Source organism: Aeromonas sp. S16(2024) (assembly GCF_041403065.1).
Taxonomy (GTDB): Bacteria; Pseudomonadota; Gammaproteobacteria; order Enterobacterales; family Aeromonadaceae; genus Aeromonas.
The window spans coordinates 1-226908 of the sequence record NZ_JBGLQX010000001.1; the positions used below are offsets into that span (position 1 = coordinate 1).

Sequence of the window (226908 nt, forward strand, 5' to 3'; positions counted from 1 at the left end):
TGACCAAACTGTGCCTGCGCCCATTGCGCCGGTTGAGTGAAGGGCATGTTAGAACCAGAGGGAGAGTGATGAAAGGTTCAGATCACGCAATGGGAGATAAGTTCAAAAAAATCCCCAAGCGATGCTTGGGGATTTTTGTATAAGAGACAGCCCGAGGGAGCCCTTGTTGCGTGTGATAGTGCGGATCTGTCCATCAGGCCCCGGGTCGGACGGGGCGCAGGGCGGCGATGGCCCCGCCAAAGAGCGCCATGGCCAGCAGTGCCAGGGCCACAGGCCCCGCGCTGTAGGCAAACCCGGCGACGGCGGACCAGAGCGCCACCCCAAGGTGCATCATGGTCATCGCCAGCGACATCAGCACGCCCCTGTGGGCCGACGAGAGCCCGGCAATGTGGCCCTGCAGGGCGGGGGATCCTATGCCGCCCGCCAGCGCCCACAGCCCGAGCGGCAGCAGCAGGGTGGGCAGTGAGGCGGGAGAGAGATAGAAGCCGACGCTGACCGGCACGCAGACCACCAGGGCCAGGCGCATCAGGACGCGCCCGCTCTCGACCCGGCCAGACAAGCGGGGCATCAGCAGGTTGCCGATGACGCTGATGATGCCGAGAGCCCCATAGAGAAGCCCCACAGACCCCATCGACAGGCCCTGGGTGTCGCGCAGGTGCTGGCCGACCAGATTGAAGAGACCAATGCCGCCGCCCAGGCCCAGGCACATGGCGAGCAGGGCGCCGGCCGCACCCGGGATGGCCAGCAGGCGGACGCCTTTATCCTCCTGCTGCGCCGCCGATCTGTCTGCCGAAGACCTGCCGGCGGGCAGCAGGGCCAGGGCCGCCGCCACCCCCCAGGCACAGAGACCGAGCAGGATAAAGGCGGCGCGCCAGGAGTGCCACTGCGCGAGCAGCGCCCCCAGCGCCGGGCTCGCTATCATGCCCAGCGTCAGGCCGGACTGCACCCAGGCGATGCGCTTCATGGCATCTGTGCCTGTGCCGTCTGCCGCCAGGGCAAAGGCGATGGGCAGCATGCCGGCACTGGCGAGACCGGTGAGCACCCGGCTTGCCAGCCCCCACTCGAAGCTATCGACCAGGCCGGTGGCAATGGAGGCGGCCCCGAACAGCAGGGCGGCGGGCAGCATGATCCTCACCCTGCCGAGGCGATCCGAGAGGCTGCCGAGCAGGGGGGCGATCAGCGCCAGCGCCAGGCTGTAGGCGGTGATGAACAGCGTGACCCGCTCGGGCTGCACCCCCAGCTCCCGGCCTATGGGGGTCAGCAGGGGGCCCAGCATCAGCTCATCGGCACCCACCAGAAACGCAATAAAAAAGAGCAAAACTTTCAATAACATGATGTTCACCTTAAGGATGTGATAGCGAGCCTGTGGCCGCGAGGGAGTGAATGTCCAGCACCCGATCCGGCCAGTCTGCCACGAAGGCCTGCTCGTGGCAGACCATCACCACAGTCCCGGCATAGTCCTGCAGCGCCTGTTGCAGGGCCGCCTTGAGGGCGGCATCCAGGTGGGTGGTCGGTTCGTCCAGGATCAGCAGGTTGCTGGGTTGCAGGGCCAGTCGGCACAGTTTCACCCTGGTCTGCTCCCCGCCACTCAGGGCGGCGATCGGTTGCAGTGCCAGCTTGCCTCTGATGCCGACCCGGGCCAGATGCAGCCTGGCGCCCCTGTCATCGAGGGCGGGGCAGGCGGCCTTCACCAGGGCGAGTGGGGTGGCATCCGGATGGGGCCAGTGCAGCGCCTGTTCGAAGTAGCCCGCCTTGACCCCGGGGGCGAGACTGAGCCCACCACCCAGTGGGGCCAGCTCGCCCGCCAGCGTCTTGAGCAGGGTGGACTTGCCGACGCCGTTGAAACCGGCGATCACCACCTTCTCCCCCCGGCAGAGGGTCAGGGTCAGGGGCGCCAGCAGCGCGCTATCATGACCGATGACCAGTTCAGAGGCGGCGAGCACCTGCTGGCCGCCGCCCCCGGCGCTGCGAAACGCGAGGGAGACCCCCTTGTCCCGCTCCGGGCTGGTCAGGCGCTCGATGCGCGCCAGCTGCTTCTTGCGGCCGTTGGCGATGCTGGCGTTGACCCCGGCGCCGTTCTTGGCGATGAACCGCTCCAGCTTGTCGATCTGCCTCTGCTGCGCCTGGTATTGCCGGGCGTGAGCGGCATCATTCGCGGCCTTCTGGGCCATGGCCTTGTCGAGGTTGCCCTGGTACTTGCGAAGCTGCAGGCGATCGATATCGCAGATGCCGGTGGCGATGCGGTTCACGAAATCCCTGTCGTGGGAGACCACCAGGAAGGCGCCCGCGAAGCCCTCCAGGTAGCTTGCCAGCCAGGCCACGTGGGCGCTGTCCAGGTAGTTGGTCGGCTCATCGAGCAGCAACAGATCCGGCGAGCGCAGCAACAAGCCGGCCAGCATCACCTTGTGGCGCTGACCGCCGCTCAGACTGGCCAGCCGGGTCTGCATGCCGAGCTGGGTGAGGCCAAGGCCGGCGGCCACCTCGTCGATCCGGCTCTCTATCTGGTAAAACGACTGGCTCTCCAGGGTGGTCTGGAGGCTGGCGGCCAGGAGCAGCTGATGGGGCTGGGCACAACGCGCCGGGCTGGCATAGATGGCCATCATCTCCGCCTCGGCCCGATAGAGGGGGGCAAAGGCCGTTTGCAGATATGCCCGTATCGTCAGTTGCCCGTCCAGCTCGGCATGCTGGTCGAGATAACCCCGGTTAATACCGGGCTGCCAGAGAATATCCCCGGCGTCAGGCTGGCGCTCCCCCTGGAGCAGCTTGAGCAGGGTGCTTTTGCCGACGCCGTTCCTGCCCGTGATGCAGATATGTTCGCGGGGCAGCAGGGTGAAGCTGGCGTCCTGATACAGTGTCTTGTCACCGAGGTGACAGGTCAGATGGTGAATGCTGAGCAGACTCATGGTGCTATATCCATAAAAAAACGGGGGCGGTACTTGGCGTACCGGCCCCCGTTTCACGCAATATTGAAACTTTGTCCTGAAGATCAGAAACAAAAAGGCCGGCGATGAAGCATCTCGCCGGCCGTTCTCCTGTTTTCATCAGATGCGGGGTCGCCTCCCTCTATGGAGGGCGCAAGCGCTATCTGATGAAGATTCAGAAGAGATGTGGCTCCGGGCAACACTTCATCGTGTTAGTGCACGGAGCACAGCCTCCTGACAGAGCATTTGAACAGGATGTACAACATTGCAGAGCAGTCCAACATAAAATCTGGACGCAAAATACGCAGATCCCGGGTGACAGTCAACCCGCTCGCCCCTGACTGCCGGTTCCATACGTGCCTGTCGGGAGCGCCATGGCGGGCTTCGCGAGAAGCCAGACCGCCGTCTGGTAGGGGGCAAAGCAGCACTCTGGCTGGCCGGGGTAGTTGCCCATCAACAAGCTGGCGCCGCTGGCTAGCTTGTCAAGATGGGGCATGGGCAAGGGGTCTGCGGTGAGATTGGCGAGCAGCAGCAGCACTTGCGTCTGGCCGGTGGCCGGATCCCGCCAGCGGCGGCGATAGCCGATGCGCAGGGGATCCATTTCATCCAGCAGTTCGAAGTCGCCATGGCGAATGACGGGGTGGGCCTTGCGCAGGGCGATGAGCTGGCGATAGCAGTGAAACAGGGAGTCGGGGCGGGCCAGCTGCTCGGCGGCGTTGATCTCCATATAGTTGTCGTTGAGCGCGATCCAGGGCTCTGCCGTGCTGAAACCGGCCCGGTGGCCCGAGTCCCACTGCATAGGCGTGCGGGCGTTGTCGCGACCGATGGCATCGAGGCGGCGGGCGAGCTCGGCGGGGTCCAGCCCCGGCTGGCTGGCGCCGTAGTTGATGGCCTCCAGATCGCGCAGCTCCCCAGGCTGCCAGCGGCGGTTGGTCATGCCAAGCTCCTCCCCCTGATAGATGAAGGGGGTGCCCTGCATCAGGTGCAGCACCAGGGCCCACTGCTTGGCGCTCAGCTCGCGCCACTCGAGGCTGTCGTTGCCGAAGCGGGAGACGGCGCGGGGCAGGTCGTGGTTACCCAGAAACAGGCTGTTCCAGCCTTGGCCGTGCAGCCCGCTCTGGTGGCGGGCCATGGCGCCTTTGAAGGTGAGGGGGTCAAAGCGGGAGGTCCATTTGTCTCGCCCCAACCCCAGGTGCTCGAAGTTGAACACCATGCTGAACTCGCTGTCATCCGGGTTCGAATAGCGCCGCATCTGGGCCAGATCTGCCCCCCAGGTCTCACCGACAGTGATGATCCCCTTGCCGCCGAAGCTGGCGGCATTGAGTTCGCGGATATAGTCGTGCAGGCGGGGGCCGTTGCTCATGGCAAGGGGCGACCACGCCTTGCTCACCATGTCGATCACATCGAAGCGAAACCCCTTGATGCCCCTGGCCAGCCAGAAGTTGATCACCTCCGCCATCTCGGCCCGCACCGCCGGGTTGTCCCAGTCCAGATCGGCCTGGCTCGCATCGAAGTTGTGCAGGTAGTAGCTGCCGAGCGCCGGCACGAATTCCCAGGCGCTGCCGCCGAAGATGGAGTCCACCGGGTGGGCATCGACGAAGGCCTGGTCCCGAAAGACGTAGTAGGCCTGATAGCGGGGATCCCCCGCCAGCGCCTGCCTGAACCACTGATGTTCGGTGGAGGTGTGGTTGGCGACTATGTCCATCATGATGCCCATGCCGCGGGCGGCCGCCTCGGCAATGAGCGAGTCCATCTCCGCCAGGGTGCCGAAGGCGGGGTCGATGGCGCGGTAATCCGCCACGTCGTAGCCGTTGTCCCGCCTGGGGGAGCGATAGACGGGGGTGAGCCAGAGCAGGTCCACCCCGAGCGTCGCCAGGTAGTCCAGGCGCTGGCGGATGCCGTTGATGTCCCCCATGCCATCGCCGTCGCTGTCCTGAAAGCTCATGGGGTAGATCTGGTAGATAACACACTGCTCGAGAGTGATGGCGGGATGAGGATGCATCAGCGTGGCCGGTGGCGAAGTGGTCCTGCCATGTTACGCAGAGGACGCCGGGGTCGACAGGGTGAGGAGGGCCTTGAAAAGGGTTCCATTGTTGGCTGATAGCCAAAATTGCGGGCAGGGTCACAAAGCCACCATCCCGAACCAGGGGCGGTCGGGATGGCGGCGAACTCATATAGTCGCCGCCATGGGCCCTTATCGGGTCGCTTCGGTCTGTCCGGCGCCGGGTGCCCGCTGACGCTCGGCCTGGGCGTCCAGCTCCTTGCCGAGGAAGTAGTTCAGGAAGGTGCGGATCACCGCGATGATGGCGAGGCGGATGAGCTCCTCCTTGCTCGGCGCCACCGTGGTGGCCAGGATGTCGGCGGCGAGCTGGAACTCCAGGGCCAGGATGAGCCAGCTGCCGAAGCAGAGGCGAATGCGCGGAAAGCCGGGCTCGTGATCCCGCACCCGCGCCGCCAGCCAGAGGGTCTTGCCAAGCCCTGTCACCACGCAGGCGATGGAGATGATCTCCAGCAGCAGCTGGAACAGCTCGACCCCGTGCATCATGCCCTCTTTCAGGCTCGCTATCTCAAACACTGGGATCACCTCGCTGATTCAAAAGAGACACTTTTAGCACGGCATGGGGCCGGATCCAACTCAGAGCCCCTTGAGCAGCATGGCGACCTGCGCGATGGCATGACGGGCCGCAGGGCTGATGCCCGCCAGCTGGAAGAAACCGTGGATCACCCCGATCTGCCGCTGACAGGTGGCGGCAACGCCGGCTTGCAGCAGTTTGCCATAGAGGGCCTCTCCCTCGTCACGCAGGGGATCGTACTCGGCCGTGAGGATATGGGTGGGCGGCAGCCCCGCAAGATCAGGATGGTGCAGCGGGCTTGCCTCGGGATGGCTGGCGGGCAGCCTGCCCAGATAGGCCTGAAACCCGCTGAGCAGCATGTCGCGGGTGATAAGGTAGTCCTCACCGAGCTGTTGATAGCTGTCACTGTCGCCCGCAGCATCGAGCATGGGATAGATGAGGATCTGGGCGGCGGGCAGTGCCGATCCAGCTTCCTTGAGCCGCAAGGTGGTGACCAGGGCGAGGTGGCCACCGGCACTGTCGCCTGCGAGTGCAACCCGCCCGGGATCGCCGTGCCACTGCGGCAGCGCGGCCAGGATGGCGAGGGTCGCTGCCAGCGCGTCGTCATGGGCGGCAGGATAGGTATGCTCGGGGGCGAGGCGGGTGTGCACGGCAAACACCATGGCATGGGCGCTGTTGCACAGCATCCGCATCTGGCGATCGTGGGTCTCGAAATCCCCGCTGACGAAACAGCCGCCGTGGAAATAGATCAGCACCGGATAGGCGGGGCAAGGGGGGCACTTGGGCTGGTAGAGCCGGATGGCGTAGTGATCGGCCTGCCACTCTTCGATGGCGCCCACCGCTTCCCGCTCGCCCCCCAAGACGGCTGAGGCAAGATAGCCCTCACGCCGCTCTTGCCAGCTCAGGCCGCTCGCCTTGGGGCGGCCTGCTGCAATGAAATCCGCCACCATGGCCGCAATGGCCGGTTCAAGTTGTGTATCCATAACGCACCCATCAACTGTATATAAAAACAGGTATTGTGCGCTTTTGGCCCGGGAGTGCAACCGGCGTTAGCTGAGGCAGCTCACAAAATCAGGCTTCAATCAGTTTGAATTCAATCACATAGAGCGGTGGCAGTGCGGGGTAGATGTCCCGGATGACGGTTTTGAGCTCGGCCAGGGTCATGTTCTCCTGGCGGGCGTGCTCGTCGGTCAGCTCATCGAAGGCCAGGGGCGTGACCGAGAGCACCTCCATGGCACCAAAGGGCTGGTGCTCCGGATTGGTGAAGAGCGCGAGCCGCTGGCCGGGCTGCCAGCTGGCCTCGCTCTCGTCGCGGATGGTGATGGTCTTGCGGCCGGACTGGATGTCGGCGACGAAGCGACCGAAGAAGGTGAATTCCGGGTAGGTTGGGGTGTGAACTGACATCTTCTCTCCGAAGGACAAGGGGTGGGCAGGGGCCGGATCAGCCAGCGGCTGGCCCATTCTAGGAGTGCCGGGGAGGGATCGCAGCACTTTTCGCCCGGGCGTGCGAGGGGCGGACGCTGGCGCCCTTGCTCTGCCCTGCAAAGTGGCCGCAAGTGAACCCGAATGTGCGATGATGTGGGCTCCTCTTTCTTGATATGTAACAAAATGGAGGGGGACTGGCTGTGGTCTGATGGCGTCTGGCGCGGTTCTCCGCCCGGCGGACATGAACGAAAGGAGCGAGTGTGAATTCCGAGTTGATCTGGGTGCTCAGCATGCTGGTGGGCGCCATCTTCCTGTTTATTACCAACAAGGTGCGCATGGATGTGGTGGCCTTGTTGATCATCATTCTGTTCGTGTTGAGCGGCACCCTGACCCTGCCACAGGCGCTGGCGGGGTTCAGCGATCCCAACGTCATCCTGATCGCCGCCCTGTTCGTGGTGGGGGAGGGGCTGGTGCGCACCGGCATCGCCTACCAGGTGGGGGATGCCCTGGTGAAGGTGGCGGGCAGCAGCGAGACCCGGCTGCTGGTGCTGCTGATGGTGGCGGTGGCGACCCTGGGGGCCGTGATGAGCAGCACAGGGGTGGTGGCCATCTTCATCCCCGTGGTGCTGAGCGTGGCGAACCGGATGGGGATCCCGGCGGGACGGCTGATGATGCCGCTGGGCTTTGCCGGTCTCATCAGCGGCATGATGACGCTGGTGGCCACCCCGCCCAACATGGTGGTGAACAGCGAGCTGATGCGCCACGGCATCCAGGGCTTCGGCTTCTTCGGTTTCACCCCCATGGGGGGGCTGATCCTCGGGCTGGGGGTGATCTACATGCTGCTGATGCGTCACCGTCTGGTACACGAGGGGGAAGAGGGCAAGGGCAAGCAGGCGGGACGCAGCACAATGCGCGACCTTATCCGCGACTATCGCCTGGCCGGCCGGGCGCGCCGCCTGGCGATCCGCCCCGATTCTCCCCTGATAGGCCAGACCCTGGACGAGCTGCAACTGCGTGCCCGCTTCGGGGCCAACGTCATCGGGCTGGAGCGCTGGCGCAAGTTTCGGCGGGTGATGGTGACCGTCTCCGGCGTCACCGAGTTCCAGGCCAAGGACGTGCTGCTCATCGACATGTCCGACCCCGAGGTGGATGTGCGGGAGTTTTGCAGCGAGGCGCGGCTCGAACCCATGATATTGCGCGGGGAGTACTTCTCGGATCAGGCGCGGGAGGTGGGCATGGCCGAGGTCTCCCTCATTCCGGGATCCCGGCTGCTCGGCAAGAGCATCCGCGAGGTGACCTTTCGTTCCCGCTACGGCCTGAGCGTGGTGGGGATCCGCCGCAACGGCGAGGCGCTCACCGGCAAGCTGGTGGATGAGCCGCTGCTGATGGGGGACAGCCTGCTGGTGGTGGGCAACTGGAGCCTCATTCGCCAGTTGCAGACCCACCACAGGGACTTCCTGCTGCTCGGCCTGCCCGCCGAGGTGGACGAAATGGCGCCGGCCCGCAGCCAGGCCATCCACGCCCTGATCGCCCTCGCGGTCATGATAGTGCTGATGGTGACGGATCCCGTACCCAACGTCATAGCGGCGCTCATCGCCTGCCTGCTGATGGGCAAGTTCCGCTGCATCGACATGGAGAGTGCCTACAAGTCCATCCACTGGCCGACCCTGATCCTGATCGTCGGCATGTTGCCCTTCGCCCTGGCGTTGCAGAAGACCGGCGGGGTGGATCTCATCGTCGGCGCGCTGATCTCGGCGGTGGGGGAGATGGGGCCCCGGGTCATGCTGGCCAGCCTGTTCGTGCTCTGCGCGGTCATCGGGCTCTTCATCTCCAACACCGCCACCGCTGTGCTGATGGCCCCCATTGCGCTCGGCACGGCCCAGCAGATGGGGGTCTCTCCCTATCCCTTCGCCATGACCATCGCCATCGCCGCCTCGGCGGCCTTCATGACGCCGGTCTCCTCACCGGTCAATACCCTGGTGCTGGGGCCTGGCAACTACAAGTTCATGGATTTCATCCGCATCGGGGTGCCGTTTACGGTGCTGGTGATGGTGGTGAGCGTCATCGCCATTCCCTGGTTCTTCCCGTTCTGAGCAGCTTTGATCAGGGGAGAGAGACAAGCGGCCTGCGGGCCGCTTTTTATTGGTCATCAATCCCGACGCAGTGGGGTGAAATCCTGGGCTGACAAGGTAGTGAACAGGGAGAACGGCAGGGAAGGAGAGGAAACAAGGGCTGAAATCCGGGCACAAAAAAACCAGCATGAGCTGGTCTGTTTGGCACTGCTATTAATGGTGCGGAAGGAGAGACTCGAACTCTCACGCCTAGGGCGCCAGAACCTAAATCTGGTGCGTCTACCAATTTCGCCACTTCCGCAATATTAATGGTGGCTATGACGGGATTCGAACCTGTGACCCCCGCATTATGAGTGCGATGCTCTAACCAACTGAGCTACATAGCCGTCTTGTGACCGACTGTCGTCGAAAACAAGTAAAAATGGCTGGGGTACTAGGATTCGAACCTAGGGATGGCGAGATCAAAACCCGCTGCCTTACCGCTTGGCGATACCCCAACAGTGCTCCTCGACAGTTATGAGACTGGCCAAAGAACTTTTAAAAATGGCTGGGGTACTAGGATTCGAACCTAGGGATGGCGAGATCAAAACCCGCTGCCTTACCGCTTGGCGATACCCCAACTGAACAACTTGTAAATGGTGGCTATGACGGGATTCGAACCTGTGACCCTCGCATTATGAGTGCGATGCTCTAACCAACTGAGCTACATAGCCGTCTTGTGGCCGACTCTCGTCGAAAACAAGTAAAAATGGCTGGGGTACTAGGATTCGAACCTAGGGATGGCGAGATCAAAACCCGCTGCCTTACCGCTTGGCGATACCCCAACAGTGCTCCTCAACCGTCACGAATGGCGGGCAAAGAACTTTAAAAATGGCTGTGGAACCAGGATTTGAACCTAGACACATTGACGAGATCAAAATCTCTCAATGCTTTCCTCAGCTTGTTACCGATAGGTGAACATCGATAACCAAAATTAATGGCTGGGGTACTAGGATTCGAACCTAGGGATGGCGAGATCAAAACCCGCTGCCTTACCGCTTGGCGATACCCCAACTGAATGATTAATGGTGGCTATGACGGGATTCGAACCTGTGACCCTCGCATTATGAGTGCGATGCTCTAACCAACTGAGCTACATAGCCAACCGTGCTTCCAGTGAGTCGTTGCCTCGTCACTGTGCGGCCGGAATTATGCGTATCTGGCTCTGGGGCGTCAACCCTTTTTTTGCCAGAAAAACCGAATTTGGGTGCGTTTGGCGAGTTATTGGACGCTGTCGCGCAAAAGCCCAACAATCTGGTTTTTTTTGCGACATTTGGCAGCAGAACCGCAACCTGCGCCCATAACAAAGAGGCCAGCAAATGCTGGCCTCTCATGGGGTTAGACGTTGAACAGGAAGTTCATGATATCGCCATCCTTGACGATGTAGTCTTTCCCTTCGGCGCGCATCTTGCCCGCTTCCTTGGCGCCTTGCTCACCCTTGTAGGTGATAAAGTCGTCGAAGGCGATGGTCTGGGCGCGAATAAAGCCTTTTTCAAAGTCGGTGTGGATCTTGCCCGCCGCCTGCGGGGCGGTGGCGCCGACCGGAATGGTCCAGGCGCGCACTTCCTTCACCCCGGCGGTGAAGTAGGTCTGCAGGTTCAGCAGCTCGTAACCTGAGCGGATCACCCGGTTCAGGCCCGGCTCTTCGATCCCCAGATCGGCCATGAACTCGGCGCGATCTTCGTCGTCCAGCTCGGCGATGTCCGCCTCGATGGCGCAGCAGACCACGACCACAACGGCGTTCTCGGCGGCGGCGATTTCACGCACCTTGTCGAGGAAGGGGTTGTTGTCGAAGCCATCTTCCGCCACGTTGGCGATGTACATGGTGGGCTTCAAGGTCAGGAAGTTGAGGTGGGCAACGGCCGCCAGCTCTTCCTTGTCCAGCTTCATGCCGCGGATCATCTGGCCGTTTTCCAGGGCAACCCGAATCTTTTCCAGGGTCTCCACTTCCAGCTTGGCATCCTTGTCGCCGCCCTTGGCGCGCTTGGACTGACGGTGGATGGCGCGCTCGCAGGCGTCCAGATCCGACAGGGCCAATTCGGTATTGATCACCTCGATGTCATCGGCCGGGGAGACCTTGCCCGCCACGTGGATGATGTTCTCGTCCTCGAAGCAGCGCACCACGTGACCTATGGCTTCGGTTTCGCGGATGTTGGCCAGGAACTGGTTGCCCAGACCCTCGCCCTTGGAGGCGCCCGCCACCAGGCCGGCGATGTCCACGAACTCCATGGTGGTCGGCACCACGCGCTGGGGGTTGATGATGGCCGCCAGCTGATCGAGGCGGGGATCCGGCATGGGGACCACACCCGTGTTTGGCTCAATGGTGCAGAACGGGAAGTTGGCGGCTTCGATGCCGGCCTTGGTCAGCGCATTGAACAGGGTGGATTTGCCTACATTGGGCAGGCCCACGATACCGCATTTAAAACCCATGGATTGTTACCTTACGTGATGGATGCTGTGTGAGGGCCGCCGAACCTGCTCACGCTCTTACTGCGAGGCTGTGATCAAGGCTCATGTGCTGCTCGGAATCCTCACGTATACCTATACGCTCCGGTTCCTGTGCTGCGCTTCACCTTGCTGACAACCTCTCGTTGCAGAGAGTGACCAGCTTCTTAGGCAGCCCTGTCATATTGTGCGAGCCTGACCCAGGTCAGGCATCTGTATTCAGACTTTCTCGGCCTTGAAGCTGTGCAGCCGATTCATTGCCTTGGTCATGTCCTGCTTGAACAGGATGTCGGTGGCGCGCAGGGATTCATCCAGTGCGGCCTCGATCAGGCTCTGCTCACTGCTGGGGGCCTTGGTCAGCACGAAACCGGCGACCAGCTCCTTGGCACCGGGATGACCTATCCCGAGGCGCAGCCGGAAGAAGTTATTGTTGTTGCCCATCCTGGCGATGATGTCTTTCAGGCCGTTGTGGCCGCCGTGACCGCCGCCCTGCTTGAACTTGGCGATGCCGGGGGGCAGGTCCAGTTCGTCGTGGGCCACCAGTATCTCTTCGGGGGCTATCTGGTAGAAGCGGGCCAGCGCCGCCACCGCCTTGCCGGAGAGGTTCATGTAGGTGTTCGGGATGAGCAGCCGCACATCCTGCCCCTCCACCAGGAAGCGGGCGGTGTGGCCGAAGAACTTGGGCTCTTCGCGCAGGCTGACATTGTGCCAGCGGGCTAGCTGCTCCACATACCAGGCCCCCGCGTTGTGGCGGGTCTTGGCATATTCGGGGCCGGGATTACCCAGCCCGACAATCAGTTTGATTTGATGCGTCACGCTTGATGTCTTCACTCGCTGCTTGCCATGAGCGGATGGCCCGGGGCAATGGGACGCAATATTCTAGCCGCCGAGTGGCGATCACTCAACCAAAGCTCGGCGAGCCGGAGGAATAACCCGGGAACCGGGTGCCAACGATCGCCAAAACGGGCCTCGCCCCGGCCCATTTTTGCGCAGCGGCTCAAGGGGCGTCGGCTTGACCGGCACGCAGCAGGGTCACCGTCTCCTCGGTCAGGGCGGTCAGCAGGGGGCGGGCATGACGCACATAGTCCACGAACGAGGCTGCGTCTGTGCCGCAATCCACCTTGGCCGCCTTGCAGTCGAGGGCCTTGCCCGGCCCATAGACGGCGCTGAGCTGTTCGCCACGCTGTGCCACTGCCAGCACCGGGAAGGCGGTCAGCTTGCCATCCCGCCAGGCGAGATCCACGCGCTCGGCACTCTGGCGCTGCGCCCGTGCCAGGGCCTGCCATCCGTCGTTGCCGTTGGCACTGTAGGCGTTGGTCACCACCCGGTAGCGCTTTGTATCCACCAGATCCTGCCACTGACCCTCGGCCGTCTGCCATTGCAGCCGGGTCAGATGGCCCGCCTTGCCTGCTTCGGTCTCCTTGAAGGTGTAACGCAGGTGGCCGCCATAGGGGAACTTGCCCGCATGGGCGCTGGCGGGCAGGGTGGCGGTGATGGTCTCGGTCAGCAGGGCCCGCACCTCGGCGCCGGAGAGGGTCAGCACGGTGAGCGGGTTCTTGAACGGCAGCAGGCTGAGGGCCGCCTCCCCTTCACGCAGTTCACCGGCGGGCAAGTCGGCGCGCACGCCCCCCACCGCCAGCAGGGCGAAGTCGACCGGACCGCCGGTCAGGGTCTGCACCTGCGGGCTATTGGCCCAAAAATATTGGCCTTCCGCCACCAGGGGCGCGACGTCGGAGCCGTGGTTGTCGCTGCCGTTGTCGCCTGGGCGGCGGGCATTTTGCAACGGCGCGGGAAGGGTGCCGATGACGGGGCCGTAGGCCTGCTCCAGCGCCGGTTTGTAGTGGCTGTCGATGAGGCCGCGCAGGCGCGGATCTTCATCCACCGTCACCAGGTTGGGCTGGGCGTCGATGAACTTGCCGACCTGCTGGCTGCGGGTCTTGTCCAGCGTCTGCTGGCGGGCCGGATCGGCGAAGAAATCGCGGCTGGCCAGCAGCTGGTTCTGACCCTGGCAGGCGATGACCCGGCCCTGGGCATCGAAGCTGACCCGGGCAAGACCGATGGCCTGGGCGTAGGATCCCGCCTGCACCACGCAGGTCAGGCCGACGCCGTCCGGGTTGGTCACCAGCGCCGCGTATTCCCCCGTCTTGCCCCAGCCGATGTTGCTAAAGTCACCGAGCAGGCTGTGGGAGTGGCCGCCGACGATGGCATCGAGGCCGTTCACCTTGGCCGCCAGCGCCAGATCCCGGGCGTTGCCGATGTGGGTGAGGGCGACGATCCGGTTGATCCCCCTGGCCTGCAGCAGGTCGACCGTGGCCTGGGCCGAGGCCACCTCCTTGGCAAAGCGCAGCTTGCCGACGTTGGGGGAGATGTTGGCCATGTCCTCCAGCACCAGCCCGACGACGGCGACCAGTTGTTTGCCTTGCGGCAGGTTGTTGATGTCGGTGACCGGGCTCTTCTGGTTGCCCTCGAAGGCATAGACCACGAAGGGCTTAAGGTTGCTGGCCTGGCTCAGATCCGGATCGTCGCGGCTGTCCAGATTGGCGGCCAGCACCGGGAAGTTCACCCCCTGGATGAAGCGGGCCAGCTTCTGGTTGTCGAGATCGAACTCGTGGTTGCCAAGGGCCATGGCATCCAGGCCGAACTGGCTCAGCAACTCGGCATTGGCCATCCCCTCGTTGAGCTTGAAGTAGCCGCTGCCCTGCCAGGCATCACCGCCGTGCAGCAGCAACAGCGGCTGGTTCTTGGCGAGCGCCTCGGCCTGGAAGGCTTTCGTCATGGTGAGCAGGCGTGGATAACCGCCGAGGCGGGTGTAGAGGGTGTCGGTTTCCCCCTGCTTGCCGAAGAGGGGCCCCTTCAGCTCGGCATTGACCGGGTCGAACTGGGAGTGGGTGTCGTTCATGTGTGCCAGGGTCAGGGTGAAGGGCGGATCCTGCTGGCCGGTCAGGCAGGCGGAGAGCAGGGCGCACAGCGGGAGGAGAGTGAGGAGACGCAAGCACTTCATGGGGACATCCTTAACCTGCGGGGGCAGGGCATTGCTTTGACCAGGCTTGAAAAAACAAAAACCGCCAGTTGGCGGTTTTTGTCACAACGGGGTCTATCAATGCTCAAACATGGCAGAGATGGACTCTTCGTTGCTGATACGACGAATGGCTTCGGCCAGTACAGTCGACAGAGTCAGCTGCTTGACCTTGCCGACCGCTTTCATCTCCGCGGTGAGCGGGATGGAGTCGGTGATGATCAGTTCGTCGATGACCGAATTCTTGATGTTTTCAACGGCGGTGCCGGAGAAGACAGGGTGGGTCGCATAGGCGAACACGCGCTTGGCACCACGCTCTTTCAGCGCTTCTGCGGCCTTGCACAGGGTGCCGCCGGTGTCGATCATGTCGTCGACGATGACGCAGTCACGGCCAGCCACGTCACCGATCAGGTGCATGACCTGGGAGACGTTCGGGCGGGGACGACGCTTGTCGATGATGGCGATGTCGGTGTCGTCCAGCAGCTTGGCGATGGCACGGGCACGGACCACGCCGCCGATGTCCGGCGAAACGACCACGGGGGATTCGAGGTTCTTGGACTTCATGTCTTCCAGCAGCACAGGGCTGCCGAACACGTTGTCTACGGGGACATCGAAGAAGCCCTGGATTTGCTCGGCATGCAGGTCAACGGTCAGCACGCGATCCACACCCACGCTGGAGAGGAAGTCAGCGACAACCTTGGCGGTGATGGGCACACGGGCGGAGCGGACGCGGCGGTCCTGACGGGCATAACCAAAGTAGGGAATAACGGCAGTGATACGGCCAGCTGAAGCACGACGCAGTGCATCCACCATGACGATCAATTCCATCAAATTGTCGTTGGTCGGGGCACAGGTGGATTGAATGATGAAGATATCGCCACCGCGTACATTCTCATTGATCTGTACGCTGATCTCGCCGTCGCTAAAGCGACCTACGGCAGCATTGCCGAGTTTGATAAACAGGCGATCTGCGATCTTCTGGGCTAGTTCCGGCGTTGCGTTACCAGCAAACAGCTTCATGTCAGGCACGGTTTGAAACCTCGGGGTTGCATCCAGTATGTGGGGAGTCTGATTCAGACCCGTATCGTTTGGGGGCAAACGATTTATCAAGAGAACGGACAAGGTCTCTGGAAGTTCATGGTGGCGCCGGATTTCCCGGGTGGACGGCAGAGCCACCACCTTGGGCACCACTATGTCAGATTGGCCAGGGTATCAGGATCCGCCCCCAGGCACATCGACGAGATCAAACCCTCTCGATGTGGCCCTCAACAATACACAGTTTGCTGGGGTACCTAGATTCGAACCCAGGCACATCGACGAGATCTAAATCTCTCGATGTGACCCGCAACAATGCCCAGTTGGCTGGGGTACTAGGATTCGAACCTAGGAATGGCGAGATCAAAACCCGCTGCCTTACCGCTTGGCGATACCCCAATCACTGACTTGTTGCAAAGTGACGAAGAGTGGTGATATGTTCTCGCCCTTGGCGACAAACCCATCCCAGCCTTCCGGCACCCTTGCCAACACCTTCCGAGCAGCCACTTCGTCTTCAAATTGAGCAAAGACGCAGGCGCCAGTGCCCGTCATTCTTGACGGCGCGTATTCTAGCAACCAGCCGAGCGCATTGGCAACCTCGGGGTGGCGCTTTTTCACCAGCAATTCGCAATCGTTTTTCCACACCCCTTCCAGCAGGTTGTGCAATGTCATCCTGGGGGTGTCGCGGGGCAGCTCGGGATCCTGAAACACCGCCGCCGTTGCAACATGGCAATCGGGTTTGAGCACCAGATACCAGGCGCTCGGCAGCTCGAGTGGTTGCAGCTTCTCCCCAACCCCTTCCGCAAAGGCGGCACGGCCGCGCACGAACACGGGCACGTCGGCCCCCAGTTGCACCCCGAGTTCCGCCAGCTCGTCTTCACTCAAGCCCGCCTGCCAGAGATGATTCAGCGCCACCAGGGTGGTGGCGGCATCAGACGAGCCGCCGCCGATGCCGCCCCCCATGGGCAATACCTTCTCCAACCGGATATGGGCCCCCATCGGGCTTGGCAGCCTCCCCTGCAACAGGCGGGCGGCACGGATGATGAGGTTCTGTTCATCCGGCACCCCGGGGATGGCCGGGCTCAGGGTGAGCAGGCTGGTTCCCGGCAGGGGGTCAAACTCCAGCCAGTCGCCGTGATTGAGGAAGATGAACAGGGTCTGCAACTCGTGATAGCCGTCGGGGCGACGGCCGTTGACGTGCAGGAAGAGGTTGAGCTTGGCCGGCGCCGGCCAGCGGATCGGCGCCTGCTGGATGGTATCCTGCATCATGGAGCCAGGGTCCATTGGTTGATCTGTAACTTGAGGCGGCTGCCCTGGCCCGTCATGGTCAGCAGGTGCGGCAGCCGGTAGCTGTCCTGATCCCGGTAGTCCCCATAGACGATCTGCCACTGGCCGTCGCGCACCGAGGCCAGGCTGGCGTCGGGGTTGAGCTCGAATTCGGCCTCACCCGGCAGTCCCTTGATCCACTCCGGCAACCCGGCGACCGGAATATTCCAGCCGGTGAGCTGATAGACGAGGGCCTCGGCATCCTGGCTCTGATGCACCTTGCCCTCGTTGTCGGTCAGGGTGATCTCCCCCTTGCTGCGGGAGAGTTCCAGGATATGGGTGCCGATCAGGCTGGTGAGGTTGAGGCGATAGTCATCGCCGTTCTGCTGCCAGTTGAGGCGGGCGCTGCCCTTCTGGCGGGCCGTGATGATGGCCATCTTGCCCGACAGCTCCCAGTGGGTCAGCTGCTCGAGACGGGCCCGTTCCTGCTGCCAGTTGACCTGATCCCGCTGGGGTTGAGTGGTGGTACAGCCGGCCAGTACCAGCAGGCAGGCGAGGGAGAAGATACGCAACAACAAGGTCGTGCTCCGGATAAGAGATTTGCCACAGTATAAGGGGCGGCCGTATTGCTTTTAAAGACTTACCCTTTCTCGTACAATTGTCGGCCTTCATACCCTGTGCACGAAACGATCATCACCCACCCATGAGTCTGCTTGCCCTCGGAATCAACCACAACACCGCCAGTGTCGCCTTGCGGGAACGGGTCGCATTTGGCCCGGACTGCATCGATCGCGCCTTGCGTGAGCTGGTGGAGCAGCCTGGCGTCAGCGAGGCGGTGATCGTCTCCACCTGCAATCGCACCGAGCTGTACTGCAGCCTGGAGCAAGGGCAGGGGGAGCAGGTGCTGAGCTGGCTGCAGCGGTTCCACGCGCTGGAGGCGAGCGAGGTGCTCTCCGCCATCTACCGGCACCAGGACGAGGAGGCGGTGCGCCACCTGATGCGGGTGGCCTGCGGGCTCGACTCCCTGGTGCTGGGAGAGCCGCAGATCCTGGGGCAGATCAAGCAGTCCTACGCCCACGCCCAGCAGGCGGAAGCGGTGAAGGGATCCCTCGAGCGCCTGTTCCAGAAATCCTTCTCGGTGGCGAAACGGGTGCGTACCGACACCGAGATTGGCGCCAGTGCCGTGTCGGTGGCCTTCGCCGCCGTGAGCCTGGCCCGCCGCATCTTCTCCGATCTCTCCCAGACCAAGGTGCTGCTGGTGGGGGCGGGCGAGACCATAGAGCTCGTCGCTCGGCATCTGCGCGAGCAGAGCGTCACCCAGATGATGGTGGCGAACCGCACCCTGCAGCGGGCCCAGCTGCTGGCCGAGGAGTTCGGCGCCCAGGTGATGACCCTCGAAGAGATCCCGGACTACCTGCACGAGGCCGACATCGTCATCAGCTCCACCGCCAGCCCCCTGCCCATCATCGGCAAGGGCATGGTGGAGCGCGCCCTCAAGGCCCGCCGCTTCAGGCCCATGTTCCTGGTGGACATCGCCGTGCCCCGCGACATCGAAGCCGAGGTGGACGAGCTCTCCGACGCCTATCTCTACACGGTGGACGATCTGCAGGGCATCATCGAGCAGAACCTCGAGACTCGCAAGCGGGCGGCCGCCGAGGCCGAGCTCATCGTGCAGGAAGAGCGTGATGACTTCATGGGCTGGTACCGCAGCCAGCATTCGGTGGATCTCATTCGCGATTATCGCCACCAAGCCCAGCAGGTGGCGGATGAAGAGTTGCAGCGTGCCCTGCTGGCCCTGCAACAGGGCGAGAATGCCGAGCAGGCGCTCAAGGCCCTGGCCCACCGCCTCACCAACAAGTTGATCCACGCACCGACCCAGGCCCTGCGCCAGGCCGCCGCCCAGGGGGACAGCCACAAGCTGTCCCAGCTGCGCCAGGTGCTGGGGTTGTCACAAGAGTCATAGTTTGGGGGTGGCCAGCCGGCTGCCCCTCCTCCATCGAGAACACAAGATTTATGAACCCGTCATTGATCAGAAAGCTGGAAGGCCTCATCGAGCGCCACGAAGAAGTACAGGCCCTGCTCGGCGAGCCCGGGGTCGCCTCGGATCAGGACAGATACCGTGCCCTGACCCGGGAATATGCCCAGCTCGAAGACATAGTGCACGCCTTCCAGCGCTTCCGTCAGGCCGAGGAGAACCTCGAGACCACCAAGATGATGCTGGAAGAGGACGACGCCGACCTGCGCGAGATGGCGCAGGAGGAGCTGCCGCTCGCCAAGGCGACCTTCGAGGAGCAGGAGCAGGCGCTGCAGGTGATGCTGCTGCCGCGCGACCCCAAGGATGACAACAACTGTTATCTCGAGATCCGTGCCGGCGCCGGTGGCGACGAGGCGGCCATCTTCGCGGGGGATCTGTTCCGCATGTACTCCCGTTACGCCGAACGCCAGGGCTGGCGCGTCTCCATCGTCAGCTGCAACGACGGCGAGCACGGCGGCTACAAGGAGGTGATCGCCAAGGTGGACGGCGAGCACGTCTACGGTCGCCTCAAGTTCGAGTCCGGCGGTCACCGGGTGCAGCGGGTACCCGAGACCGAATCCCAGGGGCGGGTGCACACCTCCGCCTGTACCGTGGCCGTGCTGCCGGAAGTGCCTGAAGCCGAACAGATCGAGATCAACCCCTCAGAGCTGAAGATCGACACCTTCCGCGCCTCCGGGGCCGGTGGTCAGCACGTCAACAAGACCGACTCCGCCATCCGCATCACCCACCTGCCCACCGGGCTGGTGGTGGAGTGCCAGGATGAGCGCTCCCAGCACAAGAACCGCGCCAAGGCGATGTCGGTGCTCTCCGCCCGCCTGCAGGCGGCCGAGGACGAGCGTCACCGCGCCGCCGAGCAGAGCACCCGCCGCAACCTGGTGGGCTCAGGTGATCGCTCCGAGCGTATCCGTACCTACAACTACCCCCAGGGGCGCCTCTCCGAGCACCGCATCAACCTCACCCTCTATCGGCTGGGGGAGATCCTCGAAGGGGATCTGGATTGCGTCATCACGCCTCTGGTGCAGGAATACCAGGCGGATCAGCTCGCCTCCCTGGCCGAGAGCAATTAATGCAGATCCAGCAGGCTCGTGCCCATATCATGGCGACGTTGGCCTCCGGGGAATCCCCCCGTGCCGACGCCGATGCGCTGCTCTGCCATCTGCTGGGTTGCCGGCGCAGCTATCTGATGACCTGGCCGGAGCGCGAGCTCGATGGCGCCCAGCAGGCCACCCTGCAAGGGTGGCTTGACCGCCGTCTGGCCGGTGAACCCATAGCCCACCTCATCGGCGAGCGGGAGTTCTGGTCCCTGCCGCTGAAGGTGAGCCCGGCCACCCTGATCCCGCGCCCCGACACCGAGGTGCTGGTGGAGCAGGCGCTGGCGCGCCTGCCGGCCGGCCCCTGTGCCCTGCTGGATCTGGGCACCGGCACCGGCGCCATCGCGCTCGCGCTCAAGTCCGAGCGGCCCGATGCCGATGTATGGGCGGTGGACAGGATGCCGGACGCCGCCGCCCTGGCCCGCGCCAACAGCGCCGCCCTGGGATTGCCCATAGCAGTGCGGGACGGCAGCTGGTTTGCGCCCCTGGCGGATGCGCCGCGCTTTGACATGATCGTCTCCAATCCGCCCTATATCGACGGGGCGGATCCCCATCTGGAGGAGGGGGACGTGCGCTTCGAGCCGCGCTCCGCCCTGGTGGCGGACGAGCAGGGGCTGGCGGACATTCGCCTGATAGTCGCCGGTGCCCCCGCCCATCTGTGCCCGGGGGGCTGGCTCCTGTTGGAGCACGGTTGGGAGCAGGGGGCATTGGTGCGTCAGCTTCTGCTGCAACAGGGCTACTGCCAGGTGGAAACCGTGCGGGATTATGGGGATAACGAGCGGGTGACCCTGGGGCGCCTGGCTCAGTGATATGACGGGCGGAACTGTCCGCCCCTGTGCAAGGAAACCATATGTATGTTGTTCTCAAACATCTGCATCTCACCCTGATTGTCGGGGCCGTGCTGATGTTCATGCTGCGCTTTTACTGGGCCCAAACCGGCTCCATTCTTGCCCGTAACGGCCGGGTGCTGCAGGCCGGCGGCTGGCTCAATGGCCTGGTGGTGCTCTCCGGCGTGCTGCTGTGCATGGTGCTGGATCTCAATCCGCTCAACAACGGGATCCCCTGGCTCAGCGAGAAGCTGAGCGCCGTGCTGGCGGTGGCCTTCCTCGGCATGATGGCGCTGCGGCTGGCGCGCAGCAACAGCATCCGCTGGTTTGCCTTCCTGGGCGCCCTGGGGTGGATCTTCTTTATCGCCAAGCTGGCGGTGCAAAAGCAGGCCAACCTGTTCGGTTAGGGATGACGACGATGATACGTGTGGATGAGTGGACCGACTTCGAGGCCCACGACCTGGCCGAACTGGCACTGTCGGTGAGCGACGAGATCCTGGGCCATGGCGGCGCGGGAGAGGCAGAGCTGGCCCGCCTCGATACCTGGCTGGACGAGGCCATCGTCGAAGGGGACTGTGACGAGGTGCGCCGTCAGCTGTTGCAGGGCTTCTACCAGACCCTGGGCTTTCGGGGCGACTGGCAGGATTACTTCTCTGCCGCCAACTGCGACCTGAATCAGGTGCTGGTACGGCGCAAGGGCATTCCGGTGAGCCTCGGTATCCTCATCATCCAGCTGGGTCGCAAGATTGGCCTGGATGTGGAGGGGATCTGCTTCCCGGGCCATTTCCTGGTGAGCTTCGCCGGCCTGGAGGGGGAGGTCTATGTGGACCCCTTCAACGGTGACGAGCTGAGCCTGCACCGCATCGAGCTGCTGCTGCGCGGTGCCCTCGGCAACCTGGCTACCTTAAGCGATGACCATCTGCAGCCCTGCGGGCAGTGGGAGATCATCGAACGCCTGCTCAACGTCAACAAGGGAGCCCTGTTGCGTGAGGAGCGCATGACAGAAGCATTGCGCTGCAGCGAGCTGCTGCTGCGCATGAAGCCGGGAGATCCGCTGGAGACGCGGGATCGGGGTTTCATCTACGAGCAGCTCGACTGCCCCCGCTTCGCCGCCGACGATTTTGAATACTTTATTGAACAATGCCCGGACGATCCTGTGGCCGACGTGCTGAAAACCCAGCTGGCCAGTCTGGATCTTAGCCCCAAGCCCCTCCATTGAGGGCGCCTGGGGAAGCCCCTTCACTTAAGGATGCTGAGATGGAACAGAAGAATATCAAGATCAACGCGATCGACGTCGCCAACGACAAGCCCTTCGTGCTGTTCGGTGGCATGAACGTGCTGGAATCCCGCGACATGGCGATGGCGGTGTGCGAGAAGTACGTGGAAGTGACCAGCAAGCTGGGCATACCATTCGTGTTCAAGGCGAGCTGGGACAAGGCGAACCGCTCCTCCATCCACTCTTACCGTGGCCCGGGCCTGGAAGAGGGGATGAAGATCTTCCAGGAGCTCAAGGCGACCTTCGGCATGCCGGTGATTTCCGATCTGCATGAAGTGCATCAGGCCAAGCCGGTTGCCGAGGTGGTGGATGTCATCCAGCTGCCCGCCTTCCTGGCGCGCCAGACCGATCTGGTGGAGGCCATGGCCCGCACCGGCAACGTCATCAACATCAAGAAGCCGCAGTTCCTGAGCCCGAGCCAGATGAAAAACATCACCGACAAGTTCGAGGAGTGCGGCAACGATCAGCTGATCCTGTGCGAGCGCGGCGCCAACTTCGGTTACGACAACCTGGTGGTGGACATGCTGGGACTGGGCGTAATGAAGAAGAGCACCGGCGGTTACCCCGTCATCTTCGACGTGACCCACTCCCTGCAGTGCCGCGACCCGCTGGGGGCCGCTTCCGGTGGTCGTCGGGATCAGGTGACCGAGCTGGCCCGTGCCGGCATGGCGGTTGGTCTGGCGGGTCTCTTTATCGAATCCCATCCGGACCCGAAAGTGGCCCGTTGTGATGGCCCGAGTGCCCTGCCGCTGGACAAGCTGGAAGGCTTCCTCAAGCAGATGAAGGCCATCGACGATCTCATCAAGGGCTTCGAGCCGCTCGATACTTCCGCCTGACAGCGACACCCGCCCGTCAGAAAATATGGAAAAGGCCTCGTGATGCGAGGCCTTTTTGCTACTGGCAACTTGCGATGGCGTACCAACAAAAACGGCCCGTGTGGGCCGTTTGTCAGTGTGCAGGTTCGCGCAGAGGGAATTACAGGCTCTGGGTGAAGGTGCGGGTGACCACATCACGCTGCTGTTCCGGGGTCAGGGCGTTGAAACGCACTGCGTAGCCAGACACGCGGATGGTCAGCTGCGGGTATTTCTCCGGATTGGCGATGGCGTCTTCCAGGGTCTCGCGGCGCAGCACGTTGACGTTCAGGTGTTGACCACCCTCGACCACGGGTTCGGTCTGGACCGGCAGTTCACGATATTCGAACTGGCCCAGGTCGGACAGTGCGACTTCCTGATCGGCGACGAAGCTGTCGCCCTTGGCGCAGATGCAGCGAGCCTGCTGCTTCTCTTCATCCAGCAGCCAGAAAGAGTTCAGCAGTGCGGCGTTGGCGGACTGGGTGATTTGGATGCCCTTGATCATGGTATGACTCCTCATAGGAAAGCGGATTCAACGGTAAGCACATTACCCTGATGTTTTTAAACCACCTTGGTGACGGGATGATTTAACGGGGCCTTGCCTTACACCTTTACTTCGTTGGGGTCATATATATCACGATGGTAATAATACGAAAATTGATCCAAATCAATAAATACGTGATTCGTGCGCGAGAAAAGGGATTGATTCATTGAGATTAATCAAAAAGAGATCATTTTTATGATTTCGTAAGATATATGAATTATGCATTTTTCATTGGGTATATCTAGTAATTTAACTACATCTTTAACCGTTATTCTCTTTATAAGGTCAGGGCTGGGCGTCTTATAGGGTCAGGGGGGCGCCACTGGATGGCCGGTGCGCGGCCGCCAGGGTGCCAGGGGGGGGTTGCGGACACAGTGGCGCAGGTGCGGCCATCTCCCTGAGCCGAGTCGCGGTTGCGTCTTGCTGCCCGGCCCCCTATCCTGAGCCCCTTGCGGCATTCATTGAGGATATCGGGGTGTCAGAGGTAGTGGATTCACAGAGAGAGGAGACTGGCGTGCTGACCTGGAAGGATGTGATCGGTTCTGAGAAAGAGCAGGACTATTTCAAGGCAACCCTGACGACCGTCAGGGAGGAGCGGGAAGCGGGCAAGGTCATCTATCCCCCGGCCACCGAGGTGTTCAATGCCTTCAAGTTGACCGAGCTGGACAGTGTCAAGGTGGTGATCCTGGGACAAGACCCCTATCACGGGCCGAGTCAGGCCCACGGCCTCTGTTTCTCCGTGCTGCCCGGGGTGCGCACGCCCCCCTCCCTGGTCAACATCTACAAGGAGATGCAGCGGGATCTGCCGGGTTTTGTCACACCCGGTCACGGTTATCTGGAGTCCTGGGCCACCCAGGGGGTGCTGCTGCTCAATACGGTGCTGACGGTGCAGGCGGGCATGGCCCACTCCCATGCCCATCTGGGCTGGGAGACCTTTACCGACAGGGTCATAGAGCGGATCAACTCCCACTGCCAGGGGGTGGTCTTCCTGCTGTGGGGGGCCCATGCCCAGAAGAAGGGGCGCTTCATCGACCGGACGCGTCACCATGTGCTGACGGCTCCCCATCCCAGCCCATTGTCCGCTCACCGCGGCTTCATCGGCTGTGGCCACTTCTCCGAGGCAAACCGCCTGCTGGTGCAGCAGGGGATGAGCCCCATCGACTGGCTCTCTGTCTGCCATGACCAGCCGGTGCCTGCCTGATCCTCTTCTCGCCTCTGGGCAGGCAAGGGCGCCCAAAGTTGCCAGGTCGCTTGCGTCGCCGGGGGCGGGGATTGTTGCAACTGACTTGATTGAGTGCAAAGTTCGGGTAATAAATGACCGTATACTCGAGGCAGTACCTTTTCAATTCAGCGCAAGGAGTGCTCATGTTATCCAGTCTCCATAAGGACCATCTCAACATCGCCAGGCTGCTGACGCTGCTCAAGCACAAGCTGGCAGCCATCCGCAATGAGCAGCCGGTGAGCTATTTCCTGCTCCGGGACGTGGTGGACTACTTGCGGGAGGTCTCCGACAAGTTTCATCACCCCAAGGAAGACATGATCTATGACTACTACCTGAAGTACAGGGTGGTGGAGGGGGAGGTCGCCAACCGGCTGCATGAGGAGCACGCCCGCCTGCTGGTGGCTGGCACCGAGCTCAAGGAGATGGTGGAGATGATACTGATGGACGCCGTCATTCCGCTTGAGCAGTTCACCGCCAAGCTGGAGCAGTTCATCGAGCTGCAGGAGGCCCACATGAACTACGAGGAGGGGGTGATCTTCCCCCATCTGCGTGACTCCCTGACCGAGGATGACTGGCGCCACCTGGAGCAGCTCTGGCAGAACAGGGCCATCAATGATCCCCTGTTCGGGGCCGAGGTGAGCCAGCACTTCCAGGCGCTGGCCAAGCAGCTCTCGCTGCCCCCCTCACCCTGAGTGACAGGCGGGCCAAAAAACGACGCCCCGGCTTGGCCGGGGCGTTTTGTTTTACTGTGTCAGCGCGTCAGTGCCGCCATCGGCGACGCCGGTGACACTACAGTTCCAGTTCTTCCGAACCTTCATAGGCGATGTCGATGGCTTGCAGCTCCTTCTGCAGGCGGTGCTTGTCTTTAAGCGCCTCTATCTCACGCCATTTGCGTTTCTTTCCCGTTGTCCCGCGGCTACGTGAACCCAGCTCAACGACCTCGTCAAAATCGAAGTTGAACATGTCCATGGCTCCCTCCTTGGTTTTATGGTTTTCACCATTCGTATAACACGACGCATTTGAAAATAAAACGTTTTTATGACCAAGTTGTGACAATCGGGAGGGTGGATAAAAAAAACCGGGCTGCCCTGTCGGGAGCCCGGTTTTATCGCTTTATCACGCCGTTATCAGAGAGGGCAGTGACAGTCAGAGGGCCTCTTTTAGAGGCGGCTGGCCAGCATGGTTTCCAACTTGCCCTGGTCGATGGCGAACATGCGGATGCCTTCGCCCAGCTTCTCGTGAGCCATGGCGTCCTGGTTCAGTTCCCAGCGGAATTCGGCTTCGGTCATCGGAGTCGGTTTGGCTTTGCGCTCGCCGGTGTAGTCCAGTTTGCGAACCACGGCGCCTTCGCTCTTGCTCAGCTCTTCCAGCAGGGCAGGGCCTATGGTCAGACGGTCACAGCCAGCCAGCTCCAGGATCTCGCCGGTGTTGCGGAAGCTCGCACCCATCACCACTGTCGGGTAGTCGTGCTGCTTGTAGTAGTCGTAGATGGCGGTGACGGAGACCACACCCGGATCTTCGCTCGCGGTGTAGTCACGGTTGTGCTTGGCCTTGTACCAGTCGAGGATGCGGCCCACGAACGGGGAGATCAGGAAGGCGCCGGCTTCGGCACAGGCACGGGCCTGGGCGAAGGAGAACAGCAGGGTCAGGTTGCACTGGATGCCCTCTTTCTCCAGGACTTCGGCGGCACGGATGCCTTCCCAGGTGGAGGCCAGCTTGATCAGGATACGATCGTTGGTGATGCCGGCTTCGTTGTAGAGGCGGATCAGCTTGCGGGCCTTGGCGATGCTGGCGTCGGTGTCGAAGGAGAGACGGGCATCCACCTCGGTGGAGATGCGGCCCGGGACGATTTTCAGCACTTCCAGACCTATGTTGACCGCCAGCTTGTCGCCCGCGTCGATGATTTGCTGTGCCTTGTCCTGGCTCTGGGACTTGGCCCAGTTGATGGCGTCTTCGATCAGCGCCGCGTACTCGGGGATCTCGGATGCCTTCAACACCAGGGAGGGGTTGGTGGTGGCATCGATGGGCTGGTAGCGCTTGATGGCTTCGATATCACCGGTATCGGCGACAACTGTGGTCAGGGCTTTCAGCTGGGTTAATTTATCGGCCATGGCAAATATCATCTCTATATGAGGGCGCATTCTCTTGGTGAGGGCGCAGGCTCTGGGGTGGCGGGCGTGAGACGGCCGTTCTGAAATAAAATTACAAAATTCCGGCGACTCAGGCTCAGAAAAGCACGATGGGGGTGGCCCATCGCCACTGCCTGCCTAATTAATACGGATGTGGCGCTTCCTGCAATAGGGAGCCTTGTACGTGAATCACCCAGGTGGCGGGCGAGGGGGGAGTGATAGGAGGAAAGTATCTGATAAAAAACGACTTTTACTGATTTTTTGGCAACGCCAGGCGGCCGGCACAAAAGCAACTTTTTTAGTTGATTCTTCATTCTGTGCGGTGCATCACACAAATACTCTTGTCAGCTACTTGAAATTTAATTACGTGTAAAACGTTTGGCGTGACAGCCCCCTGGCTGGGCAACCTCAGAGGCAAACGCTTGCCTTTCCGCCGCCCGTCAAGGCATCTGTTTTTGCCGTCATGGGAATAACGACAGGAGAGCTCCTTTCGGGTCTTATTAGTCGGCTATGGAATCGCACATCAAGTTTTGTTGATTATTTGCGTGCTAAATGAAGCTTTTTTGCATCAAATCGCTCGTTTTTTGTCTTTCCGGTGAGCCTAATCACTATTCTGAATTCCCTCCCTATGCTAGATTCCGCCCCTTCGGCGCAATGCTAATTTGGAAATTGACAGAGAGCGGTCAGCGCAGACTGACCATGGATGTGATAACAACGAGAGAATTATGGACACCTTGATTGCAATGATTAACGACCTGATGTGGGGAGCCGTGCTCATTTACCTGCTGATCGGGGTCGGACTCTTCTTTACTTTCCGCCTGGGGTTTATCCAGGTCCGCCACTTCGGCCACATGTTCTCGGTATTGCGTAATAGCCGCAAATCCGACAGTGCCGGCATCTCCTCCTTCCAGGCCCTGTGTACCAGCCTGGCCGCCCGTGTGGGCACCGGCAACCTGGCCGGCGTGGCCGTCGCCATCTATCTGGGGGGCCCGGGCGCCATCTTCTGGATGTGGCTGATCGCCTTCATCGGCATGGCCACCGCCTTCGTCGAGAGTACCCTGGCCCAGCTCTACAAGGTCAAGGACGAAGACGGCAACTACCGTGGTGGTCCGGCCTACTACATGGAGCGTGGTCTCGGCATGCGCTGGATGGGGGTGGTCTTCTCCCTCTGTCTGCTGCTGGCATTCGGTCTGGTGTTCAATGCGGTGCAGGCCAACTCCATCAGTCTGGCCATGAACGTCGCCTTCGGCATCCCTGACTGGGTCAGCGGCCTGGCACTGGTGGTGCTGTCCGGTCTCATCATCTTCGGCGGCATCCGCAGCATAGCCCGCTTCGCCGAACTGGTGGTGCCCTTCATGGCGCTGGCCTACATACTGATGGCGCTGTTCGTGGTGGCCATGAACATCAGCGAGCTGCCCGGGATCTTTGCCCTCATCATCAAGTCTGCCTTCGGCATCGAGCAGGCGGGTTCCGGCGCCATGGGTTACGCCATCTCCCAGGCGATGATCAACGGTATCAAGCGCGGCCTCTTCTCCAACGAAGCCGGCATGGGCTCTGCCCCGAACGCCGCCGCGACCGCCACCCCCTATCCGCCGCACCCGGCGTCCCAGGGCTATGTGCAGATGCTGGGTGTCTTCCTCGACACCATCGTCATCTGTACCTGTACTGCCGCCATCATTCTGATGTCCGGCCAGTTTGAGCCAGGCTCCGGCGTGACCGGGGTCGAGCTGACCCAGCGTGCGCTCTCCTCCCAGGTCGGTGGCGGTGGCAACATCTTCATCGCGGCGGCCATCTTCTTCTTCGCCTTTACCTCCATCGTCGCGAACTACTCCTACGCCGAGACCAACCTGGTGTTCCTGGAGCACAACCACAAGGGCGGCCTGATGCTGTTCCGGATGTTCGTGCTGGGCATGGTGATGTTCGGCTCGGTGGGCGAGCTGCCGACCGTGTGGGCCCTGGCGGATGTCTCCATGGGGCTGATGGCCATCGTCAACCTGATCGCCATACTGCTGCTCTCAGGGGTTGCCATCAAACTGGCCAAGGACTACAACGACCAGCTCAAGCTGGGTCGCGTCCCCACCTTCGATGCCAACAAGTACCCCGAGCTGCGCAGTCAGCTGGAAGAGGGGATCTGGGACAACCCGCCCAAGAGCAGGCAGGCCTGAGCCCTGCGTTGATCCGGTTGGATAATGAAAGAGGGGAGCCATGGGCTCCCCTCTGCTATATGGGCTTATGCCGCCCGGGGCGGTGGGATGGCGCGACTGGATCTGGCTGAAGGGGAGGGCAGTCCTCCTTGGTATGAGTGTCGATACTTCACGCCACTTCACATCCAGCACACCTTGGCTCGTTATGCTGGCCCCACAGCTCGTCGCTGGTGCGGCGATCCCAAGCAACAAAGAGGATAGAATGACCATGCAACAACAGGTGCGGATGACAATGCTGATGGCGGGCACGCTGCTCTGGGCCGGCCTGACTCAGGCCGCTTTAGACAATCAGGCCGACCCCCTGCGCCCCCTGGTGGATGCCAGCATCCGGCCCGTGCTCAAGGAGCACAGGATCCCGGGCATGGCGGTGGCCGTGCTGAAGGATGGCAAGGCCCATTACTTCAACTACGGGGTGGCGAACCGGGAGAGCGGGGCCCCCGTGAGCGAGCAGACCCTGTTCGAGATTGGTTCGGTCAGCAAGACTCTTACGGCAACGCTTGGGGCCTACGCCTCGGTCAAGGGGGGCTTCCAGCCCGATGACAAGGTGAGCCAGCACGCCCCCTGGCTCAAAGGCTCCGCCTTCGACGGCATCACCATGGCCGAACTCGCCACCTACAGCGCCGGGGGCCTGCCGCTGCAATTCCCCGATGAGGTGGACTCCACCGACAAGATGCGCGCCTACTATCGCCAGTGGACCCCAGCCTACCCGGCGGGCACCCATCGCCAGTACTCCAACCCCAGCATCGGCCTGTTCGGCCACCTGGCGGCCCATAGCCTGGGGCAACCCTTTGAGCAGCTGATGAGCCAGACCCTGCTGCCCGGGCTCGGCCTGGCCCACACCTATCTCAAGGTGCCTGCCGCGGCCATGGGGAACTACGCCTATGGCTACTCGAAAGAGGACAAGCCCATCAGGGTCAACCCAGGCGTCCTGGCGGACGAGGCCTATGGCATCAAGACCAGCTCGGCGGATCTGCTGACCTTCGTCGGCGCCAATATGACTGGCGCTGAAGACAAGGCGATTCAGCAGGCGATCGCCCTGACCCACAAGGGGATCTACTCGGTGGGAACCATGACCCAGGGACTCGGCTGGGAGAGCTACCCCTATCCCGTCAGCGAAGCGGCGCTGCTGGCAGGCAACTCCCCGGCGGTGATTTACAATGCCAATCCGGTCAGCCCCGTTGCCGCGTCCCAGGAGACGGGGGAGGCGCGGCTCTACAACAAGACAGGCTCCACCGGCGGCTTCGGTGCCTATGTGGCCTTCGTGCCCGCGAAGGGCGTCGGCATCGTCATGCTGGCCAATCGCAACTATCCGAACGAGGCCCGCGTCAAGGCGGCCCACGCCATCCTGAGCAAGCTGACGGAGTGAGGGTTCGGCCCCGTTGATTGAGGTGAGTACGCCGGGACAGCCCGGCGTACTTTTTGGTGCTGCCCGGCACTGTCACTCCAAGACGAATGGCTCCAATGGCCTGCCCCTCGCCACAGGATTTCCAAACTGGAATCTACCGTTCGCCATCTCTTCACTCGATGCGAGCGGTGCCCCCTCCTATAGTGCTGCCCATATTCATCCTGTCCCCCCATGCTCATGCCATCGACGGTCTGAGTGGGCGGGCCCTTCGCAATGGAGCATCCATGGGCATTTTCCTGCTGTGCACTTTCCTGATGATCATCCTCTACCCGCTCGGGATCGATCTCTATCTGGTGGCCGTGCCCCAGATTGCCGACACCCTGCAGGCGAGCGAGGCGCAGATCCACACAGCCTTCTCCATCTACCTGTTCGGCATGGCGGCCACAGTGCTGCTGGGGGGGATCATTGCGGATCGCCATGGCCGGCGCTGGGTAGTGCTGGGGGGCGCCCTCATCTTTGTCATCGCCTCCCTGGTGGCGGCCAATGCGGCGGGGATCAGTCAGTTCTATCTCGGTCGTTTCTGGCAGGGGGCCGGGGCGGGGGCGCTCTACATCATGACCTTTACCGTGCTGCGAGATGTGCTGAGCCAGGGGCGGCTGGCGATGGCGCTCTCCATGATCAACGGGGTGATCTGCGTCATCCCGGTGCTGGCGCCGGTGCTGGGTTATCTCATCCTGTCGCATTTTGATTGGCGCGGGATCTTCGTGGCGATGGCGCTGGTGGCCGCCGTCAGCGGCCTGGTCAACCTGCTGCTGCTCAGGGAGACCCGTCCGGCCCGTCAACCGGGAAGTGGTGGGACCCGGCCCTTTGCCCTGCTGGGCTCCCCGCACTTCATGCTGCACTCGCTGCTGACCAGTGCCAGCGTCACCGCCATCCTGGTCTATGTGAGCGTCTCGCCGCTGATCCTGATGCAGGGGCTGGGCTTCACCACCGAGCAGTACGCCCTGGTGATGATGGTGATGGCCGGGGTGAGCATGTCCGCCTCCTTCCTGACGCCGTTGCTGCTGCGTTGGCAAGGCAAGCAGAGGGTGCTGGCGCTCTCCCATCTGGCCTACCTGCTGGCGGCCTGCCTCCTGCTCGGCAACTGGCAGCTGGGGGACGACGTCCGCTTGCTGCTGCCGGGTTTTGCCCTGGTCTGCATCGGCTTCTCCTGCGGTTTCGGGGTGGCGATGGGGGAGGCGCTGGCGGAGTGCCAGCACCAGGCGGCATTTGCCAGCGCCCTGCTCTGCATCATGCAGATCAGCCTCTCCGGCCTCTATATCTGGCTGCTGGGCCAGCTTGGCGTTCCCCCATCCGGGATGCTGATCTCTGCCCTGCTGTTGACCCTGCTCAGTTACCTGGCCGTCAAAGGGCTGTTACCATGGCTCGCGCTGCGCGAAGCGCGGTCGCGGGGATAAGGGGAGAGGAAAGATGCGCAACCTGGGTGAACTGGATTTGAACCTGCTGGTGGTCTTCAAGCACCTGATGCAGGAGCGCAGCGTGTCAGGGGCGGCCAAGAAGCTCTGCGTCACCCCCTCGACGGTGAGCAAGGCGCTCGCCAAGCTGCGGGACTGGTTTGACGATCCCCTCCTGGTGCGGGTGCGGCAGGGGCTGCAGCCGACCCAGCTCTCCCTGACTCTGGAGGAGGAGCTCAAGGCCTGGTTCCTGCTGACAGGCAGCATCACTGCTCTCAACAGCGAGGCGATCCCCGAGGGGGTCCGCTTCAGTCTGGTGATGGAGTCCCCCTTTGGCATCAGCTTCCTGAGCGAGTTGCCCATGACCATCTACCAGAGGTACCCCCACTCTGTGGTCAGGATGCTGGGGTGGGATCACCACTCCCTCAACGACATAGTCAACGGGGATGCGGATCTCGGCTTCTGCGCCCGGGAGACTCATGGTCGCTCCCAGGCCAGGGTCAACCGGCTGCCCTATTACATCGATCACGAGGTGCTGTTCACCGATCGCCCCGTGGTGTTCCTGCGCAAGGATCACCCCCTGCTCGGGCGGACGTGGTCGCTGGAAAACTTTCTGGCCTGTCCCCAGATAAGCGTGGTGTGGGAGGCCAGTGACAGCTGGGCGCTGGACGATCTGCTGGAGGATGAGGGGCAGAGGCGGGAGGTGCCCATCATGGTCGAGAGCTTCGAGCAGGCCCTGCACATCGCCTCCCAGTCGAGTCACGAACTGATCGCCGTGGCGCCCTCCTATTGCGCTGGCTATGCCGCCAGTCACCACGGCAACCTGATCGCCATGCCCCTGCCGCTCCCCGAGGCACTCTATGTACAACTGGAGATAGCCTTCATCCTGCTGTGGCACAAACGCCATAACCAGGATGCCAAGGTGATGTGGCTGCGCAATGAGACGAAGCGGCTCTATGGCCAGGCGGCGCAGGGACTGGCCCTGTTCCCGTGGGACGGGGGAGAGGCGGCGGGAGATGCCTGATGCAGGGGGCCTGGCCGGCCCCCCGGGTTCAACCGTATTGCTCTTCCATCCAGGCTTCGACGATTAGCTGGGCGGAGACCCCGTCCACGCTACCCTTGTCCAGCGCCTTGTAGCCGCCGCGCTCGAACAGGCGGGCGCGGGCATCCGTGGTGGTGAGCCGCTCGTCCTTGAACTCCACCGGCTTGCCGAAGCGGCCATGGAGGCGGTTGCCGAACTTGCGGGCACGCACCGTGATCTCCTGATCCGTGCCATCCATGTTCAGCGGCAGGCCGACGATGAGCAGATCCGGCTGCCACTCCTTGAGCAACTTTTCAATCTCGTCCCAGTTGGGAATGCCGTCGTTGGCCTTGAGGGAACGAAGGGGTTGGGCCGTGCCCGTGAGCTCCTGGCCGATGGCGACGCCAATGCTCTTGGTGCCGTAGTCAAAACCCATGATGCTGCGTGATGACATGGATGTCCTCGAAAAAAGATGAATAAAAAGATGTCGTATCCCCTCACCCTAGCCCTCTCCCGAAGGGAGAGGGAACCGATCGAGGTTATGCTCGCTCAAATCTGGCTAACTCCGTTTTAGCTGACAGGTTGCCACAGATATATCCGAAACGTGCCGATTTACCCCCTTCTCCCCTCGCGGGAGAAGGGCTGGGGATGAGGGGCCCTAAATGGGAACTGCATCAACTAAAGAGCGTGACAAGGGATCTAACTGTGCCCCACCTGGCTGGAGAGATGCAGGGGATTGACGCCTATGCTGATGACGACAATGGCCTGCTGCCAGCGCTGGTGAATGTGCGTGTCAAACATCATCAACTGTGCCCCACCTGGCTGGAGAGATGCAGAGGGTTGACGCCTATGCTGATGACGACCATGGCCTGCTGCCAGCGCTGGTGAATCTGTGTGTCAAACATCATCAGCTGTGTCCCACCTGGCTGGAGAGATGCAGGGGGTTAACGCCTATGCTGGCGGCGGCCTGCTGCCAGCGCTGGTGAATGGGGGTGTCGAACACCAGCCTGGGGTTGGGGGGGATCACCAGCCAGGCGCCATCCACCAGCTCCTGCTCGAGCTGCCCTGCGCTCCAGCCAGCGTAGCCCAGGGCCACCAGCCAGTGGTCCGGCGCCTCGGCGGTGCCCAGGGTTTCGAGGATGTCCTTGGAGGTGGTGACCATCATCTCGTCGCTCACCTGCAGGGTGGAGTTGAAGCCGGGCCTGAAGCTGTGCAGCACGAAGCCGCGATCAGCATGGACCGGGCCGCCTTGCAGCACCGGCTGCTTCATCTCGGCGGTGGCAGGGGGGCTCAGCTTGAGCTTGGTCAGCATGGCGTCCAGGGACATGTCCACCGGGATGTTGACCACCAGTCCCATGGCTCCCTCGCTGCTGTGCTCGCACAGATAGACCAGGGAGCGTTCGAAGTAGACGTCCGTGAGGCTCGGCATGGCGAGCAAAAAGTGGTTTTGCAGTGTTTGCATAGATATCAAAGAGTGCAAAGGTATTTGGGGTGATTATGGCAGTTGACGGCGGCGGGCAAAACCGCTTTTTCGCGCAGAAAAGCCGGAAGTCCGGGGGCTGGCTCACATCGTCGCGCAACAGAAAAGAGCAGGGGCCGCGTCGGCCCCTGTGGAGTCACTGTCTGGTTGACGGCCTCAAGGGGCGTCACCCTGGGTTATTTTCCCAGCCGGCGTTCGATGGCATCCATCAGCATGCCGGTGATATGCACCGGGAAGGCCGCCTCGATTTCACGGATGCAGGTCGGGCTGGTGACGTTAATCTCGGTCAGCCGATCGCCTATGATGTCGAGCCCGACGAAGATGAGCCCCTTCTCTTTGAGAGTGGGGCCGACCGCACGGGCGATGGCCCAGTCCGCCTCGCTCAAGGGACGCGCCTCGCCGCGGCCGCCGGCCGCCAGGTTGCCACGGGTCTCTCCCTGGGCCGGAATGCGGGCCAGGCAGTAGGGAACCGGCTCGCCGTCCACCACCAGCACCCGCTTGTCGCCGTCCTTGATGGCGGGCAGGAAGGTCTGGGCCATGCAGTACTGGCTGCCGTGGGCGGTGAGGGTCTCGATGATGACCCCCACGTTGGCGTCATCTTCCTTCATGCGGAAGATGGAGGCGCCGCCCATGCCGTCCAGGGGCTTGAGGATCACGTCCTTGTGCTCGGCGTGGAAGGCGCGCAGCTTGTCGGCGCGGCGAGTGACCAGCGTGGTCGGGGTGTGCTCGGCAAACCAGGCGGTGTAGAGCTTCTCGTTGGCGTCGCGCAGGCTCTGGGGCTTGTTGACGATGAGGCAACCCTCGTCCTCTGCCCGCTCCAGCATGTAGGTGGCGTAGATGAACTCGGTGTCGAAGGGGGGATCCTTGCGCATCAGGATCACGTCCAGGCTGGAGAGCGGCTGATCCACCACCTCCCCCAGGCTGAACCAGTGGGCGTAGTCATGCTTGACGGTGAGCGGGCGCATGGTGCCAAACGCCCGTCCGGCCTGCATGTAAAGATCCTTCATCTCCAGATAGAAGAGCTCGTAGCCGCGCTTTTGCGCCTCTTCGAGCATGGCGAAGCTGGAGTCCTTCTTGATGTTGATGGCCGAGATAGGGTCCATCACTATGCCGAGTTTGATGGTCATCCGAGATTCCTTCTGGTGGCTCGATTGGGTGGTAGGGGCGATTAGCGAAGCCTAATCGGCCGTTTGAGGCTGCAATCGTTCGATGCCGCCACGCGGCTGGTCGACGCTGCCCTCTGGTATTAAGCGAGATCGCCGAAGCGGCACTGCAGCGCCGTAATGGCGGTCAGGGCGGCGGTTTCGGTGCGCAGCACCCGTGGCCCCAGCAGCATCTCCTTGAAATCCTCTTGCACGGTACGGGCGATCTCGTCGCTGGACAAGCCCCCTTCCGGGCCGATCAGCAGCCGCACCCCGTGCTCGGGGACCGGCAGGGTGTTGATGCTGTACGGGGCGCGCGGGTGCAGGTTGAGCTTGAGCTCCTGGGTCTCTTCCGCCAGCCAGGCATCCAGCTCCATGGGCATACGCACCTCGGGCACCACATTGCGGCCGCACTGCTCGCAGGCGCTGATCACCACCTTCTGCCACTGCTCGCGCTTCTTCTCCAGCCGATCGGCCGGCAGCTTGACGCCGCAGCGCTCGGAGAAGAGGGGGGTGATGCAGGTGACGCCGAGCTCCACGGATTTCTGGATGGTGAAGTCCATCTTGTCGCCACGGCTGATCACCTGGCCCAGATGGATGGCGAAGGGGGATTCCACCGAGCGGGCCTCGCAGCTGTCGATGCGCACCTCCACCGACTTCTTGCCGACGCCTGTGATGGTGGCGGCATATTGGTTGCCGTCGCCGTTGAACAGCTCGAGCTGCTGACCCGGCTGCATGCGCAGCACCCGGCCTATGTGGTTGGCACCGTCTTCCGACAGGGCGAGAGTCTGGCCCACCTGCAGGGCGGCCGGTTCATAGATACGTGGAATGCGCATGGCTGATCACAATCTCTTGGCTTGAACGCGTTGGGTGATGGGAGGGGTGACCCTCCCTGTCAAATGGGGCTATTGGCACTGCTTTTCAATGAAGGGGTTGGTATTGCCCTGCAGTTTGCCGATGCGGCTGTTGCGCTCGCACTCCCAGCGGTCGGCCGGGTACTGCCTGTCCCAGGCCTCGAACAGTTTACGCTGTTGGGCGGCCAGGCGCAGCCCATACTGCTGGCCCATGTAGAGGTAGGCACGGGCTATCTGGCCGCGCACCGGCCCCTTGGGCGGCTGCACCCGGCGATCCTTGAAGTCCACCAGCATCTGGCACTTGCCGTACTGGTTCGGCTTGCCGTTCCAGTCGGAGAAGCGGTAGTTGGCCCGATCGCCGTTGACCTCGCCGATGGCGGGGAAGAGGTTGTGCATGTCCCCCTCCATCTTGTTGAACTCGTCGCTCTTGCCGCAGTTCTTGCGCCCGCCCTCCTGCCAGCACTGGAGCTGGTGGCCGAACTCCCAGGCGGGGACCACGTGCTCCCACTCGATGCGAGAGGCGCGATTGGCCTGCTTGCGCGGCAGGTAGCCGCAGCTCTCCCAGTCCGGGGCCATCTGCTTGCCGCTGAACTTGATGTTGCAACCGCAATAGAAGGTGGTGGGGTGGCTCTGGTAGAGCTTGTTCAGATCCTGCTTGGCGGCGCGAAAGGTCTGAGGGGCCTCGGCATGGGCCGGGGCACTGACCAGCAAGGCCAGGCAGAGGGAAATCAGAGGGCGAAACATGAAGATCCTTGGCAATGAAACGAGTGAATGAAGAAGCTGCGCACCCTAACACAGGGGCGCGACACGGGTTGACTCAATCCGCCGGCGACCCCGGCTGCAATACCAGGGGCTGGCGGCAGCGGCGGCAGTGATAGCGGGCCTCGCCGCGCACCACCTTGTTGTGACGACGCACCGAGAGCTGATGCTGCTGGCAGGCACAGGCGTAGGCATGGGTGCGCTGGGCCAGCACGGCGAGATCGAAGCTGTGGGTGGTGTTGGGGGCGAGGCCGAACACCTCCCGCATCACCGACTGCCACTGGCGGCCGTGGGGCAGCACCCGCGACTTGCCGCGCCCTTCCCCCCAGAGCGCATAGACCAGCAGGTGCGCCACCTCATGGGGCACCACCTCGGCCAGAAAGGCCTGCTGGTTGGCCTGATAGAGCGCCGGGTTGAAGCGCAGCTCCCAGGTTTGCAGCCGCGCCGACCCCGCCGCCCGGCCCCGCATGTTGCAGTGGATCTGCGGGCGCGGGAAGGGGCGGCCGAGGCGTGCCTCCGCCTGCACTAAGCAGGCGTCGACCCGCTGGTGCAGCAGCTGGAGCAGGGATGCGTCGAGTTGGACTCTGGTGGCAGACATAGAGGTCTTGTCGGGTAGCGGATAAGCAAAAGGGGAGCCAGGCTCCCCTTTTATCACAACGGCCAGCCTTACAGACCGGCGGCGTCGCGCAGCAGAGCGGCCTTGTCGGTCTTCTCCCAGGGGAACTCGTCACGGCCGAAGTGGCCGTAGGCGGCGGTTGCCTGGTAGATGGGACGCTTGAGATCCAGCATCTCGATGAGGCCGTAGGGACGCAGCTCGAAGAACTCGCGCACCAGCTTGACCAGCAGCTCCTCGGCTACCTTGCCGGTGCCGAAGGTCTCGACGCTGATGGAGGTCGGCTCGGCCACGCCGATGGCGTAGGAGACCTGGACTTCACAGCGGGCAGCCAGACCGGCAGCGACTATGTTCTTGGCCACGTAGCGGGCGGCGTAGGCGGCGGAGCGGTCCACCTTGGACGGATCCTTGCCGGAGAAGGCGCCACCACCGTGACGGGCCATGCCGCCGTAGGTGTCGACGATGATCTTGCGACCGGTCAGACCGCAGTCACCCATGGGGCCGCCGATGACGAAACGGCCGGTCGGGTTGATGAAGTACTTGGTGTCCTTGTTGATCCACTCGGCCGGCAGCACCGGCTTGATGATCTCCTCGCGCACCGCTTCCACCAGATCCTTGTGGCTGATGGAGTCGCAATGCTGGGTAGAGAGCACCACGGCATCCACCCCCAGGATCTTGCCTTCGCTGTCGTAGGCGAAGGTGAGCTGGCTCTTGGCATCCGGACGCAGCCACGGCAGGGTGCCGTTCTTGCGCACTTCGGCCTGACGCTTCACCAGCAGGTGGGAGTAGGTGATGGGGGCGGGCATCAGCACGTCGGTTTCGTTGGTGGCATAGCCGAACATCAGGCCCTGGTCACCGGCACCCTGCTCCAGCGGATCGGTACGATCCACACCCTGGTTGATGTCCGGGGACTGCTTGCCGATGGCGTTCAGCACGGCGCAGGAGTCGGCATCGAAGCCCATGTCGGAGTGGGTGTAACCGATTTCGCGCACGGTGTCGCGCACGATCTGCTCGATGTCGACCCAGGCAGAGGTGGTTACTTCGCCAGCCACCATCACCATGCCGGTCTTGACCAGGGTCTCGCAGGCGACGCGCGCCTTGGTGTCTTGCACCAGGATGGCGTCCAGCACCGCATCGGAGATCTGGTCGGCGATTTTATCGGGATGGCCTTCGGAGACCGACTCGGAAGTAAACAGCTTTGCCATGATTGGTTCTCGATTCGTATGGGGTTATCGCCTTGGCCATAACCGGAAAATGACAGTATGTCTGTAGAGGTATCTACATCTGGACGTCTATTTTAATTAGGTCACTGGGTGATTGCCAGCACTATTTGGGGTTGGACCCGCCCGGGCCAAGGCTGAGGGGGCAACCACCCCGATGGGGGTAAGAGAGGGGGCGGATTGAATCGTTTTCCCGGGCCAGAAAAGCGATTGTGCTCCCAAAGCCACTTTATTCGCCCAGATAATATTTGCACCGCGCCCGCCCTGCTGGGACAATAACGCGCCTTAATCTTGGCCATCAAATGAAGCAATCGCAGGAGATACAGATGCCTTCTCGTAAAGAGCTTGCCAATGCCATTCGCGCATTGAGTATGGATGCCGTTCAAAAAGCCAACTCCGGTCACCCGGGCGCCCCCATGGGAATGGCAGATATCGCCGAAGTGCTGTGGCGTGGCCACCTCAAGCACAACCCGAACAACCCCAAGTGGGCCGACCGTGACCGCTTCGTGCTGTCCAACGGCCACGGCTCCATGCTGCTGTACTCCCTGCTGCATCTCTCCGGTTACGACCTCTCCATCGATGATCTGAAAAACTTCCGTCAACTGCACTCTCGCACCCCGGGTCACCCGGAGTACGGTTATGCCCCTGGCATCGAAACCACCACTGGTCCCCTGGGTCAGGGCATCACCAATGCCGTGGGCATGGCGATCGCCGAGAAGGCCATGGCCGAGCAGTTCAACCAGCCGGGTCACGACATCGTCGACCATTACACCTACGCCTTCATGGGCGACGGCTGCCTGATGGAAGGTATCTCCCACGAGGCGTGCTCCCTGGCCGGTACCCTGCAGCTGGGCAAACTGATCGCCTTCTGGGATGACAACGGCATCTCCATCGACGGTCATGTGGAAGGCTGGTTCACCGACGACACCCCCAAGCGTTTCGAAGCCTACGGCTGGCACGTCATCCCGGCCGTTGACGGTCACAACCCGGAAGCCATCAACGCCGCCATCGAAGCCGCCAAGGCCGAGACCGGCAAGCCGACCCTGATCTGCTGCCGCACCATCATCGGCTACGGCTCCCCGAACAAGTCCGGTTCCCACGACTGCCACGGCTCACCGCTGGGCAACGACGAGATCGCAGCCGCCCGTGCCTTCCTGAAGTGGGATCACGCGCCCTTCGTCATCCCGTCCGAGATCGCCGCCGAGTGGAATGCCCAGGAGAAAGGCACCAAGCTCGAATCCGACTGGGCTGCCAAGTTTGCCGCCTATGAAGCCGCGCACCCGACCCTGGCTGCCGAATTCAAGCGCCGTACCGCAGGCGAGCTGCCGGCCAACTGGGCCGCTGAATCTGCCAAGATCATCGAGACCCTGCAGGCCAACCCCGCCAAGATCGCGACCCGTAAAGCGTCCCAGAACGCCCTGGAAGCCTTCGGCAAGCTGCTGCCGGAATTCATGGGTGGTTCCGCCGATCTGGCCCCGTCCAACCTGACCATGTGGTCCGGCTCCAAGTCTCTGACTCCCGAGAGCGCCGCAGGCAACTACATCCACTACGGCGTGCGTGAGTTCGCCATGTCCGCCATCATGAACGGCATCGCCCTGCACGGTGGTTTCATCCCCTACGGCGCCACCTTCCTGATGTTCATGGAGTACGCCCGCAACGCCCTGCGCATGGCCGCCCTGATGAAGCAGCGCGCCATCTTCGTTTACACCCACGACTCCATCGGTCTGGGTGAAGATGGCCCGACTCACCAGCCGGTCGAGCAGATCGCCTCCCTGCGTCTGACCCCGAACATGAGCACCTGGCGCCCCTGTGACCAGGTAGAGTCTGCCATCGCCTGGAAGCACGCCATCGAGCGCCATGACGGCCCGACCTCCCTGATCTTCTCCCGTCAGAACCTGCCCCAGATGGACCGCACCGCCCAGCAACTGGCCGATGTGGCCAAGGGTGGTTATGTGCTGAAGGATTGCGCCGGTACCCCGGAGCTGCTCCTGATTGCCACCGGTTCCGAAGTGGAGCTGGCCGTGGCCGCCTATGAGCAGCTGACCGCCAAGGGCCGCGCCGTGCGTGTGGTCTCCCTGCCGGCCACCGACGTGTTCGACGCCCAATCCGCCGAGTACAAGGAGTCCGTCCTGCCGTCCAGCGTCACCAAGCGTGTCGCCATCGAAGCGGGCATCGCCGACTACTGGTACAAGTACGTGGGCTTCGGCGGCAAGATCATCGGCATGACCACCTTCGGTGAGTCAGCTCCTGCCGAGCTGCTGTTCAAGGAATTCGGTTTTACCGTGGAAAATGTGGTTGCGACCGCAGAGTCCCTGTAATCGCTGAATATTCAGAATATAAAAGCGCCTCTCTAGAGAGGCGCTTTTTTTTACACGAAAAATTTCATGCCTGCTTAGGACTTCTGAGTTTATGTAATTAAAATTACATAATGACAAGGATCTCAAAATAAAATAAAAAGGCTTCATACAAACCCCATTTAGCAGTAGGTTAGGCATCAGTATTGATATGTTTAATATCATTACTATGAGATGGAAATCAGAGTATTGATGAACTCTGAAATTTTCAAAGCCTAAAATAGGGAGTATTTAGATGCCTTGCCAATGCTGTGGTAAACAGTTGAATATCGGAGTTTTACATAAGCGCGATGAATTAGATCATGAATACAAGTCCTGCCCTCGGTGCTCTGATACAAATGGAAGTGAACATGTTTTTCATCGTCATCCAGAGGCTTTTGGCCAAACGCCTGCACGTAAGACACCAACTAACCCTCAGGGTGATCAGAGTTATTGTGTCGATTGCCGGACATTAGACCCGGGTGCTCCATCAACGGTATACTTGAATGGTAAACCCTGTAGTTTTTTTAAGTAGATAAAATGAATCTATTCCGTGATGATGCTGTGAAATGGTTGTCAACGCTTGCGGATGCAAGCGTTGATCTTATTATAACGGATCCCCCATATGAGTCTTTAGAGAAGCACCGGAAAATTGGGACAACAACTCGTCTTAAAGTAAGTGATGGCTCAAGTAATCAATGGTTTGATATTTTCCCCAATGAACGCTTCGAAAGCTTATTTTTAGAGCTTTATCGAGTGTTAAAGAAAAACTCACATTTTTATCTATTCTGTGATCAAGAGACAATGTTTTATGTAAAACCAATTGCGGAAAAAGTTGGTTTTAAATTTTGGAAGCCAATCGTCTGGAATAAGATGGCAATTGGGATGGGATATCATTATCGGGCCAAGTATGAATTTATCCTTTTCTTTGAAAAAGGAAAAAGAAAACTAAACGACTTGGGTATTCCGGATGTCCTAGAGTGCAAGCGTGTTCATCGTGGTTATCCCACAGAGAAACCAGTTGCATTATTAGAGACTCTCATCTTACAGAGTTCTGGTCATAGTGATTTGGTAGTAGATCCATTCTTTGGTTCTGGTTCAACTTTGTTTGCAGCTAAAAACCTTGATAGGAGAGCTATGGGATGTGATATTTCAAGTGCAGCTCACGAGCATTTCTATAAAAGAATGGGAAAATATTTAAATGACAGCGAAATAGCGTAATTGCTATTTAAGCATTGCAGTTTTTTTAAATAAGATGTCAATCTATTTTAGTCGCATTTTAAATTTAGTAAAAAGAGACCGGCCATCAGCCGGTCTCTTTTGTATTTACCGTAACTCTTACGCCTGCGGCGGGGTACTTTCCGCATTGGAGAGTACGGCATCCATCTGGATCAGGGCGCTGGCGGGCAGTTCGCTCACGCCAATGATTGTGCGGGCGGGCAGATAGCCCGGGAAGTATTGGGTATAGATGGCGTCAACCTCCGCCAGATCCTCGATGTTCTTCACCTGGATATTGACCTTGACGATATCGTCCATCACATGGCCGATGCTCTCCACTATGGTCTTGATATGGCCGAGGCACTGGGCGGTCTGCTCACGGATACATCCGGTCAGCACCTTGCCGGTGGCCATGTCGATCGGCAGCTGGCCGGCGATATGGTTGTAGTGGGAGAAGGCGACGCTCTGGCTATGGAGCGGGCTGCGTGGCGCCTGGTCTGTGTTGCGGGCACGGATCACCAGGTTGTGTCTGTCTTCCACCAGCTGGGGCGGGGTGCCGTCACCGTGGGAGATGACCGCATCCATCTGCACCCGGGCGCCCATGGGCAGGGAAGAGGCCGCGATCACGCTGCGGGCGGGCAGATAGGCGACGGCGCGGGCGATGGCGGAGTCGGGGAAGAAGGTGCGGTAGACCTCGTTGACGGCCTCCAGATCCGCGAGGCTGGTCAGATAGAGGGTCACCTTGACGATATCGTCAAAGGGCACATCGATGCTCTCCAGCACGTTTTTGATATTGCGCAGGCACTGGGCCGCCTGCTCCTGGATGCCACCGGCAACCAGCTGGCCGGTGGCGGTATCCACCGGCAACTGGGCACCGATATTGTTGTAGTGGGAGAAGGCCACCGTATGGGTCGAGAGCGGGTCGGCCGGTGCCCGGCAGCTGTTTCGGGCGAGCTTGATCAGGGGGCAGGGGGCCTGCGGGAAGGTGCCTTCCCCGTTGGAGAGCAGGGCGTCCATCTGAATGGCGGCGCCTAGCGGCAGGGCCGCCACCGCCAGCACGGTACGGGTCGGCAGGTTGCGGTGGAAGAATTCCCGATAAACGGCGTTGACCGCCTCCAGATCCCCCATGTTCTTGAGGAAGAGGGTGACTTTCACCATGTCGTCCATGACGTGGCCGATGCTCTCGACGATGGCCTGGATATTGGTCAGGCACTGTCTGGCCTGGGCCTGGATATCGCCACTCACCAGTTTGCCGGTCCGGGGATCGACGGGGAGCTGGGCGGCAATATTGTTGTAGTGGGAGAAGGCCACGCTCTGGGTGCTGGGGCCCAGATCCTGGGGTGCCTTGGGGGTATTTCTGGCGGATTTGATGATGGTACCACTCATGGCGATACTCCTTGTTTAATCATTATTGGTGTAGGTACGGGGTCGCCCTCCCTCATCCCCTGATTGCTGCCCCGACTCGCAAGCGGATCGGCTCTCCTCTTTATTTCGGCAATAGCCAGCCATGCCCGGCAAATAATGACGGGTTGCAATGGGAAGCGGCCAGCACTGCCTCGAATATTGAGTCAAGGTCGCCTGCTCAGGCGATCGGGTAACAGAGGTATGGATTGGGTTGGTTATCTCAGACAGGAGGATTCTATGAGTGGCATTCAGGGGATGCAAACCGGGATCTCATTTCTATGAGATGGCTCAATGCTCTGACATTTCGCCAAATTGCGGTTCGATTCACGATGATGGAGGGTAAAGGACGATTCAAACAGCCCTTTTTACACGGCAAGGCCGCTGGGGCCGGGTTTTTCACCGGAATAATTGCGGGGCCAGCTGTGAATAAAGGGTTAAATTTATGCCTCATCTTGCAGCTAATGAATTTTATTGTGCATAGATATGTGTTTCCACTGTTTTCAGGGGGCTATCTAGCCGACTTGAAATATGCTAGTCACCGACCATGCAAGCGCAAATAAAGTCTCCTTTGAAATAAGATTCAGCCTTTTTGCATGGGCGGTATATCCGCGGTGCGCCAATGCCCGAGAGGACTCATCGAACAGGGAATATATTCTCTGGTCGACCCGGGTTGCTGGGTATCCTGGTTAGCCGCGAGGAGGCTGGCGGTCACTCAGAGAGGTGGAGTGCCATGGTGACTGGATCTGGTCTGCTCCATCGCGTATCAATGAAGGCTGACCCTGCGTCCCCCTGACCAGTCCGGTCAGGTTGCCATCTCTACCCAGTTTGCAAGGAGAGCACCGATATGGAGATTGTCATCGACCGCCTCGACGGTCCCGAGATCGCCGCCTTTCTACAGGCACACCTGGATGACATGCGCGCCGTCTCGCCGCCAGAGAGCAAGCATGCGCTGGATCTCGAGGGACTCAAGGCGCCGGCCATCACCTTCTGGTCCGCCTACGACGAGCAGACGTTGGTGGGCTGTGGTGCCATCAAGGAGATTGCACCGGATGGCGGGGAGATCAAATCGATGCGGGTGCATGGTGCCGCCAGGGGCAGGGGGGTGGGATCGGCCATCTTGCGGCACCTCATCGCCATCGCGAGGGGACGAGGCTACCGCTACCTGACGTTGGAGACGGGCTCCATGGCGTTCTTCACGCCGGCCCATGCCCTCTATCGCAAGCACGGCTTTATCGATTGCGAGCCGTTCGGGGACTACCGGCCAGACCCCAACAGCCTCTTCATGGCATTGCGCATCGAGCAGTGATGTCGATGCGTTGCATCTCCTCTGTCGTGGCAACAGCAGGTTGTGTCTCTATCTGACAGGCAATGGGGGCGCAATATGAGTAGCCCTGTCCTCTATGCCCTCATCTGGTGGCCGATGTTGTTGCCAACCGTCCTCATCAGCCCCTGCTCGCTGCTATTGGGGCTGGCCACCCTGGTCGGCAGTTGGGGCGAGCAGGGATCCATGGCCCTGCTGTGGCTGATCCCGGGGTTGGGGTTATCCCTCTGGCCGTTGCTTGCGGCGGCTGATTTCCTCACGGGCTTCCTGCGACTGTGATGCACTCGCCATGGTGACAGTCCCGAACCCGGTTCACTGTATCCGGACGCCGGGGCGTGGCTCATGGCCAACCCGGCTCACAACTTTTGACTAAAAAGTTAATAACTGACTCGAATGGGAGGGGGATCGCTGTTTCAATTCGTTATTAATCATATGATTAACTGTGCCGCTAGCACCCCGTCCGAGGCGACTGGATGCACGGGGACACGACTACCCAGAGGCGGCGCCCGTGATCATCATGAGCCGACTGTGGAGGATTTATGCTGGGTTATATATTGGGTGATATGTACAGCCGTTCCTGCTCCTTCCGACCTCCCCCCCGTCTGGGCAAGCACTTTCCACTCTCTCCCGACTACCAACTGCGCGGCCGTGCCGGCGCCGCCATCATGACCATAGAGACCCTGCTCGAGACCCCCTATCCCCAGAAGAAGTTCAGGGATCTGGTCTATGGCGCCTTTATCGAGCGCCAGCGTCGCCTGTTTGCCGAGCAGGTGGTCATTGCCCAGATGGAGGGCAGCCAGGATCTGGCGATCGCCATCGACCTCTCCTTTATCAGCACGGCTGTGCCCATCGGCCTGCTCGCCATCTCGGAGGAGATAGCACTGCTGACGACGCCACGTCCGACCAAGACCCACCCTCATCGGGAGGGGCTGTGCCAGGCGCTCGACTGTACCGGCATGTTGATGTTCTATGCCAAGGTCATCCGCCAGCGCAATGCCGTGCTGGAGCACATCGGGCACCAGTTCGGGTATAGGCCGCAGGCCGAACTGGTGGCCAGAACTGGCAAGGGGGGAGAGGATGACTACGTGGCCTTCATGGTCAATATCATGACCTGCATCGCCCATTCTGGATCCCTCAAGGAGGCGCTCGAGAACGGCATCAAGATGGGGCTGCGCGAGCCCGCCTTCTTCTGCATCGTCGGGGCTGTCGCCAGCACCCTCTGGGGCGTACCCAAGCCCTGGGCCTATGAGATCTCCCGGTTTATCCAGCTCCACCAGCCTCATTACCTGCAGATCCTGTTGCGCTGCGAGACTCGGGTCGGCCGTGCCCAGATCAATCTGATCCCCCCCAAGCCTCCCCTGTGTGCGCCGGTCAAGCGGCAGGTGAGCCGTTTCCTGAGGTGGGCAGGCTCGAGTGCTCGGCCGTTGTGAGGTAGAGGCGGATGTCGCCATCCATCTGCCCGCACTCACCCTTTCGCATATCACTGTGCGTTGCCCGCTCTTTCAGCTGCGCCCGGTGGTGATGTCTGGGTGGCCTCCGCTATTACGGGGAAGGGGTTGTCAGGGGGAGGTTGTTTGGGGGCTGATTGGCGCCTGATTGATGCCCCCACGGGGGAGGCAAAGCATGATCGACCTCGCTTTTCTGCTTCAATCCGCTTTGATATTTGGTGCCATCCGGTACCATCCCCGCGTGCGCCCCTATGCGTATTGATGTTTCATTCATCGCCACCCTGTGGCCGGCGCTCTGTGCATCCCTGCCCATAGTGATGCACAGGCAGGGGGCCGCCGGGAGCACCGACAATCCCCCTTTTTATCGCCATTGCCAATATGACGGAGTATCAAAATGGCCTGTGCCATTTCCATTGAACAGTCGGATAACACACTGCAGGTCAACGACGACCGCTATGATCTGGCTCGTATCGTCGGTGTGCAAGTCAGAGTGCTCGGCTGGAAGGATCGGCTCAAGAAGGGACTATTGCTGGGTATGGTCACATCCAGTGCGCTGTTCTATTTCACTCCTTCCATGGAACAGGCAGGCAATTGGCTCATCGTGCTGTTTTTGCCCATGGTCGCTTTCCTGTTCGGTGGCCTCATGGGGCTGCTCTCCAGCACGAAATATGAGTTTCGCATCGAATTCGCCCACGCCGACGAGACGGGAGTGCAGTGGATCACCGCGGCCAAAAGCCGGCATGCCACCGATTATGAAACCTTTAAGGAGCAAGCGGCCGAGCTTGGCAAACATATCCGGTAGCGAGTGCAGAAGGCCGGGCCGACTCCGTCACTTTCCCGGCAAATATAGAAAGCCCGATCAGGCTCGCCCTGATCGGGCTTTCTTCATCTGGGGCCGAGCACGCCCAAGCGGGATGAGAGTCGGTGACTCGACTCCCTCAGGCGGGGTAGAGGGCGCCGAGCACGGCGGGACGGCTGGCGCCGGTGACGGCGGGCAAGTTGCCGGGCTGGCGCGTCATGAAGCGCTGTGCCAGCCAGGCAAAGGCCGCTCCTTCCACCCAGTCGGGGGCGAGCCCCAGCTCGGCCGTGCTGGCAAGGCGCCAGCGGGGCAGCAGGGCGGCGAGTTCCCCCAGCAGGGGGCCGTTGTGGGCGCCGCCGCCGCAGACGAACAGCTCGGGCCTGGTTTGCGTCTCATCCACCGCGGGCAGCTGGCGGGCTATGCTGTGGCAGCTGAGGGCCTGCAGGGTGCGCTGCACATCCACCGGGGCGTATGCCGTGCCTGCCAGCTCGTGGTCTAGCCACTCCAGGGTGAACATCTCCCGTCCCGTGCTCTTGGGGGCGGGGGCGGCGAAGTAGGGGTGAGCCAGCAGTTTATCGAGCAGTTCGGGAACAAGCTGGCCGCTGGCCGCCCACTGGCCACCGGCGTCATAGTTGCCGCCGTCGGGCTGATGGCGGCGATACCAGCCATCGAGCAGGGTGTTGGCGGGGCCGGTATCGAAGCCATATACCCCTGAACCAGAGCCCCCGTCGGCCTGGCCCGGCAGCACAGAGATGTTGGCGATGCCGCCGAGGTTCAGCACCACCCGCAGGGCATGGGGTTTGGCAAAAATCGCCTGATGGAAGGCGGGCACCAGGGGCGCCCCCTGACCGCCGAGGGCCATGTCCAGGGTGCGAAAATCGGCGATGACGTCGATGCCGGTCAGCGCCGCCAGCAGGGCCGCATTGCCGATCTGCAGGGTAAAGCCGAGCTGGGGGCGGTGGCGCACTGTCTGGCCGTGGGAGCCGATGGCGCGGATATCCTTGGGTTCAAGCCCGGCCTTGGCAAGCAGCGCCAGGGTGGCGGCGGCAAACTCCTGCGCCACGCGATTGTCGGCCACCCCCATGCGGTCGATTTCGTTGTCGCCCGGGGTGCAGAGGGCGTGAAGCTCGCGGGCCGTTGCCTCTGGCCAGGGATGGCACAGTGCCGCCTCCACCCGCAGGGTTTCCCCATCCAGAGTGACCAGCACGGCATCGATGCCATCCATGCTGGTACCCGACATCAATCCGATATAGCGCTCGCTCATGACATGCCCTTCTGTGACGAGAAACCTGACCAAGGAGTGGAGGAGGGCGCGGCATCTATCCCATGCCAGGCTCTGGTACCCGACATCAATCCGATATAGCGCTCAGCCATGGTGTCTCCTCAATTGCGGGTCGTGATAGAGAGCGGGATAGAGGTCACGGCCTCAATGCCATGCCATATTCTGGTGCCGGGCATCAACCCGATATAGCGCTCGCTCATGGCCTCTCCTTGTTATCTGTTCATTTACAGCAGCCACGATGGCAGTGGGGCGACTCTTAGCTGCCGTTGCTGTCCCGCTTGTTCTGGGCCAGTTGCAGATCCGTGCTGTCGAGCTTGGCCAGTTGCGGCCTGGCCTCGGCCTTGAAGCTGGCCAGCGCCCGTCCGGTGAGGGTCTCGGCCTGGGGCAGGGTGAGGGTGCGCGGGTTCTTGTGCACCCCGCCCACCACGAATTCATAGTGCAGGTGCGGGCCTGTGACCCGGCCCGTGCCGCCGAGCAGGCCTATGGTCTGCCCCTGTTTCACCCGCTGGCCCTTGTTCACGGTGCGCTTGGAGAGGTGCAGGTACTTGGTCACATAGTTGCCGGCATGCTTGATGAAGACATAGTTGCCGTTGAACTGGTTGTAACCGGCCGCCACCACGCTGCCGCCGCCCGCCGCCATAATGGGGGTGCCGACGGGGGCCACGTAGTCGATGCCGTTGTGGGGGCGCACCTTGCCGGTGACCGGGTGCAGGCGACGCGGATTGAAGTTGGAGCTGATGTATTTGAAGTTGACCGGGGCGCGCAGGAAGCTCTTGCGCATCGCCTTGCCTTCCGGGGTGTAGTAGTTGCCATCCTGGTTCAGCACGGCGCGATAGATGGCCCCCTGGTTGATGAACTCGGCGGCCAGGATGTCGCCGGAGGCCACCCGCTCGTCATCCTGATACTTGTCCTGATAGACCACCCGAAAGCTGTCCCCCGGCTGCAGATCCTGGGCAAAATCGATGTCCCAGCCGAAGATGGCGGCCAAGTCCATGATCTGATCCTCCGTCATGCCCGCCTCGCTGGCGGCGCCCCAGAAGCTGGATCGGATCTCCCCCTTCGCCACCTGCTCGCGGGTGTCGAGCTCGAGGCGCACCGGTCTGGCCACGAAGCTGTCGTCCTTGCGGCTCACCTTGAGCGCCTGCTCCAGGCTGTGGGGGTAATAGAGGCTGTGCAGCTCGCCCTGTTCGGTGAGCTTGAAGGTGAGCTCCTGCCCCGGCTGCAGCATGCGCAGGGGATCGCTGCCGTCGAGCTGATCGATGAGATGAAGATCAGTGGTATTGAGCCCGATGCGCTGGAAGATGACCCCCATGTTGTCGCCCCGGCGCACCTTCACCTGCTTGGTGATGTAGCGTGGCTTGGGCGGGGTGAGGGGCTGCGCGGCCTCGAGTTCATCGGTCGCGGCGGCCGCGTCGGCGGGCTGGCGCAGGGCAAGTTCGTTGCCGTTGTCATCGACCCGGGTGGCGACCGCCTGCTCGCTTGGCCAGGCTGCCAGCATCATCACCAGGATGCTCAGAATTAGCACCATCTTGCGGTGCCAGGTAGGAAGAGAGTTGAAGGCGTGCCAAATGACCATGAGAAGCTGACGAAGTTGAACCCAGAAGAAGGTCGGAGTTTACCGCCTTTCCAATTGGCCTGCCATTCCAGTAATATGTCTGGCCCTGTGGAATCGTGATTGGAGAGTCAAAAAATGTCCCAGCTCGAGGTGGCGCTAGCCGAGATCAAGCGCGGAGCGGAAGAAATTCTGGTTGAAGAAGAACTTGTCGCCAAGTTGAAGGAAGGGCGCCCGCTGCGCATCAAGCTGGGGATGGACCCGACGGCGCCGGACATTCACCTGGGCCACACCGTGATCCTCAACAAGCTGAAGACCTTCCAGGATCTGGGCCACGAGATCATCCTGCTGATCGGTGACTTCACCGCCATGGTGGGGGATCCCTCCGGCAAGAACAGCACCCGCCCGCCGCTCTCCGAAGAGGCCATCAAGCACAACGCCCTCACCTATGCGGAGCAGGCGTTCAAGATCCTGGATCCCGCCAAGACCCGCATCGAGTACAACTCCAGCTGGCTCGGTGAGCTGGGCGCGACCGGCATGATCAAGCTGGCGGCCAAGCAGACCGTGGCCCGCATGATGGAGCGCGACGACTTCAAGAAGCGCTACAGCGGCGGCCAGTCCATCGCCATTCACGAATTCCTCTATCCGCTGCTGCAAGGCTATGACTCGGTCGCGCTGAAAGCGGACGTGGAGCTCGGCGGTACCGATCAGAAGTTCAACCTGCTGATGGGCCGCGAGCTGCAAAAAGATGCCGGCATGGCCGCCCAGTGCGTGCTGATGATGCCGCTGCTGGTGGGCCTGGACGGCGTCAAGAAGATGTCCAAGTCCGCCGCCAACTACATAGGCGTGCACGACGCCCCGGGGGAGATGTTCGGCAAGATCATGTCCATCACCGACACCCTGATGTGGAACTACTACGAGCTGCTCTCCTCCCGCCCGCTGGCGGACATCGAAGGCTTCAAGGCCGGCATCGAAGCCGGTACCCTGAACCCGCGCGACGTGAAGATCTGGCTGGCGAAAGAGATCATCACCCGCTACCACGACGAAGCGGCGGCCGAAGCGGCCCACGAAGACTTCACCCAGCGCTTCTCCAAGAACGCCATCCCGGACGAGATGCCGGAAGTCGAGCTGGCGCTGGAAGGGGAAGGGCTGGCGATTGCCAATCTGCTGAAAGACGCCGGTCTGGTGGAGACCACCTCGGAGGCGCTGCGTATGATCAAGCAGGGCGCGGTCAAGGTGGATGGCGACAAGCTGGAGGATGGCAAGGCGCTGGTCGGTGCCGGCACCGCCGTCTATCAGGTCGGCAAGCGCAAGTTTGCCCGGGTGACCGTCAAGTAAGCGCGATTCCCTGATAGAAAGAAGGCCTCCATCTGGAGGCCTTTTTGTTGCGTCATTTACCGGGTCAGGGGGGATTACCCCTCTTTTTTCAGGAAGTTGCGATAGAGCATATAGAGGTGGGCCGAGCTCCAGCTGAAGTTGCTGGCCCCCTGCATGGCGCCGGTTTCCGGGTTGTAGTTCTCGCGGATGGGGCCAGTGCCCGCCAGCCCCTCGGCGTTGGCAAACAGCTTGTTGACCAGCATCTGGGCGTCGTCACGATAGCCGTAGTTCTCCAGCCCCTTCACCCCGAAGTAGAACTGATCCAGCCAGACCCGGCCACGCCAGTAGATGTCGGGGTCATAGGCCGGGTTGGTCAGCGCCGCCGTGCCGAGCGGCACCTTGGTGTTGAACTCCTGGCTGCTCAGCATCACCTCGCGCACCCGCGCCGCCTTCTCCTTGTCGGCCACCTCGGCCCAGAGCGGGCTCCAGCCTTCCGGGCCACGGCCACGGGCGGTCAGCAACTTGCCGACACAGCCGTTGGCGTCCGCCACGTCGCCCTGGGCAATCTGGCGATCGTAATAGAAGCCGGAGGCCTCATCGAACAGGCAACTGTTGATGTAGCCGGCCAGCTGGCTTGCCCCCTCGCGGTAGCGGCTCCCCTCATCCGGCTTGCCGAGCAGATCTGCCATGTCCGCCAGGATGCGCTTCTCTTTCGCGAGGAAGGCGTTGAGCTCCACCGACTCCTGATCGATGGAGAAGCCGATCAGCTCACCGCTATCCTGGTGGTTCTCGAAGAAGGCGACGTTCCAGTCCTGGCGGGCTTTGTCTATGTCACCGCCATAGGCCTTGTCGGCGTAACGCTTGAGCTGATCCTGCTCGATAAAGCCGAAGCGGGCGGCGTTGTCCATGCCGGACTCCCAGCCGGCGCCGTGCTGGGCACCTATGTCCATCTCGTCGTAACCGCCTGTGCTCAGCACCTGCTGGTAGAGCGGCATGCCGGCGCAGCCGTACCAGCCATCCCCCTCGTCGGTGCAGCGCGCGAGATCCAGCACGGCGGGTACGCCGCTCCCATATCGCACCCTGAAGGTGATGTTGCCGAACTCGTCGTTGTGCTCGACGTGGCGGGTGGCGCCGTACTCTATGATGCCGTTGCGGTTGTTGTCCCGCGCCCTGTACCACCAGTCGTGATAGGCCTGGATCTTCGGATACATCTCGGCGATGAAGGCCTTGTCCTTGGTCGCGCCGTAGATCTCCCAGATGGCCCAGGCGGAGAGCGGCGGCTTGGTGTCCCGCTCGTTCCAGTTGCCGCCATCGCCGCCGCGATCGGCGAGCTTGTTGTAGAAGACGGCGTCGATCACCATGCCGGCGTCCTGCGGGCGCAGCGGATCATCGGCCTGGATCTGATAGTCATACATGGCGCGCACGTTGTTCTTGGCGACGTCGGGGTTGAAGTGAGCCATGGCATAGGCGTGCTTCCAGCTGTCCCAGGCCCAGACGCCGTCGAACCAGCGGGCGGTGTTGGAGGGGGTGACGCCGTCGTGAAGGATGGCGCCTGCCGGCGAGCGCCAGTTGCCGTTGAGGGTCTCCATCGCCTTGACCGCGATGCGGCGCTCCGATTCGGGGATGCCCTGGTTGGAGAGGCCGCGCTCGAGGTAATCCTCCCAGCGGCGGATGGAGGCATCGAAGGCGTCGGCGGGATTGGCCAAGAGCGCCTGGCGACTCTGCTGGTAGCGGCTCGCCTCATCAGAAGAGTGGACATAGCTCTGCAGGGTGTAAATGTCCTGCTGACCCTTGGCGGCCAGGGTGAGGCTGGCCTCGCTCACATAACCGAGCCCCTTCTCGTCCAGGGTGGTGCGGCTCGGCAGGGTACGGTCGATGCGATAGCTGGCGCTGCCGCTTTGCATGATGTTCCAGGTGCTGCGCAATTCGCCGAACTGGAATTCGACCCCCTGCTCGCTCTGGCTGATGGTGCGGGTCCAGTCGGGATACTGCTCGGCGATCGTCTTGTTGGCATCCCACTGCTGGAGCAGCTCCCCCTGCCAGTTGAGGGTCAGGGTGAGAGGCGCATCCTGATTGTTCACCAGACGGGTGCGGACAAGGGCGGTGCGGGCATCGCCGTAGCGCAGCTCCAGCTCCAGGGTGAAGGGCTCGAACTCGAAGCGCTGCACCAGGGCGCCGGGTATGGCGTAGATCTCATGCTTGCTGGCGCTGGTGAGCGGGAAAGCGCGGCCGTTCTCGTCGCTCAGGGTCAGCCTGTCAAGCTCGCTGGCGAAGAAGAGGCTGTACTCTTCGGCAATCACCATGGGGCCGGTGAAGCCCCCCCACTCGCCGTCGCTTTTGGGCAGCAGGAAGCCGTGCCAGGCCCCGAGATCGAGCAGGGGGTTGTATTTGAGGTTGGAGTAGCTGTCAAAGTCACGGAACTGGAGCGGGGTACCGGTGCGATCGATCACGTTCCTGTACTGGTTCGCCAGGGTGGCGCCGGGCGGGGTCGGTGCGCTTGAGTCATTGCCGTTGCAGGCGGCCAGGCCAAACAGGGCGACACCCAGGGCGACGGAAAGTAAATTTTTACGAAACATGTCTCGCTCCAATGACGTTTTTGTAGGTTAAGGAAGGTGTTTTTTTTGTGTTTATTTTAGTGAAAATGTTTTCAAGGCCATTCTAGGGGAAAAAAAGCGGAAAGATTGGCGCTGCGTCACAGTACGGACGGGGAGCTGTGTGATCGGGATCACCGGGTTACATGAGGTTACATAGGAGTTATTTTTAGTAACTTTTTACTTGGCGTCGCGGGGCCGTTGAGGGGCAGGTGCGCAGATATTGGTGGGGGTCAGACCGAATTCCTGCTGAAGCGGCTGGGGGAGTGGTACTGCAGGCGAGGGCCGCCCCCAGCGGGCTCAGCCCCTGCTGCAGCAGGGTGAGGGCGTGGCTTATGCGCACCTGGGTCTGGGGGGTCTGACTCAGCTTGCGGCCGGCCATAAAAAAACCGGCCTCCATGAGGCCGGTTTTGACATCTTGCTGGCAGCCGCGAGGCGGCTTAGCGCAGTATCATCTGCTCGCGGCCCGGGCCGACGGAGACCATGGGAACCGGCACACCCAGCAGGGCTTCGATGCGCAGCACATAGTGCTGGGCAGCCTTGGGCAAGTCTTCGAACTTGCGGATGTGGGAGATGTCTTCGCTCCAGGCTTCCATGGACTCGTACACCGGCTTCAGACCGGCGGTCTGCGGCCAGATCGGGTTCTCGGTGTTGGCACCTTCGTAGGCCACGCAGATCTTCAAGTCAGGCATGCCGGAGAGGCAGTCCAGCTTGGTCAGAGCGATCTCGTTGGCGGCCTGGATCTCCAGACCCTGCTTGGTGGCGACCGCATCGAAGTAACCGATGTCACGGGGACGGCCGGTGGTGGCGCCGAACTCGTTGGCGAACTTGCGGAACTCTTCCTGGTTCTCCATGGCGGTGATCAGGGTGCCGGTACCCACAGAGGTACTGAACGCCTTGGCCACGGCAATCACGCGCTCGGGGCGCAGGGCCGGCAGGCCGCCACCAATACCGGCGTAGGCGCCGGAGACGTGGGAGGAGGTCACCCAGGGGTACTCACCGTAGATGAGGTCACGGCCGGCGCCCAGCTGGGCTTCGAACAGCAGGGTGCCGTTCTGGGCCTGGATGGCCTTGAGCGGCTCGCTGACGTTGCAGACGGCGTCGATCCAGGGAGCAGACACTTCCAGCAGCCAGTCGGCCATTTCCTGGGCGGTCTGGCTGAATTCGAAGCTCGGATAGAGGGCCTTAAGCTGCGGCAGTTTCCAGTCGAGGAAGAACTGGATGCGTTCGACCAGTACTTCCGGCTGTTTCAGCCAGCCGACCAGGATCGCCTTTTTCATGACCCGATCACCGTAAGCCGGGGCAATGCCCTGACGGGTGGAGCCATAGGCGCCATCACCCAGACGAACTTCTTCCAGGGTGTCTTCCAGGGCGTGGATCGGCAGGCAGAAGGTGGCTCTGTCAGAGATGGCGAGTTTCGGAGTCACGCCGGCGGCTTTTACTTCAGCCAGCTCGCGGGTCAGCGGCTCCGGGCTGATGACCATGCCAGGGCCGAGCACGACCAGGCAATCCGGGTTGAAGACGCCGCTTGGCAGCTGGTGCAGCTTGAAGGTGCCAAGATCGTTGACCACGGTGTGGCCGGCGTTGTTGCCGCCCTGGAAACGGATGCTGGCGGCGGACTGGCCTGCCAGATAATCGACGATGCGGCCTTTGCCTTCATCACCCCAGTTAGCACCTACGACTACGATAGACGACATGACTCTTTCTCCTAAGACGTTAGGCGTCCATCCTAGGAGCCCTCTGCGGATTAGAAAAATTAATTATCTTTATAATTCCGATAAGTAAGTCATATAATTATGGCCAATTTATCGGCAAAGCCCCCGCCATGACGCGCCACCCCGCGCCAGCCGTGGGTGAGAGTTACCTCATGTTGGATATTCACTGGTTAAATACCTTCGTCACCCTGGCTCGCCTGCAGCACTTCGGCCAGACCGCCACCGAATTGCACATGACCCAGCCCAACGTCAGCCTGCACCTAAAGAACCTGGAGCAGGCCACCCGGGTCAAGCTGATTGAACGCAGCCCGTTTCGGCTGACCCAGGCGGGGGAGCGCTTGCTGCAAAGTGCCGAGCGCACCATCAACGAGCTGCAGCTCTGCCAGTCCGATCTCAACGCCCTCAGCCAGTTGAGCCAGGGGACGCTCGCCATCGCCGCCAGCGACATCATCTCGCGGCTGCTGCTGATCCAGCCGTTCCAGCGCTTCAAGCAGGCCTTTCCCGGCATCGATCTCACCCTGTTCAACACTACCTCGGATCAGGCGGCGGATCTGGTCAGGGCGGGCAAGGCGGATCTCGGCTTCGTGATGGCGCAAAAGCGCAGCGAGCCGCTCTTCTACACCGAATTGCAGCAGGTGACCTGGTGTGCCCTGGGGCAGGGTCTCAGCCGCTGGCAGGCCCGTGCCAGGGCCGGGGAGAGCGATCCCCTCGACGAGCCCACTCTCATCTTGCTGGGGCACGACACCCGCACAAGGGCGCTGATAGACCCTTCCTTGCCCCTGCTCGGGCTGCCGAGCTGCCGCATCATGGAGGTGGGCAGCGTGGATGCCCAGCTCGACTGGGCAGAGGCGGGGTTTGGGGTGGCCATAGTGCCGGACTTCTCGCTCCACCCGCAGCTCAAGCTCACCGCCCCCGTGACCCGGCTCACCGACTTCCCCGGCACCAGCTTAGGCTATGTGGTGCGTCAGAATCAGGTGCTGTCGCGGGCCATCAAGCAGTTGCTGCACTGGGTGGAGGAGGAGATCCAGCGCCCGGACTCGTTGCCGCTTCCCAAGGGATAAGCCCGGCGCCGCTCGCCGGCGCACATCCGGATGACAAGAGGCCACCCTGGGGTGGCCTCTTGCATTGTGCTCTCCCCGTCATTGGGCGGGGGCGGGCGTATCGCCGGTGAGCGGCGAGGCGCCGCTTGGGTTGCCCGGTGCGGGTGCCTCGGTCGGCGCTGTGCTCTTTGCTGCCGAGGGGGTGGCGATCCCGGCCGCGTCCGGCTCGCTGCCCTGCGTTATATCAGCCTCTGTCGGCGTCGGGAGCGTGGTCAGCGCCGGGGCTTGCTCGGTCGTCACCGCATCCGAGCTGGCCGGCAGGGTGGCGCCGGCGGGCTGCTCCGGCAGCACCTCTGCCCCTTCCAGCGGGGTGGCCGCACTGGTGGGCGGCGACGGCGCCGTGGGGAGCGCTCCCGAGGTGGCCTCGGCCCCGGAGGGAGCATCGGGCAACAGGGTCGGTGCGGCATCCAGCATGCCGGGGTGGAGCGGGAGGACGTCCCCCGCCTGCATGGATTCCGGGGTGAGGGTGGTGAGCGCCGGGTGCAGGCGAGTGAACTGCTTGAGATTGCGGCTCAGCACATCGCGCAGGGTGCGCACCTGATCTTCAGGCAGGCTGGCCTCGGCCACCAGCTCGGCGGTCACGGCAAAGGTGGCGACGGAGCTGGTCTGCCCCGGGTAGAGGTTGGCGCCGATGCGGCTGCGCTCATAGTAGGGATACTGCTTGAGCAACTTGTCTACCTGCTCCCCCTCGATGGGGATGAGGCGGGCCTGGCAGCGACCGGTCAGATCGCCTATCCCCTGGTTGGGGTGACCGGCGACCAGGAAGGCGGCATCCAGGGTGCCGTTGCAGAGACCCTCCAGCCGGTTGCCGGGTGATGCCACGGGAGGCAGCGTGAAGTCGGTTGCCTGCCAGCCCATGGCGTCGAGCAGTGCCCGGCTGGTGACCCTGTCCCCTGAGTTGGGGGCGCCCAGAGCGACCCGCTTGCCTTCGATGTCCGCCAGTGTGGTGATGTTGCTGGTGGCGCTGGCGAGCAGGGTGAGGGACTCCTTGTGGAGCCGCAGCAGGCTGCGCAGCTGATCGTTCGGGCTCTGGCCCGCGAAGGGGCCGCTGCCGTGGGCCGCATGGTACAAGACATCCGACTGCACCAGCGCCAGCTGGATGTCGCCCTTGGCCAGCGCGGCCAGGTTGGCGATGGAGCCCGAGGTGCTCTGCACTGTGCAGTGCAGCCCGTGGTTGCTGCTGTCGTCGTTGAGCAGACGGCAGATGGCGCCCCCCGTGGGGTAGTAGACGCCGTTGAGCGCCCCCGTGCCTATGGTGACATAGGCGGGGGTGGCCGAGAGGGGCTGTGCCAGCATGGCCGCCAGCCAGGGCAGGGCGGCAAGTGACAGGCGCGACAGGTGACGCAGGGCTCGTGGGTGCATAGTGAACCGGAACAATGGCTGAAAAAAGGATGAGCCAGGCTCATCCCGTCATGTGTCACATCTTATCTATATCAGATGTGAACCTGAATGGCTTTCACCATTCCCGTCAAGGGGGCTCCTTGTCAGATCGTGCGCTGGAGAATGGCCTTCTCCATGCGCGCCAAGGCTTGGGTGAGGCGAGCCCGGGTGCAGCCAAAGTTGAGGCGCACGAACTGGCCGTCGCCAAACTGGGCGCCCGGGGAGAGACCGACCCCCGCCTGCTCGAAGAAGGCGACGGGATCGTCCAGCCCGAGGGCGCTCACATCGATCCAGGCGAGATAGGTCGCCTGATTCTTTGCCAGCTTGACACCGGGCCAGCGGGCCACCGCCTGCTCGATCAGCGCCAGGTTGGCCCTTAGATAGTCGAGCTGTTCGCTGAGCCACTGCTCGCCGCCCTCGTAGGCCGCCTCGGCGGCGACAAAGCCCAGCAGGTTGACGTCGGCGCTGATGCCGCGCATCGCCTGTTGCAGCTTGAGCCGCAGGCGGGGGTTGGGGATCACGGCGAAGGAGCAGCACAGGCCGGCGATGTTGAAGGTCTTGCTCGGCGCCATCATGACCGCAGAGCGCTCGGCGGCCGACGGGCTCAGGGCTCCGTAGGGAATGTGGCGGGCATCCTTGTCCAGCAGCAGATCGCAGTGGATCTCGTCTGAGCAGACCACCAGATTGTGGCGCTCGGCGATGGCGTCGATGGCGAGCAGCTCCTCGCGGGTGAAGACGGTGCCCCCCGGATTCTGCGGGTTGCACAGCAGCAGCAGGTCGGCGGAGGGAGCCTGGCGCTCCAGCTCTTCCAGATCCAGCACCCAGCGTCCGGCCTCCTCCATCATGGGGACGGTCAGCAGGGGGCGATCGTTGAAGCCCGGTGCCTGCAGGAAGGGGTAATAGACCGGCTTGGGGGTGATGATGCCACGGCCGTGCTGGCTCCAGGCCTTGCAGGCGAGGTTCAGACCGGGCACCACCCCCGGCAGGAAGACCAGCCACTCCGGGGAGATGGTCCAGCCATAGCGCTGCTGCAGACGGGTGATGATGAGTTCGATCAGCCGGGGGGAGGGGCGGGAATAGCCGAAGACGCCGTGGGCCACCCGCGCGGTGAGGGCCTCGATGACGGCGGGGGGCGAGGCGAAATCGGTGTCGGCCACCCACATGGGCAGTACATCCTGACCCTTGTACTTGTCCCACTTCAGGCTCATGGTGCCGCTGCGATCTATCTCCCGATCAAAATCAAACATGTGAAATCCTTGTACTGGCCAGAGAGTTTACCAATGTACGGACTTGGACGTGGCCTCGCAAGCCTTGAGGTGGCTGTTGATAATCGCATAAAATAATCGCTGTCATGCTGTACATCCGCCGGCTTCTGGCTTCCTTTTCTCTTCCATATCAATGGTATCTCTATGAGTTTGCTGAGTGCTGCCCGCAAGAGGCCGGATCCCGTCTCTCTCTCTTTCCTCGCCGTGACCTTCATGACCGGGGTGGCGGTGGCACTCCAGGTGCCCACCTTGAGCCTGTTTCTGGCCGAAGAGGTACAGGTGCGCCCCTTCCTGGTGGGGCTCTTCTACACCGTCAACGCGGTGATCGGCATCCTCATCAGCCAGTGGCTCGGTCATCGCTCCGACAACGGGGGGGATCGCAAGCAGCTGATCCTGCGCTGCTGCCTTGCCGGCATAGTGCTCTCCCTGCTGTTTGCCTGGAACCGGCAATACTGGCTGCTGGTGAGCCTGGGAGTGGTGCTGGCGAGCCTGACCGCCACCGCCAGCCCCCAGCTGTTTGCGCTGGCTCGCGAATACGCCGACAGCCGCAACAAGCGGGCGGACATGTTCAGCTCTGTGCTGCGGGCCCAGTTCTCCCTGGCCTGGGTGATAGGGCCGCCGGCCGCCTTCGCGCTCGCCATCGGCTACGGCTTCGAGGTGATGTATCTGGCTTCCGCCCTGGCCTATCTGGTCTGCGCCCTGGTGGTCTGGCGCTGGCTGCCCTCCCTGCCGCTGCCGAGCAGCCAGGGCGGAGGGGAGCGGGTCAGCAGCTGGCGAGACCCTTCGGTACGGGCGCTCTTCATCGCCTCCACCCTGATGTGGACCTGCAACAGCATGTACCTCATCAACATGCCGCTCTACATCACCCGCGAGCTGGGGCTGGAGGAGAAGCTGGCCGGGATCCTGATGGGCACGGCGGCGGCCCTGGAGATCCCCTTCATGCTGCTGGCAGGTTACTACACCCGGCGCTTTGGCAAGCGGCCCATGATGCTGCTGGCGGTGCTGGCCGGGGTCGGTTTCTACGCCGGCCTGGTGACGCTGTCGAGCCAGGGGGCCCTCATCGCGCTGCAGCTGCTCAACGCCATCTTCATCGGCATCGTCGCCGGCATCGGCATGTCCTATTTCCAGGATCTGATGCCGGGGCGGGCCGGGGTGGCGACCACGTTGTTTGCCAACAGCATCCGCACCGGCTCCATCATGGCGGGTGCCATCGCGGGGACAGTGGCGGAGATCTGGAGTTTTCACGGGGTCTTCATGGTGGCCACCACATTGGCGCTGGCTGCGCTGGCCGCCTGCTGGCGGGTGCCCAATGTGTGAGGCGCCCCTGGCGGGCGCTGCGGCATTGACGCCGGCGGCATAAGAGAGGCCGGCCGCGGTGGCCGGCGGAGCATTACTTGCCGTTGTCGGCCTGGTATTCGTTGCGCAGGCAGCGCAGCAGCAGCTCGGCCGCCGGGCCCAGGGCATCGGTGGAGGGGGTAAGCAGGTAGGTGTAGAGGTAGCGCTCGCTGCCGCCGGCCAGATCGAGCTGCACCAGGGCGCCGCTGGCGAGCTCCTCCCGCACCAGGTGGCCAGGTACCCAGGCGTAGCCGAGGCCGAGGCGCACCATGCTGAGCACCTCGTGATAGTGGGTCGCCTTCCAGCCGGTGTCGTCCGCATCGTTCCAGTCCACCGAGCGGTGGATGGGGGGGTGCAGGCTTATCTGGTTATGGCTGGCGAGCAGCTCCGCCGTGATGGGCTCCTCCTGCCCGGCGAGGGGATGCCCGGCCGCGCACAGCGGCAGCAGGCAGACCTCGTCCAGCGGCAGGCCGGTGCGATCGTGGGGCAGGTGCTCGGAGAGCATCAGATCTCCCACCTGGAGCGCATTGAAGTGGCAATGGATCCGTTCGTGCAGATTGATGCGGCAACCCCGGCTGCGGGGATGGAAGTGGGCCAGCGCCCGGTAGAGCCGGTCTCTGGGTTGCAGCGCGGAGACATAGAGGTTGATCTGCGGCTCCCACTGGCGCTCCAGGTTGTTGGCCAGGTTCTCCAGCTCTTCCACCTGCTGGCTGAGCTGGCGAGCCCGCTTGAGGAAGATCTCCCCCGCCGGTGTCAGCACCGCCTTGCGCCCCCTCACCTCCAGCAGGGCCAGCCCCAGGCTTTGTTGCAGCTTGGCGACCGCATGATTGAGGGAGGATTGGCTCTTGTTCAGCGCCTCTGCGGCCTGGGCGTAACCGCCACAGTCCACCACGGCCTGGAAGATCCGCCATTGCTCAAACGTGCTCTTTGGACGAAACATAGTGCAACCTGTCAGGGGCCGATGGGATTCAACAGGGCGCGACTGGCGCCCCTCTTCACTTTAATCCCATCTGGTTAGTTTGTTGATTTATTTGGGCTGGGCCACGAAAGTCTGGCCTGTCTTGCCACGGCTGTCCGGTCCCATCAGATAGAGATAGAGCGGCATCAGATCGGCCGGGGTCTTCAGCAACTGGGGATCTTCCGCCGGGAAGGCGCTGGCCCGCATCCTGGTGCGGGTGCCGCCCGGGTTCAGGGTGTTGACCCGCACCCCGGTATTCTCCAGCTCGTCCGCCAGCACCTCCATCATGCCCTCGACGGCGAACTTGGAGATGGCATAGGTGCCCCAGTAGGCGCGCCCTTTTCGGCCCACGCTGGAGGAGGTGTAGACGATGGAGGCCTCGCCGTGTTCCTTGGCGGTCTGGCGAATGAGGGGTAGCAGGGCCTGGGTCAGCAGGAACTCGGATTTGACGTTGACCTGCATCACCTCGTCCCACTCCTTCTCCTGGATGTGTTCGAAGGGGGAGAGGGTGCCGAGCAGACCGGCATTGAACAGCACGCCGTCGAGGCGGCCGAACTGCTGGGCGAAGGTCTCGGCCATGCCGCAGTAGTGAGCGGCGGTGGCCCCTTTCAGATCCACAGGGACTATGGCGGGCAGGGGGTGACCGGCCGCCTCTATCTGGTCGTAGACCGCCTCGAGCTTGGCGCTGGTGCGACCGAGCAGGATCACGGTAGCGCCGTAGGCGGCATAGGTGAGGGCCGCTTCGCGGCCGATGCCGTCACCGGCACCCGTTACCAGAATGACCTTGTCCTTGAGCAGATCCCGGGGGGCCAGATAATCGAGCATGTGCACTCCTGTTAACAAATCCGTGACGGATGGGCGCGACAATAGAGGAGGCAAGTGTACTGACCCGGCCCTGCCGTTGACCAGTATGAGACGGTAAAAATGTGAATAAAACAGGGCGGTAGCGTGAATTGGCGCTGTCTGCCCCTGGCCCATGGCAGAGTTTTTGCGCGGCGCCGCCAAACTCCTTACTATGTGAAAAAACCGAACATAGCGCGGAGCATCAAGTGGCATTTTTGACCGAATACGGCCTGTTTCTGGCCAAGACCCTCACCTTACTGCTGGCCATAGGCGCCGTCGTCCTGATGGTGGTGAGCAGCCGTCAACCCAAATCCCGCAAGGGGGAGCTGGTAGTGACCGATCTCTCCCGCGAGCTGGAGCAGGGGCGTCATCAGCTGCAATCGGCCCTGGCCGGCAAGGCCGAGCGCAAGCAGATGGACAAGGCGCGCAAGGCCGAAGAGAAGGCGCGCGCCAAGACAGAGGACGAGCGCAGCCGGCTCTTTGTGCTCGATTTTCACGGCAGCATGGATGCCAGGGAGGTGGCCTCCCTGCGTGAAGAGGTGAGCGCCGTGATAGGGGTCGCCCGGCCCGGGGACGAGGTGCTGCTGCGTCTCGAGTCCGGCGGCGGTGTGGTGCACGGCTATGGCCTGGCGGCCTCCCAGCTGCAGCGCCTGCGGGACAAGGACATCACGCTGACGGTGGCCATCGACAAGGTGGCGGCGAGCGGCGGCTACATGATGGCCTGCGTGGCGGACAAGATACTGGCGGCCCCCTTTGCCATCGTCGGCTCCATCGGTGTCATTGCCCAGCTGCCGAACTTCAACAAGCTCTTGAAAAAACACGACATCGAGTTCGAGATGCACACCGCCGGCCAGTACAAGCGCACCATCACCATGTTCGGCGAGAACGACGATCTGGGGCGGGAGAAGTTTCGCGAGGAGCTGGGGGCCATCCACGAGCGCTTCAAGGGATTCGTGGCCGAGCACAGGCCCGGCCTCGACATCGACAAGGTCACCACCGGCGAGCACTGGCTGGCGAGTCAGGCCAAGCAGCTCGGTCTGGTGGATGCGCTCTGCACCAGCGATGACTACCTGCTGGCCCAGGCCTGCCACCACAAGGTGGTCGGCATCAGCTACCGCAAGCCCAGGAGCCTGACCCAGCGGCTGGGTCAGCAGGGGGCCCAGGCGCTGGAGGGGGCCCTCGGTCGCCTGTGGCAGCAGAGCCCCTGGCGCTGAGCCACAGTTCAATGGGTTGAAACAAGAGAGCCGGGCATTGCCCGGCTCTCTGTTTATGCCGATGTCGCGGCTTCGCTGCGAGCCTGTGCTCAGCGCTGGAAGGGGTAGACGGAGCCGAGTTTGAGGATCTGGGTCAGCTCGTCCAGGGCGGTGCGGGTCTCCAGCACCAGGGCCGGATCGCGCAGATCGTCCAGCGACAGGCTGTCGCGGTAGTGTTTCTCTACCCAGTTGTCCAGACGGGCAAACTGGCTGTCGTTGATGAGGCAGGCCGGGTTGACCGCCGCGAGCTCGGCGTCGTTCATGGCGACCCGCAGTCGCAGGCAGGCGGGGCCGCCGCCGTTGCGCATGCTCTGCTTCACGTCCATGAAATGTACGCCCTTGATCGGCGTGCCCAGGGTCACCAGCTTGGCCAGATAGGCGGATACCGCCGGGTTGTCACGGCATTCGGTGGGGGCGATGATCGCCATCTCGCCGCTCGGCAGGGTCAGGATCTGGGTGTTGAATAGATAGGATTTCACCGCATCCTGCACCGACACCTCGGCAGTCGGCACCTCGATAAAGTGCAGCTCCCCGTCACCGAACTTGGTGCGCACCTCGGCCAGCGCCGACGCCGTGTTGAGGAAGGCCTGCTGGTGGAAGAAGAGCACGTTCTGGTTGCCTACCGCGATCACATCGTTGTGGAACACCCCCTGATCGATCACGTCCGGATTCTGCTGGATAAAGACGGCGCTCTCCTCCCCCAGCCCGTGCAGGCGGGCGATGGCCTGGCTGGCCTCCAGGGTCTGGCGGGCCGGGTAGCGTTTGGGGGCGGGCTGGGAGACGTCGAAGGCGCTGCGGCCATAGACGAACAGCTCGACTCCGGCCTCGCCGTAGGCGCGGCAGAGCCGGGTGTGGTTGGCGGCCCCTTCGTCACCGAAGTGGTCGTTCTGTGGCAGGTGCTGGTGGTGGCTGAAGTGACGGTCGTTGTTGAACACGGCGCGCAGGATGCGGCCGGTCACTTCGGGCTCCAGGGAGCGGTGGAACTTGTTGGTCAGGTTGGCGGGGGTGAAGTGGATGCGGCCATCCTGGGTGTCGGCGCTCGGCGAGACGGTGGCAGCGTTGGCGGTCCACATGCTGGAGGCGGAGTAACAGGCGGCCAGCACGGCGGGGGCCTGTTTCGCAGCCTGGGCCAGGACGCTGGCATCGTTGCCGGTGAAGCCGAGGCGGCGCAGGGTGGCGAGATCCGGCCGCTCCTGGGGCGCCAGCACCCCTTGGGTCATGCCGAGCTCGGTCAGCGCCTTCATCTTGCGCAGCCCCTGCTTGGCGGCCTCCTTCGGATTGGACGCTTCCTTGGCGTTGCTTTGGGACGCCACGTTGCCATAGGAGAGACCGGCATAGTTGTGGGTGGGGCCGACCAGGCCGTCGAAGTTGACCTCGAAGTGCTTCATGACTACATCCTTTCGATTTTTATATGGGGAGCGGTTCCTTCCGCGCACAAAGCTGCGGCGTGCGGCCATTATAAAGAGATTTCATCCTTTGTAACAAGTTGATAACTAAAATGGTTTTTTATGTGACGGGGGTGGCTGGATATGTCATTTCCAATCTAAAAAAGGGGGGGATATAGCATAAAAACAAAAAAGCGGTTGCTTCCCGCGCGTCCCCTTCGCATTAATAAATAAAGAAGCAAGGCGGTTCGGGCTGCATGGCAAATTTGTTCACAAGATTGCTTTTTCCCGTCAAATCTCTTATACAGCCCCACAAAACCGCACGCCAACCCCGTCGGGTGCAATGAGGATAATAGTTACAGCATGGGCAAATCACTGGTCATAGTGGAGTCTCCGGCCAAGGCCAAGACCATCAACAAATATTTGGGCAAGGACTACGTGGTGAAATCCAGCGTCGGTCACGTGCGCGATCTGCCGACCAGCGGCAGCGCCAGCACAGAGCCCAAAAAACCTGTCATTCGCGGCATCAAGCTCAGCGAATCCGAGAAGGCGGCCAAGGATCGCAACGCCCTGTTTTCAAGGATGGGGATCAACCCGACCGCAGGCTGGCAGGCCAACTACCAGATTTTGCCCGGCAAGGAGAAAGTGGTCAGCGAGTTGCAGAGTCTGGCCGAGAAGGCCGACACCATCTATCTCGCAACCGACTTGGACAGAGAAGGAGAGGCGATTGCCTGGCACCTGCGCGAGATCATCGGCGGTGACGACAGCCGCTACAAGCGGGTGGTGTTCAACGAGATCACCAAGACCGCGATCCAGGAGGCCTTTGCCCAGCCGTCCGAGCTGAACATCCACCGCGTCAACGCCCAGCAGGCCCGTCGTTTCCTCGACCGCGTCGTGGGCTACATGGTCTCCCCGCTGTTGTGGAAGAAGCTGGCCCGCGGTCTCTCCGCCGGCCGGGTGCAGTCCGTTGCGGTGCGCCTCATCGTCGATAAAGAGCGCGAGATCAAGGCCTTCGTGCCGGTGGAGTTCTGGGATCTCAACGCCGATCTGCTGACCGGTGACAAGGCGGATCTGCGGATGGAAGTGGTCAGCCGCAATGGCGTCGACTTCAAGCCGGTGACCCAGGCCGAGACCTTCGCCGCCGTGGCTGCCCTGGAAGGGGTCGACTACAAGGTGGTGAACCGGGAAGACAAGCCGACCGGCTCCAAGCCGTCCGCCCCCTTCATCACCTCCACCCTGCAGCAGGCGGCCTCCACCCGTCTGAGCTTCGGGGTCAAGAAGACCATGATGATGGCCCAGCGCCTCTATGAAGCGGGTTACATCACCTACATGCGTACCGACTCCACCAACCTCAGCAAAGAGGCGGTCGAGGCGGTGCGGGAATACATCGGCGAGCAGTATGGCGCCGCCTACCTGCCGAGCGATCCGACTCTCTATGGTTCCAAGGCGGGCGCCCAGGAGGCTCACGAGGCGATCCGTCCCTCCAACGTGCTGGTGACTGCCGAGATGCTGGAAGGAATGGAGCCGGATGCCATGCGGCTCTATGACCTCATCTGGCGCCAGTTTGTGGCGTGCCAGATGACCCCGGCCCAGTACGACTCCTCCACCCTGACTGTCAAGGCGGGCGAGTTCGAGCTCAAGGCCCGCGGTCGCACCCTGCGCTTCGCCGGCTGGACCAAGGCCCTGCCGCCCATGGGTCGCAAGGGGGAAGACAACCAGCTGCCGGCGGTGACCGTCGGCGAGATCCTCAAACTGGTCAAGCTGGATCCCCGTCAGCACTTCACCAAGCCGCCCGCCCGCTTCACCGAAGCGGCCCTGGTGCGCGAGCTGGAAAAACGCGGCATCGGCCGCCCGTCCACCTATGCCTCCATCATCTCCACCATCGTCGATCGCGGCTATGTGCGGGTCGAGAGCCGCCGCTTCTTCGCCGAGAAGATGGGCGAGATTGTCACCGATCGTCTGGTGGAGAACTTCGTCGAGCTGATGAACTACGAGTTCACCGCCAAGATGGAAGACAAGCTCGATGGCATCGCCGAAGGCAGCCTGGAGTGGAAGAAGGTGCTTGACGCCTTCTACGCCGAGTTTACCCAGGAGCTGGAGCAGGCCGACAAGCCGGCGGAAGAGGGGGGTATGCGTGCCAACCAGATGGTGCTGACCGACATCGACTGCCCGGACTGCGGCCGCAAGATGGGCATTCGCACCGCCACCACCGGGGTCTTCCTCGGCTGCTCCGGCTATGCCCTGCCGCCGAAAGAGCGCTGCAAGAAGACCATCAACCTGGTCAGTGCGGACGAGTTCGTCTCCGCCACCGACGGTGACGAGGCCGAGACCGAGGCGCTGCGCGCCAAGCACCGCTGCGGCGTCTGCGGCACCGCCATGGATGCCTACATCATCGACGACAGCCGCAAGCTGCACGTCTGTGGTCGCAACCCGGACTGCGACGGTTACGAAATCGAGCAGGGCCAGTTCAAGCTCAAGGGCTATGAAGGGCCGAGCATCGAATGCGATCGCTGCGGCTCCGAGATGCAGCTCAAGAACGGCCGCTTCGGCAAGTACATGGGTTGCACCAATGAGACCTGCAAGAACACCCGCAAGATCCTCAAAAACGGCGACATAGCGCCGCCGAAGGAAGATCCGGTGCCGTTGCCCGAGCTCAAGTGCACCCAGTCCGACGCCCACTTCGTGCTGCGTGACGGGGCGGCGGGTCTGTTCCTCGCCGCCAGCAACTTCCCGAAATCCCGTGAGACTCGTGCGCCTCTGGTGGAGGAGCTCAAGCGCTTCCGCGATCGGTTGTCGCCCAAGCATCAGTACCTGGCGGACGCTCCGGCGTCAGATCCTGACGGTAACGCATCCGTGGTGCGCTTCAGCCGCAAGAGCAAGGAGCAGTACGTGATGACGGAAGTGAACGGCAAGGCAACCGGCTGGACCGCCCATTACGACAATGGGAAGTGGCAGGAGAGCCTGGCCAAAGCGAAGAAGTCCTGATGGCGACGCCGCTCACAGCATGATGAAAGAGGCCCCTTGCGAGGGGCCTTTTTATTGGGAGATGGCGGTATACTGGAATGGCTGCATGGATGGCAGCACAAGACAGGGAGGTTGTCATGGAGATACATGAAATTCGGCCAGGCATGACCTGCCTGACGCGGGAAGGAACGGCCTATGTGCTGGAAGTGGACAGGCAGAGTCTGCTGGTATTGCTGCAGCGGGAAGACGAGACCATACCTGTGCAGGTACGTTGCGACGACATCCTGGGCCCCCTTGCCAGCGACTAGCGACAGGCGCTAGAACGGGATCAGAAAGAGCAGCTCGGCGAGGTCGGGCTGCCACTGCCACTCCCGCATCCTGACCCGCCCCTTGATCACCGGCACCCCCTCTTCCTGCAATCTTCCTATCTGTTCATCGAAACCCGCCGAGCCCTTGGGCAAGGAGATGGTACCGCCTGCGCCCAGCACGCGATGCCAGGGCAGTGTCTTGTCCGTCTCCCGCAACACTTTTCCCACCAGCCGCGCCCGCCCGGGCAGGCCCGCCAGATCGGCGACCTGACCATAGCTCACCACGCGACCGGCCGGGATCAGGGCCAGGATAGCCTCGATGCGTGCCACCTTGTTCAAGAGGGAAGGGGGAGGAGTCATCATCATGGGGCCTTACTCGTCGTGAAACAGAAGCGCCACCATTGTGGCGCTTCCGTGGTCTGGGGGGCAACAGGGGATCCGGCTCAGCCGAAGGTCTGGCTCAGCCCCCTGAGCTCGCTGGCGCGCTTGAGCAGCTCCTGGCTGGAGTTGTCCACTGCCTGTATCTTCTGGCTGTTGGCGCGGGAGTACTGGGAGATCTGGTGGATGTTGCGGCTGATCTCCTCCACCACCGCCTGCTGCTGTTCGGCCGCGGCGGCTATCTGGGTGGAGAACTCGGTCACCTGATCTATCTCCCCCAGCACCAGATGCAGGTTGCCGGATCCCTGGCGCGTCATCAGGGCGCACTCGCGGGTCTGGGCCAGGTTGTCCTGCATCATCCCCTGCCAGCGGCCCAGGGTCTGCTGGATCTGGCGGATGCTGCCCTGGATCTGCTCGGTCGCCTTGTGGGTGCGGGTGGACAGGGTGCGCACCTCGTCCGCCACCACCGCAAAGCCGCGCCCCTGCTCGCCGGCCCGGGCCGCCTCGATGGCGGCGTTGAGGGCCAGCAGGTTGGTCTGCTCGGCAATGCCCTGGATCTCGCCCATGACGCTGCCGATCCGCTCGGATTCGTTCGCCAGCTCGACGGCGGAGTGGAAGGCATGCTCCGCCTGCCTGGCCAGCAGCTCCATCTGTTGCTCGGTCTGATCCAGCTGCTGCACCGTGTGCTGGCAACTGCTGCGTGCCTCTGTCACCTGGCTGTTGGTGTCCTGGATGTTGCGCGCTATCTCGTGGGCCGTGCTGGCCATCTGGGTCATGGCGGCGGCCATCTGCTGGGTCTGGGCATCCTGCTCGTTGATGTCGAGGAAGGCTTGATGGGAAGAGTCCTGCAGGTCGGTCGCCAGGGTCTGCAGGGGATGGGTGGCGTCGTTGACCCGCCCCAGCACGGTACGAATGCGGGCCTGCAGCATCTTGAGATGGAAATCGGCGATGGCGCCGGGGGCGTCCCCCGAGTAGACCAGCCGGGTCAGGCTGTCATATTGCTGGCCGAGCCGCTTGAGGTAGCGTGGCAGCGAGATGAGTTCGCGCCAGTAAGTGCCGGCGACGGCCAGCAGGGGCAGCAGCATCAGCAGCACCGTCAGGGCCCCCTGGGAGAAGGCCGCCCAGCCAAAGAGCCCCAGCATCAGCAGACCGAGCAGCAGGGGTCTGGCACTGTGCAGGGAGGGCAGCTTGCTGGCGCCGCCCTGTTCGGCCTTGAGCAGGGCCTGATAGGCCTGGGCGGCGACCTGCTTGAGCTGGGGTTCGGGCTTGCAGCGCACCGACTGGTAGCCGCTTATCTTGCCGTTCTCGTAGATGGGGGTCACATAGGCGTCGACCCAGTAATAGCGGCCATCCTTGCAGCGGTTCTTGACCATGCCGCGCCAGGGGTTGCCCTCCTTGAGGCGATCCCAGAGGTCGGCGAAGGCGGCCTTGGGCATGTCGGGGTGACGCACCAGGTTGTGGTTGTGTCCGACCAGTTCATCGACATGGTAGCCGGCGATGCGGCAGAAGGCGGGGTTGGCGTAGGTGATGACGCCGCGCAGATCCGTGGTGGAGACGAGTTGCACGTCGGCGGGGAACTCAACTTCACTGTCCTGGATCTGGACGTGTTTGCGGGCCATAAGGATAAGCTCCGATGCGTTGCTGGTTGTTATTGTGGTTGAACCGGATGCAGGCCCGGGCGTAGTGCGCCTTGCCCGGCCTCATCGGGGGCCTCATTCTGCCAACAAAGGCGGAGTAAAAGTAGGGGGGTAGGTTGGGTTTTTGTTGTTTTGTGGTAAAAAAATGGCGACCAAAAGGTCGCCAAAAAGAGAAAGATAACACTACCTCTGTGGCACCCGGTAACGCACCTGTAACTGATCGAGGATCTGCAGCTGGCCAGGCAGGCGGGCGGCGAAGTGATCCCAGGCCTTGCGGGCGGGGTCGCTCCAGGCCACCTCGGCCGTGGCGAGCATGCGCGGGAACAACATGTAGTCGAGACGATCGCGAGAGGTGATCAGTTCCGACCACAAGGGGCTCAGTACCCCCAGGATGTTATCGTTGGCATGGAAATCGGCCGGCGCAGGATCACATCGGTAGACCTGCTCCAGATTGAGGGTCCCCGCCCAGTAGAGCCCGGGTTCATGGATGTCCGGGCTCCAGGCGAGATCCAGATAGAGGGACTGGGCCGGGGCCATCACCACGGGGTAGCCCGATGCGGCGGCATCCAGCCCCGCCTGGAAGCTGGTCCAGGCGAAGATGGTGGCGTCCCGGCTCACCTTGTCCCCGTGCAGTATCTCTTCCCAGCCCAGCATCTGCTTGCCCCTGGCCGCCAGGTATTGCTGGCAGTGGCGCAGCAGGTGGCCCTGCAGCTCCCGGCAATCGGAGTAGCCCTGCTCTGCCATCAACTGCTGACAGGCGGGGCTGTCGGTCCAGACCCCGGTCGGCACCTCGTCCCCCCCCATGTGCACCTGAGTGCCGGGGAAGAGTGTGCACACCTCGTCGATCACCGCCTCCAGGAAGCGATAGGTGCCGGGCAGGGCCGGGTTGAGCACGTTGTCGTCAAAATATTGCACCGAGAGGTAGCGGGAGTGGTCAGCCTCTTCCCGCAGCAGCTCGGGCAGCGCCTTGATGGCCGCGTGGCAGTGACCCGGGATGTCTATCTCCGGGATGATGGTGATGCCGAGCCCGGCGCCGTAGGCCACCAGTTCGCGCACCTCGCTCTGGGTGTAGTAACCGCCATAGGGCTCGGGGCCACCGCTCAGCTGGGGACCAACCGCCAGGCCATGTCCCCGCCAGGCCGCCACCTCTGTCAGTTGGGGGAAGGCCTTGATCTCGAGGCGCCAGCCTTCGTCATCGGTCAGGTGCCAGTGGAAGCGGTTGAACTTGTAGAGGCTCATCTGCTTGAGCAGGCGCTTGAGGGTGGCGATGGAGTGGAAGTGGCGGGCGCAGTCGAGGAAGATGCCGCGAAAACCGAACCTGGGCGCATCCTCCACCTCGAGGCAGGGCAGGCTCTCCCCGTGTTGCAGGGCCCACTGGGCCAGGGTCACCAGACCGTGGCGCCAGCCCGCCTCGCCGGCGGCCCGGATGCGGATCTCCTCGGGGGTGATGACGAGCTGGTATGCCTCCTGGGGGAGCTGGGCCTCGACCAGGTGGATCTCGGCGTCGTGATCCTGGGTCAGGGCGAGCCCCGTCAGCTCGTTGAAATGGGCCAGCAGGGGGGCGAGGGAGACAGGGCCGCTGACATGGGCCCGCTCGGCCAGGCGGAAGTTGCCCTCGGGCAGTCGCAGCTGAGCCGGCTGGGGCACTATGCCGTTGGCGGGCTCCACCTCGGGCAGATCGGGGGCCGCCGCCGGGCTCGGCGGCAGGCCGAGATCCTGGCCCGCCTGCACCAGGGGTTGCAGCTGTGGCTGGGCGCCTTCGTCCGTCAGGCTGAGGAAGAAGCCCTGGGGCAGATCGGAGTAGCGTTTGATGGGGGTGTTGCGGCAGCAAAAACGCAGCTCGCTGACCCCCTCATTGGGTACCAGTACCTTGTAGCTGCCGCTCTGGCGCGCCAGGGTTCCCCCTTCCACCGACTGGGGATCGATTTGACGGGCCAGGCAAAAATGCAGCTTCCAGGGGCTGGTGGGGAGCTGGCTCAGGGTGAAGCGGAACCAGACGTCTTCACCGTCGCGACGGTCGATCTGGGTATGGATCAAGGGTGCAGACATGGGTATTCCTCTGATTGGGCGAACAGTGTGGTGCCCTCTTTGGCGCAGGCTTCACGCCGGGCAGGGCTCAGGAGTGCAGGCATGGATAGGCCTCCGACTGGGCAAACAGGGCTGTGCCCTCTCCAGCGTATGGCCCACGCCGGGCAGGGCTCAGGGATGCAGACATGGGTAGGCCTCCGACTGGGCAAACAGGATGGCGCCTTCCAGCGCATCGGCTTGCGGGGGAACCAGGTTGAGGTGTCCCAGGCGAGGGGCCAGGCGCATGCCGACACCGCCCAGCAGGGCGATGCGGTCGGCTCCCAGCAGCCTCATGCCCTCCAGCAGGGTCTGCAACTGGGCGCAGGTTTCGTCCAGCAGCTGGTTGGCGAGCTCATCCCCGTCGCTGGCGGCGTCGAACACCCAGGGAGTGAAGCGGCCATAGTCGGCGGGAATGGCGCGGGCGGCCCAGCGCACCACCTCGGCCTGATCCCGCTTGAAGTGATCGAGCAGGCGCACGGCGAGCAGGCTGGGAGGCAGGATGCCGTCGTGGCAGAGCAGGGATTGCTGGATGGCGCGCAGCCCCAGCCAGGCGCCGCTGCCGAGATCCGAGATGGGGAAGCCGCGCCCCGAGCAGGTATGAAGCCGGCCATGGTGGTAGATGAGCCCGGCGGACCCTGTGCCGGCGATCAGGATGGCCCCCTCGCGGCCGCCAAAGGCGCCGAGGCAGGCGCCGAAGGCGTCGGAGGTAAGCCGCACGCTCGCAAAGGGGAAGGGCATCTTAAGCAGGGCGTGGTAGCAGTCGGCCAGCTCGGCGGAGGCCAACGCCAGCCCCACCCCCATCCGCTGTTCGCACTCGATGCCAAGCCCGGCGGCCAGCCGGGCGCTGGCGATGGCCGCCAGCACGTTGGTGTGGGCAACCTCTATGCCGAGCTCCAGGTTGGAGCCCGCGGCGCGCCCCTCTCCCAGCACTCTGCCCCCCTTGTCCCGAATGCGGGCGCGGGTGTGAGTTCCCCCGCCATCGACCCCGACCCAGAACTCAATCATGGCGACCTCCCTGCGCGCTCTGCCAAGTGATGGCCAGGGCAAACCAGGCGGAATGCATGGAGGATCCACTGCTCTCCCCCAGTGCTAATGATGTCCGAGCCGCTCTCAATCATGGCGACCTCCCTGCGCGCTCTGCCAAGTGATGGCGAGGGCGAACCAGGCGCCGTGGGGTATCCACTGCTCCCCCCAGCGCCAGTTCTGATCCAGCCGATCCTGGTACTCCTCAGGAATAAATGCGATGTCCGCCTCGTCATCGAAGCCGGCGGTGATGCCGTTGCAGACGCCGCCGAGGGCATTGGGATAACCGGCTGTGTAGCTCGGGTTGTTGATGCCGTGCCCCGCCAGCATGCAGGCGTTGAAGGGGTTTTGCCCGAGGATCCAGTCGAGCTGGCGCTGGCCGAACGTCGTCAGGAGCTGGCTCTGCTGGGGGAAGTGGCGGGCCGCGGCGAAGGCCATGGCGGCGAGGGAGGCCAGCCGGGCGTTCTCCCCCTGCCACCAGTAACCGGACTCGTTGTGATGGGGCATAAAGAAGCTGACTCGCGCTTCTTCATCAACGCCCTTCACATATTGACGGGCCAGGGCGAAGGGGTTGCCCGCCCGGGCGGCGAGGGCCAGCTCGGCCGCCAGCGCCTGCTGCACCACGGCGCTCACCCGGGCGCGGCGATCCTGATCCGGCTCGACCCCCAGGTATTCCAGCAGGGCCAGCACCGGCAGACCCGCCTCGGCGGCGTGGTAATAGGGGCGCGAGCCGTCGTCGTTGGCACTCCAGTAGTGGCCGAGCTCGGGGTGAGGGCGCTGGCGGGCGCAGAGCCTGCCGGCCCTGTCCCTTGCCTCCCCGAGCCAGTCGTGGCCAAGGGTCTGGGTCAGCTCCACCGCAGCCAGCAGGGCGCAATAGTCGTCGATGATGTTCTCGCAACCGTCGTCCAGGTAGGCGAGGTTGTGCTCGCGCAGGTGCAGGTAGCCGCGCCTGGCCGCCTCGGCATAGTGGCTGGTATCAAAGTCGCCGCCGGTCTGCTCGCGGGCGGCTCTGGCCAGGGCGGCGATGGTCATGCCACCCCCTTGTCTGAAACCCGCCTGCCAGTCGACTGACTTGAGCCCCTGCTGGGTGGCGTAGGCGCACAGCTCGCGCTGTTCGGGATCCTTGCTCCACTTGTCGAACAGTGTCATGTAGAAAAAACCCGACTCATCCTGCATCCGGCAGAGAAAATCCGCCCCGTGCAGCCCCTCGTCACCGAGCCGCTTGCAGAGGTTCAGCCCCTCGATGTCCCGGCGCGTCGCCAGGAGCGCCCGGCTCTTGAGCAGGCTCCACACCACCAGAGGGGTCTGCTGGGGATTGAGGTAGTTGGCGTAGGAGAGGTGGCTCAGGTATTTGCTCATGTCGCCGCTGGCATCGAACCAGCCGCCGTGCACATCTTTGTGCTGATCGGTGCCAAGCAGACGGGCGCAGCGATCGGCCCTGTCGAAGGCGCCGCTGGCGCGCTGTCCCTTGAAGTAGTGAATGACATCGGAGAGGCAGCGGCTGATCAGCAGATCCTGGCCTATGGCGAAGCGGGTGGAGCGGACTATGCCTTGTGCGGTGATCGCCTCCAGCCGATAGTGGCCGGACTCCTTGAAGGCGGAGAAGTCGGCGCGCCAGTAAGCGCGGCCCTGCCAGCCGGGCACCTGGCCTGCGGCCTGCAGCGGAACCTCCAGCAGGAGGCGGTCATCATGAAGGCGGCGCAGTCGCACCAGGCCGCTTATCTCCAGGTCTGCGGCGGTCTGCAGCAGGGCAATCTTGTGTCCGTCACAATCGTAACCCACCTGATTGATCAAGAGTTCCATCCAGCTTTACTCCCTGGTCTGGGCAATGAAGGGGCCTCGCGAGGAGGCCCGGGTGAAGGTGTCGCGGGCCGGTAAGGCCGCCCCCGGCGTGGGGGCGGGCTTATTCGTGCAGGTAGCAGCGCACGAAGTGGTTGTCGGCAAGCTTGGTCACGGGGGGCAGGCTCTCCTTGCAGCGGGGCATGGCCTGATGGCAGCGACCGGCGAAGGGGCAGCCATGGGATTCCGGTGTCCAGAGCGGGATCTCCCCCTTGCGGCCACCCTCCAGTTCGGCGTGGATGCTCTTCTCGGGGTCGGGTACCGCCGAGATGAGCAGCTGGGTGTAGGGATGCTGCGGGTGGTGCAGTATCTCGTCCACCTCGCCCCACTCCACCATGTGACCCACGTACATCACCGCGAGATCCTCGGCCACATAGCGGGCGGTGGCGATGTCGTGGGTGATGTAGAGCATGGAGACGCCGAGCTCGTTCTTCATCTGCTCCATCAGGTTGAGGATGCCGATGCGAATGGAGACGTCGAGCATGGAGGTGGGCTCGTCCGCCAGCACCACCTCGGCCTCCACCGCCAGGTTGCGGGCGATGTTGACCCGCTGGCGCTGGCCGCCGGAGAGCTGGTGGGGGTACTTGGCTGCCGTCGCCTTGGCGGGGGTCAGCCCCACTTTTTCCAGCAGGGCATGGACCATGTCCGGCAGATCTTTCTTGTCGAGCACCTTGCTGTGCAGCAGCAGGGGGCGGGCGATGTGGTGGTAGATGGTGTGGGTCGGGTTGAGCGAACCGAACGGGTCCTGCCACACCATCTGCACGCTCTGGCGATAGTCCAGCAGGGCGGTGCCCTTGTTGAACTCCTCCAGATCCCGGCCACGGTAGAGGATGCGGCCGTTGGAGAGCTTGTACATCTTGGCGATGATCTTGGCGATGGTGCTCTTGCCGGAGCCCGATTCCCCCACCACCGCCAGGGCGCGGCCCCGGTGCAGGTTGAAGGTGATGTCGGAGAGGGCCCGCATCTTGCCGCTCTTGATGGCATTGGAGTTGACGGCGAAGTCCTTGTAGAGATGCTGGACCTCGATGATGGGCGCGTCGGTTTGGGCGATTTGCATGACAGACATCCTTAACAGCCAGCGGCCTTGTCCAGATAGATGGGGTGATCCTGTTGTTCTTCGGCCGAGTCATAGAGGTGGCAGGCGGCCTGCTGCCCGGGCCGGATCTCGGCGAGGGCGGTATATTCCTGACGGCAGCGATCGTGCACCTTGCCGCAGCGGGCCTGGAAGCGGCAGCCGACCGGCACCTCCAGCAGGTTGAGCGGGGTGCCGGGGATCCCCTCCAGCACGGTTTTCGGGCCATGCAGGGGCGGGAAGGAGTTGCCAAGTCCCTTGGTGTAGGGGTGCAATGGGGCGGTCAGTATTGACTTGGACGGCGCCACTTCCACCAGTTCGCCGGCGTACATGATGCCGATGCGATCGCAGAACTCGACCATGAGCGAGAGGTCATGGGTGATGAAGAGAATGGAGAAGTTGAACTTCGCCTTGAGGGCGTAGACCTTCTGCAGTATCTCCCGCTGCACCACCACGTCCAGCGCCGTGGTGGGCTCGTCCATGATCAAGAGCTCGGGGTTGAGCGCCATGGCGATGGCGATCACCAGCCGCTGGCGCATGCCGCCGGAGAACTGGTGCGGATAATCCCGCAGCCGGCTCGGATGGATGTCGACTATCTCCAGCAGCACCTGGGCGCGCTTGATCGCCTCGTAACGGGTCATGCCGGGGTTGTGGGCCAGCAGCACGTCGCAGAACTGCTCCTCCATGCGCAGCACCGGGTTCAGGGCATTCATGGCGGACTGGAACACCACGCTCGCCTGGCGCCAGCGGTAGCTGCGCAGCCGCTCGTCGTCGAAGCCGAGGATGTTCTCCCCCTTGAACAGGATCTCGCCGCCACTGATGTAGGCGGGCGGCTTGTGCAGCCTGGCCACCGAGAAGGCGACCGTGGACTTGCCGCAGCCGGACTCGCCGGCGAGGCCGAAGACTTCGCCGGGGGCGATGTCAAAGCTGACCGAGTTGACGGCGCGCACGTCGCCGCTCTCGGTGATGTAGTCGACGCAGAGGTTGCGTACCGACAGCAGGGGTTGTTGCAAGATCATGCTGTCTTCTCCAAAGCGGTGACGGGGGCCGGGACGGCAAGCTGCTTCCAGCGGCGCAGACCCTTGTGGGAACGCAGTTGCGGGTTGGCTATCTCGTCGATGGCGAAGTTGAGCATGGCCAGGCCCGCCCCCAGGGTGGCGATGGCGAAGCAGGGGGCCAAAATCTCCCACCAGGCGCCGATCAGGATGGCGCTGGAGGTCTGGGCGTTGTAGAGCATGATGCCCCAGCTGACCACGGTGGGGTCGCCCAGCCCCAGGAACTCCAGGGTTGCCTCGGTGACGATGGCGTAGATGATGGAGCCGATGAAGCTCACCCCTATTATGGAGATGAGGTTCGGCAGTATCTCCACCAGAATGATGCGCCAGGCCGGCTCCCCCAGCACCTCGGCGGCAATGACGAACTCCTTCTCCCGCAGCGCCAGGGTCTGGGCCCGGATGACGCGCGCGCCATAGGCCCAGGAGGTGAAGCCTATGATGAGGGCGATCACCGTCGGTGACGCCTCCCCGATAAAGCTTGCGAGCACCAGTAATAAAGGGAGGTTGGGGATCACCAGCACCACGTTCATCAGGAAGGTGAGGCACTCGTCGATCACCCCCCCGAAATACCCGGCTGTGATGCCGATGCCGATGGCGAGGGCGCACACCAGCAGGCCTGCCCCGAACCCCACCATCAGGGAGATGCGGGCACCGTGGGTGAACTGGGACCAGAGATCGTGACCCATGCGGCTGGATCCCATCACCAGCTCCACGCTGGGAGGCTGGTGCGGGCGGGCGACCCGCTTGGTGGGCTCATTGCTGGCGAGCAGCGGGGCAAACAGGGCCATCAACACGAAGGTGACCACGATGGCGAGACCGAAGGCGGCCTTCTTGTTGCCCAGCAGAATTTTCAAAATAGTCGGCATACGCATCTTATTTGCCTCCTGTGCGCAGACGGGGGTCCAGGAAGACGTAGAGCACGTCCGCCAGGAAGTTGAAGCTGAGCATGGTGATGGTCATGATGAGCAGTTGCCCCTGGATGAGCGGGTAGTCGCGGGCCAGGATGCCCTGATAGAGCGTCAAACCGAGTCCCGGGTAGTTGAAGATCACCTCGGTGATGAGGGAGCCGCCGATGACGAAGCCGAGCGCCATGGAGAGGGCGGTGACGCTGGGCAGCACGGCGTTGCGGGCGCCGTAGTTGAAGATGACCCTGTTGCTGGAGAGCCCCTTGGCCTTGGCCATGGTGATGTAATCCTCCCCCAGGAGGTTAATCATGTTGTTGCGCATGGTGATGAGGAAGCCCCCCACCTGCACCAGGGCCAGGGTGCCCACCGGCATGATGGCGTGCAGCATGATGCTCTTGATGTGTTCCCAGCCGAAATCGGCCTTGATCTCCGGGCTGTAGGCATAACCTATGGGCAGCCAGCCGAGACTGACCCCGAACAGGAAGAGGGCGAGCAGGGAGACCACCACGGGCGGAATGGCCTGCATCACCAGGGTGAGCGGGGAGAGGATGCTGTCCATGCGTCCACCCCGGTACCAGGCGGCGAAGATGCCGACGATGGAGCCGACGGAGAAGCTCAGAATGGTGGAGGTGCCCACCAGGAACAGGGTCCAGCCGATGGCGCGGCCGAGCACGTCGGCGACCGGTTGGGGGTAGTAGCGCACCGAGGTGCCGAGATCCCAGGTGAAGACACTCTTCACATAGGTGAGAAACTGGGTGGTGATGGGACCGTCAACGAACCCGAAGGTGGCCTTGAGGGCTTCGAGGGCGGCAGGTTCCATCATGGCGCCGGCCCGGGCGAACATGACGGAGACAGGATCCCCCGGCATGGCTCTGGGCAGCAGGAAGTTGATGGTGGCGGCCACCAGGAAGGCGACCAGATAGAAGGAGAAGCGTCTTAGTATAAATCCCATGGTGATACCTTTTACTGCAAGCCTGCCCCGCGCCGGGCAAAGCTCCCCCAACCCCGGCAAAGACGGGGGATGGAAGACATGGCGGGGAAGAGGGCCCCCCGCAGGGGGCCGAGGTGATTAGCTGTTTGGCTTGAGTGACAACACGTGCAGCAGACGCTCCGGGGTGTCCGGGTGTACCTGCGGCTTGGCGACCGGGTTGTCGGCACTGAACCAGCCATTGAAGCGCTTGGTACTGTATTCGTACCAGGTCGGGTTGTTGAACACCGGGATGATGGTCTGGTTGGCCCCGACGCGCTCCTGGATGGCAAACATGATCTCCTTCTGCTTGGCCGCATCGGCGGTCTGGGTGAAGTCATCGATCAGCTTGTCGAGTTCGGGATCCTTGTAACGGGGCGCCGCGAAGCGGTTGCCGCGCTCACCCATGTTGCGGGAGTGGAAGGCGGTCTCGAAGTACTTGTGCGGGTTGGCACCGGCAAAGTAACCCTGCAGGGCGACGTCGAAGTCACCGGTGATCAGGTTCTCGGTCCAGACGGTGGCTTCCGGGGTGGAGGTCTTGGCGTTCAGGCCCAGGGCCTGCAGGCCTTCGACCCCGATCTGGACTGTGTTGACCCAGTCGGTCCAGCCGTTCGGTACCAGCACCTTGAACTCGATCTTCTTGCAGCTCGGGGTGTCGAGGAACTTGTCGCCGTCACAGTCCTTGTAGCCCGCTTCCTTCAGCAGTGCCTTGGCACCTTCCAGATCGAACTTGTTGTACTTGCCGTATTTCTTCTCGACGTCCGGGTTGTCCCAGGAGGCGAATGCCTTGCCCAGACCCGACGGGTATTCGTTGACGGTCGGGTAGCCGTAGCCTGCGATGTCCACCATGGACTGGCGGTCCATCGCCATGGAGAAGGCGCGGCGGAAGTTGATGTCGTTGAAGGCTTCGTTATTGCCCGGGTTCTTGCTCTGGAAGTTGACGTTGAACGCCACCGTGCCGGAGGCCGGGAACCAGTACTTGTTGTTCTTGGGATCGTTGCCGACGTAGAGGCGCTCGATGTCCGGCACGAAGGAGCCGAACCAGTCCACGTCACCCTTCATGACGGCCGCCAGAACCTGGTCGTTGGTGGCCATCTGCGGCATGCGCAGGCAGTCGATGGCGAGGTTGGCGTTGTCCCAGTAGTGCGGGTTGCGGCACTGGGTATAGAGCTGGGCGGAGAAGTTGTCCACTTCGGTGAATGGACCTGTGCCGACCGGCTTGTCGTTGGTGAAGGCAACCGGGTCTTTCACCGACTTCCACTGATGCTCGGGGACGATTGGCACCAGCACCAGGTCGTTCACCACGTTGGTGTTGACCTCGGCCAGGTCGAATTTGACCTTGTTCTCACCCAGCTTCTCGACACCCTTGATCTGAGTCCAGATGGAGCGCTCGTCCAGCGCCTTGTTGGCCTTGACCAGGTTGAAGGAGAAGAGGATGTCGTCGGCGGTGAAGGCTTCACCATCGGACCACTTGACCCCTTCGCGCAGGTCAAAGGTGACCGACTTCAGGTCATCGCTGAAGGCATAGTTGGTGGCCAGACGATAGACGGGTTTGCCACCCTGCATATCGTTGAAGATCACCAGCGGCTCATAGATGAAGTGACGGGTGGTGTGCAGCAGACCGGCCTGCAGGAAGGGGTTGAAGTTCTTGACCCATGCGGTCTCCTGTTGCGCGACCAGGGTCAGCACCGTCTTGTTCTCGGCGGCCATGGCAGTGCCGGCGGTACCGGCGAGCATCAGGGTTCCCAGCATGACTGAGGTAGCGATTTTGGATACTTTGGCAAGCATATTTTTTCCTTTCTTATTGGTCTTCCATGGTTTTGGAATGGAGCACCGGATCCCATGCTTGGATGCCGGCCCTCAATGTTGGTCAGGTTTTGCACCCTTGTAGTTGTGTCATCCAACGCCCTTAGAAAAGCAGAGTTAACAGGAAAACAACAACTCTTCATTTCGTCGATATCGTAAAAACTCGCACTCTCTCGTCATTATCGTCAAACTCTATTTTTAATCCTTTTAAATTATACAGTTGCATTAATTCTCACAAAGTACCAAGTCATCCTTTATGACAATTCAAAGACGATAGTGTGAAGTGGATCGTGCTCGTTTTTGCGCCCCTTCAGTGGCTTTTTTTTGAGCTTGAAACAAGCGAGCCTGGGGGCGGAGCAGAACTGTGCGCTGGCTCACTAAGGGGGCATATCCCGGTGAGTCGGGTGATGGCAGGCGGCCCCTCTCTTGCAGAAGGAGCCGGTGCAGGCTGCCGAGGGGGGGCGCGCAGGTGGCTTGCTGGCAATAAAAAAGCCAGTCAGCATTCACTGACTGGCTTTTTTATTGGCGCCTGCCTGGCTGGCGCCATCATGAACTGCGGACTTAGCTTATCAGGCTGGCCCACAGATCGTACTCGTCCGCCTTGTCGATGCGGACCTTGACGAGATCGCCGGGCTTCAGATCGGTTTCACCGTTCAGGTAGACCAGGCCGTCGATCTCGGGGGCGTCGGCGAAGGAGCGGCCGGTGGCACCCTCTTCGTCCACCTCGTCGATCAACACTGTCATCTCCTTGCCGACCTTGCGGGCCAGCTTGCGAACGGAGACCTGCTGCTGCAGCTCCATGAAGCGTTGGAAACGCTCTTCCTGGACCTCTTCCGGTACAGGATCCGGCAGCTCGTTGGCCTTGGCGCCCTCGACCGGGCTGTATTTGAAGCAGCCAACGCGGTCCAGCTCAGCCTTGTCGATGAAGCCGCAGGCCAAGACCACCTTCACCCCGGCCTATCTGCCACGCCAGTTGCAGAACCGGTTGCTGGGTCATGGCGGGAAAGTGCGCCTTGGCTCCCGACCCCTTCCACTCCCTGGCTGGTTATGATATCCATTCGATAACCTTGTCTAGAGCATGCCGGTCTCGGAGCCTCGCTGCTGGCGAGGCCGCCGCTCGCGGGTGCGACCCTGGGTTTCGCCTCGCCGTGTTCATCCTTCCCCAGCCGGTCAGGGGTTATACGAAAAAGAGGCTTTATGGAGTTGTTGTTACTGGCGGATGCGCCATCTGCCGCAGTCGTGGTTGCCTCATGGTATTTTGACGAATGGTGCCGCGACAGTGGTCGCTTTACTCAAGATCAGGTGCTGGCCAAGGTCATGGCGGCCACCCAGGTTGACCGGGCTCCGCTGATCGTACTGGCCCGCCAGGCCGGTGAATGGGTGGGGGCTGCCGAGCTCAAGATCCGTGAAATGGCGATATTTCCCGAGTACGAATATTGGTTAGGTGGGGTATATGTCGTTGAAAAAGCGCGCGGGCAGGGGGTCGCCTCCTTGCTGGTAACAGAGATCCTCAGCCGCGCTCGCAGGGCGGGGATCAGCAAGCTGTACTTGCAAACCGAAAACCTGACCGGTGGCGTTTATTGCCGTCATGGTTTCAAGGCCGTTGAGGAGGTCAATGATAAAGGCGTTCATGTTCTGGTGATGGTGGCGGATACAGGCATCTAGCCCTCGTCAGAAGCGTTGACCCGGTGACGCCTGGCGCCCCGCTTCAGCGCGCATAACCATTTTGTGCGGCCAATAAAAGAGCCAGTCAGTGACCCTGACTGGCTCTTTTATTGGCGCCTGTCGGGCAGGCGCCATCGTGGACTGCGGACTTAGCCTATCAGGCTGGCCCACAGATCGTACTCGTCCGCCTCGTCGATGCGGACCTTGACCAGATCGCCGGGCTTCAGATCGGTTTCGCCGTTCAGGTAGACCAGGCCGTCGATCTCGGGGGCGTCGGCGAAGGATCGGCCAGTGGCGCCCTCTTCGTCCACTTCGTCGATCAGCACTGTCATCTCCTGGCCGACCTTGCGGGCCAGCTTGCGAACGGAGACCTGCTGCTGCAGCTCCATGAAGCGCTGGAAGCGCTCTTCCTGGACGTCTTCCGGCACAGGATCCGGCAGCTCGTTGGCCTTGGCGCCTTCGACCGGGCTGTATTTGAAGCAGCCAACCCTGTCGAGTTCAGCCTTGTCGATGAAGTCCAGCAGCATCTGGAACTCTTCTTCTGTCTCGCCGGGGAAGCCGACGATGAAGGTGGAGCGCAGGGTGATCTCGGGGCAGATCTCGCGCCACTTCTGGATGCGCTCCAGGGTGCGCTCGACAGTACCCGGGCGCTTCATCAGCTTCAGGATGCGCGGGCTGGCGTGTTGCAGCGGTATGTCCAGGTAGGGCAATACCTTGCCATCGCGCATCAACGGGATGACGTCATCCACGTGCGGGTAGGGGTAGACGTAGTGCAGGCGCACCCAGATGTCGAGCTTGGCCAGCTCTTCGCACAGGGCGACCATGCTGGTCTTGACCGGCATGCCGTCGTAGAAACCGGTGCGATGCTTGACGTCCACGCCGTAGGCGGAGGTGTCCTGGGAGATGACCAGGATCTCCTTCACGCCGGCTTCTTTCAGGCGCTTGGCCTCGGCCAGTACCTCGCCGATGGGACGGCTCACCAGATCCCCGCGCATGGAGGGGATGATGCAGAAGGTGCACCGGTGGTTGCAGCCCTCGGAGATCTTGAGGTAGGCGTAGTGACGGGGGGTCAGCTTGACGCCGTGGGCCGGCACCAGGCTGGTGAAGGGGTTGTGGGTCGGCTTCGCCACGTACTTGTGGACGTGGCCCAGCACCTCTTCATAGGCGTGGGGGCCGGTGATCTCGAGCACCTTGGGGTGGATCTCGCGGATCTGGTTCTCTTTGGCGCCGAGGCAGCCGGTGACTATCACCTTGCCGTTTTCGGCCAGGGCCTCGCCGATGGCTTCCAGCGACTCCTGAACCGCGCTGTCGATGAAGCCGCAGGTGTTGACCACCACCAGCTCCGCATCGTCATAGCTGGGCACCACATCGTACCCTTCGGTACGCAGCTGGGTCAGGATACGCTCGGAATCGACCAGATTTTTGGGGCAACCCAAGGAGACGAATCCTACTTTGGGGGCCTGTTTTGTGTTGGACATCGCTCAATCACTCTTAGGTGGCTCTTATTCAAGGGCGCGGATTTTACCGGAATGGCTAACCAAAAACTATACAACCGAGGTTGTCAGGCCGAACAATATTTACGGTCAGCTTCTGTCCCTTGTCGTCAGGGAGGCTGTGCCCGCTCACGAGGGCGGCCACCGCCGTCCCCTCGCCGCCGGGGAAGCCTGGCCCTGGTTGACCCGGGTGGAGGGGGCAAGCACACAGGACTTCTTTGAGTTGGCTCAAATCTGATAGGGTGGCATGTCCGCTGATGGGATATTTAAGGAGCACACAATGAAGAGCCGATCCTGGTTGATTGCCGCCGTCCTGGCACTTGCATCTGGCCCCAGCCATGCCGACTGGGCGAAATTGAAGGAAGCGGCCTCCGAGCTTGGCACCGCGGTGAGCGATACCAGCAAGGAAGCCTGGCAGGGGATCACCGACTTCTCCAAAGCGACCTGGGAGTCTGTCTCCAGCTGGGGAGCCGATGCCTACAACAAGGCGGGCGCCTGGTCGGAAGAGAGCGCCGCCACCGGCAAGGAGTGGCTGACGGCCGCCGACAAGAAGCTCGACACCATGCTCGAACCCAAGACCCCCGCTGAGGCCAGAACCGCCTTGGATACCATGGCCGATACCGCCCTGGTGCGGTTGTTCAACGAGCAACCCTCCGCCAAGCTGCTGTTTGACCAGGCCTACGGCTATGCGGTGTTCGACTCGCGCAAGTTCTCCCTGATGGTGCACACCAACCAGGGATCCGGGGTTGCCATCAATCGCAAGACGGGCAAACACACCTATATGAAGATGTTTGGCGCCGGGCTGGCCGCCGGCATGGGGGGCAAGTTCTACCAGCAGGTAGTGCTGTTTGAAGACAAGGCCAGGTTCGATGCCTTCGTCAACAAGGGCTGGGAGGCCACCTCCGAAGTGGGGGCCGTGGCCGGCAAGGAGAGCGCCGAGCTGACTGCCAAGTACAATGGCGGCATGGCCATCTACCAGATAGGGGAGAAGGGACTGCTGCTCGATGCCAATATCTCGGGTTCCAAATACTGGCTGGATGACGATCTGAACAAGTGACGGTGGTCGCTGGCAGCGATCCGGTATTTTTCTTTTATCATGTTGAAATACTGCCTGTTTAAATGACCTGACTTGCAGTAAAAAGGGGGCCTTCGGCCCTCTTTTTCATGGGCGAAAGCAAGACACAGTCGTTAAACAAGGAGAGTGGTATGACCCAGGCATCTGAATCTGCCGTGGACTGGCGCCGGGAGTGGGAGCGGCAGAGCATCTGTCTGCGGCTGCAGGAGGGCAGCCCCATGGTCCTCTGGGTCAATGGTGATGAGGTCGAGCCCCTGACGGAAGGGGCGGCAAAGGGGGTCGCCTTCGGCTGGGGACGGGCGGACGAGGGGACAATGGCGCTGACGCTCGCCATCGTCGCCAGGCTGGTGGCGGTGGGCCTGGTGGACCCTGTGCAGGCCACCGAGAAGGCGCACTTCCTGCACGACGAGGTGCTGGTCAAGCTGCCAGCGGACGAGCACCGAGATCTGCATCTCGGTTATCTGAAGCTGGTGCTGGGGTGACATGAGCCGGGACTAGGGCGCCTGTTTGTGGCTGCCCCTTGGCACCGGCGGCCTGCCCCCTCTTCCCGGTTGGCACTCTAATTGCTTAAGGCTTGCCAGTGTCAATGATTTGTCTGGGAAGGGAAGATGGAAATAAGCGCAAGCAGCCTGATGCAAGAGATGCAGGCACTCAAGGTAGAAGCCGGTGCCACGCCGCTGACCCAGCCCGGTCGTCCGGTCAACTCGGATTTCGGTCAGATGCTGCAGCAGGCCCTCGACAACGTCAACGAATTGCAGGGCAGCGCCAACGATCTGCGCACCCGGTTCGATATGGGCGACAAGTCGGTGGACCTGTCCGAGGTGATGATCGCCGGGCAGAAATCCTCCATCGCCTTCGAGGCGACGGTGCAGGTGCGTAACAAGATGGTCGATGCCTACAAGACCATCATGAACATGCCGGTATAAGCGATCTCAATCAATCACGGCGACTGAACATCGTGAAGATGTCGGCAATAAGAGATCTCAATAAATTTTGACGACAGATCATCATGAAGATGTCAGCAATAAGGACCTGAAGAGTGGCTAACGATCCAAACGGCGATCTGCTGATGAACAACGAGGGGGCTGCCGCCCTCGATGAGCACGAGCAGAAGAGCTCGGCCCTGGGCTTTTTGTCCAACACCGATGTGTTGCGGCAGATCACCCTGATCCTGGGGTTGACCATCTGTCTGGCCATCGCCGTCTTCATCCTGCTGTGGGGCAAGGAGCCGGAGATGCGTCCCCTCGGCACCTTCAACACCCAGGAGCTGGTCTCCACCCTGGATTACCTGGATCAGCAGAAGATCCCCTATCAGGTCGACGGTAAGAGCGTGCTGGTCAGTGCCGAGAATTATGCGGACATCCGGCTGCGCCTGACCCGCGCCGGCCTCGCCAGCAGCAGCGAGGCCAGCAACGATGGCGAAGCCATACTGCTCAAGGACTCCAGCTTCGGGGTCAGCCAGCGGATGGAGAGCGAGCGTCTGAAACTGAGCCGCGAGCGCCAGCTGGCGAGCGCCATCGAGCAGTTCCAGAACGTCGCCAAGGCCCAGGTGCTGCTGGCCATCCCGAAAGACAACGTGTTCGCCCGCAACGAGCGCAAGCCGAGCGCCACAGTGGTACTGAGCCTGAAAGGGGCTGCGCTGGGCCAGGGGGAGGTGGACTCCATCGTCGACATGGTCGCCTCCGCCGTGCACGGCCTTGAGCCGACCCGCGTCACCGTTACCGACCAGAACGGCCGCCTGCTCAACTCCGGCTCCCAAGACCCGCTCTCTGCCCAGACTCGCAAGGAGTTTGCGATGCAGCAGAAGCAGGAGCTCGAATACAAACAAAAAATTGACGCCATCCTGATCCCCGTCCTTGGGGCTGACAACTACACGGCGGAGGTGGATCTCTCCCTCGACTTCTCCCAGCAGGAGCAGACCCGCAAGACTTACAATCCGGACCTGCCGGCGGTGCGCTCCGAGATGACGGTAGAAGAGAACAGCGCCAATGGCAGCAATGGCGGCGTGCCTGGCGCGCTCACCAATCAGCCGCCCGCCGCCTCCAGCATTCCCGAGCAGGCCGCCGGCGCGGAAGGGGGAACCGGCTCTTCCGGCCGCTCCCGCAAGGAGGCGACCCGCAACTTCGAACTGGACACCACGGTCAGCCACATCCGGCGCCAGCAGGGCGGCATCCGCCGCATGACGGTGTCGGTGGCGGTGGATTACAAGGCCACTCCCGGCGCCGACGGTGCCGTCACCCGGGAAGCCCGCAGCCAGGCCGAGCTCGATACCCTGCGCCGTCTGCTCAGCGGCGGCCTCGGCTTTGACGTGACCCGGGGAGACACCCTGGAGGTGGTCGCCATTCCGTTCAACCGCCCCGAGCTGGAAGCCGTGGCCGACATGCCCATCTACGAGCAGCCCTGGTTCTGGCGTGCGGTGCGTATCGCCGCCTCGGTGCTGGTCATCATAGTGCTCATCGTCACAGTGGTGCGGCCCATGCTCAAGCGCCTGCTCTACCCGGATGCCAAGCCGGAAGGAGAACTGGACTTCGACAACCACACAGTGCTGGGTGGGGACGACGAGCTGAGCCTGCTGGCGGCCCAGGCCGAGGCCGAGCCGGTGTTCGGCCTGCGGGATGGCCAGCTCAAGCTGCCTGACTTGCACCGTGACGAGGACCTGCTCAAGGCCGTGCGCGCCTTGGTAGCGAATGAACCAGACCTGGCCGCTCAGGTCATCAAAGAATGGGTAACGAACCGAGATGCCTGAAGAGAAGAAAAACCAAGTCACCGGTAACGAGATTACCGACAACCAGCGCCAGATCCTCGACCAGATGGCCGGGATGGAGATGGCGGCGGTCTTGATGCTGAGCCTCAACGAGGAGGATGCCGCCCAGATCTTCCGTCATCTCGAGCCCAAGCAGGTGCAGCGGCTCGGCATGTCCATGGCCTCCATGTCGGATTTCAGTCACGACCGGGTGGCGGCGGTGCATCGTCAATTTATCGACGACATCCAGAAATACACCAACATCGGCATCGGCAGCGAAGACTTCGTGCGCAAGGCTCTGGTGGCGGCGCTCGGGGAGGACAAGGCCAGCAACCTGGTGGATCAGATCATCCTGGGGTCCGGCGCCCGCGGCCTCGACTCCCTCAAGTGGATGGATGCCCGCCAGGTGGCCAGCATCATCCAGAACGAGCACCCGCAGATCCAGACCATAGTGCTCTCCTATCTGGAGCCGGAGCAGTCCGCCGAGATACTGAGCCAGTTCCCGGAGCAGGTGCGCCTGGATCTGGTGATGCGTATCGCCAACCTCGAAGAGGTGCAACCGGCGGCGCTGCAAGAGCTCAACGACATCATGGAGAAGCAGTTCGCCGGCGCGGCCGGGGCTCAGGCGGCCAAGATGGGTGGCCTCAAGGCTGCCGCCAACATCATGAACTACCTGGACACCAACATCGAAGGCCAGCTGATGGACTCCATCCGCGAGTCGGACGAGGAGATGAGCCAGCAGATCCAGGACTTGATGTTCGTGTTCGAGAACCTCATCGATGTGGACGATCGGGGCATCCAGACCCTGCTGCGGGAAGTGCCGGGGGATCTGCTGCAACGGGCCCTCAAGGGCTCGGACGACCAGATGCGCGAGAAGGTGTTCAAGAACATGTCCAAACGGGCCGCCGAGATGCTGGCGGACGATCTGGAGGCCATGGGGCCGATCCGGGTCTCCGAGGTTGAGGCCGCCCAGAAGGAGATCCTCTCCACCGCACGCCGTCTGGCGGACGCGGGCGAGATCATGCTGGGGGCAGGCGGTGGCGAAGAGTTCCTCTAAGTCATGGGCAATGGAATGTGCGATGATGTCGCCCCCTTCCTCCGGCACGCCAGGAGTGTCTTTCGCACATGAATAACAAGAACAGCAAGCTGCGGGGTTATGTCAGACCCGAGGCGGACGAGACCCGGGTGGAAGCCTGGGGCTGGCCCGAGATGGAGGTCGAATCCGAGATCCAGAGCAATGCCCTGGGGCTCGGCCCTGACTGGTATCGCCAGGAGCAGGCGGACGAGACGCCTGAGGAGCAACCGGAGGAGCCCACCCCCAGCATCACTGCCGAAGAGGTGGAGGCAATCCGCCAGGCCGCCTGGGAAGAGGGGCTGGCGGAGGGGCGAGAGGCCGGCTTTGCCAAGGGGTTGGAGGAGGGCAAGCTGGAAGGCTTGCAGCAAGGTCATCAGGCGGGTCTGGAGCAGGGCCGCGAGGAGGGGCTTGCCATGGGCCGCGACCAGGTGGAGCAGGAGATTGCCCACTGGCAGGGGCTCGTCTCCCGCCTCGCCAACCCCTTGAGCGAACAGGACAGCGCCGTGGAGCAGCAGCTCATCACGCTAGTCCAGCAGCTCGCCCGCGCCCTCATTCGCCACGAGGCCGAGACGTCGCCGCGGCTGTTGCTCGAAGCACTCAAGCAGGGTCTTGCCCTGCTGCCCGCCGCCGAGCAAGGGGTCACCCTGATGCTGCACCCGGAGGATGTGGCCCGGGTCGAGCAGGCCTTCGGCGCCGAGGAGTGTGCCCGGCGTCACTGGCGGCTGCAAAGCGACCCTACCCTATCCCCGGGGGATCTGCAGCTGGCCACCGAACTCTCCAGCATCGATCTGACCCTCTCGGGGCGCATCGATCAATTGCTGCGCAACTTCCTTCGTGACAATGCCGACTAACCCCCTTCCCCGATTTGGCATAGGGAGTGCGCGCTGCTTCGCACCATGTTCCTTCGCGACAATGCCGATTGACACCCTGTCCCGGTTTGGCATAGGGAGTGCGCGCTGCTTCGCACCATTTTCCCTCGCGACAATGCCGACTGACACCCTGTCCCGCTCTGGCACAGGGAAGCCAGGCTGCTGCGCATCATTTCTCTTCGTGACAATGCCGGCTGACATCTCTTCCCGGTCGGGCATGGGCTGCGCACTGTCTCCCGACTTAGTGACAATGGCGGCAGGCTCCCTGTCTCGGCCTCTTTCCCCTTTCTCTCTGGAGGTGCGATGACAGCATCCCTGCTCAGTCGACTGCAAGGCTACCGGGTTCGCGATCTCGCCCCCATACCGCCGGTGGCGGGCAAACTCACCCGGGTGGTGGGGCTGACCCTGGAAGCCATCGGCTGCCGCGCCGCCATCGGAGCTTTGTGCCGCATCGACACCCAGGATGGCGTGCTGGAGGCCGAAGTGGTGGGCTTCTCTGGCGATCGGCTGTTTCTGATGCCGAGCGAGCAGCTCAAGGGGATCATTCCTGGCGCCCGTGTGGTGCCCATCACCGAGGATCACGGCATCCCGGTGGGCATGAACCTGCTTGGCCGGGTCATAGACGGCATAGGCCAGCCCCTGGACGGGCTGGGCCCCATCATCTCCTCCCAGACGGTGCAGTTCGCCCAGCATCGCATCAACCCCCTGGCCCGTCGTCCCATCCATGAGCCCATGGACGTGGGGGTGCGGGCCATCAACGCCGTGCTCACCGTGGGGCGGGGTCAGCGGATGGGGCTGTTCGCCGGCTCCGGGGTCGGCAAATCGGTGCTGCTCGGCATGATGACCCGCGGCTCGGTGGCGGATGTGGTGGTGGTGGGTCTCATCGGCGAGCGGGGCCGGGAGGTGAAGGAGTTTATCGAGGAGATCCTCGGCGCCGAGGGGCGCGAGCGCGCCGTGGTGGTGGCGGCACCGGCCGATGCCTCGCCGCTGATGCGACTCAAGGGGTGCGAGACGGCGCTCGCCATCGCCGAGTATTTCCGCGAGCAGGGGCTCAACGTGCTGCTGCTGATGGACTCCCTCACCCGCTACGCCCAGGCCCAGCGCGAGATCGCCCTGGCGGTGGGGGAGCCGCCGGCCACCAAGGGCTACCCGCCCTCGGTGTTTGCCAAATTGCCGGCGCTGGTGGAGCGGGCCGGCAATGGCAGCGACGGCCAGGGCTCCATCACGGCCTTTTTCACCGTGTTGACGGAGGGGGACGATCTGCAGGATCCCATCGCCGATGCGGCGCGGGCCATCCTGGATGGCCACATAGTGCTGGCGCGGGAGCTGGCGGATGCGGGCCACTATCCCGCCATCGACATCGAAAAATCCATCAGCCGGGTCATGCCCATGGTGACCTCACCGGAGCACATGGAGCTGGCGCGCACCTTCAAGCAGTTCTACTCCCTCTATCAGCAGAACCGGGATCTCATCACCATAGGCGCCTACAGCCAGGGATCGGATCCGCGCATCGACAGGGCCATCATTCAGAAACCCTATCTGGATCAGTTCTTGCAGCAGAAGATGCGCGAGGTCATTCACTACGACGAAGGCCTGCAATCCCTGCAGCTGGTGGCCATGCCGCTGATGCGTTAACCGGTGGAGAGCCCTTATGAGTAAAGGATTGACGTTGCTGGCGGGCCGACTGCTGGAGGCCGAACAGCAGGCTGCCATGGCGCTGGCCAAGGCCCAGCAGGATCTCAAGCTGTTCATGGATCAGCAAAACGCCCTCAACCAGTACCGCCAGATCTATCACCAGCAGTGGACGGATCGCGGCCTGCAGGGGATCACGCCCCAGCAGAACAGCCAGTATCACGCCTTCATCAACAAGCTGGAAAATGCGGCGACCCAGCAGTATGAAGGGGTGTTGCAGGTGCGCGAGGCGCTGGCCCAGTGCCGTACCCAGTGGCTCGAAGCCCAGCAGCGGCGCAAGGCGGTCGAGCTGCTGCTCGAGAAGCAGGCGGGGCGAGCGCAGCTGAAGGCCCAGCGTCAGGAGCAGAAGATGCTGGACGATTACGCCATACTGCGACGCTATCACCATTCTGGCCTGTAACTTGCTTTCTATTGCCAACACAGGCTAAGACGCCGCCTCCGCCCCTGGACGTGCGGTCATCACAGTATTGTCGTCAGGGATCCCAGCATGATAGAGACCAAGTTGAACCTAGCTCCCACCCAGGCAATCCCTGCCGACGGCGCCCTGTCGCCCTCTATCCTCGCCGGGGGGGAAGGAAAGGATCTGTCGCTGGCGGACGGCAAGGCCGCCTTTGCCGATGCCATGGCCAGGGCCCAGCGGGTGGGCCAGGAGCCATCGGCCAGTCAAGGGGGTGACGACACTCAGGTGGCGGTTACCCCGGATGCCAAATCTTTGGCGTCTGCCGAGACAACTGGCGATCAGGAGCTGCCCACCAAGGCGCCCTCTGAGGAGACCGAGCTTCCCCCCGACGATTTTCTGCAGCAGCTGCAGGCCTCCCTCAGGCAGGATGTCAGCCTGGTGGTGCCCCCAGCCTTGCCCCCTCAGGAGGTGACGGTGACCGCCGACGGCAATGACTTGCCGCCCGAGTCGCAGTCGTTGACCGACGGCAGCAAGCCAGTCCCGACACCGGGCGCCGCAGGGCGAGAGATCGCCACACCGCAGGCGCTGTTGCAACCAGCGGGCGAGGGGAGTAGCGCCAAGGTGTCCGCTCGTCCGGACAAGGCAAACAGCACGAATGAATCCGGCAAGGGGGCTCAGGCCATCTCTGCATCAGCCAACGCCCTGCCGATAAGCCAGCAGGAAGACGCTGTTTCCGCCAACGCCTTGCCGATAAGCCAGCCGGAAGACGATGCCGTGGCTGCGGACAAGCCGGCCAATCCCGGGCCTGCATCATCGAAACCGACTGCGCTCCCCTTGTCTGGCGAAGAGCGCGCCGCCCTGCTGGCCAAGGTGGTCGCTACCTCAGAAGCCACCGAGCCACGGCACACAGTGGCCCAGGTGACAGACGAACCCCATAAACAGATGGCCTCGGAAGCTGCGGTCAAGGGTGCTGGCACACAAACGCCTCATGCCGTGCAGGGCGGTGCGGCCAAGGCCTTTGGTGAAGGGCTGGTCAGGATGGACGCAGGTGTGAATGACGGCGTTGAGGCTAGTACGGATGCCGCGACTGAGGATGGTAACAAGTCTCGCATGGCGGCTTCGGAACAAGAATCCAGGCCAGCGCAGACCACGGGGGCGAACAAGCCCGATGCAAGCGCTGGCGCGACCGGCGGCACTACTCCCCAGCCCGCCCCATCCAGCCCGGATCCCGTGCTGACGGCGCCCCAGCAGACGCTGGCGCGTCACGAGTCCCAGGGGCCGCAAGCCTCGCTGACGGCCCTGTCGGCCGGTATCCAGCAGATGGAGGCCGAACCTGCGGTGGCCGTCGGAGCCGCCGTGGATCTCAAGCCGGCGGCGCAGAAATCCAAACTCGATGAGCTGGGCAAGCAACTCGGGGTCGAGGCCAAGGGCACAGAGCCGAGCGAGGGAGCCCAGCCGCTGCAGCAGACCCAGAGCAGCGATGGCAAGCCTGCGGCCGAGCTGAGCGCGCGGCGGGAGCCCCAGAGCCTGCCGCACCTCAAGCTGGCCACCCCGGAGGCGCCGGCCCAGTTGCACCAGAAGGTGAACCTGATGCTGGCGGACAAGCTGCAGCAGGCGGAGATCCAGCTAGACCCCCTGGGCCTTGGCAAGATGAAGATCCAGATCCAGCTGGACGCCTCCAGCCAGGCCAACGTCCACTTCGTGGTGCAGCATGGCCAGACCCGGGAGATGCTGGAGCAGGCCATGCCGCGGCTGCGGGATATGCTGGCGGGGCAGGGGATCCAGCTCGGTCAGACAGTGGTGCAACAACAGGCGCAGCAGCAGGGGCAACAGCAGCAGGGACAGCCGCCATCACAGGGCCAGTCTGGCTTCGGCGGCCAGGGTCAGCAAGGGGGAGGCTTTGCCGGTGGCGGCCAGCCGGAGGGGGAGGGCAGGGCCCGGACCCTGAGTCTGCTGGTGGAATCGACAAACGATGCCGGAATTGATTTCTATGCTTGATGCCTGCCCGAGTAAGTTTATGATACCGAACAAGTTTGAGACTAGGGTGGACAAGGGATGGCAGACGATAACGAACTGACGCTGAAGGACCCGGCGGCGGCCAAGAAAAAGAAGCTGATCATGATAGTCGCCCTGGTCGTCATCCTCCTGGGTGGCGGCGGGGCCGGTGCCTGGTTCATGTTTGCCGGGTCGGACGAGCCGGCGGCCGACACGGCCGAGGCCAAGCCCGAAGCCAGTGCGCCCCAGCCCTCTCTCTATGTGGGCATGCCGCGCCCCTTCGTGTTCAACGTGGCGGGCGGGCAACGGGATCGGCTGGTACAGATCAAGATCCAGCTGATGGTGCGCGGGGCCGCTGACGAGACCCTGGCGAAACAGAATATTCCCCTGATCGAAGGGACCCTGCTGCGGGTCTTCAGCGCGGCCACCGCCGAGCAGCTGATGACCTTCGAGGGCAAGGAGAAGCTGCGTCAGGATTCATTGGAAGAGTGTCGCCGGGTCCTGAAGGATCTGGTCTCTTCCCCCGTAATAGAACAAGTGCTGTTTACCGGCTTTGTCATGCAATGAAAGGTGAAGCGTGAGCGATCTGTTAAGTCAGGACGAAATTGATGCCCTCTTGCACGGTGTCGATGATGTCGAAGAGGAAGAGCTAGGGGCGGCCGGGGATCCCGGTGTTGCCCAGTTTGACTTCTCCTCCCAGGACCGCATCGTCCGTGGCCGCATGCCGACCCTGGAGCTGGTGAACGAGCGATTCGCCCGTCACATGCGCATCAGCCTGTTCAACATGATGCGGCGCACCGCCGAGGTGTCGATCAACGGCGTGCAGATGCTCAAGTTCGGCGAATACGTGCATACCCTGTTCGTGCCGACCAGCCTGAACATGGTGCGCTTCCGTCCCCTCAAGGGGACGGCGCTCATCACCATGGAGGCGCGTCTCGTCTTCATCCTGGTAGAGAACTTCTTCGGCGGCGACGGCCGCTATCACGCCAAGATAGAGGGGCGCGAGTTCACCCCCACCGAGCGGCGCATCATCCAGATGCTGCTCAAGCTGGTGTTCGAGGACTACAAGGATGCCTGGGCGCCGGTGATGGACGTCGGCTTCGAATACCTCGACTCGGAAGTGAACCCGGCCATGGCCAACATCGTCAGCCCCACCGAGGTGATAGTGGTGAGCTCCTTCCACATCGAGCTGGATGGCGGCGGCGGCGACTTCCACGTGGCCATGCCCTACTCCATGCTCGAACCCATCCGCGAGCTGCTGGATGCCGGGGTGCAGAGTGACAAGGGCGACACAGACGTGCGCTGGAGCAAGGCCCTGCGCGACGAGATCATGGACGTCAAGGTGGAGCTCAAGGCCAAGCTGCTGGAGACAGAACTCTCTCTGCGCGAGCTGATGGAGCTGCAACCGGGCGACATCATCCCGGTGGAGATGCCGGAGAACCTGCTGGTCTTCGTGGAGGACCTGCCCACCTTCCACGCCAAGATGGGGCGCACCAAGGAGAACGTGGCGCTCAAGATAGTGGACAAAATCAAGCGCCCTGACGGAGTCAAGACAGAGATGCATCTGGTGACCCGGGGGGGCGTGCGTATCGATGGCGAGGCCGAGCTGGAAGAGCTCGAACGCAGCATCGCCGATAAACAGCCCTAACAGACCCGTCGCCTGCGACCTGGGTCAAGAAGCAGCATGAGGAAGTGAAGATGAGCGGAACCGATGACGAGCAGGATCTGATGGCTGACGCCTGGGCTGCCGCGCTGGAAGAGCAGGTGATGGCCGAGGCCAAGCCAGCCCCCCTGGAGGAGCTGAGAGACGACGCCCCCATCAGTGCCGAGGAGCGGCGCAAGCTGGACACCATTCTGGACATCCCGGTGACCATCGCCATGGAAGTGGGACGCAGCCAGATCAGCATCCGCAACCTGCTGCAGCTGAACCAGGGCTCTGTCGTGGAGCTGGATCGGGTAGCGGGCGAGCCCCTGGATGTGCTGGTCAACGGCACCCTGATCGCCCACGGCGAGGTGGTGGTGGTGAACGACAAGTTCGGCATTCGCCTGACCGATGTCATCAGCCAGATAGAGCGCATTAAGAAACTCAAATGATCCGTGCTCTCGCTCTGATACTGTTCGCCGCCCCGGCACTGGCCAACCCGGCCAACCCGGGGGCTGGCGCCACACCCCCCAGCATCACCTCCTGGCTGCTCTCCAGCCTGATGGTGATCGGCCTCATCCTGGTGCTGGGCTTCCTGCTCAAGAAGAGCAAGCTCACCCAGGTGATGGGGGGCGGCCAGATGAAGGTCATCGCCACCCTGCCGCTCGGCTACAAGGAGAAGCTGATGGTGGTCAAGGTGGGCGAGCAACAGCTGCTCATCGGGGTGACGCCGCAGCAGGTCAACTTCCTCTATCGCCTGGAAGAGCCCCTGGACGAGCGTCAGCCCCAGGCCTTCTCCCAGCAGCTCGGCAAATTGATGGGCAAGCATGAAAAAAGTTAACTGGATCGGGTGCCTGAGCCTGCTGTCCGTGCTGCTGCCGCCCCTGGCGATGGCCCAGGACGGCATGTCGGCGCTGACGGTCAAGACCATGGCGGATGGCAGTCAGGAGTACAGCCTGACCCTGCAGGTGCTGGCGCTGATGACCGCGCTCTCCTTCCTGCCGGCCATTGTCATCATGATGACCTCCTTCACCCGGATCATAGTGGTGCTCGGGATCCTCAGACAGGCCATAGGCCTGCAGCAGAGCCCGTCCAACCAGGTGCTGATCGGCATCGCCCTCTTCATGTCCTTCTTCATCATGTCCCCGGTGCTGGATCGCATCAACGAGGAGGCGCTGCAGCCCTATCTGGCGGAGACCATAGGGCCCAAGGAGGCGCTGGAGAAGGCCGAGCTGCCCATTCACCAGTTCATGCTGGCCCAGACCCGGGTCAAGGATCTCAACACCTTCATGGAGATAGCGAACGTGCAGGTGGAGAAACCTGCCGATGTGCCGCTGCGGGTGCTGATCCCGGCCTTCGTCACCAGCGAGCTCAAGACCGCCTTCCAGATAGGCTTCATGCTGTTTCTGCCCTTCCTGGTCATCGATCTGGTGGTGGCGAGCATACTGATGGCCATGGGGATGATGATGTTGTCTCCCATGCTGGTCTCCCTGCCGTTCAAGCTGATGCTGTTCGTCATGGTGGATGGCTGGAACCTGATCCTGGGGTCGCTTGCGACCAGTTTCGGGCTGGGGGCGGGGTGATGCCGTCCCTCAAGCTCATCCCGGTGTCCCTGGCCGGGATGGGCGGTTAAGCCGCGCAAGGAGCACGAACATGAGTCCTGAAACCTTTGTCGACGTATTCCGCGAGGCGCTCTGGCTGGTGACCATCATGGTGTGTGCCGTGATCCTGCCGAGCCTGATGGTGGGGCTGGTGGTCGCCATCTTCCAGGCCGCCACCTCCATCAACGAACAGACACTGAGCTTCCTGCCCCGTCTCGTGGTCACCCTGCTGGCCCTGGGGGCCGGTGCCCACTGGGGCTTGCAGAGCCTGATGGACTTCTTCCAGCTGATGGTGAGCCAGATCCCCGAGGTGGTCGGCTGATGCCAGTGTCGGCATTAGCGACCATCAGGCTGCCGATGACGACCCGTCCCACGGCTTTCGGAGCGGTGGCATGAGCTATACCACTGCGGTGATCATGGAGTGGCTGGCGTCCGTGCTCTGGCCGCTTGCCCGGGTGAGCAGCCTGCTGATGGTGATGGCGGTGTTCGGCAGCCGGCTGGCTCCTGCGAACGTTCGCATGGGGCTGGCGCTCGCCATCACCTTCATCATCGCCCCCCTGCTGCCCCCCATGCCCAAGGTGGAGCTGTTCTCCGTCGGCAGCTTCCTGGTGCTGGGGCAGCAGCTGCTCATCGGCATAGCGCTCGGCCTCATGACCCAGTTTCTGCTGGAAAGCTTCGTGATGGCGGGCCAGATCATCGCCATGCAGACCAGCCTGGGCTTCGCCACCCTGGTGGATCCCATGAACGGCCAGTCGGCCCCCGTGGTGGGCCAGTTCTACCTGATGCTGGCGACCCTGGTGTTCCTGGCGGTGGATGGTCACCTCCTGATGATCAGGATGGTGGTGCTGAGCTTCGAGACCCTGCCGGTCTCGGACAGCGGGCTCAGCCTGCCCGCCATCCAGAGCCTGGTGAGCTTCCTCGGGGTCATGTACCAGGCCTCCCTGGTGATGGCGCTGTCGGCCATCATCGCCCTGCTGCTCATCAACTTCGCGTTCGGGGTCATGACCCGGGCGGCCCCCCAGCTCAACATCTTCAGCATCGGCTTCGCGGTCAGCATGATGTCGGGCCTGTTCATCCTCTGGCTCACCATAGGGGGCTTCATGGGGCACTTCGACGCCCTCTGGGAGCGGGTGCAGGAGACCAGCTGCGAGCTTATCCAGGTCCAGTGCCTCGGGGGGCAGCATGGTTGATACCGGTCTGAAACATCGCCTTGTCTGCTGTGCGTGGGGGTCCGCTCGTCATGACGACTCGATGTGCCTGAGAGGTCAGCATGGCTGATACCGATCAGGAACGTACCGAACAACCCACGGGCAAACGACTGCAACAGGCCCGGGAAAAAGGGCAGATTGCACGCTCCAAGGAGCTGGGGACCGCCAGCGTCCTGCTGGCGACCGTGTTCGGCTTGCTGATGATCAAGGAGAGCCTGGCGGGTGCCATGGTCAAGGTGCTCACCATGGGCTTTACCCTGGACCGGGATCAGGCCTTCGATCCCAACGCCATGGGGGTCATGCTGCCCACCCTGCTGTGGGAGTTGCTGCAACCCCTCGGCCTGCTGTTCCTGCTGGTGACCATAGCCGCCTTCGTGGGCAACACATTGCTGGGGGGGATGAACTTCTCCTCCGAGGCCATGCTGCCCAAGTGGAGCAAGCTGAGCCCCTTGAATGGTTTGAAGAGGATGTTCGGGGTGCAGTCCCTGGTGGAGCTCGTCAAGTCCATCGCCAAGGTGGTGTTCATCAGCCTGTTCGCCTGGTGGATGCTGTCGAGCCAGTTCAACCACCTGCTCAATCTCTCCCTCGAGGGTTTCCCCGGCGGCATCATAGACGCCCTGGATCTGCTGCTGTGGATGCTGATCATCCTCTGCTGCGCCCTGATCCCCATCGTCGCCATCGACGTGCCCTTCCAGACCTGGAACCACACGCGCCAGCTCAAGATGACCAAGCAGGAGATAAAGGACGAGTTCAGGGACAGCGAGGGCAAGCCCGAGGTCAAGGGCAAGATCCGCCAGTTGCAGATGCAGATGGCGATGCGTCGCATGATGGGGGATGTGCCCAAGGCGGACGTCATCATCACCAACCCGACCCACTACTCTGTGGCCCTGAAATACGACGCGGGCAAGCCAGGCGCCGCCCCCAAGGTGCTGGCCAAGGGGGTGGACGAGGTGGCGATGAAGATCCGGGAGATAGCGCGGGAATACGACATCCCAGTGATGTCCTCGCCGCCGCTGACCCGGGCCATCTACCATGCCACCGAGATTGGTCAGGAGATCCCCGAGGGGCTGTTTGCCGCCGTGGCCCAGGTGCTGGCCTACGTCTATCAGCTCAAGAAGTTCCGTCGTGGCCGTGGCCGCCGCCCGACTCCGGTCGCCAAAGACCTGCCCATTCCGCCGGAATATCGCAAGTAGTCTGGTGTTCAGCTGAGGGTGGCTGGTTACCCATGATCGCCAGGGATCTGTCTACTATGCCGCCGGACTATTGCAAGTAGCCTCGCTCCCGCCCTGTCTGCCATGGATCTGCCCATTCCAGCGGGATGTGCTGGCAACACCCCGCTGCCCATCGAGCTACCCGAACAAGTCCTCCGACGGACTTCTGACAGCATCAAAATAAAATACTTAAAGATCAATGGTTTGAGTAATTGGCTTGATATTTGCTTTAATTCGCCATCGGCAGTTGTAAATCGAGAAGAACGATGGGATTCAAGGCTGGAGTGAGCCGTTTCAAAGAGTACAGATGGTTGCTCAGCAAGGGGATAGGGACCCCGTTGCTGGTGCTCGCCTCTCTCGGCATGGTGGTACTCCCCATACCGCCCCTGATGCTGGATATCCTCTTCTCCTTCAACATCGCCCTCTCCATAGTGGTGCTGCTGGTGGCCGTCTATACCCGTCGGCCGCTGGAGTTTGCCGCCTTCCCCACAGTCCTGCTGATAGCGACCCTGCTGCGGCTCGCCCTCAACGTCGCCTCTACCCGGGTGGTGCTGCTGGAAGGCCACAACGGCAGCGCGGCGGCGGGCCATGTGATCGAGGCCTTCGGCAACGTGGTGATCGGCGGCAACTATGCGGTGGGCATCATCGTCTTCATGATCCTGGTGATCATCAACTTCGTGGTGGTCACCAAGGGTGCGGGCCGGATCTCGGAGGTGAGCGCCCGTTTCACCCTGGACGCCATGCCCGGCAAGCAGATGGCCATAGATGCAGACCTGAACGCCGGTCTCATCAACCAGGAAGAGGCGAAGAAGCGCCGTCAGGACGTGACCCAGGAAGCTGACTTCTACGGCTCCATGGACGGTGCCTCCAAATTCGTGAAGGGGGATGCCGTCGCCGGCATCATGATCCTCTTCATCAACATCATCGGTGGCTTCATCATCGGCATGATGCAGCACCAGCTCAGCTTCGGCGAAGCGGCCGAGATCTACACCCTGCTCGCCATAGGTGACGGCCTGGTGGCCCAGATACCGTCCCTGCTGCTCTCCATCGCCGCCGCCATCATAGTCACCCGTCAAAATACCGATCAGGACATGGGCACGGCCGTGCTCGGCCAGCTGTTCGAGAACCCCAAGGCGCTGGTGATCTCCGCCGGCATACTGCTGATGATGGGCAGCGTGCCCGGCATGCCGCACCTGGCCTTCCTGAGTCTGGGGGCGGTGGCGGCGGCCGGCGCCTGGTGGCTGCTGCGCCGGGAGAAACTGAACAAGGCCAGGGCGGCGAGCGGTGAACTCTTGCCGGCCCAGGGCGATGCCCCGGTCGAGCAGAAGGACCTGAGCTGGGACGACGTCATGCCGGTGGACATCATCGGCCTGGAGGTGGGCTATCAGCTCATCCCGCTGGTGGACAAGAACCAGGGGGGCGAGCTGCTCAACCGGATCAAGGGGGTGCGCAAGAAGCTCTCCCAGGAGTTCGGCTTCCTGGTGCCTGCGGTGCATATCCGCGACAACCTGGATCTCGCCCCCAATCAGTACCGCATCACCCTGATGGGGGTGAGTACCGGCGAGGCCACCGTCTATCACGACAAGGAGATGGCCATCAACCCGGGTCAGGTGTTCGGCCAGATCCAGGGCATAGCGACCCAGGATCCCGCGTTCGGACTGGAGGCTGTCTGGGTCGCCAAGGAGCAGGTCTCCCAGGCCCAGACCCTGGGTTACACAGTGGTGGATGCGGCCACCGTGGTGGCCACCCACCTGAGCCAGATCCTCTCCAACCATGCCGCCTTGCTGCTGGGTCACGACGAGGTGCAGCAGTTGCTGGACATGATAGGGAAGCATCAGAGCAAGCTGGTGGAAGGGCTGGTTCCCGAGGTGATCAGCATGGGCAACCTGGTCAAGGTATTGCAAAATCTCCTCAATGAAGGCGTGCCAATTCGCGATATGCGCACTATCCTGCAGACCCTCGTGGAATATGCGCCACGCAGCCCGGACCCGGAAGTGTTGACCGCCGCCTGCCGTATCGCCCTGCGCAGGCTGATCGTGCAGGAGATTGCCGGCCCCGAGCCCGAGCTGCCGGTGATCACCCTTTCACCAGAACTGGAACGCATATTGCATCAATCCCTGCAAGCAGGTGGGGGAGATGGCGCCGGTATAGAACCGGGACTGGCGGAGCGGATGCAGCGCTCCCTGGTGGAAGCCACTCAACGACAAGAACTGGAAGGCCAGCCGGCCGTGCTTCTGACATCGGGGATATTGCGCAATACCCTGGCGAAATTTGTCAAGAATGCCATTCCTGGATTACGCGTCCTGTCTTATCAGGAAGTGCCTGATGACAAGCAGATCCGCATCGTCAGTGCGGTGGGACAGGGCTAGTTAGCGGAGATGACGGGTGAAGATTAAGCGGTTTTTTGCCAAAGACATGCGCACGGCGCTGGCCGAGGTCAAGGAGACTCTCGGGCCGGATGCCGTCATCATGTCCAACAAAAAGGTCACCGGTGGGGTGGAGATAGTCGCGGCCGTCGATTATCAGTCCCAGGTGCCTGGACCTAAAGATGCGCCGGTTCGCCGTCAGTTGAACGATGAGAGCGTCAATATCTCGTCTGCGGGCAAGCAGATGACGCGCTCCGCTCCCCCCAAGGAGCAGAACGAATACTATGCCGATACCCTGGCGGCCCTGCTGGCGCGCCAGCAGAAGCTCAACCCGGCCAATCCGGCGGGCGGCAACGCCGCTCAGGGGTCATGGCCTGCGAATGGGGCGGGCAACGGCAATGCTGCCTCGGCCTCCTGGCCCGCCAATGGCGGCGCAGGCACCCAGTCCGCCGGACTGGCGTCTGCCGCCAGCGCACCCAGGACCCTGGCCGAACAGGGCCAGTGGGGCGCGGCCCCCGAGCCTGCCAAGCCGAAGGCGCGTCCTGCCCCCGGTCCCCGTGCTGCCCAGTCCGCCCCGCGGGATCAGGAGATGGAGGGGATGCGCAAGGAGATGGCCAGCATCCGCAAGCTGCTGGAGCACCAGATCTCCGGTCTGATGTGGCAGGAGGTGGAGCGCCGCGAGCCGATGCGGGCGCTGCTCATCAAGGAACTCAAGAAGATGGGGTTCGATGATGCCTTCGCCGATCAGCTGGCCGGCCTTATCCCGGAAGACATGCCCATCCATCAGGCCATGGCCCAGCTGGCCGAGGTGCTGACGGCCCAGCTCAAGATCAGCGAAGACGACATCTTGCGCCAGGGCGGTGCCGTGGCGCTGCTCGGCCCGACCGGGGTGGGCAAGACCACCACCATCGCCAAGCTGGCGGCCCGCTTTGCCATGAAGTATGGCGCCGAGCAGGTGGCCCTCATCACCACGGACAACTACAGGATCGGGGCCCACGAACAGCTGCAGACCTATGGTCGCATCATGGGTTGCCCGGTGCGCCAGGTGCGCGATGCCGAGGAGCTGGCCAATGCGCTCTATCAGTTCCGTCACCGCCGGCTGGTGCTCATCGATACCGCCGGGGTAGGGCAGCGGGATATCCGCCTGACCGAGCAGCTCGACACCCTGGTGAAGAATGCCAAGGTGCGCATTCGCAGCTACCTGGTCATGTCAGCCACCTCCCAGCGCCGGGTGATGCAGGAGGCGGTGGATCACTTCCGGCGCATTCCGCTCTCCGGCTGCATCCTGACCAAGCTCGACGAGAGCCTGAATCTGGGTGAAGTGATTAACGTATGCATTCAGAACGCCCTGCCCATCAGCTACATCACGGATGGACAGCGGGTGCCGGAAGATATTCAAGTTGCCAATGCGGCGCTGCTGGTCGGCGCGGCCATGGGCTCGCTGGAGCGGGAAACAGAAGACCCTTACTTCTGGGGTTCAGGTTTTGGCGAGGCCGAAGATTCGGAGTTTTATGAGTAACATGTATATGGATCAGGCGAGTGGTCTGCGCAAAATGCGTCAAAACAATCGAGTGAAAGTGATCGCCGTGTCTGGAGGCAAGGGGGGCGTTGGCAAGACCAACGTGACCCTGAACGTGGCGGGAGCCATGGCCGCCCAGGGCAAGCGGGTGTTGGTGCTGGATGCCGACCTTGGTCTGGCCAACGTCGACGTCATGCTGGGGCTGCGGGTGCACCGCAACCTCTCCCATGTGCTGGCGGGGGAGTGCACCATAGACGACATCATCGTCGAGGGGCCCTACGGCATGATGATAGTGCCGGCCACCTCGGGCACCCAGTCCATGGTCGAGCTGTCGCCGGTGCAACATGCCGAGCTCATCCGCGCCTTCAGCGAGATGAAGACCCAGGTGGACGTGCTGCTGGTGGACACGGCGGCGGGGATCTCCGACATGGTGCTGAGCTTCACCCGTGCGGCCCAGGACATCATGGTGGTGGTGTGCGACGAGCCCACCTCCATCACCGATGCCTATGCCCTCATCAAGATCCTCTCCAAGGATCACGGGGTGTTCCGCTTCAAGGTGGTGGCCAACATGGTTCGCTCCCTGCGCGAGGGGCAGGAGCTCTTCGCCAAGCTGACCCGGGTGACCGACCGCTTCCTGGACACCTCTCTGGAGCTGGTGGCCTGCGTGCCTTACGACACCAACCTGCGGGCCGCGGTGCGCAAGCAGAAGCTGATCGTCGAGGCGTTTCCCAAGTCGCCCGCCTCCCTGGCATTTCGTGCCCTGGCGAACAAGGCGGCGAGCTGGCCCATCCCGAACCAGCCGGGGGGACACCTCGAATTTTTCCTGGAAAATTTATTGCAAAAGCCGGTCATAGCACAGGAAGACTCCCGTGAATAAAGCCCAAGCATACTTGCGTCATCAGGATTCCTACGTGCTGGTCGAGCGTCATGCTCCGCTGGTCAAGCGGATTGCCCAGCATTTATTGGCTCGCCTGCCAAGCAGTGTCTTGCTGGATGACCTGATCCAGGCAGGTATGATTGGGCTGCTCGAAGCTTCCCGCAACTTTGACGGCAGCAAGGGCGCCAGCTTTGAAACCTATGCCGGCATCCGCATCCGCGGCGCCATGCTCGACGAGATCCGCCGCGGGGACTGGGTGCCCCGCTCGGTGCACCGCAACAGCCGTGCCATCGCCGAGGCGATCGAGAACGTGGAGCAGGCCCATGGCCGGGATGCCAGAGACACCGAGGTGGCCGCCAACATGGGGGTCTCCCTTGGCGAATACCATGCCATGCTGCAGGATGTCTCCTGCGGCAAGATCATCGGCATCGAGGATCTCGGGGTCAGCGAGGATGTGATAGGGCATCCCGATGACGCCAGCGGTCACGGCGGCTTCGACGATCTGGCGGCCGAGCGCTTTCAGGGCGCCCTGGCCGAACACATCGCCCGCCTGCCCGAACGGGAAGCCCTGGTGCTGTCACTGTATTACGACGAAGAGCTGAACTTGCGTGAAATCGGGGAAGTCCTGAGCGTGAGCGAGTCTCGGGTGAGCCAGATCCACAGCCAGGCCATGCACAGGCTGCGGGCCCGTTTGAGAGATTGGAATTTATAAGTGGTTGTACTGGCTACACTGGAACGCAACTCTAAGGCATAATCCGCACCATAAAACCTGCGATCTGCATCATGTAAGTGAGCCGTTTTGGCGGCTATTTAGGAGGGAATTTTGGACAAGAACATGAAAATCCTCATCGTCGACGATTTTTCAACGATGCGCCGGATTATCAAGAACTTGCTGCGTGACCTGGGATATAACAATACCCATGAAGCAGACGATGGCAACACGGCCCTGCCGATGTTGAAAAACGGCGATTATCAGTTTGTGGTCACCGACTGGAACATGCCCGGCATGCAGGGCATAGACCTGCTCAAGGCGATCCGTCTCGATGACAAACTCAAGCACCTGCCGGTACTGATGGTGACTGCGGAAGCCAAGCGCGAGCAGATCATCGAAGCCGCCCAGGCCGGGGTCAATGGCTATATCGTCAAGCCGTTCACTGCCGCCACCCTCAAAGAGAAGCTCGACAAAATCTTTGAACGAATCGGCTAAGGAGCGGCAGGGATGAAGGCCAAAACGAGTGCCATGATCTCGCTTGAACAGGCAAGGATGCTGGTTGCCCACCTGGAGCGAGAAGAGTTTGAACAGGCCGATACCATCCTCGCCGATGTGTGCGCCCCCAATGCGGCGGCCCTGTTTGACAAGGTGGGGCAGCTGACCCGCCAGTTGCACAACTCACTGCAAGATTTTCGCCTGGATCCCAGGATCCCCGACCTGGCCACCCATGAGATCCCGGATGCCCGGGAGCGGCTCAGCTATGTCATCGACATGACTGACAAGGCGGCCAATCGCACCATGGATGCGGTCGAGGCCAGTCTTCCCATCGCCGATCGGCTCAATGACAACATTCAGCTGGTGATGCCCAATTGGAATGCCCTGATGAGCCGGGATCTTGAACTGGGTCAGTTCAAGGCACTCTGCCATCAACTGAATGATTTTATTAAGGCTTCGGAGACGGATGCCGATAAGTTACGACAACTGCTGACTGAAATCCTGATGGCTCAGGATTTCCAGGACTTGACCGGTCAGATGATCCGCAAGGTGATCAAGCTGGTGCAGGAAGTTGAAACAAAGTTGATAGAGATGCTGACCATGTTTGGTGAGGCCGTCATCGAGAATTCGACGCACGGCCTGCCGGTGAGCGGCATCGAGGCAGAAGGCCCCATCATGAACCCGCAGACAAGGTCCGATGTGGTCAATGGTCAAGATGATGTGGACGATCTGCTGTCTAGCCTGGGATTCTAATGGAGTGACGCATGGCCTTCGAAGTTGATGAAGACATACTGCAAGACTTTTTGGTCGAAGCATCAGAAATATTGGAACAGTTGTCTGAACAACTGGTCGACTTGGAAAAGCGGCCCGATGACAAGAATCTGTTGAATGCCATCTTTCGCGGCTTCCATACCGTCAAGGGGGGAGCGGGTTTCCTCTCCCTGACCGAGCTGGTGGACGTCTGCCACGGTGCCGAGAACCTGTTCGACATGCTGCGCAACGGCAAGCGAACCCTCAGTGCCGAGCTGATGGATGTCATCTTGCAGGCCCTTGATGCCATCAACGTCATGTTTGCCCAGGTGCAGAACCGGGAGCCGACCAGCCCGGCCTCTGCCGATCTGCTGCACGATCTGCACGAATTGTGCAAACCCGAAGGGCAGGAGCAACTGCGCACCGCCAGCGTTGCCGCCCCGCAGCAGCCCGAACCCGAACCCGAACCCGTCATCGTCGCCGAGAGCGCCCCTGTGGCCGTCAACGGTGGCGGCTCCATCGACGAGATCTCCGCCGACGAATTCGAACGCCTGCTCGATGAACTGCACGGTGCCGGCAAGGCGCCGACGGTCTCTGCCGCCCCCGTGTTGAGCGGCTCGGGCGACATCACGGACGACGAGTTCGAGGCCCTGCTCGATCAACTGCACGGCCAGGGCCAGCATGGCGGTGCCCCGGATCTCTCCCCGCTGCAGTCGGTACAAAAAGAGGTGGACGAACTCATCGACGACGACGAGTTCGAACGCCTGCTGGATGAGTTGCATGGCCGTGGCCAGGCGCCGCAGCACAGCATGGCGGCGGCATCGGCTCCCGAGCCCAAGGCTCCCGCCGCGCCCGTGACCCTGCCCAAGGCGCCGGTCGCGGCCAGCGCAGCCCCTGCCAAACCCGCTTCTGCACCGGCCAAACCGGCCCCGGCACCCGCCCCTGCCAAACAGGCGGCCCCCGCCGAGAGCAGTACGGTGCAAAATGACACCACGGTGCGGGTGGATACCAAGACCCTGGACGTCATCATGAACATGGTGGGCGAGCTGGTGCTGGTGCGAAACCGCCTGGTGAGCCTCGGCATCGCCAGCAACGACGAAGAGATGTCCAAGGCGGTAGCCAACCTGGATGTGGTGACAGCCGATCTGCAGGGCGCGGTCATGAAGACCCGCATGCAACCTATCAAGAAAGTCTTCGGCCGCTTCCCGCGCGTTGTGCGCGATCTCGCCCGCACCCTCAAGAAAGAGATCGAGCTGGTGATGGTGGGTGAAGAGACGGATCTCGACAAGAACCTGGTAGAGGCCCTGGCCGATCCCCTGGTTCACCTGGTGCGCAACTCCTGCGACCACGGGGTCGAGATGCCTGACGTGCGGGAGAAGGCGGGCAAGCCCCGTCAGGGCACCATCACCCTGAGCGCCTCCCAGCAGGGTGACCATATCCTGCTCTGCATCGAGGATGACGGCGCCGGCATGGATCCGGAGAAGCTCAAATCCATCGCCATCAGCCGTGGCGTGCTCGATGCCGACAGCGCGGCGCGCATGAGCGACAACGACGCCTACAACCTGATCTTCGCCCCCGGTTTCTCGACCAAGTCCGAGATCTCCGACATCTCGGGCCGCGGCGTCGGCATGGATGTGGTGAAGACCAGCATCGTCAGCCTCAATGGCTCGGTGCACATAGATTCGACCTGGGGCAAGGGCACCCGCCTCGAGATCAAGGTTCCCCTGACCCTGGCCATACTGCCGACCCTGATGGTGGAGGTGGGTGAACAGACCTTCGCCCTGCCGCTCGGCTGCGTGAACGAAATTTTCCACCTGGATCTGAAGAAGGCCAACGTGGTGGACGGCCAGCTCACCATCATAGTCCGTGACAAGGCGATCCCGCTGTTCTACCTGCACAAGTGGCTGGTACGGGGTGCCGGCAAGACGGCCCGCCAGGACACAGGCCACGTGGTCATCGTCCAGATCGGTACCCAGCAGGTGGGTTTCGTGGTGGACAACCTCATCGGTCAGGAAGAGGTGGTGATCAAGCCTCTGGACAATCTGCTGCAAGGGACCCCCGGCATGGCCGGCGCCACCATCACCAGCGATGGCGGCATCGCCCTCATCCTGGACGTGCCCAGCCTGCTCAAGGCCTATGCCCGCCGCCACTGAGCGTCTGGCCCAAGGAGTTAAAAGAATAACAATGGCAGTCAAGGTATTAGTGGTCGACGATTCGAGTTTCTTCCGTCGTCGGGTCAGCGAGATCATCAATCAGGATCCCCTGATGACGGTGATCGACACGGCCCAGAACGGCCGGGAGGCGGTAGACAAGGCGCTGCAGTTGCGGCCCGACGTCATCACCATGGACATCGAAATGCCGGTGCTCGACGGCATCAGCGCCGTGCGCGAGATCATGGCCAAGTGTCCGACCCCCATACTGATGTTCTCCTCGCTGACCCATGAGGGGGCCAAGGCGACCCTGGATGCACTGGATGCCGGTGCCCTGGATTTCCTGCCCAAGAAGTTCGAAGACATCGCCCGCGACAAGGATGAGGCGGTCAAGCTGCTGCAACAGCGCGTGAGGGAGATTGCCCGCAAGCGCTTCCTAATGGCGGCCGCCAGACCCCGGGTGCCGGAGCCCCTGGTGCGCCCCGCTCTCGGCGCTGCCTCGGCGCGTCCTCTTGAGCGCCAGCCCGAGCCGGTTCGCGCCGCGGCGCCCGCCAGCTTCAAGCGCAGCGGCAAGAGCTATCAGTTGGTGGCCATCGGTACCTCCACCGGTGGCCCGGTGGCGCTGCAGAACGTGCTGACCAAGCTGCCCGGTGACTTCCCTCACCCCATATTGCTGATCCAGCATATGCCGGCCACCTTCACCGCCGCCTTCGCCGCCCGTCTCAACGGCCTGTGCCAGATCGGGGTCAAGGAGGCTGAAGACGGTGACGTGCTGAGGCCGGGTCACGCCTATCTGGCCCCAGGTGGCAAGCAGATGCTGCTGGAAGGACGCGGGCCAGGGGCTCGCCTTCGCATCATAGAGGGCAATGACAAGGTCAACTACAAGCCCTGCGTCGACATCACCTTCGCCTCGGCCGCCAAGATCTATGGCGACAAGGTGCTCGCCATCGTGCTGACCGGCATGGGCGCCGATGGCCGGGACGGGGCGCGTCTGCTCAAGGAGCAGGGCGCCACCATCTGGGCGCAGGATGAAGCCTCCTGCGTGGTCTACGGCATGCCCCAGGCGGTGGCCAAAGCGGGCATAGCCAGCGAATCCCTGCCGCTGGACAGGGTGGCACAACGCATCCTGGTCGAGTTGGGTCGCTGACCATGGGCATGTTCGGCCTGGTGCTGGCGCTGCTCGCCGTGGCCGTCGCCCAATGGTGGCACGGTGGCAGCCTGCTGACCCTGCTCGATGGCCCTGCCTTCGTCATCGTGGTCGGGGGCACCTGGGGGGCCGTCATCCTGCAGACGCCCCGCAAATATATGCTGTCGGCGCTCGCCCAAGCGCGCTGGATGCTGTTCCCGCCGCAACTGGATCTGGTGCAGCAGGCCGAGCGCCTGCAGGCCTGGGCCCTGTTTGCGCGCCAGCAGGGGTTGCTGGCGCTGGAGGATCAGGCCGAAGGGGAGAGTGATCCCTTCACCCGCCAGGGGCTCACCATGATAGTGGACGGCGTCTCCATCGAGGATATCCGCTGCCTGCTGGAGGCGGACATCGACATCGAGCAGGAGCGCAACGAGCACGCTGCCAGGGTGTTCGAGGCCATGGGGGGCTACAGCCCGACCATAGGCATCATAGGGGCCGTGATAGGCCTCATCCAGGCCATGTTTCACCTGGAGGAGCCGGGCACCCTGGGCGCCGGCATCGCCATCGCCTTCGTCGCGACCATCTACGGGGTGGGCTTTGCCAACCTCCTCTATCTGCCGATAGCGAATCGCCTGCGGGCATTCCACTACCACTACGGTCTCTATCAGGAGATGACGCTGGAAGGGTTGCTGGCCATCGCCCACGGGGAGAACGGCCAGCAGGTTGAACGGCGGCTACGGGCTTATCTGAAAGGGGAATAGCCATGCGCAAGCGCTATCGTTTGCACCTGCAGGGGCGAGAACATCTCGATCGCTGGCTGGTCTCCTATGCCGATTACATGACGCTCATCTTCGCCCTCTTCGTGGTGCTCTACTCCGTGGCCATCGTCAACAAGGAGCAGTACCGCGCCGTCATCGAGGGCATGACCCAGGCTTTCAACCAGGTACCGCGCAGCGATGGCTTGCTGGAAGGGCAGGGCAACTCCCTGCTGAACCATCCTGTGTCGGCCGCGCCTTCCCTGCTGGAGAGTCAGGCCTCCCCGTCACCTTCGCGCGCCCCCATTACGGGCACCCCGATCCAGCAAGATGGCACGGCCCTTGCGACCATAGATCTGCAGTTGCAGGAGGCCATGGGCGCCCTGGTGGATGCCGGCGTGGTCAAGCTGGCGAAGGATGACAACTGGCTGACGGTAGAGCTGAGTTCCGGCCTGCTGTTTCGCAGCGGCAGCGCCTTTCTGGGGAGCAATGCGGCCCCTGTGCTCGATACGCTTTCAGGTATTCTGAAACCGGTCGATAACTATGTCAGGGTGCGGGGTTACACGGATAACCAGCCGATCAACAACGAGATGTTTCGCTCCAACTGGACCCTGTCTGCCGTCCGCGCCGAGGCTGTGCTCGGCGCCCTGGTGGCCAAGGGAATCGCCCCCGAGCGGCTCGCCTACGAGGCCTATGGGGAGTTCTCCCCCTTCGCCGACAACGGCAGCGAGCAGGGGCGGTTACAGAATCGCAAGGTCGTGGTCGCCATATCCAGATTCGCCTGGGTGCCGCGAACCTCCGTCAACCCCCTGACGGTGACGCCGGCGCCGGCCGCGCCACAGAGCGTCGACAGCGAGGACGTCAGGGTGGTGACGCTGCCCGGTGGTGGCATACGCATAACAACAAGGCAGGATTGATACAGTGATTGTTTGGACGGTTGCCAATCAGAAGGGTGGAGTCGGTAAAACCACCACGGTCGTCTCCCTGGCGGGCATTCTGGCCCAGCGTGGCCAGCGGGTGCTGCTGATCGACACCGATCCCCACGCCTCCCTGACCTCTTATTTCGATTTTGACTCGGACCGGCTGGAAGGCACTCTCTACGAGCTGTTCCAGGCGGCCAAGCCCAGTGCCGAGCTGGTCAACCGGATGACCCTGAAGACCAAGTTCGAGAACATCCACCTGCTGCCCGCCTCCATCACGCTGGCGACCCTGGACAGGGTCATGGGCAACCGGGAAGGCATGGGGCTGGTACTCAAGCGTGCCCTGTTGCGGGTGCAGGATCAGTATGACTATGTGCTCATCGACTGCCCGCCCGTGCTGGGGGTGATGATGGTCAATGCGCTGGCGGCCTGCGATCGCATCCTGGTGCCGGTGCAGACCGAATTTTTGGCCTTGAAGGGGCTGGAGCGGATGATGAAGACCTTCGAGATCATGCAGCGATCCAAGCGGGACAAGTTCCGCTATACCGTGATCCCGACCATGTTCGACAAGCGTACCCGGGCCTCCCTGATGACGCTGCAGTCCATCAAGGAGCAGTATGGGGAGGCGGTGTGGAATGCGGTCATCCCCATCGATACCAAATTCCGGGATGCCAGCCTGCTGCACATACCCCCGTCCATCTATGCACCGGGCAGCCGTGGCACCTATGCCTACGAGACACTGCTCAACTTTATTGATGCGCTGGAGCGTCAACGGACCCAGGAGGTGAAGCCATGAGAGAGACCACCCAGGTTCGCGCCATGGATGACTATTTCCACTCCCTGTTGCTCGATGAGGTCCTGCTGCGGGACGATCCGGACGACGAGGTGCCGGCCCCTGTGCTGCAGTTGCAGCCTCAGCCCGCCCCCTTGCCCGAGGTGGTCGCGGCCCCCTATCTCGAAGCCGACAGCCGACTGGCACAACTGAGCGAACTGCTCGCCCAGGTGAGCCAGGTGCAGGATGAGATGGATGTCCTGAGCCATGAAGAAGTGCATGTCGAGCCCTTCCAGCTCGAGGTCGAGGCGAGCGAACAGGCGCTGGTTGAAGAGGCGCAGCCCGAGATCATGCCTGCCGTGGTGGAGCCCATCACCGCACTGGTGACCGAGCCGGAAGCGGCTTTGGCCATTGAGCCGGCGCCCGCTCCTGCGGCCTGGGAAAACCTGGATACCGGCAACGAGTTTCAGGCGCTCTTCTTCGACGTGGCCGGGGTGACCTTCGCCGTGCCCCTGACCGAGCTCGGCGGCATCCACCAGCTGGGGGAGGTGAGCTCCCTGTTCGGCCAGCCAGGCTGGTACAAGGGGATCATGACCTCCCGGGAGCAGAAGATGAACGTGGTCGACACGGCCCAATGGGTCATGCCGGGCCAGCATCTGGAGATAGACGAGTACAAATATCTGATTATGCTGGGGGAATCACCCTGGGGACTGGCCTGTCATCAGTTGAAAGGCACCGAACTGCTGCATCGGGATCAGGTGAAGTGGCGCCATCAGGAGGGGAAACGCCCCTGGCTGGCGGGCATGGTCAAGGAGAAGATGTGTGCCCTGCTGCACGTCAGGGAGCTCTTGGTGCTCCTTGGCCGAGGCGTGAACATTGAAGGCCGCTGACAACATCGGCACCGCCATGGTTTTATTGCTAATTTTACCCGTTGACGGGTTCATACAAGGATCAAGAAGATGACAGAGAAGCGCAATATTGCACAAAATCTGGCCGAGGACGAAGTGCTGCAGTGGGTGACCTTCCAGTTGGAAAACGAGACCTATGGCATCAACGTGATGCAGGTCCAGGAAGTGTTGCGCTACACCGAGATAGCCCCGGTACCGGGTGCGCCCGACTATGTGCTGGGCATCATCAACCTGCGTGGCAACGTGGTGACCGTCATCGACACCCGCTCCCGCTTCGGCCTGCCGGCCGGGGATGTGAGCGAGAATTCGCGCATCGTCATCATAGAGGCGGAGAAGCAGGTGATCGGCATCATGGTGGACAGCGTGGCCGAGGTGGTCTATCTGCGCTCCTCCGAGATCGACGCCGCCCCGGCGGTGGGCACCGAGGAGAGCGCCAAGTTCATCCAGGGTGTCAGCAACCGCGACGGTCAGCTGCTGATCCTGGTGGATCTCAACAAGCTGCTCTCCGACGAAGAGTGGGACGATATCGGCTCCCTGTAACGGCGCGTCAAAAAGTGATACAACAGCGGTCCCGGATCTGCCCGCGGCACCTTGATGCCGAGCGGGACCCTGTGATGAGGAAGGTGACAGTTTGTTGATGATTGAATTCGCAGCCTTGGGGTTGTCCTTGTTGGCACTGGTGCTGGCCCTCTACGGTCTATTGGGTCACCGCCGCCGTCAGCGAGAGTCCGAGGCCAGGATGGAGACGCTGCAGGGGCAGCTCGAGAGTCTGCGCAAGCAGATGATGGAGCTGCATACCGGTGCCATCGGCATGGGTCAGCGCCTGCAATCCGCCGAAGGGGCCATGCAGAAGATCCAGGACAGCCAGCAGGAGTTGACCCTGCAGGATCCGGAGCGCCGCCTCTACAGTCGCGCCGCCAAGATGGTGGAGCTCGGCGCCGATCTCGACGAGGTGATGAGCGAATGCGAGTTGCCCCAGGCCGAAGCCGAGCTGCTGATCTCCCTGCGCAAGGGGCGCAGCTGACCCCTGCTTCTGACCGAGAGGGGAGGCATCTGCCGCCCCGCTCTTCCCTGCCATATCTTGCGTTTCCAGTGCGCGATCTCCCCCACAAATCCTGCTGATTATTGGCATCTTTGAAAAGACGCCTCCGGATCCTGTGTTAAGATGCAGGCCGCCTCATTTTCAACGATTACATCCTCATGCTGCTTCAAGCCAACAATCTGAGCTGCGTGCGTGAAGATCGCACCCTGTTTGAACATCTCTCCTTCGCGGTGCGCTCGGGCGATCTGATGCAGATTGAAGGCCCCAACGGGGTGGGCAAGACCAGCCTGCTGCGGCTGCTGACCGGTCTCTCCCAGCCCTTCGCGGGGGAGGTGTGCTGGAACGGGGAGAACATCCGCCACTGCCGGGATGAGTACCATGCCAGCCTGCTCTACCTGGGCCATCAGCCCGGTGTCAAGGCGACCCTGACCCCCCTGGAGAACCTCTCCTTCTATCAGAAGCTGCACGGCACGGCCGAGGCGTCCGTGGATCTCTGGCAGGTGCTGGCCCAGGTCGGCCTCGCCGGTTTCGAGGATTATCCCGCGGGCCAGCTCTCGGCAGGGCAGCAGCGGCGGGTGGCGCTGGCCAGGCTCTGGCTGTCTGAGCGCCCGGCGCTCTGGATCCTCGACGAGCCCTTCACCGCCATCGACAAGCAGGGGGTCAGGGTGCTGGAGCAATTGTTCCTGACCCACGCGGATCGCGGCGGCATGGTGGTGCTTACCACCCATCAGGACTTGACCCTGATGCAGGGGCGCCTGAAGACACTGTCGCTGACCTCGTTGTTGCAGGAGTAGCCATGCTGCGCGCCGTCATACACCTTATTCACCGCGAGTTGCTGATGGCCCTGCGCCAACGCGCCGACATCTTCAACCCGCTCTGGTTCTTCCTCATCGTCATCACCCTCTTTCCGCTGGGCATCGGGCCCGAGCCCCAGCTGCTGGCCCGCATCGCCCCCGGCATCATCTGGGTGGCGGCCCTGCTGGCGGCCATGCTCTCCCTGGAGCGGCTGTTTCGCGATGACTTCAGCGACGGCGCCCTGGAGCAGATGATGTTGATGCCTCATCCGCTGGGCTTGCTGGCGCTGGCGAAAGTGATCGCTCACTGGTTGCTGACCGGCCTGCCGCTGCTGCTGGTCTCCCCGCTGCTCGCCATCCTGCTCTCCCTGGACATGAAGAGCTATCTGGCGGTGGTGGCCACCCTGGCCCTGGGCACGCCGGTGCTGAGCCTGCTGGGGGCCGTCGGGGTGGCGCTGACGGCGGGACTGCGCAAGGGGGGCGTGCTGCTCAGCCTGCTGCTGCTGCCGCTCTATATCCCGGTGCTGATCTTCGCCACCTCCGCCATCGATGCGGCGAGCATGGGGTTGCCCTACGGGGGGCAGCTCGCGATCCTGGGGGCCATGCTGGTGGGGGCCCTGACCCTGACGCCCCTGGCAATCTCGGCGGCACTGCGGGTCAGCGTCAACTGATTGATTATCAAAAAAGCCTCTTTTGAGGCTGAGTTTTGAAAAATATAATTGAGATAGATCAAGGGGATGGCTGCTTATTGCTTTGGGGGGATATGATGTTTCCCGCCGGTGGGTATGGTAGGCCTCGCCACTTAAAAATTAATAACTGAAAGGTTCTGTGAGCTATGTGGAAATGGTTGCACCCTTATGCCAAACCCGAGCGCGCCTATGGGCTGGCCGGCACCCTGCTGCCCTGGTTTGTCGTGACAAGCCTGCTCGCCTTCATCATAGGCACCGTCTGGGGGCTGGCCTTTGCCCCCGCTGATTATCAGCAGGGAGACTCTTTCAGGATCATCTACATCCATGTGCCTGCCGCCATCCTCTCCATGGGGGCCTACTCCACCATGGCGGTGGCCGCCTTCATCGGCCTGGTGTGGCAACTGCGCATGGCGGACATGACGGTGGCGGCCATCGCCCCTGTGGGCGCCGTCTTCACCTTTATCGCCCTCTTCACCGGCGCCGCCTGGGGCAAGCCCATGTGGGGCACCTGGTGGGTGTGGGACGCGCGCCTCACCTCCGAGCTTATCCTGCTGTTTCTCTATCTTGGCGTCATCGCCCTCTACAACGCCTTCAGCGACAAGGTGGTGGCGGGGCGCGCCGCCGGCATACTGGCGCTGGTGGGGGTGATCAACCTGCCCATCATTCACTACTCGGTGGAGTGGTGGAACACCCTGCACCAGGGCGCCTCCATCACCAAGTTTGACAAGCCCTCCATCTCCCCCGAGATGCTGTGGCCGCTGCTCATCATGATACTGGCGTTTGCGACCTTCCTCGGGGCCCTGACCCTGATGCGGTTCAGGAACGAGCTCCTGATGCGGGAGTGGCACCGCCCCTGGGTTGCCGACATCGCCAGACAGGAGAAGTAAGCATGCACTTTGCCTCATTCAGCGACTTCATGGCCATGGGCGGTTACGCCTTCTACGTCTGGCTCTCCTTCGGTCTGACCGCGCTCTGCCTGGTCGGCATCGTCATTTCCACCCGGTTGAAAACCCGCAGCCTGCTCGGCGAATTGCGCAACAAGCAGGCCCGCGAGGCCCGTCGAAAGGCGGCCCAGCAGATGGAGAACACCCTATGAACCCGAGACGCAAGAAACGCCTCACCATCATTCTGGCCATCAGCCTTGGCCTCGCCAGCGTCACTGGCCTGGTGCTCTATGCCCTCAGCCAGAACATCGATCTCTTCTATACCCCAAGCGAATTGGTGGAAGGCAAGGGGCCGGACAAGATCAAGCCGGAAGAGGGTCAGCGCCTGCGCATCGGCGGCCTGGTGGTGCCGGGCTCGGTGCAGCGGGATCCCCAGAGCCTCAAGGTGGCCTTCAAGCTGGTGGACAACGGCGGCCATCTGGTGACGGTGGAATTTGACGGCATACTGCCGGATCTCTTCCGGGAAGGGCAGGGCATAGTCGCCCAGGGCACCCTCAAGGATGCCAGCACGGTGGCCGCCTTCGAGGTGCTGGCCAAGCACGACGAGAACTACATGCCGCCGGAAGTGGCGGACGCCACCAATGGCATGCACTTCAAGCCCGAATATACCGAGGCGCAATTGCAGGGGGCCAAGCAATGACGCCGGCAGCCTTGACCTTGTGTTCACCTCGTTTCGCCGCCGGATCTGTATGTCTCACAGCGCCATCGAAAGGAAATAGTCAATGATCCCCGAAGTAGGGCAGTTCTCACCGTCTCATGCCTGTGCACCGGTTCTGGTCGCGGCGCAATTGAAAGGAAGTCAGCCATGATCCCTGAACTGGGGCAATTCGCACTGATCCTGGCCTTTGCCACCGCCCTGCTGCTGGGGAGCTACCCGCTGATCGGCGCCCGACTGGGGCGTCTCGGCATGATGTCGGCGGCCCGTCCGCTCGCCTACAGCCAGTTCCTGCTGCTGCTGCTCTCCTTCCTCTGCCTCACCTGGGCCTTTGTCGACAACGACTTCACCGTGCAGTATGTGGCTACCAACTCCAACAGCCTGCTGCCGCTGCAGTACCGCATCTCGGCGGTGTGGGGGGCCCATGAGGGGTCCCTGCTGCTCTGGGTGCTGACCCTGGGGGGCTGGACCGCGGCCGTGGCCCTGTTCAGCCGCAGCCTGCCGCTCGATGCAGTGGCGCGGGTGCTGGGGGTGCTCGGCCTCATCTCGGTGGGCTTCACCGCCTTCGTGCTGTTCACCTCTGACCCCTTCACCCGCACCCTGCCCTACTTCCCGGTAGATGGGCGCGACCTCAACCCCCTGCTGCAGGATCCCGGCCTCATCTTCCACCCGCCGATGCTCTACATGGGCTACGTGGGCTTCTCGGTGGCCTTCGCCTTTGCCATCGCCTCCCTGATGACGGGGCGCCTCGACGCCACCTGGGCGCGCTGGTCCCGTCCCTGGACCATGGCGGCCTGGGTCTTCCTGACCTTAGGGATAGTGCTCGGCTCCTGGTGGGCCTATTACGAGCTCGGCTGGGGCGGCTGGTGGTTCTGGGATCCGGTGGAAAACGCCTCCTTCATGCCCTGGCTGGCGGGCACGGCCCTGCTCCATTCCCTGGCGGTGAGCGAGAAGCGCGCCACCTTCAAGGCCTGGACTGTGCTGCTGGCGCTCTCCGCCTTCTCCCTGAGCCTGCTGGGTACCTTCCTGGTGCGCTCCGGCGTGCTGGTGTCGGTCCACGCCTTTGCCTCCGACCCGACCCGCGGCCTGTTCATTCTGGGCTTCCTGCTGGCGGTAATCGGTTCATCCTTGCTGCTGTTTGCCTTCAAGGGCTCCCAGGTGAAGAGCCACGGCAAGCACGAGCTCTGGAGCCGCGAGACCCTGCTGCTTGGCAACAACATACTGCTGGTGGCGGGCCTGCTCACCGTGCTGCTCGGCACCCTGCTGCCCCTGGTGCACAAGGAGCTGGGGCTTGGCAGCATCTCCATCGGCACCCCCTTCTTCAACCACATCTACAGCTGGCTCATTATCCCGTTCGCCCTGCTGCTGGGGGTCGGGCCGCTGTTCCGCTGGCGCCGTCAGGAGCTCGGTGAGCTCAAGGGCAAGGTGGTGCTGGCCCTGGGACTGAGTCTGGCCGCCGCCCTGCTGCTGCCGCAGCTCTTCGCCGGTGAGTTCAAGCCCTGGGCCGCGCTCGGCATAGGCCTGGGCAGCTGGATCATCATCACCAGCATCCAGGAGACCTGGGTGCGCGCCACCCACAAGCACGGCTTTGCCACCGGGGTGCGCAAACTTGGCAACAGCCACTGGGCCATGATCCTGGGGCACGTTGGGCTCGCGGTCAGTATCATCGGCATCGCCTGCACCCAGAACTACAGCATCGAGAAGGACTTGCGTATGCAGGCCGGCGATCGGGTGCACTTCGCCGACTACGAATTCGTGTTTGCCGGCATCAAGGAGAAGAACGGCCCCAACTACGACGGTTTCAAGGGGGTGCTTGAGGTGCACAGGAACGGCAAGCAGGTGGCCCTGCTCAAGCCCGAGAAGCGGATGTACAAGGTCAGTCGCATGCCGATGACCGAAGCTGCCATCGATGCCGGCTTCACCCGGGATCTCTATGCGGCGCTCGGCGAGCAGCTCGACAACGGCGCCTGGGCGGTGCGGATCTACTACAAGCCCTTCGTGCGCTGGATCTGGTTCGGCGGTGTCTTCATGGCCATCGGCGGCGTGCTGGCCATGCTGGACAAGCGCTACCGGTTCGGCCGTCGTGACGAGGAGACCAAGGCATGAGCAAGAAGACCTGGCTGTTTCTGCTGCCCTTCATCATCTTCCTGATGGGGGCCGTGTTCCTGTTCAAGGGGCTCTACTCGGACCCCACCAAGCTGGAATCCGTGATGGTGGACAAGGAGGTGCCCGTGTTCACCCTGCAGGACATCTACGACCTCGACAAGCAGCATGACAGGAGCATCTTCAAGGGGCGCCCCATGCTGCTCAACGTCTGGGCCACCTGGTGCCCGACCTGCTATGGGGAGCACACCTACCTCAAGCAGCTGGCGGGGCAGGGCATTCCCATCGTCGGCATGAACTACAAGGATGAGCGGGACAAGGCCATCAAGTGGCTGGCTGAGCTCGGCAATCCCTATGAGGTCAACCTCTATGATCCGGACGGCATGCTGGGGCTGGATCTGGGGGTCTACGGCGCCCCCGAGACCTTCTTCATCGACAGCCAGGGCATCATCCGCTATCGCCACGTGGGGGACGTCAATCCACAAGTCTGGGCCTCGACCCTCAAACCCATCTTCGATGCCATGAAGTGAGGGCCGCTCTGATGAAAACACTTATTGCATCCCTGTTGCTGCTGGGGGGTCTGCTGGGCGCCGGCCAGGCCAGTGCCGCCATCGACGTCTACACCTTCGACAGCGATGCCCAGGAGCAGACCTTCCGCGAGCTGACCAAGGAGCTACGCTGCCCCAAGTGTCAGAACCAGGACATCGCCGACTCCAATGCGGGGCTCGCCAAGGACTTGAGGGACAAGACCTACCAGATGGTGCGGGACGGTAAAAACAAGGAGGAGGTGGTGGATTACATGGTGGCCCGTTACGGCAACTTCATCCTCTATGATCCCCCCCTGATGGCCTCCACCCTGATCCTCTGGCTTGGCCCCCTGCTGGTCATCGTCATCGGTGCCGCCACTGTGGTGGTGCGCAGCCGCCGCGCCCCGGCGGCGACAAAACGAATGGATAACGCCCTGAGCGAAGAAGAGCGGCGCCGTCTGGCCGAGCTGCTCAAAGAGGAAGAGAAACAATGACCGCATTTTGGATAGTGATCGCGGCCCTGCTGGTGCTGACGAGCCTGGCGCTGATCCTGCCGCTGTGGCGCGGCGAGGGTCGCCAGAGTATCAGCCGTTCGGCGCTCAACAAGCAGCTCTATCGCCAGCGTCTGCTGGAGATAGGCGAGGAGCGTGAGCAGGGGATACTGGCCGAGGAGTCAGAGTCTCTGGTGGAGCTGCAACGCAGCCTGCTGGACGACATCCCCGACGTGGAGCAGAGCGCCCGCGGCGGCAAGAGCCTGATCTGGATCCCGGGTGTGCTGGTGCTGGTGGTGGTGAGTCTGGGGCTCTACTACCAGCTGGGGGCCTGGCAGGAGGTGAGCCGCTGGCAGGATGCCAGCAGCCGGCTGGGGGAGCTGAGCAACCGCATCCTGGTGGAGCGGGATGCCGAGGTCACCGAGCAGGATCTGCTGGACTTCACCCTGGGGCTGCGCACCCGGCTGAAAGAAGAACCGAACGACTACCGTGGCTGGCTGCTGCTGGGGCGCCTGACCCTGGATGGCAACGACCCCGAGATGGCCCGCGAGGCGCTGGAGCGGGCCTATGAACTGGCCCCGCAGAAGGCCATGGTGGCGGTGCCCTATGCCCAGGCCCTGATGATGACAGGGGAGGAGGCCCGGGCGGATCAGCTGCTGCAGGCGGCCATCGCCCAGGATCCGGCCAACATAGAGGCGCGCTCGGTCCATGCCTTCATGGCGTTGCAGAAAGAGGACTTCCAGACAGCGCTGGTGCGCTGGCGAGCCATGTTGCCGCTGCTGGAGCAGGGCTCGACCCGCCACGCCATGGTGGAGCGCTCCATCGAGTATGCCGAGCAGCAACTGCGTCAGCGCGGCATCGCCGTGACAGCCGCACCTGCCGCCCAGGGCGCTCAGGCTGGGCAGGGCAGTGCTCAGGTTCTGGCGGTGAAGGAGGGAGAATATCCCCTGCACATCACCCTGGCACCCGGCATCCTGTTGCCGGAGGATGCCCACCTGTTCGTCTTTGCGGTGATCCCCAATGGTCCGCCCATGCCCATCGCGGTCAAGCGCATCCCGGGTCCGCAGTTGCCCCTCACCCTCTCACTGGGGGATGGGGATGCCATGATGGAGGGGAGCAAGCTGGCGGCCTATCCCGAGCTGCAGTTCAAGGCGCGCCTCTCCCGGGGCGGTAACGTCATGAACAAGGAAGGAGCCTTCGAGGGGGTCTCGGTCACAGTGCCGACCACCACCATTCCCACAGCGCCGATTGACATCCGCATCGATCACGCACTCTAATACCCTCTTGGCCCGACCCCGGGATGGGGCGGGCCTACCTATAATCCATAAAGATTCCCAAAAAAGCTTAGGACTTTCATATGTATCTGCGTTCAGGAGCATTGGCAGTGGCACTGCTGTTGGGGGGCTGTGCGGGTGGCCCTCCCAAGCCGGGCCCAGAGAGCCTGGATCTCAACGAAACCCCCAGCCGTCCCGGGGCGTCCAGCACGGCCAGCGATCCCCGTGACCCCTTCCAGGGGGCCAACCGGGCCATGTGGGCCATCAACTATGACGTGCTGGAGCCCTATGTGGCTCGCCCCGTGGTCCATGGCTATGCCCGCTATGTGCCGCAGGGGATGAAGGACGGCATCGACAACCTGGTGGAGAACTTCGACGAGCCGAGCAGCATGATCAACCACCTGCTGGTCGGCGATCTGAAGGGGGCGGGGACCAACCTGGGCCGCTTCACCCTCAACACCACCATAGGTCTGCTGGGGATCTTCGACGTGGCCAAGCATGCCGGCCTCGAGCGCAACATGCTGGAGATGGATACCGTGCTCGGCAAGGCGGACATCGGGGATGGCGCCTACATCATGGTGCCCGTCTACGGCCCGACCACCACCCGCGAACTGGTGGGGGATACCATTGATACCATCTACTTCCCCTATGCCCTGCTGACCTTCCCGATGAAGTTCGTGCACTGGGCGCTGGATGGTCTGGGCACCCGCTCCAAGCTCATCGATCAGGAGCGGATCATCGACAATGCGCTCGATCCTTATGCCCTGACCAAGGACTTCTACCTGCAGTACAACGACGGCAAGGTGACGGGTCGCCAGCCTGAGCTCAAGCAGCAGGGCCAGCAGGAGGATGACAGCAACCTGGACGAGTATCTGGACGAGATAGACCAGTAACGACCCATGGTTATCAAAAAGGCGCCCATGGCGCCTTTTTCGTTGCTTGTTCGCCATAAAAAACGCCCCGCAGTGCGGGGCGTTTTGGCAAGAAAGAGGCTATCAGGCAGCCAGGTTCTTGGCCACGAATTCCCAGTTGACCAGGGCCCAGAAGGTTTCCATGTACTTCGGACGCAGGTTGCGGAAATCGATGTAGTAGGCGTGCTCCCACAGGTCGACGGTCAGCAGCGGGGTGGTCCCGGCTTCGGTCAGCGGGCAGCCGGCGTTGGAGGTGTTGACGATGGCCAGGGAGCCGTCGGCTTTCTTTACCAACCAGGTCCAGCTGGAGCCGAAGTTGCCGATGGCAGACTTGGTGAACGCATCCTTGAACTCGGCGAAGGAGCCGAACGCCTTGTTGATGGCATCGGCCAGGGCGCCGGTGGGTTCGCCACCGCCGTTCGGGGAGAGGCAGTGCCAGTAGAAGGTGTGGTTCCAGATCTGGGCGGCGTTGTTGAAGACACCGCCAGTGGAGGTCTTGATGATCTCTTCCAGAGACTTGCCTTCAAACTCGGTACCCGGCACCAGGTTGTTCAGGTTGACCACGTAGGTGTTGTGGTGCTTGCCGTGGTGATATTCCAGGGTTTCCTGGGAGATGTGCGGTTCCAGAGCATTGATTGCATAGGGCAGAGCGGGAAGTTCGAAAGCCATTTTCTACTCTCCATTGGCTGGGCCGTGCGAAGGCGACGGTTGCAAGACATTGCGTACTCTTTTCTATGTTGAAAAGAATTGTTCTTGAAATGATGGGGCCAGACGGCCCAAAGCCCGTCGATTGTAGCAGCATCAAAGATGGGCGAACAACTCTTGATTCTCGCCATGATCCGGATCAAGCTGCGGCGTATTGATTCATCACTTCTTGCATTCGGGACGGTTTGCCAGTTTGTGGTCTGCCCGGTTTGCAGTAGAATGGCCGCCGAAATCGCTCTAGTGAGGCATTTATGGAAACTATTGAAAAGATCAAACAGCAGCTGGCTGAGAATCCCATCATCCTGTACATGAAGGGATCCCCCAAGCTACCCAGCTGCGGTTTCTCTGCCCAGGCCTCCCAGGCCCTGATGTCCTGTGGCGAGCCCTTTGCTTACGTCGACATCCTGCAAAACCCGGACATCCGTGCCGAGCTGCCGAAATTTGCCAACTGGCCGACCTTCCCGCAGCTGTGGGTGGAAGGTGAGCTGGTCGGTGGTTGCGACATCATGATCGAGATGTTCCAGGCTGGCGAGCTGCAGACCCTGATCAAGGAAGCTGCCGCCAAGCACAAGCAGGATGATGCCGCCGCCGAATAAGGTCGCATCCGCATCATGCAAAAAGGGGAGCCATTGGCTCCCCTTTTCTATGGGTGCGCTGGCAGTCCAGAACCTGTTCACGATGTGTCACGAGAGGCTGTCAGCAAGGTGAAGAGCAGCGCAGGAACCGGAGTGTGTAAACACACATGAGGATTCCGAGCAGCACATGAGCCTTGATCACGGCCTCGCAGTCAGATCGTGAGCGGGTTCTTAGCCGATGCGCTCGATCCGCGCCATGTAGAAACCGTCGAAGCCGGTCTCGGACGGGCTGACGGTGTGGTCATCCCGCAGGCGGTAGTTTTCGTTGGCCGCGAGGAACTTGTCCACCTGCTGGCGGTTCTCCTGGGGCAGGATGGAGCAGGTTGCATAGACCAGCAGGCCGCCCACCTTCACCATCTGGCTGTAGCGTTGCAGTATCTCTTCTTGCAGGGCGACCAGTACCGGCAGGCGCTCGGCGGTGTCACGCCACTTGGCATCCGGATTGCGCTTGAGCACGCCAAGGCCCGAGCAGGGCACATCCAGCAGCACGCGATCGGCGCTCTCCTTGAGGCGCTTGACAGTCTTGCTGCTGGTGATGACCCGGGTCTCCACGTTGTGGGCACCGGCGCGGCGGGCGCGCTGCTTGAGGTTCTCCAGCTTCCACTCTTCCACGTCCATCGCCAGCAGGCGGCCCTTGCCTTCCATCATGGCGGCGATGTGCAGTGTCTTGCCACCGGCACCGGCGCAGGCGTCGATGACCCGCATGCCCGGGGTGACCTCCAGAGCCGCAGCAACCAGTTGGGAGCCGGCATCCTGCTGTTCGAAGCAGCCATCGGCAAAGGCCTTGGTGCGGAACAGGGCGGCGTCCGAGGTGACCTGCAGGGCGGTCTCAACACCATCAACCGGAATGGTGGTGACATGCTCTTTGGCCAGAATGGCCTGCAGCTCTTCCCGGGTGCACTTGAGGGTGTTGACCCGCAGGTAGCGCTTGGGCATCCAGGCCAGGGCGGCACGCTCGGCAGGCCAGGCCTCACCGAGCTGCTCGTTGCCCAGCTTTTCCAGCCAGGCAGGGCAACCATCCATCAGCACCGGGTTCTTCTTCGCCTCGGTCAGACGGCGGCGGAATGCCTCTTCATTGAAGCGATCCAGGGTCGGGTTGTTGGGCTGGGCAATCTTGTGGAAGGCGTGCCAGCTGTGCAGCAGCGGCCAGACATTCTTTTCGGCCTGACGGACCTGGATGCCGGTCAGGAAGCAATAGAGGCTGAGACGACGCAGCAGGTCGCCGGTGACCAGGGCAATCCTTGCCTGTTCTTGCGGTTTGAGTTCGATGCCGGAGAAGTGACGGGCATAGGCGCGGTCGAGGGTGAGACCCTGACCGAGTACATCGTCAACAATGGCAACGACCAGATCCCCGAAACGGGGCAACAGTGGGGATTTGAGCATGAGATTAACCTTGGCCAAAAAAGGGTGAACCGGCCCGTGACACAGGAGGGTTCTGAAACGGACAAATCCGCGCCATGATAGGGGCTAGACTGCATTGGTGCAACCGTCCCCATTCGGGGAATGTACAGCGGATGGCGCAGGACTTCTCACCCGGGCAGGAAAATGATGCTGAGGCAGTTCAGGCGAACGCATGGAAAAAGGAATAATAAAGATGCAGTTGATGAAATACTCTCCGCTGGCGTTGCTGGTGGCCGGTCTGATGAACGCCACCGGCCTGGCCGCCAGTGAGTGGAATACGGTGGCGGCGCGGGCCACCGCCGCCGATGGCTATGAGGTGCGGGCCAGCCAATATCGCATTGCCACTGTGCCGGCCGATTACTTCGCTGGCTTGCTGGCGGGGGAATCGCGGCTGACCCTGCCCCTGCCGGATGGCAAGGAGGTGACCTTCAACCTGCAGCCCTATGATCTGCTGCCATCGGATCTCGCCGCCAGGTATCCCGGCATTCTGGCATTCAAGGGGTATGACGAGTCCAACCCGGTGGAGACGGGGCGCTTCGATCTCGGCCCCCAGGGTTTCCACGCCATGTTCAGCCACCAGGGCCGCATGGTGTTCGTGGATCCGCTCCGAAACGGTGAAGGCTACGCCATCTATTACCAGCAGGATGCCCACAGCCGGCTGGAGGAGGAGGCGGACAGGGTCATCGGCTCCCAGGCCAAGGCGCTGGCCCGTCAGGTGCTGGTGGATGGCAACCAGCGAAAGCGCTACGTCATCGCCATCTCGGCGGCGGGGGAGTACACCCAGTATCACGGCGGCACCGTCGAGGCCGGTCTCGGCGCCATCGCCACCCTGCTCAACCGGGTCAACGAGGTGTACCAGCGTGACGTCGCCGCCGAGTTCCAGCTCGCCAGCGGCAACGACACCATCATCTTCACCGACACCGCCACCGATCCCTTCAACAACGATGACGGCGACATAGATGCCAACGTCACAGTGCAGCAGCAGGCACAGACCCAGGCTGGCACCAAGCTCGGCGCCTTCGACATAGGTCACGTGGTCAACACCGGGGGCGGCGGTCTGGCGGGGCTGGGAGTGCTCTGCACCGCGGAGAAGTCGGCGGGCATGACGGGCTCCCCCAATCCGGTGGGGGATGCCTTCTTCATCGACTACGTGGCCCACGAGATTGGCCACCAGTTCGGCGCCGACCACACCTTCAACGGCACCACCGGCAGCTGTGGCGGTGGCAACCGGGAGGCCAGCCAGGCCTGGGAGCCCGGCAGCGGCAGCTCCATCATGGCCTATGCGGGGATCTGCGGGGAGGAGAACCTGCAGGCCAACAGCCTGCCCTACTTCCACAGCAAGTCCATCGAACAGATGCGGGCCCACATGGCCACGGTCGCGAGCTGTGGCAGCTCCCAGAGCCTGACCAACAACGCGCCCCAGGTCGCCGCCGGCAACGACTATGTGATCCCGGCAAACACCCCCTTCGTGCTCAAGGGCGCCGGGGCGGATCTGGATCAGGATCCCCTGAGTTACACCTGGGAGCAGATCGATCTCGGCACCGAGTCCTTCAGCGTCGCCAGCATGGTGGACGACGGCAGTCGCCCGCTGTTTCGCTTCGTGGCGCCGACCGCGTTGCCGGAGCGCACCCTGCCAAGCCTGCCCTCCCTGCTCTCCAACACCCTGGCGAAGGGGGAGGCCTGGCCTGCCACCAACCGGGCGCTCAACTTCCGCCTCACGGCGCGGGATGGCAAGGGCGGTGTCGCCAGTGACGACATGAAGATCCAGGTGGTCAACACCGGCAGCGCCTTCCGCCTGACCAGCCCGCTGGTGACCCCGCTGGGAGCCGGCGCCAACCAGACCATAGGCTGGGACGTGGCCGGCACCAACGCGGCCCCCATCAATTGCAGCAAGGTGGATCTCTCCCTGACCCGGGACGAGGGGGTGAGCTGGACCTTGCTCGCCAGCGGCCAGCCCAACTCGGGCTCGGCCAGCGTCACTATACCTGCCGGCAACGACGGCACCGCCAGGCTGAAGGTGGCCTGCAGTGACAACCTCTTCTTCGCCATCAGCCCGCTCAAGCTGTCGGTGACCCAGCGTGGGGATGAGGGCGGCGGTGGTGGCGGTGGCGCCCTCGGCTTCTGGACCCTGGCCTTGGCGCTGCTGGGCTGGCAACGGAGGCGGGCATGAGGCTGGCCGGCGTGCTGCTGCTCACCCTGCTCGGCGGCTGTCAGGCCGATGCCGACACCCTGGATCAGGCAGTCAGTGACAGCCTGGCCCAGCAGGATTACCGGCTGATAGTACGGGCCGGCCGTGGCGAGGTGGCACCCGGCATAGCGGCGGAGCAACAGGTGGCGGCCAAGGCCCGCTGTGGGGTGCGCTATCTGGAGGGGCTCGGCGATGTCATCAAGCCGGATCAGAAGGAGGCCCACGCCAGGCTGAGCGCCTATGCGGCGGAATATAACCAGCGCATGCTGGCCCATTGCCCGCCGATTGACGGCAAACAATAGGCAGGTGGCAAGCTGCCGGCAGAAAAAGGGAGGCACAGGCCTCCCTTTCTGTTTTTGGTGCCAGCATTTGGCCGCCCCCAGGCTTGTACCCATGCCGTGCTCGTCGCACAATGCCTCCACCCATAGCCGCAGGGGCGGCAGAGAAAGAGAGAAGGAAAATCAAGATGATGGATGTGGCTGATCTGCGTCGTGAATACACCAGGGGCGGACTGCACCGGGCCGATCTGCCGGCCGAGCCTCTCGCCCTGTTCGAGAAGTGGCTGGCCCAGGCGTGCGAGGCCAGGCTGACCGACCCCACCGCCATGGTGGTGGGCACAGTGGATGCTGACGGCCAGCCCTGGCAGCGCACAGTGCTGCTCAAGCACTACGATGCCCTGGGCATGGTGTTCTACACCAACATGGGCAGCCGCAAGGCGCACCAGCTGGAGGGCAATCCCCGCATCAGCCTGCTCTTCCCCTGGCACACCCTCGACCGCCAGGTGCACGTGACAGGCCGGGTGGAGAAGATGAGCACCTTCGAGGTGATGAAATACTTCCACAGCCGCCCCAAGGATAGCCAGATAGCCGCCTGGGTCTCCAAGCAGTCGACCCGCATCTCGGCCCGCGGCGTGCTGGAAGCCAAGTTCCTCGAGCTCAAGCAGAAGTTTGCCAATGGCGAGGTGCCGCTGCCGAGCTTCTGGGGCGGTTTCCGGGTGGTCATCGAGACGGTGGAGTTCTGGCAGGGGGGCGAGCATCGCCTGCACGATCGCTTCTACTACAGCCGCGAGGGGGATGGCTGGCACATAGAGCGACTGGCCCCCTGATGAACATAGCCAGGCTCAAGAACTTCACCGAGATAGTGAAGAACAACTTCAACATCTCGGCGACGGCGGAGAAGCTCTACACCTCCCAGCCGACCCTCAGCAAGCAGATGAAGATGCTGGAAGACGAGCTGGGGCTGGCGCTGTTCACCCGCAAGGGCAAGAACCTGGTGGGCCTGACCCCCATGGGGGAGCAGGTGATGGAGCTGGCCAAGGGGGTGGTGGCCCAGGTCGAACAGATTGGTCAACTTTCCCTCGGTGATCAGCTGGCCACCAGCGGGGTGCTGCGCATCGCCACTACTCATACCATGGCCCGCTACAAGCTGCCGTCGGTGATCACCGCCTTCTCCCACCGCTTCCCCGAGGTCAGCATCCAGCTGCATCAGGGGGCGCCGGCCCAGCTGGCGCAGATGGTGCAAAACGGAGATGTGGAGATGGCCATCGCCACCGAGTCCATGCACCTGTTCGACGAGCTGGCGACCATTCCCTGCTACCGCTGGGGGCGCGGTGTTGTGGTGCCCCACGGTCATCCGCTGCTGGACTGCCAGCCGCTCTCCATGGCGGATCTGGCCCGTTATCCCCTCATCACCTATGTGTTCGGCTTCACCGGTCGCTCCAAGATGGACAAGGCGTTCGGTCGTCATGGCCTCAGCCCGCGCATAGTGCTGACCGCCACCGACAGCGACATCATCAAGCACTATGTGCGTCTCGGTATGGGGGTGGGGGTGATCGCCACCTCGGCGTTCGACGAGGGGGACAGGGAGAGCCTGGTCTGCCTCAACATCGATCACCTGATCGCCTCGAGCGTGGCCCATGTCTGCCTGCGCAGGCATGCCCACCTGCGGGACTACATGTATGACTTTATCCACCTCTATGCCCCCCACGTGAGCCGGGAGACGGTGCAGCTGGCGCTGCTCAACCAGGGGACGCCAGCCCCGTCGACGACCCTGCCCTGGTTGTAGCGCCGGATCCGTGCTGCGGCCCTGAACGACAGAGACAAATAGCCGGGGCTGCGATGCAGCGCGAAATGGCAGAGGTAAAAAAAGAGAGGCCATTGGCCTCTCTTTTTTACTTCCGTCGGGTGACTAGGCTGCCCTGGTCGCCAGATTGACAAAGATCTGGGCTCCCACCAGCAGGCAGTCATCATCCAGGTAGCAGGGGTTCCCATGCAGGCAGTTGCAGAGCCTCTGTTGCCCCTCAGGCTGCCCTGGTCGCCAGATTGACAAAGATTTGGGCTCCCACCAGCAGGCAGTCATCGTCCAGGTAATAGGGGATTGACATGGTGCGGGTAGTGGCAGATCCCCCTTGTCCGTCAGTCACCCCTGGTCGCCAGATTGACAAAGATCTGGGCTCCCACCAGCAGACAGTCATCGTCCAGGTAATAGGGATTGGCGTGCAGGTAGTTGCAGATCCCCTTGGCCTGGCAGCCGCTGCCGAGGAAGAACATGGCCCCCTTGCGATCCGGGGTGGCGTTGATCATGTAGCTGAAGTCCTCGCTGCCGGTCATGGGCTGGCCCTGTGCATTGATGCCCTCGGCGGGCAGCACCTCGGCGGCGGCTTGCTGCAGGCGCTTGCAGGCCTCGGCGTGGTTCTCTACCGCCGGGTAGCCGGCATGGACCATGGTGGTCTTGAAGCCGCGCAGCTCGCTCTGGGCGATGATGTCCCTGAAGCTGTTTTTCAGGATCTGGTCGGTCTCGGCGTCCATGGCGCGTATGGTGCCACGGGCCTGCACATGATCGGCGACGGCGTTGGGAATGGTGCCACCGTTGATCATGCCGCAGCCAAAGACCGCCGGGCTGAACGGACTGGTGCGCTTGGCGACTATGTAGTCCATGTCCTCGATGATCCGCACCGCCTCGCGGATGGCATCCAGCCCCTTGTGGGGGGTGGAGCCGTGGGCGGAGATGCCGTGCACATCCAGGGTCCAGGCCGAGCCCCAGGAGGACATGACCCCCTGGTTGAACTTGATGGTGCCCGTCTCCATGGCGCCGTCGTTGTGCAGGGCATAGACCTCGTCCACCCCCTTCATGCAGCCGAGCTCAACCATCTTCTCGGCCCCCGGCACCCGCATGTCCTCCTCAGCCATCTGGAAGATGACGCGAACGTTGTAGCGCAGCCGCTCTTTGTGCCCTGCCAGGAATTTTGCGGTGGTCAGGGCGATGGCCATGTGGGAGTCGTGGCCGCAGTTGTGGGCCATCCCCTCATGGGTGGACTTGAACGCCACCTCGCTCATGTCGTGCATCTCCAGGCCATCCATGTCGGCGCGAAACGCAATGGTGGGAAGCGCAGGGTCTATGTGCAGATCCCCGTGAAAACCGGTGAAACCCGGGTACAGGGTGATCTGGTAGCCGAACTCTTCCATCAATCCCCGGCAGTAGGCGGAGGTCTTGAACTCGGCTCCGGAGTATTCCGGGATGCGGTGCAGGTGGTGGCGCACCTCTTGGCTGAAGTCGCGCAGGGCAAGCAGGTCAGGTTCGATATGGTAGTGGTTCATCAGATGATCCCTTGAATGGAGAAACCGAGCTGGGCAACCAGGGAGGCGCCGAAGAAGCAGCAGGTGGAGACGATCATGAAGATGAGGATCACCTTCCACGACATTTTCTTGAGCTCCTCGAGCTGGCCGCCCACCGAGAGACCGGCGAAGGCCAGCAGGGGCACGCAGCAGGAGAGGAAGGAGATCCTGGCCACGGCGTCGATGAAGAGGCCGCGCACCGGGGTCTCCGGCAGGCAGATGAGGATGCCGATGATGGTGGCATAGGCAAAGGCCGGCAAGGACGAGGGCAGATAGCGCTTGGCCACCAGGGAGGCGAACACCACCAGGGACATGGCGACGAAGCTGTCACCCATGAGCCAGAGCGGAGTGCCCGTGGTCAGGGTCTGGGTGAACATGGCCAGCAGGATCGCCAGGAAGACGAAGCGCATATCCATCACGATGCTTTTCATGCTTTCTCTCCTTTGGTAGAAATGGCGAAGATCTTCTCGGCAAGCGGCAGCCCCAGATAGGTGAGGGAGAGGGCGCCCAGGGCTGACGAGAGCAGGTTCGAGGCGGCGGCTATGCTCAGCACCTGCTGGGCCAGCGCCTCGTCGAGGCCGTTGATGAGGGCGCCGGAGGCGGCGCTCAGCATGGAGCCGGAGCCGACCCCGGAGCCGGCGGCCAGCGCCAGCGGATGCAGACCGGTGAGGGGGGCTATGCTGCCCAGCACGCTGAACCAGAGGGTGCCGATGACGGAGCCGCACAGGTAGATGGCGAGCACCCCTATGTACTCCTGGGAGCCGGTGCCGAACCTGCCCTGGATCACCGCGACCGAGGGCTCACGGCTGATGGAGGAGCAGGCTCCGATGGCGCGGCGACCGAAGCCGAACTTCACCGCCAGCGGAATGGCGATGAGGATCGGCAGCAGGTTGCCTATCTCCTGCAGGAAGAGCGGCACGCCGACGCTCAGGATCATCTTGAGGTTGGGGATGATCATGCCCGCATACTGGGTACCCAGGATCAGCAGGCTGAAGCCCACCATCTTGCCGCAGAAGCCCTCTTCCTTCTCGCCAAAGAGGCGCTTCCAGCCGGGGATGCGATCCTTGACGGGCTTGGCGGAGACTATCATGCCGATGATGACGGCAAAGAGCATGGGCAGTATGGGGATGATGGCGATGCCTATTCTGATCTCCTGTTTCCCGATGAGGTACTGGGCCACGAAGATCAGCAGGGCGGTCGCCAGGGTACTGACTAACACCGTTTTGAGTGGGCTGGTTTGCTGCATAGTGTGTTCTCTTGTTATGCGTTGTCATTCACGAGCGGCGCCGGCCGCAGCGAGATGGGGGCATGATAGGAAGGGCAAGGGGGCATTAATGTGACCGCCATCAAGCTGGCCATATGGCATTTTTTCATGGGGTATGCCGTTTAACCATGCTAAAGATATGGGTTAACAAACCATTAGCAGCCGGTTATGCTGCGCCGTTCGGCGGTCGCAGGGGGAAGCATGGAACTGTTGATAGAAGAGGCGCTCTGGCAGCCCTGCTGGCAGGGGACGCTGCAGGGGTGGCAGGGGCAGGGCAACCGTTGGCAGTTGCTGCGCGGCAGGGGCGGCGAGCAAGGGGCTGTGACCCCTGCGCCCTGGGCCAGCTGCCCGCCCGACGGCATCCTCTCGGCCAGCGGCTTGCTCGCCGCCTGGCTGGGGGAGGATGAGTCGCCCCTCATGACGGCGGACCCGAGCCGCCAGATCCTGATCTCGGCCTCCAGCGTCCTCCTGACCCTGGCCAAGGAGAGCGGCCTGCTCACCCTGGGGCCCAATGGGGCGGACATGCGTCTCGGCGCCGATGGGGATCTGGCCGCCGCCCTGCAACGCCTGCTGGCCCGGCGGCTGATGACCCCCGTGTTGCGCGAGTCTGGCGAGCAGGGGACAGCGACCCTGGTGCTGCGGCCGCTGCAAGCCACCGACGAGCCGGCCATACTGCGCTACTGCTCGGATGCGGCGCTTGCCCGCTACACCCTCAACATCCCCCACCCCTATCCACCGGAGGCAGCCCGCGACTGGCTCGCCATGAGCGGGCGCAAGGCCGCCCTCGGGCTGGGGCGGACCTGGGCCCTGACCTTGCCCATGGGCGATGAACTGGCCCCCCTGCTCGGGGTCATCTCCCTGCACTGGCACGGCGAGCTGGCCTGGTGGGTGGGTGTCCCTTGGCAAAACCGCGGGCTGGCCACCCGGGCGGCGCGGCTGGTCAGGGCCTTCGCCTTCGAGCAACTGCGCCTGCCCGCCCTGACCGCCCGCCACATGCCGGGCAACCTGGCCTCCGGTCGGGTGATGGCCAAGCTTGGCATGCATCATTGCGGTCGGCGGCCCGGGTCGGTGCGCCAACTCGCTGAACTGGATCATTGGCGGCTGGATCGCCCGCCGCGCCTGCCGGATGACCTCAAGGAGGCGCTGGCCCCCTGGCTCGAAGACGAGCGGGTAGCGGTGGTCATCCTCCATGAGGACGAAGTCGGGGGGCAGGAGGTGGCGCTCTTCATGGAAGGGGCCGGGGCGGGCGGTGAGTGGCGTCTCCCCGCAGGGCTGACAGTCAGGTGCCATCCGCTCGCCTGGCTGGCGCCTGAGACCCCCGGGGTGCAGGCCCATGGTGGCGGTGTCCTGCTCAAGGATAGGGGCGAGCTTGGCCTCGGGTATCTGCTGCGATTGCGGGGGGAGCCTGGTGCTTGAGGTTGGCGAAGCCGGTGGGAAGAGGGGGATTGCGATGCTTTGTGCACGGATGGCCGCTCGTTTTCCTGAGTCAGCCCTCCCATTTTCGGATAAAGGCGCTCAAGTCAGGGACCACTTCTGTGAAATAATGGCCGCCCTGCTGTACGAGGAGTAACGCTGTATGTTGAGAACCGAGCGTCCCGGCGACATGCTGCCAGTCTACGAACTGGTGAGCGCCGCCTTTGGTCGTCCCGACGAGGCCGAACTGGTCAATCGCCTGCGCGAGTGTGGGGCCGCCGTGGTCACCATGGTCGAGGAGGAAGAGTACGAGTTCATGGGGCACCTGATGCTGAGCCCGATCACCATTGACGGCCAGGAAGGTCCCTGGCTCGGGCTGGCGCCGGTGGCCGTGCATCCGGACTGGCAGGGGCAGGGCATAGGCTCGGATCTGGTGCGGGAGGGGCTGGATACGGCCCTCGAGATGGACTGGAAGGCGGTAGTGGTGCTCGGCGATCCGGCTTACTATGGCCGCTTCGGCTTCAGGCCCGCCAGCGACTTCGGCCTGCACTGCATCTACGAGGTGCCCGCCGACTGCTTCATGGCGATGGAGCTGCAGCCCGGGGGGCTGGCCGGCCTGCAGGGCGAGGTGCTCTACCACCCCCTGTTCGACGAAGAGCCGGTGGAATAACCGCCTGAATGCCATAGAAGAAGGACCCGTTTCAGGGTCCTTCTTCATTTCAATCCTTCCCTCACTGGGCCAGGGATTTCAACTGCTGCCTGCCCGGCGGGTTGTTCCAGTCGATGGGACCGTGGGTGAAGCGATACTGCAACCTTGGCAGACTGAGCTCCAGCCACTCCTCCCTGAAGTAGGCATAGCCCTGGTCCCAATCCGGGTCATTGGCCCAGCCGGTTTGCAGGAAATGGAGCCGGGTGCCCTGACCTTCGGGCACGAAGCGCAGGCTGACCTGGGTCTTCTGCTGACGGATATGGGGAAACTGGGGCGGGAAATTCCAGCTGAAGCTGAGCAAGTCATGGGGCATGACCGCCATCACCCGGCACCCTTCGCTGCCGCGCTCCCCCAGCGGGGCCTCTGGCCTGAAATAGATTTCGAAAGGACCGTTGGGTTCCGGCACCATCAGACACTCCGGCGCAAGGAAGCTGCGCAGACCGCTCTCCGTGGTCCAGGCCCGCCAGACATCGTCGATGTGGGCGGGTACCAGTATGCTGCCTTCTATTTGCTTGTTATCCATAAATCAGTGAACCTCAAACCAGTCATGGACGGGACCCAGGCAGTATAGCCCCTAAGGCGATAAAATAGGCAGCCCTGCATCACAGCATCACGTTTTCAAGGGGGTCCATATTGCCGATTTGACAGCGCGGCGGGATCCATCGAGAGTGGGGCAGTGAGCAGGCAAATCAAGGATGTCTTCATGATCAGAATGATGCGAGATGCAGATGAACCCATGCTGGCACAACTGTTCCTCAAGGGGAGGCGGCAGGCCTTTCATTGGGTCGAGCCCTCCCTGTTTCGGCTGGAGGATTTTGCCGAGCAGACCCGAGGTGAGCAGATCTGGGTGGCGGAGAAGGGCGGTACCCCTTGCGGATTTGTCTCCATATGGGGCCAGGATAGTTTCGTGCATCACCTCTATGTGGTGGCCGACTGGCATGGGCAGGGAATGGGGCGGGCCTTGCTGGCCGCCGGGCTGGCCGGACACAAGCCCCCGGCATCCCTCAAGGTGGCCACCCGCAACACCACGGCGCTGGCGTTCTATCATCGGCTGGGTTGGGAAAATACCGACGAAACGGGTCACTGCGACATCACGGGTCCCTGGCGCAGGCTGGTCCTGACATCCGGCGACTAGTCTCCCTCGCGAGGCGCGCCCTCTGCCCCGGCAGAGGGCGGCATCAGGGCCATCCCGTCCACCGCAGCCCCCCGGACAGGCTGCCAGAGCCGGCTCAGGCATGAATGCAATCCACAAAAAAAGGCCACTTCCTGCGAAGTGGCCTTTTCCAAACGTTTGGTGGAGCTGGGGGGATTTGAACCCCCGTCCAAAATTACTACATCCTCGGTACTACATGCTTAGTCACTCTTTACATTCGCCAACACGCTGCGGAGAGACACGCCACGCATTGACTAGCTCGATTGGTTTTAATGCTTCCGCCCCGAGCAGGACTTCCACACGATCCTGTGAAGGATGACCTTCCAATTCCCTAGGACACAGGCAAGCTAGGGGAGAAGGGCTCAGCGCAGGTTATTAAGCTGCGAGTGCGTAGTTTTCGTCGTTTGCGACTATTTTTTTGCGGTTTGTTAACGAGGCCTACCGCACCTCGGCATGCACCTTGGGTTTCGTGAATCTTGTCGAATCCAGAATCAGCCCCAAGTTGTCAAAAGCGATTGTACGCAAAAATCCTGCCATGGCAAGGCGTTGATGGCAATCGACCGGCACGGGCCGGTCGATTGCTGGTTTATTGGTCACCGCACGGGGGCTGGCGGCGCACAATCAACCGCGGTTCTTGTTCTTCATGATGCGGGCCTTCTCCCGGTCCCATTCCCGGGCCTTGGTGTCTTCCCGCTTGTCGTGCTCTTTCTTGCCCTTCACCAGGCCGATCTCGACCTTGACCCAGCACTCTTTCCAGTAGAGCGCCAGCGGCACTATGGTGTAGCCCTGGCGGGCAACCAGGCTCTCGAGCTTGTCGAGTTCACGGCGGCTCAGCAGCAGCTTGCGGGTGCGGGTCGGGTCACACACCACGTGGCTGGAGGCGGCGTTCAGCGGCAGGAAGCTGGAGCCGAACAGGAAGGCCTCGCCCTGCAGGAAGATGACATAGGCTTCGCTGATGTTGGCCTTGCCCGCCCGCAGGGATTTGACTTCCCACCCTTGCAGGGACAGACCGGCTTCCACGCGCTCTTCGATGAAGTACTCGTGACGGGCGGTTCTGTTGAGTGCAATGGTGCTGGACCCGGCTTTGTTTTTACTGTTCTTTTTGCTCATGACGGGGGCCTTTGGCAATGTTTAGGAAGGCGCATTATACGTGGGTGGCGGCGGCTGTAAAACGCGCAACCACTCGAGTGGCGGCTTTGTGAGCAGTTCGGTGATGTTTTTGGTTGGCAAGGTGATGTAAAGCTGGTCATCAGGGGCGGCAATTGTGCGCGTGACGGCCAGGTGAGCAGTTTCGGCGGTGATTTTGGCTGGCAAGGTGATAAAATCGGCCCGATTGGATGAGGAAAGCCCATGCCCCGTATTACTCGCAGTGCCCTGGTGATGTTCAGCGCGGAACAGATGTTCCGTCTGGTCAACGATGTTCACGCTTATCCCGAGTTTCTGCCCGGTTGTGTCGGCAGCCGCGTTCACGAGACTGGCGAGGACTACATGATGGCCTCGGTGGATGTGGCCAAGGCGGGCATCGCCAAGACCTTTACCACCCGCAACCTGCTCGACGCTAACCGTGCCATCAAGATGGAACTGGTGGAGGGCCCCTTCAGCAAGCTGGCGGGCTGGTGGACCTTCACGCCGCTGGACGTGGATGCCTGCAAGGTGGAGTTCGATCTCGATTTTGAATTTACCTCCAAGCTGATCGAGCTGGCCTTTGGCCAGATCTTCCGCGACCTGGTGAGTTCCATGGTGCTCGCCTTCTCCAACCGCGCCAAGGTGGTCTACGGTGTCTGAGCTGCTCAATATCGAAGTGGCCTATGCCCTGCCCGAGCGGCAAACCGTGCTGTGCATCCGGGTGGCCCCGGGCACCAGCGTGCTGGCCGCCATCGAGCTGTCCGGCATAGTGCAGAAGCACCCGGAGATCGATCTCTCGGTCAACAAGTTCGGCATCTACAGCCGTCCGGTCAAGGGAAGCGAGCCGGTGCAGGACGGGGATCGCATCGAGATCTACCGCCCCCTCATCGCCGATCCCAAGGAGATGCGCAAGAAGCGGGCCGAGAAGGCCAAGGAAGAGGGGCGGGCCGACGTGGTCACCGGCGGGCGCCCCGATGTGCACCGCAAGCGGGACGATGGCGAATCGACCTGATGCGGGGAAGACCGAGCAATGAAAAGAGGCGCCATGGCGCCTCTTTTCTATTGGATGTTTTACCGCAGGGGCTGCACTGGCCTGGGCCTTACAGAGTGAGCAGCCGCTCGTTCTGCACTATCTCGACCCCCTGAGCCTGGTCGGCGAGTACCGTCATGGCATGGGCCACCTGGCTCGCCTCTATGGCCCGCCAGCGCCTGAGGGGCCCCTGCAGCAGGGGCTTTATGCAGGGATAGATGGCTTGAACTATCTGCTCGGAGCGGCGCGAAGGCTGGCGATGGCCGAGCAGCATGGCGGGGCGCAGTATGACGAGCCGCTGCCACGCCTGCGCCAGCAAGGCCTGCTCCATCTCGCCCTTGGTGCGGGGATAGAGGGCGGGAGAGCGCGGATTGGCCCCCAGGCTGGAGACGACCAGCAGGCGCCGGCAGCCGTGGCGGCGTGCGAGGGCGGCAAAGGCCAGCACATAGTCGTGATCGACCCGGCGAAAGGCCTCATCGGAGCCGGCGTCCTTGCGGGTGGTGCCGAGGCAGCAGAAGGCAATGTCGACGGGGCCGGGCAGCGCCACCTCGTCGAGGTGTTCGAAGTCTACCGGCAACCAGTGCCGGTTGGGGGCGGCCTCGCCCGGCTGGCGGCAGAGCAGGGTCAGCTGGTGCTCGGGGTCGAGCTGGCGGATGAGGGCCTGGCCGACCAGGCCGGTTGCCCCGGCGATCAGGATCTGGCTCATGTGATCTCCTTGAGGGAATGATGAGGGGCGTTGACGTCCTTGATCATGGTTCAGGGAGCGCACCTGCGAAACCCGATCGAAGGCCAGACAAGAGAAAACCGGCCTTGGCCGGTTTTATGATGCTGTCAGAGCGGGGTAGTGAAGGCGGCGGGGAGGGGGAAGTCACCCGTGGCGGTGGCGAGTCTGTCGCCCACGAAGTTCAGGGTCAGCTCCTTGCGCTCCTTGTCACCACGACCTGGCTGGAACTCATAGAGATAGTACCAGGTGTTGGGGTCAAAGCCGTCGCGCAGCATGGGAGAACCCAGCACGAACTCGACCTGCTCGCGGGTCATGCCCTGGCGCAGCTTGTCGACCTGCTTTTGTTCCACATAGTTGCCCTGAGGAATATCGATGCGATAGACCAGGCTGCAACCGGACAGGGTGAGGGCGGTCAGGGCCGCGGCAATCAGGTGTTTCATCCGCATATCGGGTTCAGATCATCCATACAGTCTTTTTTAGCTCGGCAAATCATACCCACTCCCCGTGCGGAAGTAAAAAGCCATTGATCCTCCTGCCAATAAAAAGGGCCGCGTGGCGGCCCTGACACACAATGGCGCGTCTCACATGGCGGCGCGGAAGATGGCGACTATCTCCTCGTGGCTTGCCTGCCTGGGGTTGGTGAAGCCGCAGGCATCTTTCAGGGCGTTGCTGGCCAGGATGTCGAAGTCATCGGCCCTGACCCCGAGCTGCTCTAGCCCGGTCGGGATCTTCACGTCCAGCGCCAGCTGCTTGATGGCGGCAATCGCCGCCTCGGCCCCCTGCGCGTCGCTCATGGCGCTCACGTCCACCCCCATGTGGCGGGCCACCTCCTTGAGGCGGGCGGCGCTCACCCAGGCGTTGTAGGCCTGCACATGGGGCAGCAGCACGGCGTTGCAGACCCCGTGGGGCAGGTCATAGAAACCGCCGAGCTGGTGGGCCATGGCGTGTACATAGCCGAGGCTGGCGTTGTTGAACGCCATGCCGGCCAGGAACTGGGCGTAGGCCATCTGCTCGCGGGCATGCAGGTCGTCCCCCTGGTTGACGGCGGTGCGCAGGTGTCTGGCAATCAGCTCGATGGCCATCACGGCGCTGGCATCGGTCACCGGGGTGGCGGCGGTGGAGACATAGGCCTCGATGGCGTGGGTCAGGGCATCCATGCCGGTGGCGGCGGTGAGACCGGCCGGCTTGGCCAGCATCAGCTCGGGATCGTTGACCGACATCAGCGGGGTGACGTGTTTGTCGATGATGGCCATTTTCACGTGACGCGCCTCGTCGGTGATGATGCAAAAACGGGTCATCTCGGAGGCGGTACCGGCCGTGGTGTTGATGGCGATAAGCGGCAGCTGCGGCCTGGCGGAGCAGTCCACCCCTTCATAATCCTGGATGCTGCCCCCGTTGGTGGCCACCAGGGCGATCCCCTTGGCGCAGTCATGGGGGGAGCCGCCCCCCAGCGAGATGACGCAATCGCAGCCATGGGCCTTGATCATGGCCAGACCGGATTCGACGTTGGTCATGGTGGGGTTCGGCTTGGTTTCGTCGAAAATCACGCTTTCAATGCCATGTTCTGCCAGCAGGGCGGTGAGCCTGGCGACCACGCCTATCTGGTTGAGGATCTTGTCGGTGACGATCAGCGCCTTGCGAAAGCCATGACCCTGGATGTCGGCCGCCGCCTCTTGCAGGCAGCCCGCCCCCATCAGGTTGACCGCGGGAATGTAGAACTTGAATGTCGCCATGGTGGACTCCGTATGATTAGCCATTAAGTGGTATACGGGCCCCAACATAACAGCGTCAGAGGGGATGAAAAGGGGTCAATGGTATCTGATTGACAACTTTATGGACTCGATCACGTACCGAAAAACCGGGGCCAGGCGGGGATTGACAGGGGCCCTTGCCTCTTGTTCGGTATAAAAACGTTTTTCAAGAAATTCATCAGGTTAGCAAACGTTTTGCCGGTTTTTTAGGGCCGCTGATGCGCGGAAGTGTGAAGCGCGTCAAGGAATTGGAAAGCGCTTTCGACCATAGTTGGCGCCTTCCCCAATGGAGGGAAACAGGCTCGAAAATACCATAAAGAATCACCTTAACTGCGCTCGGCTGCGAGGCGGCGGGATGCAACCAGGAGTCCACTATGTCTGATGTATTTCACTTGGGTTTGAAGAAAGCGGATCTGCAAGGCGCCACCCTGGCGATCGTTCCCGGTGACCCCGAGCGCGTGAAGCGCATCGCAGAGCTGTTGGACAACCCTGTGCACCTGGCCAGCCATCGTGAGTTCACTACCTGGCGCGGCGAGATGGACGGCAAGGCCGTGATCATCTGCTCCACCGGCATCGGCGGCCCGTCCACTTCCATCGCGGTGGAAGAGCTGGCCCAGCTGGGTATCAATACCTTCCTGCGTATCGGCACCACGGGTGCCATCCAGCCGCACCTGAACGTGGGTGACGTGATCGTCACCACCGGCTCCGTGCGCCTCGACGGTGCCAGCCTGCACTTCGCACCCATGGAGTTCCCGGCCGTGGCAGACTTCGACTGCACCACTGCGCTGGTCAACACCGCCAAGGAGATGGGTTCCAAGCTGCACGTGGGTGTGACTGCCTCTTCCGACACCTTCTACCCGGGTCAGGAGCGTTATGACACCGTATCCGGCCGCGTAGTGAGCCGTTTCCAGGGTTCCATGAAAGAGTGGCAAGCCATGGGCGTGCTGAACTACGAGATGGAATCTGCAACCCTGCTGACCATGTGCACCAGCCAGGGCCTGCGCGCCGGCATGGTGGCCGGTGTCATCGTGAACCGTACCCAGCAGGAAATCCCGAACGCCGAAACCATGGCGAGAACCGAATCTGATGCCATCAAGATCGTGCTGGGCGCCGCCCGCAAGCTGATCTGATAGCACCACAAAGAGTGGGGGGTGGGGGCCGTTGCGAAAGCGCGGCCCCTATCTTTATCCGCCGTTTGCCGCTGTTCTCACTTTCCCCTTCTCCGCGTTACGCTTTTTGCCCCATCATTGCCTCAAGCACCTCCTCAAAGGGCGCCTCACATCTGATTTGCATCGACTCGCCGCTCACCGGATGCACGAAATCCAGCTCGCTGGCGTGCAGCATCAGCCTTGGCGTCTGCTCACAGCCCGGCAGCACCAGACCGCCATAGAGATCGCAGCCGAGTATGGGGTGACCCAGCAGCTGGCTGTGGATGCGCAGCTGATGGGTGCGGCCTGTCTCCGGCACCAGGCTGACCCGGGTCAATGGCAAGGGCTCGCCCCCAGCGCCCTCGCGCACCAGTCGCTCCACCACCCGATAGCGGGAGCGGGCGGGCTTGCCGCTGGCGCAGATCTTCATCAGGGGGAAGATCGCCGGGTCCTTGGCGATGGGGGCGTCGATCACCCCCTCATCGTCCGCCAGATGGCCGCACAGCAGGGCGTCATAGGCCTTGCCCACCGCCCGCTGGCTGAACTGCTGGCACAGCATCCCGTTGATGCCCTTGTCTCTGGCCACCACCATGAGACCTGAGGTGCCAAAGTCGAGGCGGTGCACCAGGGTGCAGCCGGGGTAATCCTGTACCAGCCGATGGTGGACAGAGTCGAGGTTCTGAGGATTTTTGCCAGACAGGCTGAGCAGGCCGCTCGGCTTGTTGATGAGCAGCAGGTGTTCATCCTCGAACAGGATCTCGATGGCGGCATTGCAAGGGGGGGCGATAAAGGTATCGACGATGGCGGACATGGGCGGCTGCGGGCTGGAAACGGGGGGCGATCATACTCCAAGCGGCGGCGCGGGGCGAATCGGGACGAACTGGCCAGTGCCTGCCCGGCGGGTCTGGTGGCAAGTGATTGATAATGCAGGAAGGCCCCGTTTTGTGACCCCTTCCCGAGTTCATTCGGCGCTGGCTTGCTAAGGTATGGCTCCCTGTCATGTCGTAAGGAGCCTCTCCATGGCGTTGCCCGTTATTCTCGATTGCGATCCCGGCCACGATGATGCCATCGCCCTCATACTGGCGCTGGCGAGCCCAGAGCTCAAGGTGCTGGCGGTGACCACCAGCGCGGGCAACCAGACTCCGGACAAGACCCTCAACAACGCCCTGCGCATCCTCACCCTGCTCGGTTGCCACGACATTCCGGTGGCAGCGGGGGCGCCCAAACCCCTGATGCGCGATCTCATTATCGCCGACAACGTCCACGGGGAGTCGGGACTCGACGGCCCCACATTGCCGGATCCCGCCTTTGCGCCTCAGGCCATGACGGGCCTCGAATTGATGGCCAAGTGCCTGCGCGAGAGCCCGGAACCGGTCACCCTGGTGCCGACCGGCCCCCTCACCAACGTTGCCCTGCTGCTGGCGGCCCATCCTGAGTTGAAATCCAGGATTGCCCGCATCGTGCTGATGGGCGGCGCGGCGGGGGCGGGCAACTGGACCCCGGCGGCGGAATTCAATATTTATGTGGACCCGGAAGCAGCCGATATGGTGTTCAACGCCGGTATCCCCATCACAATGTGCGGGCTGGATGTGACCCACGAGGCCCAGGTGATGGACGAGGATATAGCACGGGTGCGTGCCATCCCCAACCCGGTGGCCCAGTGCGTGGCGGACCTGCTCGATTTCTTCATGATCTACCACAGGGATCCCAAGTGGGGATTTGCTGGCGCGCCGCTCCATGACCCCTGTACCATCGCCTGGTTGCTGGCACCGACGCTGTTCCATGGGGTAGAGTGCCGGGTCGATATCGAAACCGGAGGCACCCATACTACCGGCATGACGGTAGTGGATCGCTACGGGCTCACCGGCAGACCGGCCAATGCGCGGGTGTTGCTGGGGCTGGACAGGGTCGGCTTCATCGATCTGCTGGTGGGGCGTCTAAGGGCATTTGACTAAGAACTCGGACATCGAATAAGGGGTTGGGAATGTGGAAAGGGACGTTGGCACTGCTGACATGTATGCAATTGACGGCCTGTGCCACCCCCTTCGAGAGGATGTGGCAGGGGCTGGCGACCTGCGATCTGGACGATCTCTACCTGGACAGCGAGAGCGGTGAGCCGTCCCACCCGCTGCTCAAGACCTTCACCCCTGACAAGACGTCAGACGGCTTCGCCTGGTACAAGACCCACCAGGAGCTTCATGGCCTGCCCATCACGGGATTTCTGATCCCGGCCTCGACCTTCGAGGTGCACGCCCTGTTTGTCGACACCCCCATCGCCAATGCGCGCAGGCTGACCCACAACGCCTACGGCAGCGAGTTTGCCGACGAGCAGAAGCACGACAGGGGGGAGGCCCCCCTGCTGCTGCGTGACCCGGGCAACCCCAAGCGCTCCATCATCGACTGCACCAAGGGGGAGTCGGCGGATCCGCTGCCGGAGGAGCCCTTCCCGGAATAGGGGGCACATCCTGCAGATAAATAGAGAGGGGAGCCTGGGCTCCCCTCTCTATTTATCGATTGCCAGCTCGCCCTCAGGGATAACCCAGGGTCTGCTTGATGACCGGCAGCTGAGCCTTGATCCAGTCAGGATTGATGGGGCCCCAGTCGCTGATGCGATAGTGGCCCTGCAGGTGGCGAGCCCCCTCGGTCTGCTCGAAGGCGCAGCTGATGTCGAGCTCGGCCAGGGCGCTCAGGGTGTCCTGGGCGGTGCGGCGCGGCATGCCGGTGGCGGCCATGATGGCCGGCACCGTATCGGTACCCTGACTGATCAGATGGGCCACGTAGAGCCGCCGGTAGAAGCTGGTGCGGGTCTTGCTCGGCTCCGTCATTGTGCTTCTCCGCCTGATGCCGGTGCGCTCCTCATATCTCGTCCTCGAGACGGTCGAAGTAGCGCCAGGTGGCGATGGCGGCCTTGCCCATCACCAGGGCCCAGATGCCGAACCAGAACCAGCGGAAGAAGCTCCAGGTAGAGGCGTCAGGATCCGTGCTCTCGATCTTGGTGACGTTGGGGAACATGGTGAACATGTTAATCCGCCAGCCATAGGAGGTGATGATGGCCAGACGCTTCTCGAACTCCATGGACTTGGCCTTGGCCTGCACGTCGGCGGCATTGAACTTGAAGTAGAAGGGCCAGCCCCAGCCGGTATCTTCGTTGCGGAACACCCGGATCTTCTCGCCGGGGCGCTCGGTGTAGATGTAATAGACGTCGGTGGTGGGGCCGTCTGCCGGGTTCTTCTGGCTGATGGGGCCATCCTTGTCGGTGCGCTTCACCTCGACCCCTGTGATGGTGGCGATGGTGTGTTCCGGCAGGTAGAAATCGAGCCAGAGCGCGGAGAGCAGGGCGACGAGGCCCAGCGTGATAAAAGCGGGTTTCTTGAACTTCAGGCTCATGGTGTTCTCTGGGTGAGGGGGAATGACGTGCCTCTACCATACCCATATTTGTGGATGCAGCCCAGCCCCTAATGGCGCCTTGCGGGCAAAAAGCCGTTTTAAACGGGAGGGCCAGACCCCGGGGCGGGGCCCGGAGTTTGTCAACGAGAGGGGAGTATTACAGCTGGAACTGGGCGAGCTGCCTGCGCTGCTGCTCGGCGAGCTGTGACAGTTCATGACTGGCGGCGGCGCTCTGGGTGATGCCGGCCACGTTCTGGTTCACTATCTCGTGGATGTTGGTGATGTTGCGGCTGATGTCGGCGGTGACGCAGGACTGCTCCTCGGCGGCGGTGGCCACCTGGGCATTGGCGCCATTGATCTGGTTGACCGCCTCCGTGATGCCCCCCAGCAGGTCTTGCACCTCGGCGGAGAGACGCTGGTTGTGGCCGAGGATCTCCAGGGTCTCCTGCACGCCGCTGTTGGCCGACAGGGACTGGCTCTGCAACTGCTCTATGATGGCCTGGATCTCCTTGGTGGAGTCCTGGGTCCGCGCCGCCAGCAGGCGTACCTCGTCGGCCACCACCGCAAAGCCTCGGCCGGTTTCACCGGCACGGGCGGCCTCGATGGCGGCGTTGAGCGCCAGCAGGTTGGTCTGTTCCGAGATGCTCTGAATCACCTCGATCACCTTGCCGATCTGCTCGGACTGGGACTTGAGGCGCGCGACCACTGTGGCGGCGTTCTCCAGGCTGCCCGCCATGCGGCCGTTGGCCTGGATGCTCTCGGCAAACAGCGCCAGCCCCTGCTCGACCCGGCTGTTGGCCTCTCGCGCCAGCTCATCGGCCAGTGCGGCATTGTGGTTGACGTTGTCGGCCGTGCTGGCCAGCTCGGTGACGGCGGAGGCCACCTGCTCGGTCTCGCTGCGTTGCTGCTGGGCGTTGGCCTCGGACTGGGTCATGACGGCGGCCAGCTCGGTGGCGGCGGAGGCCACGTTGCCGCTGATGCCGGTCAGGGCATGGATAGTGCTGCCAAGCTGGCTCAGGGTCTGGTTGATGTCCTTGGCCAGCTGGCCCAGCTCGTTGTTGCCTTCGGCCTTGGCGCGCACGTTGAAGCGGCCGAGGGCGACGGCGTGCATCACCTCCTGCAACTGACCGATGGGCTGGACGATGCGACCGGAGAGCCACCAGCCACCGCAGAGGGCAGCGATCAGGGTGGCGGCCATCAGCAGCAGGGTCTGCAGCAAGGTGGCGTGGTAGTGGGCCTGTTCCAGGGCGATTTCCTGCTGGATCAGCTGATTGATGTGGGCAGAGAGGGAGTCTATCTGCTTGATGAGCTGCTCCCCCAGCTCGCGAAAGCGCAGCCGGGATGGCTCATAGCCGGCTGGCTCGACCCCGTCCCGATATTTTTGGGCCAGCAGTGGCAGCATGTTGCTGCGGGTATGGCCGAGATAGGCCTGCAAGGCCGCCGCCACCTGGTTGTTGTCCTGCTCGGCTCCGCTGATCACCAGCCGGGACAAGAGGCCGCTTATCTCCTGCTCGGCGGCATTGAGCGTGCCGGGCAGCTCGGCGAAGCGGGCCTGATCGTAGAGGCCGTAGATGGCGTTGGTGCGCAGCCGGTAGGTGGCGTGGATCAGGGCGGCGATGTCATCCTTGTGGCGGGTGACGCTGGCGGTGGTGTCGTTCATGTCCTTGATTGCACCGTCTATCTCCTGCTTGCTGATCACGGCCATGAGCAGCATCAGCAGACTGGCGAGCAGTAGTGGAATGAGAACTTGCAGACGAATGGACAGATTATTCAAAGACATGAAAGATCCTAACCCAAAAGAGGAGTGAGGCGGCATCTTACACAGGCGCGACAACTCTTGTCACAGGGTTTTTAAGGCTGAATCCTTGCTGAACGCAAAGGTTTTTCTTGTGTTAAAAGAACGTGATAGGCAAGATCGACTGCTTGTTACCTGGAGGTGTAGTGTGTCCGACTGGATTGATCCCGCCATCTTGGCGCTCTTTATTCCCACGTTTTTCTTTGTCTCCGTGACTCCCGGCATGTGCATGACGCTAGCGATGACCCTGGGCATGAGCCTGGGGGTTCGCCGCACCCTGCACATGATGTGGGGGGAGCTTATCGGGGTCGGCCTGGTCTCTGTGCTGTCGGTGATCGGGGTGGCGGCCGTCATGCTCAACTATCCGGCCCTGTTCTCGGCCTTCAAGTACGTGGGCGGTGCCTATCTGGTCTGGCTCGGCATCCAGATGTGGCAGGCCAAGGGCAAGATGGCGATTCCGGCGGATCTCTCGGCCGGGCAGGAGACCAAGCCGCTCGGGTTGGCGCTGCAGGGTTTCGTCACCGCCATCGCCAATCCCAAGGGGTGGGCCTTCATGGTATCCCTGCTGCCCCCCTTCATCAATGCGGCTAAGCCGATGGCCCCCCAGATAGGCGCCCTGGTGGTGCTCATCCTGGTCATCGAGTTCTCCTGCCTGCTGCTCTACGCGAGCGGTGGCCGCACCCTGCGCCACTTCCTCGCCAGGAGCGGCAACGTCACCCTGATGAACCGCATCGCCGGCTCGCTCATGCTGTTTGTGGGCGTCTGGCTGGCCTTCGGCTGAGGCGATCGGAATGAAAAGGCCACCTCCCTGCCGGGGAGGTGGCCTTTTTCGTGGGGGGCTGACGGCCGGGGTCAGTCGGTGAGGCAGTCCGGATCGAACACGTATTCGCCGTCCAGCCAGCGCAGGATCTCGGCGACGCAGGCCTGATCCTGGAACGGCAGGTAACGGCTTTTGAGGTGGATGATCTGCTCCGGGGTGAGCTGGGCCAGGCCTATGTCCTGGAACAGCGGCAGATCGGCCTCTATCATGGCGGAGATCTGCGGCCCGCAGGTGGCGTTGAGGGAGGTGTGCAGCGCCTGATCCGGATCGTACTGGTGGCCGAGTCGGTAACTCATGGGCAGGGTGGCGAGCGGCAGCACGGAGAGCGCCGCCTGCTTCATGGGATTGACCGCGTGGCCGGCGGTGAGATCCGCGAGCTCTGCCGGGCGGTTCTCGAAGGCACGCAGGTGCAGGAAGCTGCTCGCCTTGCTGCCGTCGTTGACCGGGTAGTTGTCCCACAGGAAGGGCTTGCGGTGCAGCCAGTCGGCGGCCTGCTTGAGGTGGGCGGCCGGGTAGTCGGTGGAGCAGACTCTGGGGCCTGTCCAGAAGATGTCAAAACCCTTGTCCAGCCCCTGGCCCAGATCCGTCAGATAGTGGGGGGGCATGGCGCCGAACACCTTCTCCAGCACAGGATCCGTCGAGTAGTAGCTGGGGCAGAAGATGAGACGGCTGGCGCCGGTGTGGGCCGCGATGTCGTGGGCTATGGTGAGCTGCCAGTGGGCGAGATCCGGGGTGTCCCCCTTCATGTCGTCAAACAGCACCGCCAGTATGTCGGGCTTGAGCGCCTCCTCGATGAGGCGCACCTTCTCGAGCAGGGCCGGGCGCTTGTGCGCGTAGTCGTGATGGGCGCCCATGGGGCTCAACCCCACACCGAAGGCGAGGCCGTTGTCCCGGCACTGCTGGGCCAGCTGGCGCAGGTGGTCGAGCTGCTCCCTCGGCCAGGGCTCGGCCCAGTGCTTGCGCAGATAGCCGTCTTCCTTGGGGGCGTAGAGGTAGAAGCCATAGCCATGGCGGGGCAGCCACTGGGCATAGCGGGCACGGGCCTCCCAGCTCCAGCCCTTGCCGAAGAAGCCCTCGATCAGCCCCAGTCGGGGGGAGGGAGGATACAGACCAGACAACAGGGTTTGATAAGGCATGGGTCACTCCCTTCTCGCCGGGCGCCGGTTCACCGTCCTGGCGGGAACGGGCGCCGAGTATGTGTATTGAACAGGGTCCGGCTTGCGCCCTAGACCGGATCTTCTTCCAGGAAGCGTACCCCTATCTTGCGAGGCTCACCCTCTTCCATCTCCGCCACCGTCCAGAGCAGGCCCTGCCAGGCGACGTGGTCACCCACTACCAGATTATCGCCCAACTGATGGGCAATGAAATCGCCCAGGGTCTGATCCGCCACCTCGCTCACATCCAGCCCGTACAGCGGGGCGAGATCCACCAGCCTGGCGGTCGCCTCCAGCAGGAAGTCACCGAAGAAGCGCGGGCCCAGATCCTGCTCCGGCGCCTGGCTGAACAGCTGGCCGAGGGCGGGCAGATCGCGCTCGTGGCCGATGACGCAGAGGATGTCGTCCGACTGCAGGCAGGTACTGCCCGAGGGGTGCAGCAGCTCCCGGCCGCGGAACAGGGCGCAGATGCGGGTACCCTGGGGCATGCGCAGCTCCCGCAGGGGCGAGCCTATGCACCACTTCTCGGCGCTCAGGCGGTAGACGAAGGTCTCCCACTGGCTGTCGAGATCGATCTCGAGCCCGGAGCGGTTGATGGGGGACGGCGGCGCCGGCACCTCCACCCGCGCCAGCCGGGAGGCCAGCGGCAGCGAGCTGCCCTGCAGGATGAGGGAGACCAGCACCACGAAGAAGGCGACATTGAAGTAGAGCTGGGCATTGGGCAGCCCCGCCATCATGGGGAAGACCGCCAGTATGATGGGCACGGCGCCGCGCAGGCCGACCCAGGAGATGAACCAGCGCTCCCGGGGGGCGAAGTTCTTGAACGGCAGCAGGCCTATCCAGACCGACACCGGGCGGGCAAAGAGGATCATCCACATGGCCAGCGCGAGCGCTGGCACGGCGATGGGCAGCAGATTGCTCGGGGTGGCGAGCAGCCCCAGCACCAGGAACATGCCGATCTGGCTGAGCCAGGTCAGGCCGTCCAGCACCGACAAGGTGGTGCTGCGGCTACGCAGGGAGAGGTTGCCAAGCAGCAGGCCGGTGAGGTAGATGGCGAGGATGCCGCTGCCTCCCACCGCCGTGGTGAGGGCGAAGATGAGCAGGCCGCCGCTCACCGTGAGCAGCGGATAGAGTCCCGGGGCCAGGCGGGCCGTGTTGATGAGTTTCCACAGCAGCCAGCCCCCACCGAGGCCTATGCCAGCGCCCAGGCCAAACTGCTTGATGAGTTGCAGCAGCAGGAAGCCAGCGTCCAGCCCCTGCTGGGCGGTGGCCAGCACCTCTATCAGGGTGACGGTGAGAAAGACCGCCATGGGATCGTTGCTGCCGGACTCTATCTCCAGGGTGGCGCTGACCCGCTCGTTGAGGCTGCGCCCGCCGAGCAGGGAGAACACAGCCGCCGCATCGGTGGAGCCAACGATGGCGCCGATCAGCATCCCCTGCATCAGGCTGAGGTCAAACAGCCAGGCGGCGGCCAGACCCGTGAGGCCTGTGGTGATGGCCACCCCGACGGTAGCGAGCGACAGGGCGGGCCAGAGTGCGACCCGAAAGGAGGAGACCCGGGTGCGCATGCCGCCATCCAGCAAAATGATGGCCAGCGCCAGGTTGCCCACCAGGTAGGCGACCGAGTAGTCGGCGAAGTGGATGCCGCCGGGGCCATCCTCACCGGCCAGCATGCCGACGGCGAGGAAGATGACCAGGATGGGGATGCCGACCCGGGACGAGAGCGCACTTAACAGGACACTGGCTCCCACCAACAAGGCACCGATAAAAAAGAAACTGTTGATGGTGGTGGCATCCAATGGCGAACTCCTTATGGCGGGCGGCAAAACAGGCACATTATATGCAGATTGAACCCCTTTGTGTGGCTTAATTGTGCATCGTTTTGCAGTTTTTTACGGTGGTTGTGCTGTTTTTAAGCAGTAGGCGCGGGGCCTGAGGGGGACGAGAAAGAGGGGAAAGGAGTGGCAATTGGTGCCCATTTTCAGGGGCTGGGGCCGGGTTGTCAGCAGGCTGGCATCGAGCCTGGCAGGGGCCGGAGTGGGGGGGAGGCAGGAGCGCCATCGGGCTCCTGCGGGGGAGGTCAGTCGTCCTCGTCGTCCTTGACTTCCCGGATCTTGTCCTTGTATTTCGGCAACTGCTTTTCGAGCTGTTTCATGTCCTTGATGGCATTGAGAAACAGGCCGAGCAGAAACAGCAGCGGCAGGCCTATCCATAACCACAGACTCATCAGATTCTCCTTTCGGTGTGACCGGCGGTGACATAACGGGCCAGGATCTCGTCGAGATGGGCCAGTATGCGCGCCTTGCCTTCAATATCCGCCTGTTGCAGGCAAAGCGCCAGCGCATCCGGATCCAGCCGCTGTTCGGCGGACTCCAGGGCGAAACTGATGTGCCAGGGCTCGTAGGCGACCCCCTGAGCCGCGTCCAGCGGTTTGGCATAGGGCAGGAAGAAGCCGAAGTCGCTCATATGATCCCCGAGCCATTCGCCGAGGTCGGCAAACCAGCCTCCCGCCTCATACTCCCAGGGCTCCAGCGCCAGCTTGGTACCGGCGGGCAGGCAGTCGGGATCATAGATGTCGAGATCCGTGCCCCAGTGGTGGCGGCTGGTGCCCGGCAGGGCGCTCCAGCGCAAGATGGCGTGCAGCCGCTCGGTCTCGCCCAGTTGCAGCGCATCCAGCGGGCGGTTGTCGGCATCCAGCAGGGGCCGCTCCCCGCGCCACTTGCCATTCCAGATGGCGAGCTGGCGCTCGAAGCTGCGCCAGCTGGAGGCGGCCTGCAGGTTGAACCCTTCATAGGCGGCCGCCACCTGCATGTCGTTGAAGGCCGCCGCCGTGGCGGCGGTCAGACGGTGGGGCCCGCGCCCCACCAGGATGAGGTGGCTCTCGTCGAGCCCAAGCAGTTGATCCTGGGTCATGCCAGCAAGTGCTCCAGCACCCCTTGGTACATCTCCGCCAGCAGATCCAGATCGTCCGCCTTCACGCACTCGTTCACCTTGTGGATGGTGGCGTTGACCGGACCCAGCTCGATGACTTCAGCGCCAGTTGGCGCGATAAAGCGTCCATCGGACGTTCCGCCCGTGGTGAGCAGGGCAGGCTGCTGACCGTTGACCGCCGCCACGGCGGCGACTGTGGCTTCCAGCAGGGCGCCGGTGTCGGTCAGGAAGGGCTGGCCTGATAGGGTCCACTTCAGCTCGAAGTCCAGGCCGTGACGGGTCAACAGCGCCTCGACCCGCTCGCGGATGTCAAGATCGGTGAGCTCTGTGCTGAAACGGAAGTTGAACTGTACCTGCAATTCGCCGGGGATGACGTTGGAGGCGCCGGTCCCGGCCTGGATGTTGGCGATCTGGAAGCTGGTGGGAGGGAAGTAGGCGTTGCCCTCGTCCCAGACGGTGGCGGCGAGCTCCGCCAGGGCCGGTGCCGCCTTGTGGATGGGGTTGTCCGCCAGATGAGGGTAAGCCACGTGGCCCTGTACCCCGCGCACCAGCAGATCCCCGGTGATGGAGCCGCGACGGCCGTTCTTCACCACGTCCCCCACCAGGTTGGTGGAGGAGGGCTCGCCGACGATACACCAGCGGATCTTCTCGTTGCGCGCCTCCAGGGTGTCGATGACGCGCACCGTGCCGTTGATGAAGGGGCCCTCTTCATCCGAGGTGATGAGGAAGGCGATGGAGCCCTGGTGATCCGGGTGCTCGGCCACGAAGCGCTCGGTGGCCACCACCATGGCGGCCAGCGACCCCTTCATGTCGGCGGCGCCCCGGCCATAGAGCATGCCATCCTTGATGGTCGGCTCGAACGGCGGCGTATGCCATTTGTCCAGCGGGCCGGCGGGCACCACGTCGGTGTGGCCGGCGAAGCAGAACAGCGGCCCCTCGCTGCCACGGCGGGCCCAGAGGTTGGTGGTGTCTTCAAACACCATGGGTTCGATGACGAAGCCCAGGCGCCCGAGGCGCTCCGCCATCAGGGTCTGGCACCCTTCGTCCAGCGGGGTAACGGAGGGGCGGCGGATCAGATCCTTGGCCAGTGCGATGACATCCGACATCGGCGTTCCTTAACAGAAAAGTTTAACGAGAGAAGAGGGATTGGTAGTGGTCTGCCTTGAACCCCAGGGTCAGCTCGCCATCGCGATCCAGCAGCGGGCGTTTGATCATGGCGGGGTGTTCCAGCAGCAGGGCGCGGGCTTTTGCGGTGTCGAGCCCTTGCTTGGCCTCCTCCGGCAGGGCGCGGAAGGTGGTGCCTCGGGTGTTGAGCAGGGCTTCCCAGCCAAGCTGGTTCAGCCAGCCGTCCAACTGGGCAGGCTCGAGGCCGTCGGCCCTGTGATCGTGAAAGCGATAGTCGATGCCAGCCTCGTCCAGCCACTTGCGGGCCTTCTTGATGGTGTCGCAGTTCTTGATGCCATAGAGGGTGGTGGCCATGGGAGATCCTATATCTGCGGGCCAGGGGCCCTGAAATCCGAACGTGAAATCATGCAAGGGCCCGATTCTGGCATTGTGGCCCAGCCATGGCAACGCTCATGGCCGGGCTGGCTGGTTTTACCAGCGGGGAGGGGGGAGAAAAAGCGAGGGCCAGCTAGCCAAAACGCGCCTGGGGGCGCGTCTTGGGGAAGGGGGCTATCAGTGCAGCGTGGTCCACTCGTGGTCGAAGACCCGGGCCCGCTCCCAGGGCGCATCCGGCAGGCTGGAGGAGAGGCCGCTGTATTTGCCCACGTCGTCCACCACTATGGCGGAGAGGATCGGCAGGTTGTTTTCGGTGCAGTACATGCGGATGCGTTGCAGCAGGGTGCGCAGCTCATCCTGGCACTGTTCCAGCCCGGCCTGCCTGGCCAGCTTGGAATAACGAATGGTGGTGCGTTCCTTTGCAGACTCGACGAGGATGTCCCACAGCTTGTAGTCGCAGGTCGAAGTCCCTGCGGTGGCTTGGCTTGTCATAGCTCTCTCCGGTGCGAAATGGTCGCTCTGTATCGACGGGCATCTTGGCCAGTTCACCCCTGACGGGCGTTGATCCAACGCAAAAAAAGTGGAGGTTGTTGGTCAGGATCTCATGCAGGGCATTCTAGTGCGTCGGGGCTGGATTGATGTACCAATTTTATTTGATTTATCAAAACATAATGCTGCCTTTCGTCATTCAAACCACTTTTAGTGATAGTAATCAAGGGGGAAGGAGGGGCTCGCCACTAGATTTCGATCCTCGATAATCTTGTCAGGAGCGCACGTTGGACCTCTTATTCGTCTCGCTCGTGCTGATGGCCGTGGTCTACGGCATCGTCAAGGATTAGCCCCCCAGGCGGTGCTGGCGCTGGATGGCTTGGGCCCCATGGGGGGCGGCTTCCATTCGAAAGCCGAACTCCTGCTACTCGATAGTATCGAGCCGCGCATCCGCCTGTTGCAGGGGGGGCTGGGCAGGCTGGCGACGTAAAGCGTCCTAGGGGGCGGGATCAGGACGGGAGGCATCAGGCTCCCGTTTTTTATGGCTGCGTGGCTGGCACCGGCTCGTCCTGGACCAGGTAGGCCAGATGATCCCGCCGCGTTACCTGCCAGCCAGCAAGGCACAAGGGTGCGGCAAAGCCCGGGCCGTCGGTCACCATGCTGTGGTACTCCCCCTGCTCGCCGCAGGCATCGAAGCCCTGGCGTTCGGCCAGTTGCTGCAACTCGGTGAGGCTGGCCGCATCCAGGATACGTCCGGCCCACTCGGGCGCCAGCACCCGGGTATCGACGCAGGAGAGGTGGGCGACGATGCCGCGCCCAAGCATGTCGCTCAGCAGCGCTTCGCGAGATTGCTGCCAGAGCGGGGTGTGGACGGTGAGCCCGAGCGGGCGGCAGCGTTCGCGGATCCAGTTTGGCGCCCCGCCCACGCTGTCGATGTCGCCGGTCACCACCCCATCGAGGGCCCACTCCTGCTGCAAGCGGCTCAGCGCCGTCTCATAGCCCAGCTCGAACGGCGCCTCTATGGTGACCAGCAGATGGGGCAGCCCCAGGGCCGCCGCCTGACGGCGCACCAGCGGCAGGGGGTGGGCGAGAAAGCGGGGTTCAGGGGGCGCAAAGGTGGCCAGGGCCACCACCTGATGGCCCGCATCGCGGGCATGGCAGAGGGCCAGCATGGCATCTTTGCCACCGCTCCAGAGCAGGATGACGCGAGACATGGATGATATTCCGGTGGTGAACGAGAGGGCATGCTACCCAGCGGCGGGGGCGCAGGTAAAGCGGATGGGTCAATCGGAACGCGAAAAAGAGAGAGGCCCCGAGCGGGGCCTCTCTGGCAATAGCGTGATAAACGCCGTTGCGATTAGAGCAAAATGGTGGTCAGCAGATAACCCAGGGAGCAGGAGGTCACTACCCCGATCAGCCCGGGAATGATGAAGCTGTGGTTGATGATGAACTTGCCGATGCGAGTGGTGCCGGAGCGGTCGAAACCGATGCAGGCCAGATCGCTCGGGTAGGTCGGCAGCACGAAGTAGCCGTAGCTCGCCGGCAGGAAGGCGATCAGCAGTTTCGGCTCCACCCCGAGCGCCAGACCCATGGGGGCGATGGCGGTGAGCGCCGCGGCCTGGCTGTTGACCAGCTTGGAGATGAGGAAGAGCACCAGGGCATAGGTCCATGGCTGGGCCTGTACCACGTGGGCCAACGACTCCTTGAGCAGCGGCATGTGGGCCTGGAAGAAGGTTTCGCTCATCCAGGCAACCCCGAATACGGAGAAGATGGCGACCATGCCCGCCTTGAAGACGGCGCCGTTGGAGATGTCGCCCGGCTTGACCTTGCAGCGCATCAGTATGATGGCGCCGGCGATCAGCATCATCATCTGGATCACCAGGTTCATGGAGAGGGGGCCTGTCTTGTCCTTGATGGTAAATACCGGACGCAGACCTTCGTTGGCACCGAGCAAGACCACGGCGGCGATGGCGGCGAAGAAGATCCAGGTCGACCAGTAGGCCTCTTTCGGGAACTTGGTGTTGAGCAGGGTTTCACCACCGCCATAGATGAAGGTGCGTTGCTCCGGATCCTGGATCTTGGCCTGGAACTCCTCATCCTTGTCCAGATCCTTGCCGCGGCGCAGGCTCCACAGGGCCGCCATGACCACACCCGTGAGAGAGGAGGGGATGGCGATCATCAGGATGTCGAGCAGGCCGTAAGCCTCACCTATACCGTGACCGGCCGCCAGAATGGAGACCATGGAGACCACGGCCACCGACACTGGCGAGGCGCAGATTGCCATCTGGGAGGCAACGGACGCCACCGCCATGGGGCGCTCGGGACGGATGTTCTTCTGCAGCGCTATGTCGGCGATGATGGGGAACATGGTGTAGACCACGTGGCCGGTACCGCACAGGAAGGTGAGGGTCCAGGTGGTGAGCGGCGCCAGTATGGTGATGTATTGGGGGTGACGGCGCAGCAGACGCTCGGCCACCTGCATCATCAGGTTGAGGCCACCGGCAGTCTGCAGAGTGGCGGCGCAACCGATCACCGCCAGTATGGTCAGCATCACCTGCACCGGCGGTTCGCCCGGCACCAGGCCGAACACGAAGGTCAGCAGGAAGAGACCTATGCCGCTGATGAGACCCAGTCCCATGCCCCCAAAGCGGGTACCCAGCAGCAAGCAGCCGAGTACCACCAAAAATTCCATCAAGATCATTCCATTACCTCGTGTGATTGAATCCATGTCCGCATCGGCCCTGGGGCCCGGGAGCATCTCTCGTTATTTGCCCCTAAAGGGTTAGTGGGTATTCTGGCACCCCTAAAGGGGTAAAAGATTGAGGTGGTTCAATAACAGACCCTTTTCCGATTTAAGTGCATAAAAACTATGGATATGCCCTTGAACAGGGGCGTTCGGGAGCGTGACAGGCAGGGGAAGGGGTGGGGGGATTTATTCGAGGATCAGGATGAGAGGTGGGGCGCCCCTGTCAGGAGTCGGCAGGGGACGATGAAGGGGCGTCGCAGGCCGGCGTTGGCCTGCGAGTCTGGATGACCGGTTCAAGCGTTCCGGTTTGGCTCGGCGGTGGTCGCCTCTTCGCAAGAGGCAATCTGCGACAGCAGGGCTGTGCGGCAGGCAGCCAGGATCTCATCGGCCAATGGCGACTCATCCGGACAGGCCCGTGACAGCATGATGGCGCCTACCATCTGTGCCATCAGCGCTATCCCCTTGGCGCGATGGGCCTGGGTGTCCTGTGCATCCTGCGTGTCGTGCTGGCCACAGGTGCGGGCCAGCATCTCTTCAATGCCGGCCTCGAAGGCGGCCTTGACCTGGGCCGGTTGCCGGGCCGCATCGGCGCACAGCGCGGCCATGATGCAGCCATCCCCAGGGGCATCGCGGTGCTCTCTGGAGAGGTAGTGACTGACAAACTCGGGGGCATCGAGGGGGCTGGTTTTCTCCAGGCTCTGTTCAAAGCCGCAGGTCGCGGCCTCCGCCATCAGATCCGCCTTGGCGGGGAAGTGTTTGTAGAAACCGCCGTGAGTGAAGCCGGCCGCCGCCATCAGATCTGCCACCCCCACGCCATCGTAACCCCGTTCGCGAAACAGCCTGGCTGCGGTGGCGACTATGTGTGCCCGGTTTGCCTGAGCCTGTGCCTTGGTGACCCTCATACCCGGTCGCTCCTCTGAATCATGGAAGTGGTGATCACTATACATTGATGTTGGTCATCATCAAAATGCTTGACTGAAAAGATTATGATCGTCATCTTTAATGCGCAGACCCCGGGAAGGGGTTGAAGGCCCTGACCCTCGATTGACCCTTGCAGCCCCCGAGCATGGCGGCGCTATGTCGGGATACGGACTACCTTCCTTCCCAGACCCATGTTCCACACGACAGAGGCACGCCATGACAGACAAGAGACTCTTCGAGGCCTATTCCCTTGGCCCCATCACCCTCGCCAACCGCATCGTGATGGCGCCACTCACCCGCAACCGTGCCGGCCCCGGCCTGGTCCCGAGCGAGCATGCCGCCACCTATTACAGCCAGCGGGCCACGGCGGGTCTGCTGATCGCCGAGGCGACTCAGGTCTCGGCCCAGGCGCAGGGCTATCAGGACACCCCCGGCCTCTACACGGCGGCGCAGATTGCGGGCTGGCGCAAGGTGACCGATGCGGTGCATGCCAGGGGAGGCCGTATCTTCGTGCAGCTGTGGCATGTCGGCCGCGTCTCCCACGTCGCGCTGCAACCCGATGGCGCGGCGCCGGTGGCCCCTTCGGCCCTCCGCGCCCAGACCAAGACCTTCGTCAACAATGAGTTCGTCGAGGTGTCTATGCCCCGTGCATTGGCACTGGAGGAGCTCCCCGGCATCGTCGACGACTTTCGTCAGGCGGCTGCCAACGCCATGGCGGCGGGTTTCGACGGGGTCGAGATCCACGGTGCCAACGGCTATCTGCTGGAGCAGTTCCTCAAGGATGGGGCCAACCTGCGTACCGACGGCTATGGCGGCTCCATCGAGAACCGCGCGCGGCTGCTGCTCGAGGTCACCGCCGCCGTGGCCAAGGAGATCGGGGCCGATCGCACCGGGGTCAGGATCTCCCCCGTCTCACCGGCCAATGGCATCTCCTGCAGCGATCCCCAGCCGCAGTACGACTATCTCGTCGAGCGGCTCAGTGCGCTGGGGGTCGTCTACCTGCACGTGATCGAGGGCGCCACCGGCGGCCCCCGGGATGTCGCCCCTTTCGACTTCGCCTCCCTGCGTCGGCGCTTCAAGCAGACCTATCTGGCCAATAACGGCTATGACCTGACACTGGCCAGCAGTGCGCTGGCCCAGGGCAAGGCGGACCTGTTTGCCTTCGGTCGCCCCTTTATCAGCAATCCGGATCTGGTCGAGCGCCTGCAGCAGGGCGCCCCGCTCGCCGCGCTCAGACCCGAGACCCTCTATGGCGGCGGCGCCGAGGGCTACATCGACTACCCGGCCCTGGCGGGGGCCGGCGAGTAAACGGACATGGGCAGGGGGCGTCATAGCAGGTCCCCTGTCGACACAGCGCCATCGGCCGTTGAGTGCCTGGCGCGACATCCATCCCGGTTCAAAACGATCACAGAGAGAATGACATCATGACCATTAAACCCAGAGTGCTTATCACAGGCGCCTCCAGCGGCATTGGCGCCACCTATGCGGACCGCTTCGCCCGGCGCGGCCACGATCTGGTGCTCGTCGCCCGCGACGAGGCGCGGCTGACGGACTTGGCCGGCCGCCTGCGCCAGGCGTACGGCGTCGCCGTCGACATCCTGCCCGCCGACCTCACCCAATCCCGGGAGCTGGCCGCCGTGGAGGCCCGGTTACGGGATGATGCCAGCATCGGCATCCTGATCAACAACGCAGGGGCGGGTCAGGTGGGTCACTTCCTCGCCCAGACCGCCAGCAGCGTCGAACAACTGGTGACCCTGAACACCACGGCGCTGGCACGCCTGGCGGCCGCCATAGCCCCGCGACTGGTGCAAGCCGGCGAGGGGAGCATCGTGAACATCGGCTCCGTGGTCGGGCTCGCGCCCGAGTTTGGCATGACGCTCTATGGCGCGACCAAGGCCTTCGTGCTGTTCCTCTCCCAGGGGATGAGCCTGGAGCTCGCTCCCGCCGGGGTCTATGTGCAGGCGGTGCTGCCCGCCGGCACGCGCACCGAGATCTGGGCACGCTCCGGCATCGATCCCGACAGCTTGCCGGAGTTGATGGCGGTGGAGGAGCTGGTGGACGCGGCCCTGGTCGGTTTCGATCGCCGGGAAGTGGTCACCATACCGCCGCTGCATGAGGCCAGTCGCTGGGATGAGCTCGATGGCGCGCGCAAGGCGCTGCTCTCCGACCTTCGGCAGGCCCATGCCGCCGAACGTTATCAGGTTGCGCCTCAGGGCCGCTGATCCCGGCAACAAGACCGGCGGTCTGCTGGGGACGGCGCCACGCCCAACCCGCAGTTCTCTCTCCAGACCGCCTCTTTTATCCTCGTGATGAGGCGTGCCTGACCTGTGCCGCTGCCCTGTGTGGGACAGGGCGGTTTGCCTGGTTCGGTCACCTCATGCTTTCTGGTAACAAGATGATGAAAGCCTTTGTGTTCAAACACTATGGTCGCTCGGCGCGGCCCGAGTTCGCCGAGCTGCCGCACCCGACCATGGGGCCGGACGAGATCCTGGTCAAGGTGCATGCCGTCGGCCTCAATCCCATCGACAACATGATCCCGCGAGGCACCTTCAAACCCCTGCTCAAGTTTGAGCTGCCCGCCGTGCTCGGCAGCGATCTGGCCGGTGTGGTGGTGGAGGTTGGCAGCCGGGTGACGCGGTTTAGGCCGGGGGATGCCGTCTATGCCAGCCTCTTCGATCTGGGGCGCGGCGCCCTGGCGCAATGGGTTGTGGTGCCCGAACATGCGGCGGCCCTCAAACCGGCCAGCCTCGACTTCGTTCAGGCGGCGTCCATTCCCATGGTGGCGCTGACGGCCTGGCAGGCCTTCACCGAGCAAGCCCCACTCGCGCCGGGCCAGAGGGTGTTCATTCCCGCGGGTTCCGGCGGCATAGGCTCCTTTGCCATTCAGCTGGCCAGGCACCTGGGGGCCTTGGTCGCGACCTCCACCAGCACGGCGAACACCGAGTGGGTAGGGCAGCTGGGGGCCGAGGTGGTGATCGACTACAGGCGGCAGGCGTTCGATGCGCTATTGCAGGGGTATGATCTGGTGCTGGGGACCTTGCGGGGCGACGCGATCGAGCGGTCACTGTCGATCCTCCGGCCGGGAGGGCGGGTTGTGTCGCTGGTCGGTCCGCCGAATGCGGCCTTTGCGCGGGCGAGAAACATGAATGTCATCATGACCGCCCTGTTTGGCCTGATGAGCTGGAAGATCCACCGTCTTGCCCGGCGACGGGGTATCACCTACGGCATGATGTTCGTGCGCCCGGATGGTGCCCAGCTGACCCTGATTGCCGCGCTGCTGGACGAGGGCAAGCTCAGGCCCGTGATCGACAAGGTCTTTCCGTTTGAACAGGCCGGCGAGGCGCTCGCCTATCTGGCGACCGGTCGCGCAAAGGGCAAGGTGGTCGTCAGCCTGGCATAGGTGCAGGGCGACGGCAGGAAATAAAAAAGCCGACCCAAGGGTCGGCTTTTTGCGATTCGCGTGCTGTCCGCGATTAGAACTCGGCGGTGCGAGGGGTGCGCGGGAAGGGGATGACGTCGCGCACGTTGCCCATGCCGGTCACATAGACCACCAGACGCTCGAAGCCCAGGCCGAAGCCGGAGTGCGGCACAGTACCGTAGCGGCGCAGGTCGCGATACCACCAGTAATCTTCCTTGTTCAGGCCCATCTCGGCCAGACGGGCATCCAGCACCTCGAGACGCTCCTCACGCTGGGAGCCACCGATGATCTCGCCGATCCCCGGGGCCAGCACGTCCATGGCGGCGACGGTCTTGCCATCGTCGTTGAGGCGCATGTAGAAGGCCTTGATGTCTTTCGGGTAGTTCTTCACCACCACAGGAGACTTGAAGTGCTCCTCGGCCAGATAGCGCTCGTGCTCGGAGGAGAGATCGATGCCCCAGGAGACCGGGAACTCGAACTTCTTGCCGCAGTTTTGCAGCACGTCGATGGCGTCGGTGTAGTCAATCTGGGCGAAGTCGGAGGCGACGAAGCGCTCCAGACGGTCGATGGCATCCTTGTCGATGTGCTGGGCGAAGAACTCCAGATCGTCGCGGCGCTCTTTGAGCACGGCGTTGAAGACGTATTTGAGCATGGCTTCGGCCAGGGCGGCGTTGTCTTCCAGGTTGGCGAAGGCCACTTCCGGCTCCACCATCCAGAACTCGGCCAGATGGCGGCTGGTGTTGGAGTTTTCGGCGCGGAAGGTCGGGCCGAAGGTGTAGACCTTGGACAGGGCACAGGCATAGGTCTCGACGTTGAGCTGACCGGAGACGGTCAGGAAGGTCTCCTTGCCGAAGAAGTCCTTGTCGTAATCCACCTTGCCTTCGGGGGTGCGCGGCAGGTTTTCCATGTCCAGGGTGGAGACGCGGAACATCTCGCCGGCCCCTTCGGTGTCGGAGGCGGTGATGAGCGGCGCGGCAATCCACAGATAGCCTTCTTCGTGGAAGAAGCGGTGAATGGCCTGGGCCAGGCAGTTGCGCACCCGGGTCACGGCGCCGACCACGTTGGTACGGGCACGCAGGTGACCCTGCTCACGCAGGTACTCGATGCTGTGGCGCTTGGCAGACATGGGGTAGGTGTCCGGGTCTTCGACCCAGCCTACTACCTTGACGTCGGAGGCCTGCAGCTCGAAGGCCTGGCCGCTGCCCTGGGAAGCCACGACCACACCGGTCACTTCCACTGAGCAGGCGGTGGTCAGACGCAGCACTTCATTCTCGTAATTGGCCAGGGTATTGGGAACGACGGCCTGTACCGGATGGAAACAGGAGCCATCGGATATGGCCAAAAATGAGATCCCCGCCTTGGAATCGCGGCGGGTCCGGATCCACCCTTTCACTGTCTGGGTGGTGCCAACCGCATACTTACCGGTCAGCACATCTACTACGGATGCGTGCGTCATCGAAATATTGTCTCCAGCTTGTTCTTGCAGCGCTATTTGCAACACTAGGGGTCTGGCCCGGGCATGAGTGGCCCACCATGGCAGACTAAGCCGTTAATCTTACCCGCGCGGGTTTGATAAACAAGCAAAAATGTCGGACCCTTGCGGGGTTTTCCCCATGAATCTTGCATGGATCCGGTCGGTTGGGCAGGGGGTGAGAGTGAAGGAACGCAGGCGGGGGCCGGATGGCTGGATACGGGTGCTCCAGGGGCTGGTGATCCTCTGCTGGGGCGGCTTTATCGTGCTGCTCTCCCTGTACCACCATGCCCGTCCCGATATTGCCTACGGCTTTCTGGTCTATGGCGGGATCCAGGTGCGCGACTATTGGGATCCCGCCCTCACCCCCTGGCTGGTGCACGGGCTCTGGAGTTGCTGCCTGCTGACCCTGGTGGTCTTGGCGCTGGAGCACAGGCGCAGCCGACGGCAAGAGGATGCCCTGCACGTCAACCTATTCATCCTGCTGCTGATCCTGGCCGCCAGCCTGCTGTTTTATTACCTGGCGTGATCCGCCGGCCTCTCCTCCTAGGACGAGGGGTCTTGGCGCTGGAGCGCAGGCGCAGCCGCCGGCAAGAGGATGGGCTGCATGTCAATTTGCTCCTTCTGCTGCTGATCCTGATCGCCAGCCTGCTGTTTTATTACCTGGCGTGATCCGTCGGCTTCTCGTCCTGGGACGAGGGGGCAGGGCGCTTGCCGAGCTGGCGCTCCACGCTGTCGAGCATCTGGTTGTAGGCGAGGGCCACCCGGCCTATCTCGTCCCCTTCATCGCCCTCCAGCCGGTGGCCGAAGTCGTGCAGATCGGTGGCCTCCTCCATGGAGCGGGTCAGCTGGTTGAGGGGGCGGACTATCCAGGTGCGTATGACCCAGAGGGTGAGCAGCAGCCCCAGCCCGAAGATGAGGGTGAGGCTCAGGGCCGAGGTGAGTATGTTCTGTTCGACCCGGGTAAAGAGGGTGTCGAGGGAGTAGTCAAAGCGCACCGCCCCCAGCACCGTGTTCTCCGGCACCTGGTGACAGCTGGTGCAGTCGGTGCCGCGAAAATCGGTCTTGGCCAGCAGGGGGCGAGTCACCACCAGCTTGCTGTGGGTGCCGTCGTGCACCACCTCCAGGCTCCCCTTGCCCGCCAGGGCCAGGGCATCGAATCTGTCCTTGGGGGCCTCGTTGTCGCGGCTAGGCCCATACTGCTTGTTGACCGGCGCCCCGCGCACTATGCGGGCATCTTCTACGTGGGCGTGATCGAGAAACTTGGCACGCAGGGTGTCGCGGGCCTCCATCTTGCCGGTCAGCATCAGCATGTTGAGGCCGTCGAAATAGGCCTCGGTCTGCTCGCGGCTCTGCTCCTTGATGAGGGTCAGGATGAGGTCGCGCTCGCGCACCGCCTGATAGGCCGCGGAAAACACCAATACCATGGAGAAGATGAAGAGCAGGAAGAAATTGATCTTGGCAGTGATGGAGAGGCGCATGGGAAAGGTACATCTGTTGGGTAAAACCCGCGCAGTCTACTCCCCTCGCCTGGCGGGTTCTGGTGTCTCGCTCACATTCTGATGAAAAAGAGCCAAAAGGCCCTGCATTCTCATGCAGGGCCTATTCATCCAGACTCAGAATTCGCCGCTGGTGATGGCCTCATGGATGGCGCGGGTCAGCACCCTCAGCTCCTCGGGGCTGATGACGAAGGGGGGCATCAGGTAGATGAGCTTGCCGAACGGGCGGATCCAGGCCCCAAGCGAGACGAACTTGCGCTGGATGCGCGCCACGTCCACCCGCTCCTTCATCTCCACCACACCGATGGCGCCGAGCACTCGCACGTCGGCTACCGCCGTGTTGAGGGTCAGCTGCACCAGCTCGGTGCGCAGCTGATGCTCGATGGCGGTTACCCGTTCCTGCCACGGGGAGGCCAGCAGCAGATCGATGGAGGCGTTGGCCACAGCGCAGGCCAGCGGATTGCCCATAAAGGTGGGGCCATGCATAAAGACCCCGGCCTTGCCGTCACAGATGGTGCGGGCGACCTGTTCCGTGGTGAGGGTGGCCGACAGCGTCAGGTAGCCGCCGGTGAGCGCCTTGCCCAGGCACATGATGTCGGGGCTGATGCCGGCCCAGTCACAGGCAAACAGCTGACCGGTGCGGCCAAAGCCGGTGGCGATTTCGTCGGCGATCAGCAGCAGGCCGAACTCGTCGCACAGGGCGCGCACCCACTGCAGGTAGCGGGGGTGATAGAAGCGCATGCCGCCGGCCCCCTGCACTATGGGCTCCAGCACTATGGCGGCTATCTCTTCGTGGCGATCGGCAACCAGCTCCGCCAGCTCCACCACGCAACTCTCGTCCCACTGGGCGTGGAAGCGGCAGCTGGGGGCGGTCACGAAATGGTGCTCCGGCAGGAAGCCCTTGTAGAGCTCGTGCATGCCGCCATCCGGATCGCAGACGCTCATGGCGCCGAAGGTGTCCCCGTGATAGCCGCCCCGCAGGGAGACAAATTTGGCGCGGGGCGTCCCCCTGGCGTGCCAGTACTGCTGGGCCATCTTGAGCGCCACCTCCACCGCCACCGAGCCGGAATCCGCCAGAAAGACCCGATCCAGACCGGCCGGGGTGATCTCCACCAGCTTGCGGCACAGCTCCACCGCAGGAGCATGGGTCAGGCCGCCAAACATCACGTGGGACATCTTGCCGAGCTGGGCGGTGGCGGCGGCGTCCAGTTCCGGCACCTGATAGCCGTGGACGCAGGCCCACCAGGAGCTCATGCCATCCACCAGTTCACGGCCGTCGCTGAGGGTGAGGGTCACCCCCTTGGCGCTGGCCACTTCATAGCAGGGCAGGGGATGGGTAAGGGAGGTATAGGGGTGCCAGACGTGGTGCAGGTCGAATTCTTGGTTGGTCATTTTGTGTTCTGTTGTCAATTGGTTTGATCTGGTCGGTGTTGACAGTCTACGCGCGCTCTCTACACTAGCCAACAATTTCAGCCACTTGGCGCCACGCCTCGCAACGAGGAGGCAGGCCGATGGCGGGTTCTGCGGTTCTTCATCCCAGGATGGCGGCGCAGGATCCCACTTATAACAACTGGAAGCCATGTATGAATGCTCTCACCCTGGGCGGTCACGCCCTTCGTCACGACTGGACCCTCGCCGAGGTTCAGGCCCTGTTTGCCCTGCCATTCAACGATCTGCTGTTCCAGGCCCAGACGGTACACCGCGCCCATTTCGACCCGAACGAGGTGCAGGTGAGCACCTTGCTCTCCATCAAGACCGGCGCCTGCCCGGAGGATTGCAAATATTGCCCCCAGAGCGCTCGCTACCACACCGGGCTCGAAACCGAGCGGCTGATGGAGGTGGAAAAAGTGCTGGAGCGGGCCCGCGAGGCCAAGGCCAACGGCTCGTCCCGCTTCTGCATGGGGGCCGCCTGGCGCAACCCGAAGGAGAGGGACATGCCCTATATCCTGCGCATGGTCGAGGAGGTGCGCGGGCTGGGGATGGAGACCTGCATGACCCTGGGGATGCTGACCGCGGATCAGGCCGCTCGCCTCGGTGCCGCTGGCCTTGACTACTACAACCACAACCTCGATACCTCGCCGGAGTTCTACGGTGACATCATCACCACCCGCACCTATCAGGACAGGCTGGATACCCTGGAGCACGTGCGCGGCGCTGGCATGAAGGTGTGCTCCGGCGGCATCGTCGGCATGGGGGAGCAGGCCAAGGATAGGGCGGGCCTCTTGATGGCGCTGGCCAATTTGCCGCGCCACCCGGAGAGCGTGCCCATCAACATGCTGGTCAAGGTGAAGGGGACGCCCCTGGAGAACGAGGAGAACCTGGATCCGTTCGAATTTATCCGCACCATAGCGGTGGCGCGCATCATGATGCCCGCCTCCCACGTGCGCCTTTCGGCAGGGCGGGAGAAGATGAACGAGCAGATGCAGGCCATGTGCTTTATGGCGGGTGCAAATTCGATTTTTTATGGCTGCAAGCTGCTCACCACGCCAAACCCGGATGAAAACAGCGACATGCAACTGTTCAAGCGGCTCGGCATCCGCCCCGCCCAGCGGGCCCAGAAACCGGATGTGGTGCAAACATTGGAACTGGAAGCAGAGCTGCTGGCCGAGGTGAGCCGCCAGAGCGAGCCGAGCGAGATCTTCTACGATGCCACCCGCCCCCGCGCAGGTGCCGTCCGTCCATGACTTCCCCTGTTGTCACCGGCCCCTTCGCGCTGGGGGAGGCCCTGGCCGAACGTGAGCAGGCGGCCCTGCTGCGCAACCGCATCGCGACCGACGGGGTGAGTGGCGGGCGGATCCGGATCGGGGGCCGCGACTACCTCAACTTCTCTGCCAACGACTACCTGGGGCTCGCCGATGATCCCGCCATCAAGGCCGCCTTCAAAGAGGGGATCGACCGCCATGGTGCGGGCGCTGGCGCCTCGCCCCTGGTGACAGGCTACAGCCGTGCCCACCAGCAGCTGGAAGAGACGCTTGCCGACTGGCTCGGGGTGGAGGCGGTGCTGCTGTTCAACTGCGGTTTTTCCGCCAATCAGGCGGTGCTCAAGGCCCTGCTCGGCAAGGAGCACCTGCTGTGGCAGGACAGGCTCAACCACGCCTCCCTGCAGGAGATGGGCAGCCAGCTGCCCTGCAGAATGAAGCGCTTCGGCCACAACGACATGGCCGCGCTCGCGTCTCAACTTGAGCCAAACCGGGGCTTGATCGTCTCGGAAGGGGTGTTCAGCATGGATGGGGATCAGGCTCCCTGGGCTGAGCTTGCGGCATTGGCCGCCCAGAGCGGCAACTGGCTGATGATCGACGATGCCCACGGCCTCGGCGTGCTGGGGCCACAAGGGCGCGGCACCCTGGCGGCGCAAGGGGTTGCTCCTGCCAGCGTTCACATCCAGATGGGCACCTTTGGCAAGGCGCTCGGGGTCGCCGGGGCCTTCGTCGGTGGCAGCCGCGAGCTGGTAGAGTACCTGGTCAACTTTGCCCGTCACTATGTCTACAGCACCCATATGCCGGCCGCCCAGGCCTGTGCGGTCAGCAAGAGTATCGAATTGGTTCGCGCTGCTGATGATGCCCGAGCTCATCTTGGCCAGCTGATCGCCCGGTTCCGGCAGGGGGCCGAGACGCTGGGCTGGCAGCTCGGTGCAAGCGCCACCCCGATCCAGCCCCTGCTGGTGGGGGAGAGCGCGGCTGCCTTGCAACTGGCCCAGCGGCTGCGGGATAGCGGCATCTGGGTCAGCGCCATCCGCCCACCCACTGTGCCGGTCGGCACGGCGCGCCTTCGCATCACCCTGAGTGCGGCGCACCGAGAAGAGGATGTGGACAGCCTGCTCGAGGCCTTGGGCCCTTGCCCATCCAGTGATCAGAGAGGAGGCGCCCATGCTGCATGAGCGTTTCCAGCAGGTCGACAAGGCCCAGCTCGCCCGCCGCTTCGGGGCCGCCGCTCGTCACTACGACGCCCACGCCCGCTTCCAGCAGGAGGTGGGGCAGGCACTGCTTGACCTGATGCCGGACGGGCAGGCTGGCACCGAGTTGACGGTGATCGGGCTGGATCTTGACACTGCCGTGTACCGGCGTGGTTTGCCCGGCTCCTTGCCTGATGGTTTACCGGAAACTGGGTTGGATCTGGGCTGCGGCACAGGCTTCTTCCTGCCCGCGCTGGCGGGTCGTTGCCAGCAGTTGCACGGGCTGGATCTCGCCCCCGGCATGCTGGCACAGGCCGCCCTGCGTGGCAGCGGCGCCCGGCTGCTGTGCGGCGATGCGGAGGCGCTCCCCTTCGCGGATCAGAGCCTGGACTGGGTCTTCTCCAGCCTGGCCCTGCAGTGGTGCGAGCGCCCGGCCCAGGCGTTTGCCGAGATCCACCGGGTGCTCAAGCCCGGTGGCCAGATCTTCTTCTCGACCCTGCTGGCGGGGTCCCTGTGGCAGTTGCGCGAAGCCTGGGGCGTCGTCGATGGGCACGCCCACGTCAACCGTTTCCTCGCCCTGTCCCAATTGCAGCAGGCCATTGGCGCCGCGGGTTTTCAGGCGCCTGAGCTGACCCCTGTCACCTGGTCCCTCGCCTATGTGGAGCTCAATGACTTGCTGCGGGATCTCAAGGGCATAGGGGCCAGCCAGGTCAATGACGACAGGGCCGCGGGGCTGGGCAACCGCCAGCGCCTGAGGCGTCTCGGGGAAGCCTATGAGCGTCACCGCCAGCCCGACGGCCTGCTGGCCGCCAGCTATGAGGTCTGTCTCGGGCGCCTTGTCCGCCGCTGATCGGCCGCGGGAACACGCGTTTTTGCCTTGGGCCAGGCGAGGTTAGCCGCCCGGCACGAGCCCATCATTGATACCCAGGTGGTGCCAGAGCGCCACCTTGAACTGCGCTGAGGAATCATCATGGTCAGATCCTATTTCATCACGGGCACCGACACCGACGTGGGCAAGACCCTGGTCGCCCGTACCCTGTTGCAGGCGTTCGCCGCAAAGGGCATCCCCTGCGCCGGCTACAAGCCGATCTCCGCCGGCTGTGCCCGCACCCCGGAGGGGCTTCGCAACCTCGATGCCCAGCAGTTGCAAGCGGCGGCCAGCCTCCCGCTGCCCATCGACTCGGTCAACCCCTATGCCTTCGAGCCCCCCATAGCCCCCCACATAGCCGCCCGTGAGGTGGGGGCGAGCATTCCTTTGGCGGGTCTGTCGGCTGGATTGCGGGAGATTGAGCAGGCCGGGGCCGAACGGGTGATAGTCGAGGGGGCGGGGGGCTGGTTTTTGCCGCTGGATCACCAGCATCTGCTCTCCGACTGGGTCGCCCTTGAGCGCCTGCCGGTGATCCTGGTGGTGGGGGCCAAGCTGGGTTGCCTCAATCATGCCCTGCTCACCTGCGCCGCCATCCGCCATCAGGGGCTGACCCTGGCCGGTTGGGTGGTCAATCGGGTGGATCCGCACATGAGTCGTTACCAGGAGAACCTGGCCACCTTGAAAGCCATGTTGCCGGCCCCATTTCTGGGGGAGATCCCCTTCGTAGACCAGCCGCTCGAGGCGGATCTGCGCGATTGTCTCGACATCTCGCCCCTGGGCTGACCCCCTCGGCAGCTTCGCTGGGCCCGACATTCAGCAAACATTCATCGAGTCTGTCTATGATCGGGGGCAGGTGTGGTATCGGGTCGATTGTGAATTGGCCCGAACCATGCATCTATATCTCACAAGGAGTCAATATGAAGCGAATTATGCTATTCCTGGTGACCAACCTGGCCGTCATGCTGGTGCTGGGGGTGGTACTCAATATCCTGTTCTCGGTTCTGGGGATCAACAAGTCCAGCATTTCCGGTCTGTTGATGTTCTGTGCCGTGTTCGGTTTTGGGGGCTCCTTTATCTCCTTGCTGATGTCCAAGTGGATGGCCAAGCGCAGCTATGGCGTCCAGGTCATCGAGCAGCCCCGCAACGAGACAGAACACTGGCTGGTGAGCACCGTTGCCCGTCAGGCCCGTGAGGCTGGCATCAAGATGCCGGAAGTGGGGATCTACGACTCCCCCGAGATGAACGCCTTCGCCACCGGTGCCCGCCGCGACGACTCCCTCGTCGCCGTGTCGTCCGGCCTGCTCTACAGCATGAGCCGCGACGAGGCGGAAGCCGTGCTGGCCCACGAGGTGAGCCACGTGGCCAACGGCGACATGGTGACCCTGACCCTGATCCAGGGGGTGGTGAACACCTTCGTGATGTTCTTCGCCCGTATCGTGGCCGGCGTCATCAGCAACTTCTTCAGCTCCAACAACGACGAGGAGAGCAGCAGCTCCGGTGGTTTTGCCTACATGATCACCGTCTTCGTGCTGGAGATGATCTTCGGCGTGCTGGCCTCCATGATCGTCATGTGGTTCAGCCGTCAGCGCGAATTCCGCGCCGATGCCGGTGCCGCCAAGCTGGCCGGTCGCGACAAGATGATAGCCGCGCTGCAGCGCCTCTCCCGTGGCGCCGAGCCGCAGATGGAAGGGACCATGATGGCCTTCGGCATCAACGGCAAGCGCTCCATGAGCGAGCTGTTCATGAGCCACCCGCCCATCGAGCAGCGCATTGCCGCCCTGCGCGGCTGATTGCCAGACAAGATAAGAAAACGGCTGCCTCAGGGCAGCCGTTTTGCTTTGCGATGATGGCGCCGACGCTTGCGGCGCCATCATCCTATTTGATCACCAGATCGGAGAGCGGCACGGCGCAGCAGGTGAGGATCTTGCCTGCGGCCCGCTCGGCGGCCGTGATGGCCGGGGCGTCCGGGTGATCCACCTCGCCTGAGATCAGGGTCTGCTTGCAACTGCCGCAGATGCCGGCGCGGCAGCTCCAGGGCAGCTCCACCCCCTGCTTGTGGGCCTGATCCAGCACTGTACCCTGATTGTTGCCAGCGAAGGTCTGCTCGCCGATGCGCAGCTGCACCGCCTGGTGGGGGCGGGCTACCGAGAGAATGGCGCCGCCAAAGCTCTCCTGGCGGATGCGCTCGGCGGCGACTCCTTGCTCCTGCAGCAGCCTGGCCGCCTCGCTCATAAAGCCGTGGGGGCCGCACAGGAAGATATCCCGCGCCAGCAGGTCCCTGACCTGCTCGAGGTGCCCCTTGCCAAGGCGACCGCTCATGCCCTGCCAGTGACCATCGGGCTGGCTCAGGATCAGGGTCAGCTGCATGCCTGCCTGACTCATGGCATGCAGCTCGGCGGCGGCCGGAATGTCGGCCTCGCTGCGGCACAGGTGCATAAAATGCACGTCGCCGAGTTCGTGTCTGAGATGCAGGGTGCGGGCAATGGAGAGCATGGGGGTGACGCCTGAGCCCGCCGAGAGCAGCAGCAGCTTGCGCTCGGACCCTAAGTGAAACTCGCCGGCCGGGGGGGCGGCCAGCAGGTGATCGCCCACGCGCAGCTCATGGTGCAGCCAGGGGGAGATGCGGCCATCGGCCAGCTTCTTGACGCTGATGCAGTAACGCTCGGGCCTCTCCGGGGTGGAGCTCAGGGTATAGCGGCGCTGTTGCCGTTCCCCCTTGATATCGAGGCTGATGGGCAGGTGCTGGCCCGGCAGGTAGTCGGGCAGGGGCTCGCCGTCGGCGGCCTCGAACCAGAAGGTCTCCAGATCCCGGGCCAGCGGCTCGCGGGCGACGCAGACCAGCTCCCGCTTCTTCGGCGCCGCATTGGGGTAGACGGGGGGACGGACGGTTTCCAGCACCTGGATCTCGCTGCCTGCCTCAATCCAGCCCTCGTTAAGCGCCACCAGATTCTGGCCGAAGTAGACATCCCCATCCTCGCCACGGCGGTAGCGGGTGAGGGTCGCGAGCGGCTCTTTCAGCGCGTTGAAGCGATCCGTGCCCGCCTCTACCGTGGTCATGATGCAGCGGCTGCAGGGCTTGGCCACCAGAAACTCCACCTCGCCGATGCGGATCCGCTTCCAGCCATCCTCCTCGAAGGGGCGGGTGCCGCTCGCCACCAGGTTGGTGCGAAACTGGCTCATCTGGTGCAGGGCATCGGATCTCAGGTTGAGGTCATCCAGCGAACTCTGGCTTATCAGCAGCAGGGGATAACCGTCGGCAAAGCTGACCCTGGTGCCGGTCTTCTCCCGAAAGCGGTCAGAGGTTTCGCCGAGCCAAAGCAGGCGAACCGGCTCCCCCGCCACCCGGCTCAGCCACTCATCGGCCTGGGACTGGGTGTGCAGGGCATGGAAGCTGTCGCCCCAGACGCCTGTGGCCTGGGGGGCGCGGCTGAAGTCGGCTTCCTGCAGCCTGAGCTGCGCCATTCCCGGATAACGCAGTTGCAGGCCGCCCTCCACCGGGGTGGCCGTCACCAGTTGCAACTGGGGATGGGTGCGAGCCGTGATAAAGCTGCCGTCCGGCTTGACCACCATGTAGCGGCGATCCCCCAGCAGCCCCTCCTCGGTCACCCGGGCACGGGTCAGCGGCATGCCCGCCGTCGATTTGATGGGGTAGAGATGTATGCTGGCGAGGGTGGGCATGTCAGGGTCCTTGTGCTGTGGCGATTCCAGTGAAGAGGGCAAGATAACGATTCCTGCCCCGTGCGGCAATCCTCTCTTGCCCCCCCATCATGGGGGGCTGGCGAGAAGGCACCTGATCGGTGCAGGCCAACGGCGCCATGTGATCGGGGTCGTATCCCGGGGGAAACGCCTCATAAAGCGCAACATTTATTGATCCTGATCCACCATGTCGTACAAAAAACGGCCCATCATCGAGCCAGCTTCCAGTTTCTGACGCTTTCGCTTCTTCCCCCTCCGGCCACCGTCCGCTTCGGCTACACGGTATCAAGCGCATTCGGATGGGGCCTGTTACCCAACAAGAAGAAAGCAATGTATGAGCAAACAACTGGATATGACCCCACAGCCGGATCTCTCCCAGAAGACGGGAACAGGCCCGGTGCGTACCCGGCTGCCCGTCTGGCGGCCGGCCCTGCCCCCCTGCAACCACGCCTGCCCGGCTGGCGAGAACATCCAGGCCTGGCTTGCCCTGGCCGAAGCGGGCCGCTTCGAGGCGGCCTGGCAGCGACTCATCGAAGAAAACCCTCTGCCCGCCGTCCATGGCCGGGTCTGCTATCACCCCTGCGAGAGTGCCTGCAACAGGGCCCAAGTGGATGACGCCGTCTCCATCCACGCCATCGAGCGCTTCCTCGGTGACGAGGCGCTGGCCAAAGGTTGGCAGCCTGCACCACCGGCGCCCGCCAGCGGCAAGAAGGTGCTGGTGATCGGTGCCGGTCCCTCTGGTCTTTCTTGCGCCTGGCACCTCAACCGGCTCGGCCATCAGGTGGAGATCCGCGAGGCGGGGCCCCTCGCCGGTGGCATGCTGCGCTTCGGTATTCCCGCCTACCGATTGCCCCGCGATGTGCTGGATCGCGAGGTGGCCCGTATCGTGGCGGCCGGAGTGACGCTCACCCTCAACCACAAGGTGGAGGATGTGCTGCGCGAGCGCGACCAGGGGGGCTTTGATGCCGTCTTTATGGCCATCGGTGCCCATCTGGCCAAGCGGGTCGATATTCCGGCCCGGGAAGCGGGCAAGATCCTCGATGCGGTGAGTTTCCTCGAGCAGGCGAGCCTCGCCGAAGAGCAGGGGTTGCCACCGCCCAAACTGGGACGGCGGGTGGCCATCTACGGCGGCGGCAACACCGCCATGGACGCGGCTCGCACCGCCCGTCGCCTCGGTGTGGAGGAGGCGATGATCATCTACCGGCGCGACCGGGACCATATGCCTGCCCACGCCTTCGAAGCCCTTGAGGCCGAGGAGGAGGGGATCAAGATCAACTGGCTGCGCAGCATCCGCCAGCTCGACAACACCAGCATTGAAGTGGAGGTGATGGCGCTGGATGAGCAGGGCAAGCCGGTGCCCACCGGCCAGTTCGAAACCCTGGAGGCGGATTCACTCATTCTGGCGCTGGGGCAGGAGGTGGACTTGAGCGTGCTGGAGAGCATTCCCGGCGTGCTGGTCAACCAGGAGGGGGTGGTGCAGGTGGCAGGCAACCTGATGACGGATGTGCCGGGTCTGTTTGCCGGCGGCGACATGGTGCCCTCAGAGCGCACCGTCACCATAGCTACGGGTCACGGCAAGAAGGCGGCGCGCCATATGGATGCCTGGCTGCGCGGTCGCCACTACCACAAACCGCTCTCCCATTTGCAGGCAGGGAAGCCATTGGTGGGGCCGGAGCAGCTGCAACTCTGGTTCCAGACCCACGCGCCTGCCAGCAGTCAGCCGGTCAAACCGGCGTGGGCGCGGGATGACTTTGGCGAGATCATCGGTGGGCTGGACGAGACGGCGGCACGCTACGAGGCGGCGCGCTGCTACTCCTGCGGCAACTGCTTCGAGTGCGACGGCTGCTACGGCAGCTGCCCCGAGCAGGCCATTGCCAAGCTGGGGCCGGGCAAGGGCTATCAGGTGGATGCGGCGCGCTGCACCGGCTGTGGTGCCTGTCACGATCAATGCCCTTGTCACGCCATCCTGCTGCGCCAACCGGAGGAGTCCCAATGAAACATGAACTGATCATGGTCGATGGCAACGAAGCCGCGGCCCGGGTGGCGTACCAGCTGAGCGAAGTCTGTGCCATCTACCCCATTACCCCGAGCTCGACCATGGCGGAGCTGGCGGATGCCTGGGCGGACGAGGGGCAGACCAACCTCTGGGGCAATATCCCCACAGTCGTGGAGATGCAGAGTGAAGGGGGGGCGGCCGGTACGGTACACGGCGCCCTGCAGGCGGGGGCGCTCGCCACCACCTTTACCGCCAGCCAAGGGCTGATGCTGATGCTGCCCAACATGTACAAGATCGCTGGTGAATTGACCGCGGCGGTGTTTCATGTGGCGGCCCGTTCGCTGGCGGCGCAGGGGCTGTCGATTTTCGGCGACCATCAGGATGTGATGGCGGCGCGCAGCACCGGCTTTGCCATGCTCGCCTCCGGCTCGGTGCAGGAGGCGCAGGACCTTGCCTTGGTTGCCCATAGCGTCACCCTGCAGTGCCGGGTGCCCTTTATCCACTTCTTCGACGGTTTTCGCACCTCCCACGAGGTGAACAAGATAGTCGCCCTGCATCGGGATGAAATTCGCGCCCTTATCGACAACGACTGGGTGCGCGCCCACCGTGCGCGGGCCCTCAACCCGGATCATCCGGTGATGCGCGGCACCGCCCAGAACCCGGATACCTATTTCCAGTCCCGCGAGAGCGTCAACCCCTTCTACGAGGCGGTACCGGCGCGGGTGCAGCAGTGCATGGACAACCTCGGCAAGCTGACCGGCCGCCACTACCGGCTGGTGGAGTATCACGGTGCCCCGGATGCCACCGACGTCATCGTGCTGATGGGCTCGGGGGCTGCCACCGCCCGCACTACCGTGGATTGGCTCAACCAGCAGGATCGCAAGACCGGGGTGCTGGTCATTCGCCTCTATCGCCCCTTCCCGGTGCAGGCGCTGCTCGATGCGCTGCCCGCGAGTGTGCGGCGCATCGCCGTGCTGGATCGCACCAAGGAGCCGGGGGCAGGGGGCGAGCCGCTGCTGCTGGATGTGCAGAGTGCCCTCATCGACGGCTTGCAGCGCGGCCTTATCAAGCGGCTGCCGTGGCTCAGTGGTGGTCGCTATGGCCTCTCCTCCAAAGAGTTCACCCCCGCCATGTGTGCGGCCGTGTTCGAGGAGCTCTCCTCCGATGCGCCGCGCCCGCGCTTTACCGTGGGAATTGTCGATGATGTGTCGGGCCTGAGTCTGGCCTGGCACCCCATCGGCGATCTCGAACCTGCCAGTCGGGTGCGGGCGCTGTTCTTCGGCCTGGGTGCCGACGGCACGGTGGGCGCCAACAAGAACAGCATCAAGATCATCGGCGAGCTGGAGGGCTTCCACGCCCAGGGTTACTTCGTCTACGACTCCAAGAAGTCGGGCTCGCGCACCGTCTCCCACCTGCGCTTTGGCCCCGAGCCCATCGACGCCCCCTGGCTTATCGAACAGGCGAGCTTTATCGGCTGCCACCAGTGGGGCTTTGCCCTATCGGTAGACCTGTTGGAGCACGCCGCAGAAGGGGCGACCCTGCTGCTCAATGCCCCCTACGAGGCTGACAAGGTGTGGGGCCAGCTGCCCGAGCGGCTGCGCGCCCGTATTCGCGCCCTCAATATCCAGCTCTACTGCATCGATGGGGATCGGGTGGCCGAGCAAAACGGCATGGGCAATCGCATCAACACCATCATGCAGACCTGCTTCTTCGCGCTGGCCGGGGTGTTGCCACGGGACGAAGCCATTGCGCTGATCAAGGAGAGCATCGAGAAGAGCTATGCCCGCAAAGGGCCCGAGGTGGTGGCGCGCAACTTCGCCGCGGTGGACGATACCCTGGCTCACTTAAGCAAGGTGGCGATCCCGGCCGGTGACGAGCAGGTCAGCGACTATCCGCTGCCACTGGCACCGGGGGGCAGCGAGTTTGTCCAGCGGGTCACCGGCGAGATGTTGGCGGGGCGCGGCGATCTGATCCCTGTCTCCATGCTGCCGGTGGATGGCACTTACCCCACAGCCACCAGTCGCTTCGAGAAGCGGGATATCGCCCGCGAGATCCCAGTCTGGCACTCCGATATCTGCATCCAGTGCGGCAACTGCGTCTTTGTCTGCCCCCATGCGGCGCTGCGGGCCAAGTTCTACTATCAGGACTGGCTGGCGACCGCCCCCGAAGCGGCCCAGTCGGTGCCCGTCACCGCCAAGGGCTTCCCCGACAGCCGCTACACCCTGCAGCTCTATCCGGAGGATTGCACCGGCTGCGGCCAGTGTGTGCAGGCCTGTCCGGTGCGTGCCGGGGTTGATGAGGAGCACGAGGGCGAGCGCGCCATCGCCATGATGGACAAGGCGCCGCATCTGGCTGGCCAGAAACAGGCACTGCGCTGGTTCGAGAGTTTGCCCTGGCCTGCCCGCGAGCGGGTGGACTTCTCCACCGTGCGCGGTGCCCAGTTCCTCGAACCCCTGTTCGAGTTCTCCGGCGCCTGCGCCGGTTGTGGCGAGACCCCGTATCTCAAGCTGCTGACCCAGCTGTTTGGCGATCGCATGCTGGTGGCCAACGCCACCGGTTGCTCCTCCATCTACGGCGGCAACCTGCCGACCACACCCTGGGCCAAGAACAGCGAAGGGAAGGGGCCAGCCTGGTCCAACTCATTGTTCGAGGACAACGCCGAGTTTGGCTTTGGTTTTCGCCTCACCGCCGATCAGCATCACGGTCAGGCGGTGGCGGCCTTGCAGGCGATGAAGGGTGAGCTGGGGGAGGTGCTGGTCGAGTCGCTTATCAAGGCTCCGCAGCGGCTGGAATCGGAGATCCGCGCCCAGCGCACCCGGGTGGCGCAAGTGCGCGAGCGGCTGGAAGAGGTGAAATCCGGCAAGGCTCGCGAGCTGCTGTCCCTCATCGATCAGCTGGTGCGCCGCTCGGTCTGGATAGTTGGCGGCGACGGCTGGGCCTATGACATCGGCTCGGCGGGGCTCGATCATGTGCTCGCCTCCGGGCGCGATGTGAACGTGCTGGTGATGGATACCGAGGTCTACTCCAACACCGGCGGCCAAATGTCGAAATCGACGCCGCTCGGTGCCGTCGCCAAGTTTGCGGCGGGGGGCAAGACGCTGGCCAAGAAGGATGTAGCCTTGCAGGCCATCTCCTATGGCAACGTCTATGTTGCCCGCATCGCCTTTGGTGCCAACCCGCAGCAGGCGCTGCAGGCCTTGCGTGAGGCTGAGGCCTATCCGGGTCCGTCCCTCATCATCGCCTACAGCCACTGTATCGCCCACGGCATCGATATGGAGCTGGGGCTGACCCAGCAAAAACGCGCCGTGGCCTCCGGTCACTGGCCGCTGATGCGCTACAACCCTGTATTGCGCAGCGCGGGGCAGAACCCCTTCAGCCTCGACAGCCTGCGCCCCTCCATCCCGCTCGCCGAGTACAGAGCAGAGGAGAACCGCTACCTGGTGCTGGCCCAGAGCCACCCCGAGGAAGCCGAGCGGCTGATGCAGGTGGCGCAGCAGGTGGTCTGGCAGAGGTGGACCACCTACGAGGAGATGGCGACCCGCGAGGCCAGCCATTTCCATCCGCCGGTGTGAGGATGGGTTTACTCGAAATAACCAAGCGGGCCAGTGGCCCGCTTCTTTGTTTCCGGTGTCAAAGGGGAGTGGCCTGTGCCGCGCTGTCGTGAGCGGGCAATAAAAAGCCCGGCGTTGAGCCGGGCTGGTGGATAAGTTGCTTATCCGGGTATTCGTCGAGGCGTCAGTGTGGATGTTGTTTGAGGATGTCGTATATCTCCTCTTTCAGTTTAAGTTTCTGTTTTTTCAGATCCTTCACCTCGGAGCTGTAATCGCTGGCGTGATGTTTTTCCAGCTTCCTGATCTCCGCATCCAGGTCGTTGTGCAAGTCAAACTTCTTTTGGAAATGGACATCACTGCTCTTCAGTTTCGAGATGAGATCTCTGTACTCCGGGAACATGTAATGAAGCCTCCTTGGTGTCGTTTGATTGTGCCTTGACCTTCAAACTACCCCTTACCCCGGGAGATAAATGTGATCCCGATCCAATTTGGGGCAATGGGTTTGCTGCATCTGGCGGATGATTTTTAACTGATTGAATCACAAGCAGATCAGTGATTTATAAGGAGGGCAGAGAGGCGGGAATCGGGATCCCGTTCACAGTTGTGACCCTTTGATGACAGCCAAGGGCCGCGGGGCGGGCAGCAAGAAGGGGCACAGGGCCCCTTCTTGGTAACAGGTGTGGCGTTTACTCTTTTTTCTTTTTCTTCTCGGGCAGGGGCTGGCCGCCTCTGGCAATCACCTTGCCTACCTCGAAGCCTATCTGCGCCGCCAGCTCTTCCAGATCCGGGGCCTTGGCCTCGTTGCCGATGGCGTACTGGTAGTTGGCTATGGTGATCTTCTCGGCCACCGGGGTGCCCGGCACTATGGGCTCACGCCAGCCCTGACCCACGTGGGCCACCAGGGTGCCGTTCATGATGAGCTCGCCGACGATTTCCTGGGTGGGAATGCCCTTGCCGTAGGTGAGCCCCTGCGGATGCTTCTTGCCCACCAGGGGTTCGGTGCTTGCGGGCATCAGCTTGGTGCGGATCAGCCACTTGGGATCCTTGTGCTTGCCCACCGCCTTGCCGGTCTGGTACTCGTTGATCTTGATGGTCTTGATCATCTGGGCCATGAAGTCCTTGGTCAGGGCCTTCTGTGCCTCGCTGGTCTGGTCGATGACGATGGGGGCCACGTACCAGGTCTGGGGGGCTTGCGCCTTGGGGGCCGCCGGGGCGGTTTGTGCCATGGCGAGCGGGCTGAGCAGGATGGCCGCCAACAAGAGTCCGATTTTCTTCATTGTGATTCCGCTTATGTTTCGACAAGAATTTTGTTTTGCCAGCGACGACTGCGCCAGCGCCAGAACATGGCCAGACCGCGTACCCACTCGTCGCAGGCCAGCGCCAACCAGATGCCTACCAGGCCATAGCCCTGCATGATACCAAGGAAATAGGCGAGGGGAACGGCAATGCCCCACATGGAGACGAGCGCCATGTAGAGCGGGAAACGGGCATCCCCGGTGGCACGCAGGGCGTTGATCACCACCAGGTTGAAGGTGCGGCCGGGTTCGAGGATGAGGCTGATGAGGAACAGCTGCGCCACCTGGGTGATGATGTCGGGGTCGTCGGTGAACAGGCTGATGATGGCGCGTCCGTTCAGGGCTGCGGCGATGGCAATCAGGCTGGTGACGATAAGGCCAAGTTTCAGGCTCTTCATCAGCTGGCGATAGGCCTGCTCGAAGCGACGGGCCCCCGCCAGGTGGCCGATGATGATCTCGTTGCCAAGGCCGATGGAGAGGCCGAACAGCAGGATGAACAGGCAGATCTGGAAGAAGTAGGACTGGGTCGCCAGTGCCTTGTCGCCGAGCAGGCCGACGAAGGCCGTCACCACCATGAACTGCAGCATCCAGGAGAGGTTCTCCCCCGCCGCAGGCAGGCCTATGTGCAGCACCTTGTCCAGCATGACCTTGCTTGGCCGGAGGATCTCCGGCAGCCGCAGCCGTATGCCGGTCTTGCGCGCCACCAGCCACACCAGCAGCACCACGCCGACGATGCGCCCGGCAACTGTGCTGATGGCGACCCCGGCGACCCCGAGCTGGGGCAGGCCGAACCAGCCGTAGAGCAGCAGCAGGTTGCCGACGAAGGTGATGAGGTTGACGATGAGCGTCACGTACATGGCCTGACGGGTGTGGCCATGGGCGCGCAGGGTGGCGGCCAGACAGAGCGCCGCCGCCTCAGGCAGCAGGCAGAGCCCGATGATCTGCAGGTAGAGGGTGGCATCCCCCATCAGGTGGGCGGGCAGGTTCATCAGCGCCAGCATGGTGCTGGCACCGGCCATGACCCCGACCGCCGCCACCAGCCCCACCAGCAGGTTGAAGCCGATGGCGGTGTGGATGACCACGCGCGCCTTCTCCCTATCCCCCGCCCCCAGGTACTGGGTGATCACCACGCTGGTGCCTATGCTGACGAAGCTGAACAGGGTGATGGCGAGATCGAACACCTGGTTGCCGACCGCCAGCGCCGCCACCCCCTGATAGGAGACGTGGCCCACCATGAAGGTGTTGAGGGCCCCGGTCAGGAAGTGCAGGGCGAGATCGATGAACAGTGGCCAGGTCAGGGCGAACAGGGAGCCCGGGCCCGCGTGGGATTGAGTCTGCATGGGATGTCCAAATACTGGGGATGGCCCTCGTCAGCGCCATCTGGACGGGCATTTAACACCAAGCGGGTGCGGGGTGCAATCCTGCCCTGAGCAAAGAGGGGGACGGGCTGGCCCGGCACCCTCTCGCCGGGTGGCGCCGTCAGACCGGGGTGGCGCCCGCCTCCTGCTCGCAGGGCCGGGTGAGGCGCGCCGAGTCCGGCAGCGTCTCATCCTGGGGCCAGCGGGAGAGCAGGGTATCAGTGGTGCTCTCCACTACCTCGTCATCCTTGAACACAGGCTCCCGGTAGCAGCGGGTCATGCGCAGGGCCTGATACATGTCGGGGCAGAGGATGATGCCATCCTCGCCAACCCGTACCCCCGCCTGTTGCAGCCAGTGGGTCATCTGACCGTGGCGACCCGCCATCACCATGTGGATGCCGCGGCGCCTGAGCTCCTTGTGCAGCTCCCCCACCATGCTCATCACGCTGATGTCCTGGTGGGTGAAGCAGGCCACCGCGTCCACGATGAGGCACTTGGGATTGTGGGGATCCTGCACCAGCAGCGCCAGCACCCGCCGCTTGAAGTAGGGGGCGTTGAAGTAGGTGAGCGGCGAGTTGAAGCGATAGACCAGGATGCCGGGGATCGCCTTGGCCTGCTCGTTGTCCCCCAGGGTGCGCACCACCCCTTCATCATCCATGCCGAGCAGCTGATCGGTGGGGCGCATCACGTTGCGCAGGAACTGGAACAGGCCCAGCAAGACAGCGAGGGTGATCCCCGGAATGACCCCCATGGCCAGCACGCTGATGAAGGTGATGAGGGCCAGCCAGAAGGCGGCGCGGTCCGAGTCGCGCAGGGCCCAGAGGCCGCGAAAATCGGTGAGCGACAGGGAGGCCATCACCAGCACCACCCCGAGGGCGGCGGTGGGAATGAATTGCAGTGGCGCCGTCAAATAGAAGGTGATAAGGGCGATCACCGCCGCGGCTATGATGGAGACCAGCTGGCTCTTGCCGCCGTTGGCGTCGTTGACCGCGGTGCGTGAATCCGCGCCGCTGATGGCAAAGCCCTGGGAGACAGCAGAGGCGAGGTTTGCCATGCCAAGGGCCCGAAACTCCTTGTCCGCATCGATCTCGTAGCCGTTCTTGGCGGCGAAGCTGCGGGCGGTGAGCATCATGGAGACGAAGCTCACCATGGCGAGGTTGAGCGCCGGCAGCACCAGTTCGCGCATCAGGCCGGGGGGGAATTCAGGCATCTGGAAGGCGGGCAGGCCCGAGCCCACGGCCCCCAGGGTGGCGATGTCGAACTGGCCGAGATTGAGGGCCCACACCAGGGCCGCCGTCACCACCATGGCCACCATGGAGGAGGGCCAGGATGGCCGGTAGCGCTTGGCCAGCAGCAGGGTGAGCAGGGCGGTCAGGCTCATGACCAGGGTCGGCAGATGGGTCTGGGTAAGGTAGTCGGTGCCATTCAAGATCCGCTCTATCAGATAGCGCTCGCTGAAGGTGAAGCCGAAGATCTTGGAAAGCTGGCTCACCATGATGGTGATGGCCACCCCGTTGAGCAGGCCCATCAGTATGGGGCGGGAGAGAAAGTCCGCCAGCACCCCCAGCTTGAAGCGGCTGGCGATGAGGCACCAGAAGCCGGTCATGGCGGTCATGGTCATCACCAGTTGCCACTGGCGGGTGGGGTCCCCGGCGGCGAGCGGCGTCACCACGGCGGCGATGACGGCGCAGGTGGCGGCGTCCGGGCCGACGATGAGCTGGCGGGAGGTGCCAAAGAGGGCGTAGACCACCATGGGCAGTATGCAGGAGTAGAGGCCGACGATGGCGCCCACCCCGGCGAGCTCCGCATAGGCGATGGCCACGGGCAAGGCCACGGCCGCCACCGAGAGGCCAGCGCGAAGATCCGGCATCAGCCAGGCCCGCTGATATTGCAGCAGGGCGGCGAGGCCCGGCAGCCAGCGTTCGAGAGAGAAGAAGTCGCGCATTATTTAACCCATTGAGTTATAAACAGCTTTTTCTTAGTGTGCCCAAGGTTGTCGAAACATTGCAATCCGGTTATGGCCAGTTCACCACCAGGTCAGGCCAGATGCGCTGCCACTGTTTGTCCCTGATCCTGTCGATAAAGATCCGGCTCTCCTGCCGGCAGCGCGGATTGGGGCTCACCTGCAGGGACCAGTTGTGGCCAAAGCCGTAGGGGGCCAGCCATTGGAACTCGTCGTCTGCACCCAGACGCACCCCGATGCAGGTGGGCACTTCCACCCAATGACTCAATGCCTCCAGAGAGCTGGTAAAGGGCGCCACTCGCTGGCGCACATGCATGCGCGCCTGGTTGCGTACCTCCCAGTGTTGCTCAGGCAAGCGGGCTCTGAGCCAGGCTTCGTGCTCCCGTTCGGCCGCACCGTCCGGGTCGCCCGGATCCAGATAGATAAGATCGATGTCGTTGAGGGGAGTGGGCTCGGTCTTGTGGTGCAGGTGATCCCAGATGAGGTTGCGCACAAAGCCCGCCCCCAGCGCCCAGTCCGGCAGGGCCAGCTCCCGCGCCGTTCGCAGGCAGGCCATGCGCAGGGGATCGGCCCGCAGCAGGGCTTCGGTGCGGGCTTGCAGCTGTGCCTCCCGGGCCGCTTGTGCCTCAACCCCCATGGCGGCGCAGCCAGACGTCTATGTAGCTGCAGCTCGGCACTATGGTGAGCCCCTCTGCCCGGGTCCAGTCGTAGAAGCGGCGCGCCAGCCTGTCGGCAATGCCCTGTCCCCTCAGCTCGGACGGCACCTGGGTGCTGCAGGCATCGACAGTGCCCGCATCCAGCCAGCGGTAGCTGAGGCGAGAGGTCTTGCCGTCCACCACGCAGATGAACTGCTGCTGGTCGGCCTGATGAAGAATGTCGCTCATGGAGGCTCCTCAAAGGGTGGGGAAGGGGTATCAGAGCATGCTGGCCGGACTTTGCCAACCGTGCTCTTTGCGGGCCAAGGAGGCTCGCTTACACTGACCGGCCTGCGAGCGGCTCGTCAGGCAAGGTATAGAACAGTTAGCAGAGGATGGACCCCCATGGCCTTCGCCACCCTGGAAGATCTGATTGGCAATACCCCGTTGCTGCGCCTGCGCCGCATCAACCCCTGTCCCGACGTGACCCTGCTGGTGAAGCTGGAGGGCAACAACCCCGCCGGCTCGGTCAAGGACAGACCGGCCCTGAACCTCATCCGGGCGGCGGAGGCGAGTGGTCACTTAGGGCCAGGAGCGCGGCTCATCGAGGCCACCTCGGGCAATACCGGCATAGCGCTGGCCATGGTGGCGGCGGCCAGGGGGTACAGGATGCGCCTCGTCATGCCCAGTACCATGAGCCAGGAGCGGCGCGATGCCATGCAGGCCTACGGCGCCGAGCTGGTGTTGGTGGAAGAGGGCATGGAAGCGGCGCGAGACCTCGCCCTCGCCATGCAGGCCCGTGGCGAGGGGCTGGTGCTCGATCAGTTCAACAACCCGGCCAACCCGGATGCCCACTACCTCTCCACCGGCCCCGAGATCTGGCGCCAGAGCGAGGGGGCAATCACTCACTTCGTCTCGGCCATGGGCACCACGGGCACCATCATGGGGGTCTCCCGCTACCTCAAGGAGCAGAACCCGGCGGTGCAGGTGATAGGCCTGCAACCGGCCGAGGGGAGCCAGATCCCGGGTATTCGGCGCTGGCCAGAGGCCTATATGCCCGCCATCTTCGAGCCACAAAGGGTCGATCGGGTGCTGGATGTGACCCAGGAGGAGGCGCTCGCCACCATGCGCCGGCTGGCGCGGGAAGAGGGGATCTGCTGCGGGGTCAGCTCGGGGGGCGCCGTGGCCGGTGCCCTGCGGGTGGCGGCCGAGATCAAACAGGGGGTGGTGGTGGCCATCATCTGCGATCGGGGGGATCGCTATCTCTCCACCGGGGTCTTCACCCCGCCCATCTGATCCTGCGCCCCCGGCCCTCTGCGAACTGGCTTGGGGGTCATTCCCATACCTGCTCCAGCAGCGCCAGCAGCTCTTCCCTGTCCGCATCCTTGCGGTTGTAGAGCAGGGCGCCGTCGTTGATGGCGAGATCCCGGATATCCAGGAGCACGGCTCTGTCCGTCACCCCGGCTTCCGCCAGGGTGCGCGGCAGCCGCACCGCCTGCCAGAGGGTGTCGCGCAGAGTGCACAATGCATCCAGGGTGGCCTGGGGGCGCAGGGCCTGTGGGGTAGCCGCGAAGCGCTCCGGCCCCGCCAGCGGCAGCAGCAGGCGGGCCAGCTCGGTGTCTATCTGCGGCCTGTTGTAGTCGAGCACAGTGGGCAGGAAGAGGTTCATGCACAGGCCGTGGGGCAGGTGGCAGCGGGCCCCCAGGCTGTGGCCGAGGGCGTGCACCAGCCCCACCATGGAGTTGGAAAAGGCCATGCCCGCCAGGGTGGAGCCCTCCGCCAGTTGCAGTCGCAGGTGCTTGTCCTCGGGAGCCAGCAGCACCTTAGGCAGGGCATCGGCTATCTTCTCCACCGCCATCAGGGCCAGGGCGTCGCTGACCGGATTCTTGCCGTTGCCGATGAAGGCCTCGATGGCGTGGGTCATGGCGTCCATGGCGGTGGCGGCCGTGATGGGCAGCGGCAGCCCCTGGGTGAGGCGCGGGTCCAGCACCGCCAGCTGGGGCAGCAGGAAGGGGGAGGTGAAGGGCACCTTGCGCCCGCTCCCCTCGTCCCGGATCACCGCCACCAGTGTCACCTCGGAGCCGGTGCCCGCCGTGGTCGGCACCACCGCCAGCGGCTTGAGGGGCCGGGTCAGGCAGCCGGCCCCCGCGTGATCCAGCAGCCGCTCCCCTCCCAGGGTGACCAGGATGTTGACCGCCTTGGCGGTGTCGATGACGGAGCCGCCCCCCAGGGCCACCAGGCTGTCACATTTGAGCTCCCGCCAGCGGGTCGCGATCCGCTCCACCACTGCGGTGGAGGAGTCGGCGGGGATCTGGTCCCAGATGGCGGCCACCGGCAGGCCCCCCTCCGCCAGCACATTGGCCAGCAGGGTGGCGAGCCCGCTGCCGCCGACCCCCTTGTCGGTGAGCAGCAGCGGACGGCGCGCCCCCAGCGCCATCAGCTCGTCCGGAAGCTGCTCCAGCGCCTGCTCCCCCGCCATCAACCTGACCGGACAGAAGAAATCGTAATAACGGCTCATGGTGTTCATCCTTCTCTTCAACCGGTCAGCAGACCCAGGTAGATGTGGCAGGCTCGCGTCAGCTTGTGGCGCGGGCTCGGGTAGTGGCGCAGCAGGGGCCGCGCGACGAAGGCGGGCAGGATCAGGGCTTGCAGCTGCTCCAGCGCCCGCACCAGGTGCATGGCCGCGCTGAGATCCCCCTCCACCAGCAGCCGGTTCTCGCAGAAGGCCTGATTGATGCCGAGGCGAAAGCTGAGGGCGCGAAAGGCGATGGCGGGGTGCTTGAAGCAGACGCGCAGCAGATTAGGGTTTGTTGCCTCAAGGGGCGCGGGGCCGCAGCGCCAGCGCCCGGCTGCCTGGTGCAGGGTCAGCCCATAAGGCAGCCCATGCACCTCCAGCCGGATGCAGAGCCCCTCCGGCAGGGGGGCGAGCTCGCGGCGCACCGCCTCGTCGACCCGGGCGGCGCGGCACAGGGTGCGGCCGATGACCCAGAGCAGACCCCCTATCCAGAGGCGCCTGCCGGTGGCAAGCCAAGGATCAAGCATCATGAGGGCCCCCTGCGATGGCGGACCAGAAGAGGGCGAAGGCGCTGGCCTGCCAGTGGGGGTCCTCCCCGAGCTCGGGTTGGTCGACAAAGAGCGAGGCGCAGGCCAGAAACTGGCTCTGGCACACCTCCAGCATCAGGACGGGGGGGGCCTGCATCAGCTCGCCGCTGGCCTGACCCTGGGCGAGCAGGCGCGGCAGGAAGCGCAGTGTCTCCCCCAGGATCTGGCTGCGCAGCGGCCGTGCCAGCAGGGGGGAGTGGAAGAAGCCCAGCACGAACTTGAGCTCGTGGGGATGGGCCTGCATCCAGCTCATCGCCTGACACCAGTAGTGGCGCGCCTGCTCCCTGAGGGGCAGGGCCGGATCCGCCTCGCTGATGGCGGCGCCAAGGCGCAGCTTGACGTCCTGGTAGAGCTGCTGGATCAGCAGCTCCTTGCTGGGAAAGTGGTGGAACAGGGTGCCGTTGGCCACCCCGGCCGCCCGGGCGATGCGGGCGGTGGCGGCCCCCTGCAGGCCATCCTCGGCGCACAGGGCAAGGGCGGCATCCAGGATCTGGCGGCGTTTGTCTGTCATGGGTTCGCTCATGCTGCCTCCTAGCGCAGGAACAGGGCCATCATCAGCCGCTGGTACCAGCGCCGATAAGGGGGGTGGATCAGGGTCCCGGCACTGAAACGGCCGCGGCGCAGCACGGTTTTCGCCTTGGAGAAGGTGAGAAAGCCCTCGTGGCCGTGGTAGTGACCCATGCCGGAGGGGCCTATGCCGCCGAAGGGGGCGTCGTCCGCCGCCACCTGGAACAGGCACTCGTTGATGGCCATGCCACCGGCGTGGGTCTCCCGGATGAGGCGATGCTGCAGCGCCGGATCCAGGCTCATCAGATAGAGCGCCAGCGGGCGTGGCCGGGCCGCCACATAGGCAATGGCCTCCTCGATGCTGTCATAGGGCACCAGGGGTAGCAGGGGGCCGAAGACCTCCTGCTGCATCAGCTGGCAGTGGCCGGGCACCTCGGTCAGCAGGTGGGGCACCAGGCGGCGGGCGCCGTCATCCCGGGCCGGCGAGGCGCAAGGATGCACCTGGGCCCCCGCCTGCTTCGCCTCCGCCAGCCAGGCGGTGAGCCGCTCATACTGGGCCCCGTTGATGATGGAGCCGTAATCCGGGCTATCCAGCCCCTTGGGATAGAGGCGGCGAAAGTGCGCCTGATAGGCCTCGATAAAGGCCTGCTCCTGCCCTCGCGGCAGCAGCACATAGTCCGGGGCCACGCAGATCTGGCCGGCGTTGAGGCTCTTGCCGAAGATCATCCGCTCCACCGCCAGGGCCAGCGGCATGTCGGGGGCGATGAGGCAGGGGCTCTTGCCACCGAGCTCCAGGGTCAGCGGCGTGAGCTGGGGGGCGGCGGCGGCCATCACCAGCCTGCCCACCGCAGTGGAGCCGGTGAACAGCAGATGATCGAAGGGGAGGGTGCTGAAGGCGGCCGCGAGTCCCGCGTCCCCCTCGATGACCACCACCTCGTCATCCCTAAACACCGTCTCCAGCAGGGTGCGCAGCACGGCATTGGTATGGGGGGTGAACTCGGAGAGCTTGATCATGGCTCTGTTGCCGGCGGCGACGGCGCCGATGAGGGGCCCCAGGCTCAGCATCACAGGGAAGTTCCAGGGCACCATGATGCCGATGACGCCCAGCGGCTGATAGTGCACCTCGACCCTGGCGGGGGCCAGCAGCAGGCCGGAGTGGCGCCGCACCGGTCTCATCCAGCCCTTGAGCCGTTTCAGGCTGTAGTTGATCTGCATGACGCAGGGCAGTATGTCGGCGACCAGGCTGTCGTAGTCGCTGCGCTGGCCATAGTCCAGGGCCAGGGCGTCACACAGGGGTTGCTTGTGGGCGAGCAGGGCCCCCTTGAGTGCGATCAGCCGGTTGCGGCGCTGCTCCAGGCTCGGCATGGGATGGGCCTGACAGGCCTGCTTGAGGCGGATCAACTGCTCGGGCAGGGAGAACTTGTCTGTGGACTGGGTTCGTATGGCTTCCATGGTTTGCTCCGCACAAAAACTGACCGACTGATTAGTCGGTCCAAGCCTACCGCCTTGTTGCCAACTTGTAAACATGAGCGTGCCAGAGCAGGGGCGGATGAGTGGGTTCTCCGATGGAACTGTGCTCGGCCACACAGTTTGGGGGTATCTCGATTGGTGAATTATCCAATAAGGGGTAGTTTTCAATCATCAACTCAAATGGAGAGCAGCACATGACCAGGGAATTGCACAGCCTGCTGGCCCGGCTGGACGATGTGATCGAGCGTATGCCGGACAGTTTCAACACCTATGAATTCGCCCAGAAGCTGGCGCTGCAACATCAGCGCGAGTATTTTGCCGCGGGTCACTCCCTGGCGGAGCAGGACAAGAACCTGCTGCGCCTGCTCCACGAGAAGATTGCCGAGGCGCTGGCAGCAAGCGATGGGCTGATCGAAGGGGCCCTGCTGCCCTGCGTCACCCCCTGGGGGGAGCGGGCCACCTCGCCCCGCTGGCACCGCAAGCACTGATCCTCTGCGCAGCCTATTTTCGGCGCGGCACATAATGAAGAAGGCCCCTCGGGGCCTTCTTCATTTCGGTTCGTTGGTGGCGGCTACTGGGTCAGGCGACGGGCCTGCCAGTAGCGGCTGTTCCAGTAGACGTTGTCGAGGCGCGAGCGGATCACCCCCTTGCTGGTGGAGGCGTGAATGAACTCCCCGGCGCCGGTATAGACCCCCACGTGGTACTGCTGCCAGCCTGTCTTGAAGAACACCAGATCCCCGTGCTGCAAGCGGTATCTGTCCACCGGGCGGCCGAGGCTCGCCTGGGATTCAGTGGTGCGGGGCAGGGTGAAGCCCAGCACCTGCTGGTAGGCAAGCTGGGTGAAGGCGGAGCAGTCGAGGCCGGCGCGGTTGGTGCCGCCCATGCGATAGGGGACGCCGCGCCACTGTTGATAGAAGCCGTCGAAGGCACTGGCCTGGCGGGCAGGCGGGGGCGGCTCCGGGGTACTGGAGCAGGCGACGACAAGCAGGGCCAGCAGGGGCGGCAGCAAGGTGCGAAACATCTCAACTCCTTGATAGGGCACGGGATTCATCATAGACGATGTTCCTGCCTGGAAGCTGAACAGCGATAGCATAAAAACTTGCCGAGGGCAGAGAAAGGGCCCCCGGCAAGCCAGTCGTCACTCCGCCGTCTTGGGGGTTATCAGCGGCGTGAGCAGCTCGGCAATCTTGTAGAAGGTCTGTACCCGGGTGGTGCTGGGGCGCCATACCAGGCCAATCTCCCGATAGGGCTTCTCCCCGGGCAGGGGAATGGCCACCAGATCCGAGTTGTCGAGTATGCCCGCATCTATGGCCATCTGCGGCAGGAAGGTGGTGCCAAGGCCGGCGCCCACCATCTGCACCAGGGTGTGCAGACTGGTGGCGGCGAAGGGGTTGATCTTGCTCTTGTCCCGCAGCCGGCAGGCGCTCACCGCGTGCTCGGTCAGGCAGTGCTCCCGCTCCAGCAGGAAGATGCTCTGATTGGGCAGCTCCTTGTAGTCGAATGGCATGTGCAAAGTGGCAGCCATATCTGACGGCATCACCATATGGAAGGGATCTTGCCCCACCGTCTTGCTGTGAAAGCCGCCTATCTCCACCGGCAGCGCCAGGATCAGCAAGTCGAGCTGCCCCTGCTCCAGCTGCTTGAGCAGATTGGTGGTGGTGTCTTCCCGCAGCAGCAGCTCCAGCTCCGGATAGGCCTTGCCGCACCGCTGCAGCAGTTTGCTGAGCAGGAAGGGGGCTATGGTCGGGATGCAACCCAGGCGGACTGTGCCGTGCATGACGCCCCCCTGCTGCTGGCCGAGCTCCATCAGATCCCGGGCGTCGGAGAGCAGGTTGCGCGCCCGCGCCACTATCTCCATGCCGACCGGCGTCATGATGAAACTCTTGTGGTCACGCTCCACCAGTTGCAGGTTCATCATGTCCTCCAGGGTCTGGATCCCGGTGCTCAGGGTGGACTGGCTGACATGACAGGCCTTGGCGGCGCGATTGAAATTCTTGTGCTCGTCCAGAGCGACCAGATACTGCAGCTGTTTCAGGCTGGGCCAACGTTGCATAGGGGAAACCCGATCGATGCTATCTATTTGATTTGATTAATCTACCATCGAGAGACTGCTTTGTCGCCGAGATTAGGCGCCCTCCTGGCAGGGTCTGTGCTTCGCGGGGTAGGGATAGGCCCGCCATTCCATGCCCGTCGCGGCAACTGCTGCCATGGGAGCTTATCCCCTTGTGCCAGCCCGTTGAAGGGGAGTTGCCATGGGATGTGACGGGGATCGGCCTTCCCCGGCGTGCCCATGGCTGGCCATAAAAAAACGCGCCTGTTGGCGCGTTCTTGCAGGTGTGAGGGCAGGCTATTCGTCGAAGATACCGAAGTGATCCTTGGCGAAGTTGACCCGCTGCTCCACGTTCATCTTGACCTGACCCAGCTTCTCTATGGTCTTGAGGTTGGGCACCAGGCCGCGACCGTTGGCTATCTGGATGGCGAGACCGGGGCGGGCGTTGAGCTCCAGCAGCATGGGGCCGCGGAACTTGTCGAGCACCATGTCTGTGCCGATGTAGCCCAGACCCGACATCTCGTAGCAGGAGGCGGCCAGGGTCAGCAGGGTATCCCAGTGGGGCACCTTGAGATCGTAGAGATCCAGGCCGGTGTCCGGGTGGTGGCGCAGCGGGTTGCCAAACTGCACCGCCCGGAGGGCACGACCGGTGCGCAGGCACAGACCCACCCCTACTGCGCCCTGGTGCAGGTTCGCCTTGCCGTCCGAGGCAGAGGTGGAGAGGCGCATCATGGCCATCACGGGGAAGCCCTTGAAGATGATCACCCGGGCATCGGGGACCCCTTCGAAGGAGTAGCCGTCGAAGACGTCATCGAAGTTGATGAGGCCTTCCACCAGCGCCACGTCGGGCTTGCCGCCAAGGGAATAGAGGCCCGCCAGTATGTTGGAGACATGACGCTCCAGATCCTGGCCGTTGCAGGCGCTGCCGTTGGGCTTGTAGAAGCTGCCCTCTTCCTGGCGCAGGATCACCAGTATCCCCTTGCCCCCCGAGCCGCGGGCCGGCTTGATGCAGAAGCCCGGCCAATCCTTGACCAGCTCGGTGATGCGGGTCACGTCGTGCTGCTCGCGGATGGTGCCGATGAGTTCGGGCACCGTCACCCCCGCATCCAGCGCTATGCGCTTGGTCTTGAGCTTGTCATCCACCAGCGGGTAGAGACGACGCGGGTTGTAGCGGCTGATGTAGGAGTGGTTGCGTTTGTTCATGCCGAGGATGCCTGCTTGCGACAGGCTCCACGGGCTGGTGTATTTCTGCCAGAACCACATCTGTTACTTGTCCTTACCCGGGGTGGCACCGGACTTCATTTCGTCCACCAGCGGCTTGAAGCGCTTGAGCTCGCTCAGCTTGTAGCCGGTGTAGTTACCCATCACCAGCACGGTCGCCATCAGCACCAGTTGCAGGCCGAGGAAGTTGAAGGTGAGGTGACGAATGAGCTCGTTGTCCATGGCCAGGTAGGCGATGACCGCCACCAGCAGGGAGCCGCCACCCTGACGGAACACCTCTTTCGGGCCCTCTTCTTCCCACAGGATGGACATCCGCTCAATGGTCCAGGAGAGGATGATCATCGGGAAGAAGGTGATCTTCATGCCGTCGGTCAGCCCCAGCTTGAAGGCAAAGGCCGAGAAGATACCGATCATCGAGATCACCATGATGATGATCGCCGATATTCGGGCCACCAGCAGCAGGTTGAGCCTTGAGAGGTAGGAGCGGATCACCAGGCCGGTGCCGACGATCAGCAGGAAGCCGATGAGACCGGTGACCAGGGAGGTCTGGATGAAGGCGACCGCGATCAGCACCGGCATGAAGGTGCCGGAGGTCTTGATCCCCACCAGTACCCGCAGGAACACCACCATCAGCACGCCGATGGGGATCAGCAGCAGTCCCTTGAACAGGGCCTGCTCTTCCAGCGGCAGGCTGTGGATGGAGAAGTTCATCATCTCGGACTTCTCGAACTTCTGCGCCAGGGCCACGTTGACCGGTTGCTCCTGCTCGATCATCGAGAAGGTGACGCGGGAGTTGTGACCGCCGGTGACGTCCAGCAGGGCGCCGGAGTTGTATTCCCACAGCAGCAGGTTACCCGGTTGTCCCTGTTCGCCGGTTTGCGGGTTGAACAGCTTGTAGTCGGTCGGGCTGTTGAACACCTGCAGGTAGTCCACCAGCTCCTGACGACGGCGACCGTCTTCCAGGCTCAGGGCGTGCACCACGCGTGCCGGCACCTCGGCGTTGTTGAGCAGCTCGGCAATCAGGCTGGCGCGGCTCTTGTGGGATTTGAGCAGCTCGGCGTTCTGTTCCTGCTTCTCGATCTCCTTGATGATCTCGCGAGTCAGGGTGTAGCCGTCGGCGGAACGCTCCTGGGCGCGCTCGAGGATCTGCTTCATCGCGGTGGCGTAGGGCTCACTCTCGATCTGCTTCTCGATGGCGGGCGGCAGGGGGTTGGCGGCGGGCTTGGCATGGGCATCCGCCATCATGTCGACCCGGTAGTAGAGCTCCTGGCGGCCAGAGGCGCTGCGGATGGACCACTCGGCGCGGGCATCCCCGTCTTTTTCCACAAACGACAGGCCGTAGCCTGGGCTGGCGGCATTCTCGTTCATCAGGGTGAAGCCGGGCTGGGTGCCCGGAATGGCCAGGGAGGCGATCACCGGCTCGCCGGTCGCCTCGAACTCGAGCTTGGCTTCGATAGACCAGATCTGACGTTTTTCACCGGGCGTGAGGGGCACGTCCAGGGCGACATGGTGATAAAACGTCATTCCCAGGCCGACAATGAACAGCAGGGCGACCAGCAGATAGAACGGCTTACGGGAAACCATGGATTATTTTACATCCTTGAGCTTGGGTTTTGGTTGGATATACTCGCGGGCCACGTCGACCACGGCGATGTCTTTCAAGAATTCACGGCCCAGCAGCACGGGGAAGGTCATGTCGCTGCGATCTTTGAGGGTAAACTCGGCCTTCTCGGTCATGTCGCCGATGCGCACTGTGAGACGCACCACGGGACGGCGGTCGAGGTCGTCGGCAGAGGCCTGACGCACCCGCACGTGACGCACCAGGGGCGCCTCGATCTGGATCTTGTCGTCCATCTCCTGGTGGCTCAGGAAGAAGCGCACCCAGTTCTTGCCGTTGCGCTCGAAGATGGTGATCTCCTGGGCGCTGATGGAGGAGGTGGTGGCGCCGGTATCGACCCGTGCCTGGAAGGCATCGTTGGCGGCATCGACCCAGATCCACTCGGCTTCACCCACCAGCAGCTTGCCGTCGACCGTGTGGCCCTGGCTCGGGGCCGGGCACTTCTCGGTCGGGATGGCCATGGGTTTGGGGGGCTCGGGTGGCAGGGTAGCCAGCTTGCTGTCGACTTTCTTCACGGACTCTTTCATGTTGGTGACATCGGTGTTGAGCTGAACCAGCAGGTGCTGTTGCTGCACATACTGCTTCTGTTGCTGTTCCATGGATGTTTGCAGGCGTTGTTCGCTCAACGAGATCTCGTTGCGCAGCTCCGCCAGCGTCAGGGTCGGGACAGGGGGCGCTTTTTCCATACTGACACACCCGCCGAGACTGAGCAGGGAGAGCAGGGTCATTCCTTTTAATTTGCTTTTCATGTCATTCATTTAACTGTGCTTCCTGGAATTGGGTCAGTGTAACTTCCACAGCCGCCATCGGCTAGTCTTTGGCCTTTCTGGCGATCAGTACGGCACGCTTGGGTGCCGGGTATCCTTCGACCGTGAGTGCAGGATCATCGGGATCCAGATAGTCACTCAGGGACTCGTTAATCATCCAGTCGGTACGACGCTGTTCGTCGGTACTGGTCATATTCTCGTCCACGATTCGCACGTCGCTAAACCCGCAGCGCTCGACCCACAGCTTGAGGGCCGCGCTTGAGGGGATGAACCAGACGTTGCGCATCTTGCCGTAGCGATCGCTGGGCACCAGCACGTCGTTGACACCGCCGTCGATCACCAGGGTCTCCAGCACCAGCTCCCCATCGTCTTTGAGCTGATTGCGCAGCTGTTCGATGTGTTCGATGGGGGACTTGCGATGATAGAGCACCCCCATGGAGAAGACGGTGTCAAAGGCCCGCAGCTCAGGGAGCTCCTGGATGCCGAGCGGCAGCAGGTGGGCGCGCTGATCGTTGCCTGCGAAGTGGCGAATGGCCTCGAACTGGCAGAGGAAGAGCGGGCTTGGGTCAATGCCGACCGCGAGTTTGGCCCCTTCCCCCACCATGCGCCAGAGGTGGTAGCCGCTGCCGCAGCCGACATCCAGCACGTAACGCCCTGCGAGCGGACTGATATGGGGCAGCACCCGATCCCACTTCCAGTCGGAGCGCCACTCGGTGTCGATGTGGATGCCGTGTACGGTAAAAGGCCCCTTGCGCCAGGGCATGAAGTGGCGCAGCAGGCTCTCGGTCTTCTTGCGCTCCCCCTCGTTCATGCTCTCAAGGCTGCCGATCTCGACCCGGCTTTTCAGCTCGATCTCGCCGGGGGCGACGACGGGCAGCTTGTTGAGGGCGCGGTTCCAGCGCGGCAGATCCCCGTGCAGGTTGTCGTGCTGCCAGGCGTGCAGCTGGGCGGGCAGGGTGTGCAGCCAGTGGCTCAGCCGGTTCTTGGCGATCAGTTGATAAAAGTTGGCGAAATCGATCATGGCTGGGCGTCGCTTGATTTGATGGCAATCATGGAGCCGAAGTTGAAGCACTGGAACCAGAGATCCTGATGGGTGAAACCGGCGTCCCGCAGGCGGGCACGGTGGGTCTCCAGGCTGTCGGTGCGCATCACGTTCTCCAGCGCCGTGCGCTTCTGGCTTATCTCCAGCTCGCTGTAGCCGTTGGCCCGCTTGAAGTCCAGATGCAAGTCGATGAGCAGCGCGTTGACCTGCTCGTCCTCGAAACGGAACTTCTCGCTCAGGATGAGGATGCCACCGGGGCGCAGGCCGTCATGGATGCGCGCGATGAGGGCGGCGCGTTTCTCGGGGGCGACGAACTGCAGGGTGAAGTTGAGCACCACCACTGAGGCGTTCTCGATGGCGATGTCGCAGATGTCCGCCTCCACCAGCTCCACCGGCACCTCGGACTTGAAGCCCGAAAGGTGGGCGCGGGCGCGCTCTATCATGGGGTGGGAGAGATCCACCGCCGTGATCTGGCAGCCCGGCTGGTTGACATGGCGGCGCATCGCCTGGGTCGCGGCGCCGAGGGAGCAGCCGAGATCGTACAGGCGGCTCTGGGGCTGGGCGTAGCGGGCGGCCATCATGCCGATGGCGGAGATGATGTTGCTGTAACCCGGCACGGATCGCTGGATCATGTCGGGGAAGACATCGACGACCTGTTCGTCAAAGCAAAAGTCCCCCAATTGGGCGATGGGGGCGGCAAAAATCTGATCGTGCATGCTGGCGCAACCTGACAGCCGGTGCGCGAACCGGCTGTGTGTTCAATGGAGTCGTTGGGTGACGCCCGTCCGGGTCGTCACCGGTTTACGAACGGGGTGGCTGGCCTTGAGATCCTTCGGGCCCGCCCTGTTCGCAATGGACCATCATCCTGGTCCTTTATGGGGATGAGCCGTCTGCGGCAGGTGTTGCCATGGACAGCGGTCAGAGCCCTTTACCGGGAGCCGGACGGTCGCCTGCAACACTATGCAATGGCGGGCGTCCGGGTCCTTGCTTGGGGCGGTAGTGTAGAGGAAAGGTGGGCGTTTGTCTTGACGCCGAGCCCAGTGGGGCCACAAAAAAACGGCTTTTTTTAGCGGTGAAACAGGGGCGGAGAAGGGAGCGGCTAAAAGGGCAGCAGGCCCTGGCGCGCGCGATCGTTTTCCCCCGGCCAGGGGGCCATCTCCTGACCGAGCAACTGACTGACCTGACGGGCCAGTTCGGGGGCCCGGGCGTTGTCGGCGGTATGGATAAAGAGGTAGAGATCCTTCCCCTCTGCCAGCCATTGTTTCCAACGGGGCAACCAGGATGGCAAAAAGGGGTAATTGTCCTCGATTTGAGGAAGGCCGATGAGGCGCACCACCGGACTGTTGGCCGTGGCGAGCAGGTGCACCGGGAGCCTCGGCTTCTTGCCCTGGGCATCGACGAGGGCCGGCGTAGTGGCGGGCACCGAGAAGAGCGGCCGGCTGTCGAGCATGATGCGGTTGATGCCCCTGTCCATCAGCAGGCGGTTCAGGGCCCGCTCCGCCTCCCCCTTGGCGAAGAAGTCGGGGTGGCGCACCTCCAGGGCATAGGTGAAATCCGGCGGCAGGCTCTCGAAGAAGGCGGCGAGGCGCGGCAGGCCGGCGGGGCCGAAGCGGGCGGGCAGTTGCAGCTTGAGCAGCCCCAGTTGCCCGTGCAGGGGGGCCAGCAGGGCGATGAAGGCCGCCACCTGCTTGCCGGCGCCCACCAGATCGCTCTGATGGCTGATCTCTTTCGGAAACTTGAAGCTGAAGCGAAACTGGGGCGGCACCGCATCGGCCCAGCGGCGCACCGTGTCCGGGGTGGGGGAGGCGTAGAAGGTGGTGTTGCCCTCCACCGTATTGAACACCCGGGCATAGTGGGCGAGATGCTCGGCGGGCCTGGCGCCCACCCCCAGCAACTGGCCGGGCCAGGCCGGGTGTGACCACTGGGGCAGACCCAAATAGAGGCTCATGTCGGTTCCTGTCTGCGGATTAATGCTGTTTTGCTCCCCTTTTTGCGCCAGGACAACAAAAAACAGGGCAAAGGAGGCTGCGGGCCATTTTACCCAAATGGGGGTTTTCCTCTATAATGCCAGCCCTTTTGTTTGCCAAATCGTTGTGACTCACGGGGTTGTGCGCCTAAGGTGGCGATGATCTAAGTCACAAGGTTGCCAGACAACGACGCTTGCCGATGTTCTCGCCTCGCGCGTCGACCCCTCAGGGGCCACTCGGCGCGAGCCGGCATTGGCGGCAAGTATCCGGCTCGGGGAGCCGGATGATATGAGACTGATTTCAAACCGGGTAAGAATCCGAATCTGGCCAGCTGTGAGACAGACGGTGCTTGCCAGTCGTGCCCGGCGACCCAAGGTGAACCGTCTCTCTACCATTTCGAAGGAAGAAGTCCATGCGCTCTATCTATTGCGGACAGGTCAATGAGGCCCATGCCGGGCAGACCATTACATTGTGCGGTTGGGTCCACCGTCGTCGCGATCTCGGCGGCCTCATCTTTATCGACATGCGCGACCGGGAAGGGATCGTGCAAGTCTTCTTCGACCCGGACAAGCCGGACGCCTTCGCCCTGGCCTCCGAGCTGCGCGGCGAGTTCTGCATCCAGGTGACCGGCGTGGTGCGTACCCGTCCGGACTCCCAGCGCAACAGCGACATGGCCACAGGCGCCATCGAAGTGTTCGCCCACGAGCTCACCATCATCAACCGTGCCGAGCCGCTGCCGCTGGACTTCAATCAGGTCAACAGCGAAGAGATCAGCCTCAAGTATCGCTATCTGGACCTGCGTCGCCCCGAGATGGCCAAGTACCTGAAGACCCGTGCCAAGGCCAGCGCCTTCGTGCGTCGCTTCATGGACGAACAGGGCTTCCTCGACATCGAGACCCCCATGCTGACCAAGGCGACCCCGGAAGGGGCCCGTGACTACCTGGTGCCGAGCCGGGTGCACAAGGGCAAGTTCTACGCCCTGCCGCAGTCCCCGCAGCTGTTCAAGCAGTTGCTGATGATGTCCGGCTTCGATCGCTACTACCAGATCGTCAAGTGCTTCCGCGACGAGGACCTGCGTGCCGACCGCCAGCCGGAATTCACCCAGATCGACGTGGAGACCTCCTTCATGACTGCGCCCCAGGTGCGTGAAATCATGGAAGAGATGATCCGCAAGCTCTGGCTGCACATCCTGAACGTGGATCTCGGTGACTTCCCCATCATGACCTTCGACGAGGCCATGCGCCGCTTCGGCTCCGACAAGCCGGATCTGCGCCTGCCCATGGAGCTGGTGGATGTGGCAGACCTCTTGACCGCCGTCGAGTTCGCCGTGTTCGCCGGTCCTGCCAACGACCCCAAAGGCCGCGTGGCAGCCCTGAAAGTCCCGGGCGGCGCCGAGCTCTCTCGCAAGCAGATCGACGAATACACCAAGTTCGTCGGCATCTATGGTGCCAAGGGCCTCGCCTGGATGAAGGTCAACGAAGCCGCTAATGGCATCGAGGGCGTGCAGTCTCCGGTTGCCAAGTTCCTCACCGACGAGATAGTGCGCGAGATCCTGGCCCGCACCGGCGCCGCCGATGGCGACATCCTGTTCTTCGGCGCTGACTCCAAGAAGGTGGTGTGCGACGCCATGGGCGCCCTGCGCCTGAAGGTGGGCCGCGATCTGGGTCTGGTGGAGAACGTCTGGAAGCCGCTCTGGGTGATCGACTTCCCCATGTTCGAGGAAGATGGCGAAGGTGGCCTGGCTGCCATGCACCACCCCTTCACCGCCCCGAGCAACCTGGGCCCGGCCGAGCTCAAGGCCAACCCCCTGGGTGCCTATGCCAACGCCTACGACATGGTGATCAACGGCTACGAAGTGGGCGGCGGTTCTGTGCGTATCCACAACAGCGAGATGCAGTCCACCGTGTTCGACATCCTGGGGATCACCCCGGACGAACAGCGTCTGAAGTTCGGCTTCCTGCTGGATGCCCTGAAATACGGTACCCCGCCCCACGCCGGTCTGGCCTTCGGCCTGGACCGCCTCAGCATGCTGCTGACCGGTACCGACAACATCCGGGACGTGATCGCCTTCCCGAAAACCACGGCAGCGGCCTGCCTGATGACGGATGCTCCCAGCTTCGCCAACCAGGCCCAGCTGACCGAGCTGGCCATCGCCACCGTTGCCAAGGCCGATGCCAAGGCTGACGCCTGAGAAGATTGAAGAACGGGTCGCCATGCGACCCGTATCCCATTGATTTCAAATTATAACGGAGAGTTTTTATGGCAGGTCACAGCAAATGGGCCAACATCAAACACCGCAAGGCGGCGCAAGACGCCAAGCGTGGCAAGATCTTCACCAAGCTGATCCGCGAAATCACCACCTCGGCTCGCCTCGGTGACGCTGATCCCGCCAACAACCCGCGCCTGCGCGCGGCGGTAGCGGCTGCCCTGACCGGCAACATGACCCGCGACACCATCAACCGTGCCATCCAGCGCGGCGCCGGTGGTGGCGATGGCGAGCAGCTCGAAACCATCGTCTACGAAGGTTACGGCCCGGCGGGCTCCGCCGTCATGGTGGAGTGCCTGACCGACAACCGTAACCGCACCGTGGCCGAAGTGCGTCACGCCTTCAGCAAGTGCGGCGGCAACCTGGGCACCGACGGCTCGGTGGCCTACCTGTTCAGCAAGAAGGGTCTGCTGACCTTCGTGGGCGTGGACGAAGATGCCCTGATGGACGCGGCCCTGGAAGCGGGTGCCGATGATGTTGTCACCGAAGAGGATGGCTCCATCGAGGTCTACACCACCCCGAACGATTTCGGCACAGTGCTCGATGGCCTGGAAGCCGCCGGCTTCAAGCCCCAGAGCGCCGAAGTGACCATGATAGCTTCCACCGAAGCCGAGCTGGATGCCGAAACCGCCCCCAAGCTGATGCGCCTCATCGACATGCTGGAAGACCTGGACGACGTGCAGGAGGTCTACCACAACGGCTCCATCTCCGACGAAGTGGCCGCGCTGCTCTGATCGCACAGCTTCTAGCCCCTGACTGGGGATAAACACCAGACGGCAGCCTAAGGCTGCCGTTTTTTTATCTCACTGACTCTTCTTTGGCGCCATTTCCTTCGCTGTGCCTTCCTTAATTCCCGCTTAAGTTTGCCTTCCTACTCTCTCCTTGCATCCGGGCCGCTGTGCCCATCACCACCTTGTCTGCTCGGGAAGAGAGACGGGTGGCAGGGATGCCCACAACGGAGTCCCCATGCAGGGTCTCCAGATCACTGGTTTGTCGGAGTCTTCTTATGCGCCTCACTCTGGGAGTGATGAAGGTCAATCTGTTGCTGGTGCTGCTGTTTGCACTGGTGTTCAACTGGCCCATTTTCCTGCACTTTTACCGTATTCTCAGCGCCCTCGAGCACGTCAAGGCGGGTTTTGCCCTCTCTATCCCCCTGGTGCTGGTCGCCGCCCTCAATGCGGTCTTCCTGCCGTTCACCTTCCGCTATCTGCTCAAGCCCTTCTTCACCTTCCTGATCGTCACCGCCTCCCTGGTCAGCTACGCCATGCTCAAATACGGCATCATCTTCGATGTGGGCATGGTGCAGAACATACTCGAAACCAACAGCGGGGAGGCCACTTCCTACCTCAATGGTTCAGTGGTGCTCTGGTTCCTGCTGACCGCCGTGCTGCCGGTGCTTGGCCTCTTGTGGCTGAAGATCGAATACCCAACCCCCTGGTACAAGGGGCTGGCCCAGCGTCTGGCGGGGATCGCCCTCTCCCTGTTGTTCCTGGTCGGCGTCGCCGCCCTCTATTACCAGGATTACGCCTCGGTCGGGCGCAACAACCATACCATCGTCAAAGAGATAGTCCCCTCCAACTACGTGCGCGGTCTCTATCGCTACGCCCGGGATATTCTCTTCGCCACCCCTGTCCCTTATCAGCCGATAGGCACAGATGCCAGGGTGGTGGACAAGGGCGGCAAGCCGACCCTGATGTTCCTGGTGGTGGGGGAGACGGCCCGCAGCCAGAACTACTCCCTCAACGGCTACCAGAAGCAGACCAACGGCTTCACCATGAAGGAGCCGGATCTCGTCTCCTTCAGGGACGTGCGCTCCTGTGGCACCGCCACCGCGGTTTCCGTGCCCTGCATGTTCTCCAACCTCACGCGCCGGGAATATGACGAGACCCTGGCCAAGTCCAGGGACGGCCTGCTGGATGTGCTGCAGCACGCCGGTGTCTCCGTGCTGTGGAAGGAGAACGACGGCGGCTGCAAGGGGGTGTGCAATAACGTGCCCACCCTGGAGATCGAACCCAAGGCCTTCCCCCAATACTGTGAAGGGGATTCCTGCTATGACGAGGTCTTGCTGCAGGGGCTGGATCAACAGATCGCCGGGATGAAGGGCAAGCAGGGCAGCAAGCTGGTGGCCTTCCACCTGATGGGCAGCCATGGCCCGACCTACTATCGCCGCTATCCGGCCGGGGATCGCGTCTTCCTGCCGGACTGCCCGCGCAGCGACATCGAGAACTGCAGCAACGAGGAGCTGGTCAATACCTATGACAACACCATCCGCTATACCGACAAGGTGCTGTCCCAGCTTATCGCCAAGCTCAAGACCCTGGAGAGCCAGTACAACGTGGGGCTGGTCTACCTGTCGGATCACGGGGAATCCCTGGGGGCGCTGGGGCTCTACCTGCACGGCACCCCCTACAAGTTTGCCCCGGACGACCAGACCCGGGTGCCCCTGCTGACCTGGCTCTCTCCCCAGTTGCAGCGGGATCGCGGGCTCAATCAGGATTGCCTGCGCCAGGAGGCGGGCAGCAAGCGCTTCTCCCACGACAACTTGTTCCACTCGATGCTGGGCATCATGGACGTGCAGACCCAGGTCTATGACGGCAAGCTTGACCTGTTCAAGCTCTGCCGGGCGGGGTGAGTCAGGCTAACCGAACGCGACAGCCTGTTGCCCCGCACCATGCTGGGCATCATGGATGTGCAGACCCAGGTCTATGACGGCGCGCTTGATCTGTTCAAGCCGTGTAGGGCGGGGTGAGTCACCGCGTCCGATTACGCCGCTACGCGGCTAATCGAACCTACGCTCTGTTCAAGCCCTGTAGGGCGGGTAAACCGGCGAAAACAGACCATAAAAAACGGCAGCCACTGGCTGCCGTTTTTGTTTCCCAAGGCTTGGGCCTTTACTTCTGCTCCATGATGATCTGCAGCAGATCCCCTTCCAGCAGGGAGCGCTTCACCAGGGCGAAACCACCTATGGTGGGCTGGTTCTGGAAACGCGCCTTCACGATGGGCAGGCCACGGTGGAAGCTCGGCAGGGACTGGTGCTCGACGCAGCGACGGATGGCCGGGATAAGTATCTCCTCGGCGGCGGTGATTTCGCCGGCGATCAGCACCTTCTGCGGGTTGAACAGGTTGACCGTGATGGCGATGGCCCGGCCCAGGTGTTCTCCCACGTTCTCGATCACGCTGCGGGCCAGTTCATCACCGGCCACGGCGGCCTTGCACACCTCCTGGATGGTGATGTGCTTCTCCTGCAGCGAGCTCAGGTGGCCGCGGCTGATGAGCTCCTTCACCTTGTCGACGATGGCCTCGTTGGAGGCGATGGTCTCGAGGCAGCCGAAGTTGCCGCAGTGGCAGCGCTTGCCGAGGGGTTCGACCTGGATGTGGCCTATCTCGCCGACGTTGCGGTTATGACCGAGGAATACCTGCCCCTTGGTGATGATGCCGGAGCCGGTGCCCTGGTGGACGCTCACCAGGATGGAGTCCATGCAGTCGCGGGACTCGCCGAAGAAGTGCTCAGCCAGCGCCAGGGAACGGGTGTCGTTGCCCACGTAGCAGGGGAGGTTGAAATGGTGCTCCAGCAGCTTGGCGAGCCCCAGGTTGCGGATCTGGTAGGTGGGGGTATAGATGACCATGCCGGATTCCGGATTGACCAGACCCGGCATGGTGAGCGCTATGCTGATGAGGTTGCGGCTGCGCTCGGTATTGGCGTCGATGAAGGCGCCAATCTCCCGCAGCAGCATGTCGACCACGGGCTGTTGCTCTATCTCTGTCACCTGGGTGATGTGCTGATCGAGCTCCTTGCCGTCGAGATCATACAGGGAGAGCTGCAGATAGCCGCGGCCAAGCTTGGCGGAGACAAACTGAAAGCGATGCTTGATGGTGGTCAGGGAGATGGCGCGTCGTCCGCCGGTTGACGCCTGGGGCGACGTCTCCCTGATCAGCCCATGCTCGATCAGTTGCCGGGTTATCTTGGTCACGCTGGCCGGGGCCAGCTGACTCAACTCGGCAATTTTGACCCGCGAGATGGGCCCTTGCAGGTCAATGAGTCGATAGACGACGGCACTGTTCACCTGCTTGATAAGATCTACGTTTGCTATTTGTCCGCCAGTCATAGTGTCACTGTGTTGTGTAGTGTCCGTTAACCACGGTCCCGCAGACCGTGAAGGCCTGATCAAAGACGGTGAGGTTGGCAATTTTTCCGACCTGGATACTACCGAGACGTGAGTCCCATCCAATGGCGCGAGCGGGATAAAGGGTGGCCATTCTCAGTGCTTCATCGAGCGGTAATCCGACCTGTTTGACCAGATTCTCCACCCCTTCAATCATGGTGAGGGCAGAGCCGCCGAGTGTACCATTCTCATCGACGCACTGACCATCGCGGAAATAGACGGTTGCGCCACAAAAATCAAACTGCTCAAAGCCTTCCGGTGCACCCGCCGCGGCGGTGGCATCGGTGACCAGCACCAGTTTCTCGCCGAGGATCCTGTGTGCCAGGCGCACGTTGGCCCAGTGCACGTGGTGACCGTCGACGATGATGCCCGCATAGACATCCTTGCGATCGTAGATGGCGCCCACCACGCCCGGCTCGCGACCGTTCAGGGTCGGGGTCATGGCGTTGTAGAGGTGGGTGGCAAAGCGCATGCCGTTGTCAAACCCGGCCATGGCCTGGTCATAGCTGGCGGCGGTATGACCGGCGGAGACCAGGATGCCGGCCTCCACCAGGCGACGGATGTGTTCCGGCTTGTTGCGCTCCGGCGCCAGGGTGATCTTGGCGATGGCGTCGCTGTTGGCGCAGAAGAAATCGATCATCTCGTCGACGGGCTGACGGATCTGCTCGGCCGGGTGTATGCCCTTGCGCTTGAGGTTGGTGTAGGGCCCTTCCAGATGGACGCCCAGCACCTCGTTCGGACGGGCGGCCATGTAGTCGCGGGTCACCGCCACCGCCAGCTTCATGTCTGCATCCGGACTGGTGATCAGGGTCGGCAGGAAGCTGGTGGTACCGGACTTGAGGTTGGCCGCCTGCATGGTGGCCAGGGTCTCTGTAGTGATGTGACCGTTGAACATGACGCCGCCGCAGCCGTTGAGTTGCACGTCGATGAAGCCGGCGCTGAGGTTGGCGCCCTTGAGGTCAATCTGTTCAATATCCGCTGGCAGCTCGGCCAGGTGGGAGATGGCGACAATCTTGTCGCCTTCGATCAGTACGCCGTGGCCGGTCAGCACACAGCTGCCGGTATAGAGGGTGCAATTAGTCAGTGCGTACATGACGGCTCCTTACAGACGGTCGATGTTGGCGGCTTCCAGCTGCTGGAAGTAACGGACCGTCTTGACTTTCAGCTCCATGGTGGAGGGCTCGTCGCACACCATCATGCCCTTGGGATGCAGCTGCAGGGTGGAGATGGTCCACATGTGGTTGACGCTGCCTTCCACCGCGGCCTGCAGGGCCAGGGCCTTGGCGTGGCCGGTCACCAGGATCATGATCTCTTCGGCATCCATCAGGGTGCCCACGCCCACGGTCAGCGCCAGCTTGGGCACCTGCTCCATGTCGCCACCGAAGAAGCGGGAGTTGGCGATGCGGGTATCCTCGGTCAGGGTCTTGACCCGGGTACGGGAGGCGAGGGAGGAGGCCGGCTCGTTGAAGGCGATGTGGCCGTCGTTGCCGACGCCGCCCATGAAGAGGTGGATCCTGCCGTAGGACTTGATCTTGTCTTCATAACGCTTGCACTCGGCCACCAGATCCTCGGCATTGCCGTTGAGGATGTTGATGTTTTCCGGGCGAATGTCGACGTGATTGAAGAAGTTGTTGTACATGAAGCTGTGGTAGCTCTCGGGGTGCTCCTTGGGCAGGCCCACGTACTCATCCATGTTGAAGGTCACCACGTGCTGGAAGCTCACCTCGCCGGCCTTGTGCAGCTCGATCAGGCGCTTGTAGGTCGTCAGCGGCGTGCCACCGGTGGGCAGGCCCAGCACGAAGGGGCGGTCGGCTGTCGGTTTGAACGCATTGATGCGGTCAACGATGTAACGGGCAGACCAGAGACCCACCTGGCTGGCAGACTTCAACGGGATCAGGCGCATTTTCTATACCTCAGTACGGTTGCCGCACAGGATTGACGGCAAGGGACCAAACACGGATTCAAGTTGTTTTATAGCGTAAATAAAGATTGCGAACTAAGCCACATCTATCCGCTACCTTTATCTCTGTTGAGTGATAATGATCACGAAAGCTGGTTTATTAATTTGCGCAGCGAAATAAAACCCATAGACTGCCAATCAAGCCTTGATGGCTTATGCGTCAAACGTGATAAGCACTTAATTTCTAGAAAAACATCAACTAAGGAGAGGAACCGTGAACATTCTCGGTTATTTGCAAAAGATCGGCCGTGCCCTGATGGTGCCGGTAGCGGTATTGCCTGCCGCAGCGATCCTGATGGGGATTGGCTATTGGATTGACCCGAACGGCTGGGGCGGTGGAAGTCCGGTCGCTGCCTTCCTGATCAAGGCGGGTGCCGCCATCATCGACAGCATGCCCGTGCTGTTTGCCGTGGGTGTCGCCTATGGCATGTCCAAGGATAAAGACGGTTCCGCCGCGCTGGCCGGTCTGGTCGGCTTCCTGGTGGTCACCACCCTGCTGAGCCCGGGCGCCGTTGCCCAGATCAAGGGTATCCCGGCCGACCAGGTGCCGGCAGCCTTTGCCAAGATCAGCAACCAGTTCGTCGGCATCCTCTGTGGTGTCATCGCGGCTGAGCTGTACAACCGCTTCAGCAGCGTCGAGCTGCACAAGGCGCTGGCCTTCTTCTCCGGCCGTCGTCTGGTACCCATCGTGACCTCAGTTGTCATGATCGTGGTCTCCTTCATCCTGATGGCCGTCTGGCCGGTTATCTATGGTGGCCTGGTAAACTTCGGTGAATCCATCGTCAGCATGGGCTCCACCGGTGCCGGTATCTACGCCTTCTTCAACCGTCTGCTGATCCCGGTCGGTCTGCACCACGCCCTGAACTCTGTGTTCTGGTTCGACGTGGCCGGCATCAACGACATCCCGAACTTCCTGGGTGGCCAATCCTCCATCGACGCCGGCAAGGCTGTCGTGGGCGTGACCGGCATGTACCAGGCTGGCTTCTTCCCCATCATGATGTTCGGTCTGCCGGGTGCGGCACTGGCCATCTACCACAGCGCGAAGAAAGAGAACAAAGAGAAAGTTGCCTCCATCATGATCGCAGCCGCCTTTGCCGCCTTCTTCACCGGGGTGACCGAGCCGCTCGAGTTCTCCTTCATGTTCGTGGCGCCTGTGCTCTATGTCATCCACGCCCTGCTGACCGGCCTGTCCGTGTTCATCGCCTCCAGCATGCACTGGATCGCCGGTTTCGGTTTCAGTGCCGGTCTGGTGGATATGGTGCTCTCCAGCCGCAACCCGCTGGCGACCCAGTGGTACATGCTGCTGGTACAAGGCCTGGTGTTCTTCGGTCTCTACTACGCCATCTTCCGTGCCGTGATCGTCAAGTTCAACCTGAAAACCCCGGGTCGTGAAGATGACGAAGCCGTGCCGGTACAGGCCCAGACCACCGACCGCACCGAGCTGGCTCGCCAGTATCTGGAAGTGCTGGGTGGCCAGGAGAACCTGGTGACCATAGATGCCTGCATCACCCGTCTGCGTCTGACCCTGAAAGATCGCAGCATCGTCGATGAGCGCAAGCTCAAAGCCCTGGGCGCGGCCGGTGTGGTCAAGCTCGGTGAGCAGAACCTGCAGGTGATTCTGGGCCCCTTGGCCGAAATCATCGCCGGTGAGATGAAAGCCCTGCGTTAATCGAGCGACTCGCTCACCTCAAGTCTAAGTCCATTGTTGACATAACTAAGGGCCCCGTTCCCGGGGCCCCATATAAAAAAAGCCAAGAAAATCCAACCTTTACTTCAAATGAGAGCAGCAGTTATGAACTTGAAACATTCTCTGTTAGCCATTGCCATGTCTACCGTTTGTGCCGCCCAGGTGCAGGCAGCCGATGCCGCCAAGCAAGCCGTGGTCGATTCCCTCGCCAGCAACCTGGTCGTCAAGTACGAAGTCGTCACCAACGACGGTGCCGGCGCCGGCCTCGATTGCCAGGCACTGGGCTCCGAGTGGGCGAGCTGCGGCGTTGCCAAGCTGCACCTGACCAATACCGGTGCCGACGTCACCTCCAAGGACTGGAGCATCTATGTCTCCTCCATCCGCCGCATCCAGCGGGTGGACAACGACCAGTTCACCATCACCCACCTGACCGGCGACCTCTATCGTTTGACGCCAACCGAGAAGTTCCAGGGCTTTGCCAAGGACGCCACGGTCGAAGTGCCCCTGGTGGTGGAGTACTGGGTATTGTTCGAATCTGACATCATGCCGAACTGGTACGTCGCCAGCGAAGGGGCCGAGCCGAAAGTGCTGGCCAGCATGAGCAACATCGACGATGCCACCACCTACGAGAAGCCGATGCCGGCCGACGGCTGGAAGCGCACCAAGGATGACAACAACATCCTGATGAACAGCGAGACCCGTTTTGCCGCCAACCAGACCAGCACCTTGCTGCCTGCCGGCAAGATTGACGACCAGATCCTGCCGACCCCGATGAAGCAGGTGGTCAAGGCCGGTCCCCAGGTCGACTTCTCCACCATCAAGCTCAATGCCCTTGACCTGCCAAGCGATCGCGCCGAGGCCCTGAAGGCTCAACTGACCAAGCTGGGTGTTACCCTCTCCGACACCGGCTACCCAGTGACCATCAAGCTCGGCAGCAAGCTCAAGCAGGCCGAAGGCTATGACATGACCATAGGCGCCAAAGGCACTGTGGTGCAGGGTCATGACATCGACGGGGCCTTCTGGGGCGCCCAGTCCCTGATCTCCCTCTTGGGGGTCAACGACAAGCTGGTGAGCCAGATGAGCGTCGAGGATGCACCGCGCTTCGAATACCGCGGCATGCAGACCGACGTGGCCCGCCACTTCAGAAGCCCGGAGACCATGAAGAAGCTGGTTGACCAGATGTCTGCCATGAAGCTCAACGTGCTGCACCTTGGCCTGACCAACGATGAAGGCTGGCGCATCGAGATCCCGGGCCTGCCGGAGCTGACCGAGGTCGGCAGCCAGCGTTGCCACGACGAGTCCGAAACCAAGTGCCTGATGCCGCAGCTCGGCTCAGGCCCCACCAGCGACAACCAGGGCTCCGGCTTCTACAGCAAGTCCGACTACATCGACCTGGTGCGCTATGCCAAGGCCCGCGGCGTGACCGTGATCCCCGAGATCAACATGCCGGCCCACGCCCGTGCCGCCGTGGTCTCCATGGAGGCGCGCTACAAGCGTCTGCTGGCTGAAGGGAAGGAAGCGGAAGCGAACCAGTTCCGTCTGACTGACCCGGATGACACCTCCAACGTCACCTCGGTGCAGTTCTACGACAAGATGTCCTTCATCAACCCCTGCCAGCCGGGTGCCGCCACCTTCGTGGCCAAGGTGATGGATGAAGTGGCCCAGATGCACCAGGCCGCCGGCCAGCCCCTGACCGCCTGGCACTACGGTGGTGACGAGGCGAAGAACATCATGCAGGGCGGCGGTTACCAGGACCCGGCCATCACCAAGAAAGAGGAGCTGGTCGCCTGGAAGGGCAACGTCGACTCCAGCAAGCAGGACAAGCCGTTTGGCAAGTCCCCCATGTGCCAGAAGATGATCGACGATGGCAAGATCAAGGACGTGGCCGAGCTGCCTGTCCACTTCGCCAAGGAAGTGAGCGAGATGGTCAAGGGCCACGGCTTCTCCACCCTGCAGGCGTGGGAAGATGGTCTGAAGTACGCCACGGACGCCAGCGTGTTCGCCACCGAGAAGACCCGGGTCAACTTCTGGGAAACCCTCTACTGGGGTGGCTTCAACGAGGCGATGAAGTGGGCGCACAAGGGCTATGACGTGGTGCTCTCGAACCCGGACTACCTCTACTTCGACTTCCCGAACGAGGTACACCCGGCCGAGCGCGGCTACTACTGGGCGACCCGCTTCAACGACACCCGCAAGGTGTTCGCCTTCGCCCCGGAAAACCTGCCGCAGAACGCCGAGACCTCGGTTGACCGCGACGGCAACGCCTTCGTGGCCAAGGGTGACCAGGATCCGGTCAAGTTCAAGGGGATCTCCGGTCAGCAGTGGAGCGAAACCGTGCGCACCGACGCCCAGTACGAGTACATGGTCTACCCGCGCATCTTCTCCGTGGCCGAGCGCGCCTGGCACAAGGGTGGCTTCGAGCTCGACTACGTGAAGGGTCGCGAGTTCTCCGGTACCACCAAGCACGTCAACAAGGCCACCCTGAACAAGGAGTGGAACCAGTTCGCCAACCTGTTGGGTCAGCGCGTGCTGCCGAAGCTGGATCAGGCCGGTGTGGAATACCGCCTCTCCGTACCGGGCGCCAAGGTGGTGAACGGCAAGCTGGAAGCGAACGTGGATCTGCCGGGTCTGCCCATCCAGTACAGCCTGGACGGCACCACCTGGACCGCCTATGACGCCGCCGCCAAGCCGACCGTCAATGGCAAGGTCTGGCTGCGTACCACCAGCTTCGACGGCAAGCGCACCAGCCGCGTCACCGAGCTGAACTGATAGCGTATCGTCTCTGACACAGGGCGGGTCGCAAGACCCGCCTTTCCCAAGGCCGATATGTCATCGGATTTGGGAAAGGTTGACTGTGCGTGTGAGCCTTTGTTGTGTGTGTATTGTCTGTTTTTCATCACTTGTGACCCCGCCTCGTGCGGGGCTTTTTTTGGTCAGGGTTCAGGCATGCTTCCGCTGTTTCCCGTTTTTAGCACGCCAATGGCCCGGATTGGCCAAATTCAGGTTGAGGCAGGCCGCGTAATGAGGGATCATATCCGGCTTGACGGCGGGGTGATGAGAGTGCCAACCGGCACAACTTCCGCCAGTGACGCATTTTTGAGGTGAGCCATGAGCGAGGCGAGCAGCCCAACCAACTTTATCCGTCAGATCATCGATGAAGATCTGGCCAGCGGTAAGCACAAGAGCGTGCATACCCGTTTTCCGCCGGAGCCGAACGGTTATCTCCATATCGGCCACGCCAAGTCCATCTGCCTGAACTTTGGCATCGCCCGTGACTATCAGGGCCAGTGCAACCTGCGCTTCGATGACACCAACCCGGCGAAGGAAGACATCGAGTTCGTGGAGTCCATTAAGCAGGACGTGCAGTGGCTCGGCTTCCAGTGGAGCGGCGAGATCTGCTACTCCTCCGACTATTTCGACAAGCTGCACGGCTATGCCATCGAGCTCATCGAGAAGGGTCTGGCCTATGTGGACGAGCTCTCCCCCGAGCAGATGCGCGAATACCGCGGCACCCTGACCGCCCCTGGCAAGAACAGCCCGTTCCGCGATCGCAGCGTGGAAGAGAACCTGGCGCTGTTTGCCAAGATGAAGAGCGGCGAGCTGGCCGAAGGCAGCGCCTGCCTGCGCGCCAAGATCGACATGGCATCCCCCTTCATGGTGATGCGCGATCCCGTCATCTATCGCATCAAGTTTGCCCACCACCACCAGACAGGTGACAAGTGGTGCATCTACCCCATGTACGACTTCACCCACTGCATCTCGGACGCCCTGGAGGGGATCACCCACTCCCTGTGCACCCTGGAGTTCCAGGACAACCGTCGCCTCTATGACTGGGTGCTGGACAACATCAGCATCGACTGCCATCCCCGTCAGTACGAGTTCTCCCGTCTGAACCTCGAATACACCGTCATGTCCAAGCGCAAGCTGAACCTGCTGGTGACCGAGGGGCACGTCAGCGGTTGGGACGATCCGCGCATGCTGACCGTCTCCGGGCTGCGTCGCCGTGGTTACACTCCGGCCTCCATCCGCGAGTTCTGCCAGCGCATCGGCGTGACCAAGCAGGACAACATCGTCGAGATGAGCATGCTGGAAGCCTGCATCCGCGACGATCTCAACGAGAATGCTCCCCGTGCCATGGCGGTGCTGCATCCGGTCAAGGTGGTCATCGAGAACCTGGCCGCCGACGAGGTGCTGACCGCACCGGCGCACCCGAACAAGCCGGAGATGGGCAGCCGCACGCTTCCCTTCACCCGCGAGATCTTCATCGACGAGGCGGACTTCAAAGAAGAGGCGAACAAGCAGTTCAAGCGTCTGGTGCTGGGCAAGGAAGTGCGCCTGCGCAATGCCTATGTCATCAAGGCGGAGCGGGTCGAGAAGGATGCGGACGGCAAGGTCACCTGCATCTACTGCTCCTACGATCCCGAGACCCTGGGCAAGGATCCGGCCGATGGCCGCAAGGTGAAGGGGGTGATCCACTGGGTCAGCGCCACTCACTCCCTGCCGGCCGAGATCCGTCTCTACGATCGTCTGTTCAAGATGCCTAACCCGGGTGCCGAGGACGACTTCGAAGGGGCGCTCAACCCGGACTCTCTGGTGATCATCCAGGGCGCCCGGGTCGAGGCCTCCCTCAAGGACGCCAAGCCGGAGTTTGCCTACCAGTTCGAGCGTGAAGGGTATTTTTGCGCCGACAACAAGCTCTCCAGCGCCGAGCATCTGGTGTTCAACCGCACCGTGGCCCTGCGCGACGTCTGGGGCAAGGCCGAGGCCTGATCGCTGCCGTCTGACAGGCAGAGGGCAGGGGAGACCCTGCCACTCTGGTCCGGATTGCGGACACAAAAAAAGCCAGCGTGATGCTGGCTTTTTCATGGCTGCTCGCGGCCGACGGCGTTATTCGTCGTGCTTGCAGTCACCGTTCACGCAGTGACCATAGAGATAGAGGCTGTGGTTGGTCAGGCGGATGTTGTGGTGCTTGGCGATGTCGCGCTGACGCTGCTCGATCACCTCGTCGGAGAACTCGATCACCTTGCCACAATCGAGGCAGACCAGGTGGTCGTGATGTTCCTGGGTGGCCAGCTCGAACACCGACTTGCCCCCTTCGAAGTGATGGCGGGTGACGATACCGGCATCATCAAACTGGTTGAGAACGCGATAGACGGTAGCGAGACCAATCTCCTCACCCTGGTCGATCAGCCGTTTGTACAGATCTTCCGCACTGGTGTGCTGGCAGTCCGGCTGTTGCAGGATTTCCAGGATCTTGACGCGGGGCAAGGTGATCTTGAGCCCGGCCTTTTTTAACGCTTGGTTGTTGTCTGCCATATTCTATTTATTCGCATTCTCGAAGGTGTGGTTATTCTGATTGACTGCCGAAGGAATGGCAACCACGAACTCGTATGGCCTGACATTATAGGTCGTAGCCAAGTCAAAAATAAACCCAGTAATTCAAGGGGTTTAGCACATTTCCCCCCTGTGGAAGATTAATCTGGCCGGCCCGGACCGGGCTTGCTCCGCGAGGGAATGTTGATACTATGTCACTTCTCTATAGTCTGGTCGGATGAGATCCATGGATTGGCTTTTTGGCAACGCGGCCTGGGTGCGCCACGCCCTCAACGCCTGGCCCCCGTTCTGGGGTGCGGGCATCAAGATAGAAACATTGAGCCCCGATTTTCGCTTCTGTCGGGTCACCCTCAAGTCCCGCTGGTGGAACAAGAACGCCAACCGGACCCAGTTTGGCGGCAGCATGTTCGCCATGACGGATCCCATCTATCCGCTGATGCTGATGGGCCATTTCAAGAACCGTTATTACGTCTGGGACAAGGCGGGCAGCATCAATTTCATCAAGCCTGGCAAGGGGATGCTGGTGGCGGAGTTCAACCTGACCGACGCCAAGCTGGCATCCATAGTGGCGGCGACCGAGGGGGGTAACAAGCATTTCCCCGAGTTCGAGGTGCAGGTGCAGGACAAGCGGGGCGAGCTGGTGGCCCAGGTCAGGCGCACCCTGTATGTGAAACCCAAGCCGGAACACAGAACCCAGAGCCTGGCTGCGCCAGCCATGAAGGAGTAGAAACAACAAGGGCCCCGACGGGGCCCTTGTTGTCAGAGGAGGGAGATCACTCCAGCTCGCTCAGGCACATCTCTTCGTGCAACTGCTTGCACCAGCCCTTGACGCGCTCGGCGGTCAGCTCCGGCTGGCGATCCTCATCGATCCCCAGACCGACGAAGTGCTTGTCATCCACCAGTGCCTTGGAGGCCTCGAACTCGTAGCTCGCGGTTGGCCAGTGGCCGATGATGATGGCACCTTTGGCTTCGACGATGTCACGCAGGGTGCCCATGGCGTCGAGGAAATACTCGGAATAGTCTTCCTGATCGCCGCAGCCGAAGATGGCGACCAGCTTGTTGTTGAAGTCGATCTCTTCGAGCTCGGGGAAGAAGTCATCCCAATCGGCCTGGGCTTCGCCGTAGTACCAAGTCGGGATACCGAACATCAGCAGATCGAAGCTGTCGATGTCGGCCTTGCTGCTCTTGGCAATGTCACGGACTTCAATCAGTTGTTTGCCCAGTTCTTTCTGGATCATCTTGGCGACAGCTTCGGTATTACCGGTATCGCTGCCGAAAAACAGACCTACACTAGCCATAGTGTTTAGTTACCCGTATCTGGTTAATGCTTAACGGTTCAGATTGCGATGCCTGCTGCATGCGCAGACTCAATCTGTTGCTTCAGGATAGATTGGATCAGCTCGGCTCGGCTGACGTTCTGTTGTAGCGCAAGTTGGTTCAGGCGCTCCAGCAATTCGGCCTCCACCTTTAACTCGACCCGCTTCAGGCCGTTCTCCCGATCGCGCTTGAGCTGGTTGCGCTTGTTGATCTTGAGTTGGGTCTCACGGGGGAGTGGATTGGTCTTTGGCCTGCCGGGGCGCTTCTCAGTTGCGAACAGATCCAGTGTTGTTCGATCAGTTTGCTGTTTGGCCATACATCACAGATGAAAAGTAGTTAGCCGATCCCAGAGCCTTCCCAGCCCATTTCGATCAGCCCCTTGGCGACAAAACCCGCGCAACCCAGAAACAGAACCAGCCAGACGATAAAGCGGCCGAAACGGGGCACGTTGCCGCGTTTGAGCACGTCGTGAATGGCCAGACCAATCAGCAGGAAGATGGCCACGAAGAACAGCTTCAGGCCCAGACTCTCGATCAGATCGATATGTTCATACAGCATGGATTGCGCACACTCCTTATGACGGGCGCACTATATCACAAAGGATTTGAAACTGTTAACCGCCTGTCGACAGGAAATCCACAACCAATTTGTTGAACAACACCGGCTTTTCGGCGTGCAGCCAGTGACCGGTTCCGGCGATGACTCGGGCCTTGGCGGCCGGGAATTGTGCCATCACTGTCTCGGTATATTGAGGCTGCATATAGTCGGAATCCCCCCCCTTGATGAACAGGGTCGGCCCCTCGAAGCGGGTCTGGTCGTCGGGCCAGCCCATGATGTTGGCGTAGTTGCGCTCAAGGGCCGGCACATTGAAACGCCAGCCCCAGCCCGCCTCGGTTTTGGCGAAGGATTTGAGCAGGAACTGGCGCACGCCGGGGATCTCGATATGTTCGGCCAGGATGGCTTCCGCCTCGCTGCGGCTTTGGGGGGGGCGCGTGAGCGTGGCGTTGAGCCCGGCGAACACATTCTGGTGGCGGGCATGGGGATAGGCGACCGGGGCTATGTCGGCCACCACCAGCCGGTCGACCCGGGCAGGGGCCAGCTTGGCGACCTGCATGGCGACCTTGCCCCCCATGGAGTGACCGACCAGGGATACCTGCTCAAGCCCGAGCCGATCCAGCAGGGCGATCACATCCGCCCCCTGCTGCGGGTAGCTCATCTCATCGGAGTGAAAGGAGGCGCCGTGGTTGCGCAGATCGACGCTGATGACCCTGTATTGCTCGCTCAGGGGGCGGGCCAGCAGGCCGAGGTTGTCCAGGCTGCCGAACAGGCCGTGGATCAGCACGACGACAGGGCCTTGTCCCTGATCCTTGAAATTCAATAATGAGTTTTGTTGCAAAATGACACCTTGTCGGTCGTGGGCTGTTTCGCCAGATTTTTAACACACTGAAAGAAAAGGATTTCATTCCTTGGGGGGCATTTTTTTGTGGTTTTTTTCCAAAAAAACGGCCCGGGATCGGCTATCAGTGCGGGGGATCACACACTTGGCTCGCCATTATGCCGTATTCTCACCGAGATTCATGCACATCTGCCAGCCCCTCCCTTGGGCTGCCGGGTCTGCCTATGTATAATCGCCGCATCCGAATTTCGACGAGTCCAGCGCATCCCTATGAAAACCATCGAGCTTGATGACGATCTCTACTTCTTTATCGCCAGCCAGACCCGGCACATTGGCGAGAGTGCTTCCGATATCCTGCGCCGTCTGCTGGAACAGCCCGTCAAGGCGGGGACGACAGTGCCGGCCGCGCCTGTGGTCCAGCCTCAACCCCTGGCCGATGCCATGGGACTGGAAGCCCTGCTCGATTCCGGCGAGCTGCAAAAAGAAGAGAAGTCCATCAACCGCTTCATGCTGGTGCTCAGCACCCTGTACCGGGACAACCCGGAGAGCTTCACTCAGGCGACCGAGATCAAGGGGCGCAAGCGCGTCTATTTCTCCCGCGACCCGGAAGCGCTGCGTGCCAGTGGCAGCACCACCAAGCCCAAGCAGGTGCCGGATACCCCGTTCTGGGTCATCACCAACACCAACACCAGTCGCAAGCAGAACATGGTGGCCCAGCTGATGACCAGCATGGGTTATGACGAGGCTCTGACGGCTCGGGTGTGCGGCACCGTATAACGCATCAACGACTCAAGGCCTTGCCGGGCAAGGCTTCTGCTCAAGGAAAACGCCATGGCACAGCATCCCCACGCCGGTCAGCCGGCCCGTTTAAGCGATCTGACCAACATTCCCCGTCTGGTCAGCGCCTACTACCTCAACAAGCCGGACATGAGCCGCCCCGAGCAGCGGGTAGCCTTTGGCACCTCCGGCCACCGGGGCAGCGCCCTGCACAACGCCTTCACCGAATCCCACATCCTGGCGGTGACCCAGGCGCTGGTGGAGTATCGCCAGCAGGCCGGCATCACGGGCCCGCTGTTTGTGGGCATGGACACTCACGCCCTCTCTGAATCCGCCTTCTCCAGCGCGGTGGAAGTGCTGGCGGCCAATGGCGTCGAGACCCGCATCCAGGCAGGCCTCGGCTTCACGCCGACCCCGGTCATCTCCCACGCCATCCTGCGCCACAACGCCAGCAAGCCGGCGGCCTTGGCGGACGGTGTGGTGATCACCCCGTCCCACAACCCGCCGGAAGACGGTGGCTTCAAGTACAACCCCCCCCACGGCGGTCCTGCCGAAGGGGAGATCACCAAGTGGGTGGAAGACCGCGCCAACGCCATTCTGGAAGCCGGTCTGGCCGGCGTGAAGCGGATGCCGTTCGCCGAGGCCCTGGCGAGCGAGTTCGTGGTCGAGCACGACTATGTCACCCCCTATGTGGACGATCTCGAGAACGTGCTGGACCTGGCCGCCATCAAGCGCGCCGGCATCAAGATAGGGGTGGATCCGCTGGGTGGCTCAGGCGTCGCCTATTGGGACGTGATCGCCAAGCGCTACGATCTGGACATCGAAGTGGTGAACTACAAGGTCGATCCGACCTTCTCCTTCATGACCCTGGATAAAGACGGCAAGATCCGGATGGACTGCTCCAGCCCCTTCGCCATGGCGGGCCTGATTGCCCTGAAAGACAAGTTCGACATCGCCCTTGGCAACGACCCTGACTACGACCGTCACGGCATCGTCACCAAGGCGGGGCTGATGAACCCGAACCACTATCTGGCGGTGGCCATCCAGTATCTGTTCACCCACAGGACCGGCTGGCCCAAGGCGGCGGCCGTCGGCAAGACGCTGGTCTCCTCTTCCATGATCGACCGGGTGGCCGGCGAGATAGGCCGCACCCTGAAAGAGGTGCCGGTCGGCTTCAAGTGGTTCGTGGATGGCCTCTACAGCGGCGAATTCGGCTTCGGCGGTGAGGAGAGCGCGGGCGCCTCCTTCCTGCGCAAGGACGGCACCGTCTGGACCACCGACAAGGATGGCTTCATCCTGGCCCTGCTGGCCGCCGAGATCCTGGCCGTGACCGGCAAGGATCCCCAGGCCCACTACGATGCCCTGGAAGCCAAGTTCGGTCGCTCCAGCTACCGCCGCATCGACGCTCCCGCCAACAGCGCCCAGAAGGCGGTGCTCTCCAAGCTGGATCCGGCGCTGGTGGAAGCCTCGACCCTGGCCGGCGAGCCCATCATTGCCAAACTGACTCGCGCGCCGGGCAACGACGCTGCTATCGGTGGCCTCAAGGTGGTGACCGAGAATGGCTGGTTCGCGGCGCGCCCCTCGGGCACCGAGTCCATCTACAAGATCTACATGGAGAGCTTCAAGGGCGAGGCACACCTGGACCTGATTCAGCAGGAGGCCCAGCAGATCGTCTCCGCGGCCCTGGCCAAGGCCGGCGTCTGAGCCTGAAGCCAGTCACTGAAGCGCATAAAAAGGAGCCTTATCGGCTCCTTTTTGCTGTGTGCCTGGCGGGGATCTGGTGCCCGATCAGCCATTTCCCGGCTGGTCGGGGCAAGCCTTGGCAGCCTGCCCGCCCTTGAAGAGAGGTCGGGTCGGCAGCTTCATCAGGAACAGGGAGAGCAGGATCACCGCGATGCCGAGCCACTGGCGGCCGTCCAGCGTTTCTCCCACCAGCAGCACGCCGAAGGAGACTGCCACCATGGGGTTGGTGAGGGCCAGCATGCCCATCACCTCGGGACCGTGGCGCTTGAGCCCCCACAGCCAGGCCCAGTAGGCCAGCGCGGTGTTGAGCAGGACAAGCCAGATCAGGCCAGGGGCACTCGCCGGTTGCGGCAGCGGCATGGGGCCCGCCAGCCACCAGGCGAGCGGGATCAGCATCAGGCCCCCGAGCAGCAGTTGCCAGGCGGTCAGCGCCAGCAGATCGCTCACCGGCCAGCGCTGCATCCAGCGGCTGGACTGGCCGATGAGCAGGGTGGCCAGCAGGGCGCACGCCACGCCGACGGGATCCAGGTTGGCGGAGGGATTGAGCAGCAGGAGCACACCCGCGAGCCCCATCAGGCCCAGCAGCAGCCACTTCAGGCTGGGCCGCTTGCCATCCTGCCACCAGGCCAGCCCCATCAGGATGAGGGGCAGGGTGGCACCCAGGGTGCCCGCCACCGCCCCCGGCAGGCGATAGGCCGCCACGAACAGCAGGGCAAAGAAGGCGGTGATGTTGCAAAACGCCAGCAGGAACTGCCGGCTCCAGGTGAGCGGTGGTCGGCGGGGATGGAGCAGCAACAGCAGTATACCGGCCGGCAGTGCCCGCCATACGGCCACCCAGTAGGGGGAGTAGTCGGTCAGGTAGAGGCTGACGACGGCATAGGTACTGCCCCAGAGCAGGGGGGCGAGCAGGGCAATCAGCAGTGGCATGGTTGTCTCGCAATGAAGTATCTTGAAGTAAAGATAAATTAGCCGCGAGTTAGTTTATTATCAAGTATCTTTTCGAAAAGATAATGGAGCCGGAATGGATAGTGATCATGTAGACCTGCTGCTGGCCCAGTGGGCGCGGCAGCGACCGGATCTCGACTGCTCCCCCATGGGGGTGCTGGGGCGGGTGGCGCGCATGGCGGCCATCGCCGGGCGCGAGGTGAGTGAAGAGCTCAAGGCGTGCGGCCTGCTGGGCTCAGACTTCGACATCCTGGCGACCCTGCGCCGGGCCGGTGAGCCGCTGACCCCGACCGCCCTCTACCAGTCCGCCATGCTGAGCTCGGGGGCCATGACGGCCAGGCTGGACAAGTTGGAGCAGCGTGGCCTGATAAGACGTGAAGCCTCCCCCGATGACAGGCGAAGCCTCTTGGTCTGCCTGACGGAGCCGGGGCGGGAGCTGGTCGATCAGGCGGTGGAGCGCCACGTGGCGAACGAGCGACGCCTGCTGGCCCCGCTGACGAACGAGGAGCAGGGGCAACTGGCCGCTCTGCTCAAGCGCTGGCTGCTGGAAAACGAATAGCAAAACGGGCCCGATGGGCCCGTTTTCGTAGGGGGGGGCTGGCTCAGTAGCCGCCTCTGGCATCCTTGACCGCCAGACCCAACTGCCACACCGCCATGGCGTAGTGGGTGCTGTGGTTGTAGCGGGTGATGGCGTAGAAGTTCGGCAGGCCGTACCAGTACTGATAACCGGTGCCCACGTCCAGGCGCAGCAGGCTCGCCTCCTTGTGGTTGCCGAGCGACGCTGTGGGGGCCAGCCCGGCCCCGCGCAGGGTGGCGACCGGGTAGCGGGTCTGGAAGCCGTGCTCATAACCGGGCAGCTGGCCCTGACCGCGCACCGCCACCGGTTGCCCCTTCTCCCAGCCATGGGCCTTGAAGTAGTTGGCCACGCTGCCGATGGCATCCACCGGATCCCACAGATTGGTGTGGCCATTGCCGTTGAAGTCCACCGCATAGCTGCGGAAGCTCGACGGCATGAACTGGCCATAGCCCATGGCGCCGGCGTAGGAGCCCTTGGGTTCGGTGGGATCCATGCCCTCATCTCGGGTCATCACCAGGAAGGCCTCCAGCTCGCCGGTGAAGAAGGTCGCCCGGCGCGGATAGTCGAACGCCAGGGTCGCCAGGGCATCCAGGATGCGGGTCTTGCCCATCACCCGACCCCAGCGGGTCTCCACCCCTATGATGCCGACGATGATCTCGGGGGGCACCCCGTAGATCTGCTGCGCCCGATTGAGCTCGCTCTCGTACTCACGCCAGAAGCTGACGCCGTTTTGCACATTGTCCGGGGTGATGAACTTGGCGCGGTAGCGATTCCAGGCACCGGTCGGCCCTGTGGGCGGCGTGGTGGTGGGCGCCTGGGCGTCCATCAGCCGGATGATCCAGTCGTAGCGCTCCGCCTGGGCCAGCACTTGGCGCAGCTCGGCGCCGTTGAAGCCGTGCTTGTCGACCATGCGCTGCACGAAGTTGTCCACGTTGCTGCGGTTGGCGAAGTCTCCCTTGCTGACTCCCTGGCCGCTCCCCTGCTGGTAGAAGGGTTTGCTCGGCGGCGTCTGATTGATGAAGGCGCTCTGGGGCTGCGGCTTGACCACGGGCTTGGGGGCCGGTGTGCTGCTGCAGCCATAGAGCAGGGGGAACAGGGAGAGGGTGAGGAGAAGGCGACGCATACGGTTCTCGTGAGCCTGAAAAAGAGTGTCGTCATGGTAAAACATTGGCATCCATGCGCAAGTGCTCAGTGCAGGGCCCGGGGCCCATATTCATCCGCCGCTGAATTCGCCGACAGGCCCCTCTCCTTTCAACGCAGGGTGTGGTAGCCGCTCCAGAGCCGGGTCAGGGTGGTGATGGCGCAGAGCAGGGCAAAGCCGTAGGCCAGCGGTGCGAAGGCGGCGGGCCAGAGGCACATCAGCACGAACAGGGCTATGGTCTCGCTCCCCTCGGTGAGGCCGCCCAGATAGTAGAGGGACTTGTGGTGGTAGACGGGGTTCTCGATGCCGCGCTTGCCCGCCATGATGGCAAAGGCGAGGAAGCTCGAGCCAGTGCCCATGAAGGCGAACAGCAGGGTAGCGGCGGGCAGGGCGTTGGCGGGGGCGCCGAGGGCAAAGCCCAGCACCACGGCGGCATAGAAGATGAAGTCGAGGCTGATGTCCAGAAAGCCGCCGCAATCCGTGATCTTCGTCTCTCGCGCCACAGCACCATCGAGCCCGTCCAGCAGCCGGTTGAACAGGATGGCGGCGAGGGCCCAGCCGTGCCAGCCCAGTGCCAGCAGCGGCAAGGCCAGCATGCCGACGGCAAAGCCGGTGAGGCTTATCTGGTTGGCACTGATCCCGGCCCGGCACAGGGGGGCGGCCAGCAGTTGGAGAGGGCGGCGAATGAGGGGGATCAGGTGGCGGTCAAACAAGGTCGGTCTCCTCTTTGGTCAAGCAGGGAGTGGTCAGGGTGAGGATAACCCCCGGGGCATCCTCCTCGTCGTGGGTGACCAGCAGAGCGGGTATGCCGAGCGCCTTGAGCCGCTCGAACACCAGGGTTCTGAAGGCCGCCCGCAGCGGCTTGTCCAGCCGGGAGAAGGGCTCGTCCAGCAGCAGGGCCTCTGGCTCTGCCAGCAGGGCCCGCAGCAGGCCGACGCGCGCCTTCTGACCGCCGGAGAGCTGGCCCGGCAGCTTGTCCGCCTGTCCCTCCAGCCCCACCTCTGCCAGCGCCGCGAGGGCGCGGGCCCGTCTCGCCGCCATCCCCTTGAGATGAGCCGGCATGCCGAACATCAGGTTCTCTGCCACCGTCAGATGGGCAAACAGCAGATCGTCCTGAAACAGCATGCCGATGCGCCGCGCCTGGGGTGCCAAGGGGGTGAGCCGCCGCTCGCCCAGGTGGATGTCGCCGCTCAGCCGGATGGGGCCCTTGGCGGGCAGCACCCCCGCCAGGGCCGCCAGCAGGGAGCTCTTGCCGCAGCCACTCGGGCCCATCAGGGTCAGCACCTCGCCGGGGGCCACCGCCAGGGGGGGCAGCGTCAGCAGGGTCTGGTCATCCAGGTAGAGGGTGAGCTCGGTGGTATGCAGCATGATCAATGCCTCAGTGCGGGGTTGATACGGCGGGGCAGCCAGAGCACCAGGCCGTAGATGAAGAGTGGCAACAGCAGTTGCAGCAGGCCATAGAGGCCAGCCAGTCGCCGGTTGAGGCCGCTGCCGATGGCCACCGCCTCTGTGGTGATGGTGACCACGCGGCCTGCGCCAAACAGCAGGGTGGGCAGGTATTGGGCCAGGCTCACCGCCGCCCCGACCCCGAAGGCGAACAGCAGCGGCCGCGCCAGCAGCGGCCCCTTCACCCGCCACCAGGCGCGCCAGGGGCTGGCCCCGAGGGAGAGTGCCGCCCGGGTGAGGCGATCGTCGAACTGGCGATAGGGGCCGTGCAGGCAGAGATAGACATAAGGGAAGACAAACAGCAGCTGGCTCCACAGCACCCAGCCCGGCCCTATGCCATCCAGCCCGAAGGCGCCTGTCTGCAGGCGCAGCCCGAACAGCAGGCTGGCCTGGGGCAGCAGCAGCGGCAGGCAGATGAGCCAGAGCGGCCACTGGCTATGGTGGGGACGGCGGCCCTGCTGGGCCTCCAGGGCGAGCACCGCCAGCAGCAGCGAGAGGCCGGCGCAGAGCAGGGCCAGCCACAGGCTCTGCCACAGCAGGGGCCCCAGGGTGGGCAGCAGCTCCAGCCAGTGGCGGCCGCTCCATTCGCTGGGCCAGAGCGCGGGGAAGGACCAGCGCCGGGCCAGGGACCAGAGCAGCAGGGAGGCCAGCACCAGCAGGTTGATGGCGAGCAGGGCCCAGACCCCTGCCCGGGTGAGGCGCTCGGGCCAGGGCGAGGGGAGGCTGCGCCTGCCGTCCAGCCAGCGGGCCTTGCCAAGCGCCCCGTGCCCCCACTCCAGCAGCCGCAAGGCGGCGAGCAGCAAGAGGTTGAGCGCCAGCAGCAGCAGGGCGCCGCTGGCGCTGGCCCCGCGCCACTGGAGGTCCGGGTCCTGATACCAGAGCCAGAGCCGCACCGCCAGGGGGGCAGGGGCATCTGGCCCCAGCAGCAGGGCGAGATCCACCACCCCCAGGCCATAGGCCGCCACCGCATAGAGGGGCAGGCGCAGGGCGGGCCAGAGCGCGGGCAGCAGCAGGCGCCACCAGATCTGCGGCCCGCTGAAGCCCATGGTTTGTCCCAGCCACTGCTGGCGGCTGACCCGGGCGGGGTCGAGGGCCGAGAGCGCCATCAGCAGCAGAAAGGGGGTCTCTTTCAAGATGAGCGCCAGAATGAGGCCGAGCCCCCAGGGATCTCTCAGGGTCTGCCAGTCGGGCGGCAACTCAAAGCCGGTGAGGGCGGGGGAGATCAGGCGCAGCAGCCAGCCGGAGGGGGCGAGCAGGAAGGCCACGCCGATGGCGAAGGCGACGTGGGGCAGGGCCAGCAGGGGGGAGAGCAGGCGGCGCAGCCAGCGCATCCAGGGCTGCCCCTCCCCCCGGGCGAGCAGCAGGGCGGTGCAGAGCAGGGCCCCCAGGGTGGAGGCCCCCGCCACCCAGAGGCTCAGGCCCACCGAGTGCCAGAGCCCGGGCTGGGCAAGCAGCAGGCTGACATGGCCTTTGGCCAGGCCTGCAAGCAGCAGGAGCAGCAGACCGCCGGCGACAGGCGCGGCCAGCGACAGGGCGCACAGCAGGAGAAAGAGGAGGCGCCAGGGCCGGATGCTCATGGTCTAGTGGCCGTAGCGATCGGCCCAGGCCGCTTCCAGCCGAGTCTGCCAGCTGGGGTGGGGTTCAGGCTTAGCCTTGAAGCGCAGGGCCGGCTGACTGTTCCCCGGCAGGGCCTCCTGGCGCAGCACGCTCGGGTCGCCCCAGAAGGCGGGATCCGCCTTGCGGGCCTGGGCGGCTGGGCTCAGCAGGAAGTTGGTCACCACCTTGGCGCCGGCCCGGGCGCTGGCGTTGAAGGGGATGGCGAGGAAGTGGCTGTTGGTCAGGGCCCCCTTGGCCATGGCAACGGCTTTCACCGCAGGGGGCAGGGTGCCGCTTTGCACCGAACTCTGGGCCTCGCCAGGGTTAAAACTGATGGCCATGGCCAGCTCGCCGTCATCGAGCAACTGTTTGGTCTCGGCGGCGCTGATGGGGAAGAGCTTGCCCTTGCGCCAGAGCACGGGATGCAGCGCATCGAGCCAGCCCCAGAGCGGGGCCGTGAGGCGGGCAAAGTCGGCGTCGTTCGCCTCGCGATAGAGGGGGGCAGGATCGGCGGTCAGCTCCAGCAAGATCTGCTTGAGGAAGCTCGAGCCATGAAACTGGGGCGGCTTGGGGTAGGTGAAGCGGCCAGGGTTGGCCTTGGCCCAGGCGAGCAGCTCGGCCGCCGAGCTGGGCGTTGTGGTGACTTCCTCCGTGTCGACCATCAGATTGAGCTGGCCGATGCCCCAGGGGGCCTCGAGCCCGGCGACCGGCACCGTGAAGTCCTCACTCACCGGCAAGGAACTGTCTACCAGCGCCATGTTGGGCAGATCCTGGGTGAAGGGGGCCCCCAGCAGCCCCTGATCCTTGAGCGCCTTGAAGTTCTCCCCGTTGACCCAGAGCAGATCGATGGGGCCGCCCGACGTCTTGCCTGCCTGCCTGCTGGCCAGCAACTGGCTGACGCTCTGGGCGATGTCATCTACCTTCACCTGCACCAGGGTGACCCCGTACTGGCGCTCAATCTCCTGCCCAGCCCATACCAGGTAGGCGTTGATCTCCGGGCTGCCGCCCCAGGCATTGAAATAAACGCGCTGGCCCTTCGCCTCTTCGAGGGTCTGTTGCCAGGGCGTCTCGGCGGCGTGGAGCGGGGTCGCCAGCAGCAGGGAGGTGGCGGCGAGCAGGGGACGGAGCAGGGCGCGAACTCGGGTCTTGAACATGATGAGGGTCTCGTGGGCTCAGGCGCCGCGGCGCCAACTGTGATAACGGGCCAGCAGGGCCAGCAGGCGGGTGGGTTGGTGGGCCCGCTTCCACTCGCCGGCCAGGTACTTGTTCCCCTCCATCAGGGTGGGATAGGTGTGGATGGTGCCCAGGATCTTGCCAAGCCCCAGGCGGTGGCGCATGGCGAGCACAAACTCGGCGATCCGCTCGCCAGCGTGAGTGCCCACTATGGTGGCGCCGAGGATCTTGTCCTTGCCCGGCACCGTCAGCACCTCGATGAAGCCGTGGCGCTCGCCGTCGGCGATGGCGCGATCCAGCTCGGCCAGCTCGAAACGGGTCGCCTCGAAGGGAATGCCTTGGGCCTCGGCCTCCTTGCGATTGAGGCCGACCCGGGCAATTTCGGGACTGGTGTAGGTGGCCGCCGGGATCACGCGATAGTCCGCCTTGAAGCGTCTGAACTGGCCAAAGAGGGCGTTGACGGCGGCATACCAGGCCTGGTGGGCGGCGAAGTGGGTGAACTGATAGGGGCCTGCGACGTCGCCCACCGCCAGTATGCTGGGGTAGTTGGTGGCGAGAAAGCCGTCGATGGCAACAGTGCCACGGGGGGCCAGCTCCACCCCCAGCGCCTCTAGGCCAAAGCCGCTGACGTTGGCGACCCGGCCCAGGGCCAGCAGCAACTGATCCCCCTCCACCAGGTGCGTTTCGTCCCCCCGGCGCAGCTGCAGCCGGATAGGCAGTGTGCCCTCGGCCGTGGGGTCGTAGTCGGCGCGCTCCGCCCGCCAGCCGGTGAGTAGCCGCACGCCGTCGCGGGTCATCTGCTCGGCCAGCGCCTCGGCCACCTCCCGCTCTTCCCGGGGCAGCAGCTGATCGGCGAGCTCCACCAGGGTGACGGGAATGCCGAGCAGGGCAAGGCTCTGGGCCAGCTCGCAGCCGATGGGGCCGCCGCCGAGCACCAGCAGGTGACGTGGCGGTTCGCGCAGCTGCCAGAGGCTGTCCGAGGTGAGGTAGGGCACCTGCTCAAGACCCGGAAGCGCTGGCACCAGGGGCCTGGCCCCAGTGGCAAGCACGATATGGCGGCTGCTCAGGCGCCTGCCGTCCACTTCCACTTCCCAGGGGGAGACGAGGCGGGCCCGGCCCTGGATGCACTCCACCCCCAGCCCCTGATAGCGTTCAACCGAGTCGTGGGGCTCGACCTCCTTGATCACCGTCGCCACCCGTGCCATCACGGCGGCAAAATCGGCCTGGGACTGGCTGGGGCTGAAGCCAAGCTCGCCGGCCTTGCGCTGTTCAAAGGCGAAGCGGGCGCTTCGGATCAGCGCCTTGGAGGGGACGCAGCCGGTGTTGAGGCAATCTCCCCCCATCTTGTGTTGCTCGATCAGCGCCACCCTGGCTTTCACTGCGGCGGCGATGTAGCTGGTGACCAGGCCCCCGGCACCGGCGCCTATCACCAGCAGGTTGTAGTCGAAGCGCGCCGGTTTGCGATAGGGGGCATGCAGGCGGCGCAGGGCGAGCCTGCGTTGCAGCCCTCGCATCAGCCAGGGCATCAGGCCGAGCAGGGTCAGGGCCGCCACCAGGCCGGGGGAGAGGATCTTGCCCGTGCTGGTGAGGGTGGCGAGCTCGCTGCCCGCCAGCACATAGACGAAGGTGCCCGGCAGCATGCCGAGCTGGCTGACCCAGTAGTAGGTACTGACTCTGATGGGGGTGAGCCCCATCAGCAGGTTGATCAGAAAGAAGGGGAAGAGGGGGATGAGGCGCAGGCTCAGCAGGTAGAAGGCCCCATCCTTCGCCATGCCGGCCTCAAAGGTGGCCAGCTTGTCCCCAAAGCGGCGGCTCACCCAGTCGCGCAGCAGGAAGCGGGCGCTGAGAAAGGCCAGAGTGGCCCCCAGGGTGCTGGCAAAGGAGACCAGCAAGAGCCCCCAACCAACGCCAAACAGGGCGCTGCCCCCCAGGGTCAGCAGGCTGGCGCCGGGCAGGGAGAGGGCAGTGGTGACCACGTAGAGGAGCATGAACAGCAGGGCCGCCTGGCCGAAGTGCGCCTGCACCCAGGCCGAGGCTTGCCCCTGGTGGGCCTGCAACCGGGAGAGGCTGAGGTAAGCATCGAGATCCAGGGCGAAGAAGGCGCCGACCAGACTCCCCATCACCAGCAACAGCAGCAGGCGGGCCCGGCTCATTGGTGCTCCTGGTCGGAGGGCGCCGGGCGCTCGGGTTGCACCGGCAACTGGCAGAAGCCCTGGGGGGCGATGTCGAGGGCGGCATTGAACTTGGCCGACATGTTCTGGAAGGCGATGAGGCCGGTGAGCTCCACCAGGGCATCATCATCGAACCAGGCCTTGAGCCGAGCGGCCTGCTGGTCGCTCACCCCGTCCAGCCCCGTCATGGCCTCGGTGTAGTCGAGCACCGCCCGCTCGCGCTCATCGAACAGGGGGCTTTGGCGCCACTGGGCCAGCGCCTCCACCTTCTCGCTGGAGCCGGCCCGCTTGATGAGGGTCATGGCGTTGATGTCGACGCAGAAGCGGCACCAGTTGAGCTGGGAGACCCGCACCGTCACCAGGGAGCGCAGCACGGGGTCTATGGGGGATCGCTTGCGG

The 226908-nt window shown here is 62.9% G+C and carries 209 protein-coding genes, 9 tRNA genes, 1 other RNA gene and 3 pseudogenes (1 of these 222 only partly in view); 105 read left to right on the forward strand and 117 right to left on the reverse strand.

From position 1 onward, the window contains the following. Positions 1 to 193: 193 nt before the first annotated feature. The 6 genes from ACB030_RS00005 to yqfB all read right to left on the reverse strand — a co-directional run bounded on the left by ACB030_RS00005 (position 194) and on the right by yqfB (position 6898). Positions 194 to 1333 carry an MFS transporter gene (locus ACB030_RS00005; protein ID WP_371157042.1) on the reverse strand — a complete coding sequence of 380 codons (1140 nt, stop codon included), beginning with the start codon at positions 1331 to 1333 and terminating at the stop codon, positions 194 to 196. 10 nt (positions 1334 to 1343) lie between these two features. Further along, positions 1344 to 2903: an ABC-F family ATP-binding cassette domain-containing protein gene (locus ACB030_RS00010; RefSeq protein WP_371157044.1), complete on the reverse strand. Its 1560-nt coding sequence runs from the start codon at positions 2901 to 2903 to the stop codon at positions 1344 to 1346. Positions 2904 to 3243: 340 nt separating this feature from the next. After that, entirely contained in the window at positions 3244 to 4923 is a 1680-nt protein-coding gene (locus ACB030_RS00015) for an alpha-glucosidase (protein ID WP_371157046.1), read from the reverse strand. Positions 4924 to 5115: 192 nt separating this feature from the next. Next, positions 5116 to 5496: a DUF1622 domain-containing protein gene (locus ACB030_RS00020; protein ID WP_371157048.1), complete on the reverse strand. Its 381-nt coding sequence runs from the start codon at positions 5494 to 5496 to the stop codon at positions 5116 to 5118. Positions 5497 to 5556: 60 nt separating this feature from the next. After that, positions 5557 to 6477 (reverse strand): alpha/beta hydrolase, encoded by a 921-nt coding sequence (locus ACB030_RS00025; protein ID WP_371157050.1) that lies wholly within the window; start codon positions 6475 to 6477, stop codon positions 5557 to 5559. 88 nt (positions 6478 to 6565) lie between these two features. Continuing rightward, positions 6566 to 6898 carry a N(4)-acetylcytidine aminohydrolase gene (gene yqfB, locus ACB030_RS00030; RefSeq protein WP_371157052.1) on the reverse strand — a complete coding sequence of 111 codons (333 nt, stop codon included), beginning with the start codon at positions 6896 to 6898 and terminating at the stop codon, positions 6566 to 6568. Positions 6899 to 7179: 281 nt separating this feature from the next. On the opposite strand from yqfB, the gene ACB030_RS00035 reads away from it, so the two are divergent. Then, the gene (locus tag ACB030_RS00035; protein ID WP_371157054.1) at positions 7180 to 9012 is read left to right on the forward strand and encodes an SLC13 family permease; all 1833 of its coding nucleotides are present in this window, start codon (positions 7180 to 7182) and stop codon (positions 9010 to 9012) included. A gap of 196 nt (positions 9013 to 9208) precedes the next feature. Here ACB030_RS00035 and ACB030_RS00040 read toward each other — a convergent pair. The 15 genes from ACB030_RS00040 to lolB all read right to left on the reverse strand — a co-directional run bounded on the left by ACB030_RS00040 (position 9209) and on the right by lolB (position 17370). Then, positions 9209 to 9292, reverse strand: a tRNA-Leu gene (locus ACB030_RS00040). Positions 9293 to 9300: 8 nt separating this feature from the next. Next, positions 9301 to 9377, reverse strand: a tRNA-Met gene (locus tag ACB030_RS00045). Positions 9378 to 9413: 36 nt separating this feature from the next. Further along, positions 9414 to 9488: transfer RNA gene (locus ACB030_RS00050), tRNA-Gln, on the reverse strand. Between the two features lie 47 nt (positions 9489 to 9535). Continuing rightward, positions 9536 to 9610 (reverse strand) — tRNA-Gln (locus ACB030_RS00055). 17 nt (positions 9611 to 9627) lie between these two features. Further along, positions 9628 to 9704: transfer RNA gene (locus ACB030_RS00060), tRNA-Met, on the reverse strand. Between the two features lie 36 nt (positions 9705 to 9740). Further along, positions 9741 to 9815, reverse strand: a tRNA-Gln gene (locus ACB030_RS00065). A gap of 153 nt (positions 9816 to 9968) precedes the next feature. Beyond that, positions 9969 to 10043 (reverse strand) — tRNA-Gln (locus ACB030_RS00070). 13 nt (positions 10044 to 10056) lie between these two features. After that, positions 10057 to 10133 (reverse strand) — tRNA-Met (locus ACB030_RS00075). A 235-nt stretch (positions 10134 to 10368) separates the two neighbouring features. Further along, on the reverse strand, positions 10369 to 11460 hold the full coding sequence (gene ychF, locus ACB030_RS00080) for a redox-regulated ATPase YchF (protein ID WP_106887528.1): 1092 nt from the start codon (positions 11458 to 11460) through the stop codon (positions 10369 to 10371). Between the two features lie 234 nt (positions 11461 to 11694). Next, on the reverse strand, positions 11695 to 12291 hold the full coding sequence (gene pth, locus ACB030_RS00085; RefSeq protein WP_205642226.1) for an aminoacyl-tRNA hydrolase: 597 nt from the start codon (positions 12289 to 12291) through the stop codon (positions 11695 to 11697). A gap of 181 nt (positions 12292 to 12472) precedes the next feature. Continuing rightward, positions 12473 to 14476 (reverse strand): bifunctional UDP-sugar hydrolase/5'-nucleotidase, encoded by a 2004-nt coding sequence (locus ACB030_RS00090; protein ID WP_371157058.1) that lies wholly within the window; start codon positions 14474 to 14476, stop codon positions 12473 to 12475. 96 nt (positions 14477 to 14572) lie between these two features. Beyond that, positions 14573 to 15520 carry a ribose-phosphate pyrophosphokinase gene (locus ACB030_RS00095; protein WP_205642224.1) on the reverse strand — a complete coding sequence of 316 codons (948 nt, stop codon included), beginning with the start codon at positions 15518 to 15520 and terminating at the stop codon, positions 14573 to 14575. A gap of 330 nt (positions 15521 to 15850) precedes the next feature. Continuing rightward, positions 15851 to 15925: transfer RNA gene (locus ACB030_RS00100), tRNA-Gln, on the reverse strand. Next, positions 15905 to 16795 carry a 4-(cytidine 5'-diphospho)-2-C-methyl-D-erythritol kinase gene (gene ispE / locus ACB030_RS00105; protein WP_371157060.1) on the reverse strand — a complete coding sequence of 297 codons (891 nt, stop codon included), beginning with the start codon at positions 16793 to 16795 and terminating at the stop codon, positions 15905 to 15907. Before ispE ends, ACB030_RS00100 begins: the two co-directional genes overlap by 21 nt. Continuing rightward, positions 16792 to 17370, reverse strand: coding sequence for a lipoprotein insertase outer membrane protein LolB (gene lolB / locus ACB030_RS00110; protein WP_247625784.1), 579 nt, complete (start codon positions 17368 to 17370; stop codon positions 16792 to 16794). The genes ispE and lolB overlap by 4 nt, the downstream gene beginning before the upstream one ends. A gap of 125 nt (positions 17371 to 17495) precedes the next feature. Between lolB and hemA the strand changes: the two genes are divergently transcribed. The 6 genes from hemA to kdsA are packed head-to-tail and all read left to right on the forward strand — an operon-like array spanning position 17496 to position 22857. Further along, positions 17496 to 18755 (forward strand): glutamyl-tRNA reductase, encoded by a 1260-nt coding sequence (gene hemA / locus ACB030_RS00115; RefSeq protein WP_139435633.1) that lies wholly within the window; start codon positions 17496 to 17498, stop codon positions 18753 to 18755. A gap of 50 nt (positions 18756 to 18805) precedes the next feature. Then, positions 18806 to 19894 carry a peptide chain release factor 1 gene (gene prfA / locus ACB030_RS00120; protein WP_041205238.1) on the forward strand — a complete coding sequence of 363 codons (1089 nt, stop codon included), beginning with the start codon at positions 18806 to 18808 and terminating at the stop codon, positions 19892 to 19894. After that, entirely contained in the window at positions 19894 to 20727 is an 834-nt protein-coding gene (gene prmC, locus ACB030_RS00125; RefSeq protein WP_371157064.1) for a peptide chain release factor N(5)-glutamine methyltransferase, read from the forward strand. Before prfA ends, prmC begins: the two co-directional genes overlap by 1 nt. Positions 20728 to 20768: 41 nt before the next feature. Then, entirely contained in the window at positions 20769 to 21152 is a 384-nt protein-coding gene (locus tag ACB030_RS00130) for a SirB2 family protein (protein WP_371157066.1), read from the forward strand. Positions 21153 to 21163: 11 nt separating this feature from the next. Continuing rightward, entirely contained in the window at positions 21164 to 21964 is an 801-nt protein-coding gene (locus ACB030_RS00135) for a SirB1 family protein (protein ID WP_371157068.1), read from the forward strand. A 38-nt stretch (positions 21965 to 22002) separates the two neighbouring features. Next, a complete protein-coding gene (kdsA, locus tag ACB030_RS00140) occupies positions 22003 to 22857 on the forward strand; it encodes a 3-deoxy-8-phosphooctulonate synthase (protein WP_371157070.1) in 855 nt (284 codons plus the stop codon). A gap of 139 nt (positions 22858 to 22996) precedes the next feature. Here kdsA and grcA read toward each other — a convergent pair whose 3' ends face one another. After that, positions 22997 to 23377, reverse strand: coding sequence for an autonomous glycyl radical cofactor GrcA (grcA, locus tag ACB030_RS00145; RefSeq protein WP_025326187.1), 381 nt, complete (start codon positions 23375 to 23377; stop codon positions 22997 to 22999). A gap of 553 nt (positions 23378 to 23930) precedes the next feature. Between grcA and ung the strand changes: the two genes are divergently transcribed. Both ung and ACB030_RS00155 read left to right on the forward strand, forming a co-directional pair. Further along, complete coding sequence (ung, locus tag ACB030_RS00150) at positions 23931 to 24617, forward strand: uracil-DNA glycosylase (RefSeq protein WP_371157072.1); 687 nt, start codon at positions 23931 to 23933, stop codon at positions 24615 to 24617. A 164-nt stretch (positions 24618 to 24781) separates the two neighbouring features. Then, on the forward strand, positions 24782 to 25330 hold the full coding sequence (locus ACB030_RS00155) for a hemerythrin domain-containing protein (protein WP_205642216.1): 549 nt from the start codon (positions 24782 to 24784) through the stop codon (positions 25328 to 25330). Between the two features lie 97 nt (positions 25331 to 25427). Here ACB030_RS00155 and ACB030_RS00160 read toward each other — a convergent pair whose 3' ends face one another. Further along, entirely contained in the window at positions 25428 to 25607 is a 180-nt protein-coding gene (locus ACB030_RS00160) for a DUF3545 family protein (RefSeq protein WP_025326190.1), read from the reverse strand. 191 nt (positions 25608 to 25798) lie between these two features. Further along, positions 25799 to 26749: a transaldolase gene (gene tal, locus ACB030_RS00165; RefSeq protein ID WP_371157075.1), complete on the reverse strand. Its 951-nt coding sequence runs from the start codon at positions 26747 to 26749 to the stop codon at positions 25799 to 25801. A gap of 743 nt (positions 26750 to 27492) precedes the next feature. Between tal and ACB030_RS00170 the strand changes: the two genes are divergently transcribed. The 4 genes from ACB030_RS00170 to yidZ all read left to right on the forward strand — a co-directional run bounded on the left by ACB030_RS00170 (position 27493) and on the right by yidZ (position 32794). After that, positions 27493 to 28932, forward strand: a complete 1440-nt coding sequence (locus ACB030_RS00170) for an alanine/glycine:cation symporter family protein (RefSeq protein WP_371157077.1) — start codon at positions 27493 to 27495, stop codon at positions 28930 to 28932. A gap of 247 nt (positions 28933 to 29179) precedes the next feature. Continuing rightward, positions 29180 to 30337 carry an FOX/MOX family class C beta-lactamase gene (gene ampC, locus ACB030_RS00175; RefSeq protein WP_371157540.1) on the forward strand — a complete coding sequence of 386 codons (1158 nt, stop codon included), beginning with the start codon at positions 29180 to 29182 and terminating at the stop codon, positions 30335 to 30337. Between the two features lie 263 nt (positions 30338 to 30600). After that, on the forward strand, positions 30601 to 31773 hold the full coding sequence (locus ACB030_RS00180; RefSeq protein WP_371157079.1) for an MdtL family multidrug efflux MFS transporter: 1173 nt from the start codon (positions 30601 to 30603) through the stop codon (positions 31771 to 31773). Positions 31774 to 31786: 13 nt separating this feature from the next. After that, positions 31787 to 32794, forward strand: a complete 1008-nt coding sequence (yidZ, locus tag ACB030_RS00185) for an HTH-type transcriptional regulator YidZ (protein WP_371157081.1) — start codon at positions 31787 to 31789, stop codon at positions 32792 to 32794. A gap of 28 nt (positions 32795 to 32822) precedes the next feature. Here the strand turns inward: yidZ and ruvX are convergent, their stop codons facing one another. From ruvX to metK, 7 genes are all read right to left on the reverse strand, one after another. Beyond that, positions 32823 to 33245, reverse strand: a complete 423-nt coding sequence (ruvX, locus tag ACB030_RS00190; RefSeq protein WP_025326196.1) for a Holliday junction resolvase RuvX — start codon at positions 33243 to 33245, stop codon at positions 32823 to 32825. A gap of 453 nt (positions 33246 to 33698) precedes the next feature. Continuing rightward, complete coding sequence (locus tag ACB030_RS00195) at positions 33699 to 34253, reverse strand: YqgE/AlgH family protein (RefSeq protein ID WP_163147787.1); 555 nt, start codon at positions 34251 to 34253, stop codon at positions 33699 to 33701. 194 nt (positions 34254 to 34447) lie between these two features. After that, positions 34448 to 35398, reverse strand: a complete 951-nt coding sequence (gshB, locus tag ACB030_RS00200) for a glutathione synthase (RefSeq protein WP_025326198.1) — start codon at positions 35396 to 35398, stop codon at positions 34448 to 34450. Positions 35399 to 35517: 119 nt separating this feature from the next. After that, the gene (gene rsmE, locus ACB030_RS00205) at positions 35518 to 36249 is read right to left on the reverse strand and encodes a 16S rRNA (uracil(1498)-N(3))-methyltransferase (protein WP_307765608.1); all 732 of its coding nucleotides are present in this window, start codon (positions 36247 to 36249) and stop codon (positions 35518 to 35520) included. A 69-nt stretch (positions 36250 to 36318) separates the two neighbouring features. Further along, positions 36319 to 37011 carry an endonuclease gene (locus ACB030_RS00210; protein ID WP_162519165.1) on the reverse strand — a complete coding sequence of 231 codons (693 nt, stop codon included), beginning with the start codon at positions 37009 to 37011 and terminating at the stop codon, positions 36319 to 36321. Positions 37012 to 37084: 73 nt separating this feature from the next. Beyond that, the gene (locus tag ACB030_RS00215) at positions 37085 to 37624 is read right to left on the reverse strand and encodes a SprT family zinc-dependent metalloprotease (RefSeq protein WP_371157085.1); all 540 of its coding nucleotides are present in this window, start codon (positions 37622 to 37624) and stop codon (positions 37085 to 37087) included. A gap of 68 nt (positions 37625 to 37692) precedes the next feature. Then, positions 37693 to 38844, reverse strand: a complete 1152-nt coding sequence (metK, locus tag ACB030_RS00220) for a methionine adenosyltransferase (RefSeq protein ID WP_005330558.1) — start codon at positions 38842 to 38844, stop codon at positions 37693 to 37695. Positions 38845 to 39185: 341 nt separating this feature from the next. Here metK and tkt point away from each other — a divergent pair, with 341 nt between their 5' ends. Further along, on the forward strand, positions 39186 to 41177 hold the full coding sequence (tkt, locus tag ACB030_RS00225; RefSeq protein ID WP_371157088.1) for a transketolase: 1992 nt from the start codon (positions 39186 to 39188) through the stop codon (positions 41175 to 41177). Between the two features lie 555 nt (positions 41178 to 41732). Next, a complete protein-coding gene (locus ACB030_RS00230) occupies positions 41733 to 42413 on the forward strand; it encodes a site-specific DNA-methyltransferase (RefSeq protein ID WP_371157090.1) in 681 nt (226 codons plus the stop codon). 117 nt (positions 42414 to 42530) lie between these two features. Here the strand turns inward: ACB030_RS00230 and ACB030_RS00235 are convergent, their stop codons facing one another. Next, the gene (locus tag ACB030_RS00235) at positions 42531 to 43796 is read right to left on the reverse strand and encodes a RidA family protein (RefSeq protein WP_371157092.1); all 1266 of its coding nucleotides are present in this window, start codon (positions 43794 to 43796) and stop codon (positions 42531 to 42533) included. A gap of 862 nt (positions 43797 to 44658) precedes the next feature. Here ACB030_RS00235 and ACB030_RS00240 point away from each other — a divergent pair. The 4 genes from ACB030_RS00240 to ACB030_RS00255 all read left to right on the forward strand — a co-directional run bounded on the left by ACB030_RS00240 (position 44659) and on the right by ACB030_RS00255 (position 47385). Next, the gene (locus ACB030_RS00240; RefSeq protein WP_371157094.1) at positions 44659 to 45120 is read left to right on the forward strand and encodes a GNAT family N-acetyltransferase; all 462 of its coding nucleotides are present in this window, start codon (positions 44659 to 44661) and stop codon (positions 45118 to 45120) included. Between the two features lie 75 nt (positions 45121 to 45195). Beyond that, the gene (locus ACB030_RS00245; protein ID WP_371157096.1) at positions 45196 to 45414 is read left to right on the forward strand and encodes a hypothetical protein; all 219 of its coding nucleotides are present in this window, start codon (positions 45196 to 45198) and stop codon (positions 45412 to 45414) included. Between the two features lie 260 nt (positions 45415 to 45674). Continuing rightward, positions 45675 to 46565, forward strand: a complete 891-nt coding sequence (locus ACB030_RS00250) for a hypothetical protein (protein ID WP_371157098.1) — start codon at positions 45675 to 45677, stop codon at positions 46563 to 46565. 412 nt (positions 46566 to 46977) lie between these two features. Beyond that, entirely contained in the window at positions 46978 to 47385 is a 408-nt protein-coding gene (locus tag ACB030_RS00255; protein WP_371157100.1) for a hypothetical protein, read from the forward strand. A gap of 136 nt (positions 47386 to 47521) precedes the next feature. Here ACB030_RS00255 and ACB030_RS00260 read toward each other — a convergent pair whose 3' ends face one another. Then, a complete protein-coding gene (locus tag ACB030_RS00260) occupies positions 47522 to 48646 on the reverse strand; it encodes an anhydro-N-acetylmuramic acid kinase (protein ID WP_371157102.1) in 1125 nt (374 codons plus the stop codon). 274 nt (positions 48647 to 48920) lie between these two features. Beyond that, positions 48921 to 50240 carry a peptidoglycan DD-metalloendopeptidase family protein gene (locus ACB030_RS00265; protein ID WP_371157104.1) on the reverse strand — a complete coding sequence of 440 codons (1320 nt, stop codon included), beginning with the start codon at positions 50238 to 50240 and terminating at the stop codon, positions 48921 to 48923. A 114-nt stretch (positions 50241 to 50354) separates the two neighbouring features. On the opposite strand from ACB030_RS00265, the gene tyrS reads away from it, so the two are divergent. Continuing rightward, on the forward strand, positions 50355 to 51554 hold the full coding sequence (tyrS, locus tag ACB030_RS00270) for a tyrosine--tRNA ligase (RefSeq protein WP_371157106.1): 1200 nt from the start codon (positions 50355 to 50357) through the stop codon (positions 51552 to 51554). Positions 51555 to 51628: 74 nt separating this feature from the next. Here the strand turns inward: tyrS and ygjK are convergent, their stop codons facing one another. From ygjK to ACB030_RS00285, 3 genes and pseudogenes are all read right to left on the reverse strand, one after another. Continuing rightward, positions 51629 to 54109 (reverse strand): alpha-glucosidase, encoded by a 2481-nt coding sequence (ygjK, locus tag ACB030_RS00275; RefSeq protein ID WP_371157108.1) that lies wholly within the window; start codon positions 54107 to 54109, stop codon positions 51629 to 51631. Positions 54110 to 54293: 184 nt separating this feature from the next. After that, positions 54294 to 54473: pseudogene (locus ACB030_RS00280) on the reverse strand (AraC family transcriptional regulator); the annotation flags it as partial. Positions 54474 to 54564: 91 nt separating this feature from the next. After that, positions 54565 to 55821 (reverse strand): adenylosuccinate synthetase, encoded by a 1257-nt coding sequence (locus ACB030_RS00285; protein ID WP_234677068.1) that lies wholly within the window; start codon positions 55819 to 55821, stop codon positions 54565 to 54567. Positions 55822 to 55991: 170 nt separating this feature from the next. On the opposite strand from ACB030_RS00285, the gene ACB030_RS00290 reads away from it, so the two are divergent. After that, on the forward strand, positions 55992 to 56900 hold the full coding sequence (locus ACB030_RS00290) for a LysR family transcriptional regulator (protein ID WP_371157110.1): 909 nt from the start codon (positions 55992 to 55994) through the stop codon (positions 56898 to 56900). Between the two features lie 78 nt (positions 56901 to 56978). Here ACB030_RS00290 and ACB030_RS00295 read toward each other — a convergent pair whose 3' ends face one another. Both ACB030_RS00295 and ACB030_RS00300 read right to left on the reverse strand, forming a co-directional pair. Beyond that, a complete protein-coding gene (locus ACB030_RS00295) occupies positions 56979 to 58301 on the reverse strand; it encodes a TAXI family TRAP transporter solute-binding subunit (RefSeq protein WP_371157112.1) in 1323 nt (440 codons plus the stop codon). A gap of 122 nt (positions 58302 to 58423) precedes the next feature. Then, positions 58424 to 59566, reverse strand: coding sequence for a MalY/PatB family protein (locus tag ACB030_RS00300; protein ID WP_371157114.1), 1143 nt, complete (start codon positions 59564 to 59566; stop codon positions 58424 to 58426). A 162-nt stretch (positions 59567 to 59728) separates the two neighbouring features. On the opposite strand from ACB030_RS00300, the gene ACB030_RS00305 reads away from it, so the two are divergent. Continuing rightward, positions 59729 to 60901 (forward strand): MFS transporter, encoded by a 1173-nt coding sequence (locus ACB030_RS00305; RefSeq protein ID WP_371157116.1) that lies wholly within the window; start codon positions 59729 to 59731, stop codon positions 60899 to 60901. A 73-nt stretch (positions 60902 to 60974) separates the two neighbouring features. On the opposite strand, the gene ACB030_RS00310 is transcribed toward ACB030_RS00305, so the two are convergent. Further along, positions 60975 to 61859, reverse strand: a complete 885-nt coding sequence (locus ACB030_RS00310; RefSeq protein WP_139435575.1) for a LysR family transcriptional regulator — start codon at positions 61857 to 61859, stop codon at positions 60975 to 60977. Between the two features lie 87 nt (positions 61860 to 61946). Continuing rightward, positions 61947 to 62702, reverse strand: coding sequence for a YciK family oxidoreductase (locus ACB030_RS00315; protein WP_371157118.1), 756 nt, complete (start codon positions 62700 to 62702; stop codon positions 61947 to 61949). A 224-nt stretch (positions 62703 to 62926) separates the two neighbouring features. On the opposite strand from ACB030_RS00315, the gene sohB reads away from it, so the two are divergent. Continuing rightward, a complete protein-coding gene (gene sohB / locus ACB030_RS00320; protein ID WP_371157120.1) occupies positions 62927 to 63934 on the forward strand; it encodes a protease SohB in 1008 nt (335 codons plus the stop codon). Positions 63935 to 64023: 89 nt separating this feature from the next. On the opposite strand, the gene astB is transcribed toward sohB, so the two are convergent. Then, a complete protein-coding gene (gene astB, locus ACB030_RS00325) occupies positions 64024 to 65361 on the reverse strand; it encodes an N-succinylarginine dihydrolase (protein ID WP_371157122.1) in 1338 nt (445 codons plus the stop codon). 360 nt (positions 65362 to 65721) lie between these two features. Between astB and topA the strand changes: the two genes are divergently transcribed. After that, positions 65722 to 68343: a type I DNA topoisomerase gene (topA, locus tag ACB030_RS00330; protein ID WP_371157124.1), complete on the forward strand. Its 2622-nt coding sequence runs from the start codon at positions 65722 to 65724 to the stop codon at positions 68341 to 68343. 116 nt (positions 68344 to 68459) lie between these two features. Further along, the gene (locus tag ACB030_RS00335; RefSeq protein ID WP_162852227.1) at positions 68460 to 68630 is read left to right on the forward strand and encodes a hypothetical protein; all 171 of its coding nucleotides are present in this window, start codon (positions 68460 to 68462) and stop codon (positions 68628 to 68630) included. 9 nt (positions 68631 to 68639) lie between these two features. On the opposite strand, the gene ACB030_RS00340 is transcribed toward ACB030_RS00335, so the two are convergent. From ACB030_RS00340 to ACB030_RS00390, 11 genes and pseudogenes are all read right to left on the reverse strand, one after another. After that, positions 68640 to 68996: an MGMT family protein gene (locus ACB030_RS00340; RefSeq protein WP_371157126.1), complete on the reverse strand. Its 357-nt coding sequence runs from the start codon at positions 68994 to 68996 to the stop codon at positions 68640 to 68642. A 77-nt stretch (positions 68997 to 69073) separates the two neighbouring features. Further along, complete coding sequence (locus ACB030_RS00345; RefSeq protein ID WP_168235557.1) at positions 69074 to 70627, reverse strand: PAS domain-containing methyl-accepting chemotaxis protein; 1554 nt, start codon at positions 70625 to 70627, stop codon at positions 69074 to 69076. Between the two features lie 201 nt (positions 70628 to 70828). Further along, positions 70829 to 72694, reverse strand: a complete 1866-nt coding sequence (locus tag ACB030_RS00350) for a beta-N-acetylhexosaminidase (protein WP_371157128.1) — start codon at positions 72692 to 72694, stop codon at positions 70829 to 70831. Between the two features lie 150 nt (positions 72695 to 72844). Continuing rightward, complete coding sequence (locus ACB030_RS00355; RefSeq protein WP_371157130.1) at positions 72845 to 73717, reverse strand: BadF/BadG/BcrA/BcrD ATPase family protein; 873 nt, start codon at positions 73715 to 73717, stop codon at positions 72845 to 72847. A gap of 105 nt (positions 73718 to 73822) precedes the next feature. Next, positions 73823 to 75538 carry a glycoside hydrolase family 9 protein gene (locus tag ACB030_RS00360; RefSeq protein WP_371157132.1) on the reverse strand — a complete coding sequence of 572 codons (1716 nt, stop codon included), beginning with the start codon at positions 75536 to 75538 and terminating at the stop codon, positions 73823 to 73825. Positions 75539 to 75638: 100 nt separating this feature from the next. Further along, a complete protein-coding gene (locus tag ACB030_RS00365; RefSeq protein ID WP_371157134.1) occupies positions 75639 to 76631 on the reverse strand; it encodes an ABC transporter ATP-binding protein in 993 nt (330 codons plus the stop codon). Positions 76632 to 76642: 11 nt separating this feature from the next. Then, positions 76643 to 77665 carry an ABC transporter ATP-binding protein gene (locus tag ACB030_RS00370; protein WP_371157136.1) on the reverse strand — a complete coding sequence of 341 codons (1023 nt, stop codon included), beginning with the start codon at positions 77663 to 77665 and terminating at the stop codon, positions 76643 to 76645. Next, the gene (locus ACB030_RS00375; protein ID WP_371157138.1) at positions 77662 to 78573 is read right to left on the reverse strand and encodes an ABC transporter permease; all 912 of its coding nucleotides are present in this window, start codon (positions 78571 to 78573) and stop codon (positions 77662 to 77664) included. Before ACB030_RS00375 ends, ACB030_RS00370 begins: the two co-directional genes overlap by 4 nt. Before the next feature lies 1 nt (position 78574). After that, a complete protein-coding gene (locus ACB030_RS00380) occupies positions 78575 to 79558 on the reverse strand; it encodes an ABC transporter permease (protein ID WP_371157140.1) in 984 nt (327 codons plus the stop codon). Positions 79559 to 79675: 117 nt separating this feature from the next. Then, entirely contained in the window at positions 79676 to 81361 is a 1686-nt protein-coding gene (locus ACB030_RS00385; protein ID WP_371157142.1) for an ABC transporter substrate-binding protein, read from the reverse strand. 579 nt (positions 81362 to 81940) lie between these two features. Then, positions 81941 to 82306 (reverse strand): annotated as a pseudogene (locus tag ACB030_RS00390) (TRAM domain-containing protein); the annotation flags it as partial. Between the two features lie 270 nt (positions 82307 to 82576). Between ACB030_RS00390 and ACB030_RS00395 the strand changes: the two are divergent. Next, a complete protein-coding gene (locus tag ACB030_RS00395) occupies positions 82577 to 83044 on the forward strand; it encodes a GNAT family N-acetyltransferase (protein WP_111910278.1) in 468 nt (155 codons plus the stop codon). Between the two features lie 149 nt (positions 83045 to 83193). On the opposite strand, the gene rimO is transcribed toward ACB030_RS00395, so the two are convergent. Continuing rightward, positions 83194 to 84522, reverse strand: coding sequence for a 30S ribosomal protein S12 methylthiotransferase RimO (rimO, locus tag ACB030_RS00400; protein ID WP_163156177.1), 1329 nt, complete (start codon positions 84520 to 84522; stop codon positions 83194 to 83196). A 295-nt stretch (positions 84523 to 84817) separates the two neighbouring features. On the opposite strand from rimO, the gene ACB030_RS00405 reads away from it, so the two are divergent. From ACB030_RS00405 to ACB030_RS00605, 41 genes are all read left to right on the forward strand, one after another. After that, the gene (locus ACB030_RS00405) at positions 84818 to 85594 is read left to right on the forward strand and encodes a hypothetical protein (RefSeq protein ID WP_163136083.1); all 777 of its coding nucleotides are present in this window, start codon (positions 84818 to 84820) and stop codon (positions 85592 to 85594) included. 149 nt (positions 85595 to 85743) lie between these two features. Next, positions 85744 to 86094, forward strand: coding sequence for a hypothetical protein (locus ACB030_RS00410; RefSeq protein ID WP_371157146.1), 351 nt, complete (start codon positions 85744 to 85746; stop codon positions 86092 to 86094). Between the two features lie 126 nt (positions 86095 to 86220). Then, entirely contained in the window at positions 86221 to 86538 is a 318-nt protein-coding gene (gene fliE / locus ACB030_RS00415) for a flagellar hook-basal body complex protein FliE (RefSeq protein ID WP_106887480.1), read from the forward strand. Positions 86539 to 86651: 113 nt separating this feature from the next. Then, a complete protein-coding gene (gene fliF, locus ACB030_RS00420) occupies positions 86652 to 88358 on the forward strand; it encodes a flagellar basal-body MS-ring/collar protein FliF (protein WP_025326239.1) in 1707 nt (568 codons plus the stop codon). Next, on the forward strand, positions 88351 to 89412 hold the full coding sequence (fliG, locus tag ACB030_RS00425; RefSeq protein WP_025326240.1) for a flagellar motor switch protein FliG: 1062 nt from the start codon (positions 88351 to 88353) through the stop codon (positions 89410 to 89412). The genes fliF and fliG overlap by 8 nt, the downstream gene beginning before the upstream one ends. Before the next feature lie 68 nt (positions 89413 to 89480). Beyond that, complete coding sequence (gene fliH / locus ACB030_RS00430; protein ID WP_371157149.1) at positions 89481 to 90281, forward strand: flagellar assembly protein FliH; 801 nt, start codon at positions 89481 to 89483, stop codon at positions 90279 to 90281. Between the two features lie 321 nt (positions 90282 to 90602). Continuing rightward, positions 90603 to 91934: a flagellar protein export ATPase FliI gene (fliI, locus tag ACB030_RS00435; RefSeq protein ID WP_371157151.1), complete on the forward strand. Its 1332-nt coding sequence runs from the start codon at positions 90603 to 90605 to the stop codon at positions 91932 to 91934. A 16-nt stretch (positions 91935 to 91950) separates the two neighbouring features. Continuing rightward, a complete protein-coding gene (fliJ, locus tag ACB030_RS00440; RefSeq protein WP_106887478.1) occupies positions 91951 to 92391 on the forward strand; it encodes a flagellar export protein FliJ in 441 nt (146 codons plus the stop codon). A gap of 87 nt (positions 92392 to 92478) precedes the next feature. Beyond that, positions 92479 to 94389 (forward strand): flagellar hook-length control protein FliK, encoded by a 1911-nt coding sequence (locus ACB030_RS00445; protein WP_371157154.1) that lies wholly within the window; start codon positions 92479 to 92481, stop codon positions 94387 to 94389. Positions 94390 to 94446: 57 nt separating this feature from the next. Then, positions 94447 to 94953, forward strand: coding sequence for a flagellar basal body-associated protein FliL (fliL, locus tag ACB030_RS00450; protein ID WP_171268714.1), 507 nt, complete (start codon positions 94447 to 94449; stop codon positions 94951 to 94953). Positions 94954 to 94963: 10 nt separating this feature from the next. Beyond that, entirely contained in the window at positions 94964 to 96034 is a 1071-nt protein-coding gene (gene fliM, locus ACB030_RS00455) for a flagellar motor switch protein FliM (protein WP_205642183.1), read from the forward strand. Positions 96035 to 96084: 50 nt separating this feature from the next. Continuing rightward, positions 96085 to 96480, forward strand: a complete 396-nt coding sequence (gene fliN, locus ACB030_RS00460; protein ID WP_371157157.1) for a flagellar motor switch protein FliN — start codon at positions 96085 to 96087, stop codon at positions 96478 to 96480. After that, positions 96477 to 96869, forward strand: coding sequence for a flagellar biosynthetic protein FliO (fliO, locus tag ACB030_RS00465; RefSeq protein ID WP_371157159.1), 393 nt, complete (start codon positions 96477 to 96479; stop codon positions 96867 to 96869). Before fliN ends, fliO begins: the two co-directional genes overlap by 4 nt. Further along, entirely contained in the window at positions 96856 to 97611 is a 756-nt protein-coding gene (gene fliP / locus ACB030_RS00470; protein WP_371157161.1) for a flagellar type III secretion system pore protein FliP, read from the forward strand. The genes fliO and fliP overlap by 14 nt, the downstream gene beginning before the upstream one ends. A 70-nt stretch (positions 97612 to 97681) precedes the next feature. Next, entirely contained in the window at positions 97682 to 97951 is a 270-nt protein-coding gene (gene fliQ, locus ACB030_RS00475; RefSeq protein WP_010673927.1) for a flagellar biosynthesis protein FliQ, read from the forward strand. 70 nt (positions 97952 to 98021) lie between these two features. Then, a complete protein-coding gene (gene fliR, locus ACB030_RS00480) occupies positions 98022 to 98819 on the forward strand; it encodes a flagellar biosynthetic protein FliR (protein ID WP_371157163.1) in 798 nt (265 codons plus the stop codon). 80 nt (positions 98820 to 98899) lie between these two features. Then, positions 98900 to 100030 carry a flagellar biosynthesis protein FlhB gene (gene flhB / locus ACB030_RS00485; RefSeq protein ID WP_371157165.1) on the forward strand — a complete coding sequence of 377 codons (1131 nt, stop codon included), beginning with the start codon at positions 98900 to 98902 and terminating at the stop codon, positions 100028 to 100030. A 284-nt stretch (positions 100031 to 100314) separates the two neighbouring features. Then, positions 100315 to 102417: a flagellar biosynthesis protein FlhA gene (gene flhA, locus ACB030_RS00490; RefSeq protein ID WP_371157167.1), complete on the forward strand. Its 2103-nt coding sequence runs from the start codon at positions 100315 to 100317 to the stop codon at positions 102415 to 102417. Between the two features lie 16 nt (positions 102418 to 102433). Then, a complete protein-coding gene (gene flhF, locus ACB030_RS00495; protein WP_205642180.1) occupies positions 102434 to 103933 on the forward strand; it encodes a flagellar biosynthesis protein FlhF in 1500 nt (499 codons plus the stop codon). A gap of 1 nt (position 103934) precedes the next feature. Beyond that, positions 103935 to 104810 (forward strand): MinD/ParA family protein, encoded by an 876-nt coding sequence (locus ACB030_RS00500; protein WP_025326254.1) that lies wholly within the window; start codon positions 103935 to 103937, stop codon positions 104808 to 104810. Beyond that, on the forward strand, positions 104803 to 105522 hold the full coding sequence (locus ACB030_RS00505; protein WP_025326255.1) for an RNA polymerase sigma factor FliA: 720 nt from the start codon (positions 104803 to 104805) through the stop codon (positions 105520 to 105522). The genes ACB030_RS00500 and ACB030_RS00505 overlap by 8 nt, the downstream gene beginning before the upstream one ends. Before the next feature lie 111 nt (positions 105523 to 105633). After that, positions 105634 to 106017 (forward strand): chemotaxis response regulator CheY, encoded by a 384-nt coding sequence (cheY, locus tag ACB030_RS00510; RefSeq protein ID WP_025326256.1) that lies wholly within the window; start codon positions 105634 to 105636, stop codon positions 106015 to 106017. A 12-nt stretch (positions 106018 to 106029) separates the two neighbouring features. Next, a complete protein-coding gene (locus tag ACB030_RS00515; RefSeq protein WP_205642179.1) occupies positions 106030 to 106770 on the forward strand; it encodes a protein phosphatase CheZ in 741 nt (246 codons plus the stop codon). 11 nt (positions 106771 to 106781) lie between these two features. Continuing rightward, positions 106782 to 108920, forward strand: a complete 2139-nt coding sequence (locus tag ACB030_RS00520) for a chemotaxis protein CheA (RefSeq protein WP_371157170.1) — start codon at positions 106782 to 106784, stop codon at positions 108918 to 108920. Positions 108921 to 108951: 31 nt separating this feature from the next. Further along, a complete protein-coding gene (locus tag ACB030_RS00525; RefSeq protein WP_371157172.1) occupies positions 108952 to 110064 on the forward strand; it encodes a chemotaxis response regulator protein-glutamate methylesterase in 1113 nt (370 codons plus the stop codon). Positions 110065 to 110066: 2 nt separating this feature from the next. Beyond that, the gene (locus ACB030_RS00530) at positions 110067 to 110804 is read left to right on the forward strand and encodes a flagellar motor protein (RefSeq protein ID WP_371157174.1); all 738 of its coding nucleotides are present in this window, start codon (positions 110067 to 110069) and stop codon (positions 110802 to 110804) included. A 2-nt stretch (positions 110805 to 110806) separates the two neighbouring features. Beyond that, positions 110807 to 111715 (forward strand): flagellar motor protein MotB, encoded by a 909-nt coding sequence (locus ACB030_RS00535; RefSeq protein WP_371157176.1) that lies wholly within the window; start codon positions 110807 to 110809, stop codon positions 111713 to 111715. Positions 111716 to 111719: 4 nt separating this feature from the next. Next, a complete protein-coding gene (locus tag ACB030_RS00540; protein WP_371157178.1) occupies positions 111720 to 112514 on the forward strand; it encodes a ParA family protein in 795 nt (264 codons plus the stop codon). Continuing rightward, positions 112511 to 113380, forward strand: a complete 870-nt coding sequence (locus ACB030_RS00545) for a chemotaxis protein CheW (RefSeq protein WP_371157180.1) — start codon at positions 112511 to 112513, stop codon at positions 113378 to 113380. Before ACB030_RS00540 ends, ACB030_RS00545 begins: the two co-directional genes overlap by 4 nt. A 69-nt stretch (positions 113381 to 113449) precedes the next feature. Beyond that, entirely contained in the window at positions 113450 to 113938 is a 489-nt protein-coding gene (locus ACB030_RS00550) for a chemotaxis protein CheW (RefSeq protein WP_005333026.1), read from the forward strand. 97 nt (positions 113939 to 114035) lie between these two features. Then, complete coding sequence (locus ACB030_RS00555; protein ID WP_025326264.1) at positions 114036 to 114422, forward strand: DUF2802 domain-containing protein; 387 nt, start codon at positions 114036 to 114038, stop codon at positions 114420 to 114422. A 176-nt stretch (positions 114423 to 114598) separates the two neighbouring features. Further along, positions 114599 to 115234 carry a cytochrome c biogenesis heme-transporting ATPase CcmA gene (ccmA, locus tag ACB030_RS00560; protein ID WP_139435277.1) on the forward strand — a complete coding sequence of 212 codons (636 nt, stop codon included), beginning with the start codon at positions 114599 to 114601 and terminating at the stop codon, positions 115232 to 115234. 2 nt (positions 115235 to 115236) lie between these two features. Continuing rightward, positions 115237 to 115905 carry a heme exporter protein CcmB gene (gene ccmB / locus ACB030_RS00565; RefSeq protein ID WP_025326266.1) on the forward strand — a complete coding sequence of 223 codons (669 nt, stop codon included), beginning with the start codon at positions 115237 to 115239 and terminating at the stop codon, positions 115903 to 115905. Between the two features lie 164 nt (positions 115906 to 116069). Then, positions 116070 to 116810, forward strand: coding sequence for a heme ABC transporter permease (locus ACB030_RS00570; RefSeq protein ID WP_025326267.1), 741 nt, complete (start codon positions 116070 to 116072; stop codon positions 116808 to 116810). A gap of 2 nt (positions 116811 to 116812) precedes the next feature. Beyond that, positions 116813 to 117019, forward strand: coding sequence for a heme exporter protein CcmD (ccmD, locus tag ACB030_RS00575; RefSeq protein WP_106887463.1), 207 nt, complete (start codon positions 116813 to 116815; stop codon positions 117017 to 117019). Beyond that, positions 117016 to 117507: a cytochrome c maturation protein CcmE gene (gene ccmE / locus ACB030_RS00580; protein WP_139435273.1), complete on the forward strand. Its 492-nt coding sequence runs from the start codon at positions 117016 to 117018 to the stop codon at positions 117505 to 117507. Before ccmD ends, ccmE begins: the two co-directional genes overlap by 4 nt. A gap of 165 nt (positions 117508 to 117672) precedes the next feature. Next, positions 117673 to 119628, forward strand: a complete 1956-nt coding sequence (locus tag ACB030_RS00585; protein ID WP_371157184.1) for a heme lyase CcmF/NrfE family subunit — start codon at positions 117673 to 117675, stop codon at positions 119626 to 119628. Continuing rightward, positions 119625 to 120155 carry a DsbE family thiol:disulfide interchange protein gene (locus tag ACB030_RS00590; protein ID WP_371157186.1) on the forward strand — a complete coding sequence of 177 codons (531 nt, stop codon included), beginning with the start codon at positions 119625 to 119627 and terminating at the stop codon, positions 120153 to 120155. Before ACB030_RS00585 ends, ACB030_RS00590 begins: the two co-directional genes overlap by 4 nt. Before the next feature lie 11 nt (positions 120156 to 120166). Continuing rightward, positions 120167 to 120646, forward strand: a complete 480-nt coding sequence (locus ACB030_RS00595) for a cytochrome c-type biogenesis protein (RefSeq protein ID WP_371157188.1) — start codon at positions 120167 to 120169, stop codon at positions 120644 to 120646. After that, a complete protein-coding gene (ccmI, locus tag ACB030_RS00600) occupies positions 120643 to 121920 on the forward strand; it encodes a c-type cytochrome biogenesis protein CcmI (RefSeq protein ID WP_371157190.1) in 1278 nt (425 codons plus the stop codon). Before ACB030_RS00595 ends, ccmI begins: the two co-directional genes overlap by 4 nt. 80 nt (positions 121921 to 122000) lie before the next feature. Then, positions 122001 to 122810 (forward strand): VacJ family lipoprotein, encoded by an 810-nt coding sequence (locus ACB030_RS00605; RefSeq protein ID WP_111912497.1) that lies wholly within the window; start codon positions 122001 to 122003, stop codon positions 122808 to 122810. Between the two features lie 102 nt (positions 122811 to 122912). Here ACB030_RS00605 and sodB read toward each other — a convergent pair whose 3' ends face one another. Continuing rightward, the gene (gene sodB, locus ACB030_RS00610; protein ID WP_005331469.1) at positions 122913 to 123497 is read right to left on the reverse strand and encodes a superoxide dismutase [Fe]; all 585 of its coding nucleotides are present in this window, start codon (positions 123495 to 123497) and stop codon (positions 122913 to 122915) included. Positions 123498 to 123784: 287 nt separating this feature from the next. Here sodB and ACB030_RS00615 point away from each other — a divergent pair, with 287 nt between their 5' ends. Beyond that, positions 123785 to 124129, forward strand: coding sequence for a Grx4 family monothiol glutaredoxin (locus tag ACB030_RS00615; protein ID WP_025326276.1), 345 nt, complete (start codon positions 123785 to 123787; stop codon positions 124127 to 124129). A 210-nt stretch (positions 124130 to 124339) separates the two neighbouring features. Here ACB030_RS00615 and ACB030_RS00620 read toward each other — a convergent pair whose 3' ends face one another. Then, on the reverse strand, positions 124340 to 125551 hold the full coding sequence (locus tag ACB030_RS00620) for an RsmB/NOP family class I SAM-dependent RNA methyltransferase (RefSeq protein WP_111912495.1): 1212 nt from the start codon (positions 125549 to 125551) through the stop codon (positions 124340 to 124342). 211 nt (positions 125552 to 125762) lie between these two features. Here ACB030_RS00620 and ACB030_RS00625 point away from each other — a divergent pair, with 211 nt between their 5' ends. The 4 genes from ACB030_RS00625 to ACB030_RS00640 all read left to right on the forward strand — a co-directional run bounded on the left by ACB030_RS00625 (position 125763) and on the right by ACB030_RS00640 (position 129821). Continuing rightward, positions 125763 to 127739: a reprolysin-like metallopeptidase gene (locus ACB030_RS00625; protein ID WP_371157193.1), complete on the forward strand. Its 1977-nt coding sequence runs from the start codon at positions 125763 to 125765 to the stop codon at positions 127737 to 127739. Then, positions 127736 to 128059, forward strand: a complete 324-nt coding sequence (locus ACB030_RS00630) for a hypothetical protein (protein WP_111912491.1) — start codon at positions 127736 to 127738, stop codon at positions 128057 to 128059. Before ACB030_RS00625 ends, ACB030_RS00630 begins: the two co-directional genes overlap by 4 nt. Positions 128060 to 128223: 164 nt before the next feature. After that, positions 128224 to 128862 carry a pyridoxamine 5'-phosphate oxidase gene (gene pdxH, locus ACB030_RS00635; RefSeq protein ID WP_106887454.1) on the forward strand — a complete coding sequence of 213 codons (639 nt, stop codon included), beginning with the start codon at positions 128224 to 128226 and terminating at the stop codon, positions 128860 to 128862. Continuing rightward, the gene (locus tag ACB030_RS00640; protein WP_371157196.1) at positions 128862 to 129821 is read left to right on the forward strand and encodes a LysR substrate-binding domain-containing protein; all 960 of its coding nucleotides are present in this window, start codon (positions 128862 to 128864) and stop codon (positions 129819 to 129821) included. Before pdxH ends, ACB030_RS00640 begins: the two co-directional genes overlap by 1 nt. Before the next feature lie 350 nt (positions 129822 to 130171). On the opposite strand, the gene ACB030_RS00645 is transcribed toward ACB030_RS00640, so the two are convergent. From ACB030_RS00645 to ACB030_RS00655, 3 genes are read right to left on the reverse strand one after another with little or no spacing between them, the layout of a single operon-like run. After that, a complete protein-coding gene (locus ACB030_RS00645) occupies positions 130172 to 131353 on the reverse strand; it encodes a M20 family metallopeptidase (protein WP_371157198.1) in 1182 nt (393 codons plus the stop codon). Next, positions 131353 to 131802, reverse strand: a complete 450-nt coding sequence (locus tag ACB030_RS00650; RefSeq protein WP_139435248.1) for a hypothetical protein — start codon at positions 131800 to 131802, stop codon at positions 131353 to 131355. The genes ACB030_RS00645 and ACB030_RS00650 overlap by 1 nt, the downstream gene beginning before the upstream one ends. Next, complete coding sequence (locus ACB030_RS00655) at positions 131799 to 132617, reverse strand: DUF3100 domain-containing protein (protein ID WP_319912816.1); 819 nt, start codon at positions 132615 to 132617, stop codon at positions 131799 to 131801. The genes ACB030_RS00650 and ACB030_RS00655 overlap by 4 nt, the downstream gene beginning before the upstream one ends. A 219-nt stretch (positions 132618 to 132836) precedes the next feature. Between ACB030_RS00655 and ACB030_RS00660 the strand changes: the two genes are divergently transcribed. Together ACB030_RS00660 and ACB030_RS00665 are read left to right on the forward strand one after the other, a co-directional pair. Further along, entirely contained in the window at positions 132837 to 134051 is a 1215-nt protein-coding gene (locus ACB030_RS00660) for a GNAT family N-acetyltransferase (RefSeq protein WP_371157201.1), read from the forward strand. Positions 134052 to 134211: 160 nt separating this feature from the next. Continuing rightward, positions 134212 to 134718 carry a GNAT family N-acetyltransferase gene (locus tag ACB030_RS00665; RefSeq protein ID WP_290071813.1) on the forward strand — a complete coding sequence of 169 codons (507 nt, stop codon included), beginning with the start codon at positions 134212 to 134214 and terminating at the stop codon, positions 134716 to 134718. Positions 134719 to 134779: 61 nt separating this feature from the next. Here the strand turns inward: ACB030_RS00665 and ACB030_RS00670 are convergent, their stop codons facing one another. Continuing rightward, positions 134780 to 135280, reverse strand: a complete 501-nt coding sequence (locus ACB030_RS00670; protein ID WP_371157203.1) for an SRPBCC domain-containing protein — start codon at positions 135278 to 135280, stop codon at positions 134780 to 134782. Between the two features lie 180 nt (positions 135281 to 135460). Between ACB030_RS00670 and ACB030_RS00675 the strand changes: the two genes are divergently transcribed. Next, positions 135461 to 135892: a GNAT family N-acetyltransferase gene (locus ACB030_RS00675; RefSeq protein WP_171269249.1), complete on the forward strand. Its 432-nt coding sequence runs from the start codon at positions 135461 to 135463 to the stop codon at positions 135890 to 135892. Positions 135893 to 136049: 157 nt separating this feature from the next. On the opposite strand, the gene ssrA is transcribed toward ACB030_RS00675, so the two are convergent. Both ssrA and smpB read right to left on the reverse strand, forming a co-directional pair. Further along, positions 136050 to 136409, reverse strand: a transfer-messenger RNA (tmRNA) gene (gene ssrA, locus ACB030_RS00680). 122 nt (positions 136410 to 136531) lie between these two features. Continuing rightward, positions 136532 to 137020, reverse strand: a complete 489-nt coding sequence (gene smpB / locus ACB030_RS00685) for an SsrA-binding protein SmpB (protein WP_041206169.1) — start codon at positions 137018 to 137020, stop codon at positions 136532 to 136534. 240 nt (positions 137021 to 137260) lie between these two features. On the opposite strand from smpB, the gene ACB030_RS00690 reads away from it, so the two are divergent. Further along, entirely contained in the window at positions 137261 to 137695 is a 435-nt protein-coding gene (locus ACB030_RS00690) for an SRPBCC family protein (protein ID WP_042650424.1), read from the forward strand. Next, a complete protein-coding gene (locus tag ACB030_RS00695) occupies positions 137688 to 138047 on the forward strand; it encodes an RnfH family protein (RefSeq protein ID WP_371157206.1) in 360 nt (119 codons plus the stop codon). The genes ACB030_RS00690 and ACB030_RS00695 overlap by 8 nt, the downstream gene beginning before the upstream one ends. A gap of 88 nt (positions 138048 to 138135) precedes the next feature. Here the strand turns inward: ACB030_RS00695 and ACB030_RS00700 are convergent, their stop codons facing one another. The 3 genes from ACB030_RS00700 to yiaY form a co-directional block, all read right to left on the reverse strand. Then, the gene (locus tag ACB030_RS00700) at positions 138136 to 138771 is read right to left on the reverse strand and encodes an NAD(P)H-binding protein (protein ID WP_371157208.1); all 636 of its coding nucleotides are present in this window, start codon (positions 138769 to 138771) and stop codon (positions 138136 to 138138) included. A 125-nt stretch (positions 138772 to 138896) separates the two neighbouring features. Then, positions 138897 to 139235 (reverse strand): outer membrane protein assembly factor BamE, encoded by a 339-nt coding sequence (locus ACB030_RS00705; RefSeq protein WP_005325779.1) that lies wholly within the window; start codon positions 139233 to 139235, stop codon positions 138897 to 138899. 135 nt (positions 139236 to 139370) lie between these two features. After that, a complete protein-coding gene (gene yiaY / locus ACB030_RS00710; RefSeq protein ID WP_371157211.1) occupies positions 139371 to 140522 on the reverse strand; it encodes an L-threonine dehydrogenase in 1152 nt (383 codons plus the stop codon). Between the two features lie 392 nt (positions 140523 to 140914). Between yiaY and udp the strand changes: the two genes are divergently transcribed. Beyond that, complete coding sequence (gene udp / locus ACB030_RS00715) at positions 140915 to 141670, forward strand: uridine phosphorylase (RefSeq protein ID WP_106887442.1); 756 nt, start codon at positions 140915 to 140917, stop codon at positions 141668 to 141670. Positions 141671 to 141767: 97 nt separating this feature from the next. Here the strand turns inward: udp and ACB030_RS00720 are convergent, their stop codons facing one another. After that, the gene (locus tag ACB030_RS00720; RefSeq protein WP_371157213.1) at positions 141768 to 142499 is read right to left on the reverse strand and encodes an RluA family pseudouridine synthase; all 732 of its coding nucleotides are present in this window, start codon (positions 142497 to 142499) and stop codon (positions 141768 to 141770) included. Positions 142500 to 142707: 208 nt separating this feature from the next. On the opposite strand from ACB030_RS00720, the gene rihA reads away from it, so the two are divergent. Next, the gene (gene rihA / locus ACB030_RS00725; protein WP_371157215.1) at positions 142708 to 143643 is read left to right on the forward strand and encodes a pyrimidine-specific ribonucleoside hydrolase RihA; all 936 of its coding nucleotides are present in this window, start codon (positions 142708 to 142710) and stop codon (positions 143641 to 143643) included. A 29-nt stretch (positions 143644 to 143672) separates the two neighbouring features. After that, positions 143673 to 144143, forward strand: a complete 471-nt coding sequence (locus ACB030_RS00730) for a hypothetical protein (RefSeq protein WP_111911189.1) — start codon at positions 143673 to 143675, stop codon at positions 144141 to 144143. A gap of 73 nt (positions 144144 to 144216) precedes the next feature. Here ACB030_RS00730 and ACB030_RS00735 read toward each other — a convergent pair whose 3' ends face one another. The 3 genes from ACB030_RS00735 to ACB030_RS00745 form a co-directional block, all read right to left on the reverse strand. Further along, positions 144217 to 144513 (reverse strand): helix-turn-helix domain-containing protein, encoded by a 297-nt coding sequence (locus tag ACB030_RS00735; RefSeq protein ID WP_106887438.1) that lies wholly within the window; start codon positions 144511 to 144513, stop codon positions 144217 to 144219. A 31-nt stretch (positions 144514 to 144544) separates the two neighbouring features. Next, the gene (locus ACB030_RS00740; RefSeq protein WP_205641336.1) at positions 144545 to 145075 is read right to left on the reverse strand and encodes a DUF1523 family protein; all 531 of its coding nucleotides are present in this window, start codon (positions 145073 to 145075) and stop codon (positions 144545 to 144547) included. 157 nt (positions 145076 to 145232) lie between these two features. After that, positions 145233 to 146855, reverse strand: coding sequence for a methyl-accepting chemotaxis protein (locus ACB030_RS00745; protein ID WP_371157218.1), 1623 nt, complete (start codon positions 146853 to 146855; stop codon positions 145233 to 145235). 163 nt (positions 146856 to 147018) lie between these two features. Here ACB030_RS00745 and ACB030_RS00750 point away from each other — a divergent pair, with 163 nt between their 5' ends. After that, positions 147019 to 147651, forward strand: a complete 633-nt coding sequence (locus tag ACB030_RS00750; RefSeq protein WP_371157220.1) for a LysE family translocator — start codon at positions 147019 to 147021, stop codon at positions 147649 to 147651. A 71-nt stretch (positions 147652 to 147722) separates the two neighbouring features. On the opposite strand, the gene ACB030_RS00755 is transcribed toward ACB030_RS00750, so the two are convergent. From ACB030_RS00755 to ACB030_RS00785, 7 genes are all read right to left on the reverse strand, one after another. Then, the gene (locus tag ACB030_RS00755; protein WP_371157222.1) at positions 147723 to 148826 is read right to left on the reverse strand and encodes a beta-N-acetylglucosaminidase domain-containing protein; all 1104 of its coding nucleotides are present in this window, start codon (positions 148824 to 148826) and stop codon (positions 147723 to 147725) included. Between the two features lie 89 nt (positions 148827 to 148915). Beyond that, the gene (locus ACB030_RS00760; RefSeq protein ID WP_371157224.1) at positions 148916 to 150643 is read right to left on the reverse strand and encodes a potassium/proton antiporter; all 1728 of its coding nucleotides are present in this window, start codon (positions 150641 to 150643) and stop codon (positions 148916 to 148918) included. A gap of 281 nt (positions 150644 to 150924) precedes the next feature. After that, positions 150925 to 151071, reverse strand: coding sequence for a hypothetical protein (locus ACB030_RS00765; RefSeq protein ID WP_010674048.1), 147 nt, complete (start codon positions 151069 to 151071; stop codon positions 150925 to 150927). Beyond that, positions 151071 to 151757, reverse strand: coding sequence for a M15 family metallopeptidase (locus ACB030_RS00770; protein ID WP_371157227.1), 687 nt, complete (start codon positions 151755 to 151757; stop codon positions 151071 to 151073). The genes ACB030_RS00765 and ACB030_RS00770 overlap by 1 nt, the downstream gene beginning before the upstream one ends. Next, positions 151754 to 152881, reverse strand: a complete 1128-nt coding sequence (gene dapE / locus ACB030_RS00775; protein WP_371157229.1) for a succinyl-diaminopimelate desuccinylase — start codon at positions 152879 to 152881, stop codon at positions 151754 to 151756. The genes ACB030_RS00770 and dapE overlap by 4 nt, the downstream gene beginning before the upstream one ends. 22 nt (positions 152882 to 152903) lie before the next feature. Next, on the reverse strand, positions 152904 to 153254 hold the full coding sequence (locus ACB030_RS00780) for an ArsC family reductase (RefSeq protein ID WP_371157231.1): 351 nt from the start codon (positions 153252 to 153254) through the stop codon (positions 152904 to 152906). A 198-nt stretch (positions 153255 to 153452) separates the two neighbouring features. Then, entirely contained in the window at positions 153453 to 153767 is a 315-nt protein-coding gene (locus tag ACB030_RS00785; RefSeq protein ID WP_205641343.1) for a hypothetical protein, read from the reverse strand. A 358-nt stretch (positions 153768 to 154125) separates the two neighbouring features. On the opposite strand from ACB030_RS00785, the pseudogene ACB030_RS00790 reads away from it, so the two are divergent. Then, positions 154126 to 154254, forward strand: a pseudogene (locus ACB030_RS00790) (M20 family peptidase); the annotation flags it as partial. A 49-nt stretch (positions 154255 to 154303) separates the two neighbouring features. Here the strand turns inward: ACB030_RS00790 and ACB030_RS00795 are convergent. The 3 genes from ACB030_RS00795 to ACB030_RS00805 all read right to left on the reverse strand — a co-directional run bounded on the left by ACB030_RS00795 (position 154304) and on the right by ACB030_RS00805 (position 157412). Next, entirely contained in the window at positions 154304 to 154978 is a 675-nt protein-coding gene (locus ACB030_RS00795; protein ID WP_371157233.1) for a hypothetical protein, read from the reverse strand. A 143-nt stretch (positions 154979 to 155121) separates the two neighbouring features. Further along, positions 155122 to 156465 carry an anaerobic C4-dicarboxylate transporter gene (locus tag ACB030_RS00800; RefSeq protein ID WP_371157235.1) on the reverse strand — a complete coding sequence of 448 codons (1344 nt, stop codon included), beginning with the start codon at positions 156463 to 156465 and terminating at the stop codon, positions 155122 to 155124. A gap of 338 nt (positions 156466 to 156803) precedes the next feature. Continuing rightward, entirely contained in the window at positions 156804 to 157412 is a 609-nt protein-coding gene (locus tag ACB030_RS00805) for a TetR/AcrR family transcriptional regulator (protein ID WP_371157237.1), read from the reverse strand. Between the two features lie 235 nt (positions 157413 to 157647). Between ACB030_RS00805 and ACB030_RS00810 the strand changes: the two genes are divergently transcribed. From ACB030_RS00810 to ACB030_RS00820, 3 genes are all read left to right on the forward strand, one after another. Then, a complete protein-coding gene (locus ACB030_RS00810; RefSeq protein ID WP_319917706.1) occupies positions 157648 to 158739 on the forward strand; it encodes an alkene reductase in 1092 nt (363 codons plus the stop codon). A 116-nt stretch (positions 158740 to 158855) separates the two neighbouring features. Next, positions 158856 to 159653 carry an SDR family NAD(P)-dependent oxidoreductase gene (locus ACB030_RS00815; RefSeq protein WP_371157238.1) on the forward strand — a complete coding sequence of 266 codons (798 nt, stop codon included), beginning with the start codon at positions 158856 to 158858 and terminating at the stop codon, positions 159651 to 159653. Positions 159654 to 159826: 173 nt separating this feature from the next. Next, positions 159827 to 160831 (forward strand): NADP-dependent oxidoreductase, encoded by a 1005-nt coding sequence (locus tag ACB030_RS00820; protein WP_371157239.1) that lies wholly within the window; start codon positions 159827 to 159829, stop codon positions 160829 to 160831. A 73-nt stretch (positions 160832 to 160904) separates the two neighbouring features. On the opposite strand, the gene asnS is transcribed toward ACB030_RS00820, so the two are convergent. Then, a complete protein-coding gene (gene asnS / locus ACB030_RS00825; RefSeq protein ID WP_371157240.1) occupies positions 160905 to 162305 on the reverse strand; it encodes an asparagine--tRNA ligase in 1401 nt (466 codons plus the stop codon). A 199-nt stretch (positions 162306 to 162504) separates the two neighbouring features. Between asnS and ACB030_RS00830 the strand changes: the two genes are divergently transcribed. Beyond that, the gene (locus ACB030_RS00830) at positions 162505 to 162849 is read left to right on the forward strand and encodes a hypothetical protein (protein WP_371157241.1); all 345 of its coding nucleotides are present in this window, start codon (positions 162505 to 162507) and stop codon (positions 162847 to 162849) included. Between the two features lie 130 nt (positions 162850 to 162979). On the opposite strand, the gene ACB030_RS00835 is transcribed toward ACB030_RS00830, so the two are convergent. Both ACB030_RS00835 and bioA read right to left on the reverse strand, forming a co-directional pair. Then, positions 162980 to 163801, reverse strand: coding sequence for a HAMP domain-containing protein (locus ACB030_RS00835; protein WP_371157242.1), 822 nt, complete (start codon positions 163799 to 163801; stop codon positions 162980 to 162982). A 135-nt stretch (positions 163802 to 163936) separates the two neighbouring features. Further along, positions 163937 to 165211 carry an adenosylmethionine--8-amino-7-oxononanoate transaminase gene (gene bioA / locus ACB030_RS00840; RefSeq protein WP_371157243.1) on the reverse strand — a complete coding sequence of 425 codons (1275 nt, stop codon included), beginning with the start codon at positions 165209 to 165211 and terminating at the stop codon, positions 163937 to 163939. A 191-nt stretch (positions 165212 to 165402) separates the two neighbouring features. Here bioA and bioB point away from each other — a divergent pair, with 191 nt between their 5' ends. The 5 genes from bioB to htpX all read left to right on the forward strand — a co-directional run bounded on the left by bioB (position 165403) and on the right by htpX (position 170369). After that, positions 165403 to 166503, forward strand: a complete 1101-nt coding sequence (gene bioB, locus ACB030_RS00845; RefSeq protein ID WP_371157245.1) for a biotin synthase BioB — start codon at positions 165403 to 165405, stop codon at positions 166501 to 166503. Beyond that, positions 166500 to 167696: an 8-amino-7-oxononanoate synthase gene (gene bioF, locus ACB030_RS00850; protein WP_371157247.1), complete on the forward strand. Its 1197-nt coding sequence runs from the start codon at positions 166500 to 166502 to the stop codon at positions 167694 to 167696. The genes bioB and bioF overlap by 4 nt, the downstream gene beginning before the upstream one ends. Then, complete coding sequence (locus ACB030_RS00855; RefSeq protein ID WP_371157249.1) at positions 167686 to 168561, forward strand: methyltransferase domain-containing protein; 876 nt, start codon at positions 167686 to 167688, stop codon at positions 168559 to 168561. Before bioF ends, ACB030_RS00855 begins: the two co-directional genes overlap by 11 nt. Positions 168562 to 168681: 120 nt before the next feature. Next, positions 168682 to 169362 (forward strand): dethiobiotin synthase, encoded by a 681-nt coding sequence (gene bioD / locus ACB030_RS00860; protein ID WP_371157251.1) that lies wholly within the window; start codon positions 168682 to 168684, stop codon positions 169360 to 169362. Between the two features lie 134 nt (positions 169363 to 169496). Further along, the gene (gene htpX, locus ACB030_RS00865; protein ID WP_371157253.1) at positions 169497 to 170369 is read left to right on the forward strand and encodes a protease HtpX; all 873 of its coding nucleotides are present in this window, start codon (positions 169497 to 169499) and stop codon (positions 170367 to 170369) included. A gap of 85 nt (positions 170370 to 170454) precedes the next feature. Here the strand turns inward: htpX and ACB030_RS00870 are convergent, their stop codons facing one another. Beyond that, on the reverse strand, positions 170455 to 172257 hold the full coding sequence (locus tag ACB030_RS00870; protein WP_371157255.1) for an MOSC N-terminal beta barrel domain-containing protein: 1803 nt from the start codon (positions 172255 to 172257) through the stop codon (positions 170455 to 170457). Positions 172258 to 172609: 352 nt separating this feature from the next. Here ACB030_RS00870 and ACB030_RS00875 point away from each other — a divergent pair, with 352 nt between their 5' ends. Next, a complete protein-coding gene (locus ACB030_RS00875; protein WP_371157257.1) occupies positions 172610 to 174271 on the forward strand; it encodes an NAD(P)-binding protein in 1662 nt (553 codons plus the stop codon). Continuing rightward, complete coding sequence (nifJ, locus tag ACB030_RS00880; protein ID WP_371157259.1) at positions 174268 to 177843, forward strand: pyruvate:ferredoxin (flavodoxin) oxidoreductase; 3576 nt, start codon at positions 174268 to 174270, stop codon at positions 177841 to 177843. The genes ACB030_RS00875 and nifJ overlap by 4 nt, the downstream gene beginning before the upstream one ends. A gap of 163 nt (positions 177844 to 178006) precedes the next feature. Here the strand turns inward: nifJ and ACB030_RS00885 are convergent, their stop codons facing one another. From ACB030_RS00885 to ACB030_RS00910, 6 genes are all read right to left on the reverse strand, one after another. Next, entirely contained in the window at positions 178007 to 178222 is a 216-nt protein-coding gene (locus tag ACB030_RS00885) for a YdcH family protein (protein WP_005313020.1), read from the reverse strand. Between the two features lie 286 nt (positions 178223 to 178508). After that, complete coding sequence (locus ACB030_RS00890) at positions 178509 to 179099, reverse strand: hypothetical protein (RefSeq protein ID WP_163135976.1); 591 nt, start codon at positions 179097 to 179099, stop codon at positions 178509 to 178511. A gap of 11 nt (positions 179100 to 179110) precedes the next feature. Further along, positions 179111 to 180457, reverse strand: coding sequence for an MATE family efflux transporter (locus tag ACB030_RS00895; RefSeq protein WP_268421394.1), 1347 nt, complete (start codon positions 180455 to 180457; stop codon positions 179111 to 179113). Between the two features lie 139 nt (positions 180458 to 180596). Further along, positions 180597 to 182420 (reverse strand): SulP family inorganic anion transporter, encoded by a 1824-nt coding sequence (locus tag ACB030_RS00900; RefSeq protein WP_371157263.1) that lies wholly within the window; start codon positions 182418 to 182420, stop codon positions 180597 to 180599. Positions 182421 to 182490: 70 nt separating this feature from the next. Then, positions 182491 to 183075 (reverse strand): nucleotidyltransferase family protein, encoded by a 585-nt coding sequence (locus tag ACB030_RS00905; RefSeq protein ID WP_371157265.1) that lies wholly within the window; start codon positions 183073 to 183075, stop codon positions 182491 to 182493. After that, the gene (locus ACB030_RS00910; RefSeq protein ID WP_371157267.1) at positions 183065 to 183322 is read right to left on the reverse strand and encodes a GNAT family N-acetyltransferase; all 258 of its coding nucleotides are present in this window, start codon (positions 183320 to 183322) and stop codon (positions 183065 to 183067) included. The genes ACB030_RS00905 and ACB030_RS00910 overlap by 11 nt, the downstream gene beginning before the upstream one ends. Before the next feature lie 156 nt (positions 183323 to 183478). On the opposite strand from ACB030_RS00910, the gene cysM reads away from it, so the two are divergent. After that, a complete protein-coding gene (cysM, locus tag ACB030_RS00915; protein WP_371157269.1) occupies positions 183479 to 184369 on the forward strand; it encodes a cysteine synthase CysM in 891 nt (296 codons plus the stop codon). A gap of 37 nt (positions 184370 to 184406) precedes the next feature. Here the strand turns inward: cysM and ACB030_RS00920 are convergent, their stop codons facing one another. The 4 genes from ACB030_RS00920 to ACB030_RS00935 are packed head-to-tail and all read right to left on the reverse strand — an operon-like array spanning position 184407 to position 188134. Beyond that, a complete protein-coding gene (locus ACB030_RS00920; RefSeq protein WP_371157271.1) occupies positions 184407 to 185591 on the reverse strand; it encodes an iron-containing alcohol dehydrogenase in 1185 nt (394 codons plus the stop codon). Between the two features lie 17 nt (positions 185592 to 185608). Then, the gene (locus ACB030_RS00925) at positions 185609 to 186118 is read right to left on the reverse strand and encodes a hypothetical protein (RefSeq protein WP_371157273.1); all 510 of its coding nucleotides are present in this window, start codon (positions 186116 to 186118) and stop codon (positions 185609 to 185611) included. Next, complete coding sequence (locus ACB030_RS00930) at positions 186108 to 186698, reverse strand: TetR/AcrR family transcriptional regulator (RefSeq protein ID WP_371157275.1); 591 nt, start codon at positions 186696 to 186698, stop codon at positions 186108 to 186110. Before ACB030_RS00930 ends, ACB030_RS00925 begins: the two co-directional genes overlap by 11 nt. An 8-nt stretch (positions 186699 to 186706) precedes the next feature. Continuing rightward, positions 186707 to 188134: a coniferyl aldehyde dehydrogenase gene (locus ACB030_RS00935; protein ID WP_371157277.1), complete on the reverse strand. Its 1428-nt coding sequence runs from the start codon at positions 188132 to 188134 to the stop codon at positions 186707 to 186709. 212 nt (positions 188135 to 188346) lie between these two features. Between ACB030_RS00935 and ACB030_RS00940 the strand changes: the two genes are divergently transcribed. Next, complete coding sequence (locus tag ACB030_RS00940) at positions 188347 to 188640, forward strand: hypothetical protein (protein ID WP_106887398.1); 294 nt, start codon at positions 188347 to 188349, stop codon at positions 188638 to 188640. Between the two features lie 83 nt (positions 188641 to 188723). Here the strand turns inward: ACB030_RS00940 and ACB030_RS00945 are convergent, their stop codons facing one another. The 8 genes from ACB030_RS00945 to ACB030_RS00980 all read right to left on the reverse strand — a co-directional run bounded on the left by ACB030_RS00945 (position 188724) and on the right by ACB030_RS00980 (position 196798). Beyond that, on the reverse strand, positions 188724 to 189173 hold the full coding sequence (locus tag ACB030_RS00945; protein WP_025326338.1) for a C40 family peptidase: 450 nt from the start codon (positions 189171 to 189173) through the stop codon (positions 188724 to 188726). Between the two features lie 117 nt (positions 189174 to 189290). After that, the gene (locus tag ACB030_RS00950) at positions 189291 to 190205 is read right to left on the reverse strand and encodes a hydrogen peroxide-inducible genes activator (RefSeq protein WP_371157283.1); all 915 of its coding nucleotides are present in this window, start codon (positions 190203 to 190205) and stop codon (positions 189291 to 189293) included. 294 nt (positions 190206 to 190499) lie between these two features. Beyond that, entirely contained in the window at positions 190500 to 191465 is a 966-nt protein-coding gene (locus ACB030_RS00955) for an alpha-L-glutamate ligase-like protein (RefSeq protein ID WP_025326340.1), read from the reverse strand. A gap of 3 nt (positions 191466 to 191468) precedes the next feature. After that, positions 191469 to 193007, reverse strand: a complete 1539-nt coding sequence (locus ACB030_RS00960) for an inactive transglutaminase family protein (RefSeq protein WP_106887394.1) — start codon at positions 193005 to 193007, stop codon at positions 191469 to 191471. Positions 193008 to 193010: 3 nt separating this feature from the next. Then, on the reverse strand, positions 193011 to 193769 hold the full coding sequence (locus ACB030_RS00965; protein ID WP_025326342.1) for an ATP-dependent zinc protease: 759 nt from the start codon (positions 193767 to 193769) through the stop codon (positions 193011 to 193013). Between the two features lie 82 nt (positions 193770 to 193851). After that, positions 193852 to 194829, reverse strand: coding sequence for a tRNA 5-methoxyuridine(34)/uridine 5-oxyacetic acid(34) synthase CmoB (gene cmoB, locus ACB030_RS00970; protein ID WP_371157286.1), 978 nt, complete (start codon positions 194827 to 194829; stop codon positions 193852 to 193854). Continuing rightward, complete coding sequence (gene cmoA, locus ACB030_RS00975; protein ID WP_371157288.1) at positions 194826 to 195566, reverse strand: carboxy-S-adenosyl-L-methionine synthase CmoA; 741 nt, start codon at positions 195564 to 195566, stop codon at positions 194826 to 194828. Before cmoA ends, cmoB begins: the two co-directional genes overlap by 4 nt. A 383-nt stretch (positions 195567 to 195949) precedes the next feature. Then, complete coding sequence (locus tag ACB030_RS00980) at positions 195950 to 196798, reverse strand: DUF72 domain-containing protein (protein WP_205641371.1); 849 nt, start codon at positions 196796 to 196798, stop codon at positions 195950 to 195952. Between the two features lie 431 nt (positions 196799 to 197229). Here ACB030_RS00980 and aspS point away from each other — a divergent pair, with 431 nt between their 5' ends. The 3 genes from aspS (at position 197230) to ACB030_RS00995 (ending at position 201715) form a co-directional block, all read left to right on the forward strand. After that, positions 197230 to 199008, forward strand: coding sequence for an aspartate--tRNA ligase (gene aspS / locus ACB030_RS00985; RefSeq protein ID WP_268421414.1), 1779 nt, complete (start codon positions 197230 to 197232; stop codon positions 199006 to 199008). A 68-nt stretch (positions 199009 to 199076) separates the two neighbouring features. After that, the gene (locus ACB030_RS00990) at positions 199077 to 199817 is read left to right on the forward strand and encodes a YebC/PmpR family DNA-binding transcriptional regulator (RefSeq protein ID WP_371157290.1); all 741 of its coding nucleotides are present in this window, start codon (positions 199077 to 199079) and stop codon (positions 199815 to 199817) included. A 272-nt stretch (positions 199818 to 200089) separates the two neighbouring features. Then, positions 200090 to 201715: a phosphoethanolamine transferase gene (locus ACB030_RS00995; protein ID WP_371157292.1), complete on the forward strand. Its 1626-nt coding sequence runs from the start codon at positions 200090 to 200092 to the stop codon at positions 201713 to 201715. 259 nt (positions 201716 to 201974) lie between these two features. Here ACB030_RS00995 and ACB030_RS01000 read toward each other — a convergent pair whose 3' ends face one another. The 3 genes from ACB030_RS01000 to nagB are packed head-to-tail and all read right to left on the reverse strand — an operon-like array spanning position 201975 to position 205149. After that, a complete protein-coding gene (locus ACB030_RS01000) occupies positions 201975 to 203189 on the reverse strand; it encodes an ROK family protein (RefSeq protein ID WP_162519201.1) in 1215 nt (404 codons plus the stop codon). A gap of 4 nt (positions 203190 to 203193) precedes the next feature. Beyond that, positions 203194 to 204339, reverse strand: coding sequence for an N-acetylglucosamine-6-phosphate deacetylase (gene nagA, locus ACB030_RS01005; RefSeq protein ID WP_371157294.1), 1146 nt, complete (start codon positions 204337 to 204339; stop codon positions 203194 to 203196). A 9-nt stretch (positions 204340 to 204348) separates the two neighbouring features. After that, positions 204349 to 205149 (reverse strand): glucosamine-6-phosphate deaminase, encoded by an 801-nt coding sequence (gene nagB, locus ACB030_RS01010; RefSeq protein WP_205641374.1) that lies wholly within the window; start codon positions 205147 to 205149, stop codon positions 204349 to 204351. Between the two features lie 271 nt (positions 205150 to 205420). Here nagB and nagE point away from each other — a divergent pair, with 271 nt between their 5' ends. The 3 genes from nagE to glnS all read left to right on the forward strand — a co-directional run bounded on the left by nagE (position 205421) and on the right by glnS (position 211663). Continuing rightward, positions 205421 to 206875, forward strand: coding sequence for an N-acetylglucosamine-specific PTS transporter subunit IIBC (gene nagE, locus ACB030_RS01015; protein WP_371157297.1), 1455 nt, complete (start codon positions 205421 to 205423; stop codon positions 206873 to 206875). Positions 206876 to 206998: 123 nt separating this feature from the next. After that, on the forward strand, positions 206999 to 209662 hold the full coding sequence (locus ACB030_RS01020) for a beta-N-acetylhexosaminidase (protein WP_371157299.1): 2664 nt from the start codon (positions 206999 to 207001) through the stop codon (positions 209660 to 209662). Between the two features lie 339 nt (positions 209663 to 210001). Further along, a complete protein-coding gene (gene glnS, locus ACB030_RS01025) occupies positions 210002 to 211663 on the forward strand; it encodes a glutamine--tRNA ligase (protein ID WP_371157301.1) in 1662 nt (553 codons plus the stop codon). 117 nt (positions 211664 to 211780) lie between these two features. On the opposite strand, the gene fur is transcribed toward glnS, so the two are convergent. Continuing rightward, positions 211781 to 212209, reverse strand: coding sequence for a ferric iron uptake transcriptional regulator (fur, locus tag ACB030_RS01030; RefSeq protein WP_005325677.1), 429 nt, complete (start codon positions 212207 to 212209; stop codon positions 211781 to 211783). Positions 212210 to 212453: 244 nt separating this feature from the next. On the opposite strand from fur, the gene ACB030_RS01035 reads away from it, so the two are divergent. After that, positions 212454 to 212954 (forward strand): DUF4442 domain-containing protein, encoded by a 501-nt coding sequence (locus ACB030_RS01035; protein ID WP_247626857.1) that lies wholly within the window; start codon positions 212454 to 212456, stop codon positions 212952 to 212954. Between the two features lie 46 nt (positions 212955 to 213000). Here the strand turns inward: ACB030_RS01035 and fldA are convergent, their stop codons facing one another. From fldA to ACB030_RS01055, 4 genes are read right to left on the reverse strand one after another with little or no spacing between them, the layout of a single operon-like run. Beyond that, on the reverse strand, positions 213001 to 213525 hold the full coding sequence (fldA, locus tag ACB030_RS01040) for a flavodoxin FldA (protein WP_005325673.1): 525 nt from the start codon (positions 213523 to 213525) through the stop codon (positions 213001 to 213003). A 38-nt stretch (positions 213526 to 213563) separates the two neighbouring features. Further along, positions 213564 to 213860: a LexA regulated protein gene (gene ybfE / locus ACB030_RS01045; protein ID WP_005325670.1), complete on the reverse strand. Its 297-nt coding sequence runs from the start codon at positions 213858 to 213860 to the stop codon at positions 213564 to 213566. A 20-nt stretch (positions 213861 to 213880) separates the two neighbouring features. Then, positions 213881 to 214102 (reverse strand): DUF2788 domain-containing protein, encoded by a 222-nt coding sequence (locus ACB030_RS01050; RefSeq protein ID WP_106887376.1) that lies wholly within the window; start codon positions 214100 to 214102, stop codon positions 213881 to 213883. A 55-nt stretch (positions 214103 to 214157) separates the two neighbouring features. Beyond that, entirely contained in the window at positions 214158 to 214922 is a 765-nt protein-coding gene (locus ACB030_RS01055; protein WP_371157543.1) for an alpha/beta fold hydrolase, read from the reverse strand. A gap of 288 nt (positions 214923 to 215210) precedes the next feature. Between ACB030_RS01055 and seqA the strand changes: the two genes are divergently transcribed. Together seqA and pgm are read left to right on the forward strand one after the other, a co-directional pair. Further along, positions 215211 to 215717, forward strand: a complete 507-nt coding sequence (seqA, locus tag ACB030_RS01060; protein ID WP_202046322.1) for a replication initiation negative regulator SeqA — start codon at positions 215211 to 215213, stop codon at positions 215715 to 215717. A 54-nt stretch (positions 215718 to 215771) separates the two neighbouring features. Then, a complete protein-coding gene (gene pgm / locus ACB030_RS01065) occupies positions 215772 to 217421 on the forward strand; it encodes a phosphoglucomutase (alpha-D-glucose-1,6-bisphosphate-dependent) (RefSeq protein WP_371157306.1) in 1650 nt (549 codons plus the stop codon). 84 nt (positions 217422 to 217505) lie between these two features. Here pgm and ACB030_RS01070 read toward each other — a convergent pair whose 3' ends face one another. After that, positions 217506 to 218387 carry a DMT family transporter gene (locus ACB030_RS01070; protein WP_371157308.1) on the reverse strand — a complete coding sequence of 294 codons (882 nt, stop codon included), beginning with the start codon at positions 218385 to 218387 and terminating at the stop codon, positions 217506 to 217508. 94 nt (positions 218388 to 218481) lie between these two features. Between ACB030_RS01070 and ACB030_RS01075 the strand changes: the two genes are divergently transcribed. Continuing rightward, a complete protein-coding gene (locus ACB030_RS01075; protein WP_323980482.1) occupies positions 218482 to 218964 on the forward strand; it encodes a MarR family transcriptional regulator in 483 nt (160 codons plus the stop codon). A 43-nt stretch (positions 218965 to 219007) separates the two neighbouring features. On the opposite strand, the gene mltB is transcribed toward ACB030_RS01075, so the two are convergent. From mltB to ACB030_RS01110, 7 genes are all read right to left on the reverse strand, one after another. After that, complete coding sequence (gene mltB, locus ACB030_RS01080) at positions 219008 to 220105, reverse strand: lytic murein transglycosylase B (RefSeq protein WP_371157310.1); 1098 nt, start codon at positions 220103 to 220105, stop codon at positions 219008 to 219010. Positions 220106 to 220233: 128 nt separating this feature from the next. Continuing rightward, positions 220234 to 220836 carry a CDP-alcohol phosphatidyltransferase family protein gene (locus ACB030_RS01085; protein ID WP_371157312.1) on the reverse strand — a complete coding sequence of 201 codons (603 nt, stop codon included), beginning with the start codon at positions 220834 to 220836 and terminating at the stop codon, positions 220234 to 220236. Next, positions 220829 to 221491, reverse strand: a complete 663-nt coding sequence (locus ACB030_RS01090; protein ID WP_371157314.1) for an ATP-binding cassette domain-containing protein — start codon at positions 221489 to 221491, stop codon at positions 220829 to 220831. The genes ACB030_RS01085 and ACB030_RS01090 overlap by 8 nt, the downstream gene beginning before the upstream one ends. Before the next feature lie 2 nt (positions 221492 to 221493). Beyond that, on the reverse strand, positions 221494 to 223146 hold the full coding sequence (locus tag ACB030_RS01095) for an ABC transporter permease (protein WP_371157316.1): 1653 nt from the start codon (positions 223144 to 223146) through the stop codon (positions 221494 to 221496). 3 nt (positions 223147 to 223149) lie between these two features. After that, on the reverse strand, positions 223150 to 224319 hold the full coding sequence (locus ACB030_RS01100) for an ABC transporter substrate-binding protein (protein ID WP_371157318.1): 1170 nt from the start codon (positions 224317 to 224319) through the stop codon (positions 223150 to 223152). Positions 224320 to 224337: 18 nt separating this feature from the next. Then, positions 224338 to 226491 (reverse strand): FAD-dependent oxidoreductase, encoded by a 2154-nt coding sequence (locus ACB030_RS01105; RefSeq protein WP_371157320.1) that lies wholly within the window; start codon positions 226489 to 226491, stop codon positions 224338 to 224340. Beyond that, a protein-coding gene (locus tag ACB030_RS01110) for a carboxymuconolactone decarboxylase family protein (protein ID WP_371157322.1) crosses the window boundary here: on the reverse strand, positions 226488 to 226908 show its 3' portion. The gene runs 161 nt beyond the window's last position; 421 of the gene's 582 nt are visible here — the last part of the coding sequence; its start codon lies beyond the right edge, outside the window; it ends in the stop codon at positions 226488 to 226490. The genes ACB030_RS01105 and ACB030_RS01110 overlap by 4 nt, the downstream gene beginning before the upstream one ends.

Coding starts and splice junctions, on each gene's coding strand:
- kdsA (WP_371157070.1), top strand. CDS start 22,003: ATGGAACAGAAGAATATCAAGATCAACGCGATCGACGTCGCCAACGAC.
- cysM (WP_371157269.1), top strand. CDS start 183,479: ATGGCCTTCGCCACCCTGGAAGATCTGATTGGCAATACCCCGTTGCTG.
- ccmA (WP_139435277.1), top strand. CDS start 114,599: ATGCTGCTTCAAGCCAACAATCTGAGCTGCGTGCGTGAAGATCGCACC.
- prmC (WP_371157064.1), top strand. CDS start 19,894: ATGCAGATCCAGCAGGCTCGTGCCCATATCATGGCGACGTTGGCCTCC.
- htpX (WP_371157253.1), top strand. CDS start 169,497: ATGAAGCGAATTATGCTATTCCTGGTGACCAACCTGGCCGTCATGCTG.
- ACB030_RS00675 (WP_171269249.1), top strand. CDS start 135,461: ATGATCAGAATGATGCGAGATGCAGATGAACCCATGCTGGCACAACTG.
- ACB030_RS00795 (WP_371157233.1), bottom strand. CDS start 154,978: ATGTCTCGCGTCATCCTGCTCTGGAGCGGTGGCAAAGATGCCATGCTG.
- fliL (WP_171268714.1), top strand. CDS start 94,447: ATGGCAGACGATAACGAACTGACGCTGAAGGACCCGGCGGCGGCCAAG.
- ACB030_RS00690 (WP_042650424.1), top strand. CDS start 137,261: ATGCCCCGTATTACTCGCAGTGCCCTGGTGATGTTCAGCGCGGAACAG.
- rimO (WP_163156177.1), bottom strand. CDS start 84,522: ATGTCCAACACAAAACAGGCCCCCAAAGTAGGATTCGTCTCCTTGGGT.
- ACB030_RS00245 (WP_371157096.1), top strand. CDS start 45,196: ATGAGTAGCCCTGTCCTCTATGCCCTCATCTGGTGGCCGATGTTGTTG.
- ACB030_RS00285 (WP_234677068.1), bottom strand. CDS start 55,821: ATGTCGTCTATCGTAGTCGTAGGTGCTAACTGGGGTGATGAAGGCAAA.
- yiaY (WP_371157211.1), bottom strand. CDS start 140,522: ATGGCGACATTCAAGTTCTACATTCCCGCGGTCAACCTGATGGGGGCG.
- ampC (WP_371157540.1), top strand. CDS start 29,180: ATGCAACAACAGGTGCGGATGACAATGCTGATGGCGGGCACGCTGCTC.
- ychF (WP_106887528.1), bottom strand. CDS start 11,460: ATGGGTTTTAAATGCGGTATCGTGGGCCTGCCCAATGTAGGCAAATCC.
- ACB030_RS00160 (WP_025326190.1), bottom strand. CDS start 25,607: ATGGACATGTTCAACTTCGATTTTGACGAGGTCGTTGAGCTGGGTTCA.
- ACB030_RS00655 (WP_319912816.1), bottom strand. CDS start 132,617: ATGCAGCAAACCAGCCCACTCAAAACGGTGTTAGTCAGTACCCTGGCG.
- ybfE (WP_005325670.1), bottom strand. CDS start 213,860: ATGGCCAAACAGCAAACTGATCGAACAACACTGGATCTGTTCGCAACT.
- ACB030_RS00195 (WP_163147787.1), bottom strand. CDS start 34,253: ATGCAAACACTGCAAAACCACTTTTTGCTCGCCATGCCGAGCCTCACG.
- ACB030_RS00215 (WP_371157085.1), bottom strand. CDS start 37,624: ATGTCTGCCACCAGAGTCCAACTCGACGCATCCCTGCTCCAGCTGCTG.
- ACB030_RS00590 (WP_371157186.1), top strand. CDS start 119,625: ATGAGCAAGAAGACCTGGCTGTTTCTGCTGCCCTTCATCATCTTCCTG.
- nagA (WP_371157294.1), bottom strand. CDS start 204,339: ATGTACGCACTGACTAATTGCACCCTCTATACCGGCAGCTGTGTGCTG.
- aspS (WP_268421414.1), top strand. CDS start 197,230: ATGCGCTCTATCTATTGCGGACAGGTCAATGAGGCCCATGCCGGGCAG.
- ACB030_RS00230 (WP_371157090.1), top strand. CDS start 41,733: ATGAATCTATTCCGTGATGATGCTGTGAAATGGTTGTCAACGCTTGCG.
- ACB030_RS01000 (WP_162519201.1), bottom strand. CDS start 203,189: ATGACTGGCGGACAAATAGCAAACGTAGATCTTATCAAGCAGGTGAAC.
- flhB (WP_371157165.1), top strand. CDS start 98,900: ATGGCTGATACCGATCAGGAACGTACCGAACAACCCACGGGCAAACGA.
- ccmI (WP_371157190.1), top strand. CDS start 120,643: ATGACCGCATTTTGGATAGTGATCGCGGCCCTGCTGGTGCTGACGAGC.
- pgm (WP_371157306.1), top strand. CDS start 215,772: ATGGCACAGCATCCCCACGCCGGTCAGCCGGCCCGTTTAAGCGATCTG.
- bioF (WP_371157247.1), top strand. CDS start 166,500: ATGACTTCCCCTGTTGTCACCGGCCCCTTCGCGCTGGGGGAGGCCCTG.
- ACB030_RS00595 (WP_371157188.1), top strand. CDS start 120,167: ATGAAAACACTTATTGCATCCCTGTTGCTGCTGGGGGGTCTGCTGGGC.
- ACB030_RS00370 (WP_371157136.1), bottom strand. CDS start 77,665: ATGATCTTGCAACAACCCCTGCTGTCGGTACGCAACCTCTGCGTCGAC.
- ACB030_RS00960 (WP_106887394.1), bottom strand. CDS start 193,007: ATGGTTTCCCGTAAGCCGTTCTATCTGCTGGTCGCCCTGCTGTTCATT.
- ACB030_RS00925 (WP_371157273.1), bottom strand. CDS start 186,118: ATGATGCTTGATCCTTGGCTTGCCACCGGCAGGCGCCTCTGGATAGGG.
- ACB030_RS00360 (WP_371157132.1), bottom strand. CDS start 75,538: ATGGAACTCTTGATCAATCAGGTGGGTTACGATTGTGACGGACACAAG.
- ACB030_RS00620 (WP_111912495.1), bottom strand. CDS start 125,551: ATGCTCAAATCCCCACTGTTGCCCCGTTTCGGGGATCTGGTCGTTGCC.
- ACB030_RS00885 (WP_005313020.1), bottom strand. CDS start 178,222: ATGTTCCCGGAGTACAGAGATCTCATCTCGAAACTGAAGAGCAGTGAT.
- ACB030_RS00605 (WP_111912497.1), top strand. CDS start 122,001: ATGTATCTGCGTTCAGGAGCATTGGCAGTGGCACTGCTGTTGGGGGGC.
- ACB030_RS00155 (WP_205642216.1), top strand. CDS start 24,782: ATGTTATCCAGTCTCCATAAGGACCATCTCAACATCGCCAGGCTGCTG.
- ACB030_RS01075 (WP_323980482.1), top strand. CDS start 218,482: ATGGATAGTGATCATGTAGACCTGCTGCTGGCCCAGTGGGCGCGGCAG.
- ACB030_RS00720 (WP_371157213.1), bottom strand. CDS start 142,499: ATGTCCGCCATCGTCGATACCTTTATCGCCCCCCCTTGCAATGCCGCC.
- ACB030_RS00310 (WP_139435575.1), bottom strand. CDS start 61,859: ATGTTTCGTCCAAAGAGCACGTTTGAGCAATGGCGGATCTTCCAGGCC.
- ACB030_RS00665 (WP_290071813.1), top strand. CDS start 134,212: ATGTTGAGAACCGAGCGTCCCGGCGACATGCTGCCAGTCTACGAACTG.
- ACB030_RS00375 (WP_371157138.1), bottom strand. CDS start 78,573: ATGCGTATGCCGACTATTTTGAAAATTCTGCTGGGCAACAAGAAGGCC.
- ACB030_RS01035 (WP_247626857.1), top strand. CDS start 212,454: ATGGATTGGCTTTTTGGCAACGCGGCCTGGGTGCGCCACGCCCTCAAC.
- ACB030_RS01050 (WP_106887376.1), bottom strand. CDS start 214,102: ATGCTGTATGAACATATCGATCTGATCGAGAGTCTGGGCCTGAAGCTG.
- ACB030_RS00615 (WP_025326276.1), top strand. CDS start 123,785: ATGGAAACTATTGAAAAGATCAAACAGCAGCTGGCTGAGAATCCCATC.
- ACB030_RS00135 (WP_371157068.1), top strand. CDS start 21,164: ATGATACGTGTGGATGAGTGGACCGACTTCGAGGCCCACGACCTGGCC.
- ACB030_RS01100 (WP_371157318.1), bottom strand. CDS start 224,319: ATGTTCAAGACCCGAGTTCGCGCCCTGCTCCGTCCCCTGCTCGCCGCC.
- ACB030_RS00405 (WP_163136083.1), top strand. CDS start 84,818: ATGAAGAGCCGATCCTGGTTGATTGCCGCCGTCCTGGCACTTGCATCT.
- ACB030_RS00015 (WP_371157046.1), bottom strand. CDS start 4,923: ATGCATCCTCATCCCGCCATCACTCTCGAGCAGTGTGTTATCTACCAG.
- ACB030_RS00800 (WP_371157235.1), bottom strand. CDS start 156,465: ATGATCTTGATGGAATTTTTGGTGGTACTCGGCTGCTTGCTGCTGGGT.
- yidZ (WP_371157081.1), top strand. CDS start 31,787: ATGCGCAACCTGGGTGAACTGGATTTGAACCTGCTGGTGGTCTTCAAG.
- ACB030_RS01095 (WP_371157316.1), bottom strand. CDS start 223,146: ATGAGCATCCGGCCCTGGCGCCTCCTCTTTCTCCTGCTGTGCGCCCTG.
- ACB030_RS00355 (WP_371157130.1), bottom strand. CDS start 73,717: ATGATTGAGTTCTGGGTCGGGGTCGATGGCGGGGGAACTCACACCCGC.
- ACB030_RS00525 (WP_371157172.1), top strand. CDS start 108,952: ATGGCAGTCAAGGTATTAGTGGTCGACGATTCGAGTTTCTTCCGTCGT.
- ACB030_RS00940 (WP_106887398.1), top strand. CDS start 188,347: ATGACCAGGGAATTGCACAGCCTGCTGGCCCGGCTGGACGATGTGATC.
- ACB030_RS00315 (WP_371157118.1), bottom strand. CDS start 62,702: ATGCTCGATTATCTGGCCCCCCGGGATCTGCTCAAGGACAAGGTCATT.
- ACB030_RS00545 (WP_371157180.1), top strand. CDS start 112,511: ATGAGAGAGACCACCCAGGTTCGCGCCATGGATGACTATTTCCACTCC.
- ACB030_RS00945 (WP_025326338.1), bottom strand. CDS start 189,173: ATGTTTCGCACCTTGCTGCCGCCCCTGCTGGCCCTGCTTGTCGTCGCC.
- ACB030_RS00755 (WP_371157222.1), bottom strand. CDS start 148,826: ATGCCTTATCAAACCCTGTTGTCTGGTCTGTATCCTCCCTCCCCCCGA.
- ACB030_RS00855 (WP_371157249.1), top strand. CDS start 167,686: ATGCTGCATGAGCGTTTCCAGCAGGTCGACAAGGCCCAGCTCGCCCGC.
- ACB030_RS00300 (WP_371157114.1), bottom strand. CDS start 59,566: ATGTTTGATTTTGATCGGGAGATAGATCGCAGCGGCACCATGAGCCTG.
- ccmE (WP_139435273.1), top strand. CDS start 117,016: ATGAACCCGAGACGCAAGAAACGCCTCACCATCATTCTGGCCATCAGC.
- ACB030_RS00130 (WP_371157066.1), top strand. CDS start 20,769: ATGTATGTTGTTCTCAAACATCTGCATCTCACCCTGATTGTCGGGGCC.
- ACB030_RS00745 (WP_371157218.1), bottom strand. CDS start 146,855: ATGTCTTTGAATAATCTGTCCATTCGTCTGCAAGTTCTCATTCCACTA.
- ACB030_RS00810 (WP_319917706.1), top strand. CDS start 157,648: ATGACAGACAAGAGACTCTTCGAGGCCTATTCCCTTGGCCCCATCACC.
- ACB030_RS00555 (WP_025326264.1), top strand. CDS start 114,036: ATGATTGAATTCGCAGCCTTGGGGTTGTCCTTGTTGGCACTGGTGCTG.
- grcA (WP_025326187.1), bottom strand. CDS start 23,377: ATGATCAAGGGCATCCAAATCACCCAGTCCGCCAACGCCGCACTGCTG.
- ACB030_RS01020 (WP_371157299.1), top strand. CDS start 206,999: ATGAACTTGAAACATTCTCTGTTAGCCATTGCCATGTCTACCGTTTGT.
- ACB030_RS00990 (WP_371157290.1), top strand. CDS start 199,077: ATGGCAGGTCACAGCAAATGGGCCAACATCAAACACCGCAAGGCGGCG.
- rihA (WP_371157215.1), top strand. CDS start 142,708: ATGGCGTTGCCCGTTATTCTCGATTGCGATCCCGGCCACGATGATGCC.
- fur (WP_005325677.1), bottom strand. CDS start 212,209: ATGGCAGACAACAACCAAGCGTTAAAAAAGGCCGGGCTCAAGATCACC.
- ACB030_RS00630 (WP_111912491.1), top strand. CDS start 127,736: ATGAGGCTGGCCGGCGTGCTGCTGCTCACCCTGCTCGGCGGCTGTCAG.
- ACB030_RS00295 (WP_371157112.1), bottom strand. CDS start 58,301: ATGCACCCACGAGCCCTGCGTCACCTGTCGCGCCTGTCACTTGCCGCC.
- ACB030_RS00290 (WP_371157110.1), top strand. CDS start 55,992: ATGTTGGATATTCACTGGTTAAATACCTTCGTCACCCTGGCTCGCCTG.
- ACB030_RS00950 (WP_371157283.1), bottom strand. CDS start 190,205: ATGCAACGTTGGCCCAGCCTGAAACAGCTGCAGTATCTGGTCGCTCTG.
- hemA (WP_139435633.1), top strand. CDS start 17,496: ATGAGTCTGCTTGCCCTCGGAATCAACCACAACACCGCCAGTGTCGCC.
- fldA (WP_005325673.1), bottom strand. CDS start 213,525: ATGGCTAGTGTAGGTCTGTTTTTCGGCAGCGATACCGGTAATACCGAA.
- ACB030_RS00305 (WP_371157116.1), top strand. CDS start 59,729: ATGAGTTTGCTGAGTGCTGCCCGCAAGAGGCCGGATCCCGTCTCTCTC.
- topA (WP_371157124.1), top strand. CDS start 65,722: ATGGGCAAATCACTGGTCATAGTGGAGTCTCCGGCCAAGGCCAAGACC.
- ACB030_RS00240 (WP_371157094.1), top strand. CDS start 44,659: ATGGAGATTGTCATCGACCGCCTCGACGGTCCCGAGATCGCCGCCTTT.
- ispE (WP_371157060.1), bottom strand. CDS start 16,795: ATGATGCAGGATACCATCCAGCAGGCGCCGATCCGCTGGCCGGCGCCG.
- ACB030_RS00875 (WP_371157257.1), top strand. CDS start 172,610: ATGAGCAAACAACTGGATATGACCCCACAGCCGGATCTCTCCCAGAAG.
- ACB030_RS00365 (WP_371157134.1), bottom strand. CDS start 76,631: ATGCAAATCGCCCAAACCGACGCGCCCATCATCGAGGTCCAGCATCTC.
- ACB030_RS00640 (WP_371157196.1), top strand. CDS start 128,862: ATGAACATAGCCAGGCTCAAGAACTTCACCGAGATAGTGAAGAACAAC.
- ccmD (WP_106887463.1), top strand. CDS start 116,813: ATGCACTTTGCCTCATTCAGCGACTTCATGGCCATGGGCGGTTACGCC.
- ACB030_RS01090 (WP_371157314.1), bottom strand. CDS start 221,491: ATGCTGCATACCACCGAGCTCACCCTCTACCTGGATGACCAGACCCTG.
- ACB030_RS00890 (WP_163135976.1), bottom strand. CDS start 179,099: ATGAAGAAAATCGGACTCTTGTTGGCGGCCATCCTGCTCAGCCCGCTC.
- ACB030_RS00895 (WP_268421394.1), bottom strand. CDS start 180,457: ATGCAGACTCAATCCCACGCGGGCCCGGGCTCCCTGTTCGCCCTGACC.
- ACB030_RS00385 (WP_371157142.1), bottom strand. CDS start 81,361: ATGCTTGCCAAAGTATCCAAAATCGCTACCTCAGTCATGCTGGGAACC.
- ACB030_RS00005 (WP_371157042.1), bottom strand. CDS start 1,333: ATGTTATTGAAAGTTTTGCTCTTTTTTATTGCGTTTCTGGTGGGTGCC.
- ACB030_RS00780 (WP_371157231.1), bottom strand. CDS start 153,254: ATGGCCACCACCCTCTATGGCATCAAGAACTGCGACACCATCAAGAAG.
- ACB030_RS00090 (WP_371157058.1), bottom strand. CDS start 14,476: ATGAAGTGCTTGCGTCTCCTCACTCTCCTCCCGCTGTGCGCCCTGCTC.
- ccmB (WP_025326266.1), top strand. CDS start 115,237: ATGCTGCGCGCCGTCATACACCTTATTCACCGCGAGTTGCTGATGGCC.
- tal (WP_371157075.1), bottom strand. CDS start 26,749: ATGGCCGATAAATTAACCCAGCTGAAAGCCCTGACCACAGTTGTCGCC.
- fliN (WP_371157157.1), top strand. CDS start 96,085: ATGAGCGGAACCGATGACGAGCAGGATCTGATGGCTGACGCCTGGGCT.
- ACB030_RS00335 (WP_162852227.1), top strand. CDS start 68,460: ATGGAGATACATGAAATTCGGCCAGGCATGACCTGCCTGACGCGGGAA.
- bioA (WP_371157243.1), bottom strand. CDS start 165,211: ATGACCAACCAAGAATTCGACCTGCACCACGTCTGGCACCCCTATACC.
- ACB030_RS00820 (WP_371157239.1), top strand. CDS start 159,827: ATGATGAAAGCCTTTGTGTTCAAACACTATGGTCGCTCGGCGCGGCCC.
- ACB030_RS00805 (WP_371157237.1), bottom strand. CDS start 157,412: ATGAGGGTCACCAAGGCACAGGCTCAGGCAAACCGGGCACACATAGTC.
- nagB (WP_205641374.1), bottom strand. CDS start 205,149: ATGCGCCTGATCCCGTTGAAGTCTGCCAGCCAGGTGGGTCTCTGGTCT.
- ACB030_RS00770 (WP_371157227.1), bottom strand. CDS start 151,757: ATGACCCAGGATCAACTGCTTGGGCTCGACGAGAGCCACCTCATCCTG.
- ACB030_RS00345 (WP_168235557.1), bottom strand. CDS start 70,627: ATGGCCCGCAAACACGTCCAGATCCAGGACAGTGAAGTTGAGTTCCCC.
- ACB030_RS00210 (WP_162519165.1), bottom strand. CDS start 37,011: ATGTTTCGCCCTCTGATTTCCCTCTGCCTGGCCTTGCTGGTCAGTGCC.
- nifJ (WP_371157259.1), top strand. CDS start 174,268: ATGAAACATGAACTGATCATGGTCGATGGCAACGAAGCCGCGGCCCGG.
- ACB030_RS00350 (WP_371157128.1), bottom strand. CDS start 72,694: ATGTCTGCACCCTTGATCCATACCCAGATCGACCGTCGCGACGGTGAA.
- glnS (WP_371157301.1), top strand. CDS start 210,002: ATGAGCGAGGCGAGCAGCCCAACCAACTTTATCCGTCAGATCATCGAT.
- ACB030_RS00170 (WP_371157077.1), top strand. CDS start 27,493: ATGGACACCTTGATTGCAATGATTAACGACCTGATGTGGGGAGCCGTG.
- ACB030_RS00650 (WP_139435248.1), bottom strand. CDS start 131,802: ATGAAAAGCATCGTGATGGATATGCGCTTCGTCTTCCTGGCGATCCTG.
- ACB030_RS00410 (WP_371157146.1), top strand. CDS start 85,744: ATGACCCAGGCATCTGAATCTGCCGTGGACTGGCGCCGGGAGTGGGAG.
- pdxH (WP_106887454.1), top strand. CDS start 128,224: ATGATGGATGTGGCTGATCTGCGTCGTGAATACACCAGGGGCGGACTG.
- ACB030_RS00670 (WP_371157203.1), bottom strand. CDS start 135,280: ATGGATAACAAGCAAATAGAAGGCAGCATACTGGTACCCGCCCACATC.
- bioB (WP_371157245.1), top strand. CDS start 165,403: ATGAATGCTCTCACCCTGGGCGGTCACGCCCTTCGTCACGACTGGACC.
- gshB (WP_025326198.1), bottom strand. CDS start 35,398: ATGACCATCAAACTCGGCATAGTGATGGACCCTATCTCGGCCATCAAC.
- ACB030_RS00340 (WP_371157126.1), bottom strand. CDS start 68,996: ATGATGATGACTCCTCCCCCTTCCCTCTTGAACAAGGTGGCACGCATC.
- ACB030_RS00765 (WP_010674048.1), bottom strand. CDS start 151,071: ATGAGTCTGTGGTTATGGATAGGCCTGCCGCTGCTGTTTCTGCTCGGC.
- ACB030_RS00025 (WP_371157050.1), bottom strand. CDS start 6,477: ATGGATACACAACTTGAACCGGCCATTGCGGCCATGGTGGCGGATTTC.
- ACB030_RS00260 (WP_371157102.1), bottom strand. CDS start 48,646: ATGAGCGAGCGCTATATCGGATTGATGTCGGGTACCAGCATGGATGGC.
- cmoA (WP_371157288.1), bottom strand. CDS start 195,566: ATGCACGATCAGATTTTTGCCGCCCCCATCGCCCAATTGGGGGACTTT.
- ACB030_RS00520 (WP_371157170.1), top strand. CDS start 106,782: ATGGCCTTCGAAGTTGATGAAGACATACTGCAAGACTTTTTGGTCGAA.
- ACB030_RS00980 (WP_205641371.1), bottom strand. CDS start 196,798: ATGAGCCTCTATTTGGGTCTGCCCCAGTGGTCACACCCGGCCTGGCCC.
- ACB030_RS00740 (WP_205641336.1), bottom strand. CDS start 145,075: ATGAGCCTGAAGTTCAAGAAACCCGCTTTTATCACGCTGGGCCTCGTC.
- rsmE (WP_307765608.1), bottom strand. CDS start 36,249: ATGCGCATTCCACGTATCTATGAACCGGCCGCCCTGCAGGTGGGCCAG.
- ACB030_RS00935 (WP_371157277.1), bottom strand. CDS start 188,134: ATGGAAGCCATACGAACCCAGTCCACAGACAAGTTCTCCCTGCCCGAG.
- metK (WP_005330558.1), bottom strand. CDS start 38,844: ATGGCAAAGCTGTTTACTTCCGAGTCGGTCTCCGAAGGCCATCCCGAT.
- udp (WP_106887442.1), top strand. CDS start 140,915: ATGTCTGATGTATTTCACTTGGGTTTGAAGAAAGCGGATCTGCAAGGC.
- ACB030_RS00660 (WP_371157201.1), top strand. CDS start 132,837: ATGGAACTGTTGATAGAAGAGGCGCTCTGGCAGCCCTGCTGGCAGGGG.
- ACB030_RS00815 (WP_371157238.1), top strand. CDS start 158,856: ATGACCATTAAACCCAGAGTGCTTATCACAGGCGCCTCCAGCGGCATT.
- fliE (WP_106887480.1), top strand. CDS start 86,221: ATGGAAATAAGCGCAAGCAGCCTGATGCAAGAGATGCAGGCACTCAAG.
- ygjK (WP_371157108.1), bottom strand. CDS start 54,109: ATGTTTCGTAAAAATTTACTTTCCGTCGCCCTGGGTGTCGCCCTGTTT.
- ACB030_RS00625 (WP_371157193.1), top strand. CDS start 125,763: ATGCAGTTGATGAAATACTCTCCGCTGGCGTTGCTGGTGGCCGGTCTG.
- ACB030_RS00905 (WP_371157265.1), bottom strand. CDS start 183,075: ATGGGGGTTGAGGCACAAGCGGCCCGGGAGGCACAGCTGCAAGCCCGC.
- ACB030_RS00870 (WP_371157255.1), bottom strand. CDS start 172,257: ATGCCCACCCTCGCCAGCATACATCTCTACCCCATCAAATCGACGGCG.
- tkt (WP_371157088.1), top strand. CDS start 39,186: ATGCCTTCTCGTAAAGAGCTTGCCAATGCCATTCGCGCATTGAGTATG.
- ACB030_RS00930 (WP_371157275.1), bottom strand. CDS start 186,698: ATGAGCGAACCCATGACAGACAAACGCCGCCAGATCCTGGATGCCGCC.
- smpB (WP_041206169.1), bottom strand. CDS start 137,020: ATGAGCAAAAAGAACAGTAAAAACAAAGCCGGGTCCAGCACCATTGCA.
- fliI (WP_371157151.1), top strand. CDS start 90,603: ATGACAGCATCCCTGCTCAGTCGACTGCAAGGCTACCGGGTTCGCGAT.
- ACB030_RS00500 (WP_025326254.1), top strand. CDS start 103,935: ATGTATATGGATCAGGCGAGTGGTCTGCGCAAAATGCGTCAAAACAAT.
- ACB030_RS00955 (WP_025326340.1), bottom strand. CDS start 191,465: ATGTGGTTCTGGCAGAAATACACCAGCCCGTGGAGCCTGTCGCAAGCA.
- fliH (WP_371157149.1), top strand. CDS start 89,481: ATGAATAACAAGAACAGCAAGCTGCGGGGTTATGTCAGACCCGAGGCG.
- ACB030_RS00255 (WP_371157100.1), top strand. CDS start 46,978: ATGGCCTGTGCCATTTCCATTGAACAGTCGGATAACACACTGCAGGTC.
- ACB030_RS00735 (WP_106887438.1), bottom strand. CDS start 144,513: ATGACGGAGCCGAGCAAGACCCGCACCAGCTTCTACCGGCGGCTCTAC.
- seqA (WP_202046322.1), top strand. CDS start 215,211: ATGAAAACCATCGAGCTTGATGACGATCTCTACTTCTTTATCGCCAGC.
- ACB030_RS00785 (WP_205641343.1), bottom strand. CDS start 153,767: ATGACAAGCCAAGCCACCGCAGGGACTTCGACCTGCGACTACAAGCTG.
- ACB030_RS00700 (WP_371157208.1), bottom strand. CDS start 138,771: ATGAGCCAGATCCTGATCGCCGGGGCAACCGGCCTGGTCGGCCAGGCC.
- flhA (WP_371157167.1), top strand. CDS start 100,315: ATGGGATTCAAGGCTGGAGTGAGCCGTTTCAAAGAGTACAGATGGTTG.
- fliP (WP_371157161.1), top strand. CDS start 96,856: ATGAAAAAAGTTAACTGGATCGGGTGCCTGAGCCTGCTGTCCGTGCTG.
- ACB030_RS00835 (WP_371157242.1), bottom strand. CDS start 163,801: ATGCGCCTCTCCATCACTGCCAAGATCAATTTCTTCCTGCTCTTCATC.
- ACB030_RS00910 (WP_371157267.1), bottom strand. CDS start 183,322: ATGAGCGACATTCTTCATCAGGCCGACCAGCAGCAGTTCATCTGCGTG.
- ACB030_RS00995 (WP_371157292.1), top strand. CDS start 200,090: ATGCGCCTCACTCTGGGAGTGATGAAGGTCAATCTGTTGCTGGTGCTG.
- cmoB (WP_371157286.1), bottom strand. CDS start 194,829: ATGATCGATTTCGCCAACTTTTATCAACTGATCGCCAAGAACCGGCTG.
- fliR (WP_371157163.1), top strand. CDS start 98,022: ATGAGCTATACCACTGCGGTGATCATGGAGTGGCTGGCGTCCGTGCTC.
- ACB030_RS00515 (WP_205642179.1), top strand. CDS start 106,030: ATGAAGGCCAAAACGAGTGCCATGATCTCGCTTGAACAGGCAAGGATG.
- prfA (WP_041205238.1), top strand. CDS start 18,806: ATGAACCCGTCATTGATCAGAAAGCTGGAAGGCCTCATCGAGCGCCAC.
- sodB (WP_005331469.1), bottom strand. CDS start 123,497: ATGGCTTTCGAACTTCCCGCTCTGCCCTATGCAATCAATGCTCTGGAA.
- tyrS (WP_371157106.1), top strand. CDS start 50,355: ATGTCCCAGCTCGAGGTGGCGCTAGCCGAGATCAAGCGCGGAGCGGAA.
- ACB030_RS00395 (WP_111910278.1), top strand. CDS start 82,577: ATGGAGTTGTTGTTACTGGCGGATGCGCCATCTGCCGCAGTCGTGGTT.
- ACB030_RS00010 (WP_371157044.1), bottom strand. CDS start 2,903: ATGAGTCTGCTCAGCATTCACCATCTGACCTGTCACCTCGGTGACAAG.
- ACB030_RS00900 (WP_371157263.1), bottom strand. CDS start 182,420: ATGCGCGACTTCTTCTCTCTCGAACGCTGGCTGCCGGGCCTCGCCGCC.
- fliJ (WP_106887478.1), top strand. CDS start 91,951: ATGAGTAAAGGATTGACGTTGCTGGCGGGCCGACTGCTGGAGGCCGAA.
- ACB030_RS00705 (WP_005325779.1), bottom strand. CDS start 139,235: ATGCGGATGAAACACCTGATTGCCGCGGCCCTGACCGCCCTCACCCTG.
- ACB030_RS00235 (WP_371157092.1), bottom strand. CDS start 43,796: ATGAGTGGTACCATCATCAAATCCGCCAGAAATACCCCCAAGGCACCC.
- fliQ (WP_010673927.1), top strand. CDS start 97,682: ATGAGTCCTGAAACCTTTGTCGACGTATTCCGCGAGGCGCTCTGGCTG.
- ACB030_RS00445 (WP_371157154.1), top strand. CDS start 92,479: ATGATAGAGACCAAGTTGAACCTAGCTCCCACCCAGGCAATCCCTGCC.
- ACB030_RS00530 (WP_371157174.1), top strand. CDS start 110,067: ATGGGCATGTTCGGCCTGGTGCTGGCGCTGCTCGCCGTGGCCGTCGCC.
- ACB030_RS00570 (WP_025326267.1), top strand. CDS start 116,070: ATGTGGAAATGGTTGCACCCTTATGCCAAACCCGAGCGCGCCTATGGG.
- astB (WP_371157122.1), bottom strand. CDS start 65,361: ATGAAGCACTTCGAGGTCAACTTCGACGGCCTGGTCGGCCCCACCCAC.
- fliO (WP_371157159.1), top strand. CDS start 96,477: ATGATCCGTGCTCTCGCTCTGATACTGTTCGCCGCCCCGGCACTGGCC.
- asnS (WP_371157240.1), bottom strand. CDS start 162,305: ATGACGCACGCATCCGTAGTAGATGTGCTGACCGGTAAGTATGCGGTT.
- ACB030_RS00965 (WP_025326342.1), bottom strand. CDS start 193,769: ATGACCCTGCTCTCCCTGCTCAGTCTCGGCGGGTGTGTCAGTATGGAA.
- ACB030_RS00380 (WP_371157140.1), bottom strand. CDS start 79,558: ATGGGATTTATACTAAGACGCTTCTCCTTCTATCTGGTCGCCTTCCTG.
- mltB (WP_371157310.1), bottom strand. CDS start 220,105: ATGCGTCGCCTTCTCCTCACCCTCTCCCTGTTCCCCCTGCTCTATGGC.
- ACB030_RS00180 (WP_371157079.1), top strand. CDS start 30,601: ATGGGCATTTTCCTGCTGTGCACTTTCCTGATGATCATCCTCTACCCG.
- ACB030_RS00550 (WP_005333026.1), top strand. CDS start 113,450: ATGACAGAGAAGCGCAATATTGCACAAAATCTGGCCGAGGACGAAGTG.
- ACB030_RS01070 (WP_371157308.1), bottom strand. CDS start 218,387: ATGCCACTGCTGATTGCCCTGCTCGCCCCCCTGCTCTGGGGCAGTACC.
- ACB030_RS00585 (WP_371157184.1), top strand. CDS start 117,673: ATGATCCCTGAACTGGGGCAATTCGCACTGATCCTGGCCTTTGCCACC.
- bioD (WP_371157251.1), top strand. CDS start 168,682: ATGGTCAGATCCTATTTCATCACGGGCACCGACACCGACGTGGGCAAG.
- ACB030_RS00645 (WP_371157198.1), bottom strand. CDS start 131,353: ATGAACCACTACCATATCGAACCTGACCTGCTTGCCCTGCGCGACTTC.
- ACB030_RS00920 (WP_371157271.1), bottom strand. CDS start 185,591: ATGAGCCGTTATTACGATTTCTTCTGTCCGGTCAGGTTGATGGCGGGG.
- ACB030_RS01105 (WP_371157320.1), bottom strand. CDS start 226,491: ATGAGCCGGGCCCGCCTGCTGCTGTTGCTGGTGATGGGGAGTCTGGTC.
- fliG (WP_025326240.1), top strand. CDS start 88,351: ATGCCTGAAGAGAAGAAAAACCAAGTCACCGGTAACGAGATTACCGAC.
- ACB030_RS00265 (WP_371157104.1), bottom strand. CDS start 50,240: ATGGTCATTTGGCACGCCTTCAACTCTCTTCCTACCTGGCACCGCAAG.
- ruvX (WP_025326196.1), bottom strand. CDS start 33,245: ATGTCATCACGCAGCATCATGGGTTTTGACTACGGCACCAAGAGCATT.
- ACB030_RS00250 (WP_371157098.1), top strand. CDS start 45,675: ATGCTGGGTTATATATTGGGTGATATGTACAGCCGTTCCTGCTCCTTC.
- yqfB (WP_371157052.1), bottom strand. CDS start 6,898: ATGTCAGTTCACACCCCAACCTACCCGGAATTCACCTTCTTCGGTCGC.
- dapE (WP_371157229.1), bottom strand. CDS start 152,881: ATGTCGGATGTCATCGCACTGGCCAAGGATCTGATCCGCCGCCCCTCC.
- ACB030_RS00535 (WP_371157176.1), top strand. CDS start 110,807: ATGCGCAAGCGCTATCGTTTGCACCTGCAGGGGCGAGAACATCTCGAT.
- ACB030_RS00730 (WP_111911189.1), top strand. CDS start 143,673: ATGTGGAAAGGGACGTTGGCACTGCTGACATGTATGCAATTGACGGCC.